This is a genomic window from Rhodococcus sp. X156 (assembly GCF_004006015.1).
In the GTDB taxonomy this organism is placed as follows: Bacteria; Actinomycetota; Actinomycetes; order Mycobacteriales; family Mycobacteriaceae; genus X156.
Map to the genome: position 1 here is coordinate 1392272 of NZ_CP034766.1, position 229689 is coordinate 1621960.

General features: G+C 72.4%; 208 protein-coding genes, 2 tRNA genes, 6 pseudogenes and 4 riboswitches (2 of these 220 only partly in view). Of the genes and pseudogenes, 127 read left to right on the forward strand and 89 right to left on the reverse strand.

Annotated elements, in window-relative coordinates; all coding sequences use genetic code 11:
* The 3 genes in view from ELX43_RS06585 to ilvC are tightly spaced (at most 53 nt apart) and all read left to right on the forward strand, a layout consistent with a single transcriptional unit that may run on beyond the window.
* Positions 1–1901: the 3' portion of an acetolactate synthase large subunit gene (locus tag ELX43_RS06585; RefSeq protein ID WP_206518126.1), read on the forward strand. 61 nt of this gene lie to the left of the window's left edge; only the last 1901 of its 1962 coding nucleotides appear in the window; the start codon falls outside the window, past its left edge; it ends in the stop codon at positions 1899–1901.
* Entirely contained in the window at positions 1898–2398 is a 501-nt protein-coding gene (gene ilvN / locus ELX43_RS06590; RefSeq protein WP_127782667.1) for an acetolactate synthase small subunit, read from the forward strand. The genes ELX43_RS06585 and ilvN overlap by 4 nt, the downstream gene beginning before the upstream one ends.
* Positions 2399–2451: 53 nt before the next feature.
* Positions 2452–3465 (forward strand): ketol-acid reductoisomerase, encoded by a 1014-nt coding sequence (gene ilvC / locus ELX43_RS06595; RefSeq protein ID WP_127782668.1) that lies wholly within the window; start codon positions 2452–2454, stop codon positions 3463–3465.
* Between the two features lie 128 nt (positions 3466–3593).
* Here ilvC and ELX43_RS06600 read toward each other — a convergent pair whose 3' ends face one another.
* Positions 3594–5084 (reverse strand): FAD-dependent oxidoreductase, encoded by a 1491-nt coding sequence (locus tag ELX43_RS06600; RefSeq protein ID WP_127782669.1) that lies wholly within the window; start codon positions 5082–5084, stop codon positions 3594–3596.
* A gap of 164 nt (positions 5085–5248) precedes the next feature.
* Here ELX43_RS06600 and serA point away from each other — a divergent pair, with 164 nt between their 5' ends.
* The 6 genes from serA to ELX43_RS06630 all read left to right on the forward strand — a co-directional run bounded on the left by serA (position 5249) and on the right by ELX43_RS06630 (position 10605).
* Positions 5249–6847 carry a phosphoglycerate dehydrogenase gene (serA, locus tag ELX43_RS06605; protein ID WP_164860594.1) on the forward strand — a complete coding sequence of 533 codons (1599 nt, stop codon included), beginning with the start codon at positions 5249–5251 and terminating at the stop codon, positions 6845–6847.
* A gap of 114 nt (positions 6848–6961) precedes the next feature.
* Positions 6962–7978, forward strand: coding sequence for a 3-isopropylmalate dehydrogenase (locus tag ELX43_RS06610; RefSeq protein WP_127782671.1), 1017 nt, complete (start codon positions 6962–6964; stop codon positions 7976–7978).
* Between the two features lie 76 nt (positions 7979–8054).
* A complete protein-coding gene (locus ELX43_RS06615) occupies positions 8055–8828 on the forward strand; it encodes a fumarylacetoacetate hydrolase family protein (RefSeq protein WP_127782672.1) in 774 nt (257 codons plus the stop codon).
* Positions 8829–8847: 19 nt separating this feature from the next.
* Positions 8848–10323 (forward strand): glutamate--tRNA ligase, encoded by a 1476-nt coding sequence (gene gltX / locus ELX43_RS06620; RefSeq protein ID WP_127782673.1) that lies wholly within the window; start codon positions 8848–8850, stop codon positions 10321–10323.
* 104 nt (positions 10324–10427) lie between these two features.
* A tRNA-Gln gene (locus tag ELX43_RS06625) sits at positions 10428–10499 on the forward strand.
* Between the two features lie 33 nt (positions 10500–10532).
* A tRNA-Glu gene (locus tag ELX43_RS06630) sits at positions 10533–10605 on the forward strand.
* 103 nt (positions 10606–10708) lie between these two features.
* Here ELX43_RS06630 and ELX43_RS06635 read toward each other — a convergent pair.
* Positions 10709–11410: an IclR family transcriptional regulator gene (locus tag ELX43_RS06635; RefSeq protein ID WP_127782674.1), complete on the reverse strand. Its 702-nt coding sequence runs from the start codon at positions 11408–11410 to the stop codon at positions 10709–10711.
* A 55-nt stretch (positions 11411–11465) separates the two neighbouring features.
* Here ELX43_RS06635 and leuC point away from each other — a divergent pair, with 55 nt between their 5' ends.
* The 3 genes and pseudogenes from leuC to ELX43_RS06650 form a co-directional block, all read left to right on the forward strand.
* Positions 11466–12881: a 3-isopropylmalate dehydratase large subunit gene (leuC, locus tag ELX43_RS06640; protein WP_127782675.1), complete on the forward strand. Its 1416-nt coding sequence runs from the start codon at positions 11466–11468 to the stop codon at positions 12879–12881.
* 11 nt (positions 12882–12892) lie between these two features.
* On the forward strand, positions 12893–13495 hold the full coding sequence (gene leuD / locus ELX43_RS06645) for a 3-isopropylmalate dehydratase small subunit (RefSeq protein WP_127782676.1): 603 nt from the start codon (positions 12893–12895) through the stop codon (positions 13493–13495).
* A 111-nt stretch (positions 13496–13606) separates the two neighbouring features.
* Positions 13607–13918, forward strand: a pseudogene (locus ELX43_RS06650) (HU family DNA-binding protein); the annotation flags it as partial.
* Between the two features lie 221 nt (positions 13919–14139).
* Here the strand turns inward: ELX43_RS06650 and ELX43_RS06655 are convergent.
* From ELX43_RS06655 to cofC, 3 genes and pseudogenes are all read right to left on the reverse strand, one after another.
* Positions 14140–15030 carry an NUDIX hydrolase gene (locus ELX43_RS06655; protein ID WP_127782678.1) on the reverse strand — a complete coding sequence of 297 codons (891 nt, stop codon included), beginning with the start codon at positions 15028–15030 and terminating at the stop codon, positions 14140–14142.
* Entirely contained in the window at positions 15027–17171 is a 2145-nt protein-coding gene (locus ELX43_RS06660) for an RNA degradosome polyphosphate kinase (RefSeq protein ID WP_241249876.1), read from the reverse strand. The genes ELX43_RS06655 and ELX43_RS06660 overlap by 4 nt, the downstream gene beginning before the upstream one ends.
* 416 nt (positions 17172–17587) lie before the next feature.
* Positions 17588–18202 (reverse strand): annotated as a pseudogene (gene cofC / locus ELX43_RS06665) (2-phospho-L-lactate guanylyltransferase); the annotation flags it as partial.
* 97 nt (positions 18203–18299) lie between these two features.
* Here cofC and ELX43_RS06670 point away from each other — a divergent pair.
* A complete protein-coding gene (locus ELX43_RS06670; protein ID WP_127782680.1) occupies positions 18300–19298 on the forward strand; it encodes an NAD(P)H-dependent glycerol-3-phosphate dehydrogenase in 999 nt (332 codons plus the stop codon).
* Positions 19295–20428 carry a cystathionine gamma-lyase gene (locus tag ELX43_RS06675; RefSeq protein WP_127782681.1) on the forward strand — a complete coding sequence of 378 codons (1134 nt, stop codon included), beginning with the start codon at positions 19295–19297 and terminating at the stop codon, positions 20426–20428. The genes ELX43_RS06670 and ELX43_RS06675 overlap by 4 nt, the downstream gene beginning before the upstream one ends.
* 12 nt (positions 20429–20440) lie before the next feature.
* Here the strand turns inward: ELX43_RS06675 and ELX43_RS06680 are convergent, their stop codons facing one another.
* From ELX43_RS06680 to ELX43_RS17590, 4 genes are read right to left on the reverse strand one after another with little or no spacing between them, the layout of a single operon-like run.
* Positions 20441–21088 (reverse strand): pyridoxamine 5'-phosphate oxidase family protein, encoded by a 648-nt coding sequence (locus tag ELX43_RS06680; protein ID WP_127782682.1) that lies wholly within the window; start codon positions 21086–21088, stop codon positions 20441–20443.
* Between the two features lie 43 nt (positions 21089–21131).
* Positions 21132–22295 (reverse strand): aminotransferase class V-fold PLP-dependent enzyme, encoded by a 1164-nt coding sequence (locus ELX43_RS06685; RefSeq protein WP_127782683.1) that lies wholly within the window; start codon positions 22293–22295, stop codon positions 21132–21134.
* Between the two features lie 14 nt (positions 22296–22309).
* The gene (locus ELX43_RS06690; RefSeq protein ID WP_164860595.1) at positions 22310–23497 is read right to left on the reverse strand and encodes an HNH endonuclease signature motif containing protein; all 1188 of its coding nucleotides are present in this window, start codon (positions 23495–23497) and stop codon (positions 22310–22312) included.
* Positions 23494–23790 (reverse strand): hypothetical protein, encoded by a 297-nt coding sequence (locus tag ELX43_RS17590; protein ID WP_164860596.1) that lies wholly within the window; start codon positions 23788–23790, stop codon positions 23494–23496. Before ELX43_RS17590 ends, ELX43_RS06690 begins: the two co-directional genes overlap by 4 nt.
* Before the next feature lie 165 nt (positions 23791–23955).
* Here ELX43_RS17590 and ELX43_RS06695 point away from each other — a divergent pair, with 165 nt between their 5' ends.
* The 6 genes from ELX43_RS06695 to ELX43_RS06720 all read left to right on the forward strand — a co-directional run bounded on the left by ELX43_RS06695 (position 23956) and on the right by ELX43_RS06720 (position 29998).
* A complete protein-coding gene (locus ELX43_RS06695) occupies positions 23956–25059 on the forward strand; it encodes an EAL domain-containing protein (protein WP_127782685.1) in 1104 nt (367 codons plus the stop codon).
* A 65-nt stretch (positions 25060–25124) separates the two neighbouring features.
* Positions 25125–25301: a DUF1059 domain-containing protein gene (locus ELX43_RS06700; protein ID WP_127782686.1), complete on the forward strand. Its 177-nt coding sequence runs from the start codon at positions 25125–25127 to the stop codon at positions 25299–25301.
* Between the two features lie 96 nt (positions 25302–25397).
* On the forward strand, positions 25398–26756 hold the full coding sequence (locus ELX43_RS06705) for an acyl-CoA dehydrogenase family protein (RefSeq protein WP_206518127.1): 1359 nt from the start codon (positions 25398–25400) through the stop codon (positions 26754–26756).
* Positions 26753–27964, forward strand: coding sequence for an acyl-CoA dehydrogenase family protein (locus tag ELX43_RS06710; protein WP_127782687.1), 1212 nt, complete (start codon positions 26753–26755; stop codon positions 27962–27964). Before ELX43_RS06705 ends, ELX43_RS06710 begins: the two co-directional genes overlap by 4 nt.
* Before the next feature lie 52 nt (positions 27965–28016).
* Positions 28017–28820: a membrane dipeptidase gene (locus ELX43_RS06715; RefSeq protein WP_164860597.1), complete on the forward strand. Its 804-nt coding sequence runs from the start codon at positions 28017–28019 to the stop codon at positions 28818–28820.
* A gap of 71 nt (positions 28821–28891) precedes the next feature.
* Positions 28892–29998, forward strand: a complete 1107-nt coding sequence (locus tag ELX43_RS06720; RefSeq protein ID WP_127782689.1) for a D-alanine--D-alanine ligase family protein — start codon at positions 28892–28894, stop codon at positions 29996–29998.
* A 12-nt stretch (positions 29999–30010) separates the two neighbouring features.
* Here the strand turns inward: ELX43_RS06720 and ELX43_RS06725 are convergent, their stop codons facing one another.
* Positions 30011–30553, reverse strand: coding sequence for a DUF3515 domain-containing protein (locus ELX43_RS06725; protein WP_127782690.1), 543 nt, complete (start codon positions 30551–30553; stop codon positions 30011–30013).
* Between the two features lie 220 nt (positions 30554–30773).
* On the opposite strand from ELX43_RS06725, the gene ELX43_RS06730 reads away from it, so the two are divergent.
* The 5 genes from ELX43_RS06730 to ELX43_RS06750 are packed head-to-tail and all read left to right on the forward strand — an operon-like array spanning position 30774 to position 34213.
* A complete protein-coding gene (locus ELX43_RS06730) occupies positions 30774–31745 on the forward strand; it encodes a thiamine-phosphate kinase (RefSeq protein ID WP_127784735.1) in 972 nt (323 codons plus the stop codon).
* A gap of 47 nt (positions 31746–31792) precedes the next feature.
* The gene (locus tag ELX43_RS06735; RefSeq protein ID WP_241249814.1) at positions 31793–32278 is read left to right on the forward strand and encodes a GNAT family N-acetyltransferase; all 486 of its coding nucleotides are present in this window, start codon (positions 31793–31795) and stop codon (positions 32276–32278) included.
* Positions 32279–32288: 10 nt separating this feature from the next.
* Positions 32289–32810 carry a gamma carbonic anhydrase family protein gene (locus tag ELX43_RS06740; protein WP_127782691.1) on the forward strand — a complete coding sequence of 174 codons (522 nt, stop codon included), beginning with the start codon at positions 32289–32291 and terminating at the stop codon, positions 32808–32810.
* A gap of 34 nt (positions 32811–32844) precedes the next feature.
* Positions 32845–33522 (forward strand): uracil-DNA glycosylase, encoded by a 678-nt coding sequence (locus ELX43_RS06745; RefSeq protein ID WP_127782692.1) that lies wholly within the window; start codon positions 32845–32847, stop codon positions 33520–33522.
* Positions 33523–33571: 49 nt separating this feature from the next.
* The gene (locus ELX43_RS06750; protein WP_127782693.1) at positions 33572–34213 is read left to right on the forward strand and encodes a hypothetical protein; all 642 of its coding nucleotides are present in this window, start codon (positions 33572–33574) and stop codon (positions 34211–34213) included.
* A gap of 73 nt (positions 34214–34286) precedes the next feature.
* Here the strand turns inward: ELX43_RS06750 and rpmB are convergent, their stop codons facing one another.
* On the reverse strand, positions 34287–34478 hold the full coding sequence (gene rpmB, locus ELX43_RS06755; RefSeq protein WP_127782694.1) for a 50S ribosomal protein L28: 192 nt from the start codon (positions 34476–34478) through the stop codon (positions 34287–34289).
* 199 nt (positions 34479–34677) lie between these two features.
* Here rpmB and ELX43_RS06760 point away from each other — a divergent pair, with 199 nt between their 5' ends.
* Positions 34678–36309, forward strand: coding sequence for a DAK2 domain-containing protein (locus ELX43_RS06760; protein ID WP_206518128.1), 1632 nt, complete (start codon positions 34678–34680; stop codon positions 36307–36309).
* Between the two features lie 4 nt (positions 36310–36313).
* On the forward strand, positions 36314–38536 hold the full coding sequence (gene recG / locus ELX43_RS06765) for an ATP-dependent DNA helicase RecG (protein ID WP_127782695.1): 2223 nt from the start codon (positions 36314–36316) through the stop codon (positions 38534–38536).
* Positions 38537–38548: 12 nt separating this feature from the next.
* Here the strand turns inward: recG and ELX43_RS06770 are convergent, their stop codons facing one another.
* The 6 genes from ELX43_RS06770 to ELX43_RS06795 all read right to left on the reverse strand — a co-directional run bounded on the left by ELX43_RS06770 (position 38549) and on the right by ELX43_RS06795 (position 46816).
* Positions 38549–39364, reverse strand: coding sequence for a BPL-N domain-containing protein (locus ELX43_RS06770; protein ID WP_206518129.1), 816 nt, complete (start codon positions 39362–39364; stop codon positions 38549–38551).
* Positions 39361–40719: a heparan-alpha-glucosaminide N-acetyltransferase domain-containing protein gene (locus tag ELX43_RS06775; protein ID WP_127782696.1), complete on the reverse strand. Its 1359-nt coding sequence runs from the start codon at positions 40717–40719 to the stop codon at positions 39361–39363. Before ELX43_RS06775 ends, ELX43_RS06770 begins: the two co-directional genes overlap by 4 nt.
* A complete protein-coding gene (locus ELX43_RS06780) occupies positions 40716–41462 on the reverse strand; it encodes a BPL-N domain-containing protein (RefSeq protein ID WP_127782697.1) in 747 nt (248 codons plus the stop codon). The genes ELX43_RS06775 and ELX43_RS06780 overlap by 4 nt, the downstream gene beginning before the upstream one ends.
* On the reverse strand, positions 41459–45430 hold the full coding sequence (locus tag ELX43_RS06785; protein WP_277601728.1) for a Pls/PosA family non-ribosomal peptide synthetase: 3972 nt from the start codon (positions 45428–45430) through the stop codon (positions 41459–41461). The genes ELX43_RS06780 and ELX43_RS06785 overlap by 4 nt, the downstream gene beginning before the upstream one ends.
* Before the next feature lie 587 nt (positions 45431–46017).
* Complete coding sequence (locus ELX43_RS06790; protein WP_127782699.1) at positions 46018–46455, reverse strand: hypothetical protein; 438 nt, start codon at positions 46453–46455, stop codon at positions 46018–46020.
* Positions 46448–46816, reverse strand: a complete 369-nt coding sequence (locus ELX43_RS06795) for a hypothetical protein (RefSeq protein ID WP_206518130.1) — start codon at positions 46814–46816, stop codon at positions 46448–46450. The genes ELX43_RS06790 and ELX43_RS06795 overlap by 8 nt, the downstream gene beginning before the upstream one ends.
* A gap of 189 nt (positions 46817–47005) precedes the next feature.
* Here ELX43_RS06795 and ELX43_RS06800 point away from each other — a divergent pair, with 189 nt between their 5' ends.
* The 8 genes and pseudogenes from ELX43_RS06800 to mutM form a co-directional block, all read left to right on the forward strand.
* Positions 47006–50380 (forward strand): pyruvate carboxylase, encoded by a 3375-nt coding sequence (locus ELX43_RS06800; protein WP_127782701.1) that lies wholly within the window; start codon positions 47006–47008, stop codon positions 50378–50380.
* Positions 50377–50943, forward strand: a complete 567-nt coding sequence (gene rsmD, locus ELX43_RS06805) for a 16S rRNA (guanine(966)-N(2))-methyltransferase RsmD (RefSeq protein WP_127782702.1) — start codon at positions 50377–50379, stop codon at positions 50941–50943. Before ELX43_RS06800 ends, rsmD begins: the two co-directional genes overlap by 4 nt.
* Positions 50940–51428, forward strand: coding sequence for a pantetheine-phosphate adenylyltransferase (coaD, locus tag ELX43_RS06810; RefSeq protein WP_127782703.1), 489 nt, complete (start codon positions 50940–50942; stop codon positions 51426–51428). The genes rsmD and coaD overlap by 4 nt, the downstream gene beginning before the upstream one ends.
* Before the next feature lie 118 nt (positions 51429–51546).
* Positions 51547–52248 carry a DivIVA domain-containing protein gene (locus tag ELX43_RS06815; RefSeq protein ID WP_127782704.1) on the forward strand — a complete coding sequence of 234 codons (702 nt, stop codon included), beginning with the start codon at positions 51547–51549 and terminating at the stop codon, positions 52246–52248.
* 176 nt (positions 52249–52424) lie between these two features.
* On the forward strand, positions 52425–53057 hold the full coding sequence (locus ELX43_RS06820) for a DUF177 domain-containing protein (protein WP_127782705.1): 633 nt from the start codon (positions 52425–52427) through the stop codon (positions 53055–53057).
* Positions 53058–53059: 2 nt separating this feature from the next.
* Positions 53060–53239 (forward strand): 50S ribosomal protein L32, encoded by a 180-nt coding sequence (gene rpmF / locus ELX43_RS06825; RefSeq protein ID WP_127782706.1) that lies wholly within the window; start codon positions 53060–53062, stop codon positions 53237–53239.
* A gap of 16 nt (positions 53240–53255) precedes the next feature.
* On the forward strand, positions 53256–54017 hold the full coding sequence (rnc, locus tag ELX43_RS06830; RefSeq protein WP_127782707.1) for a ribonuclease III: 762 nt from the start codon (positions 53256–53258) through the stop codon (positions 54015–54017).
* Positions 54018–54908, forward strand: a pseudogene (gene mutM / locus ELX43_RS06835) (bifunctional DNA-formamidopyrimidine glycosylase/DNA-(apurinic or apyrimidinic site) lyase); the annotation flags it as partial.
* A gap of 19 nt (positions 54909–54927) precedes the next feature.
* Here the strand turns inward: mutM and ELX43_RS06840 are convergent.
* On the reverse strand, positions 54928–56196 hold the full coding sequence (locus ELX43_RS06840; RefSeq protein ID WP_127782709.1) for a phosphatidylglycerol lysyltransferase domain-containing protein: 1269 nt from the start codon (positions 56194–56196) through the stop codon (positions 54928–54930).
* 212 nt (positions 56197–56408) lie between these two features.
* On the opposite strand from ELX43_RS06840, the gene ELX43_RS06850 reads away from it, so the two are divergent.
* The 6 genes from ELX43_RS06850 to ELX43_RS06875 all read left to right on the forward strand — a co-directional run bounded on the left by ELX43_RS06850 (position 56409) and on the right by ELX43_RS06875 (position 66347).
* Positions 56409–56705 carry an acylphosphatase gene (locus ELX43_RS06850; protein ID WP_127782711.1) on the forward strand — a complete coding sequence of 99 codons (297 nt, stop codon included), beginning with the start codon at positions 56409–56411 and terminating at the stop codon, positions 56703–56705.
* A 19-nt stretch (positions 56706–56724) separates the two neighbouring features.
* Positions 56725–60312: a chromosome segregation protein SMC gene (gene smc / locus ELX43_RS06855; RefSeq protein ID WP_127782712.1), complete on the forward strand. Its 3588-nt coding sequence runs from the start codon at positions 56725–56727 to the stop codon at positions 60310–60312.
* Positions 60313–60391: 79 nt separating this feature from the next.
* Positions 60392–61837 carry a signal recognition particle-docking protein FtsY gene (gene ftsY / locus ELX43_RS06860; protein ID WP_127782713.1) on the forward strand — a complete coding sequence of 482 codons (1446 nt, stop codon included), beginning with the start codon at positions 60392–60394 and terminating at the stop codon, positions 61835–61837.
* A 220-nt stretch (positions 61838–62057) separates the two neighbouring features.
* The gene (locus ELX43_RS06865; protein ID WP_127784739.1) at positions 62058–63458 is read left to right on the forward strand and encodes an ammonium transporter; all 1401 of its coding nucleotides are present in this window, start codon (positions 62058–62060) and stop codon (positions 63456–63458) included.
* A 2-nt stretch (positions 63459–63460) separates the two neighbouring features.
* A complete protein-coding gene (locus tag ELX43_RS06870; protein WP_127782714.1) occupies positions 63461–63799 on the forward strand; it encodes a P-II family nitrogen regulator in 339 nt (112 codons plus the stop codon).
* Between the two features lie 202 nt (positions 63800–64001).
* Positions 64002–66347, forward strand: coding sequence for a [protein-PII] uridylyltransferase (locus tag ELX43_RS06875; RefSeq protein WP_127782715.1), 2346 nt, complete (start codon positions 64002–64004; stop codon positions 66345–66347).
* On the opposite strand, the gene ELX43_RS06880 is transcribed toward ELX43_RS06875, so the two are convergent.
* The 5 genes from ELX43_RS06880 to ELX43_RS06900 form a co-directional block, all read right to left on the reverse strand.
* Positions 66337–67905 (reverse strand): acyl--CoA ligase family protein, encoded by a 1569-nt coding sequence (locus ELX43_RS06880; RefSeq protein WP_127782716.1) that lies wholly within the window; start codon positions 67903–67905, stop codon positions 66337–66339. The genes ELX43_RS06875 and ELX43_RS06880 overlap by 11 nt on opposite strands.
* A gap of 30 nt (positions 67906–67935) precedes the next feature.
* A complete protein-coding gene (locus ELX43_RS06885) occupies positions 67936–68559 on the reverse strand; it encodes a DUF5701 family protein (RefSeq protein WP_127782717.1) in 624 nt (207 codons plus the stop codon).
* 63 nt (positions 68560–68622) lie between these two features.
* Positions 68623–69702, reverse strand: coding sequence for a diacylglycerol kinase (locus ELX43_RS06890; RefSeq protein ID WP_127782718.1), 1080 nt, complete (start codon positions 69700–69702; stop codon positions 68623–68625).
* 42 nt (positions 69703–69744) lie between these two features.
* Entirely contained in the window at positions 69745–70335 is a 591-nt protein-coding gene (locus tag ELX43_RS06895) for a carboxymuconolactone decarboxylase family protein (protein ID WP_127782719.1), read from the reverse strand.
* On the reverse strand, positions 70332–71192 hold the full coding sequence (locus tag ELX43_RS06900; protein WP_127782720.1) for an SDR family NAD(P)-dependent oxidoreductase: 861 nt from the start codon (positions 71190–71192) through the stop codon (positions 70332–70334). Before ELX43_RS06900 ends, ELX43_RS06895 begins: the two co-directional genes overlap by 4 nt.
* A gap of 197 nt (positions 71193–71389) precedes the next feature.
* On the opposite strand from ELX43_RS06900, the gene ffh reads away from it, so the two are divergent.
* From ffh to ELX43_RS06955, 11 genes and pseudogenes are all read left to right on the forward strand, one after another.
* Complete coding sequence (gene ffh / locus ELX43_RS06905) at positions 71390–72949, forward strand: signal recognition particle protein (RefSeq protein ID WP_127782721.1); 1560 nt, start codon at positions 71390–71392, stop codon at positions 72947–72949.
* Between the two features lie 2 nt (positions 72950–72951).
* The gene (locus ELX43_RS06910; RefSeq protein WP_206518131.1) at positions 72952–74037 is read left to right on the forward strand and encodes an amidohydrolase family protein; all 1086 of its coding nucleotides are present in this window, start codon (positions 72952–72954) and stop codon (positions 74035–74037) included.
* 197 nt (positions 74038–74234) lie between these two features.
* On the forward strand, positions 74235–74714 hold the full coding sequence (rpsP, locus tag ELX43_RS06915) for a 30S ribosomal protein S16 (RefSeq protein ID WP_127782723.1): 480 nt from the start codon (positions 74235–74237) through the stop codon (positions 74712–74714).
* Entirely contained in the window at positions 74711–74950 is a 240-nt protein-coding gene (locus ELX43_RS06920) for an RNA-binding protein (RefSeq protein WP_127782724.1), read from the forward strand. Before rpsP ends, ELX43_RS06920 begins: the two co-directional genes overlap by 4 nt.
* Before the next feature lie 38 nt (positions 74951–74988).
* Positions 74989–75513 carry a ribosome maturation factor RimM gene (rimM, locus tag ELX43_RS06925; protein ID WP_127782725.1) on the forward strand — a complete coding sequence of 175 codons (525 nt, stop codon included), beginning with the start codon at positions 74989–74991 and terminating at the stop codon, positions 75511–75513.
* Between the two features lie 3 nt (positions 75514–75516).
* Positions 75517–76263, forward strand: a complete 747-nt coding sequence (gene trmD, locus ELX43_RS06930) for a tRNA (guanosine(37)-N1)-methyltransferase TrmD (protein WP_127782726.1) — start codon at positions 75517–75519, stop codon at positions 76261–76263.
* 186 nt (positions 76264–76449) lie between these two features.
* Entirely contained in the window at positions 76450–76791 is a 342-nt protein-coding gene (rplS, locus tag ELX43_RS06935) for a 50S ribosomal protein L19 (protein WP_127782727.1), read from the forward strand.
* A 146-nt stretch (positions 76792–76937) separates the two neighbouring features.
* Complete coding sequence (gene lepB, locus ELX43_RS06940) at positions 76938–77654, forward strand: signal peptidase I (RefSeq protein ID WP_127784740.1); 717 nt, start codon at positions 76938–76940, stop codon at positions 77652–77654.
* A 58-nt stretch (positions 77655–77712) separates the two neighbouring features.
* A pseudogene (gene lepB / locus ELX43_RS06945) lies at positions 77713–78498 on the forward strand (signal peptidase I); the annotation flags it as partial.
* A gap of 223 nt (positions 78499–78721) precedes the next feature.
* Positions 78722–79429, forward strand: coding sequence for a ribonuclease HII (locus tag ELX43_RS06950; RefSeq protein ID WP_206518132.1), 708 nt, complete (start codon positions 78722–78724; stop codon positions 79427–79429).
* Positions 79430–79484: 55 nt separating this feature from the next.
* Complete coding sequence (locus ELX43_RS06955; protein ID WP_127782729.1) at positions 79485–79808, forward strand: DUF2469 domain-containing protein; 324 nt, start codon at positions 79485–79487, stop codon at positions 79806–79808.
* Between the two features lie 11 nt (positions 79809–79819).
* On the opposite strand, the gene ELX43_RS06960 is transcribed toward ELX43_RS06955, so the two are convergent.
* Complete coding sequence (locus ELX43_RS06960; protein ID WP_241249815.1) at positions 79820–81466, reverse strand: DHA2 family efflux MFS transporter permease subunit; 1647 nt, start codon at positions 81464–81466, stop codon at positions 79820–79822.
* Between the two features lie 721 nt (positions 81467–82187).
* Between ELX43_RS06960 and ELX43_RS06970 the strand changes: the two genes are divergently transcribed.
* Complete coding sequence (locus tag ELX43_RS06970) at positions 82188–83312, forward strand: alpha/beta hydrolase fold domain-containing protein (protein ID WP_346773867.1); 1125 nt, start codon at positions 82188–82190, stop codon at positions 83310–83312.
* Between the two features lie 191 nt (positions 83313–83503).
* On the forward strand, positions 83504–84589 hold the full coding sequence (locus tag ELX43_RS06975) for an alpha/beta hydrolase fold domain-containing protein (RefSeq protein WP_127782732.1): 1086 nt from the start codon (positions 83504–83506) through the stop codon (positions 84587–84589).
* Here the strand turns inward: ELX43_RS06975 and ELX43_RS06980 are convergent.
* A complete protein-coding gene (locus tag ELX43_RS06980; protein WP_346773868.1) occupies positions 84586–85200 on the reverse strand; it encodes a GyrI-like domain-containing protein in 615 nt (204 codons plus the stop codon). The genes ELX43_RS06975 and ELX43_RS06980 overlap by 4 nt on opposite strands.
* A gap of 191 nt (positions 85201–85391) precedes the next feature.
* A riboswitch (cyclic di-GMP riboswitch) is annotated at positions 85392–85467 on the forward strand.
* Between the two features lie 136 nt (positions 85468–85603).
* Here ELX43_RS06980 and ELX43_RS06985 point away from each other — a divergent pair.
* From ELX43_RS06985 to ELX43_RS07015, 7 genes are all read left to right on the forward strand, one after another.
* Positions 85604–87796 (forward strand): EAL domain-containing protein, encoded by a 2193-nt coding sequence (locus tag ELX43_RS06985; RefSeq protein ID WP_127782734.1) that lies wholly within the window; start codon positions 85604–85606, stop codon positions 87794–87796.
* Positions 87797–87999: 203 nt separating this feature from the next.
* Entirely contained in the window at positions 88000–88728 is a 729-nt protein-coding gene (locus tag ELX43_RS06990) for a GGDEF domain-containing protein (protein ID WP_164860598.1), read from the forward strand.
* Complete coding sequence (locus tag ELX43_RS06995) at positions 88725–89756, forward strand: cobalamin-dependent protein (RefSeq protein ID WP_127782736.1); 1032 nt, start codon at positions 88725–88727, stop codon at positions 89754–89756. The genes ELX43_RS06990 and ELX43_RS06995 overlap by 4 nt, the downstream gene beginning before the upstream one ends.
* Positions 89757–89995: 239 nt before the next feature.
* Complete coding sequence (locus ELX43_RS07000) at positions 89996–90355, forward strand: YraN family protein (protein ID WP_206518210.1); 360 nt, start codon at positions 89996–89998, stop codon at positions 90353–90355.
* Positions 90355–91863 (forward strand): YifB family Mg chelatase-like AAA ATPase, encoded by a 1509-nt coding sequence (locus ELX43_RS07005; protein ID WP_127782737.1) that lies wholly within the window; start codon positions 90355–90357, stop codon positions 91861–91863. The genes ELX43_RS07000 and ELX43_RS07005 overlap by 1 nt, the downstream gene beginning before the upstream one ends.
* The gene (dprA, locus tag ELX43_RS07010) at positions 91860–93002 is read left to right on the forward strand and encodes a DNA-processing protein DprA (protein ID WP_127782738.1); all 1143 of its coding nucleotides are present in this window, start codon (positions 91860–91862) and stop codon (positions 93000–93002) included. Before ELX43_RS07005 ends, dprA begins: the two co-directional genes overlap by 4 nt.
* A gap of 142 nt (positions 93003–93144) precedes the next feature.
* A complete protein-coding gene (locus ELX43_RS07015) occupies positions 93145–93945 on the forward strand; it encodes an LLM class F420-dependent oxidoreductase (RefSeq protein ID WP_127782739.1) in 801 nt (266 codons plus the stop codon).
* On the opposite strand, the gene ELX43_RS07020 is transcribed toward ELX43_RS07015, so the two are convergent.
* A complete protein-coding gene (locus ELX43_RS07020; protein ID WP_127782740.1) occupies positions 93942–94451 on the reverse strand; it encodes a thioesterase family protein in 510 nt (169 codons plus the stop codon). The two genes, ELX43_RS07015 and ELX43_RS07020, sit on opposite strands and share 4 nt — an antisense overlap.
* 178 nt (positions 94452–94629) lie before the next feature.
* On the opposite strand from ELX43_RS07020, the gene ELX43_RS07025 reads away from it, so the two are divergent.
* Complete coding sequence (locus tag ELX43_RS07025; protein WP_241249816.1) at positions 94630–95568, forward strand: tyrosine recombinase XerC; 939 nt, start codon at positions 94630–94632, stop codon at positions 95566–95568.
* A gap of 7 nt (positions 95569–95575) precedes the next feature.
* Here the strand turns inward: ELX43_RS07025 and ELX43_RS07030 are convergent, their stop codons facing one another.
* Positions 95576–96025, reverse strand: a complete 450-nt coding sequence (locus ELX43_RS07030; RefSeq protein WP_241249878.1) for a M23 family metallopeptidase — start codon at positions 96023–96025, stop codon at positions 95576–95578.
* A 443-nt stretch (positions 96026–96468) separates the two neighbouring features.
* Between ELX43_RS07030 and rpsB the strand changes: the two genes are divergently transcribed.
* The 6 genes from rpsB (at position 96469) to ELX43_RS07060 (ending at position 101610) form a co-directional block, all read left to right on the forward strand.
* Positions 96469–97422 (forward strand): 30S ribosomal protein S2, encoded by a 954-nt coding sequence (gene rpsB, locus ELX43_RS07035; RefSeq protein WP_127782743.1) that lies wholly within the window; start codon positions 96469–96471, stop codon positions 97420–97422.
* A gap of 146 nt (positions 97423–97568) precedes the next feature.
* Positions 97569–98396, forward strand: coding sequence for a translation elongation factor Ts (gene tsf, locus ELX43_RS07040; RefSeq protein WP_127782744.1), 828 nt, complete (start codon positions 97569–97571; stop codon positions 98394–98396).
* 156 nt (positions 98397–98552) lie between these two features.
* Positions 98553–99293, forward strand: a complete 741-nt coding sequence (pyrH, locus tag ELX43_RS07045; protein ID WP_127782745.1) for a UMP kinase — start codon at positions 98553–98555, stop codon at positions 99291–99293.
* 77 nt (positions 99294–99370) lie between these two features.
* Complete coding sequence (frr, locus tag ELX43_RS07050) at positions 99371–99928, forward strand: ribosome recycling factor (RefSeq protein ID WP_127782746.1); 558 nt, start codon at positions 99371–99373, stop codon at positions 99926–99928.
* A 100-nt stretch (positions 99929–100028) separates the two neighbouring features.
* Positions 100029–100868 carry a phosphatidate cytidylyltransferase gene (locus tag ELX43_RS07055; RefSeq protein ID WP_241249817.1) on the forward strand — a complete coding sequence of 280 codons (840 nt, stop codon included), beginning with the start codon at positions 100029–100031 and terminating at the stop codon, positions 100866–100868.
* Between the two features lie 31 nt (positions 100869–100899).
* On the forward strand, positions 100900–101610 hold the full coding sequence (locus tag ELX43_RS07060; protein ID WP_127784743.1) for a class I SAM-dependent methyltransferase: 711 nt from the start codon (positions 100900–100902) through the stop codon (positions 101608–101610).
* Here the strand turns inward: ELX43_RS07060 and ELX43_RS07065 are convergent.
* Positions 101607–102002, reverse strand: a complete 396-nt coding sequence (locus ELX43_RS07065) for a lipopolysaccharide assembly protein LapA domain-containing protein (protein ID WP_127782748.1) — start codon at positions 102000–102002, stop codon at positions 101607–101609. The genes ELX43_RS07060 and ELX43_RS07065 overlap by 4 nt on opposite strands.
* Positions 102003–102071: 69 nt before the next feature.
* On the opposite strand from ELX43_RS07065, the gene rlmN reads away from it, so the two are divergent.
* The gene (gene rlmN, locus ELX43_RS07070) at positions 102072–103181 is read left to right on the forward strand and encodes a 23S rRNA (adenine(2503)-C(2))-methyltransferase RlmN (protein WP_127782749.1); all 1110 of its coding nucleotides are present in this window, start codon (positions 102072–102074) and stop codon (positions 103179–103181) included.
* A gap of 94 nt (positions 103182–103275) precedes the next feature.
* Here rlmN and ELX43_RS07075 read toward each other — a convergent pair whose 3' ends face one another.
* Complete coding sequence (locus ELX43_RS07075) at positions 103276–103548, reverse strand: DUF2631 domain-containing protein (protein WP_127782750.1); 273 nt, start codon at positions 103546–103548, stop codon at positions 103276–103278.
* Positions 103549–103815: 267 nt separating this feature from the next.
* On the opposite strand from ELX43_RS07075, the gene dxr reads away from it, so the two are divergent.
* From dxr to map, 6 genes are all read left to right on the forward strand, one after another.
* On the forward strand, positions 103816–104979 hold the full coding sequence (dxr, locus tag ELX43_RS07080) for a 1-deoxy-D-xylulose-5-phosphate reductoisomerase (RefSeq protein WP_127784744.1): 1164 nt from the start codon (positions 103816–103818) through the stop codon (positions 104977–104979).
* A gap of 103 nt (positions 104980–105082) precedes the next feature.
* Positions 105083–106300 carry a site-2 protease family protein gene (locus ELX43_RS07085; protein ID WP_127784745.1) on the forward strand — a complete coding sequence of 406 codons (1218 nt, stop codon included), beginning with the start codon at positions 105083–105085 and terminating at the stop codon, positions 106298–106300.
* A gap of 28 nt (positions 106301–106328) precedes the next feature.
* Positions 106329–107489, forward strand: a complete 1161-nt coding sequence (gene ispG, locus ELX43_RS07090; RefSeq protein WP_127782751.1) for a flavodoxin-dependent (E)-4-hydroxy-3-methylbut-2-enyl-diphosphate synthase — start codon at positions 106329–106331, stop codon at positions 107487–107489.
* A 95-nt stretch (positions 107490–107584) separates the two neighbouring features.
* Positions 107585–108403 (forward strand): GNAT family N-acetyltransferase, encoded by an 819-nt coding sequence (locus ELX43_RS07095; protein ID WP_241249818.1) that lies wholly within the window; start codon positions 107585–107587, stop codon positions 108401–108403.
* An 85-nt stretch (positions 108404–108488) separates the two neighbouring features.
* Positions 108489–110324, forward strand: coding sequence for a penicillin-binding transpeptidase domain-containing protein (locus tag ELX43_RS07100; RefSeq protein ID WP_127782752.1), 1836 nt, complete (start codon positions 108489–108491; stop codon positions 110322–110324).
* Between the two features lie 25 nt (positions 110325–110349).
* On the forward strand, positions 110350–111219 hold the full coding sequence (gene map, locus ELX43_RS07105) for a type I methionyl aminopeptidase (RefSeq protein ID WP_127782753.1): 870 nt from the start codon (positions 110350–110352) through the stop codon (positions 111217–111219).
* Between the two features lie 18 nt (positions 111220–111237).
* On the opposite strand, the gene ELX43_RS07110 is transcribed toward map, so the two are convergent.
* Positions 111238–112692: a sugar porter family MFS transporter gene (locus ELX43_RS07110; RefSeq protein ID WP_127782754.1), complete on the reverse strand. Its 1455-nt coding sequence runs from the start codon at positions 112690–112692 to the stop codon at positions 111238–111240.
* Between the two features lie 98 nt (positions 112693–112790).
* On the opposite strand from ELX43_RS07110, the gene ELX43_RS07115 reads away from it, so the two are divergent.
* The gene (locus tag ELX43_RS07115) at positions 112791–113630 is read left to right on the forward strand and encodes an alpha/beta hydrolase (RefSeq protein WP_127782755.1); all 840 of its coding nucleotides are present in this window, start codon (positions 112791–112793) and stop codon (positions 113628–113630) included.
* A 13-nt stretch (positions 113631–113643) separates the two neighbouring features.
* Here the strand turns inward: ELX43_RS07115 and ELX43_RS07120 are convergent, their stop codons facing one another.
* Positions 113644–114648 carry a LysR family transcriptional regulator gene (locus tag ELX43_RS07120; RefSeq protein WP_127782756.1) on the reverse strand — a complete coding sequence of 335 codons (1005 nt, stop codon included), beginning with the start codon at positions 114646–114648 and terminating at the stop codon, positions 113644–113646.
* Between the two features lie 116 nt (positions 114649–114764).
* Between ELX43_RS07120 and ELX43_RS07125 the strand changes: the two genes are divergently transcribed.
* Positions 114765–115169: a DUF5997 family protein gene (locus ELX43_RS07125; protein ID WP_127784747.1), complete on the forward strand. Its 405-nt coding sequence runs from the start codon at positions 114765–114767 to the stop codon at positions 115167–115169.
* Here ELX43_RS07125 and ELX43_RS07130 read toward each other — a convergent pair.
* The gene (locus ELX43_RS07130; RefSeq protein WP_127782757.1) at positions 115166–116560 is read right to left on the reverse strand and encodes a mycothione reductase; all 1395 of its coding nucleotides are present in this window, start codon (positions 116558–116560) and stop codon (positions 115166–115168) included. The two genes, ELX43_RS07125 and ELX43_RS07130, sit on opposite strands and share 4 nt — an antisense overlap.
* Positions 116561–116570: 10 nt before the next feature.
* The gene (locus ELX43_RS07135; protein WP_127782758.1) at positions 116571–117560 is read right to left on the reverse strand and encodes an alpha/beta hydrolase; all 990 of its coding nucleotides are present in this window, start codon (positions 117558–117560) and stop codon (positions 116571–116573) included.
* A 39-nt stretch (positions 117561–117599) separates the two neighbouring features.
* Between ELX43_RS07135 and ELX43_RS07140 the strand changes: the two genes are divergently transcribed.
* The 8 genes from ELX43_RS07140 to ELX43_RS07175 all read left to right on the forward strand — a co-directional run bounded on the left by ELX43_RS07140 (position 117600) and on the right by ELX43_RS07175 (position 126863).
* Positions 117600–118043: a GNAT family N-acetyltransferase gene (locus ELX43_RS07140; RefSeq protein WP_127782759.1), complete on the forward strand. Its 444-nt coding sequence runs from the start codon at positions 117600–117602 to the stop codon at positions 118041–118043.
* A 196-nt stretch (positions 118044–118239) separates the two neighbouring features.
* Positions 118240–119874, forward strand: a complete 1635-nt coding sequence (locus ELX43_RS07145; protein ID WP_127782760.1) for an ABC transporter substrate-binding protein — start codon at positions 118240–118242, stop codon at positions 119872–119874.
* Positions 119875–119955: 81 nt separating this feature from the next.
* Positions 119956–120882, forward strand: a complete 927-nt coding sequence (locus ELX43_RS07150) for an ABC transporter permease (protein ID WP_127782761.1) — start codon at positions 119956–119958, stop codon at positions 120880–120882.
* A complete protein-coding gene (locus tag ELX43_RS07155; RefSeq protein WP_127782762.1) occupies positions 120875–121834 on the forward strand; it encodes an ABC transporter permease in 960 nt (319 codons plus the stop codon). Before ELX43_RS07150 ends, ELX43_RS07155 begins: the two co-directional genes overlap by 8 nt.
* A gap of 7 nt (positions 121835–121841) precedes the next feature.
* On the forward strand, positions 121842–123062 hold the full coding sequence (locus ELX43_RS07160) for an ABC transporter ATP-binding protein (protein ID WP_277601719.1): 1221 nt from the start codon (positions 121842–121844) through the stop codon (positions 123060–123062).
* On the forward strand, positions 123055–124080 hold the full coding sequence (locus ELX43_RS07165; protein ID WP_127782763.1) for a dipeptide ABC transporter ATP-binding protein: 1026 nt from the start codon (positions 123055–123057) through the stop codon (positions 124078–124080). The genes ELX43_RS07160 and ELX43_RS07165 overlap by 8 nt, the downstream gene beginning before the upstream one ends.
* 133 nt (positions 124081–124213) lie before the next feature.
* A complete protein-coding gene (cobA, locus tag ELX43_RS07170; RefSeq protein ID WP_127782764.1) occupies positions 124214–125437 on the forward strand; it encodes a uroporphyrinogen-III C-methyltransferase in 1224 nt (407 codons plus the stop codon).
* On the forward strand, positions 125430–126863 hold the full coding sequence (locus tag ELX43_RS07175) for an MFS transporter (RefSeq protein WP_127782765.1): 1434 nt from the start codon (positions 125430–125432) through the stop codon (positions 126861–126863). Before cobA ends, ELX43_RS07175 begins: the two co-directional genes overlap by 8 nt.
* Before the next feature lie 59 nt (positions 126864–126922).
* Here ELX43_RS07175 and ELX43_RS07180 read toward each other — a convergent pair whose 3' ends face one another.
* Positions 126923–127738, reverse strand: coding sequence for an SDR family NAD(P)-dependent oxidoreductase (locus ELX43_RS07180; RefSeq protein ID WP_127782766.1), 816 nt, complete (start codon positions 127736–127738; stop codon positions 126923–126925).
* 338 nt (positions 127739–128076) lie between these two features.
* Between ELX43_RS07180 and ELX43_RS07185 the strand changes: the two genes are divergently transcribed.
* The gene (locus ELX43_RS07185; protein WP_241249819.1) at positions 128077–128685 is read left to right on the forward strand and encodes a TetR family transcriptional regulator; all 609 of its coding nucleotides are present in this window, start codon (positions 128077–128079) and stop codon (positions 128683–128685) included.
* Here ELX43_RS07185 and ELX43_RS07190 read toward each other — a convergent pair.
* The 3 genes from ELX43_RS07190 to ELX43_RS07200 form a co-directional block, all read right to left on the reverse strand.
* On the reverse strand, positions 128682–129590 hold the full coding sequence (locus tag ELX43_RS07190) for an alpha/beta fold hydrolase (RefSeq protein ID WP_127782768.1): 909 nt from the start codon (positions 129588–129590) through the stop codon (positions 128682–128684). The genes ELX43_RS07185 and ELX43_RS07190 overlap by 4 nt on opposite strands.
* 95 nt (positions 129591–129685) lie before the next feature.
* Positions 129686–131341, reverse strand: a complete 1656-nt coding sequence (locus ELX43_RS07195) for a class I adenylate-forming enzyme family protein (RefSeq protein ID WP_127782769.1) — start codon at positions 131339–131341, stop codon at positions 129686–129688.
* A 126-nt stretch (positions 131342–131467) separates the two neighbouring features.
* Entirely contained in the window at positions 131468–132271 is an 804-nt protein-coding gene (locus ELX43_RS07200; protein WP_127782770.1) for an SDR family oxidoreductase, read from the reverse strand.
* A 147-nt stretch (positions 132272–132418) separates the two neighbouring features.
* Here ELX43_RS07200 and ELX43_RS07205 point away from each other — a divergent pair, with 147 nt between their 5' ends.
* From ELX43_RS07205 to gcvP, 10 genes and pseudogenes are all read left to right on the forward strand, one after another.
* On the forward strand, positions 132419–133033 hold the full coding sequence (locus ELX43_RS07205; RefSeq protein ID WP_127784749.1) for a CDP-alcohol phosphatidyltransferase family protein: 615 nt from the start codon (positions 132419–132421) through the stop codon (positions 133031–133033).
* Positions 133030–133836 carry a DUF881 domain-containing protein gene (locus ELX43_RS07210; protein ID WP_127782771.1) on the forward strand — a complete coding sequence of 269 codons (807 nt, stop codon included), beginning with the start codon at positions 133030–133032 and terminating at the stop codon, positions 133834–133836. The genes ELX43_RS07205 and ELX43_RS07210 overlap by 4 nt, the downstream gene beginning before the upstream one ends.
* Complete coding sequence (locus tag ELX43_RS07215; RefSeq protein ID WP_127782772.1) at positions 133833–134165, forward strand: DUF1290 domain-containing protein; 333 nt, start codon at positions 133833–133835, stop codon at positions 134163–134165. The genes ELX43_RS07210 and ELX43_RS07215 overlap by 4 nt, the downstream gene beginning before the upstream one ends.
* An 87-nt stretch (positions 134166–134252) precedes the next feature.
* Positions 134253–134960 (forward strand): DUF881 domain-containing protein, encoded by a 708-nt coding sequence (locus ELX43_RS07220; protein ID WP_241249879.1) that lies wholly within the window; start codon positions 134253–134255, stop codon positions 134958–134960.
* A gap of 136 nt (positions 134961–135096) precedes the next feature.
* Positions 135097–135504: a glycine cleavage system protein GcvH gene (gcvH, locus tag ELX43_RS07225; protein WP_127782773.1), complete on the forward strand. Its 408-nt coding sequence runs from the start codon at positions 135097–135099 to the stop codon at positions 135502–135504.
* 153 nt (positions 135505–135657) lie between these two features.
* Positions 135658–136146 carry a glycogen accumulation regulator GarA gene (gene garA, locus ELX43_RS07230; RefSeq protein ID WP_241249820.1) on the forward strand — a complete coding sequence of 163 codons (489 nt, stop codon included), beginning with the start codon at positions 135658–135660 and terminating at the stop codon, positions 136144–136146.
* Positions 136143–136883 carry a MerR family transcriptional regulator gene (locus ELX43_RS07235; protein WP_127782774.1) on the forward strand — a complete coding sequence of 247 codons (741 nt, stop codon included), beginning with the start codon at positions 136143–136145 and terminating at the stop codon, positions 136881–136883. Before garA ends, ELX43_RS07235 begins: the two co-directional genes overlap by 4 nt.
* A 157-nt stretch (positions 136884–137040) precedes the next feature.
* A complete protein-coding gene (locus ELX43_RS07240; RefSeq protein WP_127782775.1) occupies positions 137041–137514 on the forward strand; it encodes a bifunctional nuclease family protein in 474 nt (157 codons plus the stop codon).
* Positions 137515–137775: 261 nt separating this feature from the next.
* Positions 137776–138306, forward strand: a pseudogene (locus tag ELX43_RS07245) (MerR family transcriptional regulator); the annotation flags it as partial.
* Between the two features lie 134 nt (positions 138307–138440).
* Positions 138441–138552, forward strand: a riboswitch (glycine riboswitch).
* Between the two features lie 171 nt (positions 138553–138723).
* Positions 138724–141528, forward strand: a complete 2805-nt coding sequence (gene gcvP / locus ELX43_RS07250) for an aminomethyl-transferring glycine dehydrogenase (RefSeq protein ID WP_241249880.1) — start codon at positions 138724–138726, stop codon at positions 141526–141528.
* 48 nt (positions 141529–141576) lie between these two features.
* Here gcvP and ELX43_RS07255 read toward each other — a convergent pair whose 3' ends face one another.
* The 9 genes from ELX43_RS07255 to icmF all read right to left on the reverse strand — a co-directional run bounded on the left by ELX43_RS07255 (position 141577) and on the right by icmF (position 153805).
* Positions 141577–143328 carry a substrate-binding domain-containing protein gene (locus ELX43_RS07255; protein WP_164860600.1) on the reverse strand — a complete coding sequence of 584 codons (1752 nt, stop codon included), beginning with the start codon at positions 143326–143328 and terminating at the stop codon, positions 141577–141579.
* A gap of 161 nt (positions 143329–143489) precedes the next feature.
* Positions 143490–144386, reverse strand: a complete 897-nt coding sequence (locus tag ELX43_RS07260; protein WP_127782777.1) for a 3-methyladenine DNA glycosylase — start codon at positions 144384–144386, stop codon at positions 143490–143492.
* Positions 144387–144402: 16 nt separating this feature from the next.
* The gene (locus ELX43_RS07265) at positions 144403–145470 is read right to left on the reverse strand and encodes a hemolysin family protein (RefSeq protein WP_127782778.1); all 1068 of its coding nucleotides are present in this window, start codon (positions 145468–145470) and stop codon (positions 144403–144405) included.
* Entirely contained in the window at positions 145463–146806 is a 1344-nt protein-coding gene (locus tag ELX43_RS07270; protein ID WP_127782779.1) for a hemolysin family protein, read from the reverse strand. The genes ELX43_RS07265 and ELX43_RS07270 overlap by 8 nt, the downstream gene beginning before the upstream one ends.
* Positions 146807–147102: 296 nt before the next feature.
* Entirely contained in the window at positions 147103–147573 is a 471-nt protein-coding gene (locus ELX43_RS07275) for a PPOX class F420-dependent oxidoreductase (RefSeq protein ID WP_127782780.1), read from the reverse strand.
* Positions 147574–147646: 73 nt separating this feature from the next.
* Positions 147647–149083, reverse strand: a complete 1437-nt coding sequence (locus tag ELX43_RS07280) for a GuaB1 family IMP dehydrogenase-related protein (protein WP_127782781.1) — start codon at positions 149081–149083, stop codon at positions 147647–147649.
* A gap of 37 nt (positions 149084–149120) precedes the next feature.
* The gene (locus tag ELX43_RS07285; protein ID WP_127782782.1) at positions 149121–150032 is read right to left on the reverse strand and encodes a YihY/virulence factor BrkB family protein; all 912 of its coding nucleotides are present in this window, start codon (positions 150030–150032) and stop codon (positions 149121–149123) included.
* The gene (locus tag ELX43_RS07290) at positions 150025–150531 is read right to left on the reverse strand and encodes a MarR family transcriptional regulator (protein ID WP_127782783.1); all 507 of its coding nucleotides are present in this window, start codon (positions 150529–150531) and stop codon (positions 150025–150027) included. Before ELX43_RS07290 ends, ELX43_RS07285 begins: the two co-directional genes overlap by 8 nt.
* Positions 150532–150553: 22 nt before the next feature.
* Positions 150554–153805, reverse strand: a complete 3252-nt coding sequence (icmF, locus tag ELX43_RS07295) for a fused isobutyryl-CoA mutase/GTPase IcmF (protein ID WP_127782784.1) — start codon at positions 153803–153805, stop codon at positions 150554–150556.
* Positions 153806–154017: 212 nt separating this feature from the next.
* On the opposite strand from icmF, the gene ELX43_RS07300 reads away from it, so the two are divergent.
* From ELX43_RS07300 to ELX43_RS07310, 3 genes are all read left to right on the forward strand, one after another.
* Positions 154018–154851: an NAD(P)-dependent oxidoreductase gene (locus ELX43_RS07300; RefSeq protein WP_241249821.1), complete on the forward strand. Its 834-nt coding sequence runs from the start codon at positions 154018–154020 to the stop codon at positions 154849–154851.
* Between the two features lie 130 nt (positions 154852–154981).
* Complete coding sequence (locus ELX43_RS18195; RefSeq protein ID WP_164860601.1) at positions 154982–155584, forward strand: TetR/AcrR family transcriptional regulator; 603 nt, start codon at positions 154982–154984, stop codon at positions 155582–155584.
* Between the two features lie 20 nt (positions 155585–155604).
* Entirely contained in the window at positions 155605–157815 is a 2211-nt protein-coding gene (locus tag ELX43_RS07310; protein ID WP_127782787.1) for an MMPL family transporter, read from the forward strand.
* Between the two features lie 57 nt (positions 157816–157872).
* Here ELX43_RS07310 and ELX43_RS07315 read toward each other — a convergent pair whose 3' ends face one another.
* The 3 genes from ELX43_RS07315 to gndA all read right to left on the reverse strand — a co-directional run bounded on the left by ELX43_RS07315 (position 157873) and on the right by gndA (position 161225).
* A complete protein-coding gene (locus ELX43_RS07315) occupies positions 157873–159183 on the reverse strand; it encodes a DEAD/DEAH box helicase (protein WP_241249881.1) in 1311 nt (436 codons plus the stop codon).
* 285 nt (positions 159184–159468) lie between these two features.
* Complete coding sequence (locus ELX43_RS17595) at positions 159469–159630, reverse strand: hypothetical protein (protein WP_164860602.1); 162 nt, start codon at positions 159628–159630, stop codon at positions 159469–159471.
* 140 nt (positions 159631–159770) lie between these two features.
* The gene (gene gndA, locus ELX43_RS07320; protein WP_127782789.1) at positions 159771–161225 is read right to left on the reverse strand and encodes an NADP-dependent phosphogluconate dehydrogenase; all 1455 of its coding nucleotides are present in this window, start codon (positions 161223–161225) and stop codon (positions 159771–159773) included.
* A gap of 89 nt (positions 161226–161314) precedes the next feature.
* On the opposite strand from gndA, the gene ELX43_RS07325 reads away from it, so the two are divergent.
* Complete coding sequence (locus ELX43_RS07325; RefSeq protein ID WP_127782790.1) at positions 161315–162199, forward strand: NAD(P)-dependent oxidoreductase; 885 nt, start codon at positions 161315–161317, stop codon at positions 162197–162199.
* A gap of 356 nt (positions 162200–162555) precedes the next feature.
* Here ELX43_RS07325 and ELX43_RS07330 read toward each other — a convergent pair whose 3' ends face one another.
* From ELX43_RS07330 to ELX43_RS07345, 4 genes are all read right to left on the reverse strand, one after another.
* A complete protein-coding gene (locus ELX43_RS07330; RefSeq protein WP_127782791.1) occupies positions 162556–162789 on the reverse strand; it encodes a hypothetical protein in 234 nt (77 codons plus the stop codon).
* A 7-nt stretch (positions 162790–162796) separates the two neighbouring features.
* Positions 162797–164368 (reverse strand): DEAD/DEAH box helicase, encoded by a 1572-nt coding sequence (locus ELX43_RS07335; RefSeq protein WP_127782792.1) that lies wholly within the window; start codon positions 164366–164368, stop codon positions 162797–162799.
* A gap of 230 nt (positions 164369–164598) precedes the next feature.
* Positions 164599–166668: an acyl-CoA dehydrogenase gene (locus ELX43_RS07340; RefSeq protein ID WP_127782793.1), complete on the reverse strand. Its 2070-nt coding sequence runs from the start codon at positions 166666–166668 to the stop codon at positions 164599–164601.
* 35 nt (positions 166669–166703) lie between these two features.
* Positions 166704–168050, reverse strand: coding sequence for a cytochrome P450 (locus tag ELX43_RS07345; protein WP_127782794.1), 1347 nt, complete (start codon positions 168048–168050; stop codon positions 166704–166706).
* A gap of 187 nt (positions 168051–168237) precedes the next feature.
* On the opposite strand from ELX43_RS07345, the gene ELX43_RS07350 reads away from it, so the two are divergent.
* Positions 168238–169419, forward strand: a complete 1182-nt coding sequence (locus tag ELX43_RS07350; RefSeq protein WP_127782795.1) for a zinc-dependent alcohol dehydrogenase — start codon at positions 168238–168240, stop codon at positions 169417–169419.
* 74 nt (positions 169420–169493) lie between these two features.
* Here the strand turns inward: ELX43_RS07350 and ELX43_RS17975 are convergent, their stop codons facing one another.
* Positions 169494–170069 (reverse strand): PRC-barrel domain-containing protein, encoded by a 576-nt coding sequence (locus tag ELX43_RS17975; protein ID WP_241249823.1) that lies wholly within the window; start codon positions 170067–170069, stop codon positions 169494–169496.
* A gap of 216 nt (positions 170070–170285) precedes the next feature.
* Between ELX43_RS17975 and ELX43_RS07360 the strand changes: the two genes are divergently transcribed.
* Positions 170286–170717 (forward strand): PaaI family thioesterase, encoded by a 432-nt coding sequence (locus ELX43_RS07360; protein WP_241249824.1) that lies wholly within the window; start codon positions 170286–170288, stop codon positions 170715–170717.
* Between the two features lie 17 nt (positions 170718–170734).
* Here ELX43_RS07360 and ELX43_RS07365 read toward each other — a convergent pair whose 3' ends face one another.
* From ELX43_RS07365 to ELX43_RS07390, 6 genes are all read right to left on the reverse strand, one after another.
* Positions 170735–171283 (reverse strand): DUF1697 domain-containing protein, encoded by a 549-nt coding sequence (locus tag ELX43_RS07365; RefSeq protein ID WP_127782797.1) that lies wholly within the window; start codon positions 171281–171283, stop codon positions 170735–170737.
* A complete protein-coding gene (gene ligD / locus ELX43_RS07370; protein WP_127782798.1) occupies positions 171280–172209 on the reverse strand; it encodes a non-homologous end-joining DNA ligase in 930 nt (309 codons plus the stop codon). The genes ELX43_RS07365 and ligD (ELX43_RS07370) overlap by 4 nt, the downstream gene beginning before the upstream one ends.
* Before the next feature lie 8 nt (positions 172210–172217).
* A complete protein-coding gene (gene ligD, locus ELX43_RS07375; protein ID WP_127782799.1) occupies positions 172218–173651 on the reverse strand; it encodes a non-homologous end-joining DNA ligase in 1434 nt (477 codons plus the stop codon).
* Positions 173644–174726, reverse strand: a complete 1083-nt coding sequence (locus ELX43_RS07380) for a Ku protein (protein WP_127782800.1) — start codon at positions 174724–174726, stop codon at positions 173644–173646. Before ELX43_RS07380 ends, ligD (ELX43_RS07375) begins: the two co-directional genes overlap by 8 nt.
* 69 nt (positions 174727–174795) lie before the next feature.
* Positions 174796–175458 (reverse strand): HAD family hydrolase, encoded by a 663-nt coding sequence (locus ELX43_RS07385; protein ID WP_127782801.1) that lies wholly within the window; start codon positions 175456–175458, stop codon positions 174796–174798.
* Between the two features lie 65 nt (positions 175459–175523).
* Positions 175524–176297, reverse strand: coding sequence for a GAF and ANTAR domain-containing protein (locus ELX43_RS07390; RefSeq protein ID WP_164860603.1), 774 nt, complete (start codon positions 176295–176297; stop codon positions 175524–175526).
* Positions 176298–176528: 231 nt separating this feature from the next.
* On the opposite strand from ELX43_RS07390, the gene ELX43_RS07395 reads away from it, so the two are divergent.
* The 3 genes from ELX43_RS07395 to ELX43_RS07405 are packed head-to-tail and all read left to right on the forward strand — an operon-like array spanning position 176529 to position 179378.
* Positions 176529–177062, forward strand: coding sequence for a ferritin-like domain-containing protein (locus tag ELX43_RS07395; protein ID WP_127782803.1), 534 nt, complete (start codon positions 176529–176531; stop codon positions 177060–177062).
* A gap of 4 nt (positions 177063–177066) precedes the next feature.
* Positions 177067–178662 (forward strand): NAD(P)/FAD-dependent oxidoreductase, encoded by a 1596-nt coding sequence (locus tag ELX43_RS07400; RefSeq protein WP_127782804.1) that lies wholly within the window; start codon positions 177067–177069, stop codon positions 178660–178662.
* Positions 178663–178718: 56 nt separating this feature from the next.
* Positions 178719–179378, forward strand: coding sequence for a TetR family transcriptional regulator (locus tag ELX43_RS07405; RefSeq protein WP_127782805.1), 660 nt, complete (start codon positions 178719–178721; stop codon positions 179376–179378).
* A gap of 37 nt (positions 179379–179415) precedes the next feature.
* Here ELX43_RS07405 and ELX43_RS07410 read toward each other — a convergent pair whose 3' ends face one another.
* From ELX43_RS07410 to ELX43_RS07430, 6 genes are all read right to left on the reverse strand, one after another.
* Positions 179416–180504, reverse strand: a complete 1089-nt coding sequence (locus tag ELX43_RS07410) for a 5'-3' exonuclease H3TH domain-containing protein (protein WP_164860604.1) — start codon at positions 180502–180504, stop codon at positions 179416–179418.
* A gap of 53 nt (positions 180505–180557) precedes the next feature.
* Positions 180558–180992: a protein phosphatase gene (locus ELX43_RS07415; protein ID WP_127782807.1), complete on the reverse strand. Its 435-nt coding sequence runs from the start codon at positions 180990–180992 to the stop codon at positions 180558–180560.
* A 6-nt stretch (positions 180993–180998) separates the two neighbouring features.
* The gene (locus ELX43_RS07420) at positions 180999–182060 is read right to left on the reverse strand and encodes a dihydrodipicolinate reductase (RefSeq protein WP_127782808.1); all 1062 of its coding nucleotides are present in this window, start codon (positions 182058–182060) and stop codon (positions 180999–181001) included.
* Positions 182061–182142: 82 nt separating this feature from the next.
* Positions 182143–182658, reverse strand: coding sequence for a hypothetical protein (locus ELX43_RS07425; protein ID WP_206518134.1), 516 nt, complete (start codon positions 182656–182658; stop codon positions 182143–182145).
* 50 nt (positions 182659–182708) lie between these two features.
* Positions 182709–182840 carry a putative transporter small subunit gene (locus tag ELX43_RS17980; RefSeq protein WP_241249825.1) on the reverse strand — a complete coding sequence of 44 codons (132 nt, stop codon included), beginning with the start codon at positions 182838–182840 and terminating at the stop codon, positions 182709–182711.
* Positions 182837–184411 (reverse strand): sodium:proline symporter, encoded by a 1575-nt coding sequence (locus tag ELX43_RS07430; protein ID WP_241249882.1) that lies wholly within the window; start codon positions 184409–184411, stop codon positions 182837–182839. The genes ELX43_RS17980 and ELX43_RS07430 overlap by 4 nt, the downstream gene beginning before the upstream one ends.
* 453 nt (positions 184412–184864) lie before the next feature.
* Between ELX43_RS07430 and ELX43_RS07435 the strand changes: the two genes are divergently transcribed.
* The gene (locus tag ELX43_RS07435; RefSeq protein ID WP_164860605.1) at positions 184865–185656 is read left to right on the forward strand and encodes a phosphotransferase; all 792 of its coding nucleotides are present in this window, start codon (positions 184865–184867) and stop codon (positions 185654–185656) included.
* On the opposite strand, the gene ELX43_RS07440 is transcribed toward ELX43_RS07435, so the two are convergent.
* The gene (locus ELX43_RS07440; protein ID WP_127782811.1) at positions 185653–186912 is read right to left on the reverse strand and encodes an HNH endonuclease signature motif containing protein; all 1260 of its coding nucleotides are present in this window, start codon (positions 186910–186912) and stop codon (positions 185653–185655) included. The two genes, ELX43_RS07435 and ELX43_RS07440, sit on opposite strands and share 4 nt — an antisense overlap.
* A gap of 248 nt (positions 186913–187160) precedes the next feature.
* Between ELX43_RS07440 and ELX43_RS07445 the strand changes: the two genes are divergently transcribed.
* The 3 genes from ELX43_RS07445 to ELX43_RS07455 are packed head-to-tail and all read left to right on the forward strand — an operon-like array spanning position 187161 to position 190116.
* Positions 187161–188510 carry an NAD(P)-binding domain-containing protein gene (locus tag ELX43_RS07445; RefSeq protein WP_127782812.1) on the forward strand — a complete coding sequence of 450 codons (1350 nt, stop codon included), beginning with the start codon at positions 187161–187163 and terminating at the stop codon, positions 188508–188510.
* The gene (locus tag ELX43_RS07450; RefSeq protein WP_127782813.1) at positions 188507–189175 is read left to right on the forward strand and encodes a TetR/AcrR family transcriptional regulator; all 669 of its coding nucleotides are present in this window, start codon (positions 188507–188509) and stop codon (positions 189173–189175) included. Before ELX43_RS07445 ends, ELX43_RS07450 begins: the two co-directional genes overlap by 4 nt.
* Entirely contained in the window at positions 189172–190116 is a 945-nt protein-coding gene (locus tag ELX43_RS07455) for an alpha/beta hydrolase (RefSeq protein WP_127782814.1), read from the forward strand. The genes ELX43_RS07450 and ELX43_RS07455 overlap by 4 nt, the downstream gene beginning before the upstream one ends.
* Before the next feature lie 102 nt (positions 190117–190218).
* Here the strand turns inward: ELX43_RS07455 and ELX43_RS07460 are convergent, their stop codons facing one another.
* From ELX43_RS07460 to ELX43_RS07475, 4 genes are read right to left on the reverse strand one after another with little or no spacing between them, the layout of a single operon-like run.
* Positions 190219–190878, reverse strand: coding sequence for a DsbA family oxidoreductase (locus ELX43_RS07460; RefSeq protein ID WP_127782815.1), 660 nt, complete (start codon positions 190876–190878; stop codon positions 190219–190221).
* A gap of 52 nt (positions 190879–190930) precedes the next feature.
* Complete coding sequence (locus tag ELX43_RS07465) at positions 190931–191794, reverse strand: LLM class F420-dependent oxidoreductase (RefSeq protein ID WP_127782816.1); 864 nt, start codon at positions 191792–191794, stop codon at positions 190931–190933.
* Positions 191794–192120, reverse strand: coding sequence for a ferredoxin (locus ELX43_RS07470; RefSeq protein WP_127782817.1), 327 nt, complete (start codon positions 192118–192120; stop codon positions 191794–191796). The genes ELX43_RS07465 and ELX43_RS07470 overlap by 1 nt, the downstream gene beginning before the upstream one ends.
* Entirely contained in the window at positions 192120–193295 is a 1176-nt protein-coding gene (locus ELX43_RS07475; RefSeq protein WP_127782818.1) for a Rieske 2Fe-2S domain-containing protein, read from the reverse strand. The genes ELX43_RS07470 and ELX43_RS07475 overlap by 1 nt, the downstream gene beginning before the upstream one ends.
* Before the next feature lie 222 nt (positions 193296–193517).
* Between ELX43_RS07475 and ELX43_RS07480 the strand changes: the two genes are divergently transcribed.
* Entirely contained in the window at positions 193518–195179 is a 1662-nt protein-coding gene (locus ELX43_RS07480; protein ID WP_127782819.1) for an FAD-binding protein, read from the forward strand.
* 24 nt (positions 195180–195203) lie between these two features.
* Here the strand turns inward: ELX43_RS07480 and ELX43_RS07485 are convergent, their stop codons facing one another.
* Genes ELX43_RS07485 through ELX43_RS07495 form a run of 3 tightly spaced genes read right to left on the reverse strand, consistent with a single transcriptional unit; the run spans position 195204 to position 197789 of the window.
* Positions 195204–196223 carry an NAD(P)/FAD-dependent oxidoreductase gene (locus ELX43_RS07485; protein WP_127782820.1) on the reverse strand — a complete coding sequence of 340 codons (1020 nt, stop codon included), beginning with the start codon at positions 196221–196223 and terminating at the stop codon, positions 195204–195206.
* Positions 196216–196734 carry an isoprenylcysteine carboxyl methyltransferase family protein gene (locus tag ELX43_RS07490; protein ID WP_127782821.1) on the reverse strand — a complete coding sequence of 173 codons (519 nt, stop codon included), beginning with the start codon at positions 196732–196734 and terminating at the stop codon, positions 196216–196218. Before ELX43_RS07490 ends, ELX43_RS07485 begins: the two co-directional genes overlap by 8 nt.
* Positions 196731–197789, reverse strand: coding sequence for a 3-oxoacyl-[acyl-carrier-protein] synthase III C-terminal domain-containing protein (locus tag ELX43_RS07495; RefSeq protein WP_127782822.1), 1059 nt, complete (start codon positions 197787–197789; stop codon positions 196731–196733). The genes ELX43_RS07490 and ELX43_RS07495 overlap by 4 nt, the downstream gene beginning before the upstream one ends.
* A 152-nt stretch (positions 197790–197941) precedes the next feature.
* On the opposite strand from ELX43_RS07495, the gene ELX43_RS07500 reads away from it, so the two are divergent.
* Entirely contained in the window at positions 197942–198508 is a 567-nt protein-coding gene (locus ELX43_RS07500) for an SRPBCC family protein (protein WP_127782823.1), read from the forward strand.
* 22 nt (positions 198509–198530) lie between these two features.
* On the opposite strand, the gene ELX43_RS07505 is transcribed toward ELX43_RS07500, so the two are convergent.
* The 3 genes from ELX43_RS07505 to ELX43_RS07515 are packed head-to-tail and all read right to left on the reverse strand — an operon-like array spanning position 198531 to position 200709.
* Positions 198531–199265 (reverse strand): MgtC/SapB family protein, encoded by a 735-nt coding sequence (locus ELX43_RS07505; protein WP_241249826.1) that lies wholly within the window; start codon positions 199263–199265, stop codon positions 198531–198533.
* A gap of 57 nt (positions 199266–199322) precedes the next feature.
* On the reverse strand, positions 199323–199766 hold the full coding sequence (locus tag ELX43_RS07510; RefSeq protein ID WP_127782825.1) for a hypothetical protein: 444 nt from the start codon (positions 199764–199766) through the stop codon (positions 199323–199325).
* 10 nt (positions 199767–199776) lie between these two features.
* Positions 199777–200709 carry a sterol desaturase family protein gene (locus tag ELX43_RS07515; protein WP_127782826.1) on the reverse strand — a complete coding sequence of 311 codons (933 nt, stop codon included), beginning with the start codon at positions 200707–200709 and terminating at the stop codon, positions 199777–199779.
* A 168-nt stretch (positions 200710–200877) separates the two neighbouring features.
* Between ELX43_RS07515 and ELX43_RS07520 the strand changes: the two genes are divergently transcribed.
* Entirely contained in the window at positions 200878–201711 is an 834-nt protein-coding gene (locus tag ELX43_RS07520; RefSeq protein ID WP_127782827.1) for a sulfurtransferase, read from the forward strand.
* Here the strand turns inward: ELX43_RS07520 and ELX43_RS07525 are convergent.
* The gene (locus tag ELX43_RS07525) at positions 201708–202334 is read right to left on the reverse strand and encodes a PaaI family thioesterase (RefSeq protein WP_241249827.1); all 627 of its coding nucleotides are present in this window, start codon (positions 202332–202334) and stop codon (positions 201708–201710) included. The genes ELX43_RS07520 and ELX43_RS07525 overlap by 4 nt on opposite strands.
* A 103-nt stretch (positions 202335–202437) precedes the next feature.
* On the opposite strand from ELX43_RS07525, the gene ELX43_RS07530 reads away from it, so the two are divergent.
* Positions 202438–203214: a PIG-L family deacetylase gene (locus ELX43_RS07530; protein ID WP_127782829.1), complete on the forward strand. Its 777-nt coding sequence runs from the start codon at positions 202438–202440 to the stop codon at positions 203212–203214.
* Between the two features lie 59 nt (positions 203215–203273).
* On the opposite strand, the gene ELX43_RS07535 is transcribed toward ELX43_RS07530, so the two are convergent.
* Positions 203274–204776 (reverse strand): MDR family MFS transporter, encoded by a 1503-nt coding sequence (locus ELX43_RS07535; protein WP_241249883.1) that lies wholly within the window; start codon positions 204774–204776, stop codon positions 203274–203276.
* 105 nt (positions 204777–204881) lie between these two features.
* Complete coding sequence (gene fes / locus ELX43_RS07540; protein ID WP_127782830.1) at positions 204882–206168, reverse strand: enterochelin esterase; 1287 nt, start codon at positions 206166–206168, stop codon at positions 204882–204884.
* 53 nt (positions 206169–206221) lie between these two features.
* Between fes and ELX43_RS07545 the strand changes: the two genes are divergently transcribed.
* The 6 genes from ELX43_RS07545 to ELX43_RS17600 all read left to right on the forward strand — a co-directional run bounded on the left by ELX43_RS07545 (position 206222) and on the right by ELX43_RS17600 (position 213719).
* Positions 206222–206608 carry a LiaF domain-containing protein gene (locus ELX43_RS07545; RefSeq protein WP_127782831.1) on the forward strand — a complete coding sequence of 129 codons (387 nt, stop codon included), beginning with the start codon at positions 206222–206224 and terminating at the stop codon, positions 206606–206608.
* A gap of 25 nt (positions 206609–206633) precedes the next feature.
* Positions 206634–206792: riboswitch (cobalamin riboswitch) on the forward strand.
* Positions 206793–206819: 27 nt separating this feature from the next.
* Positions 206820–210446, forward strand: a complete 3627-nt coding sequence (cobN, locus tag ELX43_RS07550; protein ID WP_127782832.1) for a cobaltochelatase subunit CobN — start codon at positions 206820–206822, stop codon at positions 210444–210446.
* The gene (gene cobF / locus ELX43_RS07555; RefSeq protein WP_127782833.1) at positions 210443–211171 is read left to right on the forward strand and encodes a precorrin-6A synthase (deacetylating); all 729 of its coding nucleotides are present in this window, start codon (positions 210443–210445) and stop codon (positions 211169–211171) included. Before cobN ends, cobF begins: the two co-directional genes overlap by 4 nt.
* Positions 211171–212604, forward strand: coding sequence for a cobyric acid synthase (locus ELX43_RS07560; RefSeq protein ID WP_127782834.1), 1434 nt, complete (start codon positions 211171–211173; stop codon positions 212602–212604). Before cobF ends, ELX43_RS07560 begins: the two co-directional genes overlap by 1 nt.
* Positions 212601–213353, forward strand: a complete 753-nt coding sequence (locus ELX43_RS07565; protein WP_127782835.1) for a cobalt-precorrin-6A reductase — start codon at positions 212601–212603, stop codon at positions 213351–213353. Before ELX43_RS07560 ends, ELX43_RS07565 begins: the two co-directional genes overlap by 4 nt.
* Positions 213354–213560: 207 nt before the next feature.
* Positions 213561–213719 carry a hypothetical protein gene (locus ELX43_RS17600; RefSeq protein WP_164860606.1) on the forward strand — a complete coding sequence of 53 codons (159 nt, stop codon included), beginning with the start codon at positions 213561–213563 and terminating at the stop codon, positions 213717–213719.
* Positions 213720–213840: 121 nt separating this feature from the next.
* On the opposite strand, the gene ELX43_RS17605 is transcribed toward ELX43_RS17600, so the two are convergent.
* Positions 213841–214122 carry a hypothetical protein gene (locus tag ELX43_RS17605; protein ID WP_164860529.1) on the reverse strand — a complete coding sequence of 94 codons (282 nt, stop codon included), beginning with the start codon at positions 214120–214122 and terminating at the stop codon, positions 213841–213843.
* Positions 214123–214284: 162 nt separating this feature from the next.
* On the opposite strand from ELX43_RS17605, the pseudogene ELX43_RS07570 reads away from it, so the two are divergent.
* A pseudogene (locus ELX43_RS07570) lies at positions 214285–214668 on the forward strand (AAA family ATPase); the annotation flags it as partial.
* 97 nt (positions 214669–214765) lie between these two features.
* Positions 214766–215170 (forward strand): DUF6278 family protein, encoded by a 405-nt coding sequence (locus tag ELX43_RS07575; RefSeq protein ID WP_127782836.1) that lies wholly within the window; start codon positions 214766–214768, stop codon positions 215168–215170.
* A gap of 117 nt (positions 215171–215287) precedes the next feature.
* On the opposite strand, the gene ELX43_RS07580 is transcribed toward ELX43_RS07575, so the two are convergent.
* Positions 215288–215932, reverse strand: coding sequence for a TetR/AcrR family transcriptional regulator (locus ELX43_RS07580; RefSeq protein WP_127782837.1), 645 nt, complete (start codon positions 215930–215932; stop codon positions 215288–215290).
* 149 nt (positions 215933–216081) lie between these two features.
* Here ELX43_RS07580 and ELX43_RS07585 point away from each other — a divergent pair, with 149 nt between their 5' ends.
* Both ELX43_RS07585 and ELX43_RS07590 read left to right on the forward strand, forming a co-directional pair.
* Positions 216082–216861 carry an SDR family oxidoreductase gene (locus tag ELX43_RS07585; RefSeq protein WP_127782838.1) on the forward strand — a complete coding sequence of 260 codons (780 nt, stop codon included), beginning with the start codon at positions 216082–216084 and terminating at the stop codon, positions 216859–216861.
* A complete protein-coding gene (locus ELX43_RS07590; RefSeq protein WP_127782839.1) occupies positions 216858–217334 on the forward strand; it encodes a nitroreductase/quinone reductase family protein in 477 nt (158 codons plus the stop codon). The genes ELX43_RS07585 and ELX43_RS07590 overlap by 4 nt, the downstream gene beginning before the upstream one ends.
* Before the next feature lie 46 nt (positions 217335–217380).
* Here the strand turns inward: ELX43_RS07590 and ELX43_RS07595 are convergent, their stop codons facing one another.
* The gene (locus tag ELX43_RS07595; protein ID WP_127782840.1) at positions 217381–218445 is read right to left on the reverse strand and encodes a zinc-binding dehydrogenase; all 1065 of its coding nucleotides are present in this window, start codon (positions 218443–218445) and stop codon (positions 217381–217383) included.
* A gap of 73 nt (positions 218446–218518) precedes the next feature.
* Between ELX43_RS07595 and ELX43_RS07600 the strand changes: the two genes are divergently transcribed.
* Positions 218519–219094 (forward strand): TetR/AcrR family transcriptional regulator, encoded by a 576-nt coding sequence (locus ELX43_RS07600; protein ID WP_127782841.1) that lies wholly within the window; start codon positions 218519–218521, stop codon positions 219092–219094.
* Positions 219095–219103: 9 nt separating this feature from the next.
* Here the strand turns inward: ELX43_RS07600 and ELX43_RS07605 are convergent, their stop codons facing one another.
* Positions 219104–220117, reverse strand: coding sequence for a hemolysin family protein (locus ELX43_RS07605; RefSeq protein ID WP_127782842.1), 1014 nt, complete (start codon positions 220115–220117; stop codon positions 219104–219106).
* Complete coding sequence (locus ELX43_RS07610; protein WP_164860702.1) at positions 220114–221484, reverse strand: hemolysin family protein; 1371 nt, start codon at positions 221482–221484, stop codon at positions 220114–220116. Before ELX43_RS07610 ends, ELX43_RS07605 begins: the two co-directional genes overlap by 4 nt.
* Before the next feature lie 667 nt (positions 221485–222151).
* Here ELX43_RS07610 and ELX43_RS07615 point away from each other — a divergent pair.
* Positions 222152–223525, forward strand: a complete 1374-nt coding sequence (locus tag ELX43_RS07615) for an MFS transporter (protein WP_127784754.1) — start codon at positions 222152–222154, stop codon at positions 223523–223525.
* Entirely contained in the window at positions 223522–223677 is a 156-nt protein-coding gene (locus ELX43_RS18275) for a zinc-binding dehydrogenase (RefSeq protein WP_346773870.1), read from the forward strand. The genes ELX43_RS07615 and ELX43_RS18275 overlap by 4 nt, the downstream gene beginning before the upstream one ends.
* Here the strand turns inward: ELX43_RS18275 and ELX43_RS07620 are convergent.
* From ELX43_RS07620 to ELX43_RS07635, 4 genes are all read right to left on the reverse strand, one after another.
* Positions 223674–224192, reverse strand: a complete 519-nt coding sequence (locus ELX43_RS07620) for a putative immunity protein (RefSeq protein ID WP_127782844.1) — start codon at positions 224190–224192, stop codon at positions 223674–223676. The genes ELX43_RS18275 and ELX43_RS07620 overlap by 4 nt on opposite strands.
* Positions 224193–224458: 266 nt before the next feature.
* A complete protein-coding gene (locus ELX43_RS07625) occupies positions 224459–225796 on the reverse strand; it encodes a cobyrinate a,c-diamide synthase (protein ID WP_127782845.1) in 1338 nt (445 codons plus the stop codon).
* The gene (gene cobO, locus ELX43_RS07630; protein WP_127782846.1) at positions 225793–226407 is read right to left on the reverse strand and encodes a cob(I)yrinic acid a,c-diamide adenosyltransferase; all 615 of its coding nucleotides are present in this window, start codon (positions 226405–226407) and stop codon (positions 225793–225795) included. The genes ELX43_RS07625 and cobO overlap by 4 nt, the downstream gene beginning before the upstream one ends.
* 41 nt (positions 226408–226448) lie before the next feature.
* Entirely contained in the window at positions 226449–228413 is a 1965-nt protein-coding gene (locus ELX43_RS07635) for a magnesium chelatase subunit D family protein (protein ID WP_127782847.1), read from the reverse strand.
* 22 nt (positions 228414–228435) lie between these two features.
* A riboswitch (cobalamin riboswitch) is annotated at positions 228436–228604 on the reverse strand.
* Between the two features lie 16 nt (positions 228605–228620).
* Here ELX43_RS07635 and cbiE point away from each other — a divergent pair.
* Positions 228621–229689, forward strand: the 5' portion of a protein-coding gene (cbiE, locus tag ELX43_RS07640; RefSeq protein WP_127782848.1) for a precorrin-6y C5,15-methyltransferase (decarboxylating) subunit CbiE. The gene runs 188 nt beyond the window's last position; only the first 1069 of its 1257 coding nucleotides appear in the window; the start codon lies at positions 228621–228623; its stop codon lies beyond the right edge, outside the window.

Consider the following 229689-nt stretch of genomic DNA (forward strand, 5'->3'; position numbering starts at 1 on the left):
CGGCCACCGGCCGCCGCGTGTCGTCCCCGCCCGAGCAGGTCACCGGGGCACAGTCCCTCGTGCGCTCGCTGGAGGAGGTGGGCTGCGAGGTGGTCTTCGGCATCCCCGGCGGTGCGATCCTGCCGGCCTACGACCCGATGCTGGACTCCACCCGGGTTCGGCACGTGCTGGTTCGCCATGAGCAGGGCGCGGGCCACGCGGCCACCGGCTACGCCCAGGCGACCGGCCGGGTGGGGGTGTGCATGGCGACGTCCGGGCCCGGTGCCACCAACCTGGTCACCCCCATCGCCGACGCCCAGATGGACTCCGTGCCGCTGGTGGCGATCACCGGCCAGGTGGCCACCGCGCTGATCGGCACCGACGGCTTCCAGGAGGCCGACATCTCCGGGATCACGCAGCCGGTCACCAAGCACAACTTCCTGGTGACCGACCCGCTGGACATTCCGCGCACCATCGCCGAGGCCTTCCACCTGGCGGAGTCCGGACGTCCCGGCGCCGTGCTGGTGGACATCCCCAAGGACGTGCTGCAGGCGCGCACCACCTTCTCCTGGCCGCCGGAGATCCACCTGCCCGGCTACCGGCCGATCACCAAGCCGCACAGCAAGCAGGTCCGCGAGGCCGCCCGGCTGATCGCCGCTGCCCGCCGGCCGGTGCTCTACGTCGGCGGCGGCGTGATCAAGGCCGAGGCCGGCGAGGAGCTGGCCCAGCTGGCCGAGCTGACCGGCGTCCCGGTGGTCACCACCCTGATGGCCCGCGGGGCGTTCCCCGACAGCCACCACCTCAACCTGGGCATGCCTGGCATGCACGGCACCGTCGCCGCGGTCGCCGCCATGCAGCGCAGCGACCTGCTGATCACCCTGGGCGCGCGCTTCGACGACCGTGTCACCGGGGTGCTCAGCTCCTTCGCCCCCGAGGCCAAGGTCATCCACGCCGACATCGACCCGGCTGAGATCGGCAAGAACCGCCACGCCGACGTGCCGATCGTGGGTGACTGCAAGGAGGTCATCACCGAGCTGCTGGAGTGCGTGCGCGACCAGCGCTCCGAGGGCGACGTGCCGGACCTGACGCAGTGGTGGAGCCAGCTCGACGACATCCGCACCCGGTTCCCGCTGGGCTACGACCGCCCCGCCGACGGTGCGCTGTCCCCGGAGCTGGTGATCTCCGAGATCGGCAAGGCGGCCGGACCGGACGCCATCTACGTCGCCGGCGTCGGCCAGCACCAGATGTGGGCCGCGCAGTTCGTCTCCTACGAGAAGCCGCGCACCTGGCTGAACTCCGGGGGCCTGGGCACCATGGGCTACGCGGTGCCCGCGGCGATGGGCGCCAAGATGGGCCGGCCGGACACCGAGGTGTGGGCCATCGACGGGGACGGCTGCTTCCAGATGACCAACCAGGAGCTGGCCACCTGCGCCATCGAGGGCGTCCCGATCAAGGTGGCCGTCATCAACAACGGCAACCTGGGCATGGTCCGGCAGTGGCAGACGCTGTTCTACGACGAGCGGTACTCCAACACCGGGCTGTCCACCCACGGCGACGCCGACGGCCGCCGCATCCCCGACTTCCTCATGCTGGCCGAGGCCCTGGGCTGCGTGGGGATGCGCTGCGAGCGTGAGGAAGACGTCGCCGCCACCATCGAGGCGGCCCGCGCGATCACCGACCGGCCCGTCGTGATCGACTTCATCGTGGGCGCCGACGCCCAGGTGTGGCCGATGGTCGCCGCAGGCACCAGCAACGACGAGATCATGGCTGCCCGCGGCATCCGTCCGCTGTTCGACACCGACGACGCGGACCCGGAGATCGTCGCCGCGGCCACCGCCGAGGACGCGGCCACCGAGACCGGTGCTGCGGGCACCGGCACCGACACCACTGGGCACCAGAACCCGAAGGGACAGAACCTGTGAGCACCCACACCCTCAGCGTGCTGGTGGAGAACAAACCCGGTGTGCTCGCGCGCGTGGCCGGCCTGTTCTCTCGCCGTGGGTTCAACATCGACTCCCTGGCGGTGGGCGAGACCGAGCTGCCCGGGATCTCCCGGATGACCATCGTGATCTCCCTGGAGGACTTCCCGCTGGAGCAGGTCACCAAGCAGCTGAACAAGCTGGTCAACGTGATCAAGATCGTCGAGCAGGACCCCACCAACGCCGTGGCCCGCAAGCTGGTGCTGGTGAAGGTGAGGGCCGATGCCAGCGTCCGCAGCGAGGTGCTGGAAACTGTTGCCCTGTTCCGCGCGAAGGTCATCGACGTTGCCCACGAGGCCATCACCATCGAGGCCACCGGCACCAACCAGAAGCTGGACGCGCTGCTGCGGCTGCTCGAGCCCTACGGGATCCGGGAGATCGTGCAGTCGGGTGTGGTCGCGCTGGGCCGCGGCCCCAAGTCGATCACCTCGACACGCTAGCCACCCGCGCCCGCACGAACCAAGACTCAAGTCACCAATCGAAGGGAAACACTGTGAGCGTCGAGATCTTCTACGATGACGATGCAGATCTGTCGATCATCCAGGGCCGCAAGGTCGCCGTCATCGGCTACGGCAGCCAGGGCCACGCCCACTCGCTGAGCCTGCGGGACTCCGGCGTGGACGTGCGCGTCGGCCTCAAGGAGGGCTCGAAGTCCCGCGCCAAGGCCGAGGAGCAGGGCCTGCGGGTCGTCACTCCCGCCGAGGCCGCCGCCGAGGCCGACCTGATCATGGTGCTGGCCCCGGACACCGCCCAGGCCCAGATCTTCACCGAGGACATCGCCCCGAACCTCAACGAGGGCGACGCGCTGTTCTTCGGCCACGGCCTCAACGTCCACTTCGACCTGGTCAAGCCCGACCCCAGCATCACCGTGGCCATGGTGGCGCCCAAGGGCCCCGGCCACCTGGTGCGTCGCCAGTTCGTCGACGGCAAGGGCGTGCCCTGCCTGGTCGCCGTGGAGCAGGACCCCACCGGCAACGGCCTGGCGCTGGCGCTGTCCTACGCCAAGGCCATCGGCGGCACCCGCGCAGGCGTCATCAAGACGACCTTCCGGGAGGAGACCGAGACCGACCTCTTCGGTGAGCAGGCCGTGCTCTGCGGCGGCATCGAGGAGCTGGTCAAGAACGGCTTCGACGTGATGGTCGAGGCGGGCTACGCCCCCGAGATGGCCTACTTCGAGGTGCTGCACGAGCTCAAGCTGATCGTGGACCTGATGTACGAGGGCGGCATCGCCCGGATGAACTACTCGGTGTCGGACACCGCGGAGTTCGGCGGCTACCTCTCCGGCCCGCGCATCATCGACGCCGGCACCAAGGAGCGGATGAAGGAGGTGCTCGCCGACATCCAGAGCGGCGAGTTCACCCGTCGTCTCGTCGCCAACGTGGAGAACGGCAACACCGAGCTTGAGGGGCTGCGCAAGGCCAACGCCGAGCACCCCGTCGAGGTCACCGGCAAGAAGCTGCGCGACCTGATGAGCTGGGTCGACCGTCCGATCACCGAGACGGCCTGACACCTGGTCACCGCCAGCTGCACCACCAGCCGTGCCCGCCCGCGCTCCTGCGCCGGCGGGCACGGCTGGTCTCGCCCCGGGATCATTCACCACTGGGCCGTCACAGCGGGGCCGTCACCGCTGTGTCCCTACCTTTGCGCCAAGACCTCGGCCGCCGCGCGCTCACCCGCCCGCACCGCGCCGTCCATGAATCCCGCCCAGTAGGTCGCCGTCTCCGTCCCCGCCCAGTGCACGCGACCGAAGGGCACCCGGATCTGCGCGCCGTAGGCGGTGGTGGTGCCGGTGCCCGCCGACGCCACCGGCGAGCCCTTGGTCCAGCGCTCCCGCGTCCAGTCCTGCTCCACGTACTCCACCGGGTCGAGCGCCTGCGGGCCGACGAGCTGGGCGAAGCCCTGCAGCACCGCGGTGCGGCGCTGCGCCAGGGGCAGGTTGCCGTACTCGCGCCACGTCGACCCGCCGACGAAGGCCAGCAGCACCCCCACGGCGGCGTCGGCAGGGGAGTTGTCGAAGCAGGTGCGCACCGCGCCGGAGGTGGCGATGCCGCTGCCGGACAGCCCGGCCGCGCGCCAGAACGGCGAGGGGTAGACGGCGTCCACCTTCATCAGCGTGCCCAGGTGCAGCCGGGTCAGCAGCTGCTGGCGCAGCGGAGGCAGCAGCGGGTCCCAGTCGATGGCCGTGACCAGGGGCGGGGGAGCGGCCACCACCACCCGGCCCGCCCGCACCTGGCCGCGGTCACTGGTCACCGTCACGCCGGTGTCGTCCTGGGCGATGCGCCGCACCGCGGCCTCGGTCTGCACAACCGCGCCCAGCTGGCGGGCCAGGGCCAGGGGCACCAGCTGTGAGCCGCCCACGAACCGGGAGTCCTGGGCTCCGTTGGCGGTGCTGGAGGCTCGCTCGAAGCTGCCCGGCGTGGTCTCGTTGCCGGAGCAGGCGATGGTCCACAGGAAGAACAGCAGCGACACGTCCTCGCCGTCGGAGCCGTAGGTGGGCTGCAGGAACGACTGCAACAAGGTCAGCGTGTCCCGGTTGAAGGTGTTGGCGCGCACCCACTCCTGCACCGTCACCGCGTCCCACTCCGCCGCGTGCGGGGCGCTCCACGGCGCGTCCACCGGCACCTGCCCGGCCATCCAGTCGATGCGCAGCTGCAGCACGAAGGCGTCCACCACGATGGCCAGGTCCGGCGGGACGGTGCCCTGGTAGCGCATGGTGCGGCCGTTGGCGGCGAAGATGTTGTCGCCGGCCACGTGCTCCTTGAAGGTGGGGACCCCCAGCTCGGCGGCCAGCGCCAGGATGCGGTCCTGGGTGGGTCCGACGAACGCGCCACCGGCCTCGATCACCGAGCCGTTGGCCAAGGTGTGGTTGAGCACCCGGCCGCCCACCCGGTCCCTGGCATCCAGCAGCACCACCGACCGGCCCGCCCTGGCCAGCTCGCGCGCGGTGACCAGCCCGGAGATGCCGCCTCCCACCACCACGACGTCGGCGGTGCCCGGCAACGGGTCCCGCGCGCCCGCGGCGGCCGCCCGCACGGGAGCGGAGAGCGCACCACTGGCCAGCAGCGCGCCACCGGCCAGGCCGCCGAGGAGCCCACGGCGAGTGAGGTTGCTGCTGCTGACGTCCATGACGGTCCCCCCGTGCTCGTCCGTGGTGCATGTCTATCCCACCGCGGGCCCCACCGGAAGTGCTGCGGAGGCACAGCCGTTCACCGCCCGCTGGGCTGGCGGGACCGCAAAGTAGGCTCGAAGAACCGCGCTTCGTCACATATTCCAAGCCAGGGAGATCGTCAGTGAGCCAGTCCGTCCGTCCCGTCGTCCTCATCGCCGAGAAGCTCGCGCCGTCCGTCATCGACGCGCTGGGCGACGGAGTGGAGGTGCGTCACGTCGACGGCACCGACCGCCCGGCGCTGCTGGAGGCCGTCGCCGGCGCCGACGCCCTGCTGGTCCGCTCCGCCACCCAGGTCGACGCCGAGGTGCTCGGCGCCACCAACACCCTCAAGGTCGTCGCCCGTGCCGGCGTGGGCCTGGACAACGTGGACGTGCCCGCGGCCACCGCCCGTGGCGTGATGGTGGTCAACGCGCCCACCTCCAACATCGTCTCCGCCGCCGAGCACGCCGTGGCGCTGCTGCTCTCGGCCGCCCGGCAGATCCCGGCCGCCGACGCCACCCTGCGCGAGCACACCTGGCAGCGCAGCAAGTTCAACGGTGTGGAGATCTCCGGCAAGACCATCGGCGTGGTGGGCCTGGGCAAGATCGGCCAGCTCTTCGCCCAGCGCATCGCCGCCTTCGGCACCACGCTCATCGCCTACGACCCCTACGTCTCCGCCGCCCGCGCGGCCCAGCTGGGCATCGAGCTGGTCACCCTGGACGAGCTGCTGCAGCGCGCCGACGCCTTCTCGGTGCACCTGCCCAAGACCCCGGAGACCAAGGGACTCATCGGCGCCGAGCAGCTGGCGATGACCAAGAAGGGCGTCATCATCGTCAACGCCGCCCGTGGCGGCCTCATCGACGAGCAGGCGCTGGCCGACGCCGTCACCAGCGGCCAGGTCGGCGCCGCCGGCATCGACGTCTACGGCAGCGAGCCCTGCACCGACAGCCCGCTGTTCGAGCTGCGCAACGTCGTGGTCACCCCGCACCTGGGTGCCTCCACCGTGGAGGCCCAGGACCGCGCGGGCACCGACGTGGCGCGCAGCGTGAAGCTGGCCCTGGCCGGTGACTTCGTGCCCGACGCCGTCAACGTGCAGGCCGGTGGCGTGGTGGGCGAGGAGGTCGCCCCGTGGCTGGAGCTGGTGCGCAAGCTCGGCGTGCTGCTGGGTGCGGTGTCCGGCAGCCTGCCCACCTCGGTCACCGTCGAGGTCCGCGGCGAGCTGGCGTCGGAGGACGTCACCGTGCTGCAGCTGGCCGCCCTGCGCGGGCTGTTCTCCGGCGCGGTGGAGGAGCAGGTCACCTTCGTCAACGCGCCGTCCATCGCCGAGGAGCGCGGGGTGAGCGTGGAGGTCACCACCGCCACCGAGAGCCCCGCCCACCGCTCCGTGGTCGTGCTGCACGCCGCCATGGGCGACGGTGCCGCCTACAGCGTCGCCGGCACCCTGTCCGGCCCTCAGCAGGTGCAGAAGGTCGTCTCCATCAACGGCCGCAACTTCGACCTGCGGGCCGAGGGCACCGTGCTGCTGCTGGCCTACGCCGACAAGCCCGGCGTGATGGGCAAGGTCGGCACCCTGCTCGGCGAGCAGGGCGTGAACATCGAGGCCGCGCAGCTCAGCCAGGCGGCCCAGGGCGACAGCGCGGTGATGATGCTCCGCGTGGACCGGGCACCGGCGGCCGACCAGCTCGCCCCCATCGCCGAGGCGGCCGGCGCCAGCACCATCGAGCTGGTCGACTTCAGCTGAGCCGCTTGACCTGAGCGCCGCCGAGCGCGCTGCCGGGCGACCTCGTGTCGCCCGGTAGCGTGCACCTCGGCCGCTGTGTGGCGGCCCCATACTCATGTGTGCAGGAGGCAGTGGATGAAGCTCGCGGTGATTCCGGGTGACGGGATCGGACCTGAGGTGGTCGCCGAGGCGCTCAAGGTGCTCGACGTGGTGGCCCCCGGGGCCGACCTGACCACGTACGACCTGGGTGCCCGGCGCTGGCACGCCACCGGCGAGCTGCTGCCGGAGTCGGTGATCGCCGAGCTGGGCGGGCACGACGCCATCCTGCTGGGGGCCATCGGCGACCCGTCGGTGCCCAGCGGCACCCTGGAGCGCGGCCTGCTGCTCAAGCTGCGCTTCGCCATGGACCACCACGTGAACCTGCGTCCGTCGCGGCTGTTCCCCGGCGTGCGCAGCCCGCTGGCCGACCCGGGCGAGATCGACTTCGTGGTGGTCCGCGAGGGCACCGAGGGCCCCTACACCGGCAACGGCGGCGTGCTCCGCAGGGCGACCCCGCACGAGGTGGCCACCGAGGTCAGCGTGAACACCTGGTTCGGCGTGGAGCGCGTGGTGCGCGACGCCTTCGCCCGCGCGGAGAACCGCCGCAAGCACCTCACCCTGGTGCACAAGAACAACGTGCTCGCCAACGCCGGCTCGCTGTGGACCCGCGTGGTCGACCAGGTCGCCGCCGAGCACCCCGACGTCACGGTGGCCTACCAGCACGTGGACGCCGCCACCATCCACATGGTCACCAAGCCCTCGCAGTACGACGTGATCGTCACTGACAACCTCTTCGGCGACATCATCACCGACCTTGCGGCCGCCATCTCCGGCGGCATCGGCCTGGCCGCCAGCGGCAACCTGGACGCCTCGGGCACCAACCCGAGCATGTTCGAGCCGGTGCACGGCAGCGCGCCGGACATCGCCGGCCAGGGGATCGCCGACCCCACCGCCGCGGTGCTGTCGGTGGCGCTGCTGCTGGAGCACCTCGGCCACCCCGCACAGGCTCGCGCCATCGAGGACGCGGTGGCCGCCGACCTGGCCGAGCGGGGCACCGCCGCCACCAGCACCAAGGAGATCGGCGACCGCCTGGCCGCCCGCGTCGCCGGCTAGTCCCCTCCCGCGCAGACCCTGCTCGACCCCGGTGGCCCTCGCTGCCGGGGTCGAGCCGCACCGTAGGCTCGGGCGCATGCGCTTGGGTCGAGTTGCCAGCCCGGATGGGGTCGCCTTCGTCAGCATCGAGGGGGAGGGCCCTGAGCAGCAGGCGCGCGAGATCGCCGAGCACCCCTTCGGCACACCCACCTTCACCGGGCGCAGCTGGAAGCTGGCCGACGTGCGCCTGCTGGCGCCGATCCTGGCCACCAAGATCATCTGCGTGGGCAAGAACTACGCCGACCACGCCGCCGAGATGGGCGGGGCGGCGCCGGAGGCCCCGGTGATCTTCATGAAGCCCTCCACCACCATCGTGGGCCCGCACGCGCCCATCGTCCTGCCGCCGAGCTCCACCCGGGTGGACTACGAGGGTGAGCTGGCCGTGGTGATCGGGCGTCCCTGCAAGGACGTGCCGGCCGCCAAGGCGCTGGACGTGGTGCTGGGCTACACCGTGGCCAACGACGTCACCGCCCGCGACCACCAGGCCGCGGACGGGCAGTGGACCCGGGGCAAGAGCCACGACACGTTCTGCCCGCTGGGCCCGTGGATCGAGACCCAGCTGGACCCGGGCGACCTGGAGCTGGTCACCGAGCGTGACGGCGAGGTGGTTCAGCGCAGCCGCACCTCGCTGATGCTGCACGACGTGGCGGACATCATCGAGTGGGTCTCGGCGATCATGACGCTGCTGCCCGGTGACGTGATCCTCACCGGCACCCCGGCCGGCGTCGGGCCGATCAAGGCGGGCCAGAGCGTGAGCGTCACCGTCGAGGGCATCGGCACGCTGACCAACCCGGTGGCGGCCAAGCGCTGACCGATAGCCTGGGAGCAACATGACTACCTCCCAGAGCACCCGCCCGGTCCGTGTCCGCTTCTGCCCGTCGCCCACCGGCACACCCCACGTGGGCCTCGTCCGCACGGCCCTGTTCAACTGGGCCTACGCGCGGCACACCGGCGGCACCTTCGTCTTCCGCATCGAGGACACCGACGCCGCCCGGGACACCCAGGAGTCCTACGACGCCCTGCTGGACGCGCTGCGCTGGCTGGGGCTGGACTGGGACGAGGGCCCGGAGGTGGGCGGTCCGCACGAGCCCTACCGGCAGTCGCTGCGCAAGGGCCTCTACACCGACGTCGTCGCCAAGCTGGTCGAGGCGGGCGAGGTCTACGAGAGCTTCTCCACCCCCGAGGAGGTGGAGGCCAGGCACAAGGCCGCCGGTCGCGACCCCAAGCTGGGCTACGACAACTACGACCGCACGCTCACCGAGGAGCAGAAGGCCGACTTCCGCGCCCAGGGCCGTCCGGCGGTGCTGCGGCTGCGGATGCCCGACCACGACCTCACCTGGAACGACCTGGTCCGCGGGGAGACCACCTTCCGCGCCGGTACCGTGCCGGACTTCGCCATCACCCGGGGCAACGGCCAGCCGCTCTACACCCTGGTGAACCCGGTGGACGACGCGCTGATGGGCATCACCCACGTGCTGCGCGGGGAGGACCTGCTGTCCTCCACCCCGCGCCAGCTGGCCCTCTACGAGGCGCTGCAGCGCGTCGGGGTCGCCGACTTCACCCCGGAGTTCGGGCACCTGCCCTTCGTGATGGGGGAGGGCAACAAGAAGCTGTCCAAGCGCGACCCGCAGGCGGACCTGTTCCTGCACCGCGAGCGTGGCTTCATCCCCGAGGGTCTGCTCAATTACCTGGCCCTGCTGGGCTGGTCCATCGCCGACGACCACGACATCTTCAGCCTGCAGGAGATGGTGGACGCCTTCGACGTGCACGCAGTGAACTCCAACCCGGCGCGGTTCGACCAGAAGAAGGCCGACGCCATCAACGCCGAGCACATCCGGATGCTGGAGCCGGCCGACTTCGCCCAGCGGCTGCGCGCGCACCTCACCGCGCACGGCCAGCTGCCCGCCGACGTGGACTCCGAGCTCTTCGCCACCGCGGCCGACCTGGTGCAGACCCGCATCGTGGTGCTCTCCGACGCCGCCGCCCTGCTCGGCTTCCTCTTCGTGGACGAGAGCGAGTTCACCATCGACGAGGCAGCCGCGAAGAAGACGCTCGGCCCCGACGCGGAGCCGGCCCTGAACGCCGCTGTGGCGGCCCTGGAGGCCCTGGAGGGGTGGGACACGGCCAGCATCGAGGAGGCGCTGAAAATGGCGCTGGTGGAGGATCTGGGGCTCAAGCCGCGCAAGGCGTTCGCGCCGGTGCGGGTGGCCGTCACCGGCTCCACCATCAGCCCGCCGCTGTTTGAGTCGCTGGAGCTGCTCGGCCGGGAGCGCTCCCTGGGCAGACTGCGCGCTGCGGCCCGCTGACCAGGGGATTGGTGGTCTCGGCCGGGGGTGCGCTAGTCTCTTCCACGGCTCGAGAACAAGGAACCAACCACCGGCAGCCAGCCGGTTTGGAACTTGGAAGCCATTGGGGTATGGTGTAATTGGCAACACGGCTGATTCTGGTTCAGTTGTTCTAGGTTCGAGTCCTGGTACCCCAGCTGAGAGATCAGCACGGACGTGTTGATCTCCCTGGCCCCGTCGTCTAGCGGCCTAGGACGCCGCCCTCTCAAGGCGGTAGCGCGGGTTCGAATCCCGTCGGGGCTACACAGCACGAAACCCTCTGTCGCACTGCGGCAGGGGGTTTCTTGCCGTTCGGGGCAGCACGCCGACGACGGTGCGGTGAAGGTCACATCGCCTGGCGGCCCGCTCAGAGCTGCTGCTGCAGGGCCTCCGCCGCCGCCAGCAGGTCTGCCGCCCAGCGCTCGCCCGGGCGCCTGCCGATCCGGTCCACCGGGCCGGACACCGACACCGCCGCCACCACCGCGCCGGCGGCGTCGCGCACCGGTGCCGCCACGCTGGCCACCCCGGGCTCCCGCTCGGCCACGCTCTGCGCCCAGCCGCGGGCCCGGACCTGGGCCAGGGTCTGGGCGGTGAAGGTGGCCTCGTCCAGCACGGACCCCTGCAGCTGGGGCTCGGCCCACGCCACCAGCACCTTGGCTCCCGATCCGGCGGTCAGCGGCAGGTGAGTGCCGACCAGCACGGTGTCGCGCAGCCCGGTGGGTGGCTCGGCGATGGCCACGCAGACCCGGCTGAGGCCCTCGCGACGGTAGAGCTGCACGCTCTCCCCGGTGAGGTCGCGCAGCCGGGGCAGCACGCCCGCAGCGGCGTCCAGGAGGGGGTCGGTGACCGTGGCCGCCAGCTCGCTGAGGGCCGGTCCGGGTCGCCAGCGGCCCTGCTCGTCCCTGGCCAGCATCCGGTGCAGCTCCAGGCCGACGGCGAGGCGGTGCGCGGTGGCCCGGGGCAGCCCGGTCCTGGCGCACAGCTCACCGAGCGCGCAGGGTTCCGCCGCCACCGCGTGCAGGACCAGCACCGCCTTGTCGAGCACGCCGATACCGCTATGCTGTCTCACAGGACGATACTAACGTCCCACATGCTGGGAACGCGTGAGCGGAGATGGAAGACGTATGCCGAAGACACTGGCCGAGAAGGTGTGGGACGCCCACGTCGTGCGACAGGGCGCCGGCACGGGGGAGCAGCGCGAGCCCGACCTGATCTACATCGACCTGCACCTCGTGCACGAGGTGACCAGCCCGCAGGCATTCGACGGCCTGCGGCTGGCCGGCCGGCCGGTGCGTCGTCCTGACCTCACCATCGCCACCGAGGACCACAACGTCCCCACCACCGACATCGACAAGCCGATCGCCGACCTGGTCTCCCGGACCCAGGTGGACACCCTGCGGGCCAACTGCGCGGAGTTCGGCATCCGCCTGCACTCCATGGGCGACGCCGAGCAGGGCATCGTGCACATCATCGGTCCCCAGCTGGGTCTCACCCAGCCCGGCGTCACCATCGTCTGCGGCGACAGCCACACCTCCACCCACGGCGCCTTCGGTGCGCTGGCCTTCGGCATCGGCACCAGCGAGGTGGAGCACGTGATGGCCACCCAGACGCTGTCGCTGCGCCCGTTCCGCACCATGGCCATCACCGTCGACGGCCAGCTCCCCCCCGGCGTCACCGCCAAGGACCTGATCCTCGCCGTCATCGCCCAGATCGGGACCGGCGGCGGGCAGGGCTACGTGCTGGAGTACCGCGGCGAGGCCATCGAGGCGCTGTCCATGGAAGCGCGCATGACCATCTGCAACATGTCCATCGAGGCCGGCGCCAGGGCGGGCATGATCGCGCCCGACCAGACCACCTACGACTACCTCAGGGGCCGCCCGCACGCCCCGCAGGGAGCCGACTGGGACGCCGCGGTGGCCAGCTGGGAGCAGCTGCGCACCGACGACGACGCGGTCTTCGACCACGAGGTGCGCATCGACGCCACCACGCTCACCCCGTTCGTCACCTGGGGCACCAACCCCGGCCAGGGCCTGCCGCTGGGCGCCTCGGTGCCCGACCCCGACACCATCGTCGAGGAGGGTGACCGCCAGGCCGCCCAGAAGGCCATCGAGTACATGGGTCTCACCCCGGGCATGCCGCTGCGGGAGGTCACCGTGGACACCGTCTTCCTGGGCTCCTGCACCAACGGTCGCATCGAGGACCTGCGGGCCGCTGCCGACGTCCTGCGTGACCGCCACGTGGCCGAGGGGATGCGGATGCTGGTGGTGCCGGGGTCCATGCGGGTCAAGGCGCAGGCCGAGCAGGAGGGTCTGGACAAGGTCTTCCTCGACGCCGGTGCCGAGTGGCGCCAGGCCGGCTGCTCGATGTGCCTGGGCATGAACCCCGACCAGCTGGCGCCCGGTGAGCGGGCCGCCTCCACGTCCAACCGCAACTTCGAGGGCCGCCAGGGCAAGGGTGGTCGCACCCACCTGGTGTCGCCGCAGGTCGCCGCCGCCACCGCCGTGCGCGGCACGCTGTCCGCGCCCGCCGACCTGAGCTGAGAGGTACGACCATGGAAGCCTTCACCACCCACACCGGGATCGGCGTGCCGCTGCGCAGGTCCAACGTCGACACCGACCAGATCATCCCGGCGGTCTACCTCAAGCGGGTCACCCGCACCGGGTTCGAGGACGGGCTGTTCGCCGGCTGGCGCAGCGACCCGGAGTTCATCCTGAACAAGCCGCCCTACGACGCCGGCTCGGTGCTGGTGGCCGGACCGGACTTCGGCACCGGCTCCTCCCGCGAGCACGCTGTCTGGGCCTTGGGCGACTACGGCTTCCGGGTGGTCATCGCCTCCCGCTTCGCCGACATCTTCCGGGGCAACGCCGGCAAGCAGGGGCTGCTGGCCGCGCAGTGCAGCCAGTCCGACGTCGAGCTGCTCTGGAAGGTGCTCGAGGAGCGTCCCGGCACCCAGGTGAGCGTCGACCTCACCGAGCGGACCGTCACGGCGGGAAGCCTGGTGGTGCCGTTCGACATTGACGACTACACCCGCTGGCGGCTGCTGGAGGGCCTCGACGACATTGGTCTCACATTGAGACAGGTTGACGACATCACCGCCTTTGAGGAGTCCCGCCCCCGGTGGTTGCCGGTGACGACTCAGCAATTCTCGGGGTAATCGCCTTCGGCGCGCGCCAGAAATGGCCCGCCACTTGGACTCCTGTCGATTCTGGGTTTACCGTGGCGCCAGGTTGGCCCGTTCGGGGCCGCCCCTGGCGGAGGACTCGGGATGAACAAGGCGCAGCTCATCGATTCACTTTCCCAACGCCTGAACGGCGACAAGCGGGTGGCTGCGGAGGCCGTCCAACACATCGTGGACATCGTGGTGCGCACGGTGGAGGCGGGCGACCACGTGACGATCACCGGTTTCGGTGTGTTCGAGAAGCGAGCCAGGGCCGCACGGGTCGCCCGCAACCCGCGAACTGGGGAAACGGTGCGGGTGGCCCCCACGTCGGTACCCGCGTTCCGGCCTGGTGCCCAGTTCAAGGCGGTGGTCTCGGGCGAGCAGGAGCTGCCTGAGGACGCCCCGGCGGTCAAGCGCGCCTCGGCCGGCCAGGGAGGGGCCGGGCGCAAGCGCTCCGCCGCGGGCAAGAAGTCGGACGCGGACAAGAAGAGTGGCCCAAAGAAGTCTGGTTCGACAAAAGACCCCACTTCGTCCAAAGGGAAGAAGGCGGACAGCAAGAAGAATAGTAAGTCAAAGAAATAGCTTCACGGGGAGTAGCTATTTCGCTTGACTATCTGTTGTTCTACCTCACTGTCCGTTTAACGCAACGGGGTGTCGAGATGATCAACCTCGATCACTCGACCCCCTTGCTGGGAGAGAACCCAGGTGCTGCCCTTTCGATTTCGGGAAGGGGGGAGGCCCACCTGGTCCCGCGCGGACAGCCAGTGCAGCAGGCCGGGGATGGCATCACCCTGGCTGCAGACGACGGGGGTCGTCGGCAGCTCGGCGATCTCCAGCAACCGCTTCTCGGCCAGCGCGGGGTCGGACTCGAACGCCTTGTCGGACAGGGCCGGCTCGGTGAGGACGGGCACGCCGAGGGCGTCGGCCAGCGGCTGCACGGTCTGCACGCACCGCACCAGGTCCGCGGCGTGCACCTCGGTGGCGCCGAAGGCCCGCAGGATCGGCACCAGCGCCGCTGCCTGCTGCCTGCCCACCGGTTCCAGCGGCCGCAGCCGGTCGTCTCCCTGGAACTGCTTGCGCGAGCCGGCCTTGGCGTGGCGCACCAGCAACAGGGTGGTGGTGTCGACCGGGCGCTCGGCGAACTGGTCGAGCACCCGTGCGTCGAAGGAGTAGCTGGCCAGCCGCCGGGCGTGCGGCAGGCTCAGCCAGCGCAGCTCGTCCACCTCGTCGTTGACCTGGAACTGCCCGCCCAGCACCCGGGCGGCCCAGTAGGTGACCACCTTCGGGCGGCCGTCGGTCCGGTAGGAGATGGTGCCGACGTACCGACCCAGGGCCACCCGCAGCCCGGTCTCCTCGGCCACCTCCCGGACCGCGGCGGTGGTGGCGTGCTCCCCGGGGTCCAGCTTGCCCTTGGGCAGCGACCAGTCGTCGTAGCGCGGGCGGTGCACCACGGCGACCTCCAGCGCGCCACCGGGGTCTCGGCGCCACACCACCGCGCCAGCGGCCCTGATCGGCTCCTCCACGCTCATCCGGCGGCCCCGTGGCGTCGCATGAGCTCCACCTGGTAGTCGCGGACCTGCTCGCCGGAGGCCGGGGCGGCCACCCACTCGCCGTCGGGACGCATCACCCAGCACCGGGTGGCGGGGTCCAGCGCGTCGTCGAAGACCGCCTCGAGCTCCTTGGTCAGCCGCGGGTCGGTCACCTGCACCATCACCTCCACCCGCCGGTCGAGGTTGCGGTGCATCATGTCGGCGCTGCCGATCCAGAACTCGTTGCCGCCGAGGAAGTGCATCACCCGGGAGTGCTCCAGGAAGCGGCCCAGGATGCTGCGCACGGTGATGTTCTCGCTGAGGCCGGGCACCCCGGGCTTGAGGGTGCAGATGCCCCGCACCACCACGTCCACCGAGACGCCGGCCTGCGAGGCGCGGTAGAGGGCGTCCACCACCTGCTCGTCCACCAGGGCGTTGGCCTTGAGCCGGATGCCGGCGGGCTCCCCCCGGCGGGCGTGCTCGATCTCGGCGTCGATGCGCTCGATGATGCCGCGGCGCACCCCGTACGGCGCCACCAGCAGGTTGCGGTAGGTGCGCTGGCGGGAGTAGCCGGTGAGGGAGTTGAACAGCTCGGTGAGGTCGCGGCCGATTTCCGGGGACGCGGTGAGCAGGCCGATGTCCTCGTAGAGCCGGGCGGTCTTGGGGTTGTAGTTGCCGGTGCCCAGGTGGGAGTAGCGCCGGATGGTGGTGCCCTCGCGCCGCACCACCAGGCAGATCTTGCAGTGCGTCTTCAGGCCCACCAGCCCGTAGACCACGTGCACCCCGGCCTGCTCCAGCTTGCGCGCCCACTTGATGTTGGCCTGCTCGTCGAAGCGGGCCTTGATCTCCACCAGCGCCACCACCTGCTTGCCGGCCTCCGCGGCGTCCACCAGGGCGTCCACGATGGGGGAGTCGCCAGAGGTGCGGTAGAGGGTCTGCTTGATGGCCAGCACCTGCGGGTCGGCGGCGGCCTGCTCCACGAAGCGCTGCACGCTGGTGGAGAACGAGTCGTAGGGGTGGTGCACCAGCACGTCGCCCTCGCGCAGGGTGGGGAAGACGCTCTTGGGGGTCTCCCGCTCGCCGAAGGCCGGGTGGGTGGCCGGCACGAACGGTGCGTCCTTGAGGTGCGGTCGGTCCACCCCGTAGATCTGCATGAGGCTGGTGAGGTCCAGCAGCCCGGGCACCTCGACCACGTCGCGCGGGTTTACGTCCAGCTCGCGCAGCAGCAGCTCGAGCATGTGCTCGGTCATGTCGTCGGCGACCTCCAGGCGCACCGGCGAGCCGAACCGGCGGCGAGCGAGCTCACGCTCCAGGGCCTGCAGCAGGTCCTCGTCCCGGTCCTCCTCCACCTCGAAGTCGGCGTTGCGGGTGATCCGGAAGGCGTGGTGCTCCACCACCTCCATGCCCGGGAACAGCGCGTCCAGGTGCGCCGAGATCAGCGCCTCCAGCGGCAGGAAGACGTCCTCGGCCAGGCGCACCCGCACGAAGCGGTCCACGTTGTCGGGCACCTTCACCCGGGCGAAGCGCTCGCCGCCGGACTGCACGTCGCGCACCGTCACCGCGAGGTTGAGGGAGAGCCCGCTGATGTAGGGGAAGGGGTGGGCGGGGTCGACGGCCAGCGGGGTGATCACGGGGAAGAGCTGCTCGCGGAAGTAGTGCGACAGGCGGGCGCGGGGCTCCTCCTCGAGGTCGTCCCAGCCGACGATGGCCACGCCCTCCTTGGCCAGCCCCGGCTGCACCTCGTCCAGGAAGACCCGGGCGTGCTTCTCCGCCAGCTCCTGGGTGCGCTCGGCGACCATGGCCAGCTGCTCGCGGGGGGACAGGCCGTCGGCCGAGCGCACGGACAGGCCGGTCTCGTCCCGGCGCTTCAGCCCGGCCACCCGCACCATGTAGAACTCGTCGAGGTTGGAGGCGAAGATCGACAGGAACTTGGCGCGCTCCAGCAGCGGGATGGAGGGGTCCTCGGCCAGGGCGAGGACCCGGGAGTTGAAGTCCAGCCAGCTGAGCTCTCGGTTGGCGTAGCGGTGGGCGGGCAGGTCGGTGGCCTGGGCCCGGCGGGGCGTGACCGCGGGCGGCGCGGTGGGCAGGCCCCGGTGCACGGCGGCGATGCCACCGTCGGCGTCGGCGGTGCCGTCGACCACTGCGGTGCCGTCGACCACGGTGGCGGTCTCCGGGTCGGTCGCGGGGTCACCGTCCGGGCCGCTGCTGGGGGGGACGTTCGAACCGGTGCTGGTCTCTGCGGTGCTCACACAGGACATCATCCCCCATTGCTACCGGGGACGGCGGCGGTCACCGGGGCGCTCGGATCCCTCGGGGGGCTGGCGCCCCGGGTCGCTCAGCCGGGCAGGGCCGCCGGGGCCGTGGTCACCAGCACCACCTCGCCGGCGGTGTTGCGGTGCACCCGCACCCGCTGGCCGGTGCGCAGCTGGCGCCAGCCGCCCAGGGCTGCGGCGGTGGGCGGGCAGGTGATGGTGCTGCCCTGGTCCCCGCGGACCACCAGCGCGCTGTCCGGCGCGTCCTGCACCGTGCCCGCGGTTCCCATGGCGTCGAGCACGGCGGCGGTGGCGGGCCCGACGCCCAGCCGCAGCGCCGCGGCGAGGTCCGTCACGGTGTCCACGTCGCAGCGCAGGCCCGGCCACCCGGGGGCGAGCGAGGTGGCGCCGGAGCAGGAGTGCGCGGCGGCCGAACCGGGGCCGAAGCGGGCGTTCAGCTCCACCCCGGTGGTGTGCAGCAGCGTGGTGCCGGTGCCGCTGCGGTCGGCGACGAAGCAGCGCAGGTGACCGGCGGCGGCGTCCAGGGCGGCGGCCAGCTCGGCGGGGCGAAGGGCCGGCAGGTCGGCCTGCAGCGCCACCAGCGGGCGGTGCGGGATCGTGGCGGCAGCGTGGGCGAGGGCGGGGTTGAGGCCGTCCACGTCGGGGTCGGCCAGCACCGCTGCACCCCACCGCACGGCGGTGGCGGCCACGGCGTCGTCCCGGGTGACCACGTGCACGCCGGCCACCTGCGGGGTGCGGGCGACGGCGGAGAGCGTGTCGGCGAGCATGGCCAGCACCAGGTCGCGGCGCCGGACGTCGGGCACCGCCTCGGCCAGGCGGCTCTTGGCGTTGAGGAGGTCCTTCACGGCCAGCACCACGTGGACGCCCGCGGCGGAGGGGGTGGCAGTGGGGGAGGACACGGCTTGATCCTGCCAGCCGCAGGTCGCCGGAGCGGTTAGGCCATGATGGTCTGCCGGGCAGGACCGAGGCAGCAGACGTTTCAGGACAGGGGTTCGAGTGGCGCGAGTGGCCGTGCTGGGTGCGGGTTCGTGGGGCACCACCTTTGCCAAGGTGCTGGCCGACGCGGGCAGCGACGTGACGCTGTGGGCGCGCCGGCCCGAGGTCGCCCGCCAGGTGCAGGAGCAGCGGCGCAACGCCGACTACCTGCCCGGCGTGACGCTGCCGGACACCCTGTGCGCCACCTCCGACGCCCGAGCCGCCCTCGACGGAGCCGACATCGTGGCGCTGGCCGTGCCCGCGCAGTCGCTGCGGGAGAACCTGGTGGGGTGGACCGACGGCCTTCCGGCGCACGCGACGCTGCTGTCGCTGGCCAAGGGCGTGGAGCTGGGCACCCTGCAGCGGATGACCGAGGTGGTGCGCGAGGTGACCGGGGCGGCCGCCGACCGGGTGGCGGTGCTGTCCGGGCCGAACCTGGCCCGCGAGATCGCGCTGGAGCAGCCCACCGCCACCGTGATCGCCTGCCTGGACCACGAGCGGGCGGTGGCCGTGCAGCAGGCGTGCACCAGCTGGTACTTCCGCCCGTACACCAACACCGACGTGCTGGGCTGCGAGCTGGCCGGGGCCTACAAGAACGTCATCGCGCTGGCCTGCGGGATGGCCGTGGGCATGGGGATGGGGGAGAACTCCCTGGCCAGCATCATCACCCGCGGCCTGGCCGAGACCACCCGCCTGGGCGTCGCGCTCGGTGCGGAGCCCGCCACCTTCGCCGGGCTGGCCGGGATGGGTGACCTGGTGGCCACCTGCTCGTCCACGCTGTCGCGCAACCGCACCTTCGGGGCGCGGCTGGGGGCGGGGGAGTCGCTGGAACAGGCGCAGCTGGCCACCAAGGGCCAGGTCGCCGAGGGCGTCAAGAGCTGCTCGGCCATCACCGAGCTGGCCGCGCGACACTCGGTGGACGTGCCCATCGCCGCCGGGGTGCACCGGGTGTGCCACGACGGGCTCAGCGTGCAGGTGCTGGCCTCCCAGCTGCTCGGCCGCAGGACCAAGCCGGAATGAGCACCCCCGAGCAGGGCCTGGGCGACTCCACCCGCTGCGTGCGCGCCGGGGTGGCCCCCGGGGCGCCGGGCGAGCCGATCATGCCGGGACCGGTGCTGGCCGCCCCGTACCACCTCAGCGCCGACGAGGGCAGCGAGAGCGACTTCTACGCGCGCAACTCCAACCCCACCTGGCGGGGGCTGGAGCTGGCGCTGAGCCAGCTGGAGGGCGAGGGCTCGCCGGAGGTCGGTGCGGCGGTGTTCGGCACGGGGATGTCGGCCATCACCGTGCTGATGCGCACCGTGCTGCGGCCCGGGGACGTGCTGGTGATGCCCTCGGACGGGTACTACCTGGCGCGGGCGTACGCCGCGGAGAAGCTGGTGCCCCAGGGCATCGAGGTGCGCGAGGTGGACACCCCGGCGATGGTGGAGGCAGTGGCTGGGGCACGGCTGGTGCTGGCCGAGTCGCCGTCCAACCCGGGTCTGGACGTGGTGGACCTGCGCGCGCTGAGCGCCGCCTGCCGGCGGGCGGGAGCCCTGCTGGCGGTGGACAACACCACGGCCACCCCGCTGGGCCAGCTGCCGCTGCAGCTGGGCGCCGACGTGGTGGTGGCCAGCGGCACCAAGGCACTCTCCGGGCACAGCGACCTGCTGATGGGCTACCTGGCCACCGCTGACGCCGAGCTGCTCGGGCAGGTCTACCGCGAGCGGACGATGTCCGGGGTGGTGCTGGGACCGTTCGAGGCGTGGCTGGCCCACCGCAGCATCGGCAGTGCCGCGCTGCGGCTGGACCGCCAGGGCACCAACGCGGCGGCGCTGGCCGAGCTGCTGGTGCGCCACCCGGCCGTGACCGACGTCCGCTGGCCGGGCCTGGCTGACGATCCTGCGCACGCGGTGGCCGCCACCCAGATGAGCCGGTTCGGCGGGTTGGTGCGCGGCGTGCTGCCCTCGGCGGAGGCGGTGCACGCACTGGTGGCGGCCAGCGAGCTGACCACCCTGGCCACCAGCTTCGGCGGGCTGCACACCACCATCGACCGGCGGGCCCGCTGGGGTGATGACGTGGCACCGGGGTTCTTCCGGCTCTCCTGCGGCATCGAGGACACCGACGACCTGGTCCGCGACCTCACCCAGGCGCTGGACTCGCTGCGCTAGTCCGGTGCAGGGCTAGCCCCGGTCCCTGACGTGCGCGGGCACGGCGGCCTCCACCGGCAGCAGGGCACACGGCTGCGGCTCGCCCCAGCTCTGGGTCACGGGCAGCACCCCGGCCCAGGCTGTGCCCGCCTCGACGTCGGCGTCGTCGTCCACCGGGGGCCCCTGGCGCACCTTGACGCTGGCCTCGCTGGTGTCGATGGCCAGCACGGCCGTGGCGGCGAGCTCTTTGGCGGAGGGGCCGCGGGCGTGCTCCCACGAGCCGGGCGTCACGTGCTCCACCAGGGCGCGCAGGGCGGCCAGCTTCTCCTGCGGGTCGGTCACCGGGCGGGCCTCGGCGTGCAGGACGGCGCTGCGGTAGTTGGCGGAGTGGTGGAACACCGAGCGGGCGTAGACCAGGCCGTCGAGCAGGGTGACGGTGAGGCAGACCCGGTGGCCGGCGGCGGCGCGCAGGCTCGGGGCGCCGGTGGAGGCGTGCACGTAGACCGTGTCGCCCACGCGGCCGTAGGTGGTGGGCAGCACCAGGGGAGCACCGTCGACCACCACGCCCAGGTGGGCGACCAGGCCGGCGTCGAGCACGGCGTGCAGGTCGGCCCGGTCGGTGCGGGCCCGCGCGGACTTGCGGACGGTGCTGCGCGGGGTCGGCGAGAGCTCGGGGGACATGCGCACGATCCTCGCACCCGAGGGCGGTGGGCTGCGACGGGTTTCAGCGCGGCAGGGCGGCGCAGAGCTGGTCGATCTCGTCGGTGGTGTTGTAGTAGTGCACGGAGGCGCGCACCAGGTCCTGCTGGGCGTGCGGGTCGAACCGGGAGTTGGCCGCGGTGGTGACGCTGGTGTTGATCCCCGCCCGGCGCAGCTGTGCCGAGACGTCGGCCGAGGCGGCGTCGTGCACGCTGAAGGTGACGATGCCGCAGAGCCGCTCGCCGCGGTCGTGCACCTGGACGTGGGGGAGCTCGCGCAGCCGCTCGCGCAGCGTGGCGGCCACGGTGGTGATGCGTTCGGCGATGGCGGGCAGGCCCCACTGCAGGGCGTGGTCCACGGCGACGCCGAGGCCGATCTTTCCGGCGACGTTGCCCTCCCAGGTCTCGAAGCGGCGGGCACCGGGAGCGACCGTGAAGGTGTCGGGACCGGTCCAGGACGCGGAGTGCAGGTCGAGGAACGGCGGCTGGAGCCGGTCGGCGAGGGACTCGGCGACGTAGAGGAACCCGGTTCCCCGCGGGCCGCGGAGGAACTTGCGGCCGGTGGCCGAGAGCATGTCGCAGCCGAGCGTGCGGACGTCCAGGGGCAGCTGACCGGCGGACTGGCAGGCGTCGAGCAGGAAGGGGACCCCGGCGGCGCGGGTGAGCGTGCCGATGCCCTCGGCGGGGTTGACCAGGCCGCCGTGGGTGGGCACGTGGGTGACGGCGACCAGCTTGACGGTGCTGTCCAGCCGCTCGGCCAGGTCGGTCAGGTCGACCTGGCCGTGCTCGTCGTCGGCCAGGACCTCGATGCGCGCCCCCGTCCGCTGGGCGACCTGGAGCAGCGCCAGCGCGTTGCTGGCGTACTCCGCGGTGCTGGTGAGGATGCGGTCGCCGGGGGAGAAGGACAGCGAGTAGAACGCCATGTCCCACGCCCGGGTGGCGTTCTCCACCAGCGCGACCTCGGTGTCGGCGCAGCCGAGCAGCTCGGCCACCGCGGAGTAGGTGTGTGCGGTGGCCTCCGCCGCCTGTGCCGCGGCCTCGTACCCGCCGATGCGTGCCTCCAGCCGCAGGTGGTCGATGACCGCCTCGGTGACGGCGTCCGGGGGCAGCGCGGCACCGGCGTTGTTGAGGTGCGCCACCTCGCGGCAGCCTGAGGTCTCGCGACGGGCGCGATCGACGTCCAGCGGCATGACCAGGACCTTAGCTAGAAGGGTGGTGGGTCGGCGCTGGCGGTGACGAGGTGGTGCGCAGCCGGGTGGGTGGCCTGGCCACGGTTGTGGTCGTCCCCGTCGGTGTTGTCCCCGTCGATGTCGTGGTGGGTGGGGACGTGGTGCAGGAAGTCGTGACGCTCGGCGCCGGTGAGGTGGTCCTCGGACGGTGGCGGCAGGTGGTGTGGGTCGCCGGGGACGGTGTCGTGGGTGGTGCCGGTGGGGCTGGTCCAGCGCATGACGGCGCCGCGTTGGGGCTGCACGGTCCAGTCGCCGTGGGTCTTGAGGCGGTGGTGCCAGCGGCACAGGCACTGCAGGTTGGTGGCCACGGTGAGCCCACCAGCGGCGGGGTTGGAGTGGTGGAAGGGCTCGACGTGGTCGAGGTCGCAGCGGGCGGCGGGCACCGCGCAGCCGGGGAAGCGGCAGTGGCCGTCGCGGGCGCGGACCAGCCGGGCCAGGGCTGCCCCGGGGGTGTAGCGGTGCACGGCTGCGGCGTGGGCGACGGCACCCGCGGGGGTCGGTGGGTCGGCGGCGATGATGGTGCCGCGGTGGGTGAGCAAGCGCTGCCAGGTGGCGTCGGCGGCCAGGGTGCGCACCACGTCGGCATCAAGCACACCCAGCCCGGCCAGCGCCCCGGGCAGGTCGGTGGCACCGGCGAGGGTGGCGGCGTCGATGCTGACCTGCAGCAACACCTGCGGCGTGGCCGGGGCCTGCGGGGCGCAGGGGCAGCCAGGATCGGTGCAGGTGCAGGCGAGGTGGTCCGCACCCAGGGCGAGGGCGGTGAGGGCGTCGGCGCGGCGCTGGGCGAGGCTGCGGGGATCGGCGCTGCAGACCGATTGCGCCATCTGCCCCAGCCGGGAGTCCAGCACCGCCCCGTCCACCGCCGGCAGCAGGCCCCACACCGACGCCAGTCCGTCGGTGTCGGCCCGCACCTGCAGATCTCGGTCGTGGTGAGCGCGCCGGCGGCGCTCGCGCACCCCGTCGGGGTCGACCTCGGCCACGATCCGGTCGAGTGCTGCCACCAGCCGGGCCCGGGTGAGCTCCCGACCCGGACGCAGCGCGACCTCCAGGATTCGGGCCTCCGCCGCCGCCGCCACCGACTCCTCCAGGACGGTGGTGCGGTCGGCGATCGCCCGCACCCGGGTGAAGTCCAGCTCCCCGCGGGCGAAGGCCAGCCGGGTCAACGGCAACCGCTCCGCCAGCGCCGCCCCACGTGCACGAACACCCCCGCCATCGCACGGCTCACCGTCAGGGCGACGCCCACCTCGGCGGCGACGAACTCCCCGACCTGCGCGGCACACACCTGGGCGCGGAGATCGTCCTCGCACCGGCGTCGGTACAGCTCCGCCACCGCCGCGAGCTTGCCGGCCGCGTGTGCAGCCTCCGCCCGGGCATGCGCAGCCATCAGCGCCACGAGCTCCTCGGTGGTGCACGCCCCCGGTCTCGGGTGCTCCGACAACGTCGCTGATTCGAACATGTGTTCGACTTTACCGGCAGGCTCGCGCTGTGGCTAGGGCGATTCGGGCCACCTTGCGTGACGGAGAGCTGGTGTAGGTGGAGACCGGGGCGGGACTGTCGAAACCCCCGTTCCTGGCGCGCGCCTGGCCACCTCCTGGGTTACTGCCTGTCATAGTGCGTAACTATGAGTGAGGTTCCGGAGACGTCCGACGGACGGTGGCGCGCCGCGCTGCAGGACGTCGTCGAGCGTCGCACCCCGCTCGCGCTGCACGCCCAGCCCATCGTGGAGCTCACCACCGGACGGGTCGCCGGCTACGAGCTGCTGTCGCGCTTCACCGGCCCCTGGCAGGCCTCGCCGGACCGCTGGTTCGCCGCCGCCGACCACTGGGGCTTCAACGCCGAGCTGCAGTCCCGCGTGCTCAGCGCCGGCATCGCCGCACGCGCCCACCTGCCGGCCAACACCTTCCTCACCGTCAACGTCGACCCCCACCTGCTCACGGTCGGTCAGGTCGCCGACGTCCTCACCGGCACCGACGACCTCACCCGCGTCGTGCTCGAGCTCACCGAGCACACCCAGGGCAGCGAGCACCCCACGGCGGCGGCGGTGATCGAGCACGTCCGCAGCGTCGGCGGGCTCATCGCCATGGACGACGCCGGCACCGGCTACGCCGGGCTGAGCAAGCTGCTGACGCTGCGGCCGGACATCGTCAAGCTGGACCGCGAGCTGGTCACCGGCATCGACCGCGACCCGGTGAAGCGCTCCCTGGTGGAGGTCTTCGGCGACCTCGCCGGTCGGATGGACGCCTGGATCCTGGCCGAGGGCATCGAGACCACCGGCGAGCTGGACGCGCTGATCGCGCTGGGTGTGCCCCTCGGGCAGGGCTGGGCGCTGGCCCGCCCCGCGCCCACCATGCGCACCGAGCTGGAGCCCGACACGGTCACCCGCATCCGCAGCACCGCCAGCCGTACCGTTCTCGGCGACCACGTCGCCTCCTTGGTGCGCACCGCGGTGGTGGGCTCCGACCCGCTCACCTGCGACGTGCTGGTCGCCGAGACCGGCCGCGTCACCCAGGTGCGGGTGCCGGGGGCGGTGCGCGGGTCGACGAGCGGGTGGGCTCCGGCGATGACCGTGGCGCCGAGCGCTGACGTGGTGGAGGTGGCTCGCCGGGCTGTGGTGCGCGCGGAGCCCCACCGGTTCGCCCCGCTGGTGTGCACCGACGGAGCGGGTTCGGTCCTTGGCACCGTCACCGTGGACGACCTCGTCGTGGCCCTCTGTCGGCGGCCCTAGCCGCTCAGGAGATCGTGGGGCCGGCCGATGGGGGAGAGACGACACTCCATCGAGAGAGGCCAGACATGAAGAGCTTTCGCTGCGGCGACGTGGTGCCCGGGTGCACCGCTGCGTTCACCGGTACCGAGGACGAGATCCTGGCCCAGGCCGCCAGGCACGCCGCCAGGGACCACGGCATGACCAGCGTGTCGCCCGAGATGGTGCTGCAGGTGCGTGGGGCGATGACCCCCCTGACCGCCTGACCTTGCTGGTGCGCTGCCGCGTCGACCGAGGCGCCGAATCGGCGTGACCAGCGTCATGGTGTGATCCGTTATCTACTCTCCAGTAAGGTAACGGCCATGACGAGCACCAAGAGCCATGAGACGAGCTCAGGCGCGCCGCGTCCGGCCCAGCGCGACGCCATGGGCTACGGCCTCGCAGCGCTGAACTGGTTGGCCGGGTCGTCCGTGCTGGATCGCCTGAAGATGCGCAAGCGCGCCGAGCAGGTGGCCTACCAGGCTTCGCGCAGCGGCTTCCGCGTGGCGGGGGCGGCCAGCCGGGGCTTCAGCGCGGTGAACCAGCTGGGCAAGCCCGCCCGCCTGCCTGCCGCCCGCCCCAGCGACCTGTTCGACCTCACCCCCGACGACGAGCAGCAGATGATCGTGGAGACGGTGGCCGACTTCGCCGCCGAGCAGCTGCGCCCGGCCGCCTCAGAGGCCAACGAGGCCTGCGCTCCGCCGCCCGGGCTGCTGGAGCGGGTCAACGAGCTGGGCGTGACGCTGGTCGGCGTGCCCGAGGAGCTGGGCGGGGTGGGCAGCGAGCGCTCCGCCGTCACCAACGTCCTGGTGGCCGAGGCCCTGGCGCACGGTGACATGGGCCTGGCGGTCTCCTGCCTGGCGCCGTCGGCCGTCAGCACCGCCCTGGTGCTCTGGGGCGACGCAGCCCAGCAGGCCAAGTACCTGCCGGCCTTCGTGGGCGAGGACGTCCCGGCCGCCGCGCTGGCCGTGCTCGAGCCGCACCCGCTGTTCGACCCCTTCGCGCTGCGCACCACCGCGCGGCGCTCCGGCACAGGGTTCGTGCTCACCGGCGCCAAGTCGCTGGTGCCCCGGGCTGCCGAGGACGAGCTGTTCATCATCGCCGCAGAGCTGGAGGGCACCGGTCCCGCGCTGTTCGTGGTGGAGTCCAGCAGCGTCGGGCTGAGCATCGAGGCAGAGCCGGCCATGGGGCTGCGGGCCGCGAGCATGGGACGGGTGATGCTCGACGAGGTGCACCTGCCCGCCGACGCGCTGCTCGGGGCGGGACGTCCCGAGGTGTACGCCGAGTGCATCCGGCTGGGCCGCCTCGGCTGGAGCGCTCTCGCGCTGGGCACGAGCAAGGCCGTGCTGGACTACGTCACCCCCTACGTCAACGAGCGCATCGCCTTCGGCGAGCCCATCAGCAACCGGCAGGGCGTGGCCTTCAAGGTGGCGGACATGGCCATCGAGCTGGAGGGCATGCGCCTGGTCACCTACCGGGCCGCAAGCCGGGCCGCGCAGGGCAAGGACTTCGCCAGGGACACCGCCCTGGCCCGCAAGCTGTGCGCCGAGCGCGGCATGAGCATCGGCAGCGACGGCGTGCAGCTGCTCGGCGGCCACGGATTTGTCAAGGAGCACCCGGTCGAGCGGTGGTACCGCGACCTCCGCAGCATCGGCGTGATGGAAGGAATCGTGCTCGCATGATCAACCTCGAGGTTCCCAGGAAGTTCACCGCCTTCGTCAACCAGGCGCACCAGACCGCCGCGGAGGTGCTGCGGGCGAACTCGCGCAAGTACGACTCCGCCGAGCACTCCTACCCCAAGGAGCTGGACCTGCTGGCGTCCGTCGTCGACGGGCTCAACGACTCCTCGGCCACCGGCGGTGCCGGGGCTGCCGGTGTGCGCCGCACCGCCCAGAGCGGGGAGCAGAAGAACGCCAACGGCTCCAACATGTCCACCGCGCTGTCCATCATGGAGATGTGCTGGGGCGACGTGGGCCTGCTGCTGTCCATGCCGCGCCAGGGCCTGGGCAACTCGGCGATCGCCTCGGTGGCCAACGACGAGCAGCTCGAGCGCTTCGCCGGCACCTGGGCGTCGATGGCCATCACCGAGCCGCAGTGCGGGTCGGACTCCGCGGCCATCCGCACCACGGCGGTGCTCGACGGCGACCACTACGTGCTCAACGGCGAGAAGATCTTCGTCACCTCCGGCGAGCGGTCGGACTCCGTGGTGGTGTGGGCGACGCTGGACAAGAACCTCGGCCGCGCCGCCATCAAGTCGTTCCTGGTGCCCAAGGACACCCCGGGCCTGACCGTGGCCCGCCTGGAGCACAAGCTGGGGATCCGGGCGTCGGACACCGCCACGCTGTTCCTGGAGAACTGCCGGGTGCCCAAGGAGAACCTGCTGGGCAACCCGGAGATCGACACCTCCGGCGGCTTCGCCGGTGCCATGCAGACCTTCGACAACACCCGCCCGCTGGTGGCCGCGATGGCCGTCGGCTGCGCCCGGGCGGCCATCGAGGAGACCCGCGACCTGCTGGCCGAGGCCGGCGTGGTGGTGGACTACGACCGGCCCGCCGCCCAGCAGTCGCACGCCGCGGCAACGCTGCTGGGCATGGAGGCCGACTGGGAGGCCGCGTACCTGCTGGTGCTGCAGGCGGCGTGGATGGCCGACAACGGCAAGCCGAACTCGCTGCAGGCGTCGATGGCCAAGGCCAAGGCCGGCCGGGTGGGCACCGAGATCACCCTGCGCTGCGTGGAGCTGGTCGGCTCGATCGCCTACTCCGAGCACTCCCTGCTGGAGAAGTGGGCCCGCGACTCCAAGATCCTGGACATCTTCGAGGGCACCCAGCAGATCCAGCAGCTGATCGTGGCGCGCAGACTGCTGGGGAAGAGCTCGGCCGAGCTGAAGTAGGCCGGCTCACCCGGGACAGGTTCGGAGGCTGCGGATGTGGTGGGAAGGCAGGATGGTGCCCCGGGCAGCGGTGCTGCTGTGGGCGGACGGTCTTCCCGGAGAGGCCGGTCAGCCGGCGTACCCGGAGCTGGCTCGACTCACCGTGACGGTCACCTCCCGCGCCGAGCTGGAGCTCCTCCTGCTCCGCGTCCGTGCCGCCGAGCACCTGCACCTGCTCGAGGTCGTCGAGGTCCCCGCCCACGTGCGCACCGTGGTGGTGCTCGGGCTGGCTGACGCCGGCGTGCTGGACGGGGACGTCACCCTGCTCGCCGAGCTGCACCGCCTCGGCGTGCGGGTGCTCGCCCCCATCCACGGCCACGGCAACGCCGCCGGCTCGGGTGCCCTCGACCGCGTGGACGCGGGGCTCACCGAGCACGGCCAGGTGCTGCTCGCCGAGCTCAACGCGGTGGGCATGGTGGTGGACGCCGCCGGGGCCAGCGAGCGCGCCACCGTGCAGATGTGCGAGCTCACCCGCGCCCCGCTGCTCATCAGCCACTGCGTGCTGGACGCCGACTGCGCGGTTCCCGGTGCCATCACCGTCGGGCAGGCGCGGGCCTGTGCGGCGACCGGCGGGGTGATCGGCATCGGTACCCCGGCAACCGCCGCCACGGTCGGGGCGGAGGACTTCCTCGCCCTGCTCGAGCGGGCGGTGGCCCTGGTGGGCGCCGAGCACGTGGGGCTGGGCGCCGTGGCCCCGGAGGTGCTGCGGGGACTGGACGGCACGCTGCGCGCGCGGGGGTGGTCGGCCTCGGACGCGGCCGCCGTGATCGGGGGCAACGCGGTGCGGGTGGCCCGGCAGGTGCTGGGCCGGGGATAGCGCCACACCAGTGGGTGACACCTCAGTGGGATGGCGGAGGATCGGCCCGCCACCCCGGTAGCGTTGCGCCCATGGTTGAACGACGCACCAAGGTTGCTGTGGTCTACGGCGGACGCAGCAGCGAGCACGCCGTGAGCTGCGTGTCGGCGGGCAGCGTGCTCAGCCACCTCGACCCGGAGCGCTTCGAGGCCGTGCCCCTGGGGATCACCCGGGACGGCGCGTGGGTGCTGGGCACCACCGACCCCGAGGCGCTGGCCATCCACGGCCGCACCCTGCCCAGCGTGGACCCCGACGGCGTCTCCGTGGCGCTGTGCGTCGACCCGCACCGCGGCGGCGACGTGGTGGCGCTCGACCGGGACCGTGCCGGCGAGGTGCTCGCCACGGTGGACGTGGTGTTCCCCGTGCTGCACGGCGCCTACGGCGAGGACGGCACGGTGCAGGGCATGCTCGAGCTGGCGGGGCTGCCCTACGTCGGCGCCGGTGTGCTCGCCAGCGCGGCGGGGATGGACAAGGAGCTCACCAAGAAGCTGCTGGCCGCCGAGGGACTGCCCGGGGGCACCCAGGTGGCGCTGCGCGGTGGTGTGGCCACCCTGGACCAGGGGCAGCGCGAGCGGCTCGGGCTTCCCGTGTTCGTCAAGCCGGCCCGGGCAGGGTCGTCGTTCGGCGTCAGCAAGGTGACCAGCTGGGACCACCTGGACGCCGCCATCGCCGAGGCCCGGCGCTTCGACCCCAAGGTGGTCATCGAGTCGGCGGTGGTGGGCCGCGAGGTGGAGTGCGGGGTGCTCGAGCTGCCCGACGGCACCGTGCGCGCCAGCCTGCCCGCGGAGATCCGGCTGCTCAAGGCCGACGACGACAACGCCTTCTACGACTTCGACACCAAGTACCTCGACGACGTGGTGGCCTACGACATCCCCGCGGTGCTGGACGAGCAGACCCTCACCGCCCTGCAGGAGATGGCGGTGACGGCCTTCCACGCCCTCAGCGGTCAGGGCCTGGCCCGGGTGGACTTCTTCGTCTGCGAGGACGGCTCGCTGGTGATCAACGAGGTCAACACCATGCCGGGGTTCACCCCGATCTCCATGTACCCGCAGATGTGGGCGGCCAGCGGCATGGACTACCCGTCCCTGCTGAGCACCCTCGTGGACACCGCCGTCGCCCGCGGAACCGGCCTGCGCTGAGGCCCTGACGCCCTAGCGGACCGGGGCGGGGTCCAGCGCCGTGGCGGGCAGGGTGGCCCGCACGGTGGACGAGATCTCCTGCACCGGGGTGGGGCCGGTGCCGTTGGGCAGGGTCAGGCCGACGTAGACGGCCCGGTCGACGGCCACCCACGTGGTGGAGCTGAGCCCGACCTCGGCGCCGGAGATCTGCAGCCACTGCACACCGTCCACCTCCACCAGCGCCGCCGCGGTGTCGAACTCGGCGGGCCGGTCGATGCCACAGCGCAGCACCACGGGGTCGGCTGACTCCGGGCCCTGCCACGCCGCAGCCCCGGCCGGTGCCGGCTGGACCAGCTGGGCTCGCTCGTCGTCGCCGAGCGTCTGCGGCAGCGCGGCCAGCAGGCTGGTGCACTCCGGCGACGTCGCCTCCGGGGCAGGGATCGCGCCCACCACCACCGGCCCGTCGCCGGCGCTGTCGTCCTTGGCGATCACCGCCGCAGCGATCACGCCCACGGCCAGGGCCACCGGCAGGGCCACGGCAGCGGCGAGGACAGCAGGGGGATGGGTGCGCGACACCGTCGGTCAGCTCCTCACTCGGGGTCGCCGCCACTGCAGGTACTGCCGCGGAGGGGCGGGCACCAGCAGGGTAGAAACTACTGCCAGGGAAACGGCTGCCAAGCAGGAGCGGCGGCGGCGACGTCGAACCACTCATCGACCGGGTCGTCCCGATCGCTGCCAAGGTACCCGCAGCCGGATCACCGCACCGCCACGACCACAGCCCAGCAGGAGGCCCCCGATTACGTCCGCATCGAGCAAGCAGACCGTCGCCGACATCGGCGAGCTCGGGGTGATCGACCGGGCCGTGCGCGGCCACGTGCAGCCCGACACCACCCTGCTCGGTCCCGGTGACGACGCCGCGATCGTGCGCGCCGCCGACTCCCGCGTGGTCGCCAGCACCGACGTGCTGGTGGAGGGCGTGCACTTCCGGCTGGACTGGTCCACGGCCGAGCAGGTGGGGCGCAAGGCCATCGCCCAGAACGCCGCGGACATCGCCGCGATGGGAGCCCACTCCACGGCGTTCCTGGTGGGGCTGTGCTGCCCGTCCAGCACGCCGGTCGAGGTGGTCGACGGCCTGGTCAAGGGGATGTGGGCGGCAGCTTCTGAGCTGGGCGCAGGCATCGTCGGCGGCGACGTGGTGCGGTCGGACAACGTGGTGATCTCGGTGACTGCGCTGGGTGACCTGCGCGGACAGGAGCCGGTCACCCGCTCCGGCGCCCAGGTTGGCGACGTGGTGGCGCTGGCCGGCCGGGTGGGCTGGTCCGGCGCCGGGCTGGCCGTGCTCAGCCGGGGCTTTCGCGCCCCGGCGGCGGTGGTGCTGGCCCACCGCGAGCCCGAGCCCCCCTACGCCGCCGCGCTGGCCGCCGCCGCGGCCGGGGCCACGGCCATGACCGACGTCTCCGACGGGTTGCTGGCTGACGCCGGGCACCTGGCCGCCGCCTCCGGGGTGGGCATCGAGCTGCGCCGGCGACCGCTCACCCCGCCGCAGCGCCTGGTGGACGTGGGCAACGCGCTGGGCGTGGACCCGTGGACCTGGGTGCTCACCGGCGGCGAGGACCACGCGTTCCTGGCCACCTTCCCGGCCGGCACCGCCCTGCCCGAGGGCTGGGAGGCCATCGGCACGGTGCACGCCGGTGCCGGGGCACAGGTGGACGACAAGCGCTGGACCGAGGCCGACGGCCCCACCGGCTGGCAGGCGTTCGGCAAGTGAGCCAGGTGGTGCTGTGAGCCAGGTAGAGCTGTGAGCCAGGTGGTGCTGTGAGCGAGGTGGTGCTGCGCCCGGTCGACTACGGCGTCGCCGAGGTGGCCGAGCTGGAGAGCCAGGTGCAGGCGGAGTACGCCCGACGCTACGGCGGCGGTGACGACACGGTGCTGCAGCCCGAGCAGTTCCGGCCGCCCCGCGGGCTCTTCCTGCTGCTGACCGTGGACGGGGTGCCCTCCGGCATGGGCGGCTGGCGGGCCAGGGACGCCGACGGGCGGTTCGTGCAGGACGGCGACGCCGAGGTCAAGCGGATGTACGTGGTGCCCCAGGCACAGCGACAGGGGCACGCCCGAACGCTGCTGGCCGAGCTGGAGCGCACCGCCGCCCAGCACGGGCGCACCCGGATGATCCTGGAGACCGGGATGGCGCAGCCGGAGGCGATCGCGCTGTACACCTCCGCCGGCTACACCGAGATGGGCCGGTTCGGCCTGTACGCGCACGAGGAGTCGGCCCGCTACTACGCCAAGGTGCTCGGCGGCTAGGTTCGCCCCCATGGCCATCTACGCCCTCGGCGACATCGCGCCCACCGTCCACCCCGACGCCTTCGTGCACCCCGACGCCACGGTGATCGGCAACGTCACGCTGGCTGCGGGCGCCTCGGTGTGGCCGCAGGCGGTGCTGCGCGGCGACTACGGGACGATCACCGTGGGGGAGCGCACGAGCGTGCAGGACGGCACCGTGGTGCACTGCACCGACTGGCACCCCACCGACATCGGTGCGGACTGCGTGGTGGGCCACAACGCGCACGTCGAGGGAGCCACCATCGGCGACGGCTGCCTGATCGCGTCGGGGTCGGTGGTGCTCAACGGGGCGGTGGTCGGCGACGGCGCCGTGGTCGGTGCGGGCGCGGTGGTGGGCTTCAACGGCAAGGTCCCCGCCCGGACGATGGCCCTGGGGGTGCCGGCCCGCATCCGGGAGGGCCACGAGGTGGCCGAGGGCTCCACCCTTCCGGTGGTGCAGAAGTACCTGGAGAACATCACCCGCTACCGCGACGAGCTGCGCCGGCTGGACTGAGCGGCAGCCCGGGCGCCGGATAGCATCTGCGCTCGTGGCTGGACGACCGTTGAACGAGGTGGTGGAGGCCGGCTGGGCGCAGGCCCTCGCGCCGGTGGCCGACAACATCGCCGAGATGGGTGAGTTCCTGCGTGCGGAGGTGGCCGCCGGACGGCGCTACCTGCCGTCGGGTGCGGCGGTGCTGCGGGCGTTCCAGCAGCCCTTCCACGCGGTGAAGGTGCTCATCGTGGGCCAGGACCCCTACCCGACGCCGGGGCACGCAGTGGGGCTGAGCTTCTCGGTGGCCCCCGACGTGCGGCCGGTGCCCCGCAGCCTGGCCAACATCTTCCGCGAGTACACCGACGACCTGGGCCTGCCCGTGCCCAGCACCGGCGACCTCACGCCGTGGACCGAGCAGGGAGTGCTGCTGCTCAACCGCGTGCTGACCGTGCGCCCGGGGGAGTCGGCCGCGCACCGCGGCAAGGGGTGGGAGGCGATCACCGAGCAGGCCATCCGGGCGCTGGTGGACCGGCCCGACCCGCTGGTGGCCGTGCTCTGGGGCAAGGACGCCGGCACCCTCACCGAGCTGCTGGGCGACGTGCCGATCATCGCCTCGGCGCACCCCTCGCCGATGTCGGCCTCCCGCGGGTTCTTCGGCTCGCGCCCGTTCAGCCGGGTCAACGCCGAGCTGGAGGACCTGGGCGAGGAGCCGGTGGACTGGCGCCTGCCCTGACACGCCGGGTGACGTGGCTCGGGCTCTCGGCGTGAGGCACAGTGGAGTGATGACGCCCGGCAACCACCTCCCCGACGGCACGAGCAGACCCGGCGGGGCACAGGTGGTGACCGAGCAGGACACCGACGACCGGCAGACCGAGCGTGCGGTGCGCGCCTGGATCAGCAAGCACCCCGGGTGCGGCCGCGATGCCGTGGCCGCGGGCGTGGGGGTGCCGGTGGAGCGGGTGAGCGAGATCCTCGGGTCCGAGGCGGGGCTGCTGCTCACCGAGACCCGGGCGCGGGTGCCCGAGTTCAGCGACGCGGAGATCATCGCCTGCCTGCAGCACGCGGCGGCCACCCTGGGCAGCCCGCTGGCGGTGAGCAAGTACGACGCGGTGAACACCAGCGGCCCCTCCAGCGCCCGCATCATCCAGCGCTTCGGCTCCTGGAACGCCGGCTGCGAGGCGGCGGGCCTGGCCGTCAACAAGGGGCGGGTGAGCTACTCGCGGGGCTGGACGCGCCAGTCGGTGCTGGAGGCGGTGGCCGACTACCTCGCGTCGGAGCGGCCGACGGGCTCCTACGCCGACTACACCGCCTGGGCCCGCCGCACGCCGGGCGCGCCCAGCGGGCAGACGCTGCGCAACTACGTGGGCGCGTGGTCCAGCGCCAAGGCCGAGGCCATGGTGGTGCTGGCCCAGCGACGGCACTAGCCGCCCTGGGGCCGGTGAGCGGGCACGAAAAAGACCCGGTGGAGAACCACCGGGTCTGTTTCACACAACCAGCTCAGGCGCGAACGACCTTGCCCGCCTTGAGGCAGGAGGTGCAGACGTTGAGCTTCTTGCGGTTGCCGGGGGACACCTCGGCGCGAACCGTCTGGATGTTGGGGTCCCAACGGCGCTTGGTACGTCGGTGCGAGTGCGAGACCGACATGCCGAAGCCGGGTCCCTTGGCGCAGACGTCACAGACGGCAGCCATAGTCGGACTCCTCGATAGTCATTACTTCACGGACAACCCGGCTAGCGTAGCGGGCGCACGCCGGCTCAGACAAACGACCCCACCAGCAGTCCCGCCGCCCCGCCGCCCGGGCACCAGTCGCGCTGTCGGGGCACGCGGATAGTCTCAGGTGACCCGCCCACGGGGCTGATCACCCCGGAGCACACCAAGGAGACGTCAGGTGCTGCAGCTGCTCGACGCCGCCGCACTACGGCGCTGGGCGGACGCCTGCGTGGAGGTGCTCACCACCCACTGCGCGGAGATCAACGGGCTCAACGTCTTTCCGGTTGCCGACTCCGACACGGGCAGCAACTTGCTGCACACCCTGCGGGCGGGGCTGGACGCCCTGGTCCGCGCGCCCGAGGAGGTCAGCCAGAGCTGCTCGGCCACGGCGGCCGCTCTGGCCCGCGGCACCCTGGTCGGTGCCCGGGGCAACTCCGGGGTGCTCATCTCCCAGGTGCTGCGCGGGCTGGCCGAGACCGTCCCCACCGACGCCGGCCTCACCGGTGCCGACCTCTCCGCGGCGCTGCGCCGGGCCGACGAGCTGGCCTACGCGTCGGTGGGCGAGCCGGTGGAGGGCACCGTGCTCACCGTGCTGCACGCCGCTGCCGAGGCCGCGCAGCGGGTGGAGCAGCCCAGCCTGGCCGCGGTGGCCACCGCCGCTGCCCGGGCCGCCACCGAGGCGCTCGCCCACACTCCGTCGCAGCTGTCCGTGCTGGCCAAGGCCGGGGTGGTGGACGCGGGCGGCCGGGGGCTGGTGCTCATGCTCGACGCGCTGGTGGCCGTGGTCACCGGCACCGCCGCCCCCAACCCGGTGCGCACCGTCAGCGCCCGGCCCGCGGAGATGCTCACCGCCGAGCGGGAGAGCGGGTCGTCGGCGCACGACTACGAGGTGATGTACCTGCTCGACGGCACGGGCCCGGAGCAGGTCGCCGGGCTGCGCGAGCACCTCAACGCCATCGGCGACTCGGTGGTGGTGGTGGGTGACGGCAGCGACCTGTACTCGGTGCACGTGCACTGCAACGACATCGGCGCTGCGGTGGAGGCCGGCGTGGTGGCCGGGCGTCCGCACCGCATCACCGTGGCCCGCTTCGCCGACGTCGCCGAGCCCCGCCAGGACAGCGGCCGGCTCACCAGGGAGCGGGCGCTGCTGGCCCTGGTGTCCGGGGCGGAGACGGCCTCGCTGTTCGCCGGGGAGGGCGCGGTGGTGCTGCGCTGTGGACCTGGCCCGGTGGAGCCGGACGCGGTGCGCAGCGCCATCGAGGACACCCGCGCCGGCCACGTCACGGTGCTGCCCAACGGCCTGGTGCCCCAGCGCGAGCTGATCGACGTGGTGGCCGCCATCCGCAAGGCCGGGCAGGGCGTGACGGTGCTGCCCAGCAGCTCACCCGTGCAGGGGCTGGCCGCGCTCGCCGTGCACGACCCCGGCCGCGACCACGAGGACGACACCCTGGCCATGGCCGAGGCCGCCACCGCCACCCGCCGCGGCGCGGTGCGGGTGGCCCGCGAGCAGGCGCTGACCTGGGTGGGCCGCTGCGAGCCCGGCGACGTGCTGGGCCTGCTGGACGACGAGGTGGTGCTCATCGCCCGCGGGGACGACCCGGCCGAGCAGCAGTCCGAGGCGGTGCGCGGTCTGCTGGACCGCATGCTCGACGCCGGTGGTGAGCTGGTGACGGTGCTGACGGGGGAGGGGATGGACGCGACGCTGGAGCAGGAGATGGCCGACCACGTGCAGGCGGTGCACCCCGGGGTCGAGCTGGTGGTCTACCCAGGTGGCGTGCTGGGAGACGTCGCCGTGCTCGGGGTGGAGTGAGCCCGTGGCGCAGCTGACCGACCCGCTGGGGCACGTGCTGGGGGAGAAGGCGGGCAAGGCCCTGGCCAAGACGCTGGACCTGCACACCGTGGACGACCTGCTGCGGCACTACCCGCGCCGCTACGCCGAGCGCGGCGAGCTGACGTCGATCGCCGGGCTGGAGGAGGACGAGCACGTCACGGTGATGGCGCGCATCGCCAAGGTGGACCTGCGCAAGATGCAGCAGCGTCGCGGCACCATCCTCACGCTCACCATCACCGACGGCCGGAGCGAGCTCACCTGCACCTACTTCAACCAGCCCCACCTGGCCAAGGAGCTCACCCGCGGCCGGCGCGGGCTGTTCGCCGGCAAGGTCAGCCGCTACCGCCGGTCGCTGCAGCTGACCAACCCGCAGTACCTGCTGCTGCCCGACGACGACCACCTCACCGCCAGCTCCTCGGAGGGCTCGGGGGTGCTGGGGCTGGCCGCGGTGCCCGACGAGCGCGACTTCACCCGCCCGCTGCTGCCGGTGTACCCCTCCGCGGCCGGGCTGCCGTCCTGGACGGTGGCGCAGTGCGTGCGGGTGGTGCTGGACGTGCTGGAGGAGCCGGTGGACCCGCTGCCGGAGCAGCTGCGCACCGAGCACCAGCTGGCGCCGCTGGGCCAGGCGCTGCGGGCGGTGCACCTGCCGGAGGACGAGGCCGAGCTGGCCGCGGCCCGCCAGCGGCTGCGCTTCGACGAGGCGCTGGCCCTGCAGCTGGTGCTGGCCCAGCGCCGCCACGCCGACACCGAGCGCAGCGCCCCGGCGCTGCCCCCGCGCCCGGACGGCCTCGCCGCCGCCTTCGAGCGCCAGCTGCCGTTCGCGCTCACCGAGGGCCAGCAGCAGGTGGGCGCGGAGGTGGCCGCCGACCTCGCCCAGACGCACCCGATGAGCCGGTTGCTGCAGGGGGAGGTGGGCTCGGGCAAGACGGTCGTCGCGCTGCGGGCCATGCTCGCCGCCGTGGACGCCGGCCGCCAGGCTGCGCTGCTGGCGCCCACCGAGGTGCTCGCCGCCCAGCACGCCCGCTCGCTGGCGGACATGCTCGGCCCGCTGGGTCGTGCCGGTGAGCTGGACAGCGCCGAGCAGGCCACCCGGGTCACCCTGGTCACCGGCTCCATGCCGACCGCGGCCAAGCGCCGGGCGCTGCTGGAGGTGGTCACCGGCGACGCCGGGATCGTGGTGGGCACGCACGCACTGATCCAGGACACCGTGCAGTTCTTCGACCTGGGCCTGGTGGTGGTGGACGAGCAGCACCGCTTCGGCGTGGAGCAGCGCGACGCCCTGCGCGAGCGTGGCCGCGACGGCGCCACCCCGCACCTGCTGGTGATGACCGCCACCCCCATCCCGCGCACCGTGGCGATGACGGTGTTCGGTGACCTCACCGTCTCCACGCTGCGCGAGCTGCCCCGGGGGCGCTCACCGATCGCCAGCTCGGTGGTGCCGGTGCTGGAGAAGCCCGCCTGGCTGGATCGTGCCTGGGAGCGGGTGCGCGAGGAGGTGGCGGCCGGCAGGCAGGCCTACGTGGTGTGCTCGCGCATCGGCGACGACGGCTCGGCGGAGGACGAGGTGGCGGCCGCCAAGGGGGGCGAGGGCCCGGAGACGTCGGCGGTGCTGGAGGTGGCGCCGGAGCTGGCGGCGGGACCGCTGGCGGGGTTGCGGGTGGAGGCCCTGCACGGGCGGCTGCCCAGCGACGAGAAGGACGCCATCATGCGGGCCTTCGCCGGGGGCGAGATCGACGTGCTGGTGGCCACCACGGTGATCGAGGTGGGCGTGGACGTGCCCAACGCCACCACCATGGTGATCATGGACGCCGAGCGCTTCGGCGTGAGCCAGCTGCACCAGCTGCGCGGCCGGGTGGGCCGGGGCGGGCACGCCGGGCTGTGCCTGCTGCTCACCAGCGCCGCGCCGGGCAGTCGTTCCCGCGAGCGCATCGAGGCCGTCGCCGCCACCACCGACGGGTTCGAGCTGGCCCAGCTGGACCTGGAGCAGCGCCGGGAGGGCGACGTGCTGGGCGTGGCGCAGTCCGGGCACAAGTCGTCGCTGCGGATGCTCTCGCTGCTGCGCGACACTGAGGTGATCGCCGCCGCCCGCGAGCAGGCGGAGCTGATCGTCGCTGGCGACCCCACCCTCCAGGCGCACCCCGGGCTGGCCGCGATGGTGACCTCAGCCCTGGACGGCGAGCGGGTCAGCTACCTGGTCAAGGCCTGAGCGGGGGTCTGCTCACCCGCCGTACCGGGTGGAGGTCGGGCCCACGGGACCCGGACCCTGCGCGCTGGGGCGCCAGGTGGTGGCCTTGACCAGGTCGATCCCCAGGTCGTGACTGAGGACGCCGGCGCTGTTGAGCCCGGCGGAGTCGAACCAGGACTGGTCGGCCTCCGGGTGCGGGCCCACCACGCCCACCCGGCCGCTGCCGTAGGAGGAGACGACGGCGGCCGGCTCCCCGGTGAGGTAGGTGGCGATCACCTCGGCGTCGGCGCCGGGGGCGATCCGAAAGACCGGCCCGTCCTGGAAGTACATCCGCCGGGGCACCCCGCGCCATAGCACCGACACGATGGTGTCGCGGGTGGTCCGGACCGTGGCCCCGTCGAGGGTGACGTACTGCTCGGTGTCACCAGGCAGCAGCCGGAACCCCGGCGTCGCGCCCGCGAGGTAGCCGCCGAGGCAGAAGCCGAGGTAGCTGCCGCCCTGGCGGACCCATGCCCGGATCACCTCGGTGTCCGCACTGATCTCGTCCCACGCCGGGTCGAGGTTGGCGCCGCCGGGCTGGGCGTACGCCGTCGCCGTGGCCAGGGTGTCCGCGGACAGCGACAGGTCCTCGTCGGGGCCCACGTACGAGGTGCGGAAGTGGGCGCTGCGCAGCAGCGCGGTGACCGCCTCGGGGCAGCCCGGGGTGGCCGCGGGCCCGCGGTACACCAGGGCGAGCGGGCCGCTGTCGCGGTCGATGCTCAGCACGCCCACCCCACCGGCCGCCGCCAGCACGCCGGCTCCGCCCAGGCCCAGCAGCAGCTGTCGTCGGGTGACCCGCGCCTCGCTCACCGCGGCGCCCACCGGTGCCGGGCCCGCTGCCGGTGCCGTCCGCCTGACCTGCGGGAGGGCGGTGCGGAGGCCACGGCGAGGACCCGGCGCCGCGCCCGGGTGGCGGCGCCGGTGGCCAGGGTCTCCAGCGGGCCGCGGCCGGCGATGGACCGCCACGCGAGTCCCAGCGCCAGCACCGCCACCACCTGCAGCAGGTAGCTGGTCATCGCGGGATAGGTGTCGTGGGCGGAGTTGATGAACATGAGGTGGACGGTGTACAGCGTCAGCGTCATCGTCCCGGCGGCCACGAGCGGCGCCTGCACCGCGCCGAGCACCCGGCGCACCGGCGGCCAGGCGAGGTGGCCCACCAGCAGCAGCACTCCGATCACCGCCAGCGCCACCCCGGTGGTGGCGGCCAGGTCGAGCGGGGTGCTGGTGTGCGGCTTGTCCAGCGCGAGCCACCACCAGGTGGAGGTGGGGGTGGTGCCGTCGCCGCCGAAGACCAGCACGTCCTCGGTCTCGGAGGTGGTGAGGTTGCTGGCGTCCACCGCGGCACGGATGCGGTCCACCCCGCCGTAGGTGTGCAGCAGCAGCGAGGACGTGACCGCCGCGGCCACGGCGAGCACGAGCCCGCTGACCAGCGTCACGAGCGCCACCTTCGCCCGGCCCAGGGACAGGCGCCCCAGCACCAGTCCCGCGCAGAGGTAGGCCATCCACGGCAGCGCGGGGTACTCACCCACGAGCGTCACCTCCGCGAGCAGCTGGCCGGGACCCTGCACCAGGTCGCCGAAGCCTGGGTTGTCCAGCGACGGGGCGGGCAGGTGCGGCAGCAGCACGTGGGTCAGCGCGGGTCCCCCCACCGCCGCGACGACGCCTGCGCCGGCGACCGCCCAGGTGGGCAGCAGGACCAGGGGAGCGACCAGGACGAACATCATCGCGTAGTACGGCAGGATCACCATGGCCAGCGAGGGGTCGGCGTAGCCCAGCAACAGACCGATGCAGCCGATGACCCCCGCCCGGGCGAGCAGCCCGACGGCGGTGGGAACCGCGGCCCCCCGTCGTACCCGGGCCCGGCCGGTCATGAAGGCGACGGACACCCCGGCGAGCACCGCGAACAGCGCGGCGGATCGCCCGCCGAAGACCAGGAAGCTCCAGGTGGGCGCACCAGTGTCCGGGTCGAAGTCGGGCAGGGCGTGGATGGCCATCATCCCGACGAGCGCGATGCCGCGCGCGGCGTCGATCCCGTTCAGCCGAGCCCGAGGGAGCTGACCCACCGCCCCCGGGCCTGCCGTGCGCGGCACGGGGGAGGGCCGGGGCGCCGGGGAGGGCCGCAGCGCCGTGGTCGGGGTGGCGCCCGTGCGCAGGGCGGCGGTCACGGGGACATCACCGCGTCGACCAGGGCGAGCCCGAGGTCCTGCCCGCGGGCGGCGGCGGCGTCCCGCCGCCGGCGGCCGGGGTCGGGCAGCCCCGCGTCGGTGAACCAGTCCCTGGTGGCCTCCGGGTGCGGGCCGACCACGCCGACCCGGCCGGCGCCGTACCCGGTGACCAGGGCGGCCACCGTCCCGTTCGGGTAGGTCGCCATCACCGTGGTCCCCTCGTCGGCAGAGATCTCGAAGTGCGGGCCGTCCTGGAAGAACAGCACTCGCCGGTCGTCGCCCCAGCAGACCTCCACCAGGGTGTCGTCGGTGGTGCGCACGGTGGCCCCACGGCTCACCACGTACTGGTCGGTGTCGCCGGGCAGCAGCTTGAACCCCGGCGTGGCGCCCGCGAGGTATCCGCCGAGGCAGAAACCGAGGTACCGGCCACCGCCCTGGACGTACCCGCGGATGTCGTGCCGGTGCTTGCGCAGCCGGCGGTAGGCGGGCCCCAGGTCGGCGCCCCCCGGCTGCGCGTACACCGCCGCCCCCGCCAGGGTCGCGGCGCTGAGGGGATGCGGCTCGTGGGGTCCGACGTAGCGCACCGCGAAGCCCCAGCGGCTGGCGCTGAGCAGCTCGGCGACCGCCTCGGAGCAGCCGGGCACCGAGGCAGGTCCGCGGTACACCAGCGCCAGCGGTGCGCCGTCGGGCCCGGCCCGCGTGGCCTCCGGCTCCGCGCTGGTGCGCCCGAGCCACCGCCTCATCGCGCTGCCCCCGCAGCCGCCAGCAGGCCGGTGCCTGCCTGCCCGCCGCTCGGCAGCCGGTCCACCGCCTGGGCGGGGATGCCCCGCCACTCGGTGGTGGCGGGCAGGTGCTCGCCCTTCATCACCAGCGACAGCGACCCGAGCGAGACGTCACGCTCGACCACGGCGTCGTAGAGCACCACCGCCCGGGTGCCGACGGTGGCCCCCGCTTCGACGGTGACCACCGACATCTTCATCACGCGGTCCTCGAACAGGTGCGTCTGCAGCGACACCTCGGTCCCGATGACGGCGTCGTCACCGATCTCCACGAGGTCGAACTCGGTGAGGTAGGTGGTGCCGATCCAGGTGCCGCGACCGACCTTGGCGCCGAACGCGCGCAGCAGCGGAGGCAGGAAGGGAGTTCCCACCAGCATCCCCACGGCGGCCGGGACCGCGGCCGCCTCGTAGAGGCCGGTGACCAGCTCGCTGTGGCGGACCGTGCGGCTCCACAGCGGTTCCACGCGGGGGCGGTAGGTGCCGATGAAGTTGCGCTTGACCGCCACGCAGAAGGCCACCACCGCGAGCCCGGACAGGATGGTCATGAGGGGGGAGACCAGCGCGGGCACCGCGATGTCCCGACCGCGGGTGACGTCGGAGAGCACCCACAGGTACAGGTAGAAGCTCACGCCCAGCACGGATGCGGGCAGGGTGGCCCGCAGGAGCTCGATGAGCAGGCGGTGGCGCACCACCGGGCGGGTGGGCCGGAAGGTGAGCTCCTCGGGGAAGGAGCCGCTGTCCTGGCGCACCGGCAGCCGCATGGCGGGGGAGCCCAGCCACGACGTCCCCGGCGGCACCCCGGACTCCGGGGGCGCCGTGCAGACCCCGACCAGGGAGCCGTCGCCCATGCTGGCACCCGCCGCGACGACGGCCGCGTTGCCCACGAACGAGCGCGCGCCGATCTCGGTGCGCTGGAACATCACCCGTCCCCCCACGAAGGTGGCGGCACCGAGGCTGGCCATGTCGGCCACGAAGCTGTCGTCGCCGAGCGTGAGCAGGTCGGGGTCGAGGTGCGCGGCGGTGGACACCTCGGCACCGCGGCCGATGTCGGCACCGAGCAGCCGCAGCCACGGCGCCGTGTACAGCGTGGCGTACAGCGAGTTGGTGAACATCAGGCTGAACTCGATGAGTTTGTCCGCCAGCCACTTGCGCACGCCCAGCCCCGAGCGCAGCGGGTGCGCCCCCAGGGGCAGGCTCGGCAGGATCACCCGCTTGCCCACCAGCACCACCGCGCACACGGTGAGCACGAAGACGGGCCCGGCCAGCAGGGTGGCCAGCAGCCCGGCGATGACCCCGAAGGCCAGCAGCGCCCACCACACCAGAGCCACGCTGGGCACGATCATGGCGATGGCGGCGATCTCGAGGGCGAAGGCGCCGACGGCCACCGCCGCGAGCTGCCCAGGCCGCCAGCCGTCGCGGCAGGGCTCGTCCACCAGCATCGACTCCACGGTCACCGACAGCCGGTCGACGGGCTCCGCCGGCGACCCCGCGTACCGGTGGCCGGCAGGGACCGTCTCGCCGTCGCTGAGCACCGACAGCTCGCCCAGGGCGGCCTCGGCCTGCACCGTCGCGCCGGGGTCCAGCACTGCCTGGGCACCGACGAAGGCGTCGCTGCCGATGGTGATCGGCTCGACGACCACCCAGCCGTCCTCCACCCGCCACGGGTTGAGGGACACGCCGTAGCCCACGGCCGCGCGGTCGCCGATGCGCAGCATGCTGGGCAGGCTGATCGCGCTGGTGGCGATCTGCGCGTGCGTGCCGATCTTGGCGCCGAGCAGCCGCAGGTACGGCGCGGCCAGCGGTGAGCCGCTGAGCACGGGCAGCGGGCTGATGGACAGCAACAGGTTCAGCGACCAGATCCGGAGGTAGGTGACACCCCAGAGCTTGTACCGGCCCGGTCTGATTCCGGCCACCATCAGCCGACCGACCAGGATGGGCAGGACCCAGCGCACGTTGAGGTAGCTGACGAGGATCGCGACCAGCAGCTGGGCCAGCACCTGGACGGAGACGAAGCCGTCGTTCTCGGTGTAGACGTAGACCACCGGGAGGGTCACCACCAGCAGCAGCAGGTAGATGGACGCCGCCTGCCAGCCGCCGGCGACCGCGATGCGCCGGGTGCTGTGCCGCAGCGCCCGCGGCCGCGGACGGGTAGGTGCCGTGCGGTGGCCCGACCGGGCGGCGAGCTGGGTGGCCATGCCCCGCACGGTGGGGTGGTCGTAGAGGTCGCGCAGCGCCACCCCCGCGCTCTCCGGCACCTCCCGCAGGCGGGAGACCACCTGCGCGGCGAGCAGCGAGTGGCCTCCGAGGTCGCTGAAGAAGTTCGCCTCCACCGAGAGCGCCTCGGGCTCGAGCCCGAGCGCCGCAGCCCAGGCGGTGCGCACCTGCTCCTCCACCGGGCCCTCCGGCTCCACCACGGGCCCGCCGCGCAGCGCCAGGCGACGGGCGGGTCGGGGCAGCCTGGTGCGGTCGACCTTGCCGCTGGGCATCGTGGGCAGGGCGCTCACGACGTCGAGGAACACGGGCACCATGTACGCGGGCAGCCGCTGGACGAGCTGCTCGTGCAGACGCTCGGTGAGCACGTCGCGGGGCACCTCGACCCCAGCGCCCTGCACCACGTAGGCGGCCAGCTCGCCGGAGGAGGCGGCGTCGGCAGGGTCGGCGCTCAGCGCCACCACGGCTTCGGTCACCGCCGGGTCCTCGAGCAGCACGCTCTCGATCTCGCCGAGGTCGACGCGGTGCCCACGGATCTTCACCTCGGCGTCGGCGCGGCCGTGGTACTCCAGCTCGCCCTCCGGCGTCAGGCGCCCGAGGTCGCCAGTGCGGTAGAGCCGGCCCGGCGCCGGCGCCAGCCGGTGGTGGACGAAGCGGTCGGCGGTCAGGTCGGGCCGGCCCACGTATCCGAGGGCCACGCCAGGGCCCCCGATGCAGATCTCGCCGATCTCTCCGGGCGCCACCTCGGCGCGGTCGTCGTCGAGCAGCACCACGGTGTAGGTGGGCAGCGGCCTGCCGATGGTGACGCGAGCACGGGGCAGCAGCTCGGCGACGGTCGCGGTGACGGTGGCCTCGGTGGGGCCGTAGGTGTTGAGCATCCGGCGCCCGGGCCTGCTCCACCGCTCCACCAGCTGCGCGGGGCACGCCTCGCCGCCGACCAGCACGCTGCGCAGGCGGGGCAGGTCGCGCGGGATGGTGGCCAGCAGGGTGGGCACGCAGTACAGGACGGTGACGCCGGCGTCGTCCAGGAAGTCGGCGAGCTCGGCACCCAGCCGGCGGGAGTCGGTCGGTCCCACGACGAGGGCCGCGCCGACCGCCCAGGTGGGCCAGATCTCCTCGATGGAGAAGTCGAAGGAGATGGTCATGCCTTGGTACACGCGGTCGACCGGACGGACGTCGTAGACCTGGGGCACCACGCGCAGGAAGTTGCAGATGCTGGACTGGGCGATCTGCACGCCCTTGGGGCGTCCGCTGGACCCGGAGGTGTACATCACGTAGGCGACCGGGTCGGCCCCGTCCGGGTCTGGATCGTCACCGACGCGGGGCACCGGGCGGCGCCGGTGCGAGGGGGACAGCTCGATGGGCGCGCGGTCGGTGTCGACCTCAATTGTGGTGCACGCCAATGCGGGAAGGGCACTCGACAGCGAGGACGACGTGACCACGAACTCGACTCCCGCGTCGGCGATGATGAATGCCACGCGATCGGCCGGCGCTGCGGGGTCAATCGGAACAAATGTGTTGTCCGCCTTGCCAATCGCCAGCAGTGCGACGTAGGTGTCGAGTGATCGGTGCAGAAGAATGGCTGTCCGTGCACCCGGCCTGACGCCGCGTGAGACGAGGTGGTGGGCCAACCGGTTTGCTCTCGCCTCGAGCTCGGCGTAGCTGACCAAGACCCCCTCCCAGTCCACAGCGGTGCTGAGAGGCGTTCTGTCGCAAGTTATCTCAAAGAACTGGTGGAGTCGCTGCGCAGTCTTGGCGACCGGTCTTGCAGCGGTTGCGGCACGAGCAGCCCCTTGCGAGACGGGTGTGTTCATCGAGCTCCTTGTCGAGCGGAGTTCTGGTGGAGCGCACCCCGGCAATGCGCAGCCCTCCGCTGCGCGCGTCCCGCCAAGAATGGGGGAGCCCGCCGCAGGAGAGCCTGTTTCGGGCGCAAATCTAGCGCATGAGGACCACGTTAAACAACAGAAAAACCCGCACGAACAAATGCTCACGCAAAGTGCACCGTGGGCTACCTGACGTGCATATGGACGAGTCAAGAAAATGTGCTCAGGCAACCTCTCAGGAGCACAATGTCACACCATTGTTTACGCTGTGCTGAACAATTTGACGGCCTCGCTGCCGGCGGTGTGAGTGCGCGGAGGTTCGTCCACGGTGGGGCCGTGGGTGTTTCGCACGGACCGGGTGCCGCGACCATCCTCGGGCGGTCCCGTTCTGTCCGTGGGTATCACCGAGGGTGGTCGAGATGACAGTGGGTGAGCCTTCCGGAACACGCCACCACACGCAGCTGCGCCCACCGGCCCCGAGGCGGTCAGGGGTGCCGGGCGGTGCGCCGCAGCCACCACAGGCCCAGCACCGGCAGCACCAGCGGGACGAACCCGTAGCCGGCGCCGAAGTCCGACCACACGGTGGCGTCGGGGAAGGCGTCCGGGAACACCAGGCTGGCCGTGCCCACCGCCAGCACGCCCACCAGCTCCGCCGTGATCGCCGTGGTGGCCAGCCGTCGGGACAGCGCGCCGCCCCGGGCCAGGGTGACCGTGGCCAGCACGTAGATCAGCGCGGCGAGCGCGGAGAGGGAGTACGCCAGCGGAGCGCGGTCGAGCTGGGTGCCCAGCTGCACGACCGAGCGGGCCGTCGCGGAGAGGGCGAAGATCGCGTACACGGCGATGAGCAGGCGGCCGGGGCCGCTGCGAGTGGCGGCGGCCCGGGTGCGCGGCGCGGCGGGGGTGTCACCCCAGCGCTCAGGCACCGTAGCCCGACCAGATTTGGTTCATCCGGACCACCAGCACCGGGATGACCAGGCACCCCACCATCAGCACTCCCACGCCCCACCGGCTCCGCTCGGCCAGCGACCACCACCCGGCCGCCGGCAGGATCAGCAGCGCGCCCAGCAGGTAGCCCACGAAGGTGGCGCTGGCGATGTGCCGGTGCTCCCCGAAGATCTTGCTGATGCCGACCACCGCCTGGACCACCAGCGCCACCTCGACCAGGGCGAGCCAACCCAGCAGCAGCCGGTGGCCCTTGGGGCCGCTGAGCATGAGCATGACCAGACACCACAGCGCCCCGAGCAGGGCGCCGACCGAGATGGTGCCGGAGAGCAGCCCCGTCACTGCCCGCGCTTCCTCATGCCGGTCAGTATCGGCCATCGACGGCGGCACGTGGCGGCCGGGGACGGCGCCCGCGGCTGCGGGTGGGCAAGGCCACGTGCTGCTCGTCAGCACCCGGCGCGTCCGGCTCGGCATCATGACCGGCACCACCCGGTAGCGTTGCCAGGCACGTCACCTGAGAGGCGAGCGACCATGTTCCAGAAGGTGCTAGTTGCCAACCGTGGCGAGATCGCCATCCGTGCCTTTCGTGCGGCCTACGAGCTGGGGGCGGGCACCGTCGCCGTCTTCGCCTACGAGGACCGCAACTCCGGCCACCGGATGAAGGCCGACGAGAGCTACCAGATCGGCGAGGAGGGCCACCCCGTCCGGGCGTACCTCTCGGTGCCCGACCTCATTGCGGTGGCCCAGCGCTGCGGCGCCGACGCCATCTACCCCGGGTACGGCTTCCTCTCCGAGAACCCCGACCTGGCGGCGGCCTGCGCCGAGGCCGGAATCACCTTCATCGGCCCCTCCGCCGAGGTCCTCGAGCTCACCGGGAACAAGGCGCGGGCCATCGCCACGGCCCGGGAGGCCGGCCTGCCGGTGCTGGCGTCCAGCGAGCCCACCGACGACGTGGAGCAGCTGCTGGCGGTCGCCGAGGACATGACCTTCCCGGTGTTCGTCAAGGCGGTGGCCGGGGGTGGCGGGCGCGGCATGCGCCGGGTGATCGAGCCGGCGGACCTGCGGGAGAACATCGAGGCCGCCATGCGGGAGGCGGAGTCAGCCTTCGGCGACGCCACCGTGTTCCTGGAGCAGGCGGTGCTCAACCCCCGCCACATCGAGGTGCAGGTGCTCGCCGACGGCCAGGGCAACGTCATCCACCTCTACGAGCGCGACTGCTCGGTGCAGCGTCGCCACCAGAAGGTGCTGGAGATGGCACCGGCGCCCAACCTGGACCCGGCCCTCCGCGAGCGGATGTGCAACGACGCGGTCAGCTTCGCCACCGCCATCGGCTATTCCTGCGCGGGCACTGTGGAGTTCCTGCTGGACGCCGACGGCAACTACGTCTTCATCGAGATGAACCCCCGCATCCAGGTGGAGCACACGGTCACCGAGGAAGTCACCGACGTGGACCTGGTGCAGGCGCAGATGCGGGTGGCCGCGGGGGAGTCGCTGGCCGACCTGGGCCTGGCGCAGGAGGACATCGTCCTGCACGGTGCCGCGGTGCAGCTGCGGATCACCACCGAGGACCCCAACAACGCCTTCCGCCCGGACACCGGTCGCATCACCGCCTACCGCTCGCCGGGCGGCGCGGGGGTGCGGCTGGACGGCGGCACCACCCTGGGCGCCGAGGTCGGCGCCTACTTCGACTCGATGATGGTCAAGCTGACCTGCCGCGGCCGCGACTTCGACACCGCCGTGGCCCGGGCACGACGGGCGGTCACCGAGTTCCGCATCCGCGGGGTGTCCACCAACATCCCCTTCCTGCAGTCGGTGCTGGAGGACCCGGACTTCCGGGCCGGGCGCGTCACCACCTCCTTCATCGAGGAGCGCCCCCAGCTGCTCAACGCCAACGCCTCCGCCGACCGCGGCACCAAGCTGCTCACCTACCTGGCCGACGTCACGGTGAACCAGCCCAACGGCGAGGTGCCGGTGGCGGTGGACCCGCTGGAGAAGCTGCCCGCGATCGACCTGGACGCACCGCCGCCGGACGGCTCCCGCCAGCGGCTGCTGCGGCTGGGCCCGGAGGGCTTCGCCGCCGACCTGCGGGCGCAGAAGGCCCTCGCCGTCACCGACACCACGTTTCGCGACGCCCACCAGTCGCTGCTGGCCACCCGGGTGCGCACCAAGGACATGCTGGCGGTGGCCGGCCACGTCGCCCGGATGACGCCGCAGCTGCTGAGCCTGGAGGCGTGGGGCGGCGCCACCTACGACGTGGCGCTGCGGTTCCTGGCCGAGGACCCGTGGGACCGGCTGGCCGACCTGCGCGAGGCGGTGCCCAACATCTGCCTGCAGATGCTGCTGCGCGGACGCAACACCGTGGGCTACACCCCCTACCCGGAGCGGGTGACCGACGCCTTCGTGGCCGAGGCGGCCAGCACCGGCATCGACATCTTCCGGATCTTCGACGCCCTCAACGACGTGGACCAGATGCGCCCGGCCATCGACGCCGTGCGCGCCACCGGCACCGCGGTCGCCGAGGTGGCGCTCTGCTACACCGGCGACCTGTCCGACCCGGCGGAGAAGCTCTACACCCTGGACTACTACCTGGGCCTGGCCGAGCAGATCGTGGCGGCCGGTGCGCACGTGCTGGCCATCAAGGACATGGCCGGGCTGCTGCGTGCCCCGGCTGCCGCCACCCTGGTGGGCGCGCTGCGGGAGCGGTTCGACCTGCCGGTGCACGTGCACACCCACGACACCGCCGGCGGCCAGCTGGCCACCTACCTGGCCGCTGCCGAGCACGGTGCCGACGCGGTGGACGGCGCCATGGCCTCCATGGCCGGCACCACCAGCCAGCCCGCGCTCTCGGCCATCGTGGCGGCCACCGACCACACCCCGCGGGCCACCGGCCTGGACCTGCAGGCGGTGTGCGACCAGGAGCCGTACTGGGAGGCGGTGCGCCGGGTCTACGCGCCGTTCGAGGCCGGGCTCAGCGCACCGACGGGACGGGTCTACCACCACGAGATCCCCGGCGGGCAGCTGTCCAACCTGCGCCAGCAGGCCATCGCGCTGGGGCTGGGGGAGCGCTTCGAGGAGGTCGAGGCGATGTACGCCGGGGCCGACCGGATGCTCGGCCACCTGGTCAAGGTGACCCCCTCGTCCAAGGTGGTGGGCGACCTCGCCCTGCAGCTGGTCGGCGCGGGGGTGTCGGTGCAGGACTTCGAGGCCGACCCCAAGCGCTTCGACATCCCCGACTCGGTCATCGGTTTCCTGCGCGGCGAGCTGGGCGTGCCCCCTGGTGGCTGGCCCGAGCCGTTCCGCACCCGCGCGCTGGAGGGTCGGGCGGAGGCCGAGCCCACGCCCGAGCTGACCGCCGAGGACGAGCAGCAGCTGCGGGACGCTCCGCGGGAGACCCTCAACCGGTTGCTCTTCGCCGGGCCCACCCGGGAGTTCGTCGAGCACCGCGAGCAGTTCGGCGACACCTCGGTGCTCGCCAGCGGGGAGTTCTTCTACGGGCTGCGCTACGGCGCCGAGCACGAGGTGGAGCTGGAGCCCGGGGTGCGCCTGCTGATCGGCCTGGAAGCGATCTCCGACCCCGACGAGCGGGGCATGCGGTCGGTGATGTGCACCCTCAACGGGCAGCTGCGCCCGGTGCAGGTGCGCGACCACAGCGTCGCCTCGGACGCCCCGGTGACCGAGAAGGCCGACCGCGCTGTCCCCGGGCACGTGGCTGCACCCTTCGCCGGCGTGGTCACCCTGTCGGTGCAGGAGGGTGCCGAGGTTGCCGAGGGTGACCCGATCGGCACCATCGAGGCCATGAAGATGGAGGCCGCCATCAGCGCGCCGGTGGCCGGCACGGTCAAGCGGGTGGCGCTGAGCGGGGTCTCCCCGGTGGAGGGCGGCGACCTGCTCGTGGTTCTGGAGTGACGCGGATCATCGCCGGGTCCGCCAAGGGGCGGCGGCTGACCGTCCCGACCAAGGGCACCCGCCCCACCTCCGACCGGGTGCGGGAGGCCATCTTCAGCGCGCTGCACGCGCGCACCGACCTCGACGACGCCCGGGTGCTGGACCTGTACGCGGGCTCGGGTGCGCTGGGGCTGGAGGCGCTCTCCCGCGGCGCCCGAGAGGTGCTGCTGGTGGAGTCCGACGCCCGCGCCGCCGCCGTGGCCCGCAACAACGTCAGCACCGTGGCCCTGCCCGGGGCGACGGTGCGCTGCTGCAGCGTGGCCGCCGCCCTGGGCACCCCGCCGGAGCAGCCCTACGACCTGGTGCTCGCCGACCCGCCGTACGCGGTCACCGACCAGGCCGTGGCCCGGGTGCTGCAGACGCTGGTGACCGACGGCTTCGTCGCCGACGGCTCGCTGGTGGTGCTGGAGAGGTCGGCCAGGGGTGCGGTCACCGAGTGGCCGGAGGGGCTGCAGCCGGAGGTGGTGAAGACCTACGGCGAGACCAGGGTTGAGATCGCCGCCTGTTACGGTCCCGTGCCATGAGCAGTGCGGTCTGCCCGGGTTCCTTCGACCCCGTCACCAACGGGCACCTCGACGTCATCGAGCGGTCCTCCCACCTGTTCGACGAGCTCGTCGTCGCGGTGCTGGTGAACAAGAAGAAGCAGGGCCTGTTCACGGTGGACGAGCGCATCGACATGCTGCGGGAGTGCACCGCGCACCTGCCCAACGTGCGGGTGGACTCCTCGCACGGCCTGCTGGTCGACTACGCCAAGGCGCACGGCCTGCGCTCCATCGTCAAGGGCCTGCGCGCAGTCAGCGACTTCGACTACGAGCTGCAGATGGCGCAGATGAACCAGCAGCTCTCCGGGGTGGACACCTTGTTCATCTCCACCAACCCGCTGTACAGCTTCGTGTCCAGCTCGCTGGTCAAGGAGGTGGCCACCTACGGTGGTGACGTCTCGCACCTGCTTCCCGATCTGGTGCACACCCGGCTGCTGGAACGATTGGCCGCCAACGCCTCTCAGTGACCACGCGAATCGCTCGGTGACGACACGCCGCCGGCGGTGCCCGCTGAGCCCGGCGCGGGCGGGCACACTGTGCCGAGCGGGTTGACTCGCACTTTCCTTTGATGATCGGGGTTGACGTTTGTACCGGGTTTTCGAGGCGCTCGACGAGCTGGTCGCCATCGTCGAAGAGGCGCGCGGCGTCCCGATGACCGCAGGCTGCGTGGTGCCGCGCGGGGACGTGCTGGAGCTGCTCGACGACGTGCGTGACGCCATCCCCGGCGAGCTCGACGACGCCCAGGACGTGATCGACCACCGGGACAAGGTGGTGGGCGACGCCCGCGCCGAGGCCGAGAGCACCGTGGCCGCGGCCAACGCGGAGGCCAAGGCCACGCTGGCCAGTGCCCGCGCCGAGGCCGAGCGGATGGTGGCGCAGGCCCGCGACCGCGCCGAGCAGATCATCACCGACGCCCAGGGGCAGGCCTCGCGCACCATCGACGAGGGCGAGCGGGAGTTCGAGAAGCTCACCTCCCGTGCCCGGGCCGAGGCCGAGCGCATGGTCACCGCCGGCGAGAGCTCCTACGAGCGCTCGGTCAGCGAGGGCGAGGCCGAGCAGCGCCGCCTGGTGTCGCAGACCGAGATCGTTCAGGTGGCCAGGGACGAGTCGGCCAAGATCATCGACGCCGCCCACGACGAGTCCGACCGCCTGCGAGCGGAGTGTGACGTCTACGTGGACACCAAGCTGGCGACCTTCGAGGAGACCCTCACCGGCACCCTGCGCACCATCACCCGCGGCCGCCAGCAGCTGCGGGCCGGGCTCGGCACCCCCGACTACCGCAGCTGAGCGCCCGGCCGAGCGCGGCCACCCTGCCTCGCGCGTATCGTGGTGTGGTTGCCCGGTGCTGAGCCGGCGACACCGCGGTACCGCTGGGCGCACCGTCGCGCCCCGGAGCTCCTCCCGCGAGCACCCACGTGAGACACCCATGAACTGAGACCTGCAAGGAGACACGAGCAGCCGTCATGCCAGCACACAGTCACTCCGGCACGCACGTGGACCCGTCTGCACCCCTGGTGCTGGACACCCGCGAGCTCGGCCGCCGGCCGGGCAGCATGCGCACCGTCGAGCGCACCGTCGACGCCCCGGAACGCATCGGGCTGGAGCTCATCGCGGTGCCCCAGGGCGACCCGCTGGAGCTCGACCTGCGCCTGGAGTCGGTGATGGAGGGCGTGCTCGTCAGCGGCACCGTCACCGCGTCGGCGGTCGGCGAGTGCTCGCGCTGCCTGGAGACCTTCACCCGGCCGGTGCAGATCACCCTCACCGAGCTGTACTACTACCCGGCCAAGACGCCGCAGCAGGCCGAGGAGGACGACGAGGCCAGGATGGTCGAGGACGAGCTGATCGACCTCGCCCCGGCCGTCACCGAGGCCATCGTGCTCGACCTGCCGCTGCAGCCGTTGTGCTCGGAGGACTGCCCCGGACTGTGCGCCCAGTGTGGTGTTCAGCTGGCGATTGCAGAACCCGGGCACGGGCATGAGACCATAGATCCCCGTTGGGCCGCGCTGTCGGCCAAGCTCGACCAGGCCGGTGTTCCGGAGCCCAGCGCCAAGCACAGCACCGATGACGGTGCGCCAACCGATCTCGAGGAGAAGTAGTCGTGGCCGTCCCGAAGCGCAAGATGTCCCGTGCCAACACCAGGGACCGCCGTAGCCAGTGGAAGACCACTGCTCCCACCCTGGTGACCTGCCCCAACCGGGCGTGTGGCGAGCAGAAGCTCCCGCACATCGCCTGCCCGTCCTGCGGCACCTACAACAACCGTCAGGTCACCGCGGTCTGAGTCCGCGGGATCAACGGTGGGTAGCAAGCACACAGACGGAGCGGTTCTCGACCGCGGTCCGCTGCTGACGGCACTCGGGGTCGATCTCGACCCCGAGCTGCTGACGCTCGCACTCACGCACCGCTCGTACGCGTACGAGAACGGTGGCCTGCCGACCAACGAGCGGCTGGAGTTCCTCGGGGACTCCGTGCTCGGGCTGGCAGTCACCGAGCGGCTCTACCGCACCCTGCCGGACAAGTCCGAGGGTGTGCTCGCCAAGATCCGGGCCAGCGTGGTCAACATGCACGCGCTGGCCGGGGTCGCCCGCACCCTCGGCGAGGGTGGGCTCGGTGCGTACCTCTTGCTGGGCAAGGGTGAAGAGCTCACCGGCGGCCGGGACAAGACCAGCATCCTGGCCGACGGCATGGAGTCGCTGCTGGGGGCCATCCACCTGCAGCACGGCATCGAGACCGCCCGCGAGGTGGTGGAGCGGCTGTTCCACACGCTGCTCACCGAGGCGCCGCTGCTGGGGGCCGGCCTGGACTGGAAGACCAGCCTGCAGGAGCTCACCTCCGAGCGCGGCCTGGGCGTGCCCGTCTACGACGTGCAGTCCAGCGGCCCCGATCACCTCAAGGAGTTCCAGGCGCGCGTGCTCGTCTCGGGGGACACCCTGGGGGTGGGCTCCGGCCGCAGCAAGAAGGAGGCGGAGCAGAAGGCCGCCTCCACCGCCTGGCGCGCCCTGTCGGCGGCCGAGACCCCCGTCGAGGCTGAGGGAACCACCTCCCCCTCCGGAGCCTGAGTGCCCGAGCTGCCCGAGGTCGAGGTGGTCCGTCGCGGCCTCGTCGAGCACGTGGTCGGCCACGTCGTGGAGTCCGTCGAGGTTCGCCACCCCCGCGCGGTGCGGCGCCACCTCGCCGGCGCCGACGACCTCGTGCTCGGCCTGCTCGGCGCGCGCCTGGTCAGCGCCGACCGTCGGGGCAAGTACCTGTGGCTGCAGGCCGACACCGTCGAGCGCGGTCGGCAGGCCGTGGTGGTGCACCTGGGCATGAGCGGGCAGATGCGAGTGCAGCCGGTGGGCGCCCCGGACGAGAAGCACCTGCGCATCCGGGTGCGGCTGCGGGCCACCGCCGACGAGCCGGCCAGCGAGCTGCGGTTCGTGGACCAGCGCACCTTCGGCGGCTGGGCGGTGGAGGAGCTGGAGCCGGTGGACGGCGTCCTGCTGCCCCGGCCGGTCACCCACATCGCCCGCGACCCCCTGGACCCCGACTTCGATGCCGAGGCCGTGGTGACCGCGATGCGGCGCAGGCACACCGAGGTCAAGCGGGCGCTGCTGGACCAGACCCTGGTCTCCGGCATCGGCAACATCTACGCCGACGAGGCCCTGTGGCGCGCCCAGCTGCACGGCCGGCGCCCCACCGACCGGCTCAGCCGCGCCCAGGCCCGCGAGCTGCTCAGCCGGGCCGCCGAGGTGATGCGCGAGGCGCTGGCCCAGGGTGGGACGTCCTTCGACGCGCTCTACGTCAACGTCAACGGTGACTCCGGCTACTTCGACCGCTCGCTGGCGGCCTACGGCCAGGCGGGCCGGCCGTGCCCGCGGTGCGGGCACAGCATCGTGCGGGAGAGCTTCATGAACCGCTCCTCGTTCAGCTGCCCGTCCTGCCAGCCGCCCCCGCGGGCCCGTCGCAGCAGCAGCCGGACACCCACCGGCCTCAGCTCCGCCGGCGGTGCGGCACGAACTCCAGCACCAGGAACGCGGCCAGCACGAACGCCACCTGGCGCAGCCTGACCATCGCGAACCGCTGTCCGTCCAGCGCCCGGAACTTGCGCACGAAGCGGTACAGCGACTCGATGCGGATCAGCGGGTCGAGCAGGTGGGTGGCGACGTACACCGCCTGCTGGCCCGCCCCCCGGTGGGTGGACTCGAAGATCTCCGGGAACGCCGCGAACGCCAGCGACACCTTCTCCCCGCCGTGCTCCTTGCCGTGGTGCACCATGTCCACGCTGAGCCGCTCGTCCACCCCGTTGGGGGCGTCGGCGGAGCGGTAGGGCACGTCCAGGGTGAGCATGCGGCCCTCGTCGGCCGTGGCGTAGCGGTGGAACGCCACCGCCCGCCCCTCGGCGTCGCGGGCGATGGCCAGCAGGATGCCCGGCGTCCGGCCGTCGAGCAGGTGGTCCAGGATCATCGAGAAGCCCCGGTTGGCGTGCCGGTGGTCGCTACTGGCGACGAGCCGGCGCAGCTCGGCCAGCGTCTCCTTGTCCAGGCCCCGCTCGGAGCGGACCTCGGTGGTGATCCCCGCGTTGTGGGTGCGCTGCACCGCCTGGCGGAGGTTGCGCCACTGCCGGCCCTGCAGGGTGAAGGAGGCGACGTCGATCACCACGTCACGCCCGATGGGCACCGTCCGCAGCCCGTGCCTGCTCCACAGCGGTGCGCAGTACTCGCCGGCGGCGAGCACCGCCACCCGCCAGCCGTTGCTGCGGCAGTGCGCCTGGAACTCCTCGATGAGGTCGGCGAAGTCGGTGCGCTCGCCCACCGGGTCCCCGGCGACGGCGGCGATGCCCAGGCGGGCCCGGTAGCCGAGCGCCGCGGTGCCGTCGCTGTTGAAGAAGTAGCCCTTGGCCGAGTGCATCACGAAGGGCGCCAGCGGGTCGTCCCGGGAGCGGTTGACCAGTGCGAAGACCCGGCCCAGCTCCTCGGGCGCGGCCTTGGTCGTCTTGGGGAACACCAGCACGGCACCGGCCAGGGCCAGGGCGATGAAGCCCAGCACCCCGCGGCCGCTGTCGTAGGCCAGCCGGGCGATGACCGCCAGCGCGACGGCGCCGAGCACGTGGTTGCGGGTGAGCGGCCGCCGCAGGTAGAGCCCGCGCAGCAGGAAGAAGATGGCCAGGCCGAGCGCGTAGGGCCAGGACCACTGCAGGTCGCCGAGGCGTCCGACGGTCTGGTCCTGGGTGGTGTCCAGGAACGAGGCGAGCCCGCTCACCCGGGATCCTGGCGCTTCTTGACCTCCAGGATGGCCGCGGGCACCCGGCCGTCGGCGTCGATCGGGGTCCACGGCTCGCTGGGCACCCACTGCGAGCCGCACCCGGCACAGACGTGCAGGTCTTCCTCCGCGCGGCTGGCCCGCCAAGAACACAGCGAGCGGCAGGCGTTGACGACCAACCCGCGCTGTCCCACCCCTGCAGAATAGGCGGCATGCCTGATCCGACGACCGACACGCTTCCCGTCCGCCTCGCCGCATGGGTGCACGGTCACGTGCAGGGCGTCGGCTTCCGCTGGTGGACCCGCTCGAGGGCGCTGGAGCTGGGCCTGGTGGGCAGCGCCAGCAACCAGCGCGACGGTCGGGTGCTGGTGGTCGCCGAGGGCCCCCGCGCGCAGTGCGAGCAGCTGCTGCAGGCGCTGCGCGGGGGCGCGACCCCGGGCGCCGTGGACACCGTGGTGCACACCTGGGAGCCGGCGCGCGGCGGCCTGCACGGCTTCGTGGAGCGGTAGCGCCGGGTACCGTTCCCTGGTGCACCTGAAGAGCCTCACGCTGAAGGGATTCAAGTCCTTCGCCTCGGCCACCACGCTGCGCTTCGAGCCTGGAATCACCTGTGTGGTGGGGCCCAACGGGTCTGGCAAGTCCAACGTGGTTGACGCGCTCACCTGGGTGATGGGTGAGCAGGGCGCCAAGGCGCTGCGCGGGGGCAAGATGGAGGACGTCATCTTCGCCGGCACCTCCGGGCGCGCTCCGCTGGGCCGCGCCGAGGTCACCCTCACCATCGACAACTCCGACGGCGCCCTGCCGATCGACTACGCCGAGGTGTCCATCACCCGGCGGATGTTCCGCGACGGCGCCAGCGAGTACGAGATCAACGGCAGCTCGTGCCGGTTGATGGACGTGCAGGAGCTGCTCAGCGACTCCGGTATCGGCCGGGAGATGCACGTCATCGTCGGGCAGGGACGCCTGGCCACCATCCTGGAGTCGCGGCCGGAGGACCGCCGCGCCTTCATCGAGGAGGCGGCCGGCGTCCTCAAGCACCGCAAGCGCAAGGAGAAGGCGCTGCGCAAGCTCGACTCCATGCAGGCCAACCTGGCGCGGCTGGGCGACCTGACCACCGAGCTGCGCCGCCAGCTGAAGCCGCTGGGCAAGCAGGCGGAGGTGGCGCGCCGTGCGCAGACCGTGCAGGCCGACCTGCGCGACGCCCGGCTGCGCCTCGCCGCCGACGACCTGGTGACCCGCCGCGCCGAGCTGGACCGGGGCGTCACCGACGAGGCCGCCGCCCGCGCCCAGCAGGAGCAGGTGCAGGCCGAGCTGGCCCGCGCCGAGCAGCAGGTGGCCCTCAGCGAGGCCCTGGTGGCCGAGCTGGCCCCGGCCGCCACGGCTGCGCAGGACACCTGGCTGCGGCTGTCGGCCCTGCAGGAGCGGATGAGCGCCACCGTGCGGGTGGCGGCCGACCGGGCCCGCCACCTCAGCGCTCCGGTGGCCGACACCCGCCCCGGCCGCGACCCTGAGCAGCTGGAGGCCGAGGCCGAGCGTGCCGCCGAGCTGGAGGCCGAGCTGGAGGCGGCGATGGTGGCCGCCCAGGCCGAGCTGGCGACCGCGCAGCAGCGGCGCACCGAGCTGGAGCGGGCGCTGACCGCCGCCGAGAAGGCACACCTGGCCGCGGTGCGGGCCATCGCCGACCGGCGCGAGGGCCTGGCCCGGCTGTCCGGGCAGGTGGACACCCTGCGCTCGCGCAGCGAGTCCGGCGCCGCCGAGATCGAGCGGCTGAGCACCTCCCTGGCCGAGGCGCGCGCCCGCGGCGAGGAGGCTGCGCGCGAGTTCGCGGCGGTGCAGGCCGAGATCAGCGACCTCGACGCCGGCGAGCTGGGGCTGGACGACCGTCACGAGCGGGCGGTGGCCGCGCACGCCGCGGCCCAGCAGCGGGTGAGCGAGCTGCTCGAGGCCGAGCGCGAGGCGGGCCAGGCGGTGGCCTCGGGCCGCGCGACGGTGGCGGCGCTGTCGGTGGGGCTGGCCCGCAAGGACGGCGCTGGGTGGTTGGTCGAGCACCACCAGGTGCTCGGCACCGCCGCCCAGCGGCTGCGGGTGCGCACCGGTTACGAGGCGGCCGTGGCGGCCGCGCTCGGTCCGCTGGCCGACGCGGTGGTGGTGGCCGGCCAGCAGTCGGTGCTGCCCGCGCTGGAGGCGCTCAAGGCCGCGGACGGTGGACGGACCGGGCTGCTGGTGACCGACGCCGCGGCGCCACTCGGGCAGCGCCCCGCCGTGGCGCTGACCGACGGCGCGCGCTGGGCCGGTGAGCTGGTGGACTGCGACGACGCGCTGCGCCCCGCGGTGCAGGCCCTGCTGTGCGACGTCGTGGTCGTCGAGCAGCTCGGCCAGGCGGACGCCCTGACCGCCGCCGGGGTGCGGGTGGTGACCCAGGAGGGTGACCTGCTGGGCGCCGGGTGGGCGCTGGGTGGCTCGGACCGTCCGGCCAGCACCCTGGAGGTGCAGGCCGCGGTGGACGAGGCGACCGCCGCCGTGCAGGCCGCCGAGCAGCGCGCCGAGCAGCTGGCCGGTGCCCTCACCGGCGCACGGGAGGAGGAGAAGGAGCGGGCACAGAACGTCGACCTGACCCTGGCCGCGCTGAACGAGTCCGACGCAGAGCTGGCCGCGGTGGCCGAGCGCCTCGGTCGGCTGGGCCAGACCGTGCGCACCGCGGAGAGCGAGGTGGCGCGGCTGGCCGCCCAGCGGGAGAAGCTGGAGACTGCCCGGGCGGAGCGGCTCACGGCGCTGGCCGAGCTGGAGCAGCGCCTGGCCCACGCCCAGGCCGAGCCGGGGGAGGACGAGCCCACCACGGCCGAGCGCGACGCAGCCGCCGTCGCGCTGAGCACCGCCCGCGCCGCCGAGGTGGAGGCCCGGCTGGCCCTGCGCACCGCGGAGGAGCGAGCCGGGTCGGTGCGCGGCAGGGCCGACGCCCTGCGGCGCAGTGCCCGCGCCGAGCGCGACGCCCGGGTGCGGGCGGAGAACGCGCTGCGCACCCGTCGGCACGCCGCCGCGGTGGCGGAGGCGGTGGCCGAGGGCGGGCAGCGGGCGCAGCAGCACGTGCAGCAGGTGCTGGCCGCGGCGGTGGCCGAGCGCGACGCCGTCACCGCGCGCCGCACCACGGCCGAGGCGGAGCTGCGCGTCACGCGGGAGAGCACCCGCAGCCTGGCCCAGCAGCTCGCCGCGCTCACCGACGCGGTGCACCGCGACGAGGTCGCCAGGGCCCAGGCGGCGCTGCGGGTGGAGCAGCTGGCGGAGACGATCGTGGCCACCCACGCCATCGGCCTGGACGAGCTGGTCGCCGAGTACGGCCCGGACGTGCCGCTGCCGCCCACCGCGCAGGAGCTGGCCGAGCACGCCGCCGCCCGGGAGCGCGGCGAGCAGGTGAGCGCCCCGCCGCCCATGCCCTACGACCGCGCCACCCAGGAGCAGCGGGTGGCCCGCGCCGAGCGGGACCTGCGCACCCTGGGCAAGGTGAACCCGCTGGCGCTGGAGGAGTTCGCCGCCCTGGAGGAGCGCTACCAGTTCCTGGCCACCCAGCTGGAGGACGTCAAGGCCACCCGCAAGGACCTGCTGGGCGTGGTCGCTGACGTGGACCGACGGATCCTGGAGGTGTTCACCGCGGCCTACCACGACGTGGCGGCGGAGTTCGGCGCCGTGTTCGCCACGCTGTTCCCCGGCGGGGAGGGCCGGCTGGTGCTGACCGACCCCGACGACATGCTCACCACCGGCATCGAGGTGGAGGCGCGTCCACCGGGCAAGCGGGTCAAGCGGCTGTCCCTGCTGTCCGGCGGTGAGAAGTCGCTGACCGCGGTGGCCATGCTGGTCGCGATCTTCCGGGCGCGGCCGTCGCCGTTCTACGTGATGGACGAGGTGGAGGCGGCGCTGGACGACACCAACCTGCGGCGGCTGATCACCTTGTTCGAGCAGCTGCGGGAGCGCTCCCAGCTGATCGTCATCACCCACCAGAAGGCGACCATGGAGGTTGCCGACGCCCTGTACGGGGTGAGCATGCGGGGGGACGGCATCACCACCGTCATCTCCCAGCGGATGCGCAGGCAGCCCACGGGCGAGCCGGCACCCGCCGGCTAGTCCCGCCCTGTCGCCCGGGGGCCTCCTCCCCACTGGGCCGTTAGGGTCTCGGCGGCCGGCGACTGGCACGATGGCGCTCGTGGAAACCTGGGTCTGGATCGTCATAGCCGTAGCCGCGCTGCTCATCCTGCTGCTCGTGGCGGGGCTGGTGCTGCGCCGTCGTCGTCAGGTGCGCCTCTCGGTGGGGCAGCGAGAGAGCACCGCCACCCCGACCGGCTACCGCGCGGACAGACCGATCAGCTTCAGCGGCGGGTCCACGGCTCCGCCTGCTCCGTCGCCGGTGGCACCCACCCTGCCGGAGACCCCAGAGTCTCCGGAGACCGAGCGCGAGCCGGCGGTCGGCGACGACGCGTCGATCCCGCGGGACTCCGAGCGCCGCACGCTGGTCAACGTCGACCTGCCCGACGCCGAGACGGCCGCGGCCGCGCCGCGCGCACCGGTGGAGACCGAGGCCGCTGCGCCCGAGACCGCCGAGACCGACACAGCAGCACCCGAGACCGCAGCACCCGAGACCGAGACCGCAGCACCCGAGACCGAGACCGTCGAGACCGCCGAGACCGAGACGGTCACGCCGGAGCCGACGGCGGAGCCCCGTGAGGAGATCGCCCCCACGGCGGGCCGGCTGGACCGGTTGCGCGGACGGCTCTCGCGCTCCCAGTCCGCAGTCGGGCAGAGCCTGCTGGGCCTGCTCGGCGCCGGCGACCTCGACGAGGACTCCTGGGAGGAGGTCGAGGACACCCTGCTGATGGCCGACCTCGGCACCGCCACCACCGTCGCGGTGGTCACCGAGCTGCGCGAGAAGATCGCCAGTCGCAACGTCCGCACCACCGAGCAGGCCCGTGCCCTGCTGCGCGAGGTCCTGGTCAACCAGCTGCACCCGGAGATGGACCGCTCCATCGCCGCCCTGCCGCACGCCGACCACCCGTCGGTGCTGCTGGTCGTGGGGGTCAACGGCACCGGCAAGACCACCACCACCGGCAAGCTCGCCCGGGTGCTGGTGGCCGACGGCCGGCGCGTGCTGCTCGGTGCGGCAGACACCTTCCGCGCCGCCGCGGCCGACCAGCTGCAGACCTGGGGCGAGCGCGTGGGCGCCGAGGTGGTGCGGGGCAAGGAGTCGGCCGACCCGGCCGCCGTGGCCTTCGACGCCGTCGCCAAGGGCACCGAGCTGGGCGTGGACGTGGTGCTCATCGACACCGCGGGACGCCTGCACACCAAGACCGGGCTGATGGACGAGCTGGGCAAGGTCAAGCGGGTGGTGGAGAAGAAGGCCGCGGTGGACGAGGTGCTGCTGGTGCTGGACGCCACCACCGGCCAGAACGGCCTGCTGCAGGCCCGCGTGTTCTCCGAGGTGGTCACCGTCACCGGGGTGGTGCTCACCAAGCTCGACGGCACGGCCAAGGGTGGCATCGTCTTCCAGGTGCAGCGCGAGCTGGGCGTGCCGGTCAAGCTGGTGGGCCTGGGCGAGGGTGCCGACGACCTGGCCCCCTTCGTCCCGGAGGCGTTCATCGACGCCCTGCTGGGCTAGCCCGCCGCGCCCGGTGACGCGGGCGCGGCCGTGAGGACCAGGCGAACCTGTGTGACTGCCGTAAACACGGACGTAACATGAGCGCCCCATCGTTCATCTCTGGGCAACAGTGGTGCTGCACAGGGGAAACACCGAACGGGGACTCTCTCCTCACAACCAGAGCCAGGGGGCATGCCCTAGGCCGGGGCAGGAGGAGGCAAGCCAGGTGAACTTCCCGACGATGGGCGTTCCGGACACAGGCGACACCGCGTGGATGCTGATCAGCGCGGCGCTTGTGCTGTTGATGACGCCAGGACTGGCGTTCTTCTACGGGGGCATGGTCCGAGCCAAGGGCGTGCTCAACATGATGATGATGAGCATCAGCGCCATGGGGGTCGTTGGCGTGCTCTGGGTGCTCTACGGCTACTCGGTCGCCTTTGGCGAGGACAAGGGCAACCTCATCGGTGACCCCACCCAGTACTTCGGGCTCAAGGGCCTGATCAGCGGCAACGGCTCCGCGGCCGTCGCCGAGGACGCTGCCGCCGGCATCGAGGCGGCCGACGTGGTGAACATCCCGCTGGTCGGCACCATGCCCGCCACGGTCTTCGTCGCCTTCCAGGCGATGTTCGCCATCCTCACCGTCGCCCTGATCTCTGGTGCGGTCGCCGACCGGATGAAGTTCAGCGCCTGGCTGGTCTTCGCGGGTCTGTGGGCCACGATCGTGTACTTCCCGGTGGCGCACTGGGTGTTCGCCTTCGACGGGGTCACCGCCGAGACGGGTGGCTGGATCGCCAACAAGCTCGCTGCCATCGACTTCGCCGGTGGTACCGCGGTGCACATCAACGCCGGTGCGGCCGCGCTGGTCCTGGTGCTCGTCCTCGGCAAGCGCCGCGGCTGGCCCAAGGACCCGATGCGCCCGCACAACCTGCCCTTCGTGATGCTCGGCTCCGGCCTGCTGTGGTTCGGCTGGTTCGGCTTCAACGCCGGCTCCGCCACCAGCGCCAACGGCACCGCGGGCACCACCTTCATCACCACCGTCGTCGCCACCTGCATCTCGATGCTGGCCTGGCTGCTGGTGGAGCGCGTCCGGGACGGTCACGCCACCAGCCTCGGCGGTGCGTCGGGCATCGTCGCCGGCCTGGTCGCCATCACCCCGGCCTGCTCCTCGGTGAACGTGCTGGGTGCGCTGGTCATCGGTGCGGTCGCCGGCGTGTTCTGCGCCCTGGCCGTCGGACTGAAGTACCGCTTCGGCTACGACGACTCGCTCGACGTGGTCGGCGTCCACCTGGTCGGTGGAATCATCGGCACCCTGCTGGTCGGCCTGGTGGCCACCTCGGAGGCTCCGGCCGGTGTCGACGGACTGTTCTACGGTGGCGGCGTCGACCAGCTGTGGCGCCAAGCGGTGGGTGCCGGCGCAGTGCTGGCCTTCTCGCTGGTGGTCACGGCGATCATCGCCCTCGCCATCAAGGTGACCATGGGTCTCCGCGTGGAGGACGAGGCTGAGATGATGGGGATCGACGAATCGCAGCACGCTGAGTCCGGCTACGACCTTGCACCGATCAGTGGTGGTGCACTGGGCATGACCGGGGGACAGTCAAAGCCGAACTCGATCCTGGCAGCATCTGCCAGCAAGGAGGCCTGATCATGAAGCTCATCACGGCGATCATCAAGCCGTTCACGCTCGAAGACGTCAAGACTGCGCTCGAGCAGCTGGGCGTGCTCGGCATGACCGTCAGCGAGGTCCAGGGCTACGGCCGGCAGAAGGGCCACACCGAGGTCTACCGCGGTGCCGAGTACTCGGTGGACTTCGTGCCCAAGGTGCGCGTGGAGGTCGTCGTGGACGACTCGGTGGCCGACAAGGTCATCGACGTGGTCGTCGAGGCCGCGCGCACCGGCAAGATCGGGGACGGCAAGGTCTGGTCCTCCCCGGTGGAGACCATGGTGCGGGTGCGCACCGGTGAGCGGGGCCCGGACGCGCTGTGACGCGCCCACGGTGACCAGCCTCCCTGCACGACGTCGCGGACCCTCGTCCGCCGGAACTCCCGGTTACGCACCGGTGAGGGCCCGGCGGGCGGGGGTCCGTGTCTGTGTGGGCGTGCTGGCCCACCTCGCTGACCGGCTCACCTCGCTGACGGACCCACCTCGCTGACCGGCCTACATCTCTGACCAGGACGGAGCTCCACCCATGCAGCCCGACTACGACCCGGTGCACGACCTCGTCGAGGGGCGGGCCAAGCTTCTGGCCAACGGCGACGCGCTGTCGGCCGCCGAGCTGCGCGCGGCCCTGCTCACCCTGCACGAGCACTGGCTGGTGCAGCGCGCCGACGAGCTCGGCATCACCGCCGGCAGCGGCATGGCCATCATGGCCGTCGGCGGGCTGGGCCGGCGCGAGCTGCTGCCGCACTCCGACCTCGACCTGGTGCTGCTGCACGGCAAGGGCGCCCCGAGCGGCATCGCCGAGATCGCCGACCGGCTCTGGTACCCGCTGTGGGACGCCCACGTGCAGCTCGACCACAGCGTGCGCACCCCGGCCCAGGCACTGGCCGTGGCCGCCGAGGACGTCACCGCGGCGCTGGGCATGCTGGAGCTGCGGCCCATCGCCGGCGACACCGAGCTGGCCGGCGGGCTGGTTGGCTCGGTGTACGCCCAGTGGCGCAGCGGCATCCGCAACCGCCTGGACGAGCTGGCCGAGCAGGCCCACGAGCGCTGGGAGCGCGTGGGGGAGGTGGCTCACCGGGTGGAGCCTGACCTCAAGCACGGCCGCGGTGGGCTGCGCGACCTGCAGCTGCTCTCCGCGCTGGCTGCCGCCCAGGTGATCAACCGGACGCCCGGGCTCAGCGAGCACTCGCCCGGCGGCGGACTGCCCCGTGCGCACGCCCTGCTGCTGGACGTGCGCACCGAGCTGCACCGCGTGTCCGGCCGCGCCCGCGACGTGCTGCGCGCGCAGGACGCCGACGAGATCGCCGTCGCGCTGGGCCGCGGTGACCGCTTCACCCTGGCGCGGGAGCTCAGCGACGCCGCCCGCACCGTCAGCTACTCGGTGGAGGTGGGCCTGCGCACCGCCCGCAGCGCGCTGCCCCGCCGCGGCCTGGCCACCCTGCGCCGCGCCCCCGTGCGCCGGCCGCTGGCCGAGGGCGTGGTGGAGCACGGGGGCGAGGTGGCGCTGGCCAAGGGGGTGCGGGCCGGCACCGATCCCGCGCTGTCGCTGCGGGTGGCCCTGGCGTCGGCCCGCACCGGGCTGCCCATCGCCGGCTCCACCCTCAACGCGCTGGCCGATGCCCCGCCCCAGGAGGCCCCGGTGTGGCCGCGGCCGATGCTGGCCAACTTCCTCGCCCTGCTGGGCACCGGGCGGGCGGTGATCGGCTCCATCGAGGCCCTCGACCGCGCCGACCTGTGGTGCACCCTGGTGCCGGAGTGGTCGACGGTGCGCGACCTGCCGCCCCGCGACGCCGCCCATGTCTGGTCGGTGGACCGCCACCTGATGGAGACGTGCGCCTACGCCGGCTCGCTGACCACCCGGGTGTCGCGGCCGGACCTGCTGCTGGTGGGCGCGCTGCTGCACGACATCGCCAAGGGGCTGCCCGGTGACCACAGCGAGGTCGGCGCCGAGATGATCCAGCCGATCGCCCGCCGGATGGGTCTGCCCGAGGCCGACGTGCAGACGCTGTCGGCGATGGTGCGCCACCACCTGCTGCTGCCGGTGACGGCGTCCCGCCGCGACCTCAACGACCCCGCCACCATCGAGGCCGTGGTGGACGCCGTGGGCGGCGACCGCGTGCTGCTGGAGCTGCTGCACGCCCTCACCGAGGCCGACTCCCGTGCCACCGGCCCTGGCATGTGGGGCAGCTGGAAGGCGTCCCTGGTGGAGCAGCTGGTGAGCCGCTGCCGGCTGATGACCCGAGGCGAGCCGCTGCCGGAGATGGAGCCGCTCTCGGTGGAGCACCGCGCGCTGGCGGAGGCCGGCAAGCTGTCGGTGACGCTGGAGCCGGCCACCACCGACACCCCCATGCTGGTGCGGGTGGTGGCCCCGGACGCCCACAACGTGCTCGCTGCCGCTGCCGGGGTGCTGGCCCTGCACTCGCTGCGGGTGCACTCTGCGTCGGTGCGCGAGCACGCCGGCGCCGCGGTGGACACCTTCATGGTCTCGCCCCGCTTCGGCAGCCCGCCCGACGTGGCCCTGCTGCGCCAGGACCTGGCCCGAGCGCTGCGCGACGACGCCGAGCTGGCCCAGCGGCTGGCGGCCAAGGAGGCCACCTACGGTGAGCACGCCACCGACGGCACCGAGTCGCGGGTGCTCTGGGTGGACGAGGGCGTCGGCCCGGCCGTGCTGGAGCTCCGCGCGGCCGACCGGACGGGGCTGCTCTACCGGGTGGCCGCCGTGCTGCAGCAGCGCGGGGTGCAGATCGAGTGGGCGCGCGTGGAGACGATGGGCTCGTCGGTGGCGGACGCGTTCGGCCTGCACCTGGGCGACGCCGACACCCCAGTGCTGCGCAAGGAGCTCACCGCGGCGGTGCTGGCCGTCACCCGCTGAGCGCTCCGTCGTCGTGCAGCTGCCCGCGGAGCCGGAACTTCTGGATCTTGCCGGTGCCGGTCTTGGGCAGCGGCCCGAAGTGCACCTGCTTGGGCGCCTTGAAGTGGGCCAGGCGGGCACGGACGTGGTCGATCAGCTCGCGCTCGGTGGCCTCAGCCCCCTCGCGCAGCACCACGAAGGCGGCCACCGACTCGCCCCACCGGGGGTCGGGCGCGGCGACCACCGCGCTCTCCAGCACGGCGGGGTGGGAGTCCAGCGCCTGCTCCACCTCGATGGAGGCGATGTTCTCCCCGCCGGAGATGATCACGTCCTTGGAGCGGTCGCGGAGCTCGACGTAGCCGTCGGGGTGCAGCACGCCGATGTCGCCGGTGCGAAACCACCCCTCGTGCTCGGCGGCCCTGGTGGCGTCCGGGTCGCGGTAGTAGCCGAGCATCACGTTGTTGCCGCGCAGCAGCACCTCACCGGTGGTGGAGGCGTCGGCGGGCACGTCGGCCCCGGCGGAGTCCACCACCCGCAGCGGCAGGCTCACCAGGTTGGCCACCCCCTGACGGGCGCGCAGCCGCGCCTGCTCAGCGGCGTCCAGGTCGTCCCACTCCGGGCGCCAGTCGCAGATCGCGGCCGGGCCGTAGGTCTCGGTGAGCCCGTACAGGTGGGTGACGTCCAGGCGCAGGGCGGCCATCCGCTCCAGCAGCGCAGGCGAGGGCGGAGCGCCCCCGGTGCACACCGTGACGGTGCGCTCCGCCGGGGCAGCGTCGGGCGAGCCCGCCACGCCGACCAGCACGGTGGGTGCGGCGCACAGGTGGGTGATGCCCTCCTCGCGGATGGCCTGCCACACCGCGTCGGCCGCGACGGTGCGCAGCGTGTGGTGCACCCCGCCGGCCGCGGTGACCGCCCACGGGAAGCACCACCCGTTGCAGTGGAACATCGGCAGCGTCCACAGGTACACCGACCGCGCGTCCAGCCCGGTCTGGGCGGTCATGGCCAGCGCCTGCAGGTAGGCCCCGCGGTGGGAGTACATGACGCCCTTGGGCTTGCCCGTGGTGCCGCTGGTGTAGTTCAGCGACAGCAGCGACCACTCGTCGGTCACCGGAACCCGCAGCGGCTCCGCGGCCGCCAGCAGCGCCTCGTAGCCGTCCTCCGGCCCGCCGGCGACCACCAGCTGCACCGCGGGGTCCACCAGCGCGTGCACGGCGCGGCCGAGCTCGAGCAGGTCGGCGTCCACCACCAGCACCACCGACCCGGCGTGGGTGACGATCCAGGCCAGCTCGGCGGCGCTGAGGCGGGTGTTCAGCGCGTTCAGCACTGCACCGGCCATCGGCACCCCGTAGTGCGCCTCCAGCGCCACCGCCGAGTTCGGCGCCAGCACCGACACCCGGTCGCCGGGGCGCACCCCGATGCTGGCGAGCGCCCCGGCCAGGCGGTCGCATCGCTCAGCCAGCTCGCCGTAGGTGCGCCGGACGTCGCCGTCCACCAGCGCCAGCCGGTCGGTGTGCACCACCCGGGCGCGGTCCAGGAACGCGGTGGGCGTGAGGGGGACAGGGCCAAAAGGCGTGGTCACAGGCCTGAGCGTAAGCCTGCGGGTGCCGTGTCAGCCGATGCGAGCGGCGGCTGAGGCCATGCCCAGCCAGGTGTGCGGGTTGCCGCCCCAGCACCAGCCCAGTCGCGGCGCGCCCTTGCTCACCCAGACCCCGGTGACCCGCTTGTCGCCGGCCCGGGAGCCGAGCATCTGGAAACAGGTGCGCTCGCGCAGCCACTCCGGGTGCTGCACCGCCACGGCCAGCCCCTCCTCCAGGGTCAGCGGCGTGCGCCCAGTCCCCAGGATCGTGCTGAGCGCGTCGTCGGGGCGGACGTTGCGGGTCTCCTCCCCGGCGTCCACGTCGACCAGCAGGTACAGCGGTGCGTCGGGCAGCTCGACGTCGGCGGTGGGGACGAACCGGGCCAGGTCGTCCGCTGCCATGGTGGTGAAGCCGGTCTTGGTCCTCAGCCGGGCCAGCTCCACCAGCCGCTCCGGCGCCAGCAGCTCCCGGCTGGTGACCAGCACGAACGGCTCGGCGGGCAGGTGCTCGCGCAGCGGGGCGGCCAGCGTGCGCAGCCGGTCCTCGGTGATCCCGGCGAGGGTGGGAAAGCCGGCGTCGACGAGCCGGTCCAGCTGCCGGTCGAGCTCGGCCGTGGCGGTGGGGCTGGGGGTGCGGGCTGGGCTGGCGACAGACATGGGGCACTCCTCCTCGGCAGCGGCGGTGCGAGGTCAACGACCGAGCGCCCGGCGAAGTTCCGGCTAGCGGCGCGGACGGACCATCCCCCGGCCGGTGACCAGCGGTAGGTCGAGAGCGGTGCGCAGCCCGGGGGCCGCGGCCACCACTGCGGGGATCGCGTTGACCAGCCGCATCGCGGTGGCGTTGAGGGTGGCGTCGTTGTGGACCCCGGTGGGCGAGTGCGCCACCAGGTCCAGGGTGTAGCTGGGCTCGCCGGTGATCTCCACCCGGTAGCTGCCCTCCGGTCCGGCCGGCTGGGGCCAGTGCGGCGCCAGGTCGGCGCGCAGCCGGGTGACGTGCTCGAGCACCAGCACCGCGGCCCCGTCCACCATGCCGCGGACGGCGAAGCGCAGTGCGGCTGCGGTGCCCTCGGCGATGGTGCCGGAGCGGATGGTGAAGGTCTCCGGGGCGGGGAGGCGCTCGTGCACCTCGGTGACCTCGTCCAGCTCCACCCCGAGCCCGGCGGCCAGCTGGCGCACCACGCTGCCCCAGGCCAGCGACAGCACCCCGGGCTGCAGCAGCATCGGCGTCTCGTCCATCGGCCGGCCGAAGCCCATGATGTCGAACAGCACGGTGGGGTTGTCGTAGGTGGCGTAGTCCACGATCTCCGAGCACCACACCTGCTCGATCTCCCGACAGGTGCCGGTGAGCACCAGCGGCAGCCAGTCGTTGGCGAAGCCGGGGTCGATGCCGTTGACGAACAACGAGGCGCCGCCCTCGGCCGCGGCTCGGCTCAGTGGCTCGTAGACCTCCGGCGGCAGCACGCCCACCGGGTACTGCAGGAAGACCGGCCCGCTGGCCACCACGTTGATCCCGGCACGCAGGAACCCGGTCAGGTCCGCCAGCGCCTCGGACAGCCGGTTGTCGCTCATCGCGGTGTAGACGATGCAGTCGGGCTGCAGCGCCAGCAGCTCGGCGGCGTCGTTGCTGGCGGGCACCCCGAGCGCGGTGTCCAGCCCGGCCAGCTCCCCGGCGTCGCGGCCCACCTTGGCGGGGTCGGACACCCAGACGCCGACCAGCTCCAGCTCCGGGTGCGCGGCCACACCGGCCACCGCGTGCCGGCCCACGTTGCCGGTGCTCCACTGCACCACCCGAGCGCCCATCGCCGACCCCCTGACTGTGGTGCACGTCACCGTGCGGCGAGGCTAGCCGGTGTGTGGCAGCCGGCGGGGACGGAGCGCGGCCGGCAGCAGCCGGCGTCGCGCCTCGTCCGGCTGGATGCGCAGGGCGGTGATGGTGGTGGCCAGCATCTCGTAGTGACCCACCAGCAGGCACAGCTCGATGCACTGCGGCTCCTCCAGGTGCCCGCGCAGCTGGGCCCAGGTGGCGTCGTCGAGGTCCAGGTGGGTGTGCAGGGCGTCCACGGCGTGCAGCAGGGTGCGCTCGCGGGCCGACCAGCCCGGCGCGTCGGGGCCGTCGGCCACGCGCTGCAGGTCAGCGTCGGTGACTCCGGCGCGGCGGCCCAGCCGGACGTGGTGCTCGTGCTCGTAGCGGTTGCCGCGCAGGTGGGCCACCCGCAGGATCACCAGCTCGCTCTCCCGCCGGGGGAGGGTGCCGCCGGGCATCAGCCTTCCGGCGAAGTGCAGCCAGCCGCGGAACAGCCGACGGTGGCGACCCAGGGTGGTGAACAGGTGTGGGGCAGCGGTGCCCGCGGTGAGCCCAGCGAGCTGGGCGAAGCCCCAGGTCGCGAACCCGATGTCCGTGCGGCCACCGGGAGCGACGCGGGGCGTGCTCACGCGTGGTCGCCGGGCTGGGCGGTGGTGAGCGGGGCGTTCTCGGTGCGCGCGATCCGCAGGCTGTCCTGCAGGCCGTTCTGGGTGGCGCGGTCGGTCACCCGCTGGGCCAGCGAGCGGATGTGCAGCACCGGTCCCACCCAGCCAGGCGCCACCACCCGGCGGGAGCGGCGGGCGATGCCCCGCTCGAGGGCGTCCACGCCCAGCGACAGGGGCGCCACCTTGGACAACGGCTTCTTCTTGCTCAGCGCCGTGGCTGCCTCGGTGCCGAACCCGCGGCTGGTCATGTCGGTGTCGAGCTCGGCGAAGTAGGCCAGGCCGACCTTGGCCCCGGACGCGGCCAGCTCCACCCGCAGGGTGTTGCCCAGCGCCTCGACCGCGGCCTTGGACGCGCTGTAGGCGCCGAGCAGCGGGGCCTGCACGGCCGCCGCCAGGGACGACACCGCCACTGCGTAGCCGCGGTCGTGGCTGATGTGCGGGCCCGCCGCGCGCAGCAGGTAGTAGGTGCCCAGGACGTTGACCTGCAGGGTGCGCTCCAGCACCGACGGGTCGCCGCCGAGCATCGGCATCTGGGCGGCCACCCCGGCGTTGGAGACCACCACGTCAAGCCCGCCGAGCCGCTGCACCACCTCGGTGACGGCGGCGTCCACCTCGGTCTGCACCGCCACGTTGCACTCCAGCCAGGGCGCGTCCCCACAGCTGCGGGCCACCTCGGCGAGCAGCTCCGGCTCCAGGCCGATCAGGGCCACCCGCGCCCCGCGCTCGTGCAGCCGCCGGGCCAGCGCGGCTCCGATGCCGCGGGCTGCTCCGGAGATGAGGATGCGGCGTCCGCTCAGGTCAGCGGGCTGGGAGTGGGTCATGGCTCCCAACCTAACAACATTCGTGACACCAGTGTTCGTTACGGCGGGCCGACGGGGGGCGCGCGGGTGCCGTCCGGTGGTGCGGGCCCGCGCGGAACACCCGGGGTGAGGTGGGCCGACTAGGCTGTCGTCACCAACCCACCCGGCGTCACCGCCGGGGGGACCCCCGCCCAGCAATTGCAACGGGAGCGCGCTCGGTGTTCGAATCCCTCTCCGACAGACTGACAGGCACGCTGAAGGACCTGCGTGGCAAGGGCCGGCTCTCCGACGCGGACGTTGATGCCACGTCCCGCGAGATCCGCCTGGCCCTGCTTGAGGCCGACGTCGCGCTGCCCGTCGTGCGTGCCTTCGTGGCCAAGGTCAAGGAGCGCGCCAAGGGCGCGGAGGTCTCCGGCGCGCTGAACCCGGCACAGCAGGTCGTCAAGATCGTCAACGAGGAGCTCGTCACCATCCTCGGTGGCGAGACCCGCAGGCTGACCTACGCCAAGAACCCGCCGACGGTGATCATGCTGGCGGGCCTGCAGGGTGCGGGAAAGACCACGCTGGCCGGCAAGCTCGCCGCGTGGCTGCGCAAGCAGGGCCACACCCCGATGCTGGTGGCCTGCGACCTGCAGCGCCCCAACGCCGTCACCCAGCTGCAGGTGGTGGGTGAGCGGGCCGGCGTGCCGGTGTTCGCCCCCGAGCCCGGCAACGGCGTGGGTGACCCGGTGGACGTGGCCCGGCGCGGCATCGCCGACGCCCGCGCCCGCCAGTACGACGTGGTCATCGTGGACACCGCCGGCCGCCTGGGCATCGACTCCGAGCTGATGCAGCAGGCGGCGGACATCCGTGACGCCGTGCAGCCGGACGAGACCCTGTTCGTGCTCGACGCCATGGTCGGCCAGGACGCCGTCACCACCGCCAACGCCTTCCGCGACGGCGTGGGCTTCACCGGCGTGGTGCTCACCAAGCTCGACGGCGACGCCCGCGGTGGCGCCGCGCTGAGCGTGCGCGAGGTCACCGGCCAGCCCATCCTGTTCGCCTCCACCGGGGAGAAGCTGGAGGACTTCGACGTCTTCCACCCCGACCGGATGGCCAGCCGCATCCTGGGCATGGGCGACGTGCTCAGCCTCATCGAGCAGGCCGAGCAGGTCTTCGACCAGGAGCAGGCCGAGGCCACCGCGGCGAAGATGGGATCCGGCCAGCTCACGCTGGAGGACTTCCTCGAGCAGATGATGGCCGTGCGCAAGATGGGGCCCATCGCCAACCTGCTGGGCATGCTGCCCGGGGCGGGCGACATGAAGGAGGCCCTGGGCCAGGTCGACGAGAAGCAGCTGGACCGCATCCAGGCGATCATCCGCGGCATGACCCCGGCCGAGCGGGCCGACCCGAAGATCATCAACGCCTCCCGCCGGCTGCGCATCGCCAACGGCTCCGGCGTCAAGGTCTCCGACGTCAACCAGCTGGTGGACCGCTTCTTCGACGCCCGCAAGATGATGGCCCAGATGTCCGGTCGCTTCGGCCTGCCCGGCTCCGGTGGCGGCCAGCGCAAGGCGGTGCGCGGCAAGAAGGGCAAGAAGGGCAAGAAGGGCGGGCGCGGGCCCACCCAGCCCAAGGTGCGCGGTGGCTTCCCGGGCATGCCGGGTGGCCTGCCCGCCGGGCTGGACCTGCCGGGCCTGGCCGGCTCCGGTCCCGCCGGGTCGATCAACGAGCTCCCGCCGGGCCTGGCCGGGTTCGATCCCTCTCAGCTGAAGCTGCCCAAGTCGCCGAAGAAGTGACCGTGGCGGGGGGAGCGCCGAGGTGGCACCTGCAGGGCGTGGCCCTGCCGGACGGCGAGCCCACCGAGCTGTGGGTGGCCGACGGCCGGATCAGCACCGAGCCGGTGGCTGGCGCGGAGACGCTGTGCACCTCCGGGTGGATCCTGCCGGGGCTGGTGGACGCGCACTGCCACGTGGGCATCGGCCCGCAGGGCCCGGTGGAGCTGGACGAGGCCTACGCGCAGGCGGAGACCGAGCGCGACGCCGGGGTGCTGCTTCTGCGCGACGCCGGCTCGCCGGTGGACACCCGCGGCTTTGACGCTCACGACGAGCTGCCGCGCATCATCCGCGCCGGCCGCCACCTCGCCCGGCCCAAGCGCTACATCCCCACCCTCGGCATCGAGCTGGACGACGAGGCGCTGCTGCCCGAGGCGGTGGCCGCGCAGGCCGCCGCCGGAGACGGCTGGGTGAAGCTGGTGGGGGACTGGATCGACCGGGAGACCGGCGACCTCGCTCCACTCTGGAGCGACGAGGTGCTGGTGGCGGCGATCAGCGCGGCCCACGACGCCGGCGCCCGGGTGACCGCGCACGTCTTCGGCGAGGAGGCGCTGCCCGGGCTGGTGCGGGCGGGCATCGACTGCCTGGAGCACGGCACCGGGCTCACCGACGACGTCATCGACCTGATGGTGGAGCACGGCACCGAGCTGGTGCCCACCCTCATCAACATCGAGAACTTCCCGTCCATCGCCGACGGCGCGTCGAGGTACCCCCGCTACGCCGCGCACATGCGCGACCTGCACGCCCGGGTGGGTGCGACGGTGCGCAGCGCCGTGGAGGCGGGCGTGCCGGTGTACGCGGGCACCGACGCCGGCGGCGGCATCAAGCACGGCCGCATCGTGGACGAGGTCGTCGCCCTGCACCGCTGTGGGCTCAGCGCGCACGACGCCGTGGGCTCGGCCAGCTGGGACGCGCGCACCTGGCTGGGCCGCCCCGCGTTGCAGCACGGCACCTCGGCGGACCTGCTGGTGTACGACACCGACCCGCGCACCGACCTCGACGTGCTGCGCAGCCCGGCGCACGTGCTGCTGCGGGGACGCCGGCACGCCTGAGCGCCCACCCGCCCCAGCGCGGCGACAGGCCGGGATTCGGCTGTCGCGGGGCAACGTGGCAAGATGGGAGGCTGCTCGCCGCGCCAGGCCACCTGTGACCTGGCGGGGCGGTCACACCCCCCAACTGCAAAACCGGATGGGCACGCTCGTGCGCATCGCTGAATTGCACCGTGACCAACTGCTAGGAGCACTACTTCGTGGCTGTCAAGATCAAGCTCATGCGACTCGGCAAGATTCGCTCGCCCCACTACCGCATCGTGGTCGCCGACTCGCGCACCCGCCGCAACGGCCGCGCCATCGAGACCATCGGCAAGTACCACCCCAAGGAGGAGCCGAGCCTCATCGACATCGACTCCGACCGGGCGCAGTACTGGCTGGGCGTCGGCGCGCAGGCGACCGAGCCCGTCGAGGCGCTGCTGAAGATCACCGGTGACTGGCAGAAGTTCAAGGGCCTGCCCGGCGCCGAGGGCACCCTCCGCACCGCCGCGCCCAAGCCCTCCAAGCTGGAGCTCTTCCAGGCGGCGCTCGCCCAGGCCGACCAGGAGCCTGCCGGCGAGGCCACCACGCCCAAGAAGAAGGCCAAGAAGGCTGACTCCGAGGCCGCAGATGCCAAGGCCACCGACGCCAAGGCCACCGACGCCAAGGCCACCGAGGCCAAGGACGCCGACGCGAAGTGACCGTCGTCGCTGACGCCGTGGAGCACCTGGTGCGCGGCATCGTCTCCAACCCTGACGACGTCCGCGTCGACATGGTGACGGGGCGGCGGGGTCGCACCATCGAGGTGCACGTGAGCCCGGACGACCTCGGCAAGGTGATCGGCCGTGGTGGTCGCACCGCCACGGCGCTGCGCACCCTGGTCAGCGCCATCGGCGGTCGCGGCGTCCGCGTCGACGTCGTCGACACCGACCGCTGAGCACCTCCAGCGGTTCAGCAACGAAGCAGGGAAAAGTAGTGGAGCTGGTCATCGGCCGCGTCGCGCGCGCTCACGGCGTGCACGGCGAGGTGGTCGTCGAGGTACGCACCGACGACCCGGAGGAGCGCTTCGCTGCGGGCACCGTGCTGCACGGGCGCAAGCCCCGTGCCAAGCAGGGTGCCAGCTACACGGTGGCAGCCGCCCGGAACCACTCCGGGCGGCTGCTGCTGCGTCTGGAGGAGGTGGCCGACCGGGCCGCGGCCGACGAGCTGCGCGGCACGCTGTTCCTCGTCGACTCCGCCGAGCTGCCGCCCTCGGACGAGCCCGACGCCTTCTACGACCACGAGCTCGAGGGCTTGTCGGTGGTGCTGGCGGACGGCTCCGCGGTGGGCACCGTGCGGGAGGTGCTGCACACCCCGGGCGGCGAGCTGCTGTCGGTGCGCCCGGCCGGGGCGGACAAGGGGGAGCACCTGGTGCCGTTCGTCGCGGCCATCGTCACCGAGGTGGACCTGCAGGCGGGCACCGTCACCATCGACCCGCCCGACGGACTGCTGGAGGTCTGAGCGGTGCGGGTGGACGTGGTCACCATCTTCCCCGAGTACCTCGAGCCGCTGCGGACGTCGTTGCTGGGCCGGGCGATCGAGCGCGGCCTGGTGGAGGTCGGCGTGCACGACCTGCGGGACTGGACCCACGACGTGCACAAGGCCGTGGACGACTCGCCCTACGGGGGCGGGCCGGGCATGGTGATGAAGCCCACGGTGTGGGGGCCGGCGCTGGACGACGTGTGCGCCGGCGACCCGCCCCCGCTGCTGGTGGTGCCCACCCCGGCGGGCATCCCGTTCACCCAGCAGCTGGCCCAGCAGTGGTCGACCGAGCCGCGACTGGTGTTCGCGTGCGGGCGCTACGAGGGCATCGACCAGCGCGTGGTGGACGACGCCGCCCGCCGGATGCGCGTGCAGGAGGTCTCCCTCGGCGACTACGTGCTCATCGGCGGCGAGGTCGCGGTGCTGGTGATGGTGGAGGCCGTGGTGCGGCTGCTGCCCGGGGTGCTGGGCAACAAGCAGTCGGCGCTGGAGGACTCCTTCTCCGACGGGCTGCTCGAGGGCCCCAGCTACACCCGGCCGGAGACCTGGCGCGACCTGGAGGTGCCCGCGGTGCTGCGCAGCGGTGACCACGCCCGGATCGCGGCGTGGCGGCGCGAGCAGTCGCTGCGTCGCACGGCCGAGCGTCGCCCGGACCTGCTCGACGCGGCCGCCCGGGAGCAGCTCGGCCTGCCCGCAGTCACTGACGGCGATCCGGTCCGGGGCGGCTAGGGCCTCGTCGCGGGACCCCGCAGTTTCGCGGAGCGGGGGGCCGTCTGGCACACTTGAGTGGTTGCCTCGTGCAGGCAGCAATCTCGAGACTCATTCCATTGCCCGAAATTACCGAGCAGGGAGCGCGGCGTGCACCTCGGTGCGCGACCCACCTGCCGACGTCACTACTTTGAGGACGGACCACCGATGAACACCCTGGACTCCCTGGACGCCCAGTCGCTGCGCAGCGACATTCCGGAGTTCCGCCCCGGCGACACCCTCAACGTGCACGTGCGCGTCATCGAGGGCACCCGCGAGCGGGTCCAGGTCTTCAAGGGTGTCGTCATCCGTCGTCAGGGCGGTGGCATCCGCGAGACCTTCACCGTCCGCAAGGTCTCCTTCGGCGTTGGCGTGGAGCGCACCTTCCCGGTGCACAGCCCCAACATCGCCCAGATCGAGGTCGCCACCCGCGGTGACGTGCGTCGCGCCAAGCTGTACTACCTGCGCGAGCTGCGCGGCAAGGCCGCCAAGATCAAGGAGAAGCGCTGACCTACAGGCCTTGTGGGCCGGGGAGGGACTAGCCTTCCTCCGTGCCCGGGGTCTACAGCGACAACAGCTTCTTTGCCGCGTCGCCCGAGAACACCGAGCCTGCCCCGCAGGAGACGGTCTCGGAGCGCCGGCGCAGACGACCGAGGTTGACCCGCACACCGGGTCGGCCTCGGTCGTTTCTGCGTGAGCTGCCCGTGCTGCTGGTGGTGGCGCTGCTGATCAGCCTCACCGTGCAGCACTTCGTGGCCAGGGTCTACGTGATCCCGTCGGCGTCGATGGAGCCCACGCTGCACGGCTGCCCGGGGTGCTCCAACGACCGCGTGGTGGTGGACAAGCTCACCTACCGCTTCAGCGAGATCACCTCCGGCGAGGTGGTGGTCTTCACCGGCCCGCCCAGCTGGACCAACGACTTCCAGACCACGCGCTCGGACAACGGCGTGCTGCGCCTGCTGCAGGAGGCCGGGTCCTTGGTGGGTCTGGCGCCACCGGACGAGCGCGACTTCGTCAAGCGGGTGATCGCCACCGGCGGGCAGACCGTGCACTGCTGCGACGACCTGGGGCACGTGGTGGTGGACAACCAGCCGCTGGCCGAGCCGTACGTGGTCAACGACTTCCCGTTTCCCACCGGGGAGGCCAGCTGCAGCACCCCGCTGCGCTCGGGACGCTGCTTCGACCCGGTGACCGTGCCGGAGGGCAGCCTGTGGGTGATGGGGGACAACCGCAGCAGCTCGGCCGACTCCCGGGTGCACGGACCCATCTCGGTGGCCGACGTGGTGGGCCGTGCGCGGCTGGTGGTGCTGCCGGTGGGGCGCTGGCAGGTGATCGACGCGCACGAGCCCCGGGCCGCGGACGCACCGCGCTGACACCGATCGGCTCCCGCCGTCCGTGAGCGGGCGGCGTGGCGTGCTCTAGCCTTGACCCGTGTCTGACGACGAGCACGATGCACCCACCGCGGAGAGCTCTCGGCCGTGGCGGCGCCGCCGGCAGACCGGCCAGCACGACGGTGGCCAGGGCGGCGACCAGCAGACCAAGCAGAAGCCGAAGCGCTCCTTCTGGCGGGAGCTGCCCATCCTCATCGTGGTGGCGCTGGCGCTGAGCTTCGTCATCCAGAACTTCGTGGCCAGGGTGTACGTGATCCCGTCGCAGTCGATGGAGCCCACCCTGCACGGCTGCGTGGACTGCACCAACGACCGCGTGCTGGTGGACAAGATCACCTACCGCTTCCACGAGCCGCGCCAGGGCGACGTGATCGTCTTCCGTGGTCCGGAGTCCTGGGACAACGACTTCACCAGCAACCGCTCCAGCAACGTCGTCGTGCGCGGGCTGCAGCAGTTCGGCTCGCTGGTGGGCCTGGCGCCGCCGGACGAGCGCGACTTCATCAAGCGGGTGATCGCCACCGGTGGGCAGACGGTGGAGTGCTGCGACGCCGAGGGCCGGGTGCTGGTGGACGGCAAGCCGCTGACCGAGCCCTACGTGGTCAACGACTTCGAGTTCGTCCCCGGGGTCCTCGACTGCACCACCCCGGTGCAGTCGGCGCGGTGCTTCGAGCCGGTCACCGTGCCCGAGGGCAACCTCTGGGTGATGGGGGACAACCGCAGCGACTCGGCCGACTCCCGCTACCACGTGGCCGACGACGCCCGCGGCACCGTGCCGGTGGACAACGTGCTGGGCAAGGCCTGGCTGATCGTCTCGCCCCTGTCCCGGTGGCAGGTGATCGACTCGCCCACCATCACCTCCACGGCCCAGGCGAGCGCCATGGCCCAGGCCAGCGTCACGGCCCCGCAGCCGGCGGACGACCAGGACACCGGCCCGCTGGGCGCGCTCGGGGTGGGCGCGCTGGCAGTGCTGCCGGTGGCCGGGCTTCGCCTGGGTGCCGCCCGCCGGGACTCCGAACGACAGGGTTCTGCACGACAGCGGTGAGCACTCAGTGGTGAAGGCACAGAAGTGGCCCCCGCGGGCCCTGGTCCGGCCGTCGCAGGGCCTGCGCACGCTGGAGGCGGCCCTGCAGCGCGTCGGGCTGGAGCATGTGGCCGGGGTGGACGAGGCCGGCCGGGGGGCCTGTGCGGGTCCGCTGGTGGTGGCCGCCTGCGTGCTGCCGCCGGGTCCGCAGCCCCGTCTGGACGGACTCACCGACTCCAAGAAGCTCAGCGAGGCCACCCGCGAGCGGCTCTTCCCGGTGATCCAGCGGCTGGCGGTGGCCAGCAGCGTGGTGGTGATCCCGGCCGAGGAGATCGACGCCAAGGGCGTGCACGTGATGAACATCGAGGGCATGCGTCGAGCCGTGTGCGCGCTGTCCGTGCCGCCGGACTACGTGCTGCTGGACGGGTTCCGGGTGCCGGGGCTGCCCGCCCCCTCGCTGCCGGTGATCGGAGGGGACGCCACGGCGCTGTGCATCGCCGCGGCCAGCGTGCTGGCCAAGGTCACCCGGGACCGGATCATGGTGCAGATGGACGCCGAGCTGCCTGGCTACGACTTCGCGGCGCACAAGGGGTACTCCACCCCGGCACACGCGCGGGCCATGCGGGCACTGGGTCCGTGTGTGCAGCACCGGATGTCGTATGCGAATGTGTCTGCAGCCCGCGCGGGGACGGCCACGCTGGTCGCCGCGGGGAGTCTGGCGATCGAATGTGCGCCATGATGGGGACGAAGGCTGAAGCGGCCATCCGGTACCAACGAGCAGGAGCGTCACAGCAATGAGTGCGGAAGATCTCGAGAAGTACGAGACCGAGATGGAGCTGTCGCTCTACCGCGAGTACCGGGACATCGTGGCGCAGTTCACCTACGTGGTGGAGACCGAGCGACGCTTCTACCTGGCGAACTCGGTGGAGGTGCACCCGCGCAACTCCGAGGGCGAGGTCTACTTCGAGCTGCGGATGGCCGACGCCTGGGTGTGGGACATGTACCGGCCGGCCCGCTTCCTCAAGAGCGTGCGGGTGATCACCTTCAAGGACGTCAACGTGGAAGAGCTGGACAAGCCGGACCTGCGGCTGCCCGAGGACGGTCCGTTCGGCGGCTAGTGCCACGCCGCTCAGGCGGTGTGCACCGTGGGGTGGACGGTGAAGTGCTTGCTCGCGGCCTCCTTGCCCCTGCTCGGCTCCTGTCCCGCCCGGGGGCGCAGCGCCAGCGCCACCGCGCCGAGGAGGCCGAGCGCGAGGAAACCCGCCCCGCCGTAGAGGGCGTAGGCGGAGGCGTCGGCAAAGCCCTCGGACAGCGCGGTGACCACCTCCGGGCCGCGCGGGCCCAGCTCGCCGGTGGTGCCCTGCTCGCGCAGGGCGCTGATCGCCCCGCCGGCGGAGCTGCGGGCGGCGTCGGCCAGGTCCTGTGCCGCGGGCGCCGCCACGCCCTGCTCCTCCAGGCGGGAGGCGCCGGCGCTGGCCACCCCCACCGAGAGGATGGTGCCGGCCACCGCGGTGCCGATGGCGCCACCGAGCTGGCGCACGGTGCTCTGGGTGGCCGAGCCCTGGCCGGACTCCGCGGCGGGGACCTGCGACAGCGTGAGCCCGGTCAGCTGGGCGGTGGTCAGACCCAGCCCGAAGCCGTAGACGAGCAGCGTAACGGTCACCTGCCAGGTGGGCACCGTCGCGGAGAGCACCAGGGCCACCGCCACGATGCCGACGATCTCCACCACCAGCCCGATCACCACCGTCCAGGCGACGCCGATCAGCGAGACCAGGCGCCGGGACAGCCCAGCGGCGAGGAAGGTGCCCACGGCCATGATGGCCAGCACGTAGCCGGCCCCCAGGGTGGACAGGCGCAGCACGTTCACCAGGTACAGCGGCAGCACGAACAGGGCGCCCAGCTCGCCGACGGACATCATGGTGGCGGTGAGGGTGCCGCCGCTGAAGGTGGGCAGCCGGAACAGGCTCAGGTCGAGGATCACCGACTTACCCCGCCGGCCGAGGAGGGCTTCCCAGCCGACGAACGCGGCCAGCGCCACCACCCCGACCAGCCCGCACACCGGCACCGCGGACAGCGCCGCCGTGGCCGGCCAGGTGAGGCCCAGCAGCCGCAGCTCGGCCGTCGGCGTCCACCAGCCCAGCTTGGGGCCCTGGATGATGGCGAAGATGACGGTGGAGAAGCCGATGATGCTGAGCACCAGCCCCCCGTAGTCCAGCCCCCGGCCCCGAGCGGGATCGCGTGACTCCGGCACCACCCACCAGGTGCCGAGGAGCACCAGCGCCCCGATGGGCAGGTTCACCAGGAAGATCCACGGCCAGGTGAACTGGGTGGTGATCCAGCCGCCGAGCAGCGGGCCGACGGCGGCCATCCCGGAGATCACCGCGCCCCACACGGCGAAGGCGATGACGCGGTCGCGGCCGCGGAAGGTGGCGTTGACCACCGAGAGGGTGGACGGCAGGACCAGCGCCCCGCCGATTCCCTGCACCAGGCGTGCCCACAGCAGCCAGCTGCCGCCGTCCGCGGCGGAGGCCAGGGCGCTGCCCGCCATGAAGACCAGCACGCCGAGGGCGAAGAACAGCCGCCGGCCGAACATGTCGCCCAGGCGCCCGGTGGTGAGCAGCAGGGAGGCGAACACCAAGGTGTAGAGGCTGTTGACCCACTGGGCGAGGTCCAGGCTGAGGTTCAGGTCAGCGATGAGCACCGGCAGCGCGGTGTTCACGATCGTCGCGTCCAGGATGATCATCGACAGCCCGACGGCGAGCACCGCCAGCGCCACCCACCGACTGCGTCCTTGACCGTTGGTGGGGCGGGGGAGCCAGTTCTGTGCGGGCATGAGCCACCTCCGACATGGGCGGGGTGACGCTCTGACGACCGGCTCCCGCTGCTGTGCGTGACCATCGGTCCCGGTCGTCTGGTGCCCGCCCGGGCCGCCACCTCATCCAGTATGCGGCTGCGTGGGCCGGGCGCTCAGTCGTCCAGCTGGGCGGCCAGGGTGCGGGGCGCGACGGTGCGATAGGCGTCGCGCACGATCGCGTCCAGCTCGGGGGACTGCACCTCGGTGAGGTGCACGCCCAACCAGCCGCGGTGGCCGACGTAGGCGGGCGGAAGAAGCGGGCGGGCTCGGTCTCCACCATCTCCTCCTGCACCCCGGGCGGGGCCGCGCACCAGATGGCCAGCCGCCCGTCGCCGTGGTGGTTGTCCAGGAACATGACGAAGGTCTTCTTGCCCCGGACGAAGAACGCCGGGCTGCTGTGGCTGAGCCGCTCCGAGACCTCCGGCAGCCCCAGGCACGCGGCGCGCACCGCGGTCAGGGCGTTGTCGACCTCGGTGCTGCTGTGCGGCGGGGTGCGCGGGCTCGGTTGGTCCATAGCGCATTGTCGGTCCGCCCGGGGCGGCCCGTCCAGGGCTCGCACAGCCCCTGAGCAGCGGCGGGGGACGGGGTTACCGTGGACAAACGAGCGAGGGGGGCGGCCATGGTCATGGCATCGAGGCCGGGGGTGCAGGTCGCGAGCACCCCGATCGCGGCGATCGACACCGTCGGGCTGGGCGGGGCCTTCCTCTCGGCCCTCGCCCGCACCGCCTTCCGGCGGCCGTGGAGCGGACCGGAGGGCCCGGTGCGCAACGTCGCGGTGGCCACCACCCGGGAGCTGGTCCGCTCGCTGATGGGGTACATGACCTCGTTGCCGATCGACGAGTTCCGTGCGCTGGAGAAGGTGCTGGACGACCTGAGCCAGGTCGCGCTGCCGCCGTTCGTGGCGGTGCAGGGGGTGCACGCCGAGCACAGCAGCGTGGCGGGGGTGCCGGGCATGTGGTTCCGCAGCACGCAGTCCGACCCCAGGGGCACGCTCCTCTACCTGCACGGCGGCGGCTACATCGGCACCTCACCCACCATGTACTCGGTGTTCATGGCGCACCTGGCGCGGGTCACCCGGTGCCAGGTCTTTGCGCCGGACTACCGGCTGGCCCCGGAGTTTCCCTACCCGGCGGCCACTGACGACGTCCTCGCCGTCATGCGGGCGCTGCTGAAGGCCGGGGTGCCCGACGACCGGCTGTTCGTGGCCGGCGACTCCGGCGGTGGTGGGCTGGCGGGCAGCGTGCTCAACGCGTGCGTGCTGAGCGGGGTGCGGCTGCCGGACGCGGTGGTGCTGTTCTCCCCGGAGGTCAGCCTGAGGCTGGGCAAGCCGTCGGTGCGGGAGAACGCCGCCCTGGACGTGCTGCCGTGGAACGTGCCCACCAATCCGTACCTGCACGGGCACAGCGCCGAGGACCCCGCGGTGGACCTGCTGGTGCAGGACCTGTCGCTGTGGCCGCCCACGTTCGTCTCCTACGGCGGTGACGAGGTGTTCCGCGACCCCATCCGCGACTTCGTGGAGCGGCTGCGCGCTGCCGGGGTGCCCTACCAGGCGCACGAGGTGGAGCACATGTTCCACGTGTTCCCGTTCCTGCTGCCCTGGGCCTACGAGAGCCGCGAGGTGTACCGACAGGTGGGGGACTTCCTCGCGATGGTGTCCCAGACCGCGCCGCACCGGACCGCCGAGCCGCTGGTGAACACCCCGCCCGTGGCGGCCACCACCAAGCCGGCCCGACGACGCCGCGCGGGGTCGGCCAGCCCGACGGCCTGATCCCGTCCCGGCCGTGCCGCACCCGTAGGTGCTGGTCAGGACGCTGCCGTCCGGTGACCCTGTGCACCCCCTCGTGACAGCAGCCGGGTGGCGAGGTGCATCCTGGAGCCACTGGTCGTTGTCTGCGGCAACTGTCTGCCCGGCATCAGCGCGAGGTGAGTTGCCGGGTCGAGCCGAGGGAGCAGCGCAGCATGGTGATGGGAGCACGGGTCGGCGTGGCGGTGGCGAGTGCGCCCATCGCCGTGGTGGACGTCGTCGGGCTGGGCGGCACCTTCGCCGCGGCGCTGGCGCGGACCGCGCTGCGCGCCCCGTGGCGGGGCAACGCCTCGGTGGTGCGCAACGTCGCGGTGTCCACCACGCGGGAGTGCGTGCGCTCGCTGATCGGCTACATGACCTCCCTGCCCATCGACGAGTTCCGCGCCCTGGAGCGCGTGCTGGACGGGGTCAGCGGGGTCGCGCTGCCGCCGTTCGTGCGGGCCCAGGGAGTGCGCATGGAGGCCGTCGCCGTCGCCGACGTGCCCGGGCTGTGGTTCCGCGCCCCGGACACCGAGCCGGTCGGGACCATCGTCTACCTGCACGGTGGGGGCTACATCGGCACCTCGCCCACCATGTACGCGGTGTTCATGGCCTACCTGGCCCGCACCAGCCGTTGCGACGTCTTCGTGCCCGACTACCGCCTCGCGCCGGAGTATCCCTACCCCGCGGCCACCGAGGACGTCGTCGCGGTGATCGGCGAGCTGCTGGCGGAGGGTGAGGTCTCCTCGGACCGGCTGTTCCTCGCCGGCGACTCCGGCGGCGGGGGACTGGCCGGCAGCGTGCTCAACGACCTGGTGCTGGACGAGCTGCCGCTGCCGGCCGGGGTGGTGCTGTTCTCGCCCGAGGTCAGCATGGTGCTCAACGAGCCCTCGGTGCAGGAGAACGCCGCCCTGGACGTGCTGCCCTGGAACGTGCCCACCAACCCCTACCTGCACGGGCACAACCCGGAGGACCCGTCGGTGTCGCTGCTGCACCAGGACCTGTCGCTGTGGCCGCCGACGTTCGTCTCCTACGGCAGTGACGAGATCTTCCGGGACGCCATCCGCAGCTTCGTGCAGCGGCTGGCCGAGCACGGCGTGCCGCACGAGGCGCACGAGGTGGCGGAGATGTTCCACGTCTTCCCGTTCCTGCTGCCCTGGGCGCAGGAGAGCCGCACGGTGTACCGGCAGGTGGGCAAGTTCATCGCGGGCGTGATGGCCGAGGAAGCGATCCACCCCGGGGTCGGCGCAGCCGTCAGCTAGCCCGCGGCGACCACGGGCTGGCGCAGGATCGTCCGCAGGCGTGCGGGCTCGGTCTTGCGCGGGTCGGACAGGTAGATCTCGTGGTGGCGCCCGGAGGGGCGCAGCCCCTGCGCGGGCAGGAACTCCTGGTGCAGGCGCTGCAGCGTGGGTCCTTCGCTGTCGTAGGAGCCCACGTGCAGGATCTGCGCGCTGCGGCCCTCGGGGTAGGGCTCGAAACGGGCCAGCTCGAGCGCCGGCAGGTCCTTCTCGGCCGCGGCGCGCGTGGCCTCGGCAACCAGGTCAGCGGTGATCCACTCCGGCTGGGCGATCATCACCGTCCAGTCCCAGGCGTCCTTGTCCCGCCGGGTGAACGCCGTCAGGTCCTCGGCGGACCAGAGGGCCTCCAGCGGAGCGACGGTGTGCACCTTCTCCAGCTGCCGCCTGGCCTCGGCGCGCACCGCGTAGGACAGGGGGTAGAGCGTCTGGACGGCGTCGCGGTAGGCGGCCGCCGTGTTGGGGTCGCCGTGGCCGTCGATCATGAGGAACGACAGCGTGGGCACGTCGACCACGCTGAAGCCGTCGGCCTTGGGCGCGTAGAGGCTGCGCAGCTCCTTCTTCACGTCGAAGCTCACCACGTGGTCACCTCTCCACGGTCCGGTCGGGTGCGGGCCTGACCTCCAGCATCTCGCGGTTGTGGCCCTTCTCGCCCCTTCGCCCACTGTCAGGGCCGAAACAGGTTGGCCGCGTGTGGGATACGCTTAGGGCCGAGATGGTGAACAGCGTGCTGTACTCCTGATCGTGGCGGCGGACCTGCACCGGCGCCAGCGCGAAACGGCAAACCCGACGGAAGTCGGGGACGCAAAGCCACGGGGCCCGCAGGGGTCAGCCGGGCTACCGAACGACCTGCTCGTCCTTCAGCACGTGCCGGCGTCTGCTGCGCCGCGACCCGTGGTGCAGTGCGAGGGCCACCACCACCAACACTGGGCACCTCATGACGACACTCGGACGACCCGCCATCTCGGCGATGAGGCCGCGATGACCCTGCGTGGAGCGGGGGACGGGCTGGCGCTGCACGGTGCGGGCGCGCCGCTGAGGCTGTTGCTCGTCGCGGAGCCCACGACCGACACGGCTCTCGTGCTGGTGCTGCTCACGAACCGCTTTCCGCACGCCTTCCTCGAGCTGCAGGTCGAGGTCGGCCAGGCTGCTGCGCTGGCCCGGCTGGCCGAAGACCCCTTCGACGTCGTCCTCGTGCACGTGCCGCAGCACCGGGCTCCGGGCGCGGCCGCCGCCGAGGAAGTGCGCGCCGCGCACCCCGCCACCCCGCTGCTGATCGTCACCGGCTCCACCGACAGCGACATGACCCTGTGGGCCCGGGTGGATGGAGCGCAGGCCATGGTGAGCGCGCTGCCCGGCGACCGCGCCGAGGATCGAGCGCTCCGGTACCTGGACCTGGCCCGGGGGCTCCTCGACGCCCAGGACGCACCCACCTGCGCTGTCGACCCGGAGGGTCGGATCGTCGCCGTCAACCTGGCGTGGCGCGACGTCACCGGGCGCAACGGCGGAACGGACGAGCTCTGCGGAGTGGGGGTCAGCTACCTGGACACCTGCGACCGGGCCGACCTGGACCGCCGGGGCAGCGGGACGCCGGACGCGGCGATCGTGGTCGGAGGACTCCGGCGGGTGCTCGCCGGCACGCTGGAGCTGTTCCGGCACGACTACGCGTGGCGCTCGCCCGACGAGAGCCGGTGGTTCCGCGTCCAGGTGACGTCGGCAACGATCAACGGCGGACGGGGAGCCGTGATCACCCACCTCGACACCACGAACGTGCGCGAGATCGAGCAGACCCTGGCGTACCAGTCGATGCACGACGCGCTGACCGACCTGCCCAACCGGGCCCTGCTGGTGGACCGTCTGGAGCAGGCGATCTGCGACGCCGACCGCCGCGGGCTCGGAGTGGCGGTGGCCCACCTGGACCTGACCAACTTCGAAAGGGTCAACCACCGGGTGCAGTACAGCGGAGGAGACCGCGTCCTCGTCCAGGTCGCCCAGCGCCTCCTCGCGCAGCTTCGGCCCGGCGACACCCTGGCTCGGGTGTCGGGGGACGAGTTCCTGGTGCTGTGGCGGGACCTGGACCTCGACGACCCGGAGGAGGTGCTCGCCCTGGGCGCGGGGCTGGTGACGGCGCTGGAGCAGCCCTTTGGCGCCGCCGACCTGCCGGTACCGGTCACCGGGAGCGTCGGCGTGGCGCGACACGTCACGGGTCGCGATCCCGAGCGAACCTTGAGCGCGGCCCGCCTGGCCCTCGCTGACGCCAAGACCCGAGGCCCCAGGAGCGTCGCCCTGTTCACGCAGGAGCTCGAGGAGGCGGTGATCGGCCGGACGACCCTGGAGACGGAGCTGCGGAAGGCGCTGGCGGGGAACGTCACCCAGTTCGTCCTGCACTACCAGCCGGTCGTCGACCTCACGACCGGCACGGTCGTGGCGGTCGAGTCGCTGGTGCGGTGGGAGCACCCGGTCCTGGGCCGGGTGGGGCCGGATCGATTCATCCCGATGGCGGAGGCGACCGGCCTCATCCACGTGCTGGGAGGCTGGGTGCTGGACCAGGCCGTCCGGGACGCGGTCGCCATGACGCACGAGGGTCGCGAGCTCGACGTCGCGGTCAACTTCTCTGTGCTGCAGCTCAACGACGACGCGGTCCGGCAGGTGCAGCAGGTGCTCGAGACCAGCGGCTTGCGGGCAGGGCGTCTGATGATCGAGGTGACCGAGTCGGCCTTCGTCGAGGACGAGGATGCCGTGGTCCGAACCCTGGAGGCGCTGTCGCAGCTGGGGGTTAACGTCGCCATCGACGACTTCGGCACCGGCTACAGCTCGTTGCACTACCTGCGCCGCTACCCCATCAACACCATCAAGATCGACCGCGAGTTCGTTGCCGGCATCGGGACCAACGTGGACGACGAGGCGATCTGCGAGAGCATCGTCGGCCTTGCCGCCGCCGTGGGTGCCGCGACCATCGCTGAGGGGGTGGAGACGGCGGAGCAGTACGCCTTCCTCCACTCGCTGGGATGTCAGCACGGGCAGGGCTTCCTGTGGTCGCGGCCCGTCCCGGTCGACCAGCTCGGTGCAGCCATCGCCGCCTGCGGTGACGTCCCGGTCGCCTCGGCGCGGTCCCGGACGTCCCGGACGTCCCGGACGTCCCGGACGTCGGCCGGGCCGCGGACACCACGATGACGGACGAGAGGGGGACGGACGAGAGGAGGACGACGAGCGAGCCCGCGGTGCCACCGTCCGTGGCGGCCGCGCGACTGGCCGGCCCTGCACACCAGGCCAGCGGGCGTGCGTACCCGCTGAACGCTGCCGTGCCCGATCCGACCGCCGTGGCCGCTGAGCTCGCCGCCACCCAGGCACTGCTGCGCGCGGGGTCAGCGACGGAGGTGAGCGCCATCGTGTCGACGCTCGTCCACGACCTCGGCGGGGCTCTCGTGGTGGCCCGCTACGCCGACCCGGCGACAACAGTCCCCCTCGACGTCGCGCTCGGTCTGGCGGAGCCGCTGCTGCCCTGCGCCGACCCCGTCAGCGTCGCGGCGATGCGCCTGCGAGCGGTGCTGCCGGAGTTCCTCGAGGCGGCGCGGCTCGTGCTCTCCCGCATGCGAGACCAGGAGCGGCGAGACGAGGAGGCGACGCGCGACCACCTGACGGGTGTCCTGACGCGGCGAGCCTGGATGCGGCGTCTGTCCAGCGCGGCGCCAGGCGATGGCGTCTGCCTAATCGACCTCGATCACTTCAAGAGCATCAACGACACCGGCGGCCACGCGGCGGGCGACAAGGTGCTGCGTGCGTTCGGTGCCCTGATGCTCCGCACCTTCCGCCGTGACGACGCCTGCGGACGCTACGGCGGTGACGAGTTCGTGTGCCTGACGCCCGGGCTGGCCGGGCCGAGCCTGGTGGCGATGGGTGAGCAGGTTCGGCAACGCTGGGAGTCGGAGCAACCAGCAGCTGCGACGCTGATCGGGCTCACGATCGGGGTGGCAGAGGTGGGCGAGGACGGCGGTCGGGCAGCGCTGCAGCTGGCGGACGCGGCGATGTACCGGGGCAAGAGCGCGGGCCGCAACCGCACGGAGCTGGGCTGTACCGCTGGGTCTGGCCGAGGTGGACCCACGTGAGTGCACCCGCCGACCCGTGCGCGGCCTACTTCCGCACGGTCGAGGAGTTCGACCTCCACGGAGCCAGTGACCTCGTGGTCGGGCTCCTGGACGACGGCATGCCGGTGGACCGGATCATCACCGAGGTCCTTGCGCCGGCGCAGGTGAGCATCGGTCAGCGATGGGAGTCGGGCCAGTGGTCCGTCGCCGACGAGCACGTGGCCACCTCGGTCACCGAGGCAGCGCTCGCCGCGCTGACCTACGCGGCGGTGCCCCGGCGGGGCGAGCACACCCGGCACGTGGCCGTGGCCTGCGTGGAGGGGGAGTGGCACAGCCTGCCGGCCCGGATGGCGGCTGCCATCGCGGGAGCGACGGGTGAGCTGCGGGTCACCATGCTCGGACCGTCCATGCCGGCTGAGCAGCTGCACCGTCGGCTCTCCGTCGGCGACATCGACGTGGTGGCGCTGTCCTGCTCCATGCCGACCAACCTCGTCGGCGCCGCCCGCTGCATCGCGGTGGCGCACGACCTGGAGGTGCCTGTCGTCGTCGGCGGCCGGGCTCTCGGTGCCCACCCGCGCCGGGCGCAGGCCATCGGGGCCGATGCCTGGGCGGTCGACGCTGGGGTGCTCCTGGAACCTCCGCCCGCGCTCACCGGACGCACCAGGGACGTGCCCACCGAGGTGCTGCTGCTCGACACCGTGGACGACGCGATCATCGGGCGGGCCCACGACCGGATGCTCGGTGCGTTCCCCCGGCTGTCGAGCATGACGTCGTACCAGCACGCGCGCACCCGGGAGGACCTCGGGTGGATTGTTCGGCACACGGCTGCTGCTCTGCTGACCGACGACGCGAGCATCGTGGGCGATGCCCTCACGTGGCTGTGCACGCTGCTGCGCGGGTTCGCGCCGGCGTCGGTGATCACCGGCACCGCTCAGCTGCTGGCGGAGACGCTCGAGCCGCAGGCGCCTGCCGGGGCAGCCATCCTGCGCCAGGCCATCGACACGACAGAGGGTGGCCTGAGGCTGGTGGGCGGCGACCGCATCACCTGAGCGCAGCTGTGCACAAGCACGCCCCGCTGTCCCCAGCTGCGGTGAACGGTGCACGCGGTGGGTGGCCCCTCGGCACGCTGGCGGTCCTCAGTGGCCGAGACCCTCGGCGACGCGACGCACCGGGGACCGCCGTGAACGCTGCGCAGACACACCCGCCCGAACCACCCGACGACGGTGAGCAGTCGGTGCTCGATTCACGAGCGGTGCTCAATTCACGAGCGGTGCTCGATTCACGAGCGGTGCCCAACCCGCGAGCGGTGCTGGGTGCCCACGGGGAGGACGTGGCCTCCCGCTACCTCACCGAGCGGGGCCTGGTGGTGCTGGACCGCAACTGGCGCTGCCGCCAGGGCGAGCTCGACCTGGTCGCGGTGGACGGGCAGACGCTGGTGGTGGTGGAGGTCAAGACCCGCACCGGTGTCGCGTTCGGCCATCCCGCCGAGTCGGTCACCCGCGAGAAGCTGCTGCGGCTGCGGCGCCTGGCGCAGCTCTGGCTGGCCGCGCACCGGGTGGGCTGGGTAGAGGTGCGCTTCGACGTGGTGTCGGTGCTGGTGCGGCCCGGCCGTCCGGTGGAGGTCGAGCACTTCCCGGGGGTCTACTGATGGCGCTGGGGCGGGCGCACTCGGTGGCCGTGAGCGGGGTGGACGGCCAGCTGGTGGAGATCGAGGCCTACCTGGGCAACGGGCTGCCCGGGGTGCACCTGGTGGGCCTGCCCGACACCGCGCTGCAGGAGTCGCGCGACCGGGTGCGCGCGGCGGTGGCCAACTCGGGGGAGAAGTGGCCCACCCGGCGCATCACGCTGGCGCTGTCGCCGGCGACGCTGCCCAAGGTGGGCTCGGTCTACGACGTGGCGCTGGCCTGCGCGGTGCTCCGAGCGTCGGGGGAGGTGCCGGCGCGGGCGATGGAGACCACCGTGCTGCTGGGCGAGCTGGCCCTGGACGGGCGGCTGCGCCGGGTGCGCGGGGTGCTGCCGGCCCTGCTCGCCGCCCGCAGCGCGGGCTGGCAACGAGCGCTGGTCCCCACCGACACCCTCGCCGAGGCGGGCCTGGTGGACGGGATCGAGGTGTACGCCGCCCCCACGCTGCGAGCAGCGCTGGCGTGGCTGCGCGGCGCCGGTGAGCTGCAGCGCCCCGGTGCTCGGGTGGTCGCCGAGCAGCACCTGAGCACCGACCTGGACGAGGTGGTGGGCCAGCCCGAGGCCCGGTGGGCGCTGGAGGTCGCCGCCGCCGGCGCGCACCACCTGCTGCTCACCGGACCGCCCGGCACCGGCAAGACCATGCTGGCGCAGCGCCTGCCCGGGTTGTTGCCCCCGCTGGGCGACGAGGAGGCGCTGGAGGTCACCGCCATCCACTCGGTGGCTGGGCTGCTCAGCGCCGAGCAGCCGCTCATCACCCGACCGGTGTTCGTGGCCCCGCACCACACCGCCTCGGTGAGCGCGCTGGTCGGTGGCGGCTCCGGGCTCGCCCGCCCAGGGGCGGTGAGCCAGGCCCACCGCGGCGTGCTCTTCCTGGACGAGTGCCCGGAGTTCTCCGCCCGCGCGCTGGAGGCGCTGCGCACCCCGCTGGAGGACGGGGAGGTGCGCATCGCCCGCCGCGACGGGGTGGCGCGGTACCCGGCCCGCTTCCAGCTGGTGCTCGCCGCCAACCCGTGCCCGTGCGCCCCCGCTCGGGAGCTGGACTGTGTGTGCCCGCCCACCGCGCGGCGGCGCTACCTGGGCAGGTTGTCCGGGCCGCTGCTGGACCGGGTGGACCTGCGGGTCCGGATGCGGGCGCTGGCGTCGAGCGCGCTGAGCGCGGAGGCGCCGGAGAGCACCGCCGCGGTGCGCGAGCGGGTGGGCCAGGCGCGGGAGGCTGCGGCGCAGCGGTGGAGCGGGCACGGCTGGCGCACCAACGCTGAGGTGCCCGGGCCCGCCCTGCGCCAACGCTTCCGGCTCGACCGGGCAGCGCTGGCCCCGCTGGAGCAAGCGCTGCGCAAGGGCCAGATCACCGCACGCGGGGCCGACCGGGCGCTGCGGGTGTCCTGGACGCTGGCCGACCTGGCCGGCGCGGCGAGCCCCGGGGCGGCCGAGGTGTCCACCGCGCTGGGCTTCCGGGACCGGAGGGCGGCATGAGCACCCGGGCGGTGGACAGCAGGCTGCGCGACTGGGCGTACCTGTCGGGGGTGGCCGAGGCGCCGTGCGCGCCGCTGTCGGCGTTCGTGGCGGAGGTGGGCCCGGAGCAGGCGGCGCGGGCCCTGCGGGAGCGCACCCTGCCACCGGCGCTGGACGGGCCTACCCAGAGCCGGCGCCACCGCGACACCGTCCGCGCCGACCTGGACCTGCTCGCGGTCCTTGGCGGCCGGTTGGTCACCCCGGACGACGAGGAGTGGCCCAGCTGGCGGTGGCTGGCGTTCAGCACGGCGACCGCAACCGGGGTGCGCGACGCGGTGGCTCCGCTGGCGCTGTGGGTGCTGGGCACGGCGCCGGTGGAGGAGCTCACCCGTCGGGCGGTGGCCATGGTGGGCACCCGGGCGGCCAGCGGCTACGGCGAGCACGTCACCGCCGAGCTGACCCACGACCTGGTGGCCGAGGGGTGGACGATCGTCTCGGGCGCGGCCTACGGCATCGACGGGGCCGCACACCGCGCGGCGCTGGCCGCGGGAGGACGCACGGTGGCCGTGCTCGCCTGCGGGGTGGACCGCGCCTACCCCGCCGGCCATGCGCCCCTGCTGCGGGAGATCGCGCGAGAGGGCCTGGTGCTCAGCGAGTACCCGCCGGGCACCACCCCCGCCAAGCACCGCTTCCTGGCCCGCAACCGGCTGGTGGCGGGCCTGGCCGACGGTGTCGTCGTGGTGGAGGCCGGCTGGCGCAGCGGGGCCCGCAACACCGCCACCTGGGCACGACACCTCGGGCGTCCGGTGCTGGCGGTGCCGGGCCCGGTCACCGCGCTCAGCTCGGCGGGGTGCCACCGGATGATCCGCACCGGGGAGGCGGTGCTGGCCACCAGTGCCGCGGAGGTGATCGAGGAGGCCGGGCGCATCGGGGAGCTGGCCGGGCCGCGGCAGGGCGAGCTGGACCTGCGGCCCACCGACGGGCTCGACCGGGTGAGCGCCCAGGTGCTCGAGGCGTTCCCGGCCCGCGGTGCGGTGAACGAGCGGCAGCTGGCGCAGCAGTCCGGGCTGCCGCTGGCGCAGGTGCGCGGGGCACTGCCGCTGCTGGAGATGGCGGGCTTGGCCGAGTGGACCGAGCAGGGCTGGAACCGGGCCCGCTAGCGGGCTGGCCGCAGAACCTGGTCCCGCCAACCAGAGGAGTCCGGGACGCGGGCGCACTGCCGCACGGACATCTGCTGCTCGCCGGTGGGGTGGACGGTCTTCGTCCGGCCCCACGGCACAGTGGGCCGGTACCGTCAATGACATGACTACAGGCGACGTGACTACAGCCGCAACACAACCCGTCCGCATCGGTGTCCAGCTCCAGCCGCAGCAGGCTCCTGACTACGGCATGATCCGCGACGCCGTGCTGCGCAGCGAGGAGCTCGGGGTCGACATCGTCTTCAACTGGGACCACTTCTTCCCGCTGTACGGCGACCCGGACGGCCCGCACTTCGAGTGCTGGACGATGCTCGCCGCCTGGGCCGAGCAGACCGAGCGGGTGGAGCTCGGCGCCCTGGTCACCGGCGGCGGGTACCGCAACCCCGACCTGCTCGCCGACATGGCCCGCACCGTCGACCACATCAGCGGTGGACGACTGATCCTGGGCATCGGTGGCGGCTGGTTCGAGAAGGACTACGAGGCCTACGGCTACGAGTTCGGCACCCCCGGCTCGCGGCTGCGCACCCTGGGGGAGAACCTGGACCGCATCGAGCGCCGCTTCGCGCTGCTCAACCCGGCGCCCACCCGGGAGATCCCGGTGCTCATCGGTGGTGGCGGCGAGCGCAAGACGCTGCGGCTGGTGGCCGAGCACGCCCACATCTGGCACAGCTTCGCCGACCTGGAGGCCCTGCGGCACAAGAACCAGGTGCTCGCGGCGCACTGCCAGGACGTCGGGCGCGACCCGGCCGCCATCGCCCGCTCGGTGTCGTTCCCCAAGGAAGGGGGCGCGGTCGCCGAGGACTTCGTCAACGAGGGCGTCAGCCTGTTCACCGTGGGCGTCGGTGGGCCCGACTACGACCTGACCGAGCTGCGCGACGCGATCGCCTGGCGCGACGCCCGCTAGGAGGGACCGGCGATGCCCCGCACCCGCCGGCCCAGCCCGATGGGCAGGCCGTCGGCGCACTGCCGGCGCACGATCTCCTGCAGCCGCTGCAGGGTGTCGGCGGCAAAGGGGCTCACCCCGCGGGTCTGCAGGCTCACGTGCAGGTCGAGCTGCTCACCGGTGGCGGCACGGTAGCCACCGGTGAGCGAGTACAGCTCGTGGAAGGTGTGCAGCCGCTTCGCGTCCACCCCGACCAGCCAGGAGTCCACCGCGATCTCCTCGCCCAGGCGCAGCTCGCGCTCGTAGGCGATGTGGGCGTCCACGACCATCTTTCCGCAGTGCCGCTGCGCCACGTAGCTGTCGCCGAGGCCGAGGTGCTCGGTGAGCGCGGCGTTGGACTCGTAGATGAGCAGCCCGTAGTGGCGCGAGTTCATGTGCCCGTTGACGTCGATCCACTCCGGCTGCACCGACCCGACGAAGCCGCGGAACGGGCCGGCGTTGGTGGTGGTGGGCGCGGTGCTGTCCATCAGGGCTGCCTCCGGGGTGTGCTCAGCGGGGAAGCCTGGAGTGTCGCCGCACCGCCCGGCCACGCACCGGGGAAGTCCCGGTGGTCGGGTGCGCGCCGGACCCGGCGCCAGCGGCGTGGCGCTTGACCCAGCGTCAGCGCTGCCGCACGGTGTGCGGGTGAATGCTCCGTCCGCGAAGGTGCCTGGCTCAGACGAGTCCCTGCCCGTGCCGCTGCGCGAGGCGCTGCAGGCCTTCGGTGAGCACCTCGAGCTGGAGGGCGGCCGGTCGCGGCACACCGTGCGGGCCTACCTGGGTGACGTCCGGTCCCTGTTCCGCCACTGGTGCGGGGCCGAACCGGCGGTGACGGGCCTGGACGGGCTGACGGTGCAGGTGCTGCGCTCCTGGTTGGCGGCACAGTCCGGTGCGGGCGTCGCCCGCACCACCCTGGCGCGGCGCACGGCGGCCGTGCGCAGCTTCACCGCCTGGGCGCTGCGCACCGGCCGCACCACCAGCGACCCTGGCACCCGGCTGGCCTCCCCGCGCGCGCACCGCACCCTGCCCGCCGTGCTCCGCCCCGACCAGGCGGCCCAGGCGGTGGACGCTGCCGCGCTGGGTGCCGAGCAGCACGACCCGCAGGCGCTGCGCGACCACCTGGTGATGGAGCTGCTCTACGCCACCGGCATCCGGGTGGGGGAGCTGTGCGGGCTGGACCTGGAGTCGGTGGACGCCGAGCGCCGGGTGCTGCGGGTGCTGGGCAAGGGCGGCACCGAGCGGTCGGTGCCCTACGGCGTGCCCGCGGCGCGGGCGCTGGACGCCTGGCTGCAGCACGGGCGCCCGCACCTGGCGGGTCCGCGCAGCGGCGCCGCCCTGCTGCTGGGCGCCCGCGGTGGCCGCCTCGACCAGCGGGCGGTGCGCCGCACGGTGCACCAGGTGGTGGGCACCGTGCCCGGCGCGCCCGACCTGGGCCCGCACGGGCTGCGCCACTCCGCGGCCACCCACCTGCTGGAGGGCGGCGCCGACCTGCGGGTGGTGCAGGAGCTGCTGGGGCACTCCACCCTGGCCACCACCCAGCTGTACACCCACGTCAGCGTCGGCCGGCTGCGCGCGGTGCACGAGCAGGCTCACCCCCGCGCCTGAGGCCCGCTCACTCCGCCCAGGGCTTGAGCCGCACCGGCCAGCTGCCCACCAGGCGCAGCGGGTCGAGGTAGGTCTCGCCCCGGCGCACCCCCCAGTGCAGGCACGCCGCGCCGGGGCAGCCCGCGTGCCCGGCCTGCAGCACCCCCAGCACCTGGCCCTGCTGCACCGGCGCACCGGCGGCCACCTGCGCCGTCACCGGCTCGTAGGTGGTGCGCAGCCCGCTGGGGTGCTGCACCGACACCACCCCGCGCCCGGCCAGCGGCCCGGCGAACACCACGGTGCCCGCACCGGCCGCCAGCACCGGCGCCCCCGCTGCGGCAAGCAGGTCGACCCCGCGGTGTCCCGGCCCGTACACGCTGGCCGGCGGCTGGAACGGCCGCGCGACCAGCGGCCACCCGCCCAGCGGCCAGGAGTAGGTGCCCCGGGGAGCCGGCACGTCGGGGGCCTGGGTGGGCACGGCGCTGGCCGCTGCCGACGGCGGCACCAGCACCGCGCACAGCAGCGCCACCACCGCCAGCACCCAGCTCCGTCGCCCCACCGGACGACCCTCACCCACCTGCGTCCGAGAGCCCAGGCGCGCGCGGTGTGCTGTGCACGAGGGCTGGTCGCTGTGCACAGCCACGGGGGTCGCGCAGGTCGGTGGTGCAGGTCGTGCCCGGCAGGTCGTACACTGGGCCCGCGACCTGTGCGTGCACAGGCCGACTTCGCGCGCCTGAGTCCCACCCGTTCCACCAGGTGGACGGTTGCCGGCGGTCCCGCAGGAGCGGGTCCGGCATCCTTCTCGGGCGCCAGGGCGCTGGTCCACCCGGCCAGCGCGACAAACCGGCCGCGTGCCAGCGGGTCTTGGCCCCTGGCGCGCACTGAGCAAGAAAGGACGAGGGGCGACCCTCGACCACCACTATGGCAGTCGTCACCATGAAGCAGCTGCTCGACAGCGGCGCACACTTCGGGCACCAGACCCGACGCTGGAACCCCAAGATGAAGCGGTTCATCTTCACCGACCGCAACGGCATCTACATCATCGACCTGCAGCAGACGCTGGTCTTCATCGACCAGGCGTTCGAGTTCGTCAAGGAGACCGTCTCGCACGGCGGCACCCTGATGTTCATCGGCACCAAGAAGCAGGCGCAGGAGTCCATCGCCGAGCAGGCGACCCGCGTCGGCATGCCCTACGTGAACCAGCGCTGGCTGGGCGGCATGCTCACCAACTTCCAGACCGTGCACAAGCGCCTGCAGCGACTCAAGGAGCTTGAGTCGATGGAGCAGACCGGTGGCTTCGAGGGTCGCACCAAGAAGGAAATCCTCATGCTCACGCGTGAGATGACCAAGCTGGCGCGCACCCTCGGTGGTATCCGCGACATGTCCAAGGTTCCGAGCGCGGTGTGGATCGTCGACACCAACAAGGAGCACCTGGCCGTCGCCGAGGCCCGCAAGCTGAAGATCCCGGTCGTCGCGATCCTGGACACCAACTGCGACCCCGACCTCGTCGACTACCCGATCCCGGGCAACGACGACGCGATCCGCTCCGCCGCCCTGCTGACCAAGGTCATCGCCACCGCGGTGGCCGAGGGCCTGCAGGCCCGGGCCGGACGCAGCGGCGACGGTGACGCCAAGCCCGAGGGTGGCGTCGCCGAGCCGCTGGCGGAGTGGGAGCAGGAGCTGCTCGCGCAGTCCGCCACCGCCGCCGCGGCCACCGAGGTCGTCGCCGAGGCTGCTGCGGAGACCCCCGCCGCCGAGACCGCGGTCACCGAGGTCGTCGAGCAGGTCGCGGAGATCCCCGAGACCGCTGCGGCCGAGTCCGCCATCGGCGGTGCGCCGGTCTCCGAGACCGACGCCCCCGCGGACAACTCCTGACGTCCCGCCAGAGCCGGGCACCCCACCCCGGGTGCCCGGCTCTGGCGGTCGTCGCAGCGCGTCGAGTGCCGCACCGGCACACCGCGCACCGGGTTCGCTGAACCCGCCCCCCGTCGAACGCACCAAACCAAGGAGGCTCGCCGCACATGGCGAACTACACCGCCGCGGACGTCAAGCGACTCCGCGAACTGACCGGGTCCGGAATGATGGACTGCAAGAACGCGCTCACCGACAGCGAGGGTGACTTCGACAAGGCCGTCGAGCTGCTGCGCATCAAGGGCGCCAAGGACGTGGGCAAGCGGGCCGAGCGGGCCACCGCCAACGGCCTCGTCGCCGCGGCCGACGGCGTCATGGTCGAGCTCAACTGCGAGACCGACTTCGTCGCCAAGAACGCCGAGTTCCAGGAGCTGGCCGACCGCGTGGTCACCGCTGCCGCTGCCGGCAAGACCTCCGACGTCGCGGCCCTGAACCTGCAGGCCGTGGACGGTGCCACCACCGTGGCCGACCTGGTCGCGCAGTTCTCCGCCAAGATCGGCGAGAAGCTCGAGATCCGCCGCGTGGTCAGCTACGACGGCCCGGTGGCCGTGTACCTGCACAAGCGCTCCGCCGACCTGCCGCCCGCCGTCGGCGTGCTGGTGGAGTACACCGGCGACTCCGAGGAGGCCGCGCAGGCCGCCCACGGTGCCGCGATGCAGGTCGCCGCGATGCGCCCGCGCTACGTCACCCGCGACGAGGTTCCCGAGGACATCGTCGCCGCCGAGCGTCGCATCGCCGAGGAGACCGCCCGCGAGGAGGGCAAGCCCGAGCAGGCCATGCCCAAGATCATCGAGGGTCGCGTCAACGGCTTCTTCAAGGACACCGTGCTCCTGGAGCAGGCGTCCGTGCAGGAGTCGAAGAAGACGGTGAAGGCCGTGCTGGACGCCGCAGGTGCCACCATCACGCGTTTCTCCCGCTTCGAGGTTGGTCAGGCCTGACCGAAACAGCATGAGGCAGGATGGCGGGGTCGTCCCAGCCGCACCGAGACGATCGGTGCCGGCTGAGATGACCCCGCCGTCGTGTGCACACCCAGCGCCGGACGCCCCCACGGACGCCCGGCGGCGTCAAACCCCGGCGAGACCTCGAGGAGCCCGATGACCGTCCAGGACACCCACACCACGCGAGGCGGCTACCGCCGCGTGCTGCTCAAGCTCGGCGGGGAGATGTTCGGCGGTGGGGGCGTGGGGGTCGACCCCAAGGTGGTGCGCAACGTCGCCGCGCAGATCGCCGAGGTGGTCCGCACCGGCGCACAGGTGGCCGTGGTCATCGGTGGAGGCAACTTCTTCCGCGGCGCCGAGCTGCAGCAGCACGGCCTGGACCGCGCCCGCGCCGACTACATGGGCATGCTGGGCACGGTGATGAACTGCCTGGCCCTGCAGGACTTCCTGGAGCAGGCCGGGGTGGACACCCGGGTGCAGACCGCGATCAGCATGGGTCAGGTCGCTGAGCCCTACATCCCGCGCCGGGCCGAGCGTCACCTGGAGAAGGGGCGCGTGGTCATCTTCGGCGCCGGCATGGGCATGCCCTACTTCTCCACCGACACCACCGCCGCCCAGCGGGCGCTGGAGATCGATGCCGAGGTGGTGCTGATGGCCAAGGGCGTCGACGGGGTGTACACCGCCGACCCCAAGACCGACCCCACCGCGACCATGTTCACCGAGATCACCCACCGCGAGGTGCTCGACCGCAGCCTCAAGGTCGCCGACGCCACCGCCTTCAGCCTCTGCATGGACAACAAGATGCCCATGCTGGTGTTCAACCTGCTGGTCGAGGGCAACATCGCCCGCGCGGTGGCGGGGGAGAAGATCGGCACCCTGGTGCGCTCACCGAAGTGACACGCTGACACCGCGAGCGGCGGACAGCCGTGTGGTGCGGAGACTGGCATCAGTGCAACGAGACCGGAGGAACTGCTGTGATTGACGAAGCTCTCTTCGAGGCCGAGGAGAAGATGGAGAAGGCCGTCTCCGTGGCCAGGGACGACCTGTCCTCGATCCGTACCGGTCGCGCCAACCCGGGGATGTTCAACCGCATCGTGGTCGAGTACTACGGCGCGATGACCCCGGTGACCCAGCTGGCCAGCGTCACGGTGCCCGAGGCCCGGATGGCCGTGATCAAGCCCTACGAGGCGGCCATGCTGCGCAACATCGAGACCGCGATCCGCAACTCCGACCTCGGGGTGAACCCGTCCAACGACGGTCACATCATCCGGATCTCGCTGCCCCAGCTCACCGAGGAGCGTCGCCGGGAGTTCGCCAAGCAGGCGCGCGGCAAGGGCGAGGACGCCAAGGTCGCCGTGCGCAACGTGCGCCGCAAGTCGATGGACGAGCTCAACCGCATCCAGAAGGACGGTGACGCCGGCGAGGACGACGTCAACCGTGCCGAGAAGGAGCTGGACAAGGTGACCGCCCGCTACGTGGCGCAGATCGACGAGATGGTGAAGAACAAGGAGGCCGAGCTGATGGAGGTCTGACCCGGCCTGCACCAGCACGGACGAGCACCAGCACGAACCAGCACCAGCACACCAGGTCGAGCAGCAGGGAGGGCGGGATCCAGTGGTGACCGATCACGACGTGTCGACCAGTGGAGGCCAGGCCCCGCCCGTGCAGCGCACCTCGCGCGCCGGGCGCAACCTGCCCGCGGCCCTGCTCGTGGGCGGCGGCCTGGGCGCCCTGGTGATCTGCGCCCTGGTCTTCTACCCGCGGGCCTGGATCGGCATCGTCGCCGTGGCGATGGCGATCGCCACCTTCGAGCTGGGCACCGCCCTGCGCAGGACCGGCCTCAGCATCAGCCTGGTCCCGGTGCTGCTGGGCGGGCAGGCCGTGGTGTGGCTGGCCTGGCACAGCGTCACCGCCGCCCTCGCGGCCTTCGCCGTCACGGTCGTCGCCTGCATGGTGTGGCGGCTGTGGGGCAGCACCGAGCACTACCTGCGCGACACCGCCGTGTCGGTGTTCGTCGTCGCCTGGGTGCCGCTGTTCGGGGCCACCTCGGTCGCCCTGGTGGTGCAGCCCGACGGGGCGGCCAAGATCGCCGCCCTGATGATCGCGGTGGTCTGCTCCGACGTCGGCGGATACGCAATGGGCGCGCTGTTCGGCAAGCACCCCATGGTCCCGAGCATCAGCCCCAAGAAGTCCTGGGAGGGCTTCGCCGGCTCGCTGGCCCTCGGCGTGGTCGGCGGGGTGCTCACCTTCTGGCTGCTGCTGGACGCCAACCCGTGGGCCGGGCTGCTCTTCGGCGCCGTGCTCGTGGTGGTGGCCACCGTGGGCGACCTGATCGAGTCACAGGTCAAGCGCGACATCGGCATCAAGGACATGGGCACGCTGCTGCCCGGCCACGGCGGGCTGATGGACCGGCTGGACTCCGTGCTGCCCTCGGCGGTCGCGGCCTGGCTGCTGCTCAGCGCGCTGGTCTAGCCCACCCGCCCGGCCCGGCGCCCCGGTGAGCGTGATCCGCAGCCCCAACGTGTGGCACCACCCCCAGCTCTACGAGCGGGAGAACCGGGCGCAGGACGTGCACGGCGCCGTGGACGCGGTGCTGCGCGAGGTGGCCGACTGGCACGGCCGCGACGTGCTCGACGTCGGCTGCGGAACCGGTTTCCACCTGCCCCGCTTCGCCGACGCCGCGCGGTCGGTGCACGGGGTGGAGCCCCACCCGCCGCTGGCCGAGCTGGCCCGGCGTCGCACCCGGGGCCTGGCCCACGTGCAGGTGCACCAGGCGGGTGCCGAGGCGCTCCCGCTGCCCCGTGACTCGGTGGACGTGGTGCACTCCCGCACCGCGTACTTCTTCGGCCCCGGCTGCGAGCCCGGCCTGGCCGAGGCGACGCGGGTGCTGCGCACCGGGGGAGTGCAGGTGGTGGTGGACCTCGACGTCACCCGCTCCCGCTACGGCTCCTGGATGCGCCAGGACCTGCCACCCGGCTACCGGGCCGAGCAGGTCGAGGCGTTCTTCGCCGACCAGGGCTTCGCGCTGCGGCGGGTGGACACGGTGTGGCGCTTCGAGACCCGCGAGGACCTGCGGGCGGTGCTGGGCATCGAGCTGTCCCCGCGGGTGGCGGAGCAGGCCGTGGCGCAGGTGCCGGGACTCACCGTGGACGTGGCCTACCGGGTGCACTGGCGGCGCAAGGGCCTGCACGTGCCCCTGCACCAGCACCGCTAGCTGCGCTTGCGCTTCTTGTCGGCCTTGCGCAGCTGGTGGATGCGGGCGCCGCCCACCAGCGCCATGATCAGCGCCCCGGCGATCGCGGCGAACAGGATGCTCACGCCCAGCGGCAGGCTGAAGTCCCAGAAGAAGATGGCGAACTCGGTGCTGTCGTTGTTCTGCAGGATGAACACCAGCAGCACCACCAGGATCAGCGCCCCGGCGATCAGCCCGCTCCAGGCCGCCGCGGCCCGGTTGCGCCGCTTGGGGGCCGCCGGCGCGGTTCCCGCCGTCCCGGCACCGGTGCCCGCCGTGCCCGAGCCGAGCGCGGAGGCGCCGCTGGTCTCGCTGGGGCGCACCGGTTCCTGCGCCATCGCCGGACGGTCGGGGGAGTCTGGGTTGGGGTGCATGTCCAGATCATGGCCCTTCCGCGGCGCACGCGCACCCGCGCCGCGCTGGGGTAGTGCGACAATGGAGACATCATGACCTCCCTGCCTCTCGTCTTTGACGCCCCCAAGCGGGGCATGCCGCCCCGCCACCTCGCCGACCTCGACGCCGACGGTCGCCGCGCCGCAGTCGCCGAGCTCGGGCTGCCCGCCTTCCGCGCCGACCAGGTCGCCCGCCAGTACTACGTGCGCCTGCAGGGCGACGCCGCGCAGATGACCGACCTGCCCGCCGCCGTGCGGGAGAAGGTCGGACAGTCGCTGCTGCCGCCCCTGTTCACCCCGGTGCGCCACCTCTCCTGCGACGAGGGCACCACCCGCAAGACGCTGTGGCGAGCCCACGACGGCACGCTGGTGGAGAGCGTGCTGATGCGCTACCCCGAGCGCGCCACCCTGTGCATCTCCAGCCAGGCCGGCTGCGGCATGGCCTGCCCGTTCTGCGCCACCGGGCAGGGCGGCCTCGACCGCAACCTCTCCACCGCCGAGATCGTGGACCAGGTGCGCGCTGCCGCGGCCGCCATGCGCGACGGCGAGGTGGGCGGCACCCCCGGCCGGCTGTCCAACGTCGTGTTCATGGGCATGGGCGAGCCGCTGGCCAACTACAAGCGGGTGGTGGCCGCGGTGCGCCGCATCACCGACCCCGCACCGGACGGCCTGGGCATCTCCCAGCGCGCGGTCACGGTGTCCACCGTCGGGCTGGCCCCGGCCATCCGCAAGCTCGCCGACGAGAACCTCTCCGTGCGGCTGGCGGTGTCGCTGCACACCCCGGACGACGAGCTGCGTGACACGCTGGTGCCGGTGAACAACCGGTGGTCGGTGGCGGAGGTGCTGCAGGCCGCGCGCTACTACGCCGACAAGTCCGGCCGGCGGGTCTCCATCGAGTACGCCCTGATCCGCGACATCAACGACCAGCCGTGGCGCGCCGACCTGCTGGCCAAGAAGCTCAAGGCCGCGCTGGGCCCGCTGGTGCACGTGAACCTGATCCCGCTGAACCCCACCCCGGGCAGCAAGTGGGACGCCAGCCCCAAGCCGGCGGAGCGGGAGTTCGTCCGTCGGGTGCGCAACGGCGGCGTGTCCTGCACGGTGCGCGACACCCGCGGCCAGGAGATCGCCGCGGCCTGCGGCCAGCTCGCCGCCGAGGGCTAGGCCCCGCAACGACGAACAGCCGACCGCGGTGGCTGCTGCCGTGCGGTCGGCTGTTCGGGTGGTACGGGTGCTGCTCGCCTGCGGGCGGGGGGAGCTACCTGCGCCAGGAGGTGCGGCGGCGCATGGCGTCGCGGACCAGGATGAACACCAGCAGCGCGGCCAGGCCGATGAGCCACAGGTCCTCGACCCGGCCCTGGTGGTTGCCGATCAGCATGAGCAGCAGGATTGCGGCGACGACCCAGCCGCCGATGCGGGTGGCCTTGGGGAACTCGCCGTGCCAGCCCCACTCGGCAGACGGCTCGTCCACGAGGTCCACGGCGGTGACTGTGGACTGCGCCTCGGGCTTCTCAAGCTGCTTGCCGGCCACGGTTGGCTCCTCCTGCTCGATCCTGCGCGCTCCGCGAGCGGGCTGTGTTGGCGACCATCGTGGCACACGCGACTCCCGGCGGTGCTCACGGCACGGCGTTGGTGCCGGGGAGATCGTGTGATCTGCGTCGGGGGCATCGGGGATGATGCGGGGGTGAACACCAGTGGCACCCCCGTGAGCACCAGCACCAGCACCAGAACCAGCACCTCCGCCAGCGCCGGCACACCCGGTCCGGGCGCGGCCGCCGGCTCGGCCGCTCCGGCCCGGGTGCTGCTGCTGGGCAGCACCGGCTCCATCGGCACGCAGGCGCTGGAGGTGATCGCCACCAACCCGGGGCGCTTCACCGTGGTGGGCCTGGCCGCCGGTGGGGGCAACGTGGACGCGCTGCTGGCCCAGGTGCGCGCCACCGGGGTCGCCGCGGTGGCGGTGGCCGACCGCACCGCTGCGACCGAGCTGCGCGCCGCCCTCGCTGCCCATGACCTGGGCGCGGTGCAGGTGCTCGACGGTCCGGACGCGGCCACCGAGCTGGTCCAGGCGGTGCCGGCCGACGTGGTGCTCAACGCCCTGGTGGGCTCGCTGGGCCTGCGCCCCACCCTGGCCGTGCTGGCCACCGGGGCGCGGCTGGCGCTGGCCAACAAGGAGTCGCTGGTGGCGGGCGGACCGCTGGTGCTGGCCGCGGCCGCGCCCGGCCAGCTGGTGCCGGTGGACTCCGAGCACTCCGCGCTCGCCCAGTGCCTGCGCGGTGGCGCCGCCGGGGAGGTGGCGCGCCTGGTGCTCACCGCCTCGGGTGGGCCCTTCCGCGGCTGGAGCGCGGCGCAGCTGCGCGGCGTCACCCCGGAACAGGCGGGTGCGCACCCCACCTGGTCGATGGGCCCGATGAACACCCTCAACTCCGCCACCCTGGTGAACAAGGGCCTGGAGCTCATCGAGACGCACCTGCTGTTCGGCACGCCCTACGACCGCATCGACGTCACCGTGCACCCGCAGTCGATCGTGCACTCCATGGTCACCTTCGCCGACGGCTCCACCCTGGCCCAGGCCAGCCCGCCGGACATGCGGCTGCCCATCGCCCTGGCGCTGGGCTGGCCCGACCGCATCGCCGGTGCCGCCGCCGCGTGCGACTTCAACACCGCCGCCACCTGGACCTTCGAGCCGCTGGACGAGGAGGTGTTCCCCGCGGTGGCCCTGGCCCGGGAGGCCGGCACCGGCGGCGGGTGCCTGCCCGCGGTGTACAACGCCGCCAACGAGGAGGCCGCGGCGGCGTTCCTGGCCGGCGCCGTGAGCTTCCCCGACATCGTGCGCACCGTTGCGGCGGTGCTGGGCGAGGCGGACGCCCACCGGGCGGTGCCGAGCGGGGTGGCCGACGTGCTGGCGGCGGAGGACTGGGCCCGCGCCCGGTCCCGGGAGCTGACCCAGCAGCGTCGGCGGTGACACAGCACCGCCGATCTGGTCACGGAGAGCCAGCGCCACCGGGCTCAGCCGGTACCGTTGAGCGCGACGGCACCCGGCAAGGCGGACAATAGGAGTTGTGGAGATGGTCTTTGCCTTCGGCGTGGTGCTGTTCGCGCTGGGGATCGGCTTCTCGATCGCCCTGCACGAGTTCGGTCACCTGCTGATCGCCAAGGCCTTCGGCATGAAGGTGCGGCGCTACTTCATCGGCTTCGGACCCCGGTTGTTCTCCTTCCGCCGCGGTGAGACCGAGTACGGCTTCAAGGCCATCCCGGCCGGTGGGTTCTGCGACATCGCCGGGATGACCGCGCTGGACGAGCTCGACCCGGACGAGGTCGACCGGGCGATGTACAAGCAGAGCGCCTGGAAGCGGATCGCGGTCATGCTCGGTGGGCCCATCTCGCACTTCGCCCTGGGCATGGTCCTCATCTACGTGCTGGCCGTCGGCTTCGGCCTGCCCAACCTCGACGCCACCGACAAGGCCGTGGCCGGTGCGGTGGGCTGCGTGGCCCCCACCCAGTCCGCGGACGGCAGCTACGCCGAGTGCACCGGCGAGGGCCCGGCACAGCGGGCCGGGCTGCAGGCCGGCGACACCATCGTCGCCGTCGACGGCAAGCCCACCCCCACCTTCGCCGACGTCATCGCAGCCACCCAGGCCCTCACCGGCCCGGCGCCGTTCACCGTCGAGCGGGACGGGCGCGAGGTCACCCTCACCATCGACGTCGAGCCCGTGCAGCGCTACGTGGTCCGGCCGGGCGACCCCGAGCCCCAGCCGGCCACCGTCGGCGCCATCGGCGTCTCGCCGGTCAGCTACGCACCCACCGAGCACAACGCGGTCTCCGCGATCCCGGGCACCGTGGCGTTCACCGGCACCATGTTCGAGAAGACCTGGGAGAGCCTGCTCAAGTTCCCGGAGAAGGTGCCCGCGGTGGTGCGGTCGATCGGCGGCGAGGAGCGCAGCGCGGACACGCCGATCAGCGTGGTCGGCGCCAGCGTGATCGGCGGCCAGGTCGCCGAGCGCGGGCTGTGGGAGGTCTTCATCCTGCTGCTCGCGAGCCTCAACTTCTTCATCGGCATCTTCAACCTGCTGCCGCTGTTGCCCCTGGATGGCGGCCACATGGCCATCACCACCTACGAGAAGGTCCGGGACATGGTCCGCAGGGCGCTCGGCAAGGCGAAGGCGGCACCGGTGGACTACACCAAGATGCTCCCGCTGACCTACGTGGTGCTCATCATCGGCGGCGGCGTCACCGTGCTCACGGTGATCGCCGACGTCGTCAACCCGATCCAGCTGTTCCCGTGAGCAGCACACTCTTCGAGGAAGGACGATCGTGACCACACCCGTCACGCTCGGCATGCCGGAGGCACCCCAGCCGGTGCTCGCCCCGCGTCGCCCCACCCGCCAGCTGCACGTCGGTGACGTGGGGGTGGGCAGCGACTTTCCCGTGTCGGTGCAGTCCATGACCACCACCCGCACCCACGACGTCAACGCCACCCTGCAGCAGATCGCCGAGCTGACCGCCGCGGGCTGCGACATCGTCCGGGTGGCGTGCCCGCGCACCGAGGACGCCGAGGCGCTCAAGGCCATCGCGGCCAAGAGCCAGCTGCCGGTGATCGCCGACATCCACTTCCAGCCGCGCTACATCTTCGCCGCGATCGACGCCGGCTGCGCGGCCGTGCGGGTCAACCCCGGCAACATCAAGGAGTTCGACGGCCGGGTCAAGGAGGTGGCGCTGGCGGCCAAGGACGCCGGCATCCCCATCCGCATCGGCGTCAACGCGGGCTCGCTGGACCCGCGCATCCTCACCAAGCACGGCAAGGCCACCCCGGAGGCACTGGTGGAGTCGGCGCTGTGGGAGGCCGGGCTGTTCGCCGAGCACGGGTTCAACGACCTGAAGATCTCGGTGAAGCACAACGACCCCGTCACCATGGTCCGCGCCTACGAGCTGCTCGCCGAGCAGTGCGACTACCCGCTGCACCTGGGCGTCACCGAGGCCGGACCGGCCTTCCAGGGCACGATCAAGTCGGCGGTGGCCTTCGGGTCGCTGCTCTCCCGCGGCATCGGCGACACCATCCGCGTGTCCCTGTCTGCCCCTCCCATCGAAGAGGTCAAGGTCGGCAACCAGATCCTGCAGTCCCTCGGCCTGCGCCCGCGCAAGCTGGAGATCGTCTCCTGCCCCTCCTGCGGGCGGGCCCAGGTGGACGTCTACACGCTGGCCGACCAGGTCACCGCGGGCCTGGAGGGCATGGAGGTGCCGCTGCGCGTGGCGGTGATGGGCTGCGTCGTCAACGGGCCCGGTGAGGCCCGCGAGGCCGACCTGGGCGTGGCGTCGGGCAACGGCAAGGGCCAGATCTTCGTCAAGGGCGAGGTGATCAAGACCGTTCCCGAGGCGATGATCGTGGAGACCTTGATCGAGGAGGCGATGAAGATCGCGGATCAGATGAAGGACAGCGGTGCCACCTCCGGCGAGCCTGCTGTGACCGTCGGCTGATGTGCCCGCTGGGCCCGCTGGGCCGCCGCGCGGCGGGCTGAGCCGTGCTCCGGGTCGGTGCGGGCGCGCAACCGTGGGACGACCGCCGGGCTGTCGTGCGCCGGCTGGGACAGGCCGACGCCGACGAGGTGGTGCGCGGGCTGGGCACCGATCCGGTGGCCAACTGCATGGTGCTCGCCCGGGTGGAGGCCCACGGAGTGACCCCCAACCGGCTCGGCGCCGAGCTGTGGACGGTCGACCACCCGGGGCGGTCGCTGTGCTACTCCGGCGCCAACCTCATCCCGGTGCACGGCTCGCCGGAAGCGGTGGCGATGTTCGCCGAGCTGGCCCGGCGCCAGCCCCGCGCCTGCTCGTCGCTGGTGGGCATGGCGCACCTCGTGCTGCCCATGTGGGAGCTGCTGGAGGACTGGTGGGGTCCCGCTCGTGAGGTGCGTGCGCGGCAGCCGCTGCTGGCGCTGCCGGGTGCGCCGCTGGTGACGCCCGACCCGCACGTGCGCCGGGTCTGTCCCAGCGACCTGCCCGCGTACCTGCCCGCGTCGGTGGCCATGTTCATCGAGGAGATGGGGATCGACCCCACCGCCGCCGACGGTGGCGCTGCCTACCGCCGCCGGGTGGTCGAGCACATCGCCGAGGGCCGGGCCTACGCGCGGTTCGAGGACGGCGCAGTGGTCTACAAGGCGGAGGTGGGCGCCAGCTCCAGCACCACCGGGCAGATCCAGGGCGTGTGGGTGGCCCCGGAGCGGCGCGGCAGCGGGCTCGCCGGAGCGGGGACCGCCGCGGTGGCCGCCGCCATCCGCAGCTCCCACCGGCTGCCCAGCCTGTACGTCAACGACTTCAACGCCACCGCACGACGGGTGTACGAGCGGATCGGCTTCCACGAGGTGGCCACGTTTGCCACCGTGCTCCTGCACTAGAGCCAGTACCGTGCTCCTGCACTAGAGCCGGCCCGGCTGCTGGGCGCCAAGGGTTTCGGTGTGCCGGTGCTTATGCTGGGCGGCGATGGTCACCGTCTCTGCGCGACCCCGCACCCTGGCTGGCCCGCGACTGCTGGCGGCCGTGCTGCTGGCGGTGCTGATGGTCACCGGCTCGCTCACCGCCTGCACCAGCGGGCCCAGCGCCGCCGACGCAGCGTCCCGGTTCCTGCAAGGGCTCTCCGCCGGTGACCTGGCCGCGGCCGGAGCCGCCACCGACCAGCCCGACGCGGCGCGTGCGGCGATCGAGACGACCCGCACCGGTCTGGGGGCGGAGTCGGTGGACACCGAGCTGGGGGAGGTCCGCACCTCCGACGGCACCGCCACCGCCGACTTCACCGCGCACTGGCACCTGGCCCAGCAACGCACCTGGACCCACACCGGCCAGCTGAAGCTCGGGCGCACGGGAGGGGACTGGACGGTCCGCTGGAGCAGCGCCAACCTGCACCCGAGGCTGGCCGACAACCAGTCCCTGGCCGTTCGGGCGGACCCCGCGCCCACCGCGTCGGTGCTCGACCGCAACGGCCAGGCGCTGCTCAACCCCGGCGTGGTGGTGCGGGTGACCCTCGACCCCGCCGCGGCCGGCGACGTGCCTGCCGTGGCCCGCGACCTCGCCGCAGCGGTCAGCCGGTTCGACCCCGCGATCACCACCCAGTCCATCATGGACGGGGTGGCCACCGGCGGGGCGGCGCCCTACCCGGTGGTGACGCTGCGGGAGAACGACTACCTGGCGGTGAAGGCCGCGATCTACGAGCTGCCGGGCGTCAGCTTCAGCAGCCAGGCCGCGCTGCTCAGCGTCGACCCCACCGTGGCGCCCACCCTGCTCCGCGAGGTCAGCTCCACGGTGCAGGACGACCTGGCCGGGCGGGCCGGTTGGCGCGTGGTCACCGTGGGACCCAACGGTGCGCAGGTGGAGACCCTGGCCACCACCGCCGCGGAGCCTGCCGCGGCGGTGCGGCTCACCCTCGACCACGGCGTGCAGCAGGCCGCGCAGAACGCCGTGCGCAGCAAGCCGGAGCCGGCGATGACGGTGGCGCTGAAGGCGTCCACCGGGGAGGTGCTGGCCGTGGCCCAGAACGCCGCGGCCGACGCCGCCGGACCAGTGGCGCTGACCGGCCTGTACGAGCCGGGCAGCACCTTCAAGACGGTGACTGCCGCCGCCGTGCTGCAGGCGGGCACCGTCACCGCCGAGACCCCCAGCGCGTGCCCGGCCACCACGGTGGTCGGCGGGGTCCGGGTGATCCCCAACTACAACGACTTCGCGCTCGGCGAGGTCCCCCTGCGCACGGCGTTCGCCGCCTCCTGCAACACCACCTTCGCCCAGCTGTCCGGCGCGCTGGGAGCCGATGCGCTGAGCACCACGGCCCGCTCGCTGGGCATCGGGATGGACTACACCGCGGCCGGGATGACCACCGTCACCGGCAAGGTGCCGCCCACCGCGGACCTGGTCAAGCGCGCCGAGGACTCCATCGGCCAGGGTGACGTGCAGGCCAGCCCGTTCGGCATGGCGCTGGTGGCCGCCACGGTGGCCCGGGGCACCACCCCGGCGCCGGTGCTGGTACAGGGCGCGCCCACCGCGGTGGCGGGCAGCGCTCCGGCCTTGCCGGCCCCGGTGCTCGACCAGCTGCGGGTGATGATGCGCGAGGTGGTCACCGGTGGGTCCGGACGTGGCGTGGCCGAGCAGGGGCAGGTGCACGGCAAGACCGGCGAGGCGCAGTTCGGGGACGGCACCCGGTCGCATTCCTGGTTCATCGGCTACCGCGGCGACGTCGCCTTCGCCACCCTCGTGGTGGGGGGAGGAAGCTCGGCCGGCGCCGTGGGCGTCACCGGCCAGGTGCTCGCTGCGCTGCCCGCGGGCTACTGACCGGGGCGTTGACTAGGCTGGGCCCATGTCTGTCTTCACCACCGCCCGTCCGCCCCTGACCCCGGGGCACCCCACCCCGATCCGCACGGTTCCCCAGTCGATCCCGCGTCCGGAGTACGTCGGCAAGCCGGCGCCGACGCCGAGCAACGACCCCTGGGTGCAGCCGCCGGAGGTCATCGAGGCGATGCGGGTGGCCAGCAAGATCGCGGCCCAGGCGCTGCAGGAGGGCGGCAAGGTGGTGGCGCCGGGCGTCACCACCGACGAGGTGGACCGCGTGGTGCACGAGTTCCTCGTCGACCACGGCGCCTACCCCTCCACGCTGGGCTACCGCGGCTTCAGCAAGAGCTGCTGCACCTCGCTGAACGAGGTGATCTGCCACGGCATCCCGGACACCACGGTGATCCAGGACGGCGACATCGTGAACATCGACGTCACCGCGTTCATCGGTGGCGTGCACGGCGACACCAACGCCACCTTCCTCGCCGGCGACGTCGCGCCCGAGGTGCGCGACCTCGTCGAGCGCACCCACGAGGCCACCATGCGGGCGATCAAGGCGGTCAAGCCGGGGCGCCAGCTCAACGTGGTGGGCCGGGTGATCGAGGCCTACGCCAGCCGGTTCGGCTACGGCGTGGTGCGGGACTTCACCGGCCACGGCATCGGGCGGTCGTTCCACAGCGGCCTGGTGGTGCTGCACTACGACCAGCCCAGCGTGGAGACGGTCATCGAGGAGGGCATGACCTTCACCATCGAGCCGATGATCACCCTGGGCGGCATCGACTACGACCAGTGGGACGACGGCTGGACGGTGCTCACCAAGGACAAGAGCTGGACCGCGCAGTTCGAGCACACCATCGTGGTGACCGCCACCGGCGCGGAGATCCTCACCCTGCCCTGACCGCGGGCAGGGCAGGGGCTAGCCGTTCTCCTCCAGGGTGCGGCCCTTGGTCTCCTTGACGAAGAAGATCACCACCACCAGGGAGACCGCGGCCATCGCGGCGTAGCCGGCGTAGGTGAGCGAGAGGTTCGCCGCGGAGAAGGTCGGGAAGGTCACCGTCACCGCGAAGTTGGCGATCCAGTTGGCCGAGGTGGCTACCGCCACCGCGGCCGCGCGGGAGCGGTTGGGGAACATCTCGCTCAGCAGCACCCACACCACCGGGCCCCAGGACAGCGCGAAGAAGAACACGAAGCCGTTGGCGGCGACCAGCGCGATGGTGCCGTACGGGGAGGGCAGCTCGGCCGCGGCGGCGGTGCCGTCGGTGGAGGCGGCCACCGCCTCCGCGTGGGAGAAGCACCACGAGGCGATGCCCAGGGCCACGGTCATGCCCACCGAGCCGATGGCCAGCAGCGGACGGCGCCCGATCTTGTCGATCACCGCGATGGCCACGAAGGTGCCCACGATGTTGACCACCGCGCTCACCACGCTGATGAGCAGGGAGCGGTCCTCGCCGATCCCGACGGACTGCCACAGCGAGGCCGAGTAGTAGAAGATCACGTTGATGCCGACCAGCTGCTGCAGCGCGGCGAGCGCCACGCCGAGCAGCACCAGCGGAACCATCTTGTGCTGGCCGGTGAACAGGTCGCGAACCCGGGAGCGCTCCTCCAGCTTGAGCGACACCCGGATCTCCTCGATGCGGTGGTCCACCTGCTCGGTGTTCCCGCCCTCCAGGCTGGCCAGGATCTTCGTTGCCACCGCCGTCTTGCCCTTGGCCACCAGGAAGCGCGGCGACTCCGGCAGCGTGTAGGTCATCAGCAGGTACAGCGCACCGGGGAAGGCCGCGGCCATCAGCATCCACCGCCAGGCCTCGAGCCCGGCGATCTCACCGCGCGAGCCACCAGCGGCCTCGGCGAGGGCGTAGTTGACCAGCGACGACACGGCGATGCCCAGCACGATGGCCAGCTGGTGCATCGATCCCAACCGCCCGCGGTAGGCGGCCGGGGAGATCTCGGCGATGTAGGCGGGGGAGATGACCGACGCGATGCCTACCGCGACACCACCCACGACCCGCCAACAGGCGAGGTCGACCACCGAGAAGGCCAGGGCCGAGCCCACCGAGCTCACGATGAACAGCACCGCGGCGATGCGCATCGTCCACAGCCGCCCCAACCTGCCCGCGACCGCCCCGGCGACCCAGGCCCCGAGGGCGGCGCCGATCAGGGCGAGGGACACGGTCAGCCCGGTCGCGGCGGTGCCGGCGTTGAAGCGAGACTGGATCGCCTTGACCGCACCGTTGATCACGGCGGTGTCGTAGCCGAAGAGGAAACCGCCCAGCGCGGCCGCGAGGGAGAACAGCAGGGCGTGGGCGACGCTGGCTCCTCCGGCGGGTGGTTCGGACCGGGCGGGGGTGCTGCTCGTGGCTCCGGTGCTCATCGGTCGTTCCGCCTCCCCGTGGCCAGGCATGCGCGTCAGCCGCGACGGTACGCCCGACGCTCCGGGGGTGCCGGGGAGCCGACGGGTAGCGTCGGCTCATGTCGGTGGAACAGGTGACCTGTGGTGAGCACACCTTCGACGTCCACCTCGGGGGTGACCCGGCGGACACCCCGGTGGTGCTGCTGCACGGGTTCCCGCAGAGTCCGCACTGCTACGACGCGGTGCTGCCGCGGCTGCACGCGGCAGGGCTGCGCACCATCGTCCCCGCGCAGCGCGGCTACTCCCCGGGGGCCCGCCCGACCGGGGTCGAGGACTACCGCATGCCCCACCTGGTCGGTGACGTCATCGCCCTGCTGGACGCCATGGACGTGGGCTGGGCGCACCTGGTGGGCCACGACTGGGGTGCGGCGGTGGCGTGGCAGGTGGCCGCCCGGCACCCCAACCGGGTCAGCAGCCTGGTGGTGGCCAGCGTCGGGCACCCGGTGGCCTTCGCCGACGCGCTGCGCAACGACTCCGCGCAGAAGGAGTCCTCGAGCTACATGCAGCTGTTCGCCCAGCCCGGAAAGGCCGAGGACCTGCTGCTGGCCGACGACGGGCGGCGGTTGCGGGCCATGGTGGCCACCGGGGGGCAGACCGCGGAGCAGGTAGCCGCCAGCGTCGAGCCGCTGCTGGAGCCAGGTGCGCTCACCGCCGCGCTGAGCTGGTACCGCGCCATGCGCGGGGAGGACTACCGCGAGTGTCCGGCGGTGGAGGTGGCCACCACCTACTTGTGGAGCACCGGGGACACGTCGCTGGGCCGCACCCAGGCCGAGGCCAGCCGCAGGCACGTGCTGGCCGACTACCGCTTCGTCGAGCTGCCCGGGGTGACGCACTGGATCCCCGAGGAGGCCGCCGCCGAGCTGGCCGCGGAGATCGTGCTGCGCTCCAGCCCCTGGTAGGAGCCGGGCCCGCTCAGCCGCGGCGGGGCTTGCGCGCACCCCCACGGGCACCGGACCTGCCACCCCGGGCACCGCCGGCCTGCTTCTGGGGCTGCCTGGTGCGTCCTGCTCGCGGGGCCGGCTCGGCGGGTGCCGGGTCGGCGCCGCGGGAGCTCCGGGCGGTGCGGCCCTTGACCACGCCGAAGAAGGTCTCCACCAGGTCGCTGTTGCGCTCGGGCACCCACGCCAGCGCCACCGGGGACGGCGCCACGTCGTGCACCGGGCGGTAGACGAGGTCGCGGCGGGCGTGCAGGCGGGCGATCGACTGCGGGACGACGACGATGCCCAGCCCGGCGGCCACCAGCTCGATGCGCTGGGCGTCGGTCAGCTCCTCGGCCACGGTCGGGCGCTCGCCGGTGCGCAGCTCCGAGGCGACGTCGCGCCACTCCGGCACGGTGTCCGGGTCCTGCAGCAGGTGCTCGTCGGCGAGGTCGGCCACCCCCACCGCATCGAAGAGCGCCACCGGGTGGTCCTTGGGCACCACCACCACCGGCACCTCCTCGTAGAGGCGCACGACGCTCAGCCCCTCGCGCTGCACGGGCAGCCGCACCAGGCACACGTCCACCCGCCCGGACCGCAGCGCGTCCACCTGCTCGGCCACCTCCACCCCCACTGCGCGCAGGGGCACCGTGGGCATCCGCTCGGACCACACGCGGCTCCACTTGGCCAGCGTCACCCCGGGCACGTAGCCCACGGTGAAGGTCTGCTCCCGTGGCGCGTCGTCGGCGGTCTCGGAGCCGCGGGGATCCGGTTCGGCCAGCGCTGACCGCGCCTGGGTGAGCAGCGCCTCGCCGGCCGCGGTCAGCCGGGTGGGCTGCTCGCCCGGCACCACCAGCGGCTCACCGACCTGCTCCTGCAGCGCGGCGAGGCTGCGGCTCAGCTCGGTGCGAGCGACGCCCAGCGACCGGGCGGCCTTGGTGAAGCTGGGCTGCTCGGCCACGGCCACGAAGTGGCGCAGCTGGCGGGGGTCGGCGGGCACCGGGGGAGTCCCTTCGTCGGTGGAGCGAGGCTTGCGGGGTGAAGCAGGGTCGATCGTTGCAGATAGGCTGACGTGGTGATCGAAGCGAGGAACCCCCGGTGAAGAAGCAGCAGACGATGAAGCCCGCCACGGCGGCGAAGAAGCTGGAGATCTACCTGCCTGCTGCCCCTGCGGAGTTCCGTGAGGGGACGGTCTCGCGCACCGAGCTCGAGGAGCTGCAGAACAACCCGCCGGAGTGGCTGCAGCAGCTGCGCCAGGCCGGCCCGCACCCGCGCAGCGTGCTCGCGCGCAAGCTGAAGATCTCCATCGCCGGGCTGGCCCGCGGAGGGGTGACCGAGGCGCTGACCACCGAGCAGGTGGACGCGCTGGTCGCCGAGGCGCCGGAGTGGCTGCAGGCCGAGCAGCGCCTGCAGGCCGGGGTGCGCGCGGAGAGCGCCCGCCAGCGCGAGGCCAAGCAGCAGTCCGGCAAGCCACAGTCCGCCAAGCAGCAGTCCGGCAAGCCGCAGACCCGGGCCAGCTAGACCTCCAGGCCCAGCAGGGCGTTCTCCACCACCTCCGCCAGCGCGGGGTGGATCCAGTACTGGCCGGTGGCCATCTCGGTGGCCGAGAGGCCGAAGGACATCGCCTGGATGAGCGGCTGGATCACGGTGGAGGCCTGCGCGCCCATCACGTGGGCGCCCAGCAGCCGGCCGGTGCCGCGCTCGGCGATCACCTTGCAGACGCCCTCGACGTCCTCCATCGCCCAGCCGTAGGCCACGTCGCCGTAGGCCTGAACCTTCACGGTGACGTCCAGCCCGTGCTCGCGCGCCTGCTCCTCGGTGAGCCCGACGGTGGCGATCTGCGGGTCGGTGAACACCGCGGCAGGCACGTGGGCGTGGCTGGTGGTGCGCGGGGACTCCGGGTGCAGCAGGTTGTGCTGCACCACCCGCGCCTCGTGGTTGGCCACGTGCTTGAGCTGGTAGGGCGAGCTGACGTCACCCAGCGCCCACACGCCGGGGACCACCTCGCCGTTGGTGGACAGCACTCGCTGCTGCTCGTCGACCATGATCCGGCCGTCCGGGTGGGTGCCGACCCCGGCGGCGCCCAGGTCCAGCAGGTCGGAGTTGGGGCGCCGCCCGGCCGCGACCAGCAGTGCGTCGCCGCTGACCACGTCGCCGTTGGTCAGCTCCACCTCGATGTCGGGGTGGCCGTCGACGTCGCTGCCCTGGCGCACCTTGGCCAGGCCGTGCCCCAGGTGCACGTCCCACTTCTCCTGGGCCAGGGCGGTGAAGCGCTCGGCGATGCCGCGGTCGAGCTGGCGCAGCAGGACGTCGCTGCGCCCGATCAGCGAGACGGCGCTGCCGAAGGCGGAGAAGACGTGCGCGAACTCGGTGGCGATGTAGCCGGCGCCCACGATCACCAGGCGCTCCGGCAGCCGGGGCAGCCGCATCACGTCGTCGTTGGTGTGGAAGGTGACCCCGCTGTCGAGGACCTCGTCGGGCACGATCGCCCGGGACCCGGCGGCGATCACGATGCGGTCGGCGGTGATGGTCTCCCCGGTACCGGTGTCGATGGTGTGCGGACCGGTGAAGCGCGCCTCGCCGGTGTAGACGGTGGTGCGGGGGGTGCCCTCGCTGCGGTAGCGCCGTCCGCCGGCGGAGATGGGGTCGACCCGGCCGAACACCCGGTCCACGATGTCCGGCCAGCGCACCTGGTCCACGTGGGCGTCGATGCCGTAGCGCTCGGCGTGCTGCACCGTGCGGGCCACGTCCGCGGCGTAGACGTACATCTTGGTGGGGATGCACCCCACGTTGAGGCAGGTGCCGCCGAAGATCCCCCGCTCGAGCACCGCGACGTCGAGATCGTCGAAGCGGTGGTCCAGGATCGTGTTGCCCGAGCCGCTGCCGATGACTGCCAGGTCGAAGTGCTTCACCCGGTGAACGCTACCGCGCGAGGTCGACCTGCTCGTGGAGCGCCGCCAGCCAGGCGTCCAGCTCGGCGTAGGCGGCCTCCCGCGCCGGGGCCTGCGAGAGGAACACGTCGTGGCGGGCGCCGTCGATCGGGGCGACCAGCGTCCGGCCGCCCAGGCACCCCGCCCAGCGGGCGATCTGGTGCACGTCGAGCACCGCGTCGGCGGTGTCGACGTCGGGGGAGTACGCCGTGGCGAAGTGGCTGCGGGTGGAGCGCAGCAGCAGCGACGAGCAGCCCACGTCCAGGCCCCGGTGCAGCGCGGCCTGGCCGTGCCGCACGGCGCGCATCCAGCCGAAGCGGGCGGGGAAGCCCACCAGCGGCTTCCAGGAGAGGTCGTAGTCCCACTCGCCACCGCCGGAGCGGTGCAGGCTGGTGCCGTAGGCGTCGGCGCTGCCCACCGGGATCACCCGCTTCGGCGCGAGCCGGCCCACGGTGTCGATCAGGGCGGTGCCCGCCGCGCTGCGGTAGTACGCCGGTCCCTGCAGGTCGAACCACGGGCTGTTGAGCACCAGGCCGTCCGGGGCGGGCAGCCCGGCCTGTCGGCGGCGATCCAGCCACAGCGGCACGACGAGACCCCCGGTGGAGTGCCCGCCCACCACCACGCGGTCACCGCCGGACTCCTGCTGCACGATCCGCAGCGCCTCGTCCAGCTCGGCGTCGTAGAGGGCGAGGTCGCTGACGAAGTGCGGCATCTGTCCCGGCCGGATGGACCGCCCGCACTTGCGCAGGTCGAGGGCGTAGAAGGCGTAGCCCAGCGCGGTGAGGTGCTCGGCCAGCCCGGTCTGGAAGAAGTAGTCGGTGTAGCCGTGCACGTGCAGGAACGCACCCCGCGGTGCTGCCCCAGTTGTGGCGTGTCGCACCAGGGTGGCCACGACCGGGGACTCCCCGTCCGGATCCGTGCCCAGCGGCAGCACCAGCTGCTGGTAGTCGGCACCGAGGACGTCGGGCTCCCAGTCGGTCATGGGGATCGATCCTAGGGGCAGGTGTGGTACCCATCGGGGATGACTCCTGTGCACCGATCGTGGTCCGCCGACCTGGACACCCCCACGCTCTACCGGCTCCTCGCCCTGCGCGTCGAGGTGTTCGTCGTGGAGCAGGCCTGCCCCTACCCCGAGCTGGACGGCGCTGACCTGCTGCCCCAGACCCGCCACCTGTGGCTGCAGGAGGGCGAGAACGTGCTGGGCACGGTTCGGCTGATGCAGCCCGACGGTGACGGGGGAGACTTCCGGATCGGTCGGCTGTGTGTTGCTCGACACGCACGGGGGCACGGTCACGCCCGTCGGCTGATGCAGGCGGCCCTGGCCGAGGTGGGTTCTCAGCCGTGCCGGCTGAACGCCCAGGTGCCGATGGTCGGCTTCTACGAGACGCACGGATTCGCCTCGGACGGTTCAGTTTTCGTTGAAGATGGGATCAAGCACCTGCCCATGCTGCGGTCCGGAGCGTGAGCCGGGAACCGGTGCTCTAACCACTACCCGTAGTGGTCACCCGAGCACCGTCAGCCACGATCTCGTTAGGCCGGCGAAAAAAGTCTGGGTAAGCAGAGGACTAAAGTTCCCTCCGTCTGAGCCGCACATGGCTCGGGCGCGAGCCCGGAACGCGATCGGCGAGCGGGCGTGCCTTGACTTCGAGAGGACTCGACCTATGCGGGTAAAGCGGTTCGCGGCGGCAGTCGCGCTCCCCGTGGCAGCGATGATGTTGATCGCCGGCTGCGGCGGCAGCAGCAGTGATTCAAGTGGGGGAAGCAGCGACCCGAACGCCGCCATCTCGATCCAGGGCACCCAGCCGGAGAACCCGCTGGTCCCGGCGAACACGAACGAGGAGGGCGGGTCCATCCCGCTCGACGTCATGTTCACCGGGCTCGTCAGCTACGACACCGACACCTCGGACCTGAAGATGGAGATCGCCGAGTCGATCACCACCACCGACGCGCAGCACTACGACATCAAGCTCAAGGACGGCTACACCTTCCACGACGGCACCCCCGTGGACGCCAAGAGCTTCGTGGACGCGTGGAACTGGGCGGCCTACGCCCCCAACGCGGCGCTCAACGCCAGCTTCTTCGAGCAGGTCAAGGGCTACCAGGACGTCAACCCGACGCCCCCCGCCGGCAGCACGGACGCACCCGCGCCCACGGCGAAGACGATGAGCGGCCTCACCGTGGTGAGCCCCACCGAGATCAAGGTCGAGCTGGTCGCGCCGTACAGCCCGTTCAAGCAGAAGCTGGGCTACCACGTCTTCGCGCCGCTGCCGCAGAGCTTCTACGCCGACCCGGTCGCCTTCGGCCGCAACCCGGTGGGCAACGGTCCGTTCAAGTTCGTCGCGTGGAACGACAACACCGACATCAAGATCACCCGGTGGGACGACTACAAGGGCGAGAAGCCCCAGGTCAAGGACGTCACCATCAAGCTGTACCAGAGCTCGGAGGCGGCCTACGCCGACCTCGTGTCGGGCAACCTGGACTTCCAGCAGCTGCTCCCGCCGTCCGCGCTGGCCGGTGAGAAGTACCAGTCCGACCTGATGGACCGCACGCTCGACAAGGACGCCCCGCGCCTGACCACGGTGAGCCTGCCGATGTACGACCAGCGCTTCGCCAACGCCGACCTGCGCAAGGCCATCTCCATGTCGATCAACCGCGAGCAGATCGCCAAGGTCATCTTCAACGACACCTACGTGCCCTCCACCTCGTTCTCCTCGCCGGCCATCACCGGCTACGAGGCGGACACCTGCGGGGAGGCCTGCACGTACGACCCGGCCAAGGCCAAGGACCTGCTGGCCAAGGCCGGCGGCTTCAGCGGCCCGCTCACGCTGACCTACAACTCTGACGGTGGACACAAGGACTGGTCCGAGGCGGTGTGCAACAGCATCAAGTCGAGCATCGGCATCGACTGCGTGGCCACCCCGACGCCGACCTTCAGCGTCCTGCGCCAGTCCATCAACGCCAAGCAGATGTCCGGCCTGTTCCGGTCCGCGTGGTCCTACGACTTCCCGAACCTGGAGAACGGCCTCAGCCCGCTGTACTCCACCACCGGCTCGGCGAACGACTCGAAGTACAGCAACCCCGAGTTCGACGCGGCCCTGCTGAAGGCGGCTGCCATCAGCGACCCCGCGGAGTCGAACAAGGCGTTCATCGAGGCCGAGAAGATGCTGGCCGCGGACCTGCCGGCGATCCCGCTGTGGAGCGTCACGCAGAAGGCGGGCTACTCTGAGCGCCTGAGCAACGCCAAGCTGTCCTACACCCTCGAGCTCGACCTGACGCAGGTCAGGGTCAACAGCTGACACCCGCCACAGGCCGGCTCACCCTGCTGGGTGGCCGGCCTGTGGTGCGCGTGGCCAGTCAGAGCCAACTCGGAGATCCCCATGGGCCGCTACATCCTTCGACGTCTGCTGCAGATGATCCCGGTGTTCCTGGGCACGACGTTCCTCATCTACTGCCTCGTCTACGCAGTGCCCGGTGACCCCTTCGCCGGCAAGTGCGGCCAGCGGGCCTGCCCGCAGTCGTTCATCAACGAGATGACCGAGAAGTACAACCTGAACGACAACATCTTCGTCCAGTACTTCAAGTACCTGGGCAACCTGTTGCAGGGTGACTTCGGCAGCACCTTCTCGGGCGTGCCGATCAGCCAGATCATCTCGACCTCGTACCCGATCACCATCCGGCTGGCGCTGCTGGCGCTGTTCATCGAGATCGTGATCGGCATCGCGGCCGGCGTGCTCACCGGCCTGGGCCGCAAGGGCTTCTTCGACAACCTGGTGCTCATCTCCACCCTGCTGCTGATCTCGCTGCCGGTGTTCGTTACCGGCTTCGTGCTGCAGTACCTGCTGGGCGTCAAGTGGGGCGTGGTCAACCCGACCGTCTCGCCGAAGGCCCCGTGGAACGAGCTGATCATGCCGGCCTTCGTGCTGGCGAGCCTCTCGCTGGCCTACGCCACCCGCATCACCCGCACCTCGATCGTGGAGAACCGCCGGGCGGACTACGTGCGCACCGCCGTCGCCAAGGGCCTGCCCCAGCGCCGGGTGATCGGGGTGCACCTGCTGCGCAACTCGCTGATCCCGGTGGTGACGTTCTTCGGCACCGACTTCGGCGCGCTGATGGGCGGTGCCATCGTCACCGAGGGCATCTTCAACATCAACGGCATCGGCCGCCAGGTCTACCGCGCCATCCAGGTCAAGGAGGGCGCCACGGTGACCGGCCTGGTGGTGGTGCTGGTGCTGGTGTACCTGCTGATGAGCCTGCTGGTGGACGTGCTGTACGGACTACTCGACCCAAGGATCCGTTATGAGTGAACCCCAGCTCGGCGCCAGCCAGGTGGGCACGGGCGCCGCCCCCGCCGACCCCCAGCCGACGGGCAAGGACGCGGCCGGCACGGCGCCGGTGGAACGGGTGGGCAGCCTGGGCTCCGACGCCTGGCGCGACCTGCGCCGCAGCCCGCTGTTCCTGGTCTCCGCGGTGATCATCCTGGTGATGCTGCTGATGTCGCTGTGGCCGGGGTTGTTCACCAACGTCGACCCGCAGGCGGCCGACCTGAGCCAGAGCAACCTGGGCCCGTCCTCGGCGCACTGGTTCGGCACCGACGTGCAGGGCCACGACGTGCTGGCGCGCTGCATCTACGGTGCGCGGTACTCGCTGATCGTGGGCGTGCTGGCCACCCTGGGGACCACCCTGGTGGGCGTGGCGGTGGGCATCGTGGCGGCCTACTACGGCGGCTGGCTCGACGCCCTGCTCTCCCGGATCGCCGACATCTTCCTGGGCATCCCCTTCGTGCTCGGCGCCATCGTGGTGCTCACCACGTTCACGGTGTCCTCCACCGTGGGCATCGTGGCGCTGGTGATCGGGTCGTTGATCCTGCTCGGCTGGCCGGTGCCCACCCGCGTGATGCGCTCGTCGATGATGCAGGCCAAGCAGGCCGACTACGTGGTGGCCGCCCGCTCCATGGGCGCCGGCACCAGGCGGATCATCTTCCGCCACCTGCTGCCCAACTGCCTGGCCCCGACGCTGGTGTACGCCACCATCTCCCTGGGTGCGTTCATCGGTGCGGAGGCCACCCTGTCCTACCTGGGCATCGGCCTGCACGCCCCCGTCGTCTCCTGGGGCGTGATGATCAGCGACGCCCAGACCTACCTGCGCACGGCTCCCTTCGCCCTGCTCTTCCCGGCCGGCTTCCTGTCCATCACCGTGCTCGCCTTCGTGATGCTCGGTGACGCGGTGCGCCAGGCCCTCGACCCGAAGCTCCGTTAGGAGAGTCGTGTTCTTCCACCGCAAGCGCCCCGACCAGGGCACCCCCGACCCGACTGCCACCGAGCCGACCAACACCGAGCCGACTAACACTGCGCCGGCCGCCACCGCGGCAGGCACCTCCTCGGTCACCTCCGGCAAGGCCACGGCTGCCCCGGGCACCAGCGCGGTGCCCGGCTCGACCGCTGCCGACCCGCTGCACCCGTACCTGCCCGACGGCACCTTCCGCTCCCCGGCCCTGCTGGAGGTGGACGACCTGCACGTGGAGTTCCGCACCCGCGACGGCGTGGCCAAGGTGCTCAACGGCGTGTCCTACGACGTCCGGTCGGGGGAGACCCTCGCGGTGCTCGGCGAGTCCGGCTCGGGCAAGAGCGTCACCGCACAGACGGTGATGGGCATCCTGGACCAGCCACCGGGTGCCATCACCGGCGGCCAGGTGCGGTTCAAGGGCGAGGACCTGCTCGCCATGACCGACGAGCAGCGCCGCCTCATCCGCGGTGAGGGCATCGCGATGGTCTTCCAGGACGCCCTGTCCGCCCTCAACCCGGTGTTCAGCGTCGGCTTCCAGATCGCCGAGCAGTTCCGGGTGCGGCGCGGGATGAGCCGCAAGGACGCCACGGCCCGCGCCGTGGAGCTGCTGGACCAGGTGAAGATCCCCAACGCCAAGGGGCGCGTGAAGGAGTACCCGCACCAGTTCTCCGGCGGGATGCGCCAGCGGGTGATGATCGCGATGTCGCTGGCCCTGGACCCCGAGCTGCTCATCGCCGACGAGCCCACCACCGCCCTGGACGTCACCGTGCAGGCCCAGATCATGGACCTGCTCAAGGAGATCCAGGCCGAGCGCCAGATGGGGCTCATCCTCATCACCCACGACCTCGGCGTGGTCGCCGACGTCGCCGACAAGATCGCGGTGATGTACGCCGGGCGCATCGTGGAGCAGGCGGAGGTGCACGACCTCTACGCCAACCCCTGCCACCCGTACACCGTGTCGCTGCTGGAGTCGATCCCGCGGGTCGACCTCAAGGGCCAGAAGCTGCGGAGCATCGCCGGGCTGCCACCGAACCTGATGCACGTCCCGCCGGGCTGCGCGTTCCACCCGCGCTGCCCGATGGCGCAGGACGTGTGCACCCGGCAGGTTCCCCCGCTGATCACCCTGGGCGAGGTGCGCTCGAGCGCGTGCCTGTTCGCCGACGACCTCTACCAGGGCAAGGACGTGGTCCACCATGGCTGACCTGACCAAGCCCGCCAGCTCCGGAACCCCGCTGCTGGAGGTGCGCGACCTCGTCAAGCACTACCCGGTCACCCAGGGCGTGCTGCTCAAGCGAGCGGTGGGCCAGGTGCACGCCGTCGACGGCGTGAGCTTCACCCTGGACCACGGCGAGACCCTGGGCGTGGTGGGGGAGTCCGGCTGCGGCAAGTCCACCCTGGCCAAGGTGCTCATGCGGCTGGAGCCGGCCACCGCCGGCGAGGTGCTCTTCGAGGGCGAGGACATCCTCAAGCTCTCCGGCGCCGGCCTGCGGCGGATGCGGCGCAAGGTGCAGATGGTCTTCCAGGACCCCTACACCTCGCTCAACCCCCGCATGACGGTGGGCGACATCATCGGGGAGCCCTTCGAGATCCACCCCGAGGTGGCCCCGAAGAGCTCGCGCCGCAAGGCCGTGCAGGACCTGCTGGACGTGGTGGGCCTCAACCCGGAGTACATCAACCGCTACCCGCACCAGTTCTCCGGCGGCCAGCGCCAGCGCATCGGCATCGCCCGCTCGCTGGCGCTCAAGCCGGACCTGATCATCTGTGACGAGCCGGTCTCCGCGCTGGACGTCTCCATCCAGGCGCAGGTGATGAACCTGCTGGGCGACCTCAAGCACGACTTCGGGCTGTCCTACCTGTTCATCGCCCACGACCTGTCCGTGGTGCGGCACCTCTCCGACCGCGTGGCGGTGATGTACCTGGGCAAGATCGCCGAGGTCGGCACGGACGCCGAGATCTACGAGCAGGCCTCGCACCCGTACACCCAGGCGCTGCTCTCGGCCGTGCCCGTCCCCGACCCCGCCGCGCGGGAGCGCAAGACGGTGATCCGGCTGGTGGGCGACCCACCCAGCCCGGTGAACCCGCCGTCGGGGTGTCGGTTCCGCACGCGCTGCTGGAAGGCCCAGGACATCTGCGCCACCGAGGTGCCGGCCCTGGTGGACCGCACGGGGCACCCCAGTGCCTGCCACTTCGCCGAGCCACGCGCGGTGCTGCAGGACTGAGGGCTGTGGCCCTCGACACGTTGGGCGCCCGGGTCTTTGACGGGTATGTCGGTAGCCGGAATGATGACCAGACTGCGACGGTTCACCGCGCCGTCCGTGACCGAGGAGTCGACTGTGAGCAGCGCGGAAGCCCGTGGCTGAGCCCGCCGGAACCTACTACCTGGCCGGTCTGGACCTGCGCGGCCGCCGCGTGGTCGTCGTCGGTGCCGGGACGGTGGCTCAGCGTCGCCTCGTCCGGTTGCTGGCCGTGAACGCCGACGTGGTGGTGGTGGCGCCGGCAGCCACTCCGACGGTGCAGGCGATGGCCGACACCGGCCAGCTGCGCTGGGAGCGCAGGAGCTTCCAGGGCAGCGACCTGGACGACGCCTGGTACGTGCTGGCCTGCACCGACGAGCCTGCGGTGAACGCGGCCGTGGTGGCGGAGTCGGAGCGGCGGCGGGTGTTCTGCGTCCGGGCGGACGACGCCGCCCGTGGCTCCGCCGTCACCCCCGCGACCACCGAGCACGACGGGCTGATGGTCGGGGTGCTCTCCGGCGGGCACCCGCGCCGCTCCTCGGCCGCGGTGTCGGCCATCCGGCGGGCGCTGCAGCGGGGCATGCTCACCGAGACCGCGCCGGAACGCCCCGTCGGCGTGGCGCTGGTGGGCAGCGGTCCGGGCGACCCCGAGCTGCTCACCGTGCGCGGCCGACGGCTGCTGGGGCAGGCGGACGTGGTGGTCACCGACCGGCTCGGGGCCACCGACCTGTTGCAGGAGCTGGGGGCGGATGTCGAGGTGATCGACGCGGCCAAGGTGCCCTACGGGCGGGCCATGGCCCAGGAGGACATCAACGCCGTGCTGATCGACCGGGCGCGGGCCGGCAAGTTCGTGGTCCGGCTCAAGGGCGGCGATCCCTACCTGTTCGGGCGCGGCTACGAGGAGCTGCTCGCGTGCACCGAGGCCGGTGTGCCGGTGACGGTGGTGCCGGGCCTCACCAGCGCCTTCGCGGTACCCGCCGCCGCCGGCGTGCCGGTCACCCACCGGGGGGTCGCGCACGAGGTGGTGGTGGTCTCCGGGCACGTGGCGCCGGACGATCCGCGCAGCCTGGTGGACTGGCCGGCGCTGGGCCGGCTGAGCGGCACGCTGGTGCTGCTCATGGCGGTGAAGCGGCTGGCGCAGTTCGCCGAGGTGCTGATGGCCCACGGCCGCGCCGGCGACACCCCGGTGCGGATCATCCAGGAGGGCACCACCCGCACCGAGCGGGTGGTGTGCACCAGCCTGGCCCACGCGGCCACCGACGCTCGCGCCCACGACATCCGCCCCCCGGCGATCATCGTGATCGGTGCGGTCGCGGGCCTGGGCGGTGGCGGCGATGTCTGAGTCCGCCCCGCCGGTCACCGGCCCCGTCGCCGCCGAGGAGCAGCCGCAGCGCCCGCTCGCCACCTCGGTCTTCGGCCTGGCCATCGTCATCCTCGGTGCCGTGCAGCTGATGCTCGTGCTCGACGGCAGCATCGTGAACATCGCGCTGCCGCACCTGCAGGACGACCCCGCCATCCGGCTCTCCGACGCCAACCTGTCCTGGGTGGTCAACGGCTACGCGCTGGCCTTCGGCGGCCTGCTGCTGCTGGGCGGGCGCTCCGGCGACGCGCTGGGCCGACGGCGGATGTTCATCGTCGGCATCGCGGTGTTCACCCTGGCCTCGCTGCTGGGTGCCTGCGCGTGGAGCGAGTGGTCGATGATCGCCGCCCGGGTCCTGCAGGGCGCCGGGGCCGCGGTGGCCTCGCCCACCGCGCTGGCGCTGGTGTCCACCACCTTCGCGCCGGGGCCGGTGCGCAACAAGGCGTTCGGCGTCTACGCCGCGATGACCGGGGTGGGCTCGGCCGCAGGACTGTTGCTGGGTGGAGTGCTCACCGACATCTCCTGGCGGTGGACGTTCTTCATCAACGTGCCGGTGGGCCTGCTGGTGCTGGTGCTCGCTCCGCGAGCGCTGCCGACCACTCGCCCCGACCGGTCCAGCTTCGACCTGCGTGGCGCGATCACCGCCACCGCCGGCTTCTCCGCGCTGGTCTACGGGTTCACCGCCGGCGGCAGCGGCTGGCCGTGGATCGTGGCGGGAGTGGTGCTGGTGGCGGTCTTCGTGGTGCTGGAGGCCCGCACGGAGAACCCGTTGGTGCCGCTGCGGCTGTTCACCGACAAGGACCGCGCGGTCACCTACCTGGCCACCTTCATCACCGGTGCCTCGCTGTTCGCCATGGCGTACTTCCTCAGCCGCTACGTGCAGGAGGTGCTGGGCTACTCGGCCCTGAAGACCGGTATCGCCTTCCTGCCGTTCGCTGTCGCCTCCGGCCTGGCCTCACAGCTGACCTCAGCGCTCACCTCGCGGGTGAGTCCCCGGTGGATCATCGGGCCGGGCTCGGTGGTGATGGCCATCGGGTTCGCCTGGGCGTCACGCATGCCGGTGGACGCAGGCTACGTGCGCGACCTGCTCGGGCCGATGATCCTCATCGCCGCCGGCTTCAGCCTGATGATGATCCCGCTGACCATGTCGGCGGTGACGCGGGTGGACACCCGCGACGCCGGGGCCGCCTCGGCCGTGGTCAACGTGGTGCAGCAGATGGGTGGGGCGATCGGGTTGGCGGTGCTGGTGCTGGTCTCCACCCGGGTGACCGACGGCGCCGGCACCGAGCGCGTTCCGGCCCTGGCCGAGGGTTTCGGCGCCGCGTTCCTCACCTGCTCCGGGTTCGTGCTGGTGGCCGGCCTGCTCTCCGTGGTCGGCCTGCGCACCACCCACCACGACCTCGAGTAGCAACGAGCCCGCCCCCCGGTCGGTGACCGGGGGCGGGCTCGTCGCAGCGGGCGCGGGTGCTACTCGTCGAAGCCCATCATCTTGCGGGAGGCCTTGGCGCTGGCCTCCACCATGGGGCCGCGGGGGAAGCCGAGGCGCTTCTTCGCGTTGGTGAAGTTGGCCTCGCCACCGGCGACCCACACCGGGCCCTCGGTGATGCGGGCCAGGCCCTCGGCGGCCACGTCGGCCGGGGCGGCCACGTCCAGACCGGGCAGGTCCATCTTCAGGCCGTGACGCTCCATGGACGGGGTGCGGGTGACACCCAGCACCAGGTGCAGCACGTCCACGTCGTGAGCCTTGAGCTCCAGCCACAGGCCCTCGGCGAAGACCCGGCTGAACGCCTTGGCGGCGGCGTAGATGCCGATCATCTCGGTGCCGAGGTAGCCGGCCATCGAGCCGAGCAGGATGATGCCGCCGCGGCCGCGCTCCTTCATCAGGGCGCCGAAGTGCTGGGACAGCTCGAGCTGGCGGGTGATGTTGAGGTCGATGACCTCCTGGACCTTGGTGAGGTCGGCAGTGACGAACTCGTTGGCGTAGGTGTTGGCGCCGGCGTTGAAGATGAACAGGCCGACCTCGAGCGGGTCGGTCACCGCGCGGATCTGCTCCACCGCGCCGGGGGCGATGAGGTCGACCGAGAGGGTGCGCACCTCCACGCCCAGGGCGCGGACCTTCTCCGCGGTCTCCTCCAGCGGGCCGGGCTTGCGGGCCAGCAGGACGAGGTTGATCCCCGCGGCGGCGAGCTGCTCGGCAAAGGAGGATCCGACGCCTTCCGAGCCGCCTGCGATGACTGCCCAGGGTCCGTACTTGGCTGCGTCGATGGTGCTTGTGTCGGTCACCGTGCTCCTCGGGTGGTGTCGGGATGTGCCGTCGCTGTGCGGCGCGTGCTCGAGCCGGCCGGGCGTGCTGCCCGCGGCACCGAGCGATGGTCTCGCACCTGACGGTAGGGCCGGGGGCGGTGATGTCGGACGCGCGTCTCACTGGATGGGAGAGGAGGGCAGCGGGTCGGTGGCGCCTCCGAGTGTGGGGTGCAGCACAGAAAGTCTTACTCAGCGGAACTGCAGCGCGCGGCGGCACCCGACACCTGTCGATGATTGTCGTCACAGGGGAGCGGGTCGGTGCAGCGCAGCGGCTCGAGGAGTGGGGAGGGGGTGGGTCAGTGGCCAGGATCGCCGTGATGCGTGCGCCGGCAGAGCCGAGCTCGGTGCTGCAGCACACCAAGTACCGACGGATGCTCAGGGCGGCGTCGGAGCTGGGTACGGAGAAGGAGCTCGAGCGCGTCCAGATGACGGAGGTCGCGCGGCGGGCTGGGGTGGCCATCGGCACCCTGTACCGCTACTTCCCGTCCAAGAACCACCTGTTCGTGGCGGTGATGGCGGGCCAGATCGAGCGGATGAACGAGGCCCCGCAGCTGGACGAGAGCAACGACCCCGCGGAGCGGGTGGCTCGCATGCTGGTGCGCTCGCTGCGGGCGCTGATGAGCCAGCCGATGCTGGCCTCGTCGATGATCCAGGCGGTGATCACCACCGGCCCGGCCGTGGTGACCGACGTGGACAAGATCGATCACGAGTTCCGGCGCGCGCTCCTCTCGGCCGCGCACCTGAAGGAGCCGAACCAGGAGCAGCTCGCCCTCGTGCGGATGGTGAACCAGCAGTGGTACGGAGTGGTCCGGGCCAGCCTCAGCGGTCAGCTGGACGCCGCCCAGGCGGAGGAGGACCTGCGCAACGGCTGCCGGCTGCTGCTCGCCTCGCTGCGAGTGCCGGAGCTGGCGGGACAGGGACGCTAGCGCGTCGAGACCACCCCGTCGGCGTGCGGCGCCCGGTACTCACCTCGGGCGGTCTCGGGCTGCGCGGGCTTGGTCTCCCGCAGGAAGGTGTCGATGATCTCGACGACTTCCTGTGGCGCCTCGACGTGCGGGAAGTGGCCGATGCCGGGCAGCACCGCCAGCCGCGAGCTGGGCATCGCCTCGTGCGTGGCCACTCCGTGCGACAGCGGGATAATCGGGTCGTGGTCGCCCCAGATCAGCTGCATGGGCAGCCGGGCGCTGAGGTAGAGCCGGCTGGTGGCGCTCACCGCCTGACCACCGGGGTCCACCACCGAGCGCAGGATGCGCAGGAACGCCCGCCGGGACGGGCCGTCGGCCAGCGACGCGTACGCGCTCCACATCTCCTCGACCGCGCCGGCGCGCAGCCCCCGACGTCCCAGCCAGCCGCGGATCGTGTTGCCGGCGTCGCGGACGAACGGCGGGGCCAGCAGCGGCAGCACCAGCTCCGAGCCCGGCGTGGACAGCACCCGCAGCGTCCAGCTGACCTCCCGGCCCAGGCCACCGCTGGAGATGAGCACCAGGCGCTCGCAGCGCTCCGGGTACTGGTAGGCCATCTGCAGCGCCACCCCGCCGCCGAGGGACTGCCCGATCACGGTGACCCGGTCGATGTCCAGCGCGTCGAGCAGGTCACGCAGCGTGGCGGCGTACGCACCCAGGGAGTAGTCGCCGCGCGGCTTGTCTGACTCGCCGTGCCCGGGCATGTCCGGGGCCACCACCCGGTAGCGCTTGCTCAGCTCGGGAATCAGGTACCGCCAGGTCGCCGAGCTGCCGGCCATGCCGTGCACCAGCAGGAGCGTCTCGCCGGTACCGGCCATCCGGTAGGCGAGGCGGTCGCCGTGCAGGTCGTGGAACATCAGCTGGGTCATGGTGGTCCAGTATTGACCACGAGCCGCACCGGTGCACGTCTGTGCACTGGCGCGGCTCGGGCGGTGCAAGCGGTGGTGCCGGCTCGGCGGAGCGCTCAGCCGGTGACCTCGCGCCGGATGATCTTGCCGGTCGCGTTGCGCGGCAAGGCATCCGTGGTGATCCGGTAGCGCACCGGGCGCTTGTAGTAGGCCAGGTGCTCCTCGGCGTAGGTGCGCAGCTGGTCCTCGGTCACCTGGTTTGCCGGATCGGTGACCACCACGGCGGCCACCTCCTGGCCCAGGTCGGCGTGCGCAACGCCGTAGACCACGCACTCCACCACGCCCGGGCACTCGTCGAGGGACTGCTCGACCTCCACGGGGTAGACGTTCTCGCCGCCGCGCAGGATGAGGTCCGACCGGCGGGTGGTCAGCCGCAGCATGCCGTTCTCGAACACGCCGATGTCGCCCGTCCGCAGCCAGCGACCGGAGTCGATGGCCTGGGCGGTGGCCTCGGGGTTGTTCCAGTAGCCGAGCATGACGAACGGGCTGCGGACGCACACCTCGCCCTCCTCGCCGTCGGGCAGGCGGTCGCCGAAGGGGTCGCGGATCTCCAGCGCCACGGTCACGATCGGCCGACCCAGGGTTCCCGGGTTGGCGGCCAGGTCCGCGGCGGTGGCCACGGTGGCGGCAGTGCTGCTCTCCGTCATGCCGTAGCTGTCCACCAGGGCGTCCTTGGCGAACGGCACGTGGTTGCGCAGCTTGTCCTTGAGCGCGATGGAGGACGGCGCGGAGGCCAGCGCGAACGCGGTGAGCGAGGAGGTGTCGTACTTGGTGAAGTCGCCCTGCTCGAGCAGCCGACTGGCCATGGTGGGCACCGCGCCCCAGTTGGTGACGCGCTCGCGCTCGATGAGCGAGAGCACCCGGTCCACGTCGAAGGCGCCCTGGTACATGACCACCACGCTGCCCGTGCCCAGCCGCGGCACGGCCAGGTTGTGCAGGCTCGCGATGTGGAACAGCGGCGAGGTGAGCAGGTAGCGCAGCGGCTCCGGCCCGGTCTGGCCGAAGGCGGCGAGGAGGGCGTCGTTGAGCTGGTGGTAGCTGACCACGGCCAGCAGGTTGCGCTGGGAGTGCACCACGCCCTTGGGTCGACCGCTGGTGCCGCTGGTGTAGAGGATGACGGCGGGGTCGTCCTCGTCCAGCTCCACCACGGGGGCGACGGCGTCGGGGTGCGCGGTGGCCAGGCGCGGCACGTCGTCCTCCAGGCCGAGCACCGGCAGCGGGGGGAGGGACACGGTGGCCTGCTCCAGCAGCGGCGCCCGCTTGCGGTCCACCAGGATCACGGTGGGCTCGCTGTGCCCGATGGCGAAGGTGATCTCCGGCGGGGTCCACCAGGCGTTGAAGCCCACGGCGATCGCACCGAGGCTGGCCACCGCCCAGAACGCCTCCACCCACTCCGGAGAGTTGGCGCCCAGGATGGCCACCCGGTCGCCCTTGCCCACGCCGTAGGTGTCGGCCAGCTCCTGGGCCAGGGACCGCACGGCTGCGCCGTGCTCGGCGAAGGAGACGTGTCGGTCCTCGGTGACCAGGTAGTCGCGCTCGCCGTAGCTCTCGGCCTGGGCCAGCAGCTCGGGAAGGGACTGGTTGCGGGTGGTGATCACAGGCATCCGGGTGCCGAGCACGTCCTCCTCGGCGATCTCGAAGGGTCCGCCGGGACCGGTGAGCTTGCCCATCACCTGTGCCACGTAGGCCTGCAGGTCAGCTGGAGCGGTCATCACACACACCTTATCGTCGTGCCTGTGTGCGCCAGGGCACACCGGGTTGCCAGCCGCACCGTGCCACAGCGCCCGGGGCGCAGCGGTGGTGGTTCCAGTCACCGAGACGGCCGCGGGCGTCGGGGTTCACCGTGCCGCGGGGGCGTCCTCGGCCGCGGCGGGGTGGGTGGCGACGTAGCGGGCCGGGTACTCGCCGCCGCCGTGCACGGCCAGGTCGGCACCGGTGACGTAGTCGGACAGGTCCCCGGCGAGGTAGAGGCACGCGCGGGCCACGTCGGCAGGCACCGCCATGCGCTGCATCGGGATGGTCCGCGCCACTGCGGCACCGCCGTCGGCGCCGTAGACCTCCGCCGCGGCCTCGGTGCGGATGAGCCCGGTGGTGACGTGGTTGACGCGGACCTTGGGCGCCCACTCCAGCGCCAGCGCGCGGCTGAGCACCAGCAGGCCGGCCTTGGCCGCGGAGTAGGCGGCGGTGCCCGGCTGCGGGTCGTGGGCGGAGACGCTGCCGATGTTGATGATGGTGCCGCCGCTGTCCTGGCCCTGCATCACCCGGTTGGCGGCCTGGGCGGCGTAGAACGGCGCCAGCAGGTTCAGCGCCACGATCTTCTCCACGAAGCGCGGGGAGACGGTGGCGGCATCAGCGTCGGGCGAGCCGCCGGCGTTGTTCACCAGCACGTCCACGCGGCCGAGCTGGTCCACCGCGTGCACCAGCAGGGCGTCCACGGCAGCAGGGTCGCGCACGTCGGTGGCCAGGAAGAGCGCCTCGCGGCCGTCCGCGGCGGGCAGCGTCTCCGGTGCGGAGCGGCCGCACACCAGCACCTGGGCGCCTGCGGCCAGGAAGGTCTCGGCGATGGTGCGCCCGATGCCCTTGGTGCCACCGGTGACCACCACGCTGCGGCCGCTGAAGTCCAGGGGGTTGCTCAGAGTCATGCGGGAACCCTAACAAGCGCTTGGTCAGACGACCCTGACCGAGCGCGCCGGCGCGCTGTGGCAGGCTGGCCGCCGTTGGTCGGCAGGGGGAGGACACGCGTGGAGCGGCACGAGGCAGCCGGTGAGGCAGCCGACGATGCAGCAGCCATCGTCGCTGACACCGAGCACGCGGCGCCCACCTCGGACCACGTGTGGACGCTGCCCAACGCGCTGAGCACGCTGCGCCTGCTCGGGGTCCCCCTGTTCCTGTACCTGCTGCTGGGCCCGCAGGCCGACGGCTGGGCCATCGTGGTGCTGATGGTCAGCGGCGCCACCGACTACCTCGACGGCAAGCTCGCCCGGGTGCTCAACCAGACGAGCAAGCTCGGCGCCCTGCTGGATCCCGCCGCCGACCGCCTGTACGTGCTGTCCACCCTCTTCGCCTTCGTGGTGCGCGACGTGGTGCCCTGGTGGGTGGCGGCGCTCATCGTCGGGCGTGACCTGGTGCTGCTGTGCACGGTGCCGGCGCTGCGCAGCCGGGGGCTGACCGTGCTGCCGGTGCACTACCTGGGCAAGGCCGCCACCTTCTGCCTGCTCTACGCCTTCCCCGGGCTGCTCATCGCCCAGATGGACTCCTGGCTGGCCACCGTGCTGGGGCCGCTGGCCTACGCGCTGACCGTCTGGGGCACCGCGATGTACCTGTGGGCCGGGGTGCTCTACCTGGTGCAGCTGCGGCTGGTGCTGCGCGAGCTGCCGCGGGTGCCCTGGACCTGGCGTCCATGAGCGGTCCGCGCTTCCCGGTCCCGTCGCTGCTCGCCGCCCTGCAGACCGACCACCTCGACCCCGGCTACGCCGCTGCCGCCCAGCAGCCGCGCGGGCAAGGACGTCGCCGGACCTGGTTGGCGGGCGGTGCCGTGCTGGTGGGGCTGGTGCTGGGCGTGGGGGCGGCTGAGGCGACCTCCAGCGCCCCGGACGCGGACGTGGTCCGCACCGGGCTGGCCGCCGACGTCCGCCAGGCGCGCACCACGCAGCAGGAGCTCACCCAGCGCGAGGCTGCGCTGTCGGCGCAGGCGGAGGCAGCCCGCCGCACCGCGCTGACCGGCAACGCCGAGGGCCGCGCCGCCCTGGACCAGCTCAGCGCCCTGTCCACCGCGGCCGGCGCGGCCGCGGTGGTCGGCCCCGGCCTGGAGATCACCCTGGACGACGCCGAGGCCGGCAACGGCGCGCCGTCGCGCGGCAGCGTCCTCGACCGCGACCTGCAGCAGGTGGTCAACGCCCTGTGGGCCTCGGGAGCCGAGGCGGTCGCCGTGGGCGGGGTGCGGCTGGACCCGCGCTCCACCATCCGCCAGGCGGGCGGGGCGATGCTGGTGAACAACCAGCCGGTGCCCGCGCCCTACACCGTGGCGGCGGTGGGCCGGCCCAACGCGCTGCAGACCGGCTTCGTGGTCAGCGACGCCTACCGGGCGATGTCGGCGGTGTCCCGGTCCTACGGCACCCGCTTCGACGTCCGCGCCGCCGAGTCCCTGCAGCTGCCCGCCGCCACCCCGGTGGAGCCCCGCTTCGCGATCCCGCAGGTGCCCCGATGATCGCCGTGCTGGCACTGGTCGCCGGCGTGGTGCTGGGTCTGGTGCTGCAGCCGGAGGTCCCCGACCTGTTCCAGCCCTACCTGCCCATCGCCGTCATCGCCGCGCTGGACGCGGTGTTCGGCGGGCTGCGCGCACGACTGGCCAAGATCTTCGACGCCAAGGTGTTCGTGGTGTCGTTCGTGTTCAACGTGGTGGTCGCCGCGCTGATCGTGGCCCTGGGCGACCAGCTGGGGGTGGGCACGCAGCTGTCCACCGCCGTGGTGGTGGTGCTGGGCATCCGCATCTTCGGCAACGCCGCAGCCATTCGACGCAGCGTGTTCGGGGTCTGAGCCGTGCCCGAGGCGCCGGAGGTGCCCGACGCGGCCGACACGGCCGAGACGGCCGATGCGAGCCCGGCCGCAGAGCCGCCCAGCCCGGTGGTGCCGCGGCGCGCCCGGGTGCTGTCCGCGGTGCTGGTCTGCGCGCTCTGCGCCGGGCTGGGCCTGGCCATCGCCACCCAGGTGCGCGACACCGCCTCCGGCGACTCGCTGGACACCGCCCGCCCCAGCGACCTGGTGGTCCTGCTCGACACGCTGCACCAGCGCGAGGCCACCCTGCGCGAGGAGATCACCCAGCTGCAGGACAGCATCGCCGCGCAGCAGAGCTTCGGGCAGGGCTCGGCGTCGGCGCTGGCCGAGGCCCGGGCCAGGGCGCAGGCGCTGGCGGTGCTGGTGGGCACCGCCGCAGCCAGTGGCCCCGGAGTGGTGCTCACGGTGCGCGACCCCCAGGCGCGGGTGGGTCCGGAGGTCCTGCTGGACGTGGTGCAGGAGCTGCGGGCGGCGGGGGCCGAGGCCATCCAGGTGAGCGGCGCCGACGGCGGCGCGGTGCGGGTGGGCATGGACACCGCCGTCACCGGCACCGCCGGTGCGCTGCGGGTGGACGGCAGCACGTTGAGCGCGCCCTACCGGGTGACGGCCATCGGCGACGCGCCCACCCTGGCCGCGGCGCTGAACATCCCCGGTGGGGTGATCGACACCGTCGCCCGGGCCGGGGGAGGCGTGGCGGTGGAGCAGCCGCCCCAGGTGCTGGTGGACGCCCTGCGCACGCCCAAGGTCGCGCAGCACGCCCGCCCGGCCGGTCGGTGAGCCGCGCGGGCCGGCGGCACGGGCCCCGCCCTCCTGGTGGCGGGAACCCCTGGGCGCGCAGGTAATCTGGCCATCGGTGCGGGGCGCAGCCCAGGCCCGTCCGTCCCCGGTCCCCGGAAGCAGGAGTCGATCGCCAGTGTCCGATGAGCAGGTACCGACCGATCGTCGCTACACCGCCGAGCACGAGTGGGTGCTGCGCACCGGCGACACCACCGCCCGCGTCGGCATCACCGACTTCGCGCAGGCCCAGCTGGGTGACGTGGTCTTCGTGCAGCTGCCCGACGTGGGCTCCGAGCACGCCGCCGGCACCGCGATCGGCGAGATCGAGTCCACCAAGAGCGTCTCCGACGTCTTCACCCCGCTGACCGGCACCGTCTCCGCGCGCAACGACGCGCTGGACGAGGACACCGCGGTGGTCAACACCGATCCCTACGGGGCCGGCTGGCTGGTGGACCTGGACGTGGCCACCGCCGCCGACCTGGACGAGGCGCTGGCCGCGATGCTGGACGCCGACGGCTACCGGGCGCTGACCTCCGGGGACTGAGCGCACCACGCTCGTCCCGCTCCTCAGGGAGGCGTCCAACCCGGACGCGCACCAGCGGAGCAGTCCCGGTGGTGGTGTCCACGGCAAGAGATCACGGTACGGTCAGTGCACGCTCCTCAGTCACTGGCGGGCCGCACACGAGAAGGAGAACAGGTGAGTCAGAGCAACGAGCCCGGCGAGCACGCGGCGGGATCGCCGGAAACCACCTCGGTGTTCCGCGCCGACTTCCTGGTCGAGATGGAGGGCGCGTCGGGCACCGGCTCGGCCGAGCCGTCGGTGGCCGGGCTCGACTCCCTGCCGGCCGGTTCCGCGTTGCTGGTGGTCAAGCGTGGCCCCAACGCCGGCTCTCGGTTCCTGCTCGACCAGCCGATGACCTCGGCCGGGCGCCACCCGGACAGCGACATCTTCCTCGACGACGTGACGGTCTCTCGCCGGCACGCCGAGTTCCGCCAGGACGGCAGCGACTTCGTGGTCGTCGACGTGGGCAGCCTGAACGGCACCTACGTCAACCGCGAGCCGGTGGACTCCGCGGTGCTGGCCAACGGCGACGAGGTGCAGATCGGCAAGTTCCGCCTGGTCTTCCTGGCCGGACCGCGCCACGCCGCAGACGCTGAGCAGTCAGCCGGCGCAGACGGACAGTGACCGCAGCCGGGCGCGCGCAGCGCGGGGGAGTGTCCATCGGAGTCGTCCTCGACGAGCTCCGGCCGGACTTCCCTGACGTCACCATCTCCAAGATCCGCTTCCTCGAGTCGGAGGGACTGGTCACCCCGCAGCGCACGCCCGCGGGGTACCGCCAGTTCTCGCGTGCCGACTGCGAGCGCCTGCGGTTCGTGCTCACTGCTCAGCGGGACCACTACCTGCCGCTGAAGGTGATCAAGGAGCAGCTCGACGCGATTGACAAGGGCATGGTGCCCGCGCACCCGCTGCGCTCCTCGCGCCCGCTGTCGCTGGCCGACGCCTCGGCCGGGGCCACCGACGCCCTGGTCCAGCGCGAGTCCGGCACGCACGAGGTGCGCATCACCCGCGAGGAGCTGCTGGCGCAGTCCGGCCTGGAGCCGGAGGTGCTGGACGAGCTGCAGCGTGGCGGCGTCCTGCGCACCGGGTCGGCCGGCTTCTACGACGCCGACTCCGTCGAGCTGGCCAAGGCCGCGCAGGCACTGGCTGCGCACGGCATCGAGCCGCGGCACCTGCGGGCCTTCCGGGCCTCGGCAGAACGGGAGGCGGGACTGCTCGCGCAGGTCGCCGCCCCGGTGGCTCGCCGGCGTGACTCCGGGGCCAGCGCCCGCGCGGACGAGCTGGTTCGCGAGCTCACCTCGCTGTCGGTCACGGTGCACGCGATGTTGGTCAAGGTCGCCCTGCGCGACGCGCTGGGCCGTTAGCGCGCAAGACGTTTGGCGCTGTGGCCAATCAACGGACGGCCTCGGCCACGTGCGAGCGGCAAAGCCAAACCCGCCCGTGTAGCGTCAACACTGACGGTGAAACACGCTCCGGGCGTTGTCCCGCTGGAGCGAGAGAGTCAGTCGGAAGGCGGTCACGGTGGGTGAGATGCGGGTCGTCGGTATCCGGGTAGAGCTCCCGGCCAACCAGCCCATCCTGTTGCTGCGGGAGTCCGAGGGTGACCGCTACCTGCCCATCTGGATCGGTCAGGGCGAGGCTGCGGCCATCGCGCTCGAGCAGCAGGGGGTCAAGCCCGCGCGCCCGATGACCCACGACCTGATGAAGGACGTGATCGGCGCCCTGGGTCGCGAGCTGGAGCAGGTCCGGATCACCGACATCCAGGACGGCACCTACTTCGCCGAGCTGGTCTTCGACGGCGACCTGCACGTCTCGGCGCGACCGTCGGACTCGATCGCGCTGGCCCTGCGCAGCGGGGTGCCGATCCACGCCGACGAGGCCGTGCTCAGCGAGGCCGGCCTGCTCATCCCGGACGAGCAGGAGGACGAGGTGGAGAAGTTCAAGGAGTTCCTGGACTCGGTCTCCCCCGAGGACTTCGGCGCCGGCGACAGCTGAGTCCCTTCCTGACAGGGCCGTCGGGTCTCGATTCGATCTCACCCTCAAGTCAAGGTTCACCCTGCCGCGCGTCGCGTTGACCCGGCTTTCGCCCACCCCTACCGTCAACGTGAATGACATCGGTGGGATTCACCCGCCGATGGACGTTGTCTGCTCTGGCCCGTTTCTCCGCGACGTGTCAGACTGGGCAAGCAAGTAGGGAGATTGTCCGTGGTAGATGGACCCGGCCTGATGGCCAGCGGTGGCGGGGACGGCCAGGACGGCCTGTTCCCTGACGACTCCCTGCCCGACGAGCTGGTCGGCTACCGCGTGCCCATCGCCTGCCAGATCGCCGGCATCACCTATCGTCAGCTGGACTACTGGGCCCGCACCTCCCTGGTGGTGCCCTCCATCCGCGGCGCGGCCGGCTCCGGCAGCCAGCGGTTGTACTCCTTCAAGGACATCCTGGTGCTCAAGGTGGTCAAGCGGCTGCTGGACACCGGGGTCTCCCTGCAGAACATCCGCGTCGCCGTCGACCACCTGCGTCGTCGTGGCGTGGCCGACCTGGCCAAGATCACGCTGTTCTCCGACGGCACCACCGTCTACGAGTGCACCTCCGCCGAGGAGGTCGTGGACCTGCTGCAGGGCGGTCAGGGCGTGTTCGGCATCGCCGTCAGCGGTGCGATGCGTGAGCTCAGCGGCACCATCGCCGACTTCCCCGCCGAGCGCGCCGACGGCGGCCAGGTGGAGTCCGCCCCCGAGGACGAGCTCGCCTCGCGCCGCAAGGATCGCGGCAGCCGCAAGACGGGCTAGACTTCCCCCGCGTCGACGTCGCGCGGGAGAGCTTCGGGTGCAGTGCCACGGCCACGGCCAACGGCTCGGCAACCCGGACGCCGAAGGAGCAGCACCTCCCCGTCAACCTCTCAGGCAGCCAGGACCGCGCGGGCTACGACGCCTCTGGAAAGCGGTGGTCAACCACCCGCCCACGGGGAAAGCCTGGCAGCGCTGCCGGGTGAATCTCTCAGGCGCCTTTGCGGGCACGACGACAGAGGGGGAGGGGTCCTGTGCTCGTGCTGCCCCTTGCCGGAGGTCCTCGTGAACCACTCGCTCGCCACCAACGGCGTCGCTGCCGTGCCACCCACCGCGGGGCAGGTTCCCCCGGCGCTGGTCCGGGCCGCGCGCACCTTCGCTGACCGTCACGTCGGTCCGGACGCCCCGTCGCTGGCCCGGATGCTCGAGGTCATCGGCGTGGAGTCCCTGGACGCTCTGGCCGCGGCCGCGGTGCCGGCCAGCATCCTGGAGCCCGCCGGCGCCGGCCTGCAGACCCTGCCCCCGGCGGCCTCGGAGCACGAGGCGCTGGCCGAGCTGGCCGAGCTGGCGCGACGCAACACGGTGACCACCTCGATGATCGGGCTGGGCTACCACGACACGCTCACCCCGCCGGTCATCCTGCGCAACGTGGTGGAGAACCCCGCCTGGTACACCGCGTACACGCCCTACCAGCCGGAGATCAGCCAGGGCCGGCTCGAGGCGCTGCTGAACTTCCAGACCATGGTCACCGACCTCACCGGCATGGAGCTGGCCAACTCCTCCATGCTGGACGAGGCCACCGCGGCCGCCGAGGCGATGACGCTGCTGCGCCGGGCGGGCAAGTCCCGCTCCCCGCGGTTCGTGGTGGACGCCGACGTGCTGCCACAGACCAAGGCGGTGCTGGCCACCCGTGCCGAGCCGCTAGGCATCGAGCTGGTCGAGGTGGACGCCGCCACCGCCGGGCTGCCGGACGGGGAGTTCTTCGGCGTGCTGCTGCAGCTGCCGGGTGCCTCCGGCCGGGTGCTCGACCACACCGCCCTGATCACCGCCGCGCACGAGCGGGGCGCGCTGGTGGCCGTGGCCGCCGACCTGCTGGCGCTGACCCTGCTCACCCCGCCCGGGGAGCAGGGGGCCGACGCCTGCCTGGGCACCAGCCAGCGCTTCGGCGTGCCGATGGGCTACGGCGGCCCGCACGCCGGCTACCTGGCCGTGCGCCAGGGGCTGGCCCGCCAGCTGCCCGGGCGCCTGGTCGGGGTGTCGCGCGACGCCGACGGAGCCTCGGCCTACCGGCTGGCGCTGCAGACGCGCGAGCAGCACATCCGTCGGGAGAAGGCCACCTCCAACATCTGCACCGCACAGGTGCTGCTGGCCGTGGTCGCCGCGATGTACGCCAGCTACCACGGTGCCGACGGGCTGCGGGCCATCGCCACCCGGGTGCACCGCTGCGCCACGGTGCTGGCCCAGGGCCTGCGCGCCGGCGGGGTGACCGTGGTGCACGAGGCGTTCTTCGACACCGTGCTGGCCCAGGTGCCCGGCACCGCCGACGCGGTGGTGGCCGCCGCCCGCACGGCCGGCATCACGCTGCGCCGGGTGGACGCCGACCACGTGGGCATCGCCTGTGACGAGGCCACCACCCCCCAGCACCTGGTCGCGGTGCTGCGCGCCTTCGGCGTGGACGCGCCGGACCTGGCCGGGCTGGACGCCGTCGCGGTGGACGCGCTGCCCGCCGGGCTGCTTCGCACCAGCGAGTACCTCACTCACCCGGCGTTCACCAGCTACCACTCCGAGACGGCGATGCTGCGCTACCTGCGCGAGCTCTCCGACAAGGACGTGGCCCTGGACCGCAGCATGATCCCGCTGGGCAGCTGCACCATGAAGCTCAACGCCACCGCGGAGATGGAGCCGATCACCTGGCCGGAGTTCTCCCGCCTGCACCCCTTCGCGCCGCAGTCCGACGCGGCGGGGCTGCTGGAGATCGTCCGCCAGCTGGAGCAGTGGCTGGTGGACATCACCGGCTACGACGCCGTCAGCCTGCAGCCCAACGCGGGCAGCCAGGGTGAGTACGCCGGCCTGCTGGCCATCCGTGCCTATCACCACAGCCGCGGCGAGACGCAGCGCGACGTCTGCCTGATCCCGTCCTCGGCACACGGCACCAACGCCGCCTCGGCGGTGATGGCCGGCATGCGCGTGGTGGTGGTGGCCTGCAGCGCCGACGGCGACGTGGACCTGGCCGACCTGCGCGCCAAGGCTGAGCAGCACGGGGAGAACCTGGCCGCGATCATGGTCACCTACCCCTCCACCCACGGCGTCTACGAGCACGCCATCCGGGAGATCTGCGCGGTGGTGCACGACCACGGCGGCCAGGTCTACGTGGACGGCGCCAACCTCAACGCGCTGGTGGGCCTGGCCCGACCCGGCCGCTTCGGCGCCGACGTCAGCCACCTGAACCTGCACAAGACCTTCTGCATCCCGCACGGTGGCGGTGGCCCGGGCGTCGGCCCCGTCGGGGTGCGCGCACACCTGACGCCCTTCCTGCCTGGCCACCCGGACGCTCCTGGCCTGGGCTCCGGAGCGGCGATCTCCGCCGCACCCTGGGGCTCGGCGTCGATCCTGCCGATCTCCTGGGCGTACATCCGGATGATGGGCGCCGACGGCCTGCGGCGCGCCACGCTGACCGCCGTGGCGGCCGCCAACTACGTGGCGCGGCGCCTGGACGAGTACTTCCCGGTGCTCTACACCGGTGAGCACGCGATGGTGGCCCACGAGTGCATCCTGGACCTGCGTCCCCTCACCAAGGCGACCGGCGTGACCGTGGACGACGTCGCAAAGCGCTTGGCCGACTACGGCTTCCACGCGCCCACCATGAGCTTCCCGGTGGCCGGCACGCTGATGGTGGAGCCCACCGAGAGCGAGAACCTGGACGAGATCGACCAGTTCTGCGATGCGATGATCGCCATCCGCAGGGAGATCGACCGGGTGGGCTCGGGCGAGTGGCCGGTGGACGACAACCCGCTGCGCGGCGCCCCGCACACCGCGCAGTGCCTGGTGGGGGAGTGGGAGCACCCCTACGACCGGGCCACCGCGGTGTTCCCGGCCCAGCAGCTCGCCGGCGCCGGGGCGCGTCCGCGGCCCAAGGTGTGGCCGCCGGTGCGGCGCATCGACGGTGCCTACGGCGACCGGAACCTGGTCTGCTCCTGCCCGCCGATCTCTGCGTTCAGCAGCTAGGGCACGAGCGTTCAGCCGGCTCTGCGGCCAGTCGCGGGAGCGTGCCGGTCAGCCCAGCAGCGGGGCGAGGGCGCCCGGCAGCTCGGCTGCGGACGAGCGGACCACGGTGCCGCCGGTGCGCGCGGTGATCTCGGTGAGCGCGGCCAGGTCGGGGGTGTCGCCGACGGCCACGACGTCGATGCGCACCGGCCGGGCGGGGTCCTTGGCGGCGTCGATCTTGGCGAGCAGCTGGCGCAGGGTGGCGCGCCCGTCGTCGCGGCCACCGGTGACCACCAGCAGGGAGGTGGCCTGCTCCGGGACGTGGGCCCGCACCGCTGCCTGGTAGGCGTCACCGACGGAGAAGTACAGCGAGGTGCTGGTGCGGGGACTCAGCGCGCCGAGGGTGCCGTCGAGCTGGCGCCGCAGCTCGCTGTCCGGGGCGCCGAGCGTGCCGATGGGCACGTCCACCCGGTAGGGGGCTCCCCGGTCGAGGTTGCCGGAGAAGGTCCACAACGAGAGCCGGCTGGTCTCCGGCAGCTGGCCGATCCGCCCGCGCAGTGCCTCGGTGACCGCGGTCAGCCGGGTGCGGTCGCCCTCCCTGGCCGCCATGGTGCGAGAGATGTCCAGCAGCACGGTGGTCGCTGCCGCGGGTGTGGTGGCGGCGGGAGCGGCGGCCGGGGCGACCGGCGGGGAGGCCGGTGCGGGGGTGGCGAGCAGCGTGCGCAGCGCGGTGCCGGTCGCGGCGTCGGGCGCGGGCAGGGTGGTGGTCAGCGGGGCGAAGGACACCGCGTCGCTGCTGGGCGGCGTGGCGTCGCCGGCCCGGAAGCCGGCCGCGGCCAGGGTCTGCTGCTGCTCCGGCTGTCCGAGGTACTCACCGAAGGCCTCGGCGGCTCGGCTCTGGGTCTCGTCCACCCAGGCGGCCTTCACCCCGACGTAGGGGTAGTCGGCCACCGGGGTGGCGCCGGCGAGGATGACACCGGCGAGCGCCGTGCTGCCGGGCTGCTGCGCGGCGGCGTAGATCTGCTGCTCGGTGGCGGGCACGGCCTGGTACGGGCTGCCCGCCACGGAGCCGAGACCGCGGATCGCGGTGAGAGCAGTGGCCGTGCTGCCCGGCTCCGCACCCGCGGCGCGCAGCAGGCGCAGGGCCTCCTGTGCCTCGGGGCGGGCGAGGGTCTCGGTGGTCACCGCGGCGGTGCCGGTGGCGGCGGTGACCACGCCCTGCACGGCGAGCGCGGTGGCGGTGCTGCTGTCGTTGCCGGTGGGCAGGGCGATGGTGGTGGTGCCCCACTCGGGGTGGCCGTAGCCGGCCCAGCCCTGGGCGCCCTGCAGCCGGGGCAGGTCGGCCCAGCTCACGCCCGCGGTGGTCATGGCCTGCGCGGCCGGCTGCGGCACCGCCAGCAGCACCGGGCTGGTGGCCACGGAGCGGGACTTGCCCAGCAGCGCAGGCTTTGCCGCGGCGAGCTCGGCCGTCCAGGAGCTGTCCTTGGCCACCCACGCCGCCGGTGGTGGGCCCGACCGGGTGGCGTCCCACTCGCCCTGCAGACCGGCGAGCACCTCGTCGTCGGCCGCGGCGTGCACCTGCACCCGGACGCAGTGGTCGCGCACCACCTGGTTGCTGTCGGTGTAGCGGGTGGCCAGCTCGGTCAGCGCGGGGGTGACGGCCAGGTCGGCGGCGACGGTCAGCACCGTCTCACCACTGACGCAGGCGTCCTCGGCCGAGGCGCGCTGGTCGTCGATGCGGTCGCCGACCGACCTCCACCCGAGCACACCGAGCACCAGCACCACGATCACGCCCAGGGCGATGATCGGGCCACGGCTCACGCTGCGTCGCTTGGAATTGTCGCGGTGGCGAGCCACGGAAGAGCCTCCTGCGGTTGGTGGGGGGTTCGGCACACCCTACTAACCACGTTGGGGCAGTTCAGGGCCGGTGCGCGAGGGGAGCACGCGCAACGTTCGGATGCGTTCGCGCGGTGGCGGACTGGTCAGGCGACTCGCTCACGGACGGTCAACAAGGCGTCACAGACCGCGATGAGACGATGACGCAGCGCGGTCGAGCGGTGTGCGAACTCCCGCTGCCGAGCGACGTACTGCGCCTTGCCCTCGGGGGTCTCCACCGGCACGGCGGACAGCCCGTAGGAGGACAGGTCGTAGGGCGAGGCCTGCATGTCCAGGGTGCGCACGTCCGCGGCCAGGGCGAAGCAGTCCAGCGCCAGCTCGCCGGGCACCGCGGGCCCCAGCTTGAGCGCCCACCGGTGGCAGTCCATCGCCGCGTGCAGGCAGCCGGGCTGCTCGTGCTCCACCTGGGTGGCGCGGCTGAGCTGCACCTGGTTAAGCGGTACTGCCGCAGGGGTGAAGAAGCGGAACGCGTCGAAGTGGGTGCACCGCACGGGTGCGGACTCCACCACTGCGTCGGTGCCCGCCTGGCCCAGCCGCAGGGGCAGGGGGTGGCGGTGCTCGTCGCCGCGGTAGGTCATCGCCCACTCGTGCATGCCGAAGCAGCCGGTGAACGCCGGACGTGCCGCGGTGGCGCTGAGGATGCGGTGGATGAACCGCACCGCCTCGCCGCGGTCGGCTAGGTACGCGTCCACGTCGAGGGCGACCACTCCGTCGGCGTCGGTGGCGTACCAGCGCCACTGCGCCTGCGGCGGCTGCTGGTCGGGACCGGGTCGCAGCCCGGTTCCCGCGCCGGGGTGCCAGCGGCGCAGCAGCGTCGGCCGGGTGCCGTAGTAGTCGTAGAGGAAGTCCTCCACCACGTGCTTCTCACCGGCAGCGCGGCGGGCCCGGTGTCCGGCGGTCATGGCGTCGGCCCGCGCGGCGTGCCCCTCGGCCAGCGCGGTCCACCGCGCTGGCGGCAGCACGTGCAGCGGACCAGTGCTCACGGCCGGCGCCCGCTCGTCACGGCTCACCGCGGTGGGTGGCGTCGCGGACGGTGCCGATGAACTCCTCCACCAGGTCCTCCAGCGCCACCACCCCGATCGTGTTGCCGCCGGCGTCCACCGCCCGGCCCAGGTGGCTGGAGGCCCGGCGCAGACCGGCGAGCGCCTCGTCCAGCTCCTGGTTGGCCGGAATGGGCGGCAGCACCCGGATGCGCGAGCGCGGGATGACCGTCTCCGGCCCGGCGTCGTCGTCCATCACCGAGTCGAGCACGTCCTTGACGTGGAGGTAGCCGGAGAGGGTGCCGTCGGGGTTGCGCACCGGGTAGCGGGAGTAGCCGGTCTCGCTGACCGCCTGCTCCAGCGCACCCAGCAGCACGCCGCCCTTGGCCGTCGGCTCCAGGGTGCGCAGGTTCTCCAGCGGGATGAGCACCTCCGTGACGGTGCGCCCGGCGGTGGTGAGCGCCTGGTTCAGCCGGCGGTGCTCCTGGGCGTCCAGCAGCCCCTCCGACCGTGACTCGGCGATCATCCCGGCCAGCTCGCGGGTGGTGTAGGCAGTGTCCAGCTCGTCGGCGGCGTGCACCCCGAACGCGCGCAGCACCGCGTTGGCCATCCAGTTGTAGGCGGCGATCAGCGGGCCGGCCAGGCGCACCCACATGAGCATCACCGGCACCAGCAGCAGCGCGGCCTTCTCCGGCCCGGCGATGGCGATGTTCTTGGGGACCATCTCGCCGAGCAGGATGTGCAGCACCACCACCACGCTCAGGGCGATGGCGAAGCTGATGGCGTGCAGCACCGAGCTGGGAATCCCCAGCGGGTGCAGCGCCCCCTCCAGCACGTGGGCCACTGCCGGTTCCCCGACCCGGCCCAGGGCGATGGAGCAGATGGTGATGCCCAGCTGGGACCCGGCGAGCATGAGGGACAGCTGCTCGCTGGCCCGCATGACCAGGCGGGCGCGCGCGATGCCCTGGTCGGCGAGGGCCTCCAGGCGGTCGCGGCGGGAGCTGATCAGGGCGAACTCCGCGCCGACGAAGAAGGCGTTGAGGGCCAGCAGCAGGACGGCGAGCAGGATGGCGGCGTAGTCAGGCATTCTCGCTCCGCTCGCTGTCGCTGTCGGTGCGGGCGGCCGACGGGCGGACCAGGTCGACCACGTCGACGCGCATCCCGTCCATCCGGCGCACCTCGACCTGCCAGCCGTCGACCCGCACCACGTCGCCCTCCTCGGGGATGCGGCCGAGCTCGGCGAGCACCAGGCCGCCGATCGTCTCGTACTCGCCCTCGGGTGGGTCGAAGTCGGTGGCCTCGGCCACCTCGTCGATGCGCAGCAGCCCGGAGAGCTCCCAGCCGCGCTCGGTGGCCTGCACGTCCCGCTCGGTGGGGTCGTGCTCGTCGCGCACGTCGCCGACGATCTCCTCGATGAGGTCCTCCATGGTGACCATGCCGGCCGTGCCGCCGTACTCGTCCACCACGAACGCGACCTGCATCCCGTCGCCGCGCAGGCGGTCCATCAGGGCGTCGCCGTCCAGGGTGGCGGGCACGGTGGCGACGCGGCGCACGATTCGCTCCAGCGGGGTGTCGTGGCGGCGGTCGTCGGGGATGGTGAAGGCCTGCTTGACGTGCACCACGCCGAGGGGGTCGTCCAGGTCGCCGTTGACCACCGGGAACCGGGAGTGCCCGGTGGCCCGAGCGGCGGCCAGCAGGTCGTCCACGGTGTCGTCGGCGTTCAGGGTGTCGATCCGCACGCGCGGGGTCATCAGCTCGTCGGCGTTGCGCTCGCCGAAGCGCAGCGAGCGGTCGAGCAGGTTCGCGGTGCCCGCGTTGAGGGAGCCGTGCCGGGCGGAGGTGCGCACCAGCGAGCCCAGCTCCTGCGGGGAGCGGGCCGAGCGCAGCTCGTCGGCGGGCTCCACGCCGAACATCCGCACCACCCGGTTGGCGGTGTCGTTGAGCAGGTTGATGACCCACTTGAACACCGCGGAGAAGCCGGCCTGCAGGCCGGCGGTGGCCCGGGCGACGGTGAGGGGCCGGTCAATGGCCAGGTTCTTGGGCACCAGCTCGCCGAAGACCATGGACACCGAGGTGGCGATGAGCAGGGCCAGGGCCAGCGAGATGCCGTCGGCCAGCGGCTCGCCCGCGCCCATGGCCGTGAGCGGCTTGGAGAACAGCCCGGCCAGCACCGGCTCGGCGATGTAGCCGGTGACCAGCGTGGTGATGGTGATGCCCAGCTGAGCCCCGGAGAGCTGGAAGGACAGGGTGCGGTGCGCGTGCTGCACCTGCTTGGCGCGGCGGTCGCCGTGGGAGGCGGCCGCGTCGTCCACGGTGCTGCGCTCCAGCGCGGTCAGGGAGAACTCGGCGGCGACGAACACGGCGGTGCCGGCGGTGAGCGCCAGGAAGCCGATGAGTCCGAGGATGGGGAGCAGAATGTTCATCGCGGGTCACCCGCGACGCGGTGGGCAGCCGGGGGTTGACCCGGCTCCGTACTCGCCCCCTCCGGGGAGGTGTCCGACGACTCGGAGGTGCCAGCCCCCTGTGCGGGGGTGACGGGAACAGCTGTGGCGGACACGACGGTGGTCGTGGGGACGCGGGTAGGCGCCGCAGGCACCGGGGTCCTTCCTCTCGAGGGTCCTGCCCCGGAAGCGAGACAGGAGGTCAGTTCATCGTAACGGGTGGACAGCGAGGTGCGCTCCGTCCAACAGGACGAATCCGGCACAGGCCAGGGAGCGGCTCAGCCCATCCGCTCGGCGACCTCGGGCGGGAAGCCGCCGGTGGCCACGGGGCTCCAGTCGGTGGGGACCACGCGGATCAGCGACTTTCCCTGGGTGGCCATCGCCTGCTTGTACTCCGCCCAGTCGGGGTGCTCGCCGGCGATGGAGCGGTAGTAGTCCACGAACGGTTCGGCCGCCTCGGGCATGTCGAGCACCTCGGCGGTGCCGTAGACCTGCACCCAGGGACCGTTGAAGTCGTCGGAGAGCACGCAGAGGCTGACCTGCGGGTCGCGGCGGGTGTTGGTGGTCTTGGCGCGCTGCGGGTAGGTGGAGATCACGATGCGTCCCTGCTCGTCCACCCCGCACGTCACCGGGGACAGCTGGGGGCGCCCGTCGGCCCGGGTGCAGGCGTAGATCGCCTTGTGCCGGGGGCGGAGGAACTCCAGCAGCTCTGCCCGGGAGACGACGTCAGCGGTCGCGATCTTGGCCATGACGCTCACGCTAGCGGCCGGCGCGGCCCGCTGCCGCGCGGAGGCGACAGCGGGCCGCGCCGGCCGAGCGCGGTCACCAGCCGGCGGGCAGGGGACGGCCCTCGGCGAAGCCGGCGGCGGACTGCACGCCCAGCACCGCCCGCTCGTGCAGCTGCGCCAGGGTGCGGGCCCCGGCGTAGGTGCAGGTGCTGCGCACCCCGGCGGTGATGTGGTCGAGCAGGTCCTCCACCCCGGGGCGCTCGGGGTCCAGGCGCATCCGCGAGCTGGAGATGCCTTCCTCGAAGAGCCCCTTGCGGGCGCGGTCGAAGGCGCTGTCGGCGCTGGTGCGGGCGGCGACCGCCCGCTTGGACGCCATCCCGAAGCTCTCCTTGTACGCGCGGCCGGCCTCGTCGTGGTGCAGGTCGCCGGGGGACTCGTGGGTGCCGGCGAACCAGGAGCCGATCATGACGTTGGCGGCGCCGGCGGCGATGGCCAGCGCCACGTCGCGGGGGTGGCGGACACCGCCGTCCGCCCACACGTGTCCACCCCGCTCGGCGGCGGCGACCGCGCAGTCGGCGACGGCGGAGAACTGCGGCCGTCCCACCCCGGTCATCATCCGGGTGGTGCACATCGCGCCGGGTCCGACGCCGACCTTGACGATGTCCGCGCCCGCCTCGATGAGGTCGACGGTGCCCTGGGCGGAGACCACGTTGCCCGCCACCAGCGGCACCCCCAGGTCGAGGGCGCGCACCGCGCGCAGGGCCTGCAGCATCTTCTCCTGGTGCCCGTGCGCGGTGTCCAGCACCAGCAGGTCGGCGCCGGCCTCCACCAGGGCGCGGCTCTTGGTGGCCACGTCGCCGTTGACGCCCACGGCCGCCGCCACCCGCAGCGCACCGCGGGAGTCCAGGGCGGGGGAGTAGATGCCGGCCCGCAGGGCGCCGGTGCGGGTGAGGATGCCGGCGAGGGTTCCGTCGTCGTGCACCAGCACGGCGAGGGTGGCGCCGGCGGCGTGCAGGGTGTCGAACACCTCGCGGGGGGTGGAGTCCACGCCCACGGTGACGAAGTCGGTGTCGGCGACGTCGGAGAGCCGGGCGAAGCGGTCCACCCCGGCGCACGCGGCCTCGGTGACCACGCCGACGGCCCGGCCGGCCTCCACCACGACCACCGCGCCGTGCGCACGCTTGGGCAGCAGGGCCAGGGCGTCGGAGACCGCGGCGTCGGGCGAGAGCACCACCGGGGTGTCGGCCACCAGGTGGCGGCTCTTGACGAAGCCGATGGTGTCGGCCACCGCCTCGGTGGGCACGTCCTGGGGCAGCACCACCAGACCGCCGCGGCGGGCCACCGTCTCGGCCATCCGCTTGCCGGCCACGGCCGTCATGTTGGCCACCACCACGGGGATGGTGGTCCCGGAGCCGTCCGTGGTGGCCAGGTCGACGTCGAAGCGCGACGCCACCTCGGTGTGGTTGGGCACCAGGAAGACGTCGTCGTAGGTCAGGTCGTAGGGCGGGGGCAGCTCGTGGAGGAATCGCACGTGGCGCAACGGTACCGGCTGGCCAGCCAGGTGGCGCTCAGGCGCGGCCCGCCCGCTCGGCCAGGCGCTCGTCCACCGCCTGGGTGAGCAGCCACCCGACGATCAGCACCACGTGCAGCAGGAACATCCACAGCCCCACCGCCACCATGCCGCCGACCACGTCGAGCCCGCCGAACGGGGCGCCGAGATCCAGCGGCAGGGACAGGAACAGCACGAAGCCCTGCAGGAACCCGGACAGGCAGGCGGCCGTGAACGGGGCGCCGACCAGCAGCGCCGGCCAGCCGATCCGCCCCGGGGCGACCACCCGGAACCCCCACGCCAGCACGACGGTGAGCGCTGCCAGCACGGCGTAGAAGCCCACCGCGACCTGCCCGGTGGTGGCCAGGACCCCGCCGGTGCGGGCCAGGTCGGCCATCACCTGCACCACCAGGAGCAGCGGGTAGAGCAGCGCGGGCGTGAGCAGCAGCAGCGGCAGGGCCAGCAGCCGTCCCCGCCAACCGGCCAGCGTCTCCCGGCGCGCCGAGAAGCGCAGCAGCGCGCGCCGCAGCCCCTCGCCGTAGAAGGACATCGGCAGCAGCGCCAGCACCACCCCCCACGGCCCCACCTCGACACCCGCCGACACCAGCCGCTGCACGGCTCCCGGCGCGCCCAGCTCGTCGGGCAGCAGCTCGGCCAGGCGCCCACCCAGCTCGCGCACCCGCTCCGCCGAGCTGAGCCAGGCGGTCAGGCCGAAGGCCACCACGAACAGCGGGACGATGGCCACCCCGGCGAAGAAGGTGAGCCCGGCGGCGAGCAGCGCGAGGTCCCGGTCGGCGAGGCGGTGCTGGACCACGGCCAGCAACCCCGCACCTTCCCGGCGCAGCGCAGCCAGCCGGGTCGGGCCATCGGGCTGCTCGGTCACGCTGCTGCTCGGCTGGGCCCCGGCCGTCGAGGTCTCCGGGTCAGCCATCCAGGTCGCCGGCGTCCCGGCGGAGCTCGGTGAGCGCCGACACCAGCGTGCTCACCCGGCGGGGGGAGAGCCCTGGGCGCGCGAAGACCTCGGTGTTGAGCCGCTCCGTCGCCTGCTGCGCCAGCTCCCGGCCGGCCTCGGTGATCTCCACCAGCGTGGCGCGACCGTCGCTGGGGTGCGGCACCCGCACCACCAGCCCGGCGGCGGAGAGCCGGTCCACGGCGTTGGTGACACTGGTGGGGTGCACCTGCAGGCGGGCACTGGCCTTGTTCATCGGCAGCGCACCGCTGCGGGTGAAGGTGAGCAGCATCAGCAGCTCGTACCGGGAGAAGGTCAGCCCCAGCGGCTTGAGCACGTCCTCCACCCGGGCCAGCATGATCTGCTGTGCCCGCATCAGCGAGGTGACCGCCGCCATCCCGTCGGCCACCTCGCCCCAGCCGTGCGCCACCCACTGGCGGTGCGCCTCGGCGATGGGGTCGAGCTTGGGGGAGTCAGCCATGACGGCTGTCAACCTATCCCGCTCAGACGTTGCGCCGATACTGTCCGCCCACCTCGAAGAACGCGTCGCTGATCTGGCCGAGCGAGCAGTGCCGCACCGCCTCCATCAGCGCGGCGAACACGTTGCCCTCGCCCATGGCCGCGCGCTGCAGCTCGGTGATGGCCGACTCGGCGTCGCCGCGGTGGCGGTCGTGGTAGTCGTGCAGCCGGTCCAGCTGGGACTGCTTCTCCTGCTCCGTCGCCCGGGCCAGCTCCAGCGAGCCGTGCGCCTCGTCGTCGGCGTCGGGGTTGAGGAAGGTGTTCACACCCACGATGGGCAGCGAGCCGTCGTGCTTGCGGTGCTCGTAGAGCATCGACTCGTCCTGGATGCGCCCGCGCTGGTAGCCGGTCTCCATCGCGCCCAGCACCCCGCCGCGCTCGGCGATCCGGTCGAACTCGGCGAGGACCGCCTCCTCCACCAGGTCGGTGAGCTCGTCGATGACGTAGGAACCCTGCAGGGCGTTCTCGTTGCCCGACAGCCCCCACTCCTTGTCGATGATCATCTGGATGGCCAGCGCCCGCCGCACCGACGCCGAGCTCGGCGTGGTGACGGCCTCGTCGTAGGCGTTGGTGTGCAGGCTGTTGGCGTTGTCGTAGATCGCGCACAGCGCCTGCAGGGTGGTGCGGATGTCGTTGAAGTTCATCTCCTGCGCGTGCAGCGAGCGTCCCGAGGTCTGCACGTGGTACTTGAGCTTCTGCGACCGCTCGCCGGCGCCGTAGCGCTCCCGCATGGCCACCGCCCAGATGCGCCGCGCCACCCGGCCGATCACCGAGTACTCCGCGTCCATGCCGTTGGAGAAGAAGAACGACAGGTTGGGCGCGAAGTCGTCGATCGACATGCCGCGAGCCAGGTAGGACTCCACGTAGGTGAAGCCGTTGGCGAGGGTGAACGCCAGCTGGCTGATGGGGTTGGCCCCCGCCTCGGCGATGTGGTAGCCCGAGATGGACACCGAGTAGAAGTTCCGCACCGCGTTCTCGATGAAGTACTGCTGGATGTCGGCCATGCAGCGCAGCGCGAACTCGGTGGAGAAGATGCAGGTGTTCTGGCCCTGGTCCTCCTTGAGGATGTCGGCCTGCACGGTGCCGCGGACGTTGGCCAGCACCCAGGCGCGCAGCTCGGCGGCCTCGTCCTGGCTCGGCTCGCGGCCGTGCTCGTCGCGGAACGCCGCCAGGCGCTGGTCGATGGCGGTGTTGAGGAACATGGCCAGGATCGCCGGGGCGGGGCCGTTGATGGTCATCGACACCGAGGTGGTGGGCGAGCACAGATCGAAGCCGTCGAAGAGCACCTGCATGTCGTCCAGGGTCGCGATGGACACCCCGGAGGTGCCGACCTTGCCGTAGATGTCCGGACGTCGGTCGGGGTCGCGGCCGTAGAGGGTGACGGAGTCGAACGCGGTGGACAGCCGGGTGGCCTCGTTGCCGTCGGAGAGCAGCCGGAAGCGCCGGTTGGTGCGGAAGGCGTCACCCTCGCCGGCGAACATCCGGGCCGGCGCCTCCCCGGCGCGCTTGAACGGGAACACCCCGGCGGTGAACGGGAAGTAGCCGGGCAGGTTCTCCGCGCGCAGGAAGCGGGTGAGCTCGCCCTCGTCGGTGGTGCGCGGCAGCGCCACGCGGGGCACCGAGCTGCCGGACAGCGTCGGTCGGCGCAGCGGGGTGTGGATCTCCTTGTCCCGCACGGTGTAGATCAGCTCGTCGCCGGAGTACTCCTGCACCCGGGCGGGCCAGTCCACCAGCAGCTGGGCCACCTCGGGGTGCAGCGCGTCGCCGGCCTGCGCGGCCAGCTCGCTGGCCTGCTCGGCGGCGTCCCCGGAGAGCAGCTCGGCGGCGGTGCGCAGGTGCTGCCGGCGGCGGGCGACCTCGACGTTCTCCGCGGTCTGGGCGTGGTAGCCGCGCACCGCCTCGGTGATGTCGGCCAGGTAGCGGGAGCGCTGCGCCGGGATGGCGCTGGTGAGGCCCGTGGAGGCCATCACGTCCACCGTGGGCAGCACGCCCTCGCCGAGGGCCAGTCCCTTGCCGGCGAGCAGCTCGCGCAGCTGCTGGTAGAGCGCGGTGACGCCGTCGTCGTTGAACCGGGCGGCGCTGGTGCCGTAGACGGGCATGTCCTGCCACTGCTGGCCGAACGCCTCCCGGTTGCGGACCAGCTGGCGGGCGACGTCGCGGCGGGCGTCCTCGGCGCCGCGGCGCTCGAACTTGTTGATGGCGACCACGTCGGCGAAGTCGAGCATGTCGATCTTCTCCAGCTGCGAGGCGGCGCCGAACTCCGGCGTCATCACGTAGAGGGCGACGTCGCAGAAGTCCACGATCGCCGCGTCACCCTGGCCGATGCCCGGGGTCTCCACGATCACCAGGTCGAAGCCGGCGGCCTTGCACGAGGCGATGATCGCCTCGAGGTTCTCCGGGACCTGCGCGCCCGGCGTGCGGGTGGCCAGCGAGCGGAAGTAGGTGGTGGAGCCGCCGCCGGCGGTGTCCTCGGTGAGCGCGTTCATCCGGATGCGGTCGCCCAGCAGGGCGCCGCCGCGTCGGCGAGTGGGGTCGATGGCCAGCACCGCGATGCGCAGCTTGTCCTCGTTGTCCACCCGCAGGCGGCGCAGCAGCTCGTCGGTGAGCGACGACTTGCCCGACCCTCCGGTGCCGGTGATGCCGAGCACGGGCACGGTGCGCCCGGCGGCGGCTTCGGTCACCCGCTGCACCAGCTCGGGCGAGCGGCCGGCCTCGAGCACGGTGATGGTGCGAGCCAGGGCGGCCGGGTCGCCGGCGAGCAGGGCGTCCACGTCGGGGCCCTGGGCGGCCAGGTCGACGTCGCACTTGCGGACCAGCTCGTTGATCATGCCGGGCAGTCCCAGTCGCTGGCCGTCCTCCGGCGCGAAGATGCTCACCCCGCGGGAGGCGAGGAGCTTGATCTCCTCGGCCACGATGACGCCACCACCCCCGCCGAAGACCTGCACGTGCCCGGCGCCGACCTCGCGCAGGCGCTCCACCAGGTAGCTGAAGTACTCCACGTGCCCGCCCTGGTAGGAGGAGATCGCCACTCCCTGGGCGTCCTCCTGCAGCGCCGCGGTGACCACGGCATCCACGCTGCGGTCGTGGCCGAGGTGGATCACCTCCGCCCCCTGGGCCTGCAGCACCCTGCGCATGATGTTGATGGCCGCGTCGTGCCCGTCGAACAGGCTCGCCGCGGTGACGAACCGCACCGGGTGCGCAGGCACGTGCAGCGGGGGAGGTGTGATGTCAGCCATACACGGATAGTAGGACGTCCACGCAAAAAATGCTAGGACGTCCATGGATATGGGTGGCGGACACCGCGGCCCGGCCGTCGCTGACCGGGCGGCTGCCGCCCAGCCCTGACGATGCTGGCTGAGCCGGCTCGTGAACAATGACGGTCGCCGGCCCGTGCGGGGCCGCGGCAACGACGTCATGGATCAAGCGCTTCGCCGAAAGGGGCTCTCGCGTGCGCATCGCGCTGCTCGGAACTGGACTGATGGGCACTCAGCTGGGCAGGCACCTGCTCGCCGCGGGCCACGAGCTGACCGTCTGGAACCGAACCTCGGACAAGACCGCGGCCCTGGTGGTTGCCGGGGCGCGCGCCGTGGACACCCCGCAGGAGGCGGTGGCGGGCGCGGACACCGTCGTCACCGTGCTCTTCGGTCCGCCCTCGGTGCGCGACACGGTGATCGGTCCGAACCTGCTGCCCGAGGGCACGCTCTGGCTGGACGTGAGCACGGTCGGGCCCGACGACACCGACCGCTTCGCCGCGGCGGCCCGTGAGCGCGGCGTGCGCTACGTGGCCGGGCCGGTGATCGGGTCGATGGTCCCGGCGGCAGCGGGCGAGCTGGGCGTGCTGCTCGGCGGCGACGCCGGCGACGTGGCCGAGGCCCGGGAGCTGGCGCTGCTGTGGGGCGACCCGGCCAAGATCCGCACCTTCCCCACCCAGCGGGAGGCCGCCGCCGGCAAGCTGGTGGTGAACCTGGCGCTGGCCGTGGCGATGCAGGGCGTGTCCGAGGCGCTGACCCTGGCGTCGGACACCGGCCTGGACCGCGACGTCACGCTGTCGCTGCTGGCCGGCTCCATGCTCGCTCCCGCCGTGGCGGCCAAGAAGCGCCAGCTCTCCGAGCGCGACTTCGAGGAGGCGCAGTTCACCGCGGACGCGCTGCTGAAGGACACCGACCTGATCCTCTCGGCCACGCTCGGCCTGCACGCGGTGCAGGCCGCGCACGACGCCCTGGAGGCGGCGCAGGAGGACGGGCGCGGCGGCGAGGACTTCTCCGTCATCGCCGACGTCTGAGCCTCGCAGGGCGGTGACCAGCACCGACGGGGGCTGGAGTGGTAGCGGACCCCGTGGTCAGATCCTGACCACGGGGTCAGTTTCTGGGTAGGGTGTGCCACGTCACCACCCGCCGCCCCGGGGAGCTGCCGTGCGCCAGACCCGCGAGGAAGTGCTCGGCGAGATTCGCGCGCGCACCCTCGAGCTGGTGGCCACGCAGGGCTACGAGGCCACCACCCTGCAGGAGATCGCGGCCTCGGTGGGGTACTCCAAGTCGGCGCTGCTCTACCACTTCGCGTCCAAGGAGGCGCTGGTCGCGCAGGCACTGCTCGAGCCGCTGCAGCGGATGCAGGAGTACCTGGCCGTCGCCGCGCACACCGATCGTGCGCAGCAGGCCAGCGACCTGGTGCGGCTGATCGTGTCGCACCGCTACGAGGTGTTCCTGATGCTGCGTCACGGGGAGCGGCTGCACCAGCTGGAGCCCGCCCTGCGCCTGGACGAGTACACCGACCGCGTGCGCGCGCTGTTCTGTGGGCCCGGCGCCGGGCTGGCCGAGGAGGTCGCGGTCCGGGTGGCCATCACGGGAGTGGCGGAGACCGCCATGGTCCTGCTGGACGTGCCCGACGAGGAGCTGGGTCCTGCGCTGCTCGCCGCCGCCCTGCCGGTGCTCGCTCCCGGCTCTGCTGCGCCGGATCCCTCTGCGCCGGATCGCTCTGCACCGGACCCTGCTGCCCCCGCTCCGACCCGCGCCTGACGAGCTCCCGGAGGACACCCATGGCCACACTGCTCGCCCAGCTCGGCCGGTGGAGCTTTCTGCACCGGTGGACGGTGGTGGCCGCCTGGGTGGTGCTGGTGGCCGTCGTCGGCACCAGCGCCGCCCTGTTCAAGGGCCCCACCCCGGAGAACTCCTTCTCCATCCCCGGCACCGAGTCACAGCAGGCCATCGACACGCTGGCCGAGCGCTTCCCCGCGGCCAGCGGCTCCTCGGCCACCATCGTCATCACCGGCCCGGCCGGCACGACGGTGACCGACCCGGCCGTGCAGGCCCAGGCGCAGCGGGTGCTCGCCGCCGCCCAGCAGCTGCCGCACGTGGTTCCCGGCCCGGCCGGCGTCACCACCGTGACCTCCCCGGACGGCGCCGTGCTCATGGCCCAGCTGCGCTACGACGTGCAGACCGCCGAGCTCGGTGACTCCGACCGCACCGCGCTGAAGGCCCTGGGCGGGCCGGAGCGGGCGGCCGGGCTGACGGTGGAGGTCAGCGGTGAGCTGGTGCAGGGCGGGCAGGGTGCGATCTCACCGCTGGAGGGCGTGGGGCTGCTGCTGGCCCTGGCGGTCCTGGTGGTCACCTTCGGCTCGCTGCTGGCCGCCGGCATGCCGCTGCTCACCGGGCTGGTGGGGGTGGCGGTGGGCGTGGGCGGCCTGGTCGCGCTGTCCGGGGTGGTGGAGGTGTCCTCCACCGCGCCGATCCTCGCCCTCATGCTCGGGCTGGCCGTGGGCATCGACTACTCGCTGTTCATCGTCTCCCGGCACCGCAGCCAGCTCGCCACCGGCATGCGCCCGGAAGACTCGGCGGCGCTGGCCGTGGGCACCGCCGGCAGCGCGGTGGTGTTCGCCGGCCTCACGGTGATGATCGCGCTGGTGGGGCTCACGCTGGTGGGTATCCCGTTCCTCGGCTCGATGGGTCTGGTGGCCGCGGCCACGGTGCTGATCACCGTGCTGGTGGCGCTCACGCTGCTGCCGGCGATGCTGGGTCTGGCGGGTGAGCGCCTGGTGCCCGTGCCGGGATCACGGGTGGCCCGTCGGCAGGCCCGCGGCAACACCATGGGGGAGCGGTGGGTGCGGCTGGTCACCCGTTTCCCGGTGCTGGTGGTGATCGGGGTGGTCGCCGGGCTGGGGGCGCTCGCCCTGCCCGTGCAGGACATCCAGCTGGGCCTGCCGAGCGCGGGCACCGCCCCGCCGGAGAGCACTCAGCGCAAGGCCTACGACCTGGTGGCCCAGCACTTGGGGCCGGGCGTCAACGGCCCGCTCACCATCGTGGTGGACACCCGCGGATCCGGCGCCGACGTCACCCAGTCGGCCTCCCGGGTGGCTGCCGCGCTGCGAGCGGTGAGCCCGGACGTGGCGCAGGTGACCGCACCGATGGCCGCGCCCTCGGGCGACCTCGCCCTGGTCAACGTGGTGCCCCGCAGCGGTCCCGACTCCGAGGAGACCACCGAGCTGGTGCGCACCATCCGGGACGCAGCTCCGGGGCTGGGCGCCGACACCGGGTCGGTCGTCCAGGTCACCGGCCCGACCGCGCTGGGCATCGACGTCTCCCAGGGGCTGTCCTCGGCGCTGCCGCTGTTCCTGGTGGTGGTGGTCGGCCTGGCGCTGCTGCTGCTGGCGGTGGTGTTCCGCTCCGTGCTGGTGCCGCTGAAGGCGGCGGCGGGGTTCCTGCTCACCGTCGGCGCCTCGCTGGGCTGCGTGGTCGCCGTCTTCCAGTGGGGCTGGCTGAGCGGGCTGCTCGGGGTGGACACCCCCGGCCCGATCACCAGCTTCCTGCCCGTGCTGCTGGTGGGGCTGCTGTTCGGCCTGGCCATGGACTACGAGGTGTTCTTGGTGACCCGCATGCGCGAGGAGCACGTGCACGGCGCCGACCCGGACGAGGCGGTCCGGGTGGGCTTTCGCGAGGGCGCCCGGGTGGTCACCGCGGCGGCGCTGATCATGACCTCGGTGTTCGTCGGCTTCGCCCTGTCGGACGACCCCATCACCAAGTCGATCGCCCTCGCCCTGGCCATCGGGGTGCTGATCGATGCCTTCGTGGTGCGGATGACGCTGGTGCCGGCCGTGCTGGCGCTGTTCGGCCGGCGGGCGTGGTGGCTGCCGGCCTGGGCCGACCGGGTCCTGCCGCGGGTGGACATCGAGGGCGAGCAGCTCGACGGCGAGCGCCAGGCGCTGCAGGCGGCGGCCGAGGACGACCCGCCGGTACCCAGCGAGGTGCGCTGACGACACCAGGCCGCCCCTGCTGAGCAGGAGCGGCCTGGTGTCGAGGTGCTGGAGGGGCTAGCGGCCCTGGGAGCGGCGCTGGCCGCCCCCACCGCCGGCGCTGCCGCCGCGGCGGGCCTGCCCGGAGCCGGAGCGGCGCGGTGCTGCGGCGCCGCCGCCCACACCACCCCGACGACCGCCGGCCCGGCTGACCTGCTGCTGCGGGGGAGCCGGTGCCATCACCGGGGTGCCGCTGGGGCTGCGGGCTCCGGTGATCCGGGCCAGGTCGGTGTCACCGGCGCGCACCGGGGTGCTGATCGCCTTGACGCCGGCCTTGCGGGTCATGGCCTCCACCTCGCGCCGCTCGGGGTGGGTGACCAGGGTGACCACGATGCCCTGGTCGCCGGCCCGTGCCGTCCGGCCGGCGCGGTGCAGGTAGTCCTTGGGGTCGGCCGGCGGGTCCACGTGCACCACGAGGCTGACGTCGTCGACGTGGATGCCGCGGGCGGCGACGTCGGTGGCCACCAGCACCGGGGTGGTGCCGTCCTTGAAGGCGTCCAGCGTGCGGGTGCGGTTGTTCTGCGCCTTGCCGCCGTGCAGGGCACCGGTCATCGCACCGGTGGCCCGCAGCTGCTTGGCCAGCCGGTCCACGCCGTGCTTGGTGCGCACGAACATGATGGTGCGACCCTCGCGCGCGGCGATGTGGGCGACGACGTTCTTCTTGTCGTCGGGGTCGATCATCAGCAGGTGGTGCTCCATCGTGGTGACGCTGGCCGACGGCGGCGCGGTGGAGTGCGTCACGGGGTTGGTCATGTAGCGCTTGACCAGCTTGTCGACCTCACCGTCGAGGGTGGCCGAGAAGAGCAGGCGCTGCCCGCGCGGGGTCTTGTCCAGCAGCTTGGTCACCTGGGGCAGGAAGCCCATGTCGGCCATGTGGTCGGCCTCGTCGAGCGCGGTGATGACCACGTCCTGCAGGCCGGCAGTGCGCTGCTGCACGTGGTCGGCCAGCCGGCCGGGGGTGGCCACGAGCAGGTCGATGCCGTCGGCGAGCTGGCTGACCTGGCGGCCGATGTTCACGCCACCGACCACGGTGCCGATGCGCAGGCCCAGGGCCTTGGCGAGCGGCTCCAGCTCAGCGGTGACCTGCGAGGCGAGCTCGCGGGTGGGCACCAGCACCAGCCCGCGCGGGTTGCGTGGGGTGGAGCGGGCGCCGGCCAGCTTGGCCAGCATCGGCAGGCCGAAGGCCAGGGTCTTGCCCGAGCCGGTCTGCGCGCGGCCGAGCACGTCGCGGCCGGCCAGGGAGTCGGGGATGGTGACCGTCTGGATGGCGAACGGGGCGGGCTTGCCCTGGGCGACGAGCGCAGCCACGAGAGCCTCGGGCAGGCCGATCTCCGCGAAGGTGCGGGTCGGCGTCGGCGTGCTGGACGCGTCGTGGTCGGGCACGGTCGAGGCGGCCGGGGCAGCGGTGGCCGGTGCAGCCTGGGCCTTGGTGGCCCGGCGGGGGGCCGCCGCGCGAGGGGCGGCGGTGCGGGGGGCCGCTGCGGCGTGGCCACCGGTGCTCGGGGTGGCGGTGGTCTCGGCTGCGGCGGGGGCGCCGGCCGGACGTCGGCCCGAGCGTCGGCGGGGGCGGGACGGGGACTGCGGTGCGGTCAAGGGTGTACCTCCGGTACGTGGTCACGTCCCGGCGGCACACAACGAGGTGTGGACAGTCACGAGGACGTCGCGCAGCAGCTGGATCAGCCGTTGCAGCGGATGTGTCCGAGCATCGCCGGACTGACGCCAGCGGAGTGCTCGGGAGTGCGCGGCGGTGACGCCGCGCTGGAGCAGCACGATCATCGTGCTTGCCTGAGGTAATCATACAGGCCGTTGGGCGGAGAGTGACGGCGCGGCGAGGGTGTTCAGCGACACGCCCGGTCGCCGGCGGCTGCCGGGACCGGGCGTGCGCTGCGAAAGCTCCTGCTCAGCAGGGTGGTGGGTCAGGCAGGGAGCTCGGAGCGGTCGCCGCCCCAGAGGGTGTGGAACTTGCCGTCGGTGTCCACCCGGCCGTAGGTGTGCGCGCCGAAGAAGTCACGCAGGCCCTGGGTGAGGGCGGCCGGCAGCCGCTCGGCCCGCAGGGCGTCGTAGTAGGACAGCGCGGAGGCGAAGCCGGGCACCGGGATGCCCCGCAGGGTGGCGGCAACCACCACGCGGCGCCAGCTGTCCTGGGCGTTCTCCACGGCCTCCCGGAAGAAGGGGTCGACGATGAGCGAGGGCAGCTCGGCGTTGTCGGTGTAGGCCTCGCGGATGCGGTCCAGGAAGCGGGCCCGGATGATGCAGCCGCCGCGCCAGATGGTGGCCATGGCGGCCGGGTCGACGTCCCAGCCGTGCTCGGTGCTGCCGGCCGCGATCTGGTCGAAGCCCTGGGCGTAGGCGACCACCTTGGAGGCGTAGAGCGCCAGCCGGATGTCCTCGACGAACTGGTCGGCGTCCTCGGCCGTCCAGCTCAGGGTGCCGCCGGTGAGCTCGCGGGCGGCGGCGCGCTGGTCGGTGTGGCTGGACAGCGCGCGGGCGAACACCGCCTCGGCGATGCCGCTGACGGGGATGCCCAGGTCGAGCGCGGACTTCACCGTCCAGCGGCCGGTGCCCTTCTGCCCCGCCTCGTCCACCACCACGTCGACGAACGGCTTGCCGGTCTTGGCGTCCACGTGGTCGAGCACCTCGGCGGTGATCTCCACCAGGTAGCTCTCCAGCTCCCCGCCGTTCCACTCGCGGAAGATGGCGGCGATCTCGGCGGGGGTCTTGCCGAGGGCGTGGCGCAGCAGGTCGTAGGCCTCGCCGATCAGCTGCATGTCGGCGTACTCGATGCCGTTGTGCACCATCTTGACGAAGTGGCCGGCACCGTTGGGGCCGACGTGCACGCAGCACGGCGTGCCGTCGACCTCTGCGGCGATGGACTCCAGCAGCGGTCCGAGCGCCTCGTAGGACTCCTTCGAGCCGCCGGGCATGATCGACGGGCCGTTGAGCGCACCCTCCTCGCCGCCGGAGACGCCGGTGCCGACGAAGTGCAGGTCGCGCTCGCGCATGGCGGCCTCGCGACGCATGGTGTCGGTGTAGAGGGCGTTGCCGCCGTCGATGATGATGTCGCCCGGCTCCATCAGGTCGGCCAGGTCGTTGATCACCGAGTCGGTGGGGTCGCCGGCCTGCACCATGATGAGCACGCGGCGGGGCTTCTCCAGGCTGTTGACCAGCTCCGCCAGGGAGTCGGCGCGGACGAAGTCGCCCTCGTCGCCGTGCTCGGCGAGCAGCCGGTCGGTCTTGGCGGCGCTGCGGTTGTGCACCGCGACGGTGTGGCCGTGGCGGGCGAGGTTGCGGGCGAGGTTGGACCCCATCACCGCCAACCCGGTGACACCGATCTGGGCGCGGGGTGAGGCTGGGCTGTCCGGAGCAGTCATGGCTGCCACCTTAGTGGCTGCTCCTTCCCGCTACCGTCGGTGAATCTCGGTGTGGGCCCACGCCGTAGACACAGCGTGAGGAGAGGTTCATGACGAGCGACGGACACACGGACCAGGCAGCAGGCTCGCAGGCCCCGGGTTCGCCGGCCCAAAGTTCCCTGCGGGGCCGCACGATCGTGATGTCCGGCGGCAGCCGCGGCATCGGGCTGGCCATCGCGCTGCGGGCGGCGCGCGAGGGAGCCAACGTGGCGCTGATGGCCAAGACCGCAGAGGCCGACCCACGGCTGCCCGGCACCGTCTACAGCGCCGCCGAGGAGATCCGCGCCGCGGGCGGGCAGGCGCTGCCGGTGGTGGGCGACGTCCGCAACGAGGAGGACGTGCAGCGGGTGGTGGAGCAGGCCGTCGCCGAGTTCGGCGGCATCGACGTGGTGGTGAACAACGCCAGCGCCATCAACCTCTCCGGCACGGTGGACCTGCCGATGAAGCGCTTCGACCTGATGCAGCAGATCAACGTGCGCGGCACCTTCCTGCTCACCAAGTACTGCATCCCGCACCTGGCGCAGGGCACCAACCCGCACATCCTCACGCTGTCGCCGCCGGTGAACATGGACCCCAAGTGGCTGGGCGGGCACCCGGCCTACACGCTGAGCAAGTACGGGATGACGCTGCTGACACTGGGCTGGGCCACCGAGCTGGCCGAGCAGGGCATCGCCGCCAACGCGCTGTGGCCGCGCACCATCATCGCCACCGCCGCGGTGCAGAACCTGCTGGGCGGCGACGAGAGCATCGCCCGCTCGCGCAGCCCGGAGATCGTCGCCGACGCCGCGCACGTGGTGCTCACCACTGCTGGGCGCACGCTCACCGGGCAGACGCTGATCGACGACGAGGTGCTGGCCTCGGCGGGGGTGACGGACCTGTCGCAGTACTCCACGGGCGAGGAGTCCGAGCTGGCGATGGACATCTTCCTCGACTGAGCTGGGGGCGTCTGCAAGTACCACCATCACCGCGCTCCGACGTCTGCAACTGCTACCAAGCAGGCGCCGGAGCGCGGGACTGGGGGCGCGGGACTGGGGGCGCTGGCCCGCCAGGAGCTGGACGACCGGGCCACGGCTGGCGCTGGGTGGCTGCTGCCCGGTCGAGCAGCCAGTCGGAGACCACCGGCCACCGCGCCTGGTGCGTGCTGCGGAAGTAGCCCCGGAGGTGGCGGGTTGCGCAGCTTGGTAGCGGTTGCAGACGCCCTGGGGTGCGCATGGGCGTACTTGCAGACGCACCAAAGCACGTCAGCCCGGCCCACCAGTAGCGGTGGGCCGGGCTGAGTGTGCGCTGGTGGCTAGGCGCCCGTGGGGCGGTCCTTGCCGGTGAGCTTCTTGCGCACCTGCTCGATCTTCTGCTTGTTCTCCGGCTTGGCCGCGAACTCCTTGCCCTTCGCGACGGCCTTGTCGATCTTCTGCTTGTTCTCAGGCTTCGCGGCGAACTGCTTGCCCTTGGTGACAGCCTGGTTCACCGCCTGCTGCGCCTTGGGGCTGCGCGCGAACGCGGCGGCCTTGTCAAACAGTGACGCCATGGTGTCCTCAATCCTGGTTGCGGGCCGGACCGTCGAAGCCATCATACGAGCGGGTCTCGGTCCGCGAGCGGAAACCACCCGCGGTGGGCTCCGGACGGGCCGCGGCCGGCCGAGCGGCCGCCGGGCGCGCCGCCATGCCGTCACGGCGCGGTGCCTCGCGGCGGACGCCGTCCCGACGGGGGCCGCCCTGGTTGAAGCCGCCCTCGCGCTGGTAGCCACCCTCGCGGCGCGGGCCACGGGCGTTGTCGCGCGAACCCTGGTAGCCGCTGCCGGCGGGACGCGGGTTGCGGCCCTGGTAGCCGCCGCTGCGCGGACGCTCGCTGCGGTCCCGCTCCTGGGCGGGAAGGGGCTCGCCGCTGGGCGTCTGCGCACCGGTGATCTCGCTCAGCTCGGAGGAGCCGGGGGAGACGTTGGTGGCCTTGGGGTCGATGCCGGCGATGCCGGTCATCCGACGCACCGTGCGGCGCTGGTTCGGCAGCACGATGGTGACCACGGTGCCGGACTCACCAGCGCGGGCCGTGCGGCCGGCGCGGTGCAGGTAGTCCTTGGCGTCGGCCGGCGGGTCGACGTGCACGACCAGGCTGACGCCGTCGACGTGGATGCCGCGGGCGGCGACGTCGGTGGCCACCAGCACCGGGGTGCGGCCGGTCTTGAAGCGGTCCAGCACGCGGGTGCGCTGGTTCTGCGCCTTGCCGCCGTGCAGCGACTCGGCGCGGATGCCCAGGGCGCGCAGCCGGTCGGTGATGCCCTCGACGCCGAGCTTGGTGCGGGCGAACATGATGGTGCGGCCGTTGCGGGCGCCGATCTCGGCGAGCACCGCGTCCTTCTGGCCGCGGTCCACCAGCAGCACGTGGTGGGACATGGTGTCCACGCTGGCCTTGCCGTCCTGCGTGGAGTGCTCCACGTGGTCGGGCAGGAACTGCCGCACGATCGACTGGATCTCCCGGTCCAGGGTGGCGGAGAACATCAGCCGCTGCCCGTCCGCCGGGGTGGCGCTGAGCAGGGCCTTGACCTCGGGCAGGAAGCCCAGGTCGGTCATCTGGTCGGCCTCGTCCAGCGCGGTCATCTCGATGGCGTCGAGGATGCAGGTGCCCTGGCGCAGGTGGTCGCCGAGGCGGCCGGGGGTGGCGACCAGGATGTCCACGCCGCGGCGCAGCTGGTCGGCCTGGCGGCCGAAGGGGGTGCCACCGACGGCGGGCTTGACGCTCAGGCCCAGCGCGTCGGCGTAGGGCTGCAGGGAGTCGACCACCTGGAAGGCGAGCTCACGGGTGGGGACCAGCACCAGGGCGCGGGGCCGCTTGGCCTGTGCGCGGCTGGCGTTGGGGCCGTAGGCGAGCCGGTTGAGCATTGGCAGCCCGAAGGCCAGCGTCTTGCCGGAGCCGGTCTGCGCGCGGCCGAGCACGTTCTTGCCGGCGAGCAGGTCGGGGATCGCCGCCGCCTGGATGGGGGACGGGGCGGTGATGCCCGTCTTCGCCAGGGCGTTCACCAGGGCGTCGGGAAGGCCGAGGGCGCCGAACGTGGTCGGCTCGCTCTCGGCGGACTCGTCGTTGGCGGGGGTATTCAGGACAGCCTGAGACACGGAAGAACCTCTCCGGGACAGCGGCGCGTCGCGGAGCGGGAGCTGTCATGCAGCACGCAGTGAGACGAGCCAGACACACGCTCATCTTCGCCAGCTTGGGCGGGACTGTGTGCCGGTGGATTGATCTGTCGCGAGTGCGACTGAACTGACAGTACGGCACACCGCGGGATGTACCCGCATCCCGCGGTGTGACGTCCCCGACTATTCGGGCGAGACGGACGTCTTGGTGCCTACTGCCCAGGCGGGACGTCGGCGGCGGTGGCGGTGTTGGACGTGCCGGGTGCCTCGGCCCCGGGCTGACCCTGGTCGAGGACGCGACGGTCCTCCTCCCACATGGCTTCCTGCCGGGCGGGCTCCTCGCGCAGGATGGCGCTGTTCATCCACTCGCGCGGGATGGCGAAGCCGTCCACCAGGGTGGTCGCGTAGGGGCGGATCTCCTTGCACAGCTGGTTGACCGTGGCGGTGACGGCCTTGCTGCGCGCGGCGTTCATCCGGCCGTGCTCCAGGAACCAGCCCTTGTCGGCCTCGATGGTGTGCAGCGCGTAGAGGTCGCACACCCGCTCCAGCAGAGCGCGGGCCTCCGGGTCGGTGCAGCGGTCGATGCCGGTGATGAAGGCCTCCAGCACCACCCGCTCCACGTGCACGTGGGCGGTGCGCAGCACGTGGTCCTGGGCGTCGTTGAACACCTCGAAGGCGTCGGCGTCCTCGTCGCCGGCGCGGCGCAGCCGGTTGGCCGCGCCCTCCAGCACGTGCTTCTCGCGGTCCTCGAACATGTGCAGCTGCCAGTCGCGGTCGCGGACCGAGGCCTCTTCGTCGTTGCCGGGGACGGCGTCGACGAGGCGCTGCACCAGGCGGCGGGCCGCGGTGCGCTCGAGCACCTGGTCCACCACCATGTTCGCGGCGAACTGTGCCTTGCCCCAGCCGGAGAGGTCGCCGAAGTCGTCGGCGTAGCCGGTGAGCAGGCCCTTGGCCACCAGCTGCATGAGCACGGTGTTGTCGCCCTCGAACGTGGTGAACACGTCGATGTCGGACTTCAGCAGCGGCAGCTGGTTCTCCGCCAGGTAGCCGGCACCGCCGCAGGCCTCGCGGCAGGTCTGGATGGTCTGGTTCGCGTGCCAGGTGTTGGTGGCCTTGAGGCCGGCGGCCAGCGACTCCAGCTCGCGCTTGACCTCCGGCTCGGCGTCGTCCCCGGCGGTGAGGACGTCGTGCATCATCGCCGTCAGCTCTTCCTGGGCGAAGTGCAGCGCGTAGGTCTTGGCCAGCGCGGGCAGCAGCTTCCGCTGGTGGGCCAGGTAGTCCAGGATGACGATCTCCCGGTCGCGGCCGGGGGCGCTGAACTGGCGACGGGTCTCGCCGTAGCGCACCGCGATGTCCAGGGCGACCTTGGCCGCGCTGCCCGAGGCGCCACCGACGCTGACGCGCCCGCGCACCAGGGTGCCGAGCATGGTGAAGAAGCGGCCGGTCTCGCTCTCGATGGGCGAGGTGTACCCGCCGTCCTCGGCGACCTGCCCGTAGCGGTTGAGCAGCGCGCTGCGGGGGACCTTGACGTGGTCGAAGGAGAGGCGGCCGTTGTCCACACCGGCCAGGCCCTCCTTGTAGCCGTCGTCGGTGATGGTGACGCCGGGTGCGGGGTTGCCCTCCTTGTCGCGGATTGGCACGGCCCAGGCGTGCACGCCGCGGGGCTTGCCCTGGGTGACCAGCTGGGCGAAGACCACAGCCATCTGCCCGTCCCGGGCGGCGTTGCCGATGTAGTCCTTGCGCGCGGCCTCGTGCGGGGTGTGCAGGTCGAAGGTCTGGGTCTGCGGGTCGTAGGTGCAGGTGGTGCGCAGCTGCTGCACGTCCGAGCCGTGGCCGGTCTCGGTCATCGCGAAGCAGCCGGGCAGCTCCATGCTGATGATGTCGGGCACCAGGGCCGCGTGGTGCTCGTCGGTGCCCAGTGCCTGCACGGCGCCGCCGAAGAGGCCCCACTGCACGCCGACCTTGACCATCAGCGACAGGTTGGTCATCGCGACCATCTCGATGGAGGCCACCGAGCCACCCAGGTCGTCACCGCCGCCGTGCTCCTTGCTGAAGCCCAGCGCGGTCTGGCCGGTCTTGGCCAGGTCGCGGGCGAGCGCGGTGGTGCGGGTGCGGGCGGCCTCGATGTCCTCGCCGTAGACCGGGGCCCACTTGGTGCCGGTGAGGTGGGTGCGCGCCTGCTGGCGGACGTGGGCCCAGCGGCCGTCGAGGACGTCGCGCAGCGCGTCCGGGTCGACGTGCTCCGGAAGGGGAGCTCCGGTGGTGTCAGCGGCAGTGCTCACGTGTCCTCCTGTGGCGCGGGTGGGTTGTCCGGAGCCTAGTCAGACGGCGGTCCGGGCAGCGCCGTCGCCTCGCCCCGCGAGGGTGCCCCGAGCACCACCGGCAGCTGCTGCCAGCCGCGCAGCACGCGGGTGTGCCGCCGGGCCCCGGGAGCGCCGAGCTGCAGGTCGGGGAAGCGCTCGAACAGCGCACGCAGCCCGATCTCCCCCTCCATCCGCGCCAGCGAGGCACCCAGGCAGAAGTGCCGGCCGCCGGAGAACGACAGGTGCTCACGGGCGTTGGACCGAGCCACGTCGAAGGTGTGCGGGTCGGTGAACACCGCCGGGTCGCGGTTGGCCCCGCCGAGCAGGGTCACCACCCGCTGGCCCGCGGGCACCGCCATCCCGGCCACCTCGGTGTCGCGCACCGCGCTGCGGGCGGTCAGCTGCACGGGGGACTCCATCCGCAGCACCTCCTCCACGGCGTTGCCCCACAGGCTCGGGTCGGTGCGCAGCACGGCCACCTGGTCGGGGTGGCGCAGCAGCAGCTCCACGCCGCTGCTGAGCAGGTTCACGGTGGTCTCGAAGCCGGCGGCCAGCAGCAGCCCGGCGGTGGCCCGCAGCTCGGTCTCGCTCAGGCGCTCGCCGTCGTCGGTCAGGGTGACCAGCTGGCTGAGCAGGTCGTCGCCGGGGTCGCGGCGCAGCCGCTGCAGGTGCCGGCCGAGCCAGGCGTCGAAGGCGCGCAGCGAGGCGTCCACGTGGCGGAACTCCCGCCAGGGCAGCCCCATGTCCAGGCTGGGGGCCGCGCCGGCGCCGTAGCCGAGGACCTCGGCGCGCTCCGCGGCGGGCACGCCCAGGATCTCGGCGATCACCGCGACCGGCAGCAGGGTGGCGTAGTCGGCCACCAGGTCGATCTCGCTGGTGGGGCCCGCGGCGAGGAGGTCGTCCAGCAGCCCGTCGGCCAGGGCCTGCACCTGCGGGCGCAGCGCCTCCACCGCCCGGGCGGTGAACACCCGGGAGACCTGGCGGCGGTAGCGGGTGTGCTCGGGCGGCTCCACGGCCAGCAGGGACGGCGGCTCGATGGGGTGCAGGATGCGGGCGTCCTGGGCCCAGTCGTTGAGCCGGTTGAGCGGCCACGGGAACACCGCCGAGATGTTGCCGGCGCGGAAGTCGTCGCTGCGCAGCACGTCGCGCACCACGCTGTGGGTAGCGGTGAGGTAGGTGAGGCGCCCGCGGATCACCGGGCCCTGGGCCCGCACCTCGTCGTGCAGCAGGAACGGGTCCTCGGCGGCGGCGGTGGTGGGGTCGGCCAGCAGCCGCGCCTGCAGGTCGCCACCGGCGGCGGCGCGGCGCATCAGCGCGCGGGGCAGCCCGTGCTGCAGGGCCCAGCGGACGGTGGAACGCATCTTCTCCCCCTTTGTGACGCCTGACACTCGCGCGCCCAGCATGCCAGCAGCGCATTCCCAGATGTGCCCAGGCTCTCCCCGAGTTGCGCACCCCCCGTGCGGACGGTGCCATGGGACCAAGCGCTGAGCAGCAGCGCACCAGCTTGCTCCCGAGTGGGGCAGCCTCAGCACCATTGAGAGGATTGCGATGAAAGCCGTTACCTGGCAAGGCAAGCGCGATGTCCGAGTGGACACCGTCCCGGATCCCAAGATCGAGCTCCCCACCGACGCGATCATCAAGGTGACCACCACCAACATCTGCGGGTCGGACCTGCACCTGTATGAGACCCTCGGTGCGTTCATGGGCCAGGGCGACATCCTCGGCCACGAGCCGATGGGAATCGTGGAGGAGGTCGGCAGCGAGACCGGCGACCTCAAGGTCGGCGACCGCGTGGTCATCCCCTTCCAGATCTCCTGTGGCAGCTGCTTCATGTGCGACCGGCACCTGTACACCCAGTGCGAGACCACCCAGGTGCGCGAGCAGGGCACGGGGGCGGCGCTCTTCGGCTTCTCCAAGCTCTACGGCGAGGTCCCCGGCGGGCAGGCGGAGTACCTGCGCGTGCCGCAGGCCCAGTTCACCCACATCAAGGTGCCCGAGGGCCCGTCCGACGAGCGCTTCACCTACCTCTCCGACGTGCTGCCCACCGCGTGGCAGTCGGTGGCCTACGCCGACGTGCCCAAGGGCGGCTCGGTCACCGTGCTGGGCCTGGGCCCGATCGGCGACATGGCCGCCCGCATCGCCCAGCACCAGGGCAGCCGCGTCATCGCCGTGGACCTGGTGCCGGAGCGCCTGGAGCGCGCCCGGGCCCGGGGCATCGAGGTGGTGGACCTGCGTGAGCACGCCAAGGACGTCGGCGACGTCATCCGGGACATGACCGACGGCCGCGGCACCGACGCGGTGATCGACGCCGTCGGCATGGAGGCACACGGCTCGCCCATCAACAAGCTGGCCCAGCAGGTCGTCGGCATGCTGCCCGACGCCATCGGCGCGCCGCTGATGCAGAAGGCGGGCGTGGACCGGCTCAACGCGCTGTACTCCGCCATCGACATCGTGCGCCGCGGCGGCACCATCTCGGTGATCGGCGTCTACGGCGGCGCGGCCGACCCGATGCCGATGATCACCATGTTCGACAAGCAGATCCAGCTGCGGATGGGTCAGGCCAACGTCAAGCGGTGGGTCGGCGACATCATGCCGCTGCTCACCGACGCCGACCCGTTGGGCGTGGACACCTTCGCCACCCACACCCTGCCGCTGGAGCAGGCGCCGCACGCCTACGAGATCTTCCAGAAGAAGCAGGACGGCGCGGTCAAGGTGCTGCTCAAGCCCTGACCGGTAGGCAGACACACAGCAGCGTGGCCGCCCGGAGGGGCGGCCACGCTGCTGTGTGTCTGCGTCCGAAGTGCCTAGCGGTGGGAGTCCGGGGCGTCGGCGTCGGGGATCTCCTCGCGCCGCACGATGGTCTCCTCGGTGACGAGGTAGCGCCGGATCCGACGACCGCTCTCCTCGCCCTGCTCCGAGCGGTCCTGCTCCGAGTGGTCCCGGTGCTGGTCATCCTGGCCGGAGTGCTGCTGGCCCGCGTCCTGGCCGTGGCCCGGTGCGACGGGGGCTGCGTGCCGACCCTGGTCCTGCCCCGCCGCCTGGCCGGTGGTGGTGTCCTGGCCGGTGGCGTTGTCCACGCCGTAGTAGCGGTAGAGCTGGTCCTCCTCCGCCGGCGTGAGCTCGCCGTCGGCCTCCACGTTGGGGGCGTCCTTCACCATCGACTTGGGGTAGGGCACCCGCAGGTCGTCGCCGTCCACGGAGGCCTCGGCGAGCGGCACGAACGAGTCGCGGGTGCCGAACAGGCCGGTGCGCACCGTCACCCAGGCGGGCTCGCCGGTGGAGTTGTCGAGGTAGATCTGCCCGATGGCGCCGATCTTGTGTCCGTCCACGTCGTGCACGGTGCCGTTGCCGATGGTGCCGAGGTCCTGCCTGGTGATCATGGTTGTCCTCCGGAAGCTGGTAGGGACGGCGCGAGCGTCGTCGTCCCCCTGAACCAAGCACGGGCGAACAGTCGCCGCCCGACGAGCGGAGACGCTGCAGGTCAGCGAGTCCGGCCCACTTGGGGTGGACAGGGCGCCCATCGGCATCCTGCCAGCCGCATGGCAAGGTCGACGGGTCAGGTCAGTCGGTGGCCTGCGCGACGACGAGGAGCACCAGTGGCGACGACGGACATTCCAGCAGAGCTGCGCGACCAGGCGACGAGGGGCTTCGACGCCACGATCGGGCTGTCGGTGGTGGAGGCCTCCGGCGACGAGGTGCGCTCGCAGCTCACCGTGCGCCCGGAGCTGCTGCAGCCGCACGGCATCCTGCACGGCGGAGTGCTCTGCTCGGTGGTGGAGAGCGTGGCCAGCGTGGGTGGCACCTTGTGGCTGCGCGACGCCGGGGTGGTCGTCGGGGTGAACAACAACACCGACTTCCTCCGTGCCACCAAGGAGGGTGCGGTGCTCACCGCCGTGGGTACGCCGATCCACCGCGGCCGCTCCCAGCAGCTGTGGGCGGTGCACATCACCGACGGCGAGGGGCACCTGGTGGCCAAGGGCCAGGTGCGGCTGCAGAACCTGCGCCACGCCGAGCGCGTCGCGAAGTAGCCCACAGTGGGGCCGGGTCAGAGCAGGGTGGCCAGCTTGGTGACGGTGTTCCAGTTCCGCGCCGTGGCTGCCACACCCAGGTGCTTCTCCGCGAAGCCGCCCACCGGCGGCGCCTGCAAGATGCCGTCCGGGCACCACTGGTAGATCACCCGCTCGCCCAGCGCGGTGTTCTCCGGGTCCAGCTGGCGCGGGTCGTGCGCGGCCAGCAGCGCGGGATCCGGCGCCGGGAACAGGAAGTGCGTTAGGTACCGCGAGCCGTTGGTCGCCCGTGGCCCGAACGGGTCGCTGTCGACCACCGCCTGCAGGTCGGTGCCGGTGAGCACGTGGCAGGCCGCGGTGACGCCCAGCTGGTCGGCCAGGCCCTGCTCGATCTGCGCGGCCAGCGTCGCCGGGTCGGGCTGGTCGCTGCTGAACACCACGTTGCCGCTGTTGAGGTGGGTGCGCACCGCCTGGTGGCCGTAGCCGGTGAGCAGCTCGCGCAGGTCGGCCATGGCCACCCGCTTGTTGCGACCCACGTTGATGCCGCGCAGCAGGGCCACGTAGCGGCTGCCCTCCGCCGGGCTCACGGCCGCTTCGCCCGCTCGGGCAGCGGCTGGGCGCTCGACTCCAGGTCGGCCAGCAGGTCACCCAGGTCGGCCACCCGGGCCAGGACGTCGGGAGCGGTGAACACCAGCTGCTCAGGCTTCTCGCACGCGGCCACCTCGTCCCAGGTGAGCGGGGTGGACACCGTGGGGCTCGGCCGGCCCCGCAGCGAGTACGGCGCGACGGTGGTCTTGGCCGGGTTGTTCTGGCTCCAGTCCAGGAACACCTTGCCCGGCCGGGCGTCGCGGGCCATCCGCCACAGCACGGTGTCGGGCAGCTCGGCGGTGAGGTCCTGGGCCAGCTGCTTGGCGTAGGCGGAGGTGGTGGCGCTGTCGGTGGTCTGCACCGGCACCAGCAGGTGCAGACCCTTGGAGCCGCTGGTCTTGGGCCACGCCGTCAGCCCGTCCTCGGCGAGCAGGTCGCGCACCCGCAGCGCCACCGCGCAGCAGTCCACGACGTCCGCCGGCGCCCCCGGGTCGAGGTCGAAGACCATCAGGTCCGGCGGCAGCGCCTCGGCGGGGTGCTCGGCTGAACCCGCACCAGCGAAGCGCCACTGCGGCACGTGCAGCTCCAGCCCGGCCAGGTTGGCCGCCCACACCAGGGCCGCCGGCTCGTCCAGCACCGCGTAGGTGACGGCGTCGGAGCCCTTGCCGTGCACCTCCTCGGTGCGCAGCCAGTCCGGGGCGTCGGCGGCCACGTTCTTGTGCACGAAGCTCTTGGCGCCGGTGCCGTTGGGCCAGCGGAACAGGCTCACCGGGCGGTCACGCACGTGCGGCAGCAACGCCTCGGCGATGCCGGCGTAGTAGGAGATCACCTCAGCCTTGGTGAAGCCGTCGGGGTAGAGCTCCTTGTCCAGGTTGGACAGGCGCAGGGTGCGTCCGCCGAAGGACACCGACTGGGCCTCACTCATCTCGGGCCTCACTCATCGAGCAACCCCCTCCACCGCGGCTGGCGCAGCATGCCGTCACCGGTCCACGTGGCGAACTCCACCTCACCGGTCAGCTCCGGCCGCACCCAGCGCGCGGTGCGCCGCCGCGCCGGGGGCAGCGGACCGGCGAACGGCGAGGTGTCCGCGGCCAGTGGCTGCAGCCGCTCGTGCAGCTCGCGCAGCGCCCGGTCGGTGAAGCCGGTGCCCACGTTGCCCACGTACCGCAGGCTCCCGTCGTCGGTCCACACCCCGAGCAGCAGCGCGCCCAGGCCGTCGGCGCGGCGACCGTTTCCCGGCTGCCACCCGCCGATCACCACGTCGGCCTTGCGCAGGTTCACCAGCTTGAGCCACTGCTCGCTGCGCCGCCCGGGCAGGTAGTGGCTGGCGGTCTTCTTGGCCATCACCCCTTCCAGCCCCTGCGCACGCACGGCCGCCACCACGTCCGCCGCGTCACCGGTCAGCGGGGGCGGCACCGACCACACCGGCCCGGCCAGCTCCAGCGAGTCCAGCAGCTCGCGCCGCTCCGACAGCGGGCGGCGCAGCAACGACCGGCCGTCCAGGTGCAGCAGGTCGAAGATCAGGTAGGTGATGGCCGCCCCGGCGATGCTCCTGGTGCGCGGCGTGCTGCCGGTCTTGGTGCCGGCCAGCTGCTGCAGCAGCCCGAAGTCCGGCCGTCCGTCGGGACCGAGCACCACCAGCTCCCCGTCCAGCAGCACCTCGTGGCCGGCCAGCGCCTCGCCCAGGCCGGCGATGCCGTGCACCGGCTTGGTGAGGTCTTGGCCGGAGCGGCTGAGCAGCTTCACCCGGCCGCCCTCCACCCGGGCCAGAGCCCGGTAGCCGTCCCACTTGACCTCGTAGAACCAGCTGCCGCGCGTGGGTGGCTCGCCCGGAACGGCGAGCATGGGGGAGAGCTCCTCGGGGAGGGGCTCGTAGTCGGGGTCGGTGGGGGCGTCCCGCCGGCGCAGCGTCCACTGGTCGCTCTTCTCGCCCGGCCGGTGCGACAAGGCGTAGCGGCCCTGCAGCACCTGGCCGTGCAGGGTGAACTCCACCTTCTTGGGTCCCCACGCGGTGATCTCCACCGGACCGCGGTCGGTGACGCGCATCCAGCCACCGCCGTACTCGTTCGCCGGGATCTCGCCCTCGAACTGGGCGTAGGACAGCGGGTGGTCCTCGGTCTGCACGGCCAGGCGCTGGACGCCCGGGCCCGGCGGCACGCCCTTGGGCACCGCCCACGAGGCGAGCACGCCATCGTGCTCCAAACGCAGGTCCCAGTGCAGCGAGCTGGCGTGGTGCTCCTGCACCACGAAGATCGGCCCGGTCTCGTCGCCGCCCACGCCGACCTGGGCCTGCTCACCCATCGGCTCCGGCGTCCTGGCCGTGTCGCGCTTGGCGCGGTAGCGGTCGAGCTGGTCGGACTCAGGCACTGCGCTTGCGCGGGCTGGACTTCTTGGCCGCGGCGGTCTTGGCCGGGGCGGCCTTCTTCGCGGCCGGCTTCTTCCCAGCGCTCGTATCCCCGGCGCTCGTCTCAGCTGCGTCAGCGTCAGCGTCAGTGTCGGCGTCGGCTTCCGCGGCGCTGGCCTTCTTGCTCTTCGCCGGGGCTGCCTTGGCGGTGCTCTTCTTGGCCGGGCTCTTGCGGGCGGGCTTGGCGTCGGGCTCGGTGTCGGCGCCCTTCCCGGTGTCCGAGTCCGCGTCGGTCTCCTGGTCGGCGGCCTTGCCCGCGCCTACTGCCTTGGGCTTGGAGCGATCGATGCTGCGCTGCAGCGCGGTCATCAGGTCCACCACCTGAGCCGACTCCTTGGGCTCCTCGGCCTCCGGCAGCTCGGCGCCCTCGGCCTTGGCCTCGATCAGGGCCGCCATGGCGTCGCGGTAGTCGTCGTGGAACTCCTCCGGCTCGAAGTCGCCCGACATCGTCTCCACCAGCGACTCCGCCATCGCCAGCTCGTTCTTGCGCACCCCGATGTCCTTCTGCAGGAACGCGAACTCGGGCTTGCGGATCTCGTCGGGCCACATCATGGTGTGCAGCACCAGCACGTCCTCGCGGGCGCGCAGCATGGCCAGCGACTCGCGCTGGCGCAGGGTGATCTTGACCATCGCCATCTTGCCGGAGTCGATCAGCGCCTGGCGCAGCAGCACGTAGGGCCGCTCGGCGGCCGGGTCAGGCTCCACGTAGTAGCTCTTCTGGAAGAAGATGGGGTCCACGTCGGCGCCGTCCACGAACTCCAGCACGTCGATGGCGCGGTCGGTGCTCACCGGCAGGTTGGACAGCTCAGCCTGGTCGAGCACCACCATCCGCCCGTCCTCCATCTCGTAGGCCTTGGCGATCTGGTCGTAGGGGACCTCCTCGCCGCACACCGAGCAGACCTTCTTGTACCGAATGCGGCCTTGGTCGGCTTCGTGCACCTGGTGCAGGCGGAAGTCGTGCTCATCCGTTGCGGTGTACAGCCGCACCGCAATCGAGACCAGACCGAAGGAGATGGCACCCTTCCACAGTGATCGCATGCGCCGATTGTGGCGCATGCCTGCACCGTTGTGCAGCCCCGTGCGCCCAGCGCCGGGTGATCGAGCCGGCTACAGGCTGCTCAGCAGCGACTGGTCGAAGTGCTCCACCAGGTCGGCGGCGTCCCGGTAGACCTCCACCGCCCCGGCCTCGCGCAGCTCGGACTCGGCGAACCCGCCGCTGAGAACGCCGATGAACCGGACGCCCGCCCTGGCCGCGGCCTCGCCGTCCCAGACGGAGTCGCCGATGGTGACGGCTCGCTCGGCGGCCAGCCCCAGGGTGTCCACGGCGGTCTGCAGCAGGTCCGGCTCGGGCTTGGTGTCCTCGACGTCCTCGGAGGTGATGGTGGCCTCGACGTGCTCGGCGCCGCCGATGCGCGGGAGCATCCAGTCGAGGTCCTTCGCCTTGCCGCTGGTCGCCAGGGCCACCCGCAGGTTCGCCTGCGCGCACCGGGCGAGCAGGTCGGCGGCGCCGGGCAGGGCGCGCACCTCGCCCTTCAGCTTCTCGTACTCGGTGGAGTGCGCCTCGGCGAGGGCGGAGTCGGAGCTGCCGATCAGGTGCGGCACCAGCTGGTCGTCGCCCAGCCCGATCGCCCGGTGCGCCTGGGCGGCGGTCACCTCGGGGTGGCCGTTGCGCTGGAAGGCCCGCAGCCACGCCAGACCGTGGTGGTACGTGCTGTCCAGCAGCGTGCCGTCGATGTCGAGCAACACACCGGCCCGGTCGGCGTCAGCCATGGGTCTCCTCCTCCCCGCACGGCAGCAACCGGTGCGGGCTCTCGTTGGACAGGTCGACCTCGAAGCTACTGGGCCGACTCCGATGTCGCTGTGGCAGCTGCGATCTCGGCGATGAAGGAGATGGCGACGTCGCGCAGCTTGATGTTCTGCTTCATCGAGCGCTCGCGCAGCACCTCGAACGCCGCGTCGGGGCCGATCTGGTGCACGGCCATCAGGATGCCCTTGGCCTGCTCGATGGGGGCACGGGTCTGGATGGAGTGCTGGAGCTGGGCGGCGAGCTGGTTGGCGGAGTGCACCGTGGCGTACTCGGTGAGCCCACGGCCGGCGTGCTCGACCAGGGCGGCGATGAAGTCCTGGTCGGTGCCCTCGAAGCCGTGCTCCTCGGCGCTGTAGAGGTTGAGCGCGCCGATCGCCACACCCTCGGCCACCAGGGGCGCGGCGAGGAAGGAGTGGACCCCGGCCGCGCGCGCAGGCTCCGCCATGGCCGGGAACTCGCGCTGCACGTCCCGTGCGCTCATGCACACCACGCTGCAGGTGCGCATCGCCTGCAGGCACGGGCCGTCGTCGAGGTGGTACTGCGCGTCGTCCACCGCCTGCACGCGCTCGTCGGTGAGGGCGGCGGTGAAGGCACTCTTGTCGAACTGCGCCGTGACGCCGCTCCAGTCCGCCCCGTCGATCAGCCGCACCGCGAGGTGGGCGGTGGCGGTGAGCAGGTCGAGCAGGTCGTCGTTGGTGTGCACGGGATGCCGCAGCGTGCTCAGGACGTCGGCCATCTCCTTGGGCCGAGCAGCCAGCAGGCGCCCCAGCTCGTCCGAGGCGAGGTGGATCCCGTTCGTCATGCCCGACTCATTTCCTTCGCTCGCTCGCCCGCGCCCCATCCCCGCGTTGGGTGCTGATCGTAGACGAAGAAACGACCTCCGAACCCGGTAGTTTTTCCCGGTCACAGGGCGTGACCGCAGGACGGCCGCGGCCCGTGCACAGCGTGACGAGCACGTCCGTTCAGCGCACCGATGGGTCCGGCTGCACGATGGAGGCGAGGCATCCGTCGGACCGACCCTCAGGAGACCGCGATGGCCAACCAGTTCGCCCTGGACGTGACCAGGATCCGCGACGACGCCCGCGCAAGGATGGCCGCCGGCGCGGTCACCGAGGGCAACATGATCGACCGGGACAACCTGATCGACATCCTCAACCAGGTGGTGGCCACCGAGATCGTCTGCTACCTGCGCTACACCCAGCACGCCATCGTGGCCACTGGCGTGGACCGGGCCCAGGTTGCCGCAGAGTTCACCGAGCACGCCGCCGACGAGATGAAGCACGGCCTGCGGGCGGCGGAGCGGATCAGCCAGCTGGGCGGCAACCCCGACTTCGACCCCGTGACCCTGCGCGAGCGCTCGCACACCCAGTACGTGGAGACCGAGGACAACGACCTCACCCGCATGCTGGAGGAGAACCTCGTCGCCGAGCGCATCGTCATCACCTCCTACCAGGAGATCGCCCGCTGGATCGGTGACCGCGACCCCACCACGCGCCGCCTGATGGAGTCGATCCTGGAGGAGGAGGAGGAACACGCCGACGACTTGAACGACCTTCTGGGAAACTGACCGGGTGGTCACCACAACAGCGGATGCGGTCATCGTCGGAGCCGGGCACCACGGGTTGGTGGCCGCCGCGGCGCTCGCTGACGCGGGCTGGGACGTGGTGGTGCTCGAGGGCAACGACGACGTCGGGGGAGCGGTGCGCTCCGCCGAGCTGGTCCCTGGTTACACCAGCGACCTGTTCAGCGCGTTCTACCCGCTGGGTGCGGCGTCGCCGGCCATCACCGCAATGGGGCTCGAGCAGCACGGCCTGATCTGGACCCACGCGCCCACGGTGGTGGCGCACCCCACCGGCCCCGACGACACCGAGGGGGTGGTGCTGCACCGCGACCCGCAGCGCACCGCCGACGGCCTGGCCCAACACGACGCCCGTGACGGCAAGGCGTGGCTGGAGCTGGTGGAGCGCTGGCAGCAGATTCGCAAGCCGTTGCTGGACACCTTGTTCCGGCCGTTCCCACCGGTGCAGGGCCCCACCGCGATGCTGGCCAGCCTGGGCCCGGCCGAGACGCTGCGGTTCCTGCGCTTCATGCTGCTGCCGGCCCGGCGGATGGGTCGCGAGCTCTTCCACAGCGAGGCGGCTCGGCTGCTGCTGCTGGGCAACGCGATGCACGCCGACGTCCCGGTGGACGCGCCGGTGAGCGGCGCCTTCGGCTTCCTCATGACGATGCTGGCCCAGGACGTCGGCTTTCCCGTGCCGGTGGGCGGGGCCGGCGAGCTGACGGCGACCATGGCCCGCCGCGGAGAGTCGGTGGGCGTGCAGGTGCACACCGGGCAGCACGTGGAGGCCATCGAGGTGCGCGGTGGCCGGGCCGTGGGGGTGCGCACCGCGGAGGGGATGCAGGTACGGGCGCGCCGGGCCGTCATCGCCGACACGTCGGCGCTGAGCCTCTACCGCGACCTGCTGCCCGCCGCAGTGGTGCCCCCGCGGCTGTTGCGCGATCTTGAGCACTTCGAGTGGGACACCCCGGTGGTCAAGGTCAACTACGCGCTGGACGCGCCCATCCCGTGGCGGGCCCGGGGCCTGCACGGCGCCGGCACGGTGCACCTGGGCGCCGACGAGCGCGGCCTGGTGCAGTGGATGGCCGACCTCAACACGGAGGTGGTGCCGCGCACCCCGTTCATGCTGTTCGGGCAGATGACCACCGCTGACGCCACCCGCTCGCCCGAGGGCACCGAGAGCGCCTGGGCCTACAGCCACCTGCCGCGGGAGGTCACCGACGACGACTCCGCCGAGACCCTGGCCCAGCGGATGGACGAGGTGCTGGAGGCGCACGCCCCCGGCTTCGCCCGGCAGGTGGTGGGCCGCGTGGTGCAGAAGTCCAGCGACCTCGCCGGCGCGGACGCCAACCTGCTCTTCGGCACCGTCAACGGGGGCACCGCGCAGCTGCAGCAGCAGCTCATCTTCCGGCCGACCCCCGGCCTGGGCCGGGCCGAGACCCCGATCTCCGGTCTGTACCTGGGGAGTGCGGGTGCCCACCCCGGCGGCGGGGTGCACGGGGTGTGCGGCCTCAACGCGGCCAAGGCGGCACTGGGCGAGCAGGGACTCCTGGGTCTGCCCCGGCGACGGGTCACCAGCGCTCTGCTCGGGTTGTTGAACCGGGGCTAGAAACACAGTGGTCGTGAAATGCATCACTAACCGCCAGTTCACGCTAACGTCGCGCCATGACTCCCGCTGACGCGCGTGGATCGACCAGGACGAAGCGCCGAGACCTGCTCCTGGACGCCACCGCCGCCATCGTCATCGACGAGGGCTGGTCGGCGGTGACGATGGGCCGGCTGGCCTCGGCGGTGCAGGTGAGCAGGCAGAGCGTCTACAACGAGCTGGGCAGCAAGGACAAGCTGGCGGTGGCGCTGGTCGCCAGGGAGACCCGGCGATTCCTGGACACCGTGCAGCTGCAGCTGCTCAGCCACCCCGAGGACATGACGACGGCGACGATGGCGGCGGTGGACTCCGCGCTGCGGATGGGAGAGGAGAACCCGCTGCTGCGGGCCATCATCTCGGCGGCGCACGGCAAGGCTGACGGCCTGCTGCCCCTGCTCACCATCCGGTCGGCACCCGTGCTGGACAGCTCGGTGATGATGCTGACGACCTTTGCCGACGAGCACTGGTCCGGGCTGGCCGGCTCCACCGACGAGCTGCACGAGCTGGTCGACGCCATCGTGCGGCTCACCCTCAGCCACCTGGTGCGACCGCAGTGGCCGGTGCCGCGGGTGACCGCCCTGGTGGGGCGCCTGGTGGATGCCGCGCTGCTGGCGGCCCGCACCGAGGCGGGCGTCAGCCGCGCGCCCACCAACGGCCGCCTCACCGAGGCGCACCGCTGACGCTGCGCCACCGGCTGGGCTGGGCCATGGCGGCGCGCTAGCCGAACAGGCTGAGCTGCAGGCTCTCCGGCTCCGGTGCACGGGCCGTGGCGCGGGTGCGGGTGCGGGCTGGGGGAGCCTCCGCCGGGTGCGGCGCGCCCTGGCTGGCGGGGCCAGCCTGGATGAAGCGGGGACGCGGCTCGCAGTGCGCCAGCGCCACCGCCGCGCTCTCGGCGATCGCGCCCAGCTGGGCGTCGGCGAGCGCGGCGCGCAGGGCGTCCTCCGCCACCGGCAGCCGTCCGGCGCCGTCCACGGCCGACAGCGCCAGGCCCAGCTCGAGGTCGGTGGCCATCGTCATCAGCTCGACGTTGCGCCGGTAGGCCGCCCGGGAGTCGGCGTCGCGCAGCTTGGCCACCATGGACTGTCCGGCGGCCTTGGCCACCCGCAGCCCGTCGTTGTCGTCGACGTCGGCGAAGGCCTGCTCCACGGTGTCGAACTCGGCGAGCAGCTTCACCGCGCTCTTGGGGCCCACCCCACGGATGCCGGGCAGGTTGTCGGAGGTGTCCCCGCGCATGGCGGCGTAGTCGCGGTACTGGTGCGGGTGCACGCCGTTGAGGATGTGCATGCGCTGCGGGTTGAGCAGTGGTGAGGCGTCCACCCCGCCGTTGATCAGGCGCAGCACCTTGCACGTGTCGGAGACCAGGGCGAAGGCGTCCCGGTCCGAGGTCATCACCACGGTGTCCCACCCAGCGACAGCTGCGTGCGCCGCCGCTGACGCCACGACGTCGTCGGCCTCCATGCCCGGGGCGACGACGGTGTGCACGCCGGCCGCGTTCAGCAGCGGTCCCGCCGCGGCCAGCTGCACCAGCAGGTCCTCCGGCTTGTCGGCTCGGTGCGCCTTGTAGGCGGGGTAGCGCATCTTGCGCACGTTGCTGGTGGAGTCGTCCAGGCCCACCACCACCGCGTCGGCGCCCACCCGGCGCACTCCGCCGACCAGCTGCGACAGCAGGCCCTTCAGCGCCCAGGTGGGGGAGCCGTCGGCCGCACGCAGCTCGGAGTGCTTGAGCGCGTGGTAGGAGCGGTGGATCAGCGAGTTGCCGTCCACGGCGAGCAGGACGGGGCGATCAGCGGGGTCTTCCGGGTGCACGGCCCCCACTCTGCCCGCACCGCCGCGGGCCGGAGCACCCGGCTCACCGGTCCTCACCCCGCGGGGGCGAAGCGTTGCACGTAGCCCCGCTGCCACGGCGTCTCCACCGCCCGGCGGTGGTAGTGGGTGCGCACGTAGCGCACCGCCTCGGTGGGCGGCACCCCGTCGAGCACGGCGAGACAGGCCAGCGCGGTGCCGGTGCGCCCGCGCCCGCCGCCGCAGCCGATCTCCACCCGCACGTGCGGGCTCTGCTCCCACGCCTGCACCAGGGCCTGGCGCGCGGTTTCGCGGTCGCGAGGCAGCCCGAAGTCCGGCCAGCGCACCCAGCGCGAGGGCCACGGAGTCGGCTGCGGCTCGTGGCCCAGCAGGTACACGCCAAGCTCGGGCACCGGGCCGGGAGGCGGCGGCCGGCGCAGCGCGCGCCCCCGCACCAGCCGTCCCGAGGGCAGCTCCAGCACGCCCGGCTGTCCGGGCGGCCACGGGCTCACGGCGACCTAGGCGCCCAGCAGGTCCGGGTGCGCCCGGCCGGCCACCATGGGCAGCTCCACCGAGGTGACCACCCCGGGGTCGGCCGCGCACACGTAGGGCACGGCGTTGACGCAGTGCGCCGCCGTGGCGACGATGCCGGGGTTGCTGGCCAGCCCCGCCTCCACGCTCTCCGGCTGCCAGCCGCGGATGGTGACGAAGGTGTCGGGGTTGCCGCGCACCTCGATCTCGAAGCGCTCACCCTCCTCGCCGAGCGTCCAGGCCGGCTCCAGGTGCTCCTCGCCCATCAACCAGCTCACACCGATCTGCACCACCAGCCGGTCGCCGACGAAGGCCTCCCAGAAGAACTTCTGCGCAGCGACCTGGCCGGGCTCGATCACCCCGATGGGGGAGTCGATGGGGGCGGTGGCCACCGCCAGCTCGTGGCGCGGACGGATGTCCACGTCACCGCCGATACCGAGGGTGTCGACCACCATGCGCACCGACTGGGTGAACCCGCGGCTGAGCAGGTCCAGCATCGGTCCGGTGCGCGCCTGCTCCGGGGTGGAGCCGAAGAACATGATCGAGCGGACCACGTCCGGTGCGCCGTAGGTGCGGATGTCGGAGAACTCCTCCGCACGCACGAAGGTCACCGCCGAGGACATCGACGACAGCAGCAGCGGGAACACCTCGGTGACGCCACCGGGGTCGATCCCGGTGCCGTGCAGGCTCACCCCACCGTCGAGACAGGCCTGCTCGACCTTGGTCGTCTCCTTGTCGGTGGGGTAGTACCAGCCCACCGGGGTGATCACGTTCTTGCCCGAGCGCAGCAGCGCCGCCACCTCCCGCGAGCTGGGGACCAGGGGCGCGTAGACCACTGCGTCGGCCTCCAGCGCCAGGATCTCCTCGACGCTGCTGGTGGCCCGGACGCCGAGCGGGTCGAGGCCGGCGAGCTCGCCGGCGTCACAGCCGTGCTTGTCCGCCGAGTGCACCCAGCAGCCGACCAGCTCGAGCTCGGGATGGGCCACGATGGCCCCGATCGCGGCTCGTCCCACAGAACCGGTGGCCCACTGCACTACCCGCAACACCATGACCGGCTCCTTGCCTGTTGGTTAGGGCCACGGTATTGCGGGGAGCGGCAGTGTCAATGGGATCAGCGTCAATGGCCTCGGCTCAGACGGTGACCGCCGGCTGTGGGACGCCGGTGCCCGCGGGGATCGTGGTGACGTCGCCGTGGCGCTTCGCGCGGTGCGCCACCCAGCGGTCGGCCGCCAGGTTGAGCAGCACACCGACCACACCCCAGACCACGATCACCAGCAGGTTGCCGCCGACAACGTGCCCGTCGAAGTAGACCGACAAGCCACCACCGGAGGCAGGCACACCACCCAGCATGACTGGGACGATCGCGGCGAGTCCGAACGTGCGGGTGAAGGCCCCGGTGACCAGCGCCATGGCGAAGATGGTCAGCGAGCCGACACCGGTCAGCTCCCAGGCGTGGCCGTTGACCGCGCCGATGAGGACGTCGAACAGGAACCACAGCCACAGGGCCATGCCCACCGACCAGCCGGCGAGCAGCGGCAGGCGCTGGCGCGGCCGCGTGAGCTCCGGTGCTCCGCCGCGGAACACCGCCATGATCAGGAAGCCCGCCATGATCCAGGCCATGCTGACGTACATGCTGTTGCTGCCCATGCCGTCGTCCGACCGAGAGCCCGGAGCAGGACTGACGCTCCCGGTGGGGGTCAGATCATGTCGCGACCCTCGCGCCGTGCCTCCAGGTAGTCCCGGAGGAACGCCCTGCTGATCACGAACAGCACGCCGGCAACCAGGACCGGCCAGACCAGCATGTAGAGGGTGAGCGCAACGGTGCTCATGCGCGGGTTCCTTCCGTCGTGGGTGCCGTGGTGGAGGGGCCGGCGCGGGAGGGGTCGGCGCGGGAAGGATCGAAGTCCCCGGTGCCCTCGGCGATCAGGGCAAAGTCGAAGCGGGTGCGCTGGCGCACCGACATGCCGAAGCAGACCAGCGTGCTGACGGCGTACGCGGCCAGCGAGGCGCTGAGCGTGGCGTAGTCGTGCAAGAAGCCGAGCACGAACGGGGCGGAGACCAGCGCCGACAGCACGGCCACCACCTGTGCGACGCGCAGGCCGAAGAACCCGAAGGCCATCAGGCCGAGAACCACACCGATCCCCACCACGGAGAGGACGTCGGTGAGCAGCCCCACCGCACCGTTCACGGGTACCCAGCTGAATCGGATGGGCAGGAAGACGGCAAGTGCGGCGAGCACCGAGGTGGTGAAGGCCCGGTTGGTCACCTTGTCCCAGTAGAAGCTGGCGATCACCGGGAAGACCAGCGCCCCCCAGAGCGCGCCCACGAAGACCAGCAGGTCCAGGATGCTCAGCTGGAGGCTCGCCAGCGCGACCGCGACCGCGGTGGCCACCACCATCGTGGTGCGGCCGACCAGCACCATGGTCCGGGGGTTCGCGCCCTTCTTGCCGGCGAGGTTCTGGCCGTAGACGTCAGCCATCGCGATGGAGGCGAGCGCGGCGAGGTCGGAGTCCGCTGTGGACGACAGCGCTCCGATGATCATCACGAAGAACACCGCCAGCAGCACGGCCGGCAGGTAGCTCATGGCCATCTGCGGGATCACGTTGTTCACGTCGCCGTCCATCGGCTCGATCCCGAGGTACAGCGCCAGGACCCCGAGCATGCCGACGCCGATCACGGTGGCGCCGTAGCCGATGGTCGCCGTGATGAAGGTCGGCTTGATGAGGTTCTCGCGCACCGCGAACAAGCGCTGCGCGATGGTCTGGTTGCCGATGGCGTAGGCCAGCACCGCGGCGATGTAGGGGGCGCCCTGGTTGAGGAACGCGTCGCTGGAGAAGAAGCTGCCCTGCTGCGCGGTGAGGTTGCCTGCGCCGCTCTCGAACGCGGCGGGGAAACCTGCGGCGAAGAAGATGAACGGCACGATCACCACCACGGCGCCGAGCATGGCGACCACCTGGATGAAGTCGGTCAGCACCGAGGCCCGAAAGCCCGACCACAGCGTGTAGAGCAGGACCCCGCCGGCGACGATGAACACACCCTGGATGAAGTTGAACGGCGACAGCATGGAGATGAGGACTCCGCCGGCCAGAAAGTTCGACATCAGGCTGATCACGCTGCCGACCACGTTGGACCCGGCCAGCATCAGCTGGCTGGAGCGACCGTGACGCACGCGCATCACCTCGGCCAAGGTGTGGGCCTTGGGCGCCACCGCGCGGATGCGGCGTCCGAAGGGGTAGATGAACAGGATCATCAGCGCACCCCACAGCCCGTAGTGAATGGGACCGGAGATGCCGTAGGTGTAGCCGGAGGTGGCCGAGGCGTACAGCGACGACGCCCAGATCCACGTGGCGGTCATGCTCGCGGCCGAGATGCCGAACCCAAGCTTGTTCCCGGCGGTCATGTACCCGTCGGCGTTCTCCTCGCGCTTTCCGATGCGCAGCGAGACCCAGAAGGTGCCACCGTAGAAGAACACCAGGAGGCCGACGATCGCCACCACGCTGAGCTGCGTGAAACCTGAATCAGGCACACGCCACCTCCTTCATCAACTTCGAGCTCGGACCCGTTCCCTCCGGTGTGGTCACAGAGTCGGGTCGCGGCAGGTGTCGGTGGGCTGCGAGGCCGTCCACGGTGTGATTCTTCGCAGACGTGGCAAACCCACCCTTGTCGGACAGTGCGGACGTTATCAACGCCAGCTTTGTCGCGAGGTACCGGCACCAAGCCATAGCACCCTGGAACGAATACCCGAAATGGCCCGCTGACCGGCTGACATGGCGTCGCGGTCAACCGCTGGACAGCCCGGTGCGGCCGTGCCACGGTGGTCTCTCGGACCGTGCGGGAAAGGGGTCGGTCTCGAGTGTCGACGCCACTGGACCGAGCGAGCGAGGCGCTGCGGCGGCACGGCCTCGGTCGGTGGGCTCCGCCGGCGCCCTGGGGCAACGGTCTGGACCACGTGGTGTTTCGGGCCGGCGACCTGGCCGTGCGCGTGGGCCGAGACGTCGACGTCACCCACGAGAGCGAGCTGCTCGCCGTCCTCGCGGCGGCCGACCTGGGGGTGGCGGTGCCCTGCCCCGTGCTGGTGGAGGCCGAGCTTGCGGTGCTGGCCTACCCGCTGCTGCCGGGAGCCCCGCTGCTGGGGCAGCCGCCGCCGCAGGGGAGTGCGACGACCCTCGCGCGGGCGCTGCGGAGGCTGCACCGGGTGAACGCGGCGACGGTGGCGGGTCTCGTCCCCCGGGAGATCGATCCGGGGGTGGAGTGGCTGGCCGACCTGCACGGTCCGGTCGAGCACCTCGACCTCCTCCACGCCACCGTGCCTGATCCACCGGAGCACCCCGTGCTGTGCCACAACGACCTGGGAGCTGAGCACCTGCTGGCCGACGGCGGCGAGCTCACCGGCATCCTCGACTGGTCCGACGCGGCGATCACCGACCCGGCCATCGACCTGTCCCGGCTGCTCCGCGACTTCGGGCCGCGCTTCCTGGACGAGGTGCTGGACGGCTACGGCGACCTGGGCGGCGACGCGATGCCGCGGATCTACTTCTACGCCCGCTGCGCCGCGCTGGAGGATCTCGCCCACGCGCGGGCCACCGGTCGCGCGGAGTACGCGGTGGCGGCGCGGCCCAGCCTCACCTGGCTGTTTCCCGGCTAGGCCGCCCCCCTGTAATCACCCGGTGGGTGAGCAGGCTGTGGTCTTCGCTGGTGCGACGGTCGTGGGGTGCCGCCGGGGTCGATCCAGGCCGGTGGAGTGAACCAGGGTTGGCGGTCCTTGCCGATGGCTACGGACCAGCCTTGGTGGTGCACGACCCGGTGATGGTGCCCGCAGAGGAGAACCAGGTTGCTTAGTGCGGTGTCGCCGTTGTCCGCCCAGTGGATGATGTGGTGGGCGTGGCACCAGCCTGGTGGTCGGCCGCAGCCGGGGAAGGCGCAGCCGCGGTCGCGGGCGATCAACGCGCGTCGCAGGCTGCCGGAGACGGTGTAGGTGGTGCGGCCGACGTCGAGTGGGACGCCGTGCTCGTCCAGGGTCATGGGGGTGATCTCGGCGTCGCAGGCCAATCGGCGGGCGGCGGCGATGGACAGGGGTCCGAGGAAGGTGAGCTCTGCGGCCGGGCCATGGCCGGCGGCGAGGGCGTCGGCGCGGACATGCAGGGTGAGGTGCGGGCGGGCGTAGCCCTCCCCGGGCACGCAGGCGTGATCGGCCGCGCGCCCCAACAGATCGACGAGCGCATCTCCGAGGCGTCGGGCGGGTGAGCGGGGGTCCTTCTCTCCGTTTTCTTCCGATCGTGGCTTGGCCAGGGGAGAGAGGACGGAGCGGGCGAGCTCGGCGGCTTCGGTGTCCAGCCAGCCGGTCACCTTGTGCAGCCCGTCGCCGCAGTCACTGATGCGCAGGTCCCGGCGTGCGACGGCTTGTTCCTCGGTGAGCTCAGCATCGTCGGGGCAGATGCGGGCGAGCAGCTCGCGACCGCGGCGGCCCAATGCCTGGGGGTCCTCCAGGCGGGCGGCGTCCAGCAGGTAGGTGCGGCAGGCGTCGACACCGTCACCGGGTAGGTCGTCGGGCAGCTGCTGCAGCACCCGCACGATCACCTCCGCGTGGTCCACCGTGATGGCGCCGGAGTCCAGCGCAGCGGCCACATCGGGCAGCCGATCCAGGGCCAGGCCCAACCGCACCATTCGCGATGCCGCACCCGGGGACACGCGGCTCACGTCGGTCAGCCACCGCGCGGTGTTCGCGGCGCCCAGCTCGATTGCTGCTCCCCGCCGATCGATCTCGGTGATGGTTCGTAGCTGCAGGCCCTGAATGGCAGAGGTGGCGGTGCCGAGGTCGCGAGCGAACGTCACCAGCTCGTCCGACCCCAGGCGCCACAGCTCCACCCCAGTGGGGTCTGCGAGGGCACCGGCCATGTCCATGAGTCGAACACTAGTTCGAACCACCGACAGTTATCGGGCCAGTGACCGGACGCTGACCAGTGCGGGTGTGATGCCCTGCCCGAGCACCCCGGGCGCCGCGCAGCGCCTCCGGCCGCCCTGACGTCTGTAAGCAATAGTTGACGCACGTCACAATTCGACCTAGGTTCTGCTGTGACCAGCCTCACTCCGGCTGCTGCGCACCATCTTTCCCGCCCAGGGCCGGCTGCGGCTCACCTCCAGGAGGACACGTGTCCCGTCCCACCACCGCCGTCATCGGCGCCGGCATCAGCGGTCTCACCGCGGGCAAGATGCTCGGCGACTACGGCGTGCCGTACACCTGCTTCGAGATGTCCGACCGCATCGGCGGCAACTGGGCGTTCGGCAACCCCAACGGGGTCAGCAGCGCCTACCGGTCGCTGCACATCGACACCTCCAAGCACCAGCTGTCCTTCCGGGACTTCCCGATGCCGATGACCTACCCGGACTTCCCGCACCACACCCAGGTCAAGGCCTACCTGGAGGACTACGCCACGGCGTTCGACCTCAAGCAGCACATCGAGTTCGACAACGGGGTGGAGCACGCCGAGCGGCTCGCCGGTGGGGGCTGGGAGCTCACCACCGGGCGCGGCGAGACTCGACGATTCGACTTCCTCGTGGTCGGCAACGGCCACCACTGGGACCCGCGCACCCCCAGCTTCCCCGGCACGTTCTCCGGGGTGGAGATGCACTCCCACCACTACATCGACCCGCGCAGCCCGCTGGACCTCACCGGCAAGCGGATCCTGGTGGTGGGGCTGGGTAACAGCGCCGCCGACATCACCGTCGAGCTGTCCTCGCGCACCCTGCAGAACGACGTCACCCTCTCCACCCGCTCCGGCGCCTGGATCGTGCCCAAGTACCTGGCGGGCAAGCCGGCCGACAAGTACTTCAAGACCTCGCCCACCATCCCGGCGCGCTGGCAGCGCAAGCTCACCCAGCTCACCGCGCCGCTGATCGCCGGCAACCCCGAGGACTACGGCCTGCCCAAGCCCAACCACAAGTTCATGGAGGCCCACCCCACCCAGTCGGTGGAGCTGCCGCTGCGGCTGGGCTCCGGCGACGTGGTGGCCAAGCCCAACGTCACCCTGCTGGACGGGGAGACGGTGCACTTCGAGGACGGCACCAGCAGCGACTTCGACGTCATCGTCTACGCCACCGGCTACAACATCACCTTCCCGTTCTTCGACGAGAGCTTCCTCAGCGCGCCGGACAACCACGTGCCGCTGTACAAGCGGATGTTCAAGCCGGGCATCGACGACCTCGCCTTCGTCGGGTTCGCCCAGTCCACGCCCACCCTGTTCCCGTTCGTGGAGTGCCAGGCCCGCCTCGTCGCGGCCTACGCGGCCGGGCGCTACCGGCTGCCGTCGGTGGCCGAGATGGAGCAGGTGATCGTGGCGGAGGAGCAGAAGTACACCGGACACATGGTGGCCTCGGCGAGGCACACCCAGCAGGTGGACTTCTTCCTCTACGAGCACGACATGCGCACCAAGGAGCTGCCCGCCGGGCTGCAGCGCGCCACCGCTGAGGGCGCGCCCCTGCTCGCCGGCCGGACCACGTGAGCGCACGGTCGCTGACCGACCGCCGCGCTGGTGCCGCCGGCGACCTCCGCAGGACCGCGTTGCTGCGAGCCCTGGACGAGCAGCTGCGGCAGACCGACGGGGACCTGGACGCGGTCAACGTCGGCGACCTCACCAAGCAGGCCGGGGTGACGCGGCCGGCGTTCTACTTCTACTTCGAGAGCAAGGCGGCTGCCGTTGCCGCCGCGGCCGACGAGATGTACGGCGAGGTCTCCACCGCGACGTCGGTGCTGCTCGGTGAGGGCGACCCGGCCACCCGGATCACCCGGACGCTCGCGTCGCTGGTGCGCGCCGGGCGCGACCACCGCCACCTCTACCGGGCCATGCTGCAGGCCCGCAACACCTCGGCCGAGGTCCGTGCTCTCTGGGAGGCCGACCGCCGTCAGTTCGTCGCCCCGATCGCGGCGATGATCACTGACGAGCGGGCCGCGGGCCGCGCCGCCGCGGGCGCACCCGCGGACGCCCTGGCCACCATGCTCCTCGACCTCAACGAACGACTGCTGGAGCGGCTCACCTTCGTCACCGACGCCGACCCCACCGCGCTGACCGACGCCGTGGCCGCCATCTGGCTGGCCACCATCTACGGACGCACCGACCTGCTGCACCCGAGCACCCACCTGACCACACAGCAAGGGACACCGGAATGACCACGCACGAGCTCCCCACCCGCCAGGAAGCCGGCTACCAGCAGGTCTCCTTCTCCTCGGCCGGCACCACCTGCGACGCCTGGCACTTCACCGCCGGCTCCGACGCGTTGACCACCGCGGCGGGACGGCCAGTGGTGGTGATGGCGCACGGGCTGGGTGGCACCAAGGACTCTGGGCTGCAGCCCTTCGCCGAGGCGCTGGCCGCCGCGGGGCTGGACGTGTTCGCCTTCGACTACCGCGGCTTCGGCACCAGCGGCGGCAGCCCCCGCCAGCGAGTGTCACCCACCGGCCAGCTGGCCGACTACCGCGCCGCCATGCGGGCCGCCGCGGCGCTGGACGGGGTGGACGCGCACCGGCTGGTGCTGTGGGGGGTGTCGCTGTCGGGCGGGCACGTGCTGGCCGCCGGCGCCGATCGCGACGACGTGGCCGCCGTCATCTCGCTGACCCCGCTGGTGGACGGCACGTCCGCGGGACGGCACGCCATGGCCCACCACAAGCCCACTGAGCTGCTGCGCTCCGGCGCGGCCGCGGTGCGCAGCCGGGTGTCCGGCCTGGTCGGCAGGGCGCCGGTGATGATGCCGGTGGTGGGCCGGCCGGGGGAGATGGCCGCGCTGTCGCTGGACGGCTGCTACGAGGACTACCTCTCCCTCGCCGGCCCGTCGTGGCGCAACGAGATCGACGCCGCGGTGGGCGTGGAGCTGGGCAGCTACAAGCCGGGCAAGCAGGCTGACCGGCTGCGCTGCCCGCTGCTGGTGCAGATCGGCGACTTCGACCGCAGCGCCCCGCCGCAGGCCGCCGCCACCGCTGCCTTCGCGGGCCGGGCCGAGGTGCGCCACTACCCGTGCGACCACTTCGACGTGTGGCCCGGCAAGGAGTGGTTCGACACCACCGTGGCCCACCAGGTGGCGTTCCTGACCCGCCACCTGGCCCCCGCCGACTAGCTCAGCGGGCCTGGGTCTCGGCCGGCTCCGGCTGCTCGGGCAGCGCGCACACGCCGTCCACGCACACCGCGCCGGCGTCACCGACCATCTCGAACGGCGCGGTCACGCCGGCACCTCGGCGGCGGCCTGGGTGAGGGCCTGCTCGAACAGCTCGGCCGGCTGGGCGCCGGAGACGCCGTAGCGGCCGTCGATGACGAAGAACGGCACGCCGCTGATGCCGTAGGCGCGGGCCTGGTCGATGTCGGCCTGCACCGCGTCGCGGTAGGTGCCCTCGGCCAGGTCGGCACGCACCTGCGCGGCGTCCAGGCCCACCTCCGCGGCCAGCTCGGCGAGGTCGTCGTCGTGGCCGACGTGGCGGCCCTCGGTGAAGTAGGCGTGCAGCAGCCGCTCCTTGAGCTGCACCTGCAGCCCGTGGGCCTTGGCCACGTGCAGCACCTCGTGCGCCTTGAGGGTCTTGGTGTGCCGGACGGCCGCGTAGTCGAAGGTGATGCCCTCGGCGGCGCCGGTGGCGGTCATCTGCTCCAGCAGCTGGCGGACCTGCTCGACGGGCATGCCCTTGTGCTGGGCGAGGAAGTCGACCTCGCTGCCCTCGTAGTCCACCGGGGTGTCTGGGGCGAGCTCGAAGGAGTGGTACTCCACCTCCACCTCGCCGCCACCGGCCTGCTGGTAGCGGCGCACCCCCTCCTCGAAGCGGTGCTTGCCGACGTAGCACCAGGGGCAGGCGATGTCGGACCAGATGTCTACCTTCAGCGGGCTGCTCATGCCCGGGGCAACACCACGGGCAGACGCCGGTATTCCGGCGGCGGTGCGGTGCTCAGCCGGGGAGGCCGGCGAGCTCGGCGAAGGCCGCGAGCTGCTCCAGGTAGTGCTCCAGCGACTCGTGGCGCAGCGTCAGGTTCACCAGCGTGCCGCCCGCCTTCTCCGCCGTCTCCAGCATCTCGCCGACCGAGTCGGGCGCGCCGATGGCGTCGATGCGCCCACCGGGGGTGAAGACCACGTCGAACCCGGCCGGCGGGTCCACCTCGTCGAGCATCTGGCGCATCAGCTCCGGGGAGGGGCCGCGGAACGCCTGCGGCGCGGGCGACCACCCGTCAGCCAGCGTCACGGCACGCCGCAGCGCCCGCTTGCTGTGCCCACCGATCCACAGGGGCAGCTTCTCCTGCGCCGCGTGCGGGTCGATCACCAGGTTCTCGAAGGAGTAGTACGGACCGTCGTAGGACACCACCCGCTTGCCCAGCGCCGCGCGCAGCGCCCGCAGCGCGTCGTCGGCCCGGGGACCGCGGTCGGCGAAGGGCTTGCCGAGCAGGTCGAACTCTTCCTCGAGGTTGCCCACCCCGAGGCCCAGCACCAGCCGGCCACCGCTGAGGTGGTCCAGCGTGCCGTAGCGCTTGGCCAGCTCCAGCGGGTGGTAGAAGGGCAGCACCAGCACGTACGGCAGGAACCGGATGCGGCTGGTCTGGCCGGCCAGGAACGCGAACGTCGCCAGCGGGTCGTAGAACCGCTCGCCACGGGGCAGGCCCGGGGGCACTGCCACGTGGTCGCCGCAGGTCATGAAGTCGTAGCCGAGCTGGTCGGCGGCCTGGGCCACCCGCACCAGCTCGGCCGGACCGGCCTCGCTCTCCCACGCCGGGCGGTTGCCCGAGAGCGCCACGATGGGAGAGCCGAGGCCTACCCGCATCAGTGCGCGGCCTGGTCGTGACCGGCGAAGGCTGCCTCCGGGTTGACCGGAAGCGGCTCGTGGGAGACCACCTCCAGCGTCCCGGCCACTGCGGCCTCCCGGATGCTCTGCCGCAGCTCCTGGCAGCCGGAGAAGGTGCCACCGTTGGGCCCGGGACGCGGGGAGGCCGCCCGCCGCTCCAGGCAGGCCTCCACCGCGTCGTCGTGCCACTGGATGGTCGTCTGGTCCCAGCTGCTCTTGCGTGCCGTGACCGATGCGGTGCACGCCCGGCAGCGCACCTGCTGCATCGGCGTGTCCTCGAGACGGTTGTCGGGCCGAACGCTCATCAGACCGGCTGGCTCTCGGCGGTCTCGCGATCGGCGGCGTCCCGGGTGGCGATGTTCTGGGCGACCTCGGCACGCCACGCCTGGTTCGGCTGCGTGGTGTCGATCTCGAACTCGAACCGGTCCGTCATGTCCGGCGTCACGTCGGCGACGTCGACGTAGAACTGCTCGTACCAGCGACGCAGCTGGTAGACCGGGCCGTCCTCCTCGGTGAGCAGCGGGTTGTCGATGCGGGCCTTGTGCTTCCAGATGTGCACGTCCTGCTCGAAGCCGAGCCGGATGAAGTCACCCATCTTGCGGGCCATCGCCTCGGCGGCCGCGTCGTCCAGGCCCGGCAGCTTCTTGACGATGACGCCGTACTGCAGCACGAAGGAGTTGGCGTCGATCGGGTAGTGGCAGTTGATGAGCACGCTGGGGACGTCCTCAGCGTTCTGGTAGTGGTACACGAGGTCGTCGATCATGAACGACGGTCCGTGGTACGAGGCGACCGATGAGTTGCCCGTGCTGATCGGCGCGTTGGGGTCCGACGCGGCGGCGCGCTGGATGTCGTCGCGGCCCTCACCGTTCATCCACTGGGTGGCGGTGTGCCCCTCGAAGACGTTCTTGAAGTACGTCGGGAAGGAGTAGTGGATGTAGAAGAAGTGCGCCATGTCCACGACGTTGTCGATGATCTCGCGGCAGTTGGAGCCCTCGATCTTGGTGGTGTACCAGACCCAGTCGGTGTACTCCGGGTCGTCGTAGGCCGCGATGCGCGGGATGGTCACGTCCGCCGGCGGGGGGTTGCCCTCGGGGTCGTTCCAGACGAAGAGCATGCCGTCCTGCAGCAGCGTGGGCCACGCCGCGGTGCGGGCGCGCAGCGGGACGCGCTTGGCGTAGGGCACGGCCTTGCACTTGCCGTCGCCGCCCCAGCGCCAGTCGTGGAACGGGCAGGCCACCGTGTTGCCCTTGACCTGGCCCTGGGAGAGGTCGCCGCCCATGTGGCGGCAGTAGGCGTCGAGCACGCTGATCTTGCCGTCCTCGCCGGCGAAGACCACGAGCTTCTGGCCGAAGGCCTCGATGGAGTGCGGCTTGCCGTCGGCGAAGTCGCGCTGCAGGCCCAGGCAGTGCCAGCCACGTGCGTAGCGGTCCGGCACGCCGTCGTTCTCGATCTGGCGGACCTCGTCCTCGACAATGCTCATGTTCGGGTCTCCATTCCTGACGTCCCAGGGTCTGCGCCGCAAGGCAGTACGCCCGCGAGCCTGCTTGCAGTGTCATGGATCACCAGGGTTTAGTCGAGACGAGTCCCGCTGATCGGGAGAAAACCGGACAGCTGTCTCGCCTAACGGGACCGCTCTCGGGAGCAGTGGTGGGCTGGCCTAGCGTTCGCACCGTTGACCGACGATGTGAGGCGAGGCGCGGGAATGACTGTGGATAGCACCAGCTGGGACGAGACCTTCGACTTCGTGGTCGTGGGTTCCGGGGGCGGCGGCATGACTGCGGCCCTCACCGCCAAGGACGCGGGCATGTCCACCGTGGTGATCGAGAAGGGCTCCAAGTACGGCGGCTCCACCGCCATCTCCGGCGGCGGGATCTGGATCCCCAACAACCCCACGCTGCGCAAGAAGGGCCACGACGACAGCACCGGCTCCATCCGTCGCTACCTCGACCTGCTCACCGAGGGGCGCGTCCCCGGCGCCCGCCTGGACGCCTACATCGAGCACGGCCCCAAGGCGATGGAGCTGCTCGAGCAGAGCAAGTGGATGAAGTTCTTCTGGACCAAGGGCTACTCCGACTACCACCCCGAGCTGGAGGGCGGCAAGGCCGACGGCCGCTCCATCGAGGCCAAGCCGTTCGACACCCGCAAGCTGCGCGAGGACGAGAAGTACCAGCGCCCCAACAGCATGAAGGGCCCGCTGGGCCTGTGGGTGACGGCCAAGGACTACCACGACCTGGCCATGGTGAAGCGCACGTGGGCCGGCCGTCGAGCATCCATGGTCGCCGCCTGGCGGGTGTCGTCCAACATGGTCCTGCGTCGCCACATGGCCACCGGTGGCCGCGCCCTGGTCGCGCGGATGCGGATGGCCCTCAAGGACGCCGGCGTCCCGGTGTGGCTGAAGACCCCGATGACCGAGCTGGTGGTCGAGGGTGGCCGCGTGGTGGGAGTGGTGGTCCAGCGCGACGGCACGTCGGTGCGGGTGGGTGCTCGCCGCGGTGTCCTGCTGGCCACCGGTGGCTTCGACCACAACACCGAGATGCGGGAGAAGTACCTGCCCGAGGGCGGCAAGGAGAACCACAGCCTCGGCGCCCGTGAGCTCAAGGGTGACGGCATCAACGTCGGCACCCAGCTCGGTGCGGCCGTGGACCTCATGGACGACGCCTGGTGGATGCCCTCGGTGGAGCACCCCTCCGGTGCCACCATCCCGCTGGTGTCCGAGCGGGCCATCCCCGGCCAGGTCATCGTGGCCGCCGACGGCAAGCGTTTCACCAACGAGGCCGCGCCGTACGTGAACTTCGTGCACGACCAGCTGGAGGGCAAGCACCTGCCGGCGTACTTCGTGATGGACGCCAAGGCCCGCGCGCGCTACCCGTTCGCGCAGATCCTGCCCGGCATGCCCTTCCCGGACGACTTCTACTCCGCCGGCATCGTGCACAAGGCCGACACCCTCGCCGAGCTGGCCGAGCAGGTCGGGCTGCCGGCTGAGGCGCTGACCCAGACGGTGAGCCGCTTCAACGACTTCGCCCGCAGCGGCAAGGACCTCGACTTCAACCGGGGCGACAGCGCCTATGACCGCTACTACGGCGACCCGACGCTGAAGAACCCCAACCTCGACACCATCGAGAAGGCGCCGTTCTACGCGATCCGCGTGGAGGTGGGCGACCTGGGCACCAAGGGTGGCCTGGTCACCGACGAGCGGGCCCGGGTGCTGCGCGAGGACGAGTCGGTCATCGACGGGCTCTACGCCACCGGCAACACCACCGCGTCGGTGATGGGCAACGAGTACGCCGGCCCGGGCGCCACCATCGGCCCCTCCATCGCCTTCGGCTACATCGCGGCCAAGGACGCGGCGGGCGTGGCGCTCTGACGCTCCCTCAGCTCTGACGCTCGATCAGTAAGCCAGCCGGGACACCCCGGCAGCGAACAACCCCGGTGCTCGCGCGGCCAGTGGAACCACACGCCGCGCGAGCACCGGTCTGTCTCGGGCCCAGAGCAGGCCGCTGGTGATCAGCCGCGAGCGGCGCGACACCCGGGCCCAGGCGCGCTCGTAGTCCTGCGGCCGGCCCGCCCGCACGCAGCGCACCAGCTCGGCGGCTGCCCCGAGCGCCACGGCCAGGCCCTCCCCGGTGAGCGCGTCCACGTAGCCGGCGGCGTCCCCCACCAGCAGCACCCGGCCGGCCACCCGCCGGCGCACCGGTTGGCGCAAAGGCCCCGCGCCGCGCACCGGCGACACCGGGGTGGCCCCGGCCAGCTGCTCGGCCAGCAGCGGGAACTCCCGCAGCTGCTCGGCGAAGCCGGCGCGGGTGGCGGAGAGCACCGCCACCCCGAGGGTGTCCGGCGCCACGGGCGTCACGTAGGCCTCGGAGTGCTCGCCCCAGGTCACCTCCACGTGGTCGGTGGTGGGGGCCAGCGCGTAGTGGCGGCGCTGGCCCCACCGAGGTGCCGCGGTGGTCGGCGCCTGCAGCCCCAGGGCGCGGCGCAGGGGGGAGTGCAGCCCGTCGGCGGCCACCAGGTACCGCGCGCACAGCCCTGCCGCCTCCACCCGGTCGTCGTGCTGCACGGGGGCGTGCACGGTGCGGTCCAGGACGGACACGCCCTGCTGCTGCACAGCCTCGCGCAGCGCTCGGTGGAGCTCGGTGCGCCGCACCCCGCGTCCGGGCCCGGCGGTGAACGCGGCGTGGGCGGCCAGGCTGCCCTGGCGGTAGGTGATGCCGCGGATGGCGTGGCCCGGCGGATCGACGCCGAGAGCCTGCAGCGCGTGCAGCGCCACCGGCATCAGCCCCTCGCCGCACGCCTTGTCCAGGGTCCCTCCGCGCCGCTCGCACACCACCACGTCCAGCCCGGCACGGGCTGCGCCGAGGGCCACCGCCAGCCCGGCGGGCCCGCCGCCGGCGACGAGCAGGTCATGCATCCAGCGCCGCCAGTGCGTGGTTCTCGCTGCGGATGCGCACGGTGAGCAGCGCCGCGTTGAGCACCGTGAACACCACCGCGGTGACCCAGGCGGTGTGCACCAGCGGCAGCGCGACCCCCTCCACCACCACCGCCACGTAGTTGGGGTGGGGGATCAGCCGGTAGGGGCCGTGGGTGATCCGCGGCAGGTCCGGCACCACCACCACCCGGGTGTTCCACTGTGGACCCAGCGTGGTGATGCACCACCACCGCAGGCCCTGCGCGGCGACCACCAGCGCCAGCATGGGCCAGCCGAGGCCGGGGATGAACGGCGGGTCGGCGAGCCACACCTCCAGCAGGCAGCCCACCAGCAGCCCGGTGTGCAGCACCACCATGGCGGGGTAGTGGCCGGCCCCGCTCTCCCGCCCGCCGCGCTCGCGGCTCCAGGCCAGGTTGCGCCGGGCGATCACCAGCTCGGCGAGCCGCTCCACGCCGACCAGTGCCACCAGGACGGTGAACCAGACCTCGCTCACCACTGCAGCAGCACCAGCTCGGCGGCGAAGCCCGGGCCCATCGCCATCAGCACCCCGCGGTCACCGGGTCCGGCGGGGCGCTGCTGCAGGGTGTCGCGCAGCACGTGCAGCACCGAGGCCGAGGACATGTTGCCCACGGTGCTCAGCGAGTGCCAGGTCAGGGCCAGCGCGTCGTCGCCCAGGCCCAGCGCGGCCTGCACCGCCCGCAGCACCTTGGGCCCGCCAGGGTGGCTGATCCAGCGCGTGACGTCCTCGAGCTTCAGCTCGTGCGCGGCGAGCAGGCCCCGCACGTCCTCGCCCAGGTAGGTGTCCACCAGCTCGGGCACCTCCGCGCCCAGCACGATGGCCAGCCCGGTGGTGCCCACGTCCCAGCCCATGGCGTCGGCGGTGTTGGGGTAGAGGTGGCTGCGGGAGTCGACCACCTGCGGACCCTGGTGAGCGGTGGCGCGCTCGGCGCCCACGGCGACCACCGCGGCCGCGCCGTCGCCGAAGAGCCCGGAGGCCACCATGTTGGCCACGCTGGCGTCCCCGCGCTGCAGGGTGAGCGAGCACAGCTCCACCGACACCAGCACGGCCACCTCGTCCGGGGCGCCGCGGAGGTAGTCGTGCAGTCGAGCCACTCCGGACGCCCCCGCCATGCAGCCCAGGCCCATCAGCGGGACCCGCTTGACGTCCGGGCGCAGCCCGACCATGGCGGCCATGCGCGCGTCCAGCGAGGGCACGGCGATGCCGGTGACCGTGGTGGACATGATCAGGTCGACGTCCTCGGGGGTGAGCCCGGAGTCGGCGAGGGCGCCGAGCAGGGCCTGCGCGCCGAGGTCCACGGCCTCCTGGAGGAAGACGTTGTTGGCCGCGGTGAAGCCGTCCAGGCCGGCGTAGCGCTCGAGGGGCAGGACGAGGTGCCGGGTGGAGACGTGGGCGCTCTCGTGGAACCGGTTGAGCAGCAACCGGGACCGGTCGTCCGGCAGGCACAGCTGCGCAAACGTCTCGGTGATCTGCTCCTGCGGGTAGCAGTGCGGGGGCAGGGCGCCGTGCGCTGCGGTGAGCGTGGTCACCCTGAAAACGGTACGACTGGTTCGGCGGATCGGCTCGTTCGTGCCAGAGCGTTCGTGGCGACAGCCATTTGATCACTGGTCGATCACGAAGGACTGCCCTCCGGCACGTCGCGCCCTGCTCCGTGTCTGGTCAACCGCTTAGATGACCAGTCATGAGGGGGAAAACCAAGGGGCGCTTCAGGAAACCGCAACCGCAGGGGACCGCCGACCGCATCTCTGTCGGCACGCTGCCCGCCCGCACCGTGCGCATCAGCGAGGCCGTGCTGCTGCGGCACCCGCCAGAGCAGGTCTGGGAGCTGATTTTTCCGGCCGAGCACGCCCCGGTGCTGTCCCCGAACATCGTGCGCGGCTTCGCCGTGCCCGGGACACCCACGGTGGGGGTCGGTCACCAGCAGTGCTTCACCGACGTGGCCGGCAACACGAGCATCCTGGAGGTGATCGAGCACGAGGCGGGCCGGCGGGCCGTCACCCGCACCATCTCACCGCGGCCGGCGGTGCCGCACCGAATGGTGCACCTGGTGGACCCGGCCCCCAACGGCACCGTGCTCAGCCTGGGCATCGAGATCGACGTCCCTGCCGGTCAGCAGATCGACCCGGGCTTCGAGCCGTTGCAGCGTCGGGGACTGCGGGACTACCTCGACCGGGCCCAACGGGCGCTGGCCATGGCCGAGACCACCAGGACGACCAACCGCGGCAGGCACGCACGGCTCGACGACTAGCACGCCGCCAGCGCACCCAGGGTCACTCGGACTCCTCGTCGACCACGGTCACCGAGGTGACTCCGTCCACCCCGGCCAGCACCCGGGAGGCGTCCCCGACCCTGGCTCCGGCCAGGATCATCATCACGCCCACCTGGCCGGGTTCGTGCAGGGCCAGCGACTCGCTGACGTCGCGGCGCCCCGGCGCGTCCGCGGTCATGGCGTTCACCGTCCACCCGTGCACGCCGCAGGTGCTCAGCAGGCGCCGCAGCACACCCTCGCCGTCGCGGTAGGTGATGTGCAGCTGGACGGCCTGGTGCAGGTGGGGGATCCGGGCGATCCCCGGTGCGAAGCCCAGCACGATCACGAAGTGCAGCGCGGTCACGACGACGGCCAGCAGCACCAGTCCGGCACCGGCCGCCATCCCGATGGCGGCGGTCTCCCAGACGGCCGCCGCGGTGGTCAGCCCGCGCACCGCACCTTGCCGGGTGATGATCAGCCCGGCGCCGAGGAACCCGATGCCGGACACGATCTGGGAGGCGACCCGGGTGGGGTCGACGCTGACGCCCTCGGCCACGACGTCGGTGAACCCGTACTTGCCGACCAGCAGGATCAGCGCCGAGGACGTCCCGACGATGGCCTGGGTGCGCAGCCCCGCGCTCTTGCCGCGCACCTCGCGCTCCAGGCCGATCAGTGCGGACAGGACGAACGCGATTCCGAGCTCGACGAGCTGCACCCAGCCCTGTCCGGGGCCGGTCAGCAGGTCGGACGCGTGCATGTCCGCCATGGTCCACCGCTGCGGGCGACCTGGCTGGACCGTTGCCCGGCGGGTGCCCTAGAGGGTGCGCAACACCAGCAGGAACTGCCCGCCACCGGCGTCCACCTGGGTGGTGACCGAGAGGTCGGGCGCGAAGCGGGAGAGTCGGTCCAGCAGCCACTCGGCGGCCTGGTCGGCGTCCTCCCGGCTGGGGCACCGGGCGACCACCTCGCGGCCACCCTTGCGGCTGAGCCGCTCCACCGTGGGCGCGATGGGGGCGGGGTCGACGACGAACAGCTCCGGCGACCACGCGACCACGGGCTTGACGGCGCCCTTGCGGGTGTTGCACGCGCGGTGCGCCAGGCGTTCCACGCCGACGCTGGACTTCTTGCCCTTCTTCACCGCGCCGCCATCGACGCTCGGGCCCAGGTCGGTGTTCACGGACGCCTCCGGGTCCACCGGCTCGTCGCAGAGCCAGCAGCGCCAGCCGTCGCGGTCGCCGACCTCGGCAAGGGTGCTCATCGGGCAGAGGCTACGGGTGGGCTCCACCGGCACCGGCGGTGGCCGCCGCGACGGCGACGGTCGGGGTGGCCGGGCCACGCTCGGAGGGCGTCCAGCCCGGCGGGCCGAACACGTAGCCCATCCGCTCCCGCCACGTGCTCGCCGCGCGGACGTCCCGAGCCATCCGGGCGTACTCGCCGTACTGCAGGCGCAGCAGGTTGTAGGTCCCCACCGGCTTGGTCAGGCCGTACCGCGGCCGCCGGCCCTCGCGGACGAACGTGCCGAACAGCCGGTCCCAGACGATGAGGATGCCGCCGTAGTTGGTGTCCAGGTACTCGGCGTCGCTGCCGTGGTGCACCCGGTGGTGCGAGGGCGTGTTGAACACCCACTCCACCGGCGCCGGCAGGCGCCCCACCGCCTCGGTGTGGGTGAAGAACTGGTAGATGAGGTTGAGCGAGAACCCCACGTACAGCGTCCACGGCGAGAAGCCCAGCAGCGGCAGCGGCAGCCAGAAGAAGAACTCGAACCAGGGGTTCCACTTCTGCCGCAGCGCGGTGCCCAGGTTCATGTACTCGCTGGAGTGGTGCGCCTGGTGGCCGGCCCACCCCAGCCGCACGCGGTGGGAGAAGCGGTGGTGCCAGTAGTAGGCCAGGTCGACGCCGAGGACGACGAGCACCCAGTACCACCAGGTGTTGGTCGGCAGGTGCCAGGGCGCCAGGTAGGAGTACACCGCCACGAAGGCGAAGAAGGTGACGATCTTGTACGCCGTCAGCACCGCGATCGACCCCACGCCCATGGAGATGCTGGTGCGTGCGTCCCTGAAGTCGTAGCCCGTGCGCGGCTGGTGCTCGTCGTCGTCCAGCCACCGCAGCGCGAGCAGCTCGATGACGATGCAGAGCGCGAAGAACGGAGCCGCGTACGTCAGCGGATTCTTCAACGGGTCCAACGACTCCCACAGATCCATGCGCGGATCGTAGATGTGACGCAGGGCGCACGCGCAGCAGCGTCCCTGGTGGGGGCCTTGCGCACCGGGCGCCACCCCGGCGGCCTGGCGGCCACCACGGGGGGCGGCCGAATGTTCGCGGCTCCTCGGCGCGCGCTGGGTGCGTGCGGCGTGAGTAGCGTGGACGCCATGCCTGACAACCTGCGCCACGTGCCGGCCGAGTGGCTGCACGAGCACCTGCACGACAGCAACGTTCGCGTCATCGACGCCACCGTCTTCCTGCCCTCCGAGGCCAACGGGTGGCGGATGGAGTCCGGCCGCGCCGCCTACGAGCAGGCGCACGTGCCCAGCGCGGTGTTCGCCGACCTCATCAGCGACCTGTCCGACAGCGCCGGGGAGGCCCCCTTCGCCGCGGCGCCGTCGGAGCAGTTCGCCACCGTCATGGGCACGCTCGGGGTCTCCAACGAGTCCACGGTGGTGGCCTACGACCAGGCCAACGGCATCTGGGCCACCCGGATGTGGTGGCAGCTCGCCCTGGAGGGCTTCGACAACGCGGTCATCCTCGACGGCGGTCTGCAGGCCTGGCAGCGCGCCGGGTTCGACACCGCCACCGGGGTGGAGTCCTACCCGCCGGCGAGCTTCGTGGCGCACCGGCGTCCGGAGATGCTGCGCTCCACCGCCGACGTGGAGGCCGCGATCACCGACCCTGACGTGCTGCTGGTGAACGCCCTGGACGCGGAGACCTACGCCAAGGGTCACATCCCGGGCAGCGTCAACGTGCCCTTCGGTGACCTGGTGGACGCCCACGGGGAGCTCAAGTCGCGGCAGGAGCTGCGGGAGCTGTTCGCCGCTGCCGGGGCGCTGGACCCGGACAAGCAGCCGGTCACCTACTGCGGCGGCGGGATCGCCGCCACCGCGGCGGCGCTGGCCCTGGCCGAGGCCGGTCGCGACGACGTCGCGGTGTACGACGGGTCGATGAACGCCTGGACGGCCGACCCGCAGCGGCCGCTGCAGCAGGGCTAGACCGACCAGCTGGGCACGATGAACACGCCCTCGGCCTCCACGGTGACGCCGTCGGCGTCGGCGACGGTGGCGACGACGTAGACCTTGCGGCCCTCCTCGCGGTCGATGCGTTCCTCCAGGCGCAGCCCGCCGAGCGGGGTGGCGCGGCGGTAGCGCATGGTCAGCGTCCCGGTCATCGTGAGCCGGCGGAAGGCGCTGGCGGTCTCACCCATCAGGTGGTCGAGCATGAGGGCCGTGACTCCACCGTGGACGTGGCCGGGTGGGCCCTCGGCCGCTGCGCCGAGCACCACGTCGCAGTGCGCCAGGCCGTCGGGGTCGTGCACGATCGTCAGCGGTGGGGCGGCGGCGTTGCGCCTGCCGATCACCGCGTTGCCCCAGCTCCAGCTGCGGCCCTGCTCGTTGACGTGCACTCCGGCGGGCCCGTCGATCTGCGCTGCCCGCAGCCGGCGCACCAGGGTGGTGACCTCGGCGTGCACCGCCCTGGCCTCGTCCTCGTCCACCGTGGTGCGGATGGTGGCGTCGACCAGCTCGCGCACGCAGTCGGCCAGCGGCACGTAGAAGGACTCCAGGCGGTCGATCTCGCTGCTGGGCACGTCGCTCAGGACGAACTCGACCTCGCTCACGGCGGGTTCCTCTCGTGGTGGTGCACCGAAAAGTACCGCGGCAGTCAATGCCGGCGCCTCGCCCTCCGGGGGCGAGGGGAGGGCATGGGCGATACTCACGCGCATGAGTGTGCTGGTGTGCTTCCACGCCCATCCTGACGACGAGGTGTTCAACACCGGTGGCGTGATGCGCCTGGCTGCCGACGCCGGGCACCGGGTGGTGGTGGTGACGGCCACCGACGGCGCGCTCGGCGAGTTCCCGGAGGGCCTGCTCGCGCCGGGGGAGCGCCTGGCCGACCGCCGCGAGAAGGAGGTCACCGAGTCGGTGCGCATCCTGGGTGCTGACCGCCTGGTGCTGCTCGGCTACGCCGACTCCGGCATGGCGGGCACCGAGGGCAACCACGACCCGGAGGCGTTCTGCAACGCCGACGTGGAGCAGGCCGCCACCCGCCTGGCCGCCGTGCTGCGCGAGGAGGGCGCCGACGTGCTCACCGTGTACGACGCGCACGGCGGCTACGGCCACCCCGACCACGTCCAGGTGCACCGGGTGGGGGTGCGCGCCGCCGAGCTGGCCGGCACTGCGCACGTCTACGAGGCCACCACCGACCGCGACCACATGCGGCAGCTGCTGGCCATGGCCGGCGAGTGGTCGGAGGAGGGGGCGCCGCCGATCGACGTGGAGACCTTCGGCCTGCCCGCCTCGGAGATCACCACGACGGTGGACGTCAGCGCCGTGATGGCGGCCAAGCGCGCCGCGATGCACGCCTACCCCTCCCAGGTCGGCGACTTCGGCCCGTTCCTCGACATGCCCACCGAGCAGCTCACCGCCGCCTTCGGCAGGGAGTGGTTCCGCAAGCGCGACGCAGCCCCCGACCTCACCGAGACCGCGCTGGCGCTGTAGGCGCCGAACGGGGACGAGAGGTTGGGGGCTGCGGCTTGGGGGTTGCGTCCAGCGCCAGGTCAGCCGACCGGGGAGGCCTCGCGGTCGGCGTCCACCTGGTTGGTCTTGCCTGCGGTGGCCATCGCCAGCGGGTCCACCGGAGCCGCGGGGCGACGGACGAAGAACGATCCCACGATGGCCAGCAGCGAGATGACCGCGCCGCAGACCAGCGCACCGTGGATGCCCTCGCTCAGGGAGGTCACCGGGTCGGTGCCGTCCTCGGCGCCGGCCACGGTGGTGCGCGTCATCACGGTGATGAACAGCGCGGTACCGGCGGCACCGGCCACCTGCTGCAGCGTGCTGACGATCGCGCTGCCGTGGGAGTACAGCCGCTGCGGCAGGGCGCCGAGCGCGGCGGTGAGCAGCGGCGAGAACATGAACGCCAGGCCGATGTTCAGCAGGATGTGCCACGCGATGACGGTGCCGATGCTGGTGTCCACGCCCAGCGTGGTCATGCCCCAGAGGGCGGCGCTGGAGATGATGGCACCGGGAAGGACCAGCGGGCGCGGGCCGATCTTGTCGAACAGCGCGCCGACCACCAGGCCGAGGAAGCCCATCGCCAGACCACCGGGCAGCAGCATCAGGCCGGTGGTGAGGGTGGACTGGTCGAGGACGTTCTGCAGGTAGATCGGCAGCAGGATCAAGGTGCCGAACAGCGCCATCATGCTGATGGCCACCAGCACGACGGCGACGGAGAAGTCCCGCGTCTGGAAGGCTCGAAGGTCCAGCAGCGCCTTGTCACCCAGGCGCAGCTGGCGCCAGACGAACAGCGCCAGCGCGACCACACCCACTGCCAGCGGGATCACCGGCGGCATGAGCGCGGCGCCCTCGGCGTCCTGGCCGATGCTGCTGAGCCCGAAGATCAGACCGCTGAAGGCGAACGCGGAGAAGACCACCGACACCACGTCCAGCGGCACTCGCTGCGGCTCGGTGACGTTGCGGACCCAGATCGCACCCAGCACGGTGGCGAGCACCGCGATGGGCACCACGAGCCAGAACATCCAGCGCCAGCTGAGCTGGTCCAGCACCACTCCACCGATGGTGGGGCCGACCGCGGGGGCGACGGCGATGACGATCGAGATGACGCCCATGGTGCGCCCACGGCGCTCCGCGGGGACCACGTTGAGCACGGTGGTGAACAGCAGGGGCAGCATGATCGCGGTGCCCACGGCCTGGATGATCCGGCCCAGCACCAGCACGCCGAACACCGGCGCGGAGGCCGCGACCAGGGTGCCGACCACGAAGCTGGACATCGCGATCACGAACACCGTGCGCAGCGACAGCCGGGTCAGCAGGTAGCCGGTGACGGGGATGACCACCGCCATGGTGAGCATGAAGCCGGTGGTCAGCCACTGCGCGGTCGAGGCGCCGACCTCGAACTCGACCATCAGGTCGGGCAGCGCCACGCTCATGATCGTCTCGTTGAGGATCACGACGAAGGCGGCGGCCACCAGGAGGGCGATCAACCGCCCAGTCCGAGGTGGAGCAGCAGAGGTGGTGGAGACAGGCGAAGTCAAAGGGATGCCTTTCGGGGACAGAGGAGGGCCGTGGGGCGGCGTCAACCACGCCCAACAGGACACGAGCCTATGTTGTTCCCGGCGTGCCCGTCACGGTCGCTGGCCGGCGTGTCAGGGTGCGAGCAGCGCCGCCAGCCCCGCACCCAGCTTCGCCCGCCACCACGCCCAGTCGTGTCCACCCGGCTGCGCCAGCACCTGGTGCCACTCCTGCCGCTCGGCGAGCAGGGCGGCCACCTCGCGGTTGCCGTCGGCCACCTGCTCCTCGTGCGTGCCGTGCTGCAGCACGGTCCGGGTGGGACGCGGCTCGGCGTGGCGCAGCCACTGGGAGATGGGCCGGGCGGCGGCGTTGCCGGGGCTCGGCCACCAGAAGGAGCCGGACTGGCTGAGCACTCGGGCGAAGCGGTCGGGGCGGTGCATGCCGGCGAAGAACGCAGCCAGTCCGCCGTAGCTCTGCCCGACCGCGACCGTGCGCGCGGGATCTGTGGTCACCACCAGGCTGCGGCCGCGGGCCCAGTCCTTGACGACGCCGCCGAGCAGGTGGTCGCTCACCTCGTCGATGAAGTCGGGGTTGCAGGTGAGGTCGGCCGCCCGGCGCGGCAGGTCCACCGAGCTGACCAGCACGGCAACCAGCGGGGGCAGCACGCCCCGGGTGACGAGGTCGTCCAGCAGCGCCGGCAGGCCGAGCTCCGCCCACACCTGGCCGTCGAACACCACCACCACGGCCAGCTCACCGGCTCCGGCAGTGGTCGGCGAGGCGTACAGCCAGACCGGGTGCTCGAGCCCAGCCCCCGGCCGGGTCCAGGTGACCTGCTGCACCGTCCCCGGCTGCCCGGCGGTGGTGCTCGTCGCCGCCTCGACGTCCGCGGGGCGGTCGGCGGCCACCGAGCGCAGCTCCGGGTGCGGGTGCGTGCGCAGCGAGGGCAGCGGCGGCCGAGGGTTCAGCGGGTCGAGACAGGCCCTGCTGATCAGCTCCACCCACCAGGCCCGGGTCTCCGGCGTGTTGCGCGGGCCCGGTGCCCGGGGCACCTCGGGCAGCGGCATGAAGGTGTAGCTGCCGATCCAGCCGGGCTCCAGGCGGAAGCAGGCGGTCCAGACGTCGGTGCCGGGTACCCGGTCCATCACCCCGTGGCGCAGGTCGGTGCGGTCGGTGTAGCCGGCCAGGTCGGCGTAGACCACGGGCGCGGTGGACCGGTGCACCAGCACCAGCACCTCACCTGCGCCGGGCAGCTGCGCGCGCAGCGGGGTACCCAGGGCGGCGACCCGCTGCCACCAGGCGTCGGAGCCCACCGGCAGGTCAGTCCCGACGGCCGCGAGCTGCTGGGCGAAGGGCGCCTGCGCCAGCATGACCCGGCCGGGCGGGAGCACGTCCGTGGCCACGAGGCGCTCGAGGGGCTGCACCCCGTCAGGTTAGCCAACCCTCACATCCACCCGGTGTCGCTATTGTGTCCACCATGGACTTGAGCAAGCGTTCCGACGAGCGGCCGGCCCGGTCAGCCCCCATCGTCGCGGTGTTCGGCGGCACGGAGCGCCGCGGGCGGTGGCGTCCGGCGCAGCGAGTGGTCGCCGTGGCGCTGTTCGGTGGGGTGACCCTGGACCTCCGGGAGGCGGAGCTGCCCCCAGACGTCCTGGACCTGCAGTGCTACGCCGCCTTCGGCGGGGTGCAGGTGACGGTGCCAGAGGGGACGCGGGTGGAGATGACCGGCTTCTCCCTCTTCGGCGGTCGCAGCGTCACGGCGAGCGGAGCGTCGGCGGTCCCCGGGGCCCCGGTGATCCGACTGCGCGCGGTGGCGTTCTTCGGCGGTGTCGAGGTGACGGCGAAGCCCTCCCGCCACGAGTGAGGGCCGGCGTCACCGGGCTGCGGGGCTAGTCCCCGCAGCCCGTGGCTTACGCTGCTCGCCACAACGTCTCGTGGACCCAGGAACCCGGTGTGACTCCGGGGCGGTTCCGCCACTGTGAAGCCGGCTCCCACCTCAGGGTGGAGGCCGGCGCAGCCAGACACTGGCCACGGGACCTCCGTCGACCAGGGGCGAGAACCCCGAGGAGAAACCCGTGCGCATCGCGCTGCTCTCAACCTCTGACACCGACCTGCTCTCCGCCCGCGCCAGCGGCGCCGACTACCGGTGGGCCAACCCCGCCCGTCTCGCGGCGCGCAGCTGGGCGGAGGTGACCGCCGGCGCCGACCTGGCCGTGGTCCGCATCCTCGGCGGCCCGCAGGACCTCGGTGCGGACTTCACCGCCCTGCGCGCCAGCGGCGTGCCGGTGGTGGTGCTCGGCGGGGAGCAGCAGCCCAGTGCCGAGCTGACGGAGCTGTCCACCGTGCCCATCGGCGTGGCCGCGCAGGCGCACGCCTACCTGGCCGAGGGCGGGCCGGCCAACCTGGCTCAGCTGCACGCGTTCCTGTCCGACACCGTGCTGCTCACCGGGGAGGGCTTCGCCGCGCCGGCCACGGTCCCGGTGTGGGGCTTCGCCGAGCGCGCCCCCGGTGCCGACGGCCTGCCCCGCGTCGGTGTCCTCTACTACCGCGCCCACGAGGTCAGCGGCAACGCCGCCTTCGCGCACGCACTGGCCGACGCGGTGGATGCCACCGGCCGCGCCGTGGGCGTGCCGATCTTCGCCGGGTCGCTGCGCTCGGCGCCGGAGGAGCTCTACACCGCGCTCGGCAGCCTGGACGCCCTGGTGGTCACCGTGCTGGCCGCCGGGGGCAGCGTGCCGGCCACCGCCTCGGCCGGGGGTGCGGACGAGGCGTGGGACGTGGAGCGGATGGCGGCGCTGGACATCCCGGTGCTGCAGGGGCTGTGCCTGACCTCCACCCGCGCCGAGTGGGCGGCCTCCGACGACGGGGTGACGCCGCTGGACTCCGCCACCCAGATCGCCATCCCGGAGTTCGACGGCCGCATCATCACCGCGCCGTTCTCGTTCAAGGAGATCGACGCCGACGGCCTGCCCCGCTACGTGGCCGACCCCGAGCGCGCCGCCCGGGTGGCGGGCATCGCCGTCAACCACGCCTGCCTGCGCCACGTCCCGCCCGCCCAGCGCCGGATCGCGCTGATGCTCTCGGCCTACCCCACCAAGCACTCCCGGGTGGGCAACGCGGTGGGGCTGGACACCCCGGTCTCCACCATCCGGCTGCTGCGGCGGCTGCGCGAGGCCGGCTACGACCTGGGCGCACCGGGGGAGATCCCCGGCCTCGACCTGCCCGCTGACACCGAGGCCGCTGACACCCAGGCCGCTGACACCCAGGCCGCTGACACCCAGGCCGGCGACGCCCTGATCCACGCGCTGATCGCCGCCGGCGGTCAGGACGAGGAGTGGCTCACCGCCGCGCAGCTGACCGACGCGCACGTGCGCATCAGCCCCGCCGACTACCGGCGGTGGACCGCAGACCTGCCCACGGAGCTGATGGACGACGTCGTCGCGGCGTGGGGAGCCGCACCGGGCACGCTGTTCACCAACGACGCCGGCGAGATCGTGCTGGCCACCATCCAGGCCGGCAACGTGGTGCTGCTCATCCAGCCCCCGCGCGGGTTCGGGGAGAACCCGGTGGCCATCTACCACGACCCCGACCTGGCCCCCAGCCACCACTACCTGGCCGCCTACCGCTGGGTGGAGCACGGCTTCGGCGCGCACGCGGTGGTCCACCTGGGCAAGCACGGCTCGATGGAGTGGCTGCCCGGCAAGAACGCGGCGCTGTCAGCGTCCTGCGCCACCGACGCCGCCATCGGCAACCTGCCGCTGATCTACCCGTTCCTGGTCAACGACCCCGGAGAGGGGGCGCAGGCCAAGCGCCGGGCGCACGCCACCATCGTCGACCACCTCATCCCGCCGATGGCGCGGGCGGAGACCTACGGCGACATCGCCCGGCTGGAGCAGCTGCTCGACGAGCACGCCAACATCGCCGCCATGGACCCGGCCAAGCTGCCGTCGGTGCGCGGGGAGATCTGGCAGCTGATGCACGCCGCGGAGATGCACCGCGACCTCGGCCTGGAGGAGCGGCCCGGCGACGAGGAGTTCGACGACTTCCTGCTGCACGTGGACGGCTGGCTCTGCGAGATCAAGGACGCCCAGATCCGCGACGGCCTGCACGTGCTGGGCCAGGCGCCGCAGGGGCAGGCGCGGGTCAACCTGGTGCTGGCCATCCTGCGGGCGGCGCAGGTGTGGGGCGGGCAGTCCCAGGCGGTGCCCGGGCTGCGGGCGGCGCTGGGACTCAAGGCCGACGAGGCGGTCACCGCGGTGGACGCGGTGGAGGAGCGGGCTCGGGCACTGGTGCAGGGCATGGAGGACGCCGGCTGGGTGCCCGACGCCGCGGTGGCGCTGCACGACGACCCGCAGGTGCAGCAGGTGCTGCGCTTCGCCGCCGAGCAGGTGGTGCCGCGGCTGGCCCGCACCACCGACGAGCTGGACGCGGTGCTGCACGCCCTGGACGGCGGGTTCGTCCCCGCGGGGCCGTCGGGCTCCCCGCTGCGCGGCCTGGTCAACGTGCTGCCCACCGGCCGCAACTTCTACACCGTCGACCCCCGCGCCGTGCCCTCACGCCTGGCGTGGCAGACCGGCCAGGCGATGGCCGACTCGCTGCTGCAGCGCTACCTCGACGACACCGGTGAGTACCCGGCCTCGGTGGGGCTGAGCGTGTGGGGCACCAGCGCGATGCGCACCTCCGGCGACGACATCGCCGAGGTCCTGGCGCTGCTGGGCGTGCGACCGGAGTGGGACGAGGCGTCGCGGCGGGTCAGCGACCTGCACGTGGTGCCGCTGGCCGAGCTCGGGCGGCCCCGCATCGACGTCACGGTGCGCATCTCCGGGTTCTTCCGTGACGCCTTCCCGCACGTGGTGGCCATGCTCGACGACGCCGTCCGGCTGGTGGCGGCCCTGGACGAGCCCGACGAGGACAACTACGTTCGCGCGCACAGCCGCGCCGACCTCGCCGAGCACGGCGACCAGCGGCGGGCCACCACCCGCATCTTCGGCTCCAAGCCCGGCTCCTACGGAGCGGGCATCCTGCAGCTGCTGGAGCAGGGCAGCTGGCGCGACGACTCCGACCTCGCCGAGGTGTACACCTCCTGGGGCGGCTTCGCCTACGGCCGCGACCTGGACGGGGTGCCGGCGGCCGACGACATGCGCAGCAGCTACCGGCGCATCGCCGTGGCCGCCAAGAACGTGGACACCCGCGAGCACGACATCGCCGACTCCGACGACTACTTCCAGTACCACGGCGGCATGGTCGCCACCGTCCGTGCGCTCACCGGCACGGCGCCGCAGGCCTACGTGGGCGACTCCACCGCACCCGACGCGGTGCGCACCCGCACCCTGCAGGAGGAGACCAACCGGGTGTTCCGCGCCCGGGTGGTCAACCCGCGGTGGATCGGCGCCATGCAGCGCCACGGCTACAAGGGCGCCTTCGAGCTGGCCGCCACGGTGGACTACCTGTTCGGCTTCGACGCCACCGCCGGGGTGGTGCACGACTGGATGTACGCCGCCCTGGCCCAGGAGTACGTGCTGGACCAGACCAACCAGGACTTCATGCGCACGTCCAACCCGTGGGCGCTGCGCGGCATCGTGGAGAAGCTGCACGAGGCCGCCGAGCGGGGCCTGTGGGCCGAGCCGGACCCGCAGCTGCTGGCCGCGATGCAGCAGGTGTACCTGGAGCTGGAGGGCGACCTGGAGGACGGGCGCGCATGAGGCGGCTGGTGGTGATCGGCATCGGCATGGGCCCGCAGCACGTCACCCCGGAGGCGGCGGCTGCACTGTCCTCAGTGGACTACGTGCTGTCCTTCGTCAAGGGCGCTGACGATCCGCTGGTGGCGGTGCGCGCGCAGGTGTGCCGCCGCTTCGGTGACGTGCCGCTGGTGGTGGTGCCCGACCCGCCCCGCGACCGCGCCGACCCGGCCGACTACCCCGCGGCAGTGCGTGACTGGCACGCTGCCCGCGTCGCGGCCTACCGGCAGGTGCTCACCGAGCGGCCCGGCGACGTGGCCCTGCTCGCCTGGGGCGACCCGTCGCTGTACGACTCCACCCTGCGGCTGGTCGACGCCCTCGCCGCCGACGGTGACGTGACGGTGGAGGTGGTGGCGGGCATCAGCGCCCCGCAGCTGCTGGCCGCGCGGCACCGCGTGGTGCTGCACGAGGTGGGCCAGCCGGTGCACGTCACCACCGGTCGACGGCTGCGGGAGGCGGTCGACGCGGGACAGGACAACTTGGTGGTGATGCTCAACAGCACCGTGCGGCTGGACGGGCTGGCCGACTGGCAGGTCTGGTACGGCGCGAACCTCGGCGCACCGGGGGAGCAGCTGGTGGCTGGCCGGGTGAGCGACGTGCAGGCCCAGCTGGTGGCTGCCCGGGAGCGGGCTCGTGCCGCCGACGGTTGGGTGATGGACGTGCTGCTGCTGCGCCGGGAGCGGCCCTGATGGCCGGGCTGCTGGTGGCGGGCACCACCTCCGACGCGGGCAAGACGCTGGTGGTCACCGGGCTGTGCCGGGCGCTGGCGCGCCGCGGCGTCCGGGTGGCGCCCTACAAGGCGCAGAACATGTCCAACAACTCCATGGTGGTCACCGGCCCGGACGGTCACGGTGCGGAGATCGGCCGCGCGCAGTGGATCCAGGCGCTCGCCGCCGGCGCCGAGCCCGAGGTGGCGATGAACCCGGTGCTGCTCAAGCCCGGCAGCGACCGGCGCAGCCACGTGGTGCTGCTGGGCCGGCCCGCCGGCGAGGTGTCGGCCCGGGACTTCGTGGACGGTCGTCGCCACCTCGCCGCCGCTGCGCACGCCGCCTACGACGACCTGGCCAGCCGGTACGAGGTGGTGGTGGCCGAGGGTGCGGGAAGCCCCGCGGAGATCAACCTGCGCGCCGGCGACTACGTGAACCTGGGGCTGGCCCGGCATGCCGACCTGCCCACCGTGGTGGTCGGCGACATCGACCGGGGCGGGGTGTTCGCCGCCTTCCTGGGCACCGTGGCCCTGCTGGAGCCGGCCGACCAGGCGCTGGTGGCGGGCTTCGTGGTCAACAAGCTCCGCGGCGACGCCACCCTGCTCGAGCCGGGGCTGCGCCGGCTCGCCGAGCTCACGGGGCGGCGCACCTACGGGGTGCTGCCCTGGCACCCCGACGTCTGGCTGGACTCCGAGGACGCCCTCGACCTGCAGGGGCGTCGATCCCGCGGCTCGGGGCGCAAGGTCGCGGTGGTCCGGCTGCCCCGGATCAGCAACGGCACCGACGTCGACGCGCTGGGCCTGGAGCCCGGCCTGGACGTGGTGTTCGCCTCCGACCCGCGCCAGCTCTCCGACGCCGAGCTGGTGGTGCTGCCCGGCACCCGCGCCACCGTGGCCGACCTGCGCTGGCTGCGCGAGCAGGGTCTGGACCGGGCGGTGCTCGACCACGCCCGGGCCGGACGGCCAGTGCTGGGCATTTGCGGCGGCTGCCAGCTGCTGGGCACCGAGATCGCCGACCCGCACGGCGTGGAGGACCGCCCCGGCGCCGTGGTGCCTGGTCTGGGCCTGCTGGACGTGCGCACCGAGTTCACCCCCGAGAAGGTGCTGCGGCGGCACCATCCGGCGGGCTACGAGATCCACCACGGCCGTCCTACCGGCCAGCTCAGCGCGGGGTCGGTGACCGGCACGATGGTGCACGGCAGCCTGGAGGACGACGCCACCCGCAGCGCCTACCTGGCCGGAGCGCTGCCCGGGTGGACCCCGTCCGGGGTGAGCTTTGCCGCCGCCCGGCAGCGGCGCCTCGACCTGCTCGGCGACCTGGTGGAGCGCCACCTGGACGTGGACGCCCTGCTGGCGCTGGCCCAGGCGGGGGCACCGGCGGGTCTGCGGCTGCTGGAGCCGGGGGCGAGCCGGTGAGGGTGCTGGTGCTGGGCGGCACCGCCGAGGCCCGGGCACTGGCCGCGGCGCTGGTGGCGGAGGGCGTCGAGGTGGTCTCCTCGCTGGCCGGCCGGGTGCAGCGGCCGCGGCTGCCGGTGGGACAGGTGCGCATCGGCGGCTTCGGCGGAGTGGCGGGACTGCGGGCCTGTGCCGCGGACTTCGACGCCGTGGTGGACGCCACCCATCCCTTCGCCGCCCAGATCACCGCCAACGCGGCTGCCGCGTGCACCAGCACCGCACTGCTGCGCCTGGCCCGGCCGGGCTGGGCGGCCGACGACCCGGGCAGCTGGACGTGGGTGGACTCCCACGAGGAGGCCGCCACCCAGGCCGCGGCCGGCCAGCGGCCGTTCCTCACCGTGGGCCGCCAGGAGCTCGGGCGGTTCGTGGGGCCGCTGGCGGAGCACGCCGTGCTGGCCCGCGTGGTGGACGAGCCGGAGCAGCCGCTGCCACCGGGCTGGCAGCTGTTGCGCAGCCGAGGACCGTACACAGTGGACGGTGAGCGTGCGGTGCTGGCCGAGCACCGGGCGGACGTGCTGGTCACCAAGGACTCCGGCGGAGCGCACACCCGCGCCAAGCTGCACGCCGCGGCGGAGCTGGGAGTGCCCGTGGTGGTGGTGCGCCGGCCGCCGCTGCCGGCCGGGCTGCGCACGGTGGCTGACGTGGCCGCCGCACTGGCGTGGGTCACTGCTCAGGGCCTGGCTGGCAAGGTTGGTCGGGGTCCGGCGTAGAACGGGCGTGCTCCGGTCCGCACGTGTGCCCAGAGCGTGCCTTCGTCGGGTGGCCCGGTCGCCGAACCACGATGGACTGATGGAACGCCGCCGTGGTCGAGTGCCGGTGGGGCAGAATGCCGGAGGACCCACGACTGCTCAGTGACCCTGCGCAGCGCCGGCGAGTGCAATTGTCAGCCAGCGGTGCACGGAGAAGGTAGGAATCCGATGGAGGACGCAGCCTGGTTGTTGTTGCTGGTCGGCATCGGGTTTTCCCTGACCAACCTGGTCTACAAGAGCACCCGCGGTCGGCAGAACTCACCCAGCATGGTCCTGCTGAGCGCTGGTGCGCTGCTGCTGTCAGTGCTGCTCTTCATCGCGCTCTAGACACACGGCGGCGGTGCGCGGTATGCCCGGCCGCGGTGCGCACGCGGAGGCTCGGTGCGAGCTCCCGCCGTGCCTGGATCACCGCTGTGCGTCGGCAGCGCGACTCCGACCCCGACCATCACTACTGCGCCGGATTCACACCGGCTTCCTCGTGCCCGCAAGCGGGAGGGGACTGCACCTCGCCCTCGGGGTCAGAGGGGTGCGATCCGGGTCGTGACTCCTCGGCCTCGAGGTACTTGAGGGTGATGGAGATGCCGGTGAAGAGCGCCGCCACCACACCCGCGAAGAGCATGTGCTCGCTCGGACCCCGGAGCGCACCGAACACGACCGCGGCGAGGAGGTAGCCGCCCAGCGGCCCGTAGTTGGCCTTGCGGATCGCTTTCCCCAGCTTTGGGTAGTCCACTGCACCCCGCCTCGTCGTCACCTTCTCCGCCGGCAATGGCCGTCGAGCCTAGGTGGGGAACTGCCCGGGGCGTGGGCGTTTCCAGCAAACGTCCTGCCCTGGCCAGAATGTGTTGGGAGGACCTGCGCGACGTGCTCGTCGACGACGCGGCCCTGCCTCGCGACCATCGTCGGCGACCGCGCGCAGGCCCGGCATGGGTTCCCGGAGTCGTGGCAGCAACGCTTGGCGCGGATCGGGCTTCCCCGCGCGGAGGTCGCAACGCTGAGCATCAGCTACCGCACGCCCACCGAGGTGATGGCTGAGGCGGAGCCGGTGATCCGGGCCGTGCTGCCCGACGCCAAGGTGCCGACGTCCGTGCGCAGCACCGGTGTACCCGTGACCCACGGCGCGGTGTCCGAGCTGGACTCGGTGCTCGAGTCCTGGCTTGCTGCACACGCCGAGGGGATCGCGTGCGTCATCAGCAACCGAGAGGTGGGGGAGCGGGCACGGGTGCGGTCGCTGACTCCCGCGCTGGCGAAGGGCTTGGAGTTCGACCTGGTGGTCCTCACCACCACCTGACGCGCCATTCCTGCTGCTGCACAAAGGCTGCAAGGCTGAACCGATGATCCTGCGATGGCCCTGGCCGCGCGGACCCAAGCGCGGCATGGCACGAGGCGTAGCGGTGTTCGACGTGCGCGACCTGCCTGCCGATCTCAAGAGTGTCTCCTCCGAAAGGACCAGTAGCGAGGAGCTCGAGGGGTGGCTGGCCGAGCGGGGACAAGCGCTGACCGGGTCGACGGACGACCTGGTGCTGGTGGACAGCGCGCTGGACGACTGGGTGCAGGACCCGGAGATCGCGCCGGCGCTGGACAACGAGGTCGGCATGTACCTCGGCGACGTTCTCGTGCAGCACGTGGAGGGCGCCCGCTGGCACGTGTGGCCGAACGGCCACCCGATTGTCCGCACCGAGAGTGGCCACGAGTACGACGTCACGGCGCTGGTCAGCCAACGAGTGCGACAGGGCAAGCCACTCCTGCCCGCAGGTCTGGAGCAGGCCAGAGCCCGTTGACTCCGTCGACCGTAGAAGGACCCAGGACGTCTTGGGTGTCCGTCCCGTGCCCCGCATGCCCTTGGTGACGACGGCCTCGACTGCGTAGGCATCAGCTCCTTTGGCGGTCGGTGGGACTCAGTCGTCGGTGGACGCCTCTGGTCCAGTCGTGGCGTACCGGGCGGCGATGGTGCGGACGGCCTCGTCGACCACCTCAGCGACGCGTTCGGCGCTCACCTCCCAGCCCGGCACCAGCAGGGTCGGCCAGAAGACGTAGTTGGAGATCATGCCCAGGAACTGGGTGGCGGCGAGGTCCACGTCCTCGACCCACACCGTTCCCGCCTCGTGCTCAGCCAGGAGGTAGCTGCGCACGGACTCGAAGTAGGGCATCTTCCCCTGCGAGAACTGCGCATGGGCCAGCTCCGGGAACCGCGGCAGCTCGGCGATGACGATCCGGAACAGGTCGGTCATCTGGGGCCGGCTCAACAGCTCGGCGTAACGGCGACCGATGGCGCTGAGCCCGTCGACGACGTTGCCTGCCGGCGGAGGATCCTCCTCGTCAGCTGTCGACCAGGACTCGGTGACGATGGCGTCGAACAGGGCAGCCTTGCTCGGAAACTGCTTGAACAAGGTGGCCCGCGAGACCCCCGAGCGCTCTGCGATCCGCGCCAGCGACGTCCGGTCGTAGCCCAGCTCGAGGAACAGTGCGGTCGCGGCCGCCACGATCAGCGCGCGCTTCTCCTGGGCGACGCGCTGGTGGTACGTCGGTACGTCCCTGCTCATGAGCTGAGCATAGGAGGTGAGTGGCTTGACTCACCATTGCCGCCGACCTAGTGTCAGGGAAGTGGTGAGTCACTCGACTCGCCATCGGCCTGGGGCCGTTCACCGCCGATGGATCCCGGTCAGTGACCCACGTACCGGAGGAACATCTGATGAACCGCTTCGACAACCAAGCCGTGCTCGTGACCGGTGGGACCGGTGGCCAGGGATCGAGCCACGTGCGCGCCTTTCACGCGGAGGGAGCGAACGTGGTGATCGCCGGCATCGACACCGAACGCGGCGCCGCTCTCGCCGACGAGCTCGGGTCCCGCGCTCACTTCGCCCGCCTCGACGTCGCCGACGAGAGCTCGTGGTCCGCCGCTGTGCTCGCCGCCGAGAGCGTCTTCGGTGCCCTGAACGTGCTCGTCAACAACGCGGGCGTGCAGAACCCGCCGGCAACGATCGAGAACACCGACCAGGCCACGTGGTCGCGCATCCTCGGCATCAATCTCACCGGGACCTTCCTCGGCATCAAGGTGGCCGCCCCCGCTCTGCGCCGCGCAGGAGGGGGAGCCATCGTCAACATCGCCTCCACGATGGGCCTGGGCGGCACGGCGCACTACGCGCCGTACGTCGCCAGCAAGTGGGCCGTGCGAGGCCTCACCCACACGGCAGCGCTCGAGCTCGGCCGCGACCACATCCGCGTGAACACCATCCACCCCGGCGTGATCGCGACCCCCTTCATCTCCGAACCAGCAGCCGGCGCCACCGCGGCAATCGCCGACTTCTACTCACCCGAGCCGTTCGCCATCCCCCGGCTCGGGGAGCCGACCGACGTCACCCGGCTTCTCCTGTTCCTCACGTCATCAGACGCGTCGTTCATCACGGGGTCGGAGCACGTCATCGACGGTGGACTCCTCCTCGGCCCCGCCCTTCAGGCCGAGACCGCATGAGCACTCCAGGCGCGACCGGGTCGAACAACTCCGCAGGGGACGCGTCCTTGTCCCACCTGCCCAACCACATCCGGCGAGCCATCGAGATCACCCCCGCCGCGGGCACCCGAGAACGGATCATCGACATCACGACGTTGGGGCGCCGCACTGGCCGGCCACGCCGCATCGAGATCTTCTTCTACCGAGCTGCGGGCACCACCTACCTGTGCAGCGGCGCCGGCGGTGCCGCGACCGATTGGCATGCGAACCTTCTCGCCAATCCCCACTTCACCTTCCACCTCAAGAACGGGATTCGCGCAGATCTGCCTGCCCGGGCCACGCCTGTCACCGACCCAGCTGAACGTCAGGCCGTGCTGGTGGAGATCGTCGCGGATCTCAACCAGCCCCACGACCCCGGCACCATCCGGCCGACTCGGCTCGAAGACTGGGCCAACAGCCGGCTGATGCGCATCAGCTTCCCCCGCCGGCCGTGATCGCGGATCCCCGGATGACCGTCAACAACCTCCCAGGTCACTACACCTAGGGCTGCAGCACGATCTTTCCCACGTGGTTGCGCTGGCCGAGCTCCTCCTGCGCCCGGGCGGCCTGCCCCAGCGGGAAGGTCGCTGCGATCACCGGCTGCACCTGCCCGGCACGCGCGGTGTCCATCAGCAGGTCGAAGTGCGCTGGCGTGTGCATGCTGGAGCCGATGAGCTGGATGTTGTGCAGGTAGAGCCGGCGCACGTCGAACGCCACCTCGTGCCCGCCGAGGGCACCGACGATCACCCACCTGCCGCCCTCGCGCAGCAAGGGCAGCCCCTCGCCGACCAGCTGACCGGCCACCACGTCCAGCACCACGTCGACGCCGTCCGGGGCTGCAGTGCGCGCCTGCTCCACCACGTCGGCGCCGCGGTCGATCACCTCGTGGGCCCCGGCCTCGCGCACGGTCGCCAGCTTGGCGCCACTGCTGACGGCGAGCACCGTGGCCCCGCGGGCCCGGGCCAGCTGCACCGCCGCAAGGCCCACTCCACCGGAGGCGCCGGTGACCAGCACGGTGTCGCCCGCGCGCACCCGACCGCGCTCGATCATGCCCAGCGCTGTGCCGTACGCGGTGGGCAGCGCGGCCAGCTGGGCGTCGGAGAGCGGGGAGCTGGTCACGTCGTGGATGCGCTGGGCCGGCGCGAGCACGTGCTCGGCGTACCCGCCGTCCCACTCGCTGCCCATCAACCCCACCGGGTTCGCGTCGGGCGTCTCGGCGTCGTAGCGCGCGGGGTCGATCACCACCCGACGGCCCACCAAGTCTTCCGCGACGTCCGGACCGACGGCCGCGACGATCCCCGCGACGTCGGCACCCTGGATGCGCGGAAAGTCCACCGGCCCACGCCACCCCGCCAGCGCATCGGGATCCCCGGGCAACCCGTAGGCGCCCTGGCGGGTCCACAGGTCTGTGTTGTTCAGGGCCACCGCCCGAACCTGCACCAGCACCTGTCCCGCAGCCGGAGCCGGGACCGGTACCTGCACCACCTCCAGCACCTCCGGTCCGCCGTGCGCCGTGATCCGCACCGCCTGCATCGTTGCCGCCGACACTGTCTCGGGCACCGTCATGACCAACCTCCATCGCTACACTGATCGGTGAACTGTGCTGGCAACGGTAGACCGATCGGTGAAGGAGCGCGAGATGGAGACCGATCGACCCCTGACTCCGGCCGGCCAGCGGATCGTGGAGGCCGCCGAGGACCTCTTCTACAACCGGGGCATCACCGCTGTGGGCGTCGACCTCATCGCGGAGCGCTCCGGCGTCACCAAGCGCACCTTGTACAACCAGTTCGGCTCCAAGGACACCGTGGTGCTGGCCTACCTCACCGCCCGCGGTGAGCGCTGGCGTGCGCTGGTGGAGGACACCGCCGCCGCCGCCGGCGACCCGGTGGCGGCGGTGACGGCGCCATTCGTGGCCCTGCAGGAGTGGAGCGCGACGAGCTCCCGTGGCTGCGCGTTCATCAACGCTCTCGCCGAGCTGCCCGAGCCGGCGCACCCCGCGCACCGCCTGGCCGTCGAGCAGAAGCACTGGCTGCTGAACCTCTTCCAGCGTCTGGCCACCGCGGCCGGCTGCACCCAGCCCGATCAGCTGGCCACCCAGCTCCTGGTGCTGCACGAGGGGGCGCTGGCCACGCAGCCCCTCGGCCTGGACACCCTGCACGCGAGCACCGCGCTGGCCCGCGAACTCACGCTGGCCAGCTGCCCGGCCGCCCGGTGACCGCCCGTCTCATCCCGCCGCGACGGTGCGTGGGAACAGCCGGGCCAGCACGTCGGCGAGGGTGATGACCCCTGCCACCGACGTGCCGTCGGTGACCACCGCCAGGTGGTTGCGGGTCTCCCGCATCGAGGCCAGCGCCACGTAGACCGGGGTGTGCGGCTCGAGGGTGAACACCGGCCGCATGAGCTCGACGACGGGACGCTCCACGGGCTGGTTGAGGGTGTCGCGCACGTGCACCACGCCGTGCACGGTGTGCCGGTCACCCACCAGGATGCGCAGGTGCCCGGAGGAGCGGGTGGCCGTCTGCACGTCGGCGACCGTGGCCTCCACCGCCACCGTGGTGGGCGCGCCGGGGGCGGTGAGCAGGTCGCTCACCGTGAGCGTCTGCAGGTCCAGGGCGCCGGAGAGCTGGGCGAAGTACGACGGGTCCAGGGCTCCCACGTTGGCGGAGTGCTCCACCAGGTGACGCAGGTCGTCCGGGCTCTGTCCCGACTCGACCTGGCCGGTCGGTTCCACCCCCACCTTGCGCAGGCACCAGTTGGCCATGTTGTTGAGCCCGGTCAGCAGCGGACGGGTCAGCCACATGAAGCCGCGCATCGGGATGGCCAGCAGGGTGGCCGAGGTCTCCGGGTGGGCGATCGCCCAGGACTTCGGGGCCATCTCACCGACCACCAGGTGCAGGAACGTCACGATGACCAGGGCCAGGACGAACCCGCCGACGTCGGCGACCCACAGCGGCGCCCCCCACGACTCGAAGGCAGGAGTGAGCCAGTGATGCACCGCGGGCTTGGTGATGGCACCGAGCGCCAAGGTGCACGCGGTGATGCCCAGCTGGGAGCCGGCCAGCAGCACGGTCAGCTCGGTGGAGCTGCGCAGCGCGGCGCGGGCCGAGCGGCTGTTGGCGGCGGCGTCCTCCAGGCGGTGCCGCTTGGCGGCGAGCAGCGCGAACTCGACGGCGACGAAGAACGCGCTGAGCGCGATGATGACCACGGTGACGGCGACGATCACCCAGGGGCTGCTCATCGGTCTTCCTCCCCAGCTGGGTCGGCCGGGAAGACCACGCGGACCAGGGACGGCACGTGCCGGTCGATCTCGATCACCTCGACGCGCAACCAGGCCGGCACGGGATCGTCGGCACGGGCTAGGTCGGCGGGATCCAGAGGCAGCTCGACGTCGATGCGCGTCCCGGGCTCGGGCAGGGCGCCGTGCTGGTCGATGGCCAGTCCGGCGATGGTCTCGTAGTCACCGCGTGGCAGGTCACGGCCGATGGCCCGCTCCACCTCGTCGATGTGAATGTCGCCGGCCATCACCCACGTGCCGTCGTCGTCGCGCGGCACGATGGTGGGGGTGGCGGGATCGTGTTCGTCGGTGATCTCACCCACCAGCTCCTCGGCGAGGTCCTCGGCGGTGAGCACGCCGGCGAACCCGCCGTACTCGTCGATCACGCAGGCCAGCTGGTTGCGGGTCTCGGTCAGCTCGCGCAGCGCGTCGGGCAGGCTCATCGCGGTCGGGAGCACCACCGCGGGTCGCATGAAGTCGCGGGCCGGGGTGGAGTCGGGCTGCGTGGCGCTCAGCACGTCGACCAGGTGCACCACGCCGGCGACCTGCTCGTCGTCGGTGAGCACCGGGTAGCGGGAGTGCCCGCTCGCCATCTGGGCGCGCACCTGCGCGAGGGAGTCGGCGACGTGCACGGCATCCACCCGGGAGCGGGGGACCATCGCGTGCTCGGCGTCGCGGTCCGGGAAGTCCAGGATGCGGTCGAGGAGCACCGAGAGCTCGCCCGGCAGGTCCCCGCTCTGGCGGGAGTCGGCCACGATGTGCTCGAGGTCGCGGGCAGTGGCGGAGTGCTCGAGGTCGTGCACCGGCTCGATCCGCAGTGCCCGCAGCAGCAGGTTGGAGGCCTGGTCGAAGATCGCGATGAGCCACCCGAACAGGGCCAGGTAGACGGTGGTGGACCGAGCCAGCCACAGCGCGACCGGTTCGGGCCGGGCGATGGCCAGGTTCTTGGGGAACAGCTCGCCGAAGAGCATCTGGATGAACGTGGAGAACACCAGTGCCAGCACCGTGCCCACCGCGATGCCCACGCCGGTGGGCACCGAGACTCCACCGAGCGCGTCACCAATGGACTCACCGACCAGCGGCTCGGCGACGTAGCCGACCAGCAACCCGGTGACGGTGATGCCCAGCTGGGCGCCGGAGAGCATGAAGGACGTCCGCTTGGTGACCGCCAGGGCACGCTGGGCGCCGGCGTCTCCGGCGGTGGCTCGCGCGCCCAGCCGGGAGCGGTCGACCGCCATGTACGCGAACTCCTGGGCCACGAAGTAGCCCGTGACCGCGGTGATGGCCAGGATCACCAGGACGCCCAGCAGCAGTGTCAACACCCACATCAGGCTCTGCACCCCCTTGTCGCAGCACTGGTGGCCGGCACAAGGGGGTTCGTACTGTCTGCGTCCATGTCTCTCTCAGGTCGTGGGGCAGGGTCGACAGCGCAACGACTCTGCGCCGCGCCTGGTTCCCGAACCAGCTCACGTTATGGGCGAATTGCCCGGTTCCGATCGTACGGGTCAGCTGGCTCGTCGAGCACCTCCCGTGCCGTCGAACCTCGGGGACCTGGGACGTCCCGCTCAGCGGATGAGGGTTCTTGACCGGCTCTCCGCGGTCGCCCTACCGTCAGGCGTCATGCGCCAGACCACGGTCACCGGCCTGATGCACCCACGGTGACCCGCACCGTGCGGAGCTTCGCTCACGTCGGCGCCACGGCGGCGCAGCTCGACCACGCGTCCTCCGACCGACCGTCCTGAGGACGACCACCACAACACGATCTGTGCCAGCCCGCCGGCTGGCCGCGCGGCCGAAGGCGGCCGGCAGATCCGACCATGCACGACGCCCAGGCCGACAGCGCTGCTGCCCCGGCTGTGCTGACGTGCGCACGCACCCTGCCGAAGGACCACCGTGACGCTGCCACCACCCGCTCCCGTGCCCGCCGACCATGCTGGCAGCAGCACCGAGACCTCCCCGGCGCTGCGCGGCCGCTTCGCTCGACAGCGCCCCGCGTGGGTGATCATCGCCGTGCTGGTGGCGGTGGAGGTCATCAGCGCGTTCGAGACGTCGATGGTGTTCGCGGCGCTGCCCACGTTCATCGAGGAGTTCGACAGCGACGCCGCCACCGTGGGCTGGGCCGTCACCGCCTTCCTGCTGGTGGCTGCGGCCTCGGCCGCGGTCTGCGGACGCCTCGGGGACATGTACGGCCGGGAGCGCGTGCTCGTCGTCCTGCTGGCCGCCGCCGCCATCGGCTCGTTCGTCAGCGCGATCGGCGACAGCATCAGCAGCATCATCATCGGCCGCGCCATCCAGGGCGTCGCCGGCGCGATCCTGCCGCTGTGCATCGGCCTGGCTCGGGAGCACCTGCCCGTCGCCAAGGTGCCAGTGGCCATCGCGATCATCTCTGGCTCCGCCGTCGCCGCTGGTTCGGCCTCGCTGCTGGTGGCCGGCCTGATGCTCGACCACGCCAGCTGGCACATGATCTTTGTCGTCGCCGCCGTCTACGCCGTGCTGTCCCTGCTGCTGGTGTGGTTCGTGCTGCCGTGGCGCCGGCCGACCGGCGCCACGCAGCAGGTGGACTACGTCGGCACCCTGGCGTTCGCGCCGGCCATCGGGGCGATCCTGCTGGGCATCAACAAGTCCGGCGCCTGGGGCTGGAGCGACCCCAAGACCCTCGGCCTGGTGGTCGGTGGCCTGGCCGTGCTGGCCCTCTGGGTGCAGTGGGAGCTGCGGGTGACCGATCCGGTCATCAACGTGCGGATGTTCACCGACCGCAAGATCGCGCTGACGATGTGCGCGACCCTGGCGATCGCCGTCGGCCCGCTGGGCATCTCCACGATGATCATCCCGATGATCCTGCAGTCGCCGACGACCGCGCCGTTCGGACTGGGGATCTCACCCACCGACGCTGGGTGGCTGAGCTTCATCGGGTCGATGTTCGGCTTCGTGTGTACTCCGCTCAGCGGGCGCATCACGCGGGCCGTCGGCTCGAGGGTGGCGATGCTGCTGGGCACCGCGCTGTTCACCCTGAGCAGCGCGATGATGCTGGTGCTGCACGAGACGGTCGCCGGCATGGTCGCGATGGTGATCACCGTGTCCATCGGCACCGCCTTCGCCTACACCGCGCTGCCCAACCTGATCGTCGAGGCGGTGCCCGAGGGCAACACCAGCGAGGTGACCGGCACCAACACCGTGCTGCGCATGGCGGGCCAAGGCATCGGCACGTCCATCGCCACCACGCTGCTGGCCTCCTCCGCCGCGGCCGCCGGCAGCGCCGCGCCCACGATCAGCGGTCTGAACATGGTGGGCGGGCTGATGATCGGCGGTGGGCTGCTGACCATCGCCTTCACCCTGCTGATCCGCCGAGGCACCGTCTACGCCAAGGCCTGACGCCGGCTCTTTGGCGCCAGCATGCACACGCCCGCGCACGTCGACCTGTGGAGCCGGTGATCTCCGGGACCTTCCCGCTGGGGCAGGCCGCCCGGGCGCAGGAGGAGCTCAGCCAGCGCAACCACGTGGGCAAGATCGTGCTGCAGCTCTAGTGGGTGCTCTCGGAGAAGGCTGACCAGCAGATGTCGTTTCGCCGGGCCTGGTCGTCGAGGACGAGCTTGCGGACCGGTCTCGGGAGGCGAGCGCGTTGCCAATCACGTTCGGCCCGACCTGCCCCGGCATCATCGGGTTGCGCGCTCCGCACGGCCTTGATCGCGTAGGCCGCGGCACCGAGATCGTGCTCTGCGACGTGTCCGACGCAGGCAGCCTGCCCGGCCGAGTAGGCGGCGAACCGGGCCGCGCCGGCCAGTGGTCGGGCAGCACCCATCGCGTGTCCCCCTGCCGCGCGTGCCTGCAGCATCGGCATCTCGCCGTGCGCCCACGCGCGGGCGGCGGCGATCGCGTCCCGTGGTCGCGAATCATCCGGCCGCTCACGCTCGAAGTAGCCAACCACGTGCTCGGCGCAGTCGGCGGCCCACAGCGCGAGCAGGTGGTGATCGTCGTCGGTCAGCGTGCCGCCCCGACGGATGGTGACCATGCGCAGGTCGCGGACCTTGGGCAGAATCATCGTGGGCTCGGCTCCCAAGTCGTGTCGCAGGGGTGCGCCGGCTGATCGTAGCTTTGCCCGCGTGGGCCGCCGATCAGCTTGCAGAACACTCCCAGCTACGGGACGAAGTAGCGAACGAATCTGCTCAAGCTCACTTTGCTCCGATGGCCATGTCGGTCCTGGTTGGACTCTTCGTACGTCAGCGAATCGTGGTCCTTACGGACACTGTGTCAATGGGAACTGTGAACGAGCACGGGTGATGTCCGTGTGACACGGGCTCGGCGATGTCACATCCGCGCGTGCACAGCGTCGGCGAAGCGCTGCGCCAGCTGGGGGTGCCCGGCCCAGTGGGTGTGCAGGTAGGAGGCGTGCAGCGTCGCCCCGGTGTGCCCGATCACCACGCCGTCCACGATCCACGCCGGGGCATCCCCGGCCTGCGGGATGGTGTGGGTGCGGTGGAACTCGTGCCCGGTGACGCACTCGCCGGCGCGGGTGAGCAGGGAGTCGGTGGCGGCCCGCGCCACCGGGTAGCGCAGGGTGAGCCGGTCGGTCATCGCCGCGTCGGCGTCCAGCACCCCGGCCATCGGGTGCTCGTCCAGGGCGCGCGAGAGGTACAGCAACCCGGCGCACTCGGCCACGGTGGGCACCCCGTCGGCCACGGCGGCGGCGATCGCCCGGCGCAGCGGCTCGTTGGCCGACAGCTCGGCGGCGTGCACCTCTGGGAACCCGCCACCCAGGTACAACCCGGCGGTCCGGGCGGGCAGCGCCGTGTCGGCCAGCGGGTCGAAGGGCACCACCTTGCAGCCGGCGGCGGCCAGCAGCTCGTCAGTCTCGGTGTAGCGGAAGGTGAACGCGCGCCCGCCGGCCACTGCCACCACCGGCCGCCGCGCCGATGCTGCGGTGACCTCCGCCGCCGGGTCCCACGCCGGGGCGTCCAGCTCGGGGGCGGTGCGGGCCAGGGCGAGCACGGCGTCGAGGTCGACGTGCTCGGTGATCTGTTCGGCCAGCCGGTCCAGGGCAGCGGCGGAGAGCTCCCGCTCCGCGGCGGGCACCAGGCCGAGGTGGCGCGACGGGGCAGCCACCGCGTCGTCACGGGGCAGAACGCCCAGCACGGGCAGGTCGATGGCCGCGGCCACCTCGGCGGCGTGCCGCGGGGAGCCCGCCTTGTTCAGGATGACGCCACAGACCTCGGTGTTGGAGTCCCAGGTGGCCAGGCCGTGCACCACGGCGGCGATGGTGCGGGAGGCACGGGAGATGTCCACCACCAGCACCACCGGGGTGCGGGTCAGCGCGGCGACGTGGGCGGTGGAGGCGAAGCCGTGGCCGCCGTTGCGGCCGTCGAAGAGCCCCATCACCCCCTCCACCACCGCCACGTCAGCCCCCGCAGCCCCGTGCAGCAGCAGCGGGACCACCCGGCCCTCGCCCACCAGGTGCGGGTCGAGGTTGCGGCCGGGCCGCCCGCAGGCCAGCGCGTGGTAGCCGGGGTCGATGTAGTCCGGGCCCACCTTGTGCCCGCTCACCCGGTGACCGGCGCGGGTGAGCGCGGCCATCAACCCGATGGCCACGGTGGTCTTGCCCTGCCCCGTTCCGGGCGCGGCCAGCACCAGCCGGGGCAGCGCGCTCACCACTCGATGCCCCGCTGACCCTTCTGCCCGGCGTCCATCGGGTGCTTCACCTTGGTCATCTCGGTGACCAGGTCGGCCACCTCCACCAGGCGGGGATCGGCGCGACGGCCGGTGATTACCACGTACTGGTGGCCGGGCCGGTTGGCCAGCGTCTGCACCACGTCGTCGACGTCCACCCAGCCCCACTGCATCGGGTAGGTGAACTCGTCGAGCACGTACAGGTCGTGGGTCTGGGCGGCCAGGCGGCGCTTGACCTCCGCCCACCCCTCCGCGGCTGCGGCGGCGTGGTCGTCCTCGCTGCCGGCCTTGCGGCTCCACGACCAGCCCGCGCCCATCTTGTGCCACTCCACCGGACCGCCCTCGCCGGTCTCCTCGTGCAGCCGCCCCAGACGCTCCAGCACGGTCTGCTCGCCGATGCGCCACTTGGCCGACTTCACGAACTGGAACACCCCGACGTTCCAGCCCTGGTTCCAGGAGCGGATGGCCAGGCCGAACGCGGCGGTGGACTTCCCCTTCCCGTCTCCGGTGTGGACCATCAGCAGCGGTCGGTTGCGGCGCTGGCGGGTGCTGAGCCCGTCGTCGGGCACGGTGGTGGGCTGTCCTTGCGGCATGGGTGACCTCGTCTGGTGTCGGAAGAAGATGGTGGCTGCGCTCAGGCAGCGGTGCGGGCGAGGCCGGTGAGCACGTCGGCGCTCACCTGGCTCACCGGGACGTGCTCGGCGCGCAGGTGCTGGGCCAGCACGGCGGCCAGGCCCAGGCGCAGCGCACCGCTCTCGCAGTCCACGACGACGCTCGCGACGCCACGGGCGGCCAGCCGGTCGGCGGCCGTGCGGGATCGGGCCACGGCGCCGGCCCCGGCGGTGGCGCGGCCGTCGGTGACCACCACCAGCAGCGGGCGCCGGGCCGGGTCGCGGCGCGCCTCGATGTCGAGCACCCGGGCCGCCTCGAGCAGCCCCTCGGCCAGCGGGGTGCGCCCGCCGGCGGGCATCGTCTGCAGCCGGGCGGCGGCCACGTCGGTGGACCCGGTGGGCGGCAGCAGCAGCTGAGCACCGGTGCCGGAGAACGTGATCAGCCCGACCTTGTCGCGCCGCTGGTAGGCGTCCAGCAGCAGGGAGAGGATGGCCGTCTTCACCTGCTCCATCCGCTTGCGCGCGGCCATCGAGCCGGAGGCGTCCACGCAGAACAGCACCAGGTTGGACTCCCGGCCCTCGCGCACCGCCACCCGCAGGTCGGCCGGCTGCAGCCGCAGCCGGCCGTCGGTGCGGCCGCGGGCACCCTGGTGGGGGACCGCGGCGAGCACGGTGCCCAACAGGTCCAGCGGGCCGTCGCTGCCGGCGCGGCGGCCGACCCGGCGACCGGAGCTGGTCAGGGCCCGACTGCGGCGACCCGCGGCACCGGTGCCGGTGCCGGCCACGGCGAACAGGCGGGAGCGGTACGGCGTGCCCGCCGACGCGGTGCTGGGGGCAGCGCCGGCGGGTGCCTCGGTGTCAGCGTCGTGGCTGTCCGGCGGGGCTTGGGCGGGGCCGTCATCCGCAGCCTCGTGACCGTCACCGGGGCCGTCTGGTGTCGGCGGGTCGGGCTCGGGGTCGCTCTCCGCCAGCAGTTGGTCGAGCTGGTCGGTGTCCAGGCCGGGGGAGTCGAAGGGGGTGCGCCGCCGCCGGTGTGGCAGGGCGAGGCGGGCTGCGGCGCGGATGTCCTCCCGGGTGACGGCGCTGCGCCCGCACCAGGCGGCGTGGGCCACGGCGGTGCGGGCGGTGACGATGTCGCCGCGCAGCCCGTCCACGTCGAAGGCGGCGCAGACCTCGGCGATGGCCAGCAGCGCGGAGTCGGTCAGCGTCACCCCGTGGATGCGCTCCCGGGCGGTGTGGATCCGCTCGCGCAGGGCGTCCTCGGCCGGTTGGTAGGACGCGGCGAACCCGGCGGGGTCGGCGTCGAAGGCCAGGCGGCGGCGCACCACGGCCACCCGGGCCTCGGCCTCGCGGGGTGCGGCCACGTCCACGGCCAGGCCGAAGCGGTCGAGCAGCTGTGGGCGGAGCTCGCCCTCCTCGGGGTTCATGGTGCCCACCAGCACGAACCGGGCGTCGTGGGCCAGCGACACCCCGTCGCGCTCCACCGTGGCCCGTCCGGTGGCGGCAGCGTCGAGCAGCAGGTCCACGAGGTGGTCGTGCAGCAGGTTCACCTCGTCGACGTAGAGGATCCCGCGGTGCGCGCGCGCCAGCAGGCCGGGCTCGTATTCCGCGCGACCCTGCGCCAGCGCCCGCTCCAGGTGCAGCGAGCCGACGAGGCGGTCCTCAGTGGCCCCGACGGGCAGCTCCACCAGCCGTACCGGCCGGCTCTGCACGGTGCCGCCGGGGCCGTCCGGGGACGCCGCGGCGGGATCGTGCGGATCGGCGGAGAACCGGTCACCAGCCCAGACGTCGATGGGTGGAAGCACCCCCGCCAGGGCCCGGACCGCAGTGGACTTGGCGGTGCCCTTCTCCCCGCGCACCAGCACACCGCCGATCTCCGGGGAGACCGCGCTGAGCACCAGGGCGAGGGCCAGGTCGGGGAGGTCCTGCAGGTCCTCGGACCCGACCAGGGCGGAAAATGGGTACACGAAAGGCTGGTGCTGTGGCATGGGAGGCTCCCGCTCGTCCGCCATCGGATAGGAGCCACAAGGCCGGTCTTCGGACTTCCTGGATCTCGGTTCGCACCTCGTCCAGGTCACCGCAGCGGGCCTGTGCCGGACTCTCACCGGCTTCCCAGATTCTCCCGTCAACCCGACCTGTGGGGGTCGGACCTCGGGGCACCTCGTGGCTGTGGGGTGAGGGTAGCGTCTGCCGCCATGCCTGCCCCCACCCCCCGTTGCGCGGGTCACCCGCCGACGCCTCCGCTGCTGGTGGTGGGCGTCGGCGCGGATGGCTGGGAGAGCCTGCCGGAGGCGGCTCGCGCCTGCGTCCGCGAGGCCGAGGTGCTGCTCGGCGGGGCCCGTCACCTGGGGTTGGTGCCCTCCGACGTCACCGCGCTGCGCGAGCCGTGGCCGGCCCCGCTGCGCGCGGGTCTGCCCGCCTTGCTGGCCCGGCACGCCGGCCGTCGGGTGGTGGCGCTGGCCTCCGGTGACCCGCTGGTCTCCGGCGTCGCCACCACGCTGGTGGAGCTGCTCGGGGCCGAGCGGGTGCAGGTGCTGCCGGCGGTGTCCTCGGTGTCGCTGGCCCGGGCCCGGATGGGCTGGTCGGCGGAGTCGACCACTGTGGTCACCGTGGTGGGGCGCGACCTGCACGCGGTGCTGCGCGAGCTGGCCCCTGGCCACCGGGTGCTGGTGCTCTCCGCTGACGAGCGCACCCCGGCGGCGCTAGCGGCGCTGCTCACCACCCACGGCTACGGCGCGTCGGTGATGACCGTCCTCGGCGACCTGGGCGCACCCACCGAGAGCCGCACCGAGGCCACCGCCGAGCAGTGGTCCGGGCCGGCCCCGCGGCTGCACGTCATCGCACTGCAGCTGGCCGGCCCGGTCGTCTCCAGCTGGGCAACCGGCTTGCCGGACAACGCTTTTCAGCACGACGGGCAGCTGACCAAGCGTGACCTGCGGGCCAGTGCGCTGTCCCGCCTGGCACCGCACCCCGGGGCGCTGCTGTGGGACGTCGGTGCCGGTGCCGGGTCGGTGGGCATCGAGTGGATGCGGGCGCACCCGACGTGCCGGACCATCGCCGTGGAGTCCCACCCCGACCGGGCCGCACGGGTGCGCCGCAACGCCGCGAGCCTTGGCGTGCCGAGGCTGGTGGTGGTCGAGGGTCGGGCGCCGGACGCCCTGGAAGGTCTGTCCACACCGGACGCGATCTTCGTCGGCGGCGGTGCCACCCGCGCGGGCGTGCTCGAGCGGTGCCAGGCTGCGCTGCGCCCGGGCGGGCGGCTGG

What these genes read in the sequence shown, in the direction of transcription:
- ELX43_RS06600 (WP_127782669.1), bottom strand. Translation starts at nt 5,084, where the DNA reads ATGGACGTCAGCAGCAGCAACCTCACTCGCCGTGGGCTCCTCGGCGGC.
- ELX43_RS06610 (WP_127782671.1), top strand. Translation starts at nt 6,962, where the DNA reads ATGAAGCTCGCGGTGATTCCGGGTGACGGGATCGGACCTGAGGTGGTC.
- ELX43_RS06615 (WP_127782672.1), top strand. Translation starts at nt 8,055, where the DNA reads ATGCGCTTGGGTCGAGTTGCCAGCCCGGATGGGGTCGCCTTCGTCAGC.
- gltX (WP_127782673.1), top strand. Translation starts at nt 8,848, where the DNA reads ATGACTACCTCCCAGAGCACCCGCCCGGTCCGTGTCCGCTTCTGCCCG.
- leuC (WP_127782675.1), top strand. Translation starts at nt 11,466, where the DNA reads ATGCCGAAGACACTGGCCGAGAAGGTGTGGGACGCCCACGTCGTGCGA.
- leuD (WP_127782676.1), top strand. Translation starts at nt 12,893, where the DNA reads ATGGAAGCCTTCACCACCCACACCGGGATCGGCGTGCCGCTGCGCAGG.
- ELX43_RS06655 (WP_127782678.1), bottom strand. Translation starts at nt 15,030, where the DNA reads ATGAGCGTGGAGGAGCCGATCAGGGCCGCTGGCGCGGTGGTGTGGCGC.
- ELX43_RS06675 (WP_127782681.1), top strand. Translation starts at nt 19,295, where the DNA reads ATGAGCACCCCCGAGCAGGGCCTGGGCGACTCCACCCGCTGCGTGCGC.
- ELX43_RS06680 (WP_127782682.1), bottom strand. Translation starts at nt 21,088, where the DNA reads ATGTCCCCCGAGCTCTCGCCGACCCCGCGCAGCACCGTCCGCAAGTCC.
- ELX43_RS06685 (WP_127782683.1), bottom strand. Translation starts at nt 22,295, where the DNA reads ATGCCGCTGGACGTCGATCGCGCCCGTCGCGAGACCTCAGGCTGCCGC.
- ELX43_RS17590 (WP_164860596.1), bottom strand. Translation starts at nt 23,790, where the DNA reads ATGTTCGAATCAGCGACGTTGTCGGAGCACCCGAGACCGGGGGCGTGC.
- ELX43_RS06695 (WP_127782685.1), top strand. Translation starts at nt 23,956, where the DNA reads ATGAGTGAGGTTCCGGAGACGTCCGACGGACGGTGGCGCGCCGCGCTG.
- ELX43_RS06700 (WP_127782686.1), top strand. Translation starts at nt 25,125, where the DNA reads ATGAAGAGCTTTCGCTGCGGCGACGTGGTGCCCGGGTGCACCGCTGCG.
- ELX43_RS06705 (WP_206518127.1), top strand. Translation starts at nt 25,398, where the DNA reads ATGACGAGCACCAAGAGCCATGAGACGAGCTCAGGCGCGCCGCGTCCG.
- ELX43_RS06710 (WP_127782687.1), top strand. Translation starts at nt 26,753, where the DNA reads ATGATCAACCTCGAGGTTCCCAGGAAGTTCACCGCCTTCGTCAACCAG.
- ELX43_RS06715 (WP_164860597.1), top strand. Translation starts at nt 28,017, where the DNA reads ATGGTGCCCCGGGCAGCGGTGCTGCTGTGGGCGGACGGTCTTCCCGGA.
- ELX43_RS06720 (WP_127782689.1), top strand. Translation starts at nt 28,892, where the DNA reads ATGGTTGAACGACGCACCAAGGTTGCTGTGGTCTACGGCGGACGCAGC.
- ELX43_RS06740 (WP_127782691.1), top strand. Translation starts at nt 32,289, where the DNA reads ATGGCCATCTACGCCCTCGGCGACATCGCGCCCACCGTCCACCCCGAC.
- ELX43_RS06750 (WP_127782693.1), top strand. Translation starts at nt 33,572, where the DNA reads ATGACGCCCGGCAACCACCTCCCCGACGGCACGAGCAGACCCGGCGGG.
- rpmB (WP_127782694.1), bottom strand. Translation starts at nt 34,478, where the DNA reads ATGGCTGCCGTCTGTGACGTCTGCGCCAAGGGACCCGGCTTCGGCATG.
- ELX43_RS06780 (WP_127782697.1), bottom strand. Translation starts at nt 41,462, where the DNA reads ATGAGGCGGTGGCTCGGGCGCACCAGCGCGGAGCCGGAGGCCACGCGG.
- ELX43_RS06800 (WP_127782701.1), top strand. Translation starts at nt 47,006, where the DNA reads ATGTTCCAGAAGGTGCTAGTTGCCAACCGTGGCGAGATCGCCATCCGT.
- coaD (WP_127782703.1), top strand. Translation starts at nt 50,940, where the DNA reads ATGAGCAGTGCGGTCTGCCCGGGTTCCTTCGACCCCGTCACCAACGGG.
- ELX43_RS06820 (WP_127782705.1), top strand. Translation starts at nt 52,425, where the DNA reads ATGCCAGCACACAGTCACTCCGGCACGCACGTGGACCCGTCTGCACCC.
- ELX43_RS06850 (WP_127782711.1), top strand. Translation starts at nt 56,409, where the DNA reads ATGCCTGATCCGACGACCGACACGCTTCCCGTCCGCCTCGCCGCATGG.
- ELX43_RS06865 (WP_127784739.1), top strand. Translation starts at nt 62,058, where the DNA reads ATGGGCGTTCCGGACACAGGCGACACCGCGTGGATGCTGATCAGCGCG.
- ELX43_RS06870 (WP_127782714.1), top strand. Translation starts at nt 63,461, where the DNA reads ATGAAGCTCATCACGGCGATCATCAAGCCGTTCACGCTCGAAGACGTC.
- ELX43_RS06875 (WP_127782715.1), top strand. Translation starts at nt 64,002, where the DNA reads ATGCAGCCCGACTACGACCCGGTGCACGACCTCGTCGAGGGGCGGGCC.
- ELX43_RS06885 (WP_127782717.1), bottom strand. Translation starts at nt 68,559, where the DNA reads ATGTCTGTCGCCAGCCCAGCCCGCACCCCCAGCCCCACCGCCACGGCC.
- ELX43_RS06890 (WP_127782718.1), bottom strand. Translation starts at nt 69,702, where the DNA reads ATGGGCGCTCGGGTGGTGCAGTGGAGCACCGGCAACGTGGGCCGGCAC.
- ELX43_RS06900 (WP_127782720.1), bottom strand. Translation starts at nt 71,192, where the DNA reads ATGACCCACTCCCAGCCCGCTGACCTGAGCGGACGCCGCATCCTCATC.
- rplS (WP_127782727.1), top strand. Translation starts at nt 76,450, where the DNA reads ATGAACACCCTGGACTCCCTGGACGCCCAGTCGCTGCGCAGCGACATT.
- ELX43_RS06955 (WP_127782729.1), top strand. Translation starts at nt 79,485, where the DNA reads ATGAGTGCGGAAGATCTCGAGAAGTACGAGACCGAGATGGAGCTGTCG.
- ELX43_RS06975 (WP_127782732.1), top strand. Translation starts at nt 83,504, where the DNA reads ATGGTGATGGGAGCACGGGTCGGCGTGGCGGTGGCGAGTGCGCCCATC.
- ELX43_RS06985 (WP_127782734.1), top strand. Translation starts at nt 85,604, where the DNA reads ATGACCCTGCGTGGAGCGGGGGACGGGCTGGCGCTGCACGGTGCGGGC.
- ELX43_RS07005 (WP_127782737.1), top strand. Translation starts at nt 90,355, where the DNA reads ATGGCGCTGGGGCGGGCGCACTCGGTGGCCGTGAGCGGGGTGGACGGC.
- dprA (WP_127782738.1), top strand. Translation starts at nt 91,860, where the DNA reads ATGAGCACCCGGGCGGTGGACAGCAGGCTGCGCGACTGGGCGTACCTG.
- ELX43_RS07015 (WP_127782739.1), top strand. Translation starts at nt 93,145, where the DNA reads ATGACTACAGGCGACGTGACTACAGCCGCAACACAACCCGTCCGCATC.
- ELX43_RS07020 (WP_127782740.1), bottom strand. Translation starts at nt 94,451, where the DNA reads ATGGACAGCACCGCGCCCACCACCACCAACGCCGGCCCGTTCCGCGGC.
- rpsB (WP_127782743.1), top strand. Translation starts at nt 96,469, where the DNA reads ATGGCAGTCGTCACCATGAAGCAGCTGCTCGACAGCGGCGCACACTTC.
- tsf (WP_127782744.1), top strand. Translation starts at nt 97,569, where the DNA reads ATGGCGAACTACACCGCCGCGGACGTCAAGCGACTCCGCGAACTGACC.
- pyrH (WP_127782745.1), top strand. Translation starts at nt 98,553, where the DNA reads ATGACCGTCCAGGACACCCACACCACGCGAGGCGGCTACCGCCGCGTG.
- ELX43_RS07065 (WP_127782748.1), bottom strand. Translation starts at nt 102,002, where the DNA reads ATGCACCCCAACCCAGACTCCCCCGACCGTCCGGCGATGGCGCAGGAA.
- ELX43_RS07085 (WP_127784745.1), top strand. Translation starts at nt 105,083, where the DNA reads ATGGTCTTTGCCTTCGGCGTGGTGCTGTTCGCGCTGGGGATCGGCTTC.
- ELX43_RS07100 (WP_127782752.1), top strand. Translation starts at nt 108,489, where the DNA reads ATGGTCACCGTCTCTGCGCGACCCCGCACCCTGGCTGGCCCGCGACTG.
- map (WP_127782753.1), top strand. Translation starts at nt 110,350, where the DNA reads ATGTCTGTCTTCACCACCGCCCGTCCGCCCCTGACCCCGGGGCACCCC.
- ELX43_RS07110 (WP_127782754.1), bottom strand. Translation starts at nt 112,692, where the DNA reads ATGAGCACCGGAGCCACGAGCAGCACCCCCGCCCGGTCCGAACCACCC.
- ELX43_RS07115 (WP_127782755.1), top strand. Translation starts at nt 112,791, where the DNA reads ATGTCGGTGGAACAGGTGACCTGTGGTGAGCACACCTTCGACGTCCAC.
- ELX43_RS07125 (WP_127784747.1), top strand. Translation starts at nt 114,765, where the DNA reads ATGAAGCCCGCCACGGCGGCGAAGAAGCTGGAGATCTACCTGCCTGCT.
- ELX43_RS07135 (WP_127782758.1), bottom strand. Translation starts at nt 117,560, where the DNA reads ATGACCGACTGGGAGCCCGACGTCCTCGGTGCCGACTACCAGCAGCTG.
- ELX43_RS07140 (WP_127782759.1), top strand. Translation starts at nt 117,600, where the DNA reads ATGACTCCTGTGCACCGATCGTGGTCCGCCGACCTGGACACCCCCACG.
- ELX43_RS07145 (WP_127782760.1), top strand. Translation starts at nt 118,240, where the DNA reads ATGCGGGTAAAGCGGTTCGCGGCGGCAGTCGCGCTCCCCGTGGCAGCG.
- ELX43_RS07150 (WP_127782761.1), top strand. Translation starts at nt 119,956, where the DNA reads ATGGGCCGCTACATCCTTCGACGTCTGCTGCAGATGATCCCGGTGTTC.
- ELX43_RS07155 (WP_127782762.1), top strand. Translation starts at nt 120,875, where the DNA reads ATGAGTGAACCCCAGCTCGGCGCCAGCCAGGTGGGCACGGGCGCCGCC.
- ELX43_RS07165 (WP_127782763.1), top strand. Translation starts at nt 123,055, where the DNA reads ATGGCTGACCTGACCAAGCCCGCCAGCTCCGGAACCCCGCTGCTGGAG.
- ELX43_RS07175 (WP_127782765.1), top strand. Translation starts at nt 125,430, where the DNA reads ATGTCTGAGTCCGCCCCGCCGGTCACCGGCCCCGTCGCCGCCGAGGAG.
- ELX43_RS07185 (WP_241249819.1), top strand. Translation starts at nt 128,077, where the DNA reads ATGCGTGCGCCGGCAGAGCCGAGCTCGGTGCTGCAGCACACCAAGTAC.
- ELX43_RS07190 (WP_127782768.1), bottom strand. Translation starts at nt 129,590, where the DNA reads ATGACCCAGCTGATGTTCCACGACCTGCACGGCGACCGCCTCGCCTAC.
- ELX43_RS07195 (WP_127782769.1), bottom strand. Translation starts at nt 131,341, where the DNA reads ATGACCGCTCCAGCTGACCTGCAGGCCTACGTGGCACAGGTGATGGGC.
- ELX43_RS07200 (WP_127782770.1), bottom strand. Translation starts at nt 132,271, where the DNA reads ATGACTCTGAGCAACCCCCTGGACTTCAGCGGCCGCAGCGTGGTGGTC.
- ELX43_RS07210 (WP_127782771.1), top strand. Translation starts at nt 133,030, where the DNA reads ATGAGCGGTCCGCGCTTCCCGGTCCCGTCGCTGCTCGCCGCCCTGCAG.
- ELX43_RS07215 (WP_127782772.1), top strand. Translation starts at nt 133,833, where the DNA reads ATGATCGCCGTGCTGGCACTGGTCGCCGGCGTGGTGCTGGGTCTGGTG.
- gcvP (WP_241249880.1), top strand. Translation starts at nt 138,724, where the DNA reads ATGCTCGAGGTCATCGGCGTGGAGTCCCTGGACGCTCTGGCCGCGGCC.
- ELX43_RS07265 (WP_127782778.1), bottom strand. Translation starts at nt 145,470, where the DNA reads ATGCCTGACTACGCCGCCATCCTGCTCGCCGTCCTGCTGCTGGCCCTC.
- ELX43_RS07270 (WP_127782779.1), bottom strand. Translation starts at nt 146,806, where the DNA reads ATGAACATTCTGCTCCCCATCCTCGGACTCATCGGCTTCCTGGCGCTC.
- ELX43_RS07275 (WP_127782780.1), bottom strand. Translation starts at nt 147,573, where the DNA reads ATGGCCAAGATCGCGACCGCTGACGTCGTCTCCCGGGCAGAGCTGCTG.
- ELX43_RS07285 (WP_127782782.1), bottom strand. Translation starts at nt 150,032, where the DNA reads ATGGCTGACCCGGAGACCTCGACGGCCGGGGCCCAGCCGAGCAGCAGC.
- ELX43_RS07290 (WP_127782783.1), bottom strand. Translation starts at nt 150,531, where the DNA reads ATGGCTGACTCCCCCAAGCTCGACCCCATCGCCGAGGCGCACCGCCAG.
- icmF (WP_127782784.1), bottom strand. Translation starts at nt 153,805, where the DNA reads ATGGCTGACATCACACCTCCCCCGCTGCACGTGCCTGCGCACCCGGTG.
- ELX43_RS07310 (WP_127782787.1), top strand. Translation starts at nt 155,605, where the DNA reads ATGGCCACACTGCTCGCCCAGCTCGGCCGGTGGAGCTTTCTGCACCGG.
- ELX43_RS17595 (WP_164860602.1), bottom strand. Translation starts at nt 159,630, where the DNA reads ATGATCGTGCTGCTCCAGCGCGGCGTCACCGCCGCGCACTCCCGAGCA.
- gndA (WP_127782789.1), bottom strand. Translation starts at nt 161,225, where the DNA reads ATGACTGCTCCGGACAGCCCAGCCTCACCCCGCGCCCAGATCGGTGTC.
- ELX43_RS07325 (WP_127782790.1), top strand. Translation starts at nt 161,315, where the DNA reads ATGACGAGCGACGGACACACGGACCAGGCAGCAGGCTCGCAGGCCCCG.
- ELX43_RS07330 (WP_127782791.1), bottom strand. Translation starts at nt 162,789, where the DNA reads ATGGCGTCACTGTTTGACAAGGCCGCCGCGTTCGCGCGCAGCCCCAAG.
- ELX43_RS07345 (WP_127782794.1), bottom strand. Translation starts at nt 168,050, where the DNA reads ATGCGTTCCACCGTCCGCTGGGCCCTGCAGCACGGGCTGCCCCGCGCG.
- ELX43_RS07350 (WP_127782795.1), top strand. Translation starts at nt 168,238, where the DNA reads ATGAAAGCCGTTACCTGGCAAGGCAAGCGCGATGTCCGAGTGGACACC.
- ELX43_RS17975 (WP_241249823.1), bottom strand. Translation starts at nt 170,069, where the DNA reads ATGATCACCAGGCAGGACCTCGGCACCATCGGCAACGGCACCGTGCAC.
- ligD (WP_127782798.1), bottom strand. Translation starts at nt 172,209, where the DNA reads ATGAGTGAGGCCCAGTCGGTGTCCTTCGGCGGACGCACCCTGCGCCTG.
- ELX43_RS07380 (WP_127782800.1), bottom strand. Translation starts at nt 174,726, where the DNA reads ATGCGATCACTGTGGAAGGGTGCCATCTCCTTCGGTCTGGTCTCGATT.
- ELX43_RS07385 (WP_127782801.1), bottom strand. Translation starts at nt 175,458, where the DNA reads ATGGCTGACGCCGACCGGGCCGGTGTGTTGCTCGACATCGACGGCACG.
- ELX43_RS07390 (WP_164860603.1), bottom strand. Translation starts at nt 176,297, where the DNA reads ATGACGAACGGGATCCACCTCGCCTCGGACGAGCTGGGGCGCCTGCTG.
- ELX43_RS07395 (WP_127782803.1), top strand. Translation starts at nt 176,529, where the DNA reads ATGGCCAACCAGTTCGCCCTGGACGTGACCAGGATCCGCGACGACGCC.
- ELX43_RS07405 (WP_127782805.1), top strand. Translation starts at nt 178,719, where the DNA reads ATGACTCCCGCTGACGCGCGTGGATCGACCAGGACGAAGCGCCGAGAC.
- ELX43_RS07420 (WP_127782808.1), bottom strand. Translation starts at nt 182,060, where the DNA reads ATGGTGTTGCGGGTAGTGCAGTGGGCCACCGGTTCTGTGGGACGAGCC.
- ELX43_RS07425 (WP_206518134.1), bottom strand. Translation starts at nt 182,658, where the DNA reads ATGGGCAGCAACAGCATGTACGTCAGCATGGCCTGGATCATGGCGGGC.
- ELX43_RS17980 (WP_241249825.1), bottom strand. Translation starts at nt 182,840, where the DNA reads ATGAGCACCGTTGCGCTCACCCTCTACATGCTGGTCTGGCCGGTCCTG.
- ELX43_RS07430 (WP_241249882.1), bottom strand. Translation starts at nt 184,411, where the DNA reads ATGACCGCCGGGAACAAGCTTGGGTTCGGCATCTCGGCCGCGAGCATG.
- ELX43_RS07440 (WP_127782811.1), bottom strand. Translation starts at nt 186,912, where the DNA reads ATGGACATGGCCGGTGCCCTCGCAGACCCCACTGGGGTGGAGCTGTGG.
- ELX43_RS07455 (WP_127782814.1), top strand. Translation starts at nt 189,172, where the DNA reads ATGACCACGCACGAGCTCCCCACCCGCCAGGAAGCCGGCTACCAGCAG.
- ELX43_RS07460 (WP_127782815.1), bottom strand. Translation starts at nt 190,878, where the DNA reads ATGAGCAGCCCGCTGAAGGTAGACATCTGGTCCGACATCGCCTGCCCC.
- ELX43_RS07465 (WP_127782816.1), bottom strand. Translation starts at nt 191,794, where the DNA reads ATGCGGGTAGGCCTCGGCTCTCCCATCGTGGCGCTCTCGGGCAACCGC.
- ELX43_RS07470 (WP_127782817.1), bottom strand. Translation starts at nt 192,120, where the DNA reads ATGAGCGTTCGGCCCGACAACCGTCTCGAGGACACGCCGATGCAGCAG.
- ELX43_RS07475 (WP_127782818.1), bottom strand. Translation starts at nt 193,295, where the DNA reads ATGAGCATTGTCGAGGACGAGGTCCGCCAGATCGAGAACGACGGCGTG.
- ELX43_RS07480 (WP_127782819.1), top strand. Translation starts at nt 193,518, where the DNA reads ATGACTGTGGATAGCACCAGCTGGGACGAGACCTTCGACTTCGTGGTC.
- ELX43_RS07485 (WP_127782820.1), bottom strand. Translation starts at nt 196,223, where the DNA reads ATGCATGACCTGCTCGTCGCCGGCGGCGGGCCCGCCGGGCTGGCGGTG.
- ELX43_RS07500 (WP_127782823.1), top strand. Translation starts at nt 197,942, where the DNA reads ATGAGGGGGAAAACCAAGGGGCGCTTCAGGAAACCGCAACCGCAGGGG.
- ELX43_RS07505 (WP_241249826.1), bottom strand. Translation starts at nt 199,265, where the DNA reads ATGCACGCGTCCGACCTGCTGACCGGCCCCGGACAGGGCTGGGTGCAG.
- ELX43_RS07510 (WP_127782825.1), bottom strand. Translation starts at nt 199,766, where the DNA reads ATGAGCACCCTTGCCGAGGTCGGCGACCGCGACGGCTGGCGCTGCTGG.
- ELX43_RS07515 (WP_127782826.1), bottom strand. Translation starts at nt 200,709, where the DNA reads ATGGATCTGTGGGAGTCGTTGGACCCGTTGAAGAATCCGCTGACGTAC.
- ELX43_RS07520 (WP_127782827.1), top strand. Translation starts at nt 200,878, where the DNA reads ATGCCTGACAACCTGCGCCACGTGCCGGCCGAGTGGCTGCACGAGCAC.
- ELX43_RS07530 (WP_127782829.1), top strand. Translation starts at nt 202,438, where the DNA reads ATGAGTGTGCTGGTGTGCTTCCACGCCCATCCTGACGACGAGGTGTTC.
- ELX43_RS07545 (WP_127782831.1), top strand. Translation starts at nt 206,222, where the DNA reads ATGGACTTGAGCAAGCGTTCCGACGAGCGGCCGGCCCGGTCAGCCCCC.
- cobF (WP_127782833.1), top strand. Translation starts at nt 210,443, where the DNA reads ATGAGGCGGCTGGTGGTGATCGGCATCGGCATGGGCCCGCAGCACGTC.
- ELX43_RS07560 (WP_127782834.1), top strand. Translation starts at nt 211,171, where the DNA reads ATGGCCGGGCTGCTGGTGGCGGGCACCACCTCCGACGCGGGCAAGACG.
- ELX43_RS17600 (WP_164860606.1), top strand. Translation starts at nt 213,561, where the DNA reads ATGGAGGACGCAGCCTGGTTGTTGTTGCTGGTCGGCATCGGGTTTTCC.
- ELX43_RS07575 (WP_127782836.1), top strand. Translation starts at nt 214,766, where the DNA reads ATGGCACGAGGCGTAGCGGTGTTCGACGTGCGCGACCTGCCTGCCGAT.
- ELX43_RS07580 (WP_127782837.1), bottom strand. Translation starts at nt 215,932, where the DNA reads ATGAGCAGGGACGTACCGACGTACCACCAGCGCGTCGCCCAGGAGAAG.
- ELX43_RS07585 (WP_127782838.1), top strand. Translation starts at nt 216,082, where the DNA reads ATGAACCGCTTCGACAACCAAGCCGTGCTCGTGACCGGTGGGACCGGT.
- ELX43_RS07590 (WP_127782839.1), top strand. Translation starts at nt 216,858, where the DNA reads ATGAGCACTCCAGGCGCGACCGGGTCGAACAACTCCGCAGGGGACGCG.
- ELX43_RS07595 (WP_127782840.1), bottom strand. Translation starts at nt 218,445, where the DNA reads ATGACGGTGCCCGAGACAGTGTCGGCGGCAACGATGCAGGCGGTGCGG.
- ELX43_RS07600 (WP_127782841.1), top strand. Translation starts at nt 218,519, where the DNA reads ATGGAGACCGATCGACCCCTGACTCCGGCCGGCCAGCGGATCGTGGAG.
- ELX43_RS07605 (WP_127782842.1), bottom strand. Translation starts at nt 220,117, where the DNA reads ATGAGCAGCCCCTGGGTGATCGTCGCCGTCACCGTGGTCATCATCGCG.
- ELX43_RS07620 (WP_127782844.1), bottom strand. Translation starts at nt 224,192, where the DNA reads ATGATTCTGCCCAAGGTCCGCGACCTGCGCATGGTCACCATCCGTCGG.
- cobO (WP_127782846.1), bottom strand. Translation starts at nt 226,407, where the DNA reads ATGCCGCAAGGACAGCCCACCACCGTGCCCGACGACGGGCTCAGCACC.
- ELX43_RS07635 (WP_127782847.1), bottom strand. Translation starts at nt 228,413, where the DNA reads ATGCCACAGCACCAGCCTTTCGTGTACCCATTTTCCGCCCTGGTCGGG.